The sequence below is a fragment of the Bacillus sp. 1735sda2 genome, assembly GCF_024159245.1.
Classification (GTDB): Bacteria; Bacillota; Bacilli; order Bacillales; family Bacillaceae; genus Bacillus; species Bacillus pumilus_O.
In genome coordinates this window covers 626,590-857,275 of record NZ_JAMYWZ010000001.1, presented here as the reverse complement: position 1 = coordinate 857,275, position 230,686 = coordinate 626,590, and the positions used below count along the sequence as shown (strand labels likewise).

Here is a 230,686-nt window from a genome sequence, read left to right as displayed (position 1 = left end):
CGCAATCGCAAATATACCTAAAACAATCCGAACATCGACATTCATCCCCATAGAGACGACAGCCATATACATGACGAGACCAGCTGCCAGCCATTCTAAAAACGATGCACCGATGTAAGCATAAATCGGATGCTTCAGTCCGCTTTCACCGCTCTCAATCGAGCTTTTTCGTACGGACGCCATAATAATGTAAATGGGCACGATACAGGCAAAGATAATCACAAAGGCCCATAGCCACGGCTCTTGGCTGATAATACTTTCAACAGGAAGCACCCTCACCAAGATTAGATCGCTGAAAATAGATAAGCCCAAAAGGACCGAGGAGGTCAAAAGGGCAATGCCTTTGAGTAGTTTTTTCGTATCGGTTATGTACTCCTTGTATAGAAGTGTTCTAAGCCCTGCTCCTGATAAACCGCCGAAGCCAAGGACACTGTTGAAGGAGTTCGCAATCCAAGAAATGCGAATCGTTTTCCAGCCGCTAATCGGCATATTCAGGCTTTTTCGTAAAATAAAATCATATAAGGACATAGATAACACTGCGACAAGTCCAAGAAAGACAAGAATAAACAAGTCCATTCGATTCAAGCTGTCAATGATATAAAACGTTTTTTTAATGGAAAGGCCGCTAAGTTCCTTCTTGGCGACAAAAATTAAGACAAGGATAATCACGATCGGAAAAAGCATTTTTAAGATCGTCATACCCGTTTTTTTGTTCCACATGTTTTTCCCAACTTTCTAAGTTGCTTCATTTATTTCGACTGACCATTATTATACAACAAATACCACTTGATTCATGCAGTTTAACATTCAAAAGCTTGACGAATCTTTCAATTAGAAGTAAAAATCAGTAATATAGAGAAAAGAGCCGCTTAAAGGAAGTGAACAAGCGTGGAATATAATATTCATGACACCACCGTATTAAAAGAAGAGATTCTATCTCCAGAGGAAAAAAAGACATGGGTACTTTATATGAAAGTACTCACAGCTGCAGGTCTTGGAGATGTGTCAGAATGGATGAAGCTCGATATGAGTATGCCTCAAATGAAGGTGCTCATGCTGCTCAATAACCATGGCTCTCTCAAGGTATCAGAAATCGCTGAAAAAATGGGCGCTTCTTTGTCCAATATGACAGGTCTGCTTGACCGGTTAGAACAATCTAAATTTGTTGAACGAAAGCACTCTGAGCGTGACCGGAGAATCATTGTCGTCGAACTAACTGAGGAAGCGAAAAATATTTTCAGAAGCATTTATCAAAAAGGACACGAAAAAATCAAAAACTCCCTGCAACGGCTCAATGACGAGGAAAAAGAAAAAGTCAACGAAGGGCTGGCTATTTTAGAAAAAGCACTGCGTCCTGAACGCGGCTAAACATGTAAAGAAAAAAAGACGGTCACTTGAGATCCGTCTTTTTTATTTCTTCTTCTACTTGTTTATCTGAGAGGATGAAGTTTTTTTGAAGAACGACTCTGTCATCCCATAAAAGATAGGCTAACCCGATGATGAGAAATAGAATGCTGATCCATGTACCGCCAGGCAGCACCTCTTCTAGAAGTTGAAAATTATTTACATCTTCATCAAAGCTCATTCCAGAATAATGAAGCTCGAAAAGAACATATTTTGCTAAATAAAACAATGCTGCCATACAAATAAACATGGCACCAACAATTCTTCTACCAGACATGTGTTTACTCCTTTAATTCCATTGATTTCTTTTGATTAATTCCGTGATATGGGCAAGGTGATGCGTTGAGTGCCAGACGTACATTCCTGTTGCGTCATATAAGGACACCGTTTGTTGATCGGCTGGGTGATAATAAGACGCTGTGAAGTCTTCCGCTGTCATCCCTCTAAGTAATGTCACCCACCTGCGATGCAGACTGCTGATGAAGGGCAGTGATAGGCTGATAGGTGCTTTGCTATCTGGAAGCTCGGCGAATCCCGCTTGATCATATGGACGGATGTGCGGTGTTTCTTCTGTGAGCGCAAGCTTGAATCGTAAGTAGGCATTTAGATGACTGTCTGCTACGTGATGAATGAGCTGACGGACGGTCCATCCTCCAGTCCGATAGGGTGTATCCAGCTGAGCATCTGTCAATTGATTGGTGACCGCTTCATATTGTTGTGGAATCTCAGCTAACTGATCAATCCATGCCTCTAGCTGTTCCTTTGTTTTATTTTCAACCGGTCCATATAAGCCAATCGGGTATTGTAATGACGTCATACACTCCCCCCTTTCTCAAATCCTTCTAGTACAAATTTACCTATCATCTTTCCTTGTTCAAGGGTTTGATGTGCCTGCTTTAAATGCTCGGCATTAATCGGACTAAGAACCTTTGTTAACGTATGCATCAATGTCCCCTGTTCAAATAACTCAGCAGCTTCTGTTAAAAGCTCATGCTGTTTGATCATGTCCGCTGTTTTGTACATAGGGCGTGTGAACATAAACTCCCATACAAATGCAGCACTTTTATTTTTGAGTAATTGAATGTCTAAGTTGTGCTGATTCTCGACAATGGTACAGATCGTTCCTTGCGGTTTGATCGCTTCTGCCATGCCTTTGAAATGTCCGTCTGTATCATTTAGACATAAAATGAAATCCACTTCTCCTATTCCTTTTTCCTGAAGCTGCGCAAGAAGCGGCTCATGATGATCAATGATATGATCAGCACCTAATGACAGACACCACTCTTTTGTTTCAGGTCTTGATGCGGTGGCAATCACAGTGGCATTTGCTAATTTGGCTAGTTGGATGGCGATAGAACCTACTCCGCCTGCACCGCCGATAATGAGCAATGTGGCCCCTTCTGCATTTCGCTTCATATGCATCCGTTCAAATAACGCTTCATATGCCGTAATCGTTGTCAGAGGCATCGCGGCTGCTTCTGCAAAGGAGAGATTAGCAGGCTTTTTTGCCACTATCCGTTCATCCACAAGCTGATACTCACTATTTGAACCTTGACGCGTGATATCTCCCGCATAATACACATGATCACCTGGCTGAAACAATGTACACGCTTCGCCGACTTCAACAATCGTACCACTTGCATCATAGCCAAGAATTTTCAGTTTTTTTTCCTTCTGATCCTTCGGTGATCTCACCTTCGTATCCACTGGATTCACTGACACAGCTTCAACCTTCACCAGTATATCCCTGCCCGCTGCTTTAGGTTTTTCTACTTCCTGATCCACCAAGCTTTGCTCATGCTCGATCGGTAAGTACTCCAATAGTCCAACAGCTTTCACTTGCTTGCACTCCCTTTCTCTATGCTTCTTTTCCACATTTTATCATAATTTTCTGATGTTTATAGGTAATCAAACGAGTGCATGCACATTAAGAACTCTTCAAAGCCTTTCTCTCCCTTGCTATATAAGAAGGGCGTGCCTTTTGCCATGAAGGAACATAAGAGAACCAGCTGTTGGATTTAAAGAATAGCTGAACGTAATAAAACTGGATGTGTTGCAGGAAAACAATGATGAAGAAAAAAGTAATGAAGAAGAGGTTAGACATATCTGCTATCCCCTGTATCCATTCGTTGATAAAAAACACCACAAAACTGATCATCATCAGCTGTTCAAGCCTTTGTGCGATCTCGGTCAAGACATGTCCTCGTTTCGATAGATCACCAGACTGGTGCTTTCTGACCTTTCTCGATTTATAAAACCAAATGATACTTTCGGCTAAGTTATGAGTAATAAAAAGTGCAATGAGCGTAATGAATAAAAGAGATGGGCGATAAAAGAATGGGATCAAAAATGGGATGACAATAAAATAAATGGCAACACATGCGTGTCTCACTGATAAGAGAAATAATTCTTTTTCTATGTATGGTTTCATCTGTTTCACCTCCATATGTACTACGTCTGATCTACCAAAAAGTTCCCTCTGCCGATCAAAGAAGGATGTCAAAAAGGCATCCTCCCAGCGTGTAGACAAACCCTCGCATTCGTTGTCAGGTCTGTGCTCCGGTACTCACGAATGTCAAATTCGCTCTGCTCCGGTGCTCGTCCTTCCTAGACTTCAAAGGTTTTCATGTCACGCTGAAAAGAAGACAAAGGGCTAAAATAAAGATCATTTTAGCCCTTTGTCAACAATCTGAAAAGGATGCCCAAAAAGGCATCCTACCTGAATCATATTTAAAATGCAGCACTTAGTACGACAGGTCCTTGCGGTAGCTTGTTATCCTTTTTTGGTTCAAGGGTGACTGCCACGGTATCCCATGATTCGCTCGCTTCTTTTTCAGATAACGCATAGGTGACGGTTCCTTCTCCTTTGTTATCTGTTTTAAAGGCACCAGCTGGTACCGGCTGATCGCCTTTAATGAGCCACACTTGATAAACAGCAGATGAATCAAGCTGATCCTTTAATCCATCTGCACTCACAACCAACTCTTTTTTGCCGTTATGTTCAATCACTGAGAAAGCACCCGTTGTTTTTGGTGATGCGGCTGATGCAAGTGATTTTGTCGCTACAACCCTGACAGGTTCTTCCGCCTGTTCTTTTCCATTCGATAAGAAATACACGTTTCCAGCTGCTGAAATGAGAAGCAGTGCGGCAACGAGCGGCAAGAGCCATTGATTTCGTTTCTTTTGTAGTGGTTTGATCTCGTTTTGTTCACGTGCTGCCTTGAACTCTTTCCTATGGCTATTCTTTTCTTCGACTGTCTCTTCCTCAAACACCTTGGATAAAATACGGTCTTTCATCCCTGCCGGAGGTGTTTGGTCAACTGCTAGAAATGGAATGTCAGACATGAGCGATGTCAATTCTTCAAGCTCTTCTTTGCAAGCTGAGCAGTTCTTGAGGTGCTCTTCAAATTGTGCTTTTTCTTCTCCTTGGATATGTCCGTTGAAATAATCAATCACTTGATGTTTACACTGAGTCATGCCTCTTCCTCCTTTCCTCCGCGAGACAGTCTCGTCCGTAAGTGCTTCAATGACAATCGAACCCTTCCCTTCACCGTTCCAATGGGGATGCCTAGCTTTTCAGCAATACTTTTTTGTGTCATTCCTTTAAAATAGACATCTTCTATGATGGTTTGCTGTTCTTTTGACAATGTAGATACTGCTTCACGTATAATTTGTTTTTCCTCGTTCCATTCGACTTCCTTTGATACATCTTCTTGATGATCGGCTAAATATTCAATATGCTCATCTTCTAGTGCCGTTTCGTTCCTGTTCTTTCTTAGGAGATCAATGGCTGTGTTGCGTGACATCATGAATAACCACGAGGAGAATTTACCTTTATCCGTATGATATTCTCCTATCCCGCGCCAGAGCTTGATAAAGACTTCTTGAAGCACTTCCTCCGCAAGCTCACGGCTTCCAGTCATTTTATAAATAAACGAATATAACACACGTTCATAGCGATCATATAGCACTTCAAGCGAAGGCTTGTGACGATCAATTTTGATCTTGTGATACAGCTCAGAATCTTTCAGTGTATCCATGGTCATCTCCTTCCTTTTTCATGAGAAAGAGCATGCTGCCATTCATCATGAAATCCTTCACGTATTGCTTATCACTTGATTTACTGAAATAAGCCTACTTTGTACTTTACTCTTTTTTCAAGGAGAAAAAAAGAGCGCCGAAAAAGGAAGTGTGCTCCTCATGAGAATGTACTTACTTTACGAAAAGAAACGTCATTTGGATCATTTATTTCCAAAAAGTCAAGAATCCATGTGTTTCCAATCATTGTCCAGTTGATTCTAGCAAACTCTCGTCCCCATCACAATGTAAATGAAGTAGAACGCATTTTTTCAACATGTCATAATAGAAGGTAACGAATTGAATTGGAGTGTCTTACATGATGTTGACGATCGTTCTTTTTTTATTAGCAGGAATAGCAGAAATTGGCGGCGGCTATCTCGTGTGGCTTTGGCTGCGTGAAGCAAAACCTATTAGCTTGGGGATCGCCGGCAGCCTCATCCTCGTCGCTTATGGGGTCATTCCTACCTTCCAGCAGTTCCCGACGTTCGGACGGGTTTATGCGGCCTATGGCGGTGTGTTTGTGGTTCTTGCTGTGTTTTGGGGCTGGTGGGTCGATCGAAAAACGCCTGATCTCTACGACTGGATGGGTGCTTTGATCTGTTTAGCCGGGGTCAGTGTGATGTTATTTGCACCTCGCCATTCATAGCCTCATATAAAAAGTGCTGCCACATATGGGCAGCACTTTTTATGAGATTATTTTTTAACGAGCACCAACCGTTTGTAATTCTTTGTTTTTCTCTTTAAAGCGTTCGTTATGAGAAGAAACATACGCCACTTTTTCGGCTTCTGGTTCGATGTAAAGCTTCGCGCTATTGAGCGCATTGACTCCGTCAACAAATGTCCCAGCAATTAAACGAACTTTGCTTTTATGTGTACATAAATCGCCTACCGCATAGACGCCCGGTAAATTGGTCTCCATTTTTTCATTGACCTCGATGAGTCCCCATTCACCTTGCTTGAGGCCCCATTCTGATAGCACGCTCAAATCACCTTTCATGCCGTGATTGACGATGACAGCGTCTGTTTCTATTCGTTCGATTTCACCTGTCTCTAAATGTTGAATCGTGACCGCATCAATTTTGTCACCTTGACCATGAAGGTCGGTCAGTTCATGCGGGGTTAAAATTCGTGCGCAAGATGCCTTCATGTTGGCGACGTTTTTCTCATGTCCACCAAACATGTCACGGCGATGCACGACGGTGACACTTTCTGCAATTGGAACAAGGGCATTTGCCCAGTCAACCGCTGAGTCGCCGCCTCCTGAGATGACCACTCGTTTTCCTGCAAATGTCTTAAGCTCCTGCACTGTGTAATAAAGGTTTGTCACTTCATAACGGTCTGCATGCTCTATTTCAAGTTTCCGCTGGACAGGAATGCCGTGGCCCATCGCTAAAATGAGGGTCTTCGTCAAATGGCGATCACCATTTTCAGCCGTCAGCAAAATGTTCTGATGTTCATATCGTTTGAATGACGTGATTTTTTGATTCAGTGCGATCTCTGGTTCAAATGTTTTCGCCTGCGTTTCCAGCTGCTGAATCAACTGTTCGCCTCTTGTTGGCGGCAAACCGCCTACATCCCAAATGACTTTTTCAGGATACAGTAGGATTTTTCCGCCAAGGCTTTCATTATACTCAAGTACCTTCGTCTTTAAATCCCGCATCCCACTATAAAAGGCAGTGTACATACCTGCTGGACCGCCGCCAATAATGGTGACGTCAAACAATTCAAGTTGTTCTGTCATTTGAGTCCCTCCAGTTTTTCATCGATTGATCTATTTAAGTGATATTGATTCTCATTATCATATATACCTATTGTAGTCTACTCTGGCGAAGGGAATCAATAGCTTTCTGCAAAAAAGAACAGGACGAGCGCTTTCTCGTCCTGTCATCCATCACACAATCGTTAATCCAAGGTCTTTTAATTCCAGTGAAACAAGTCTTGCAATCGCATCTGCTCCTTCTTTTGTAAAGTGCGTGCGATCCTCTATGCCTGTTGACAACATAAAGTAAGAAGTCGTTTTCTCTATGCCGGAAATTTGATAAAACTGAAGGCTTGCCGTATTTAAATCGACAAGAAGGACTTCTTCTTCATCAGCTAGTTCTTTCATAGCGGCACAGTAATCAGGGAAATCGTTGATATATTCTCCGTCTTTTTCATGAAAGCGACCGACTGGCGTTAATAAAAGCGGTGTAGCACCTTTCGCTCTTGCTCCGTGAATATATTGTGACAAATAACTTTTATATGTCGTAAAAGGATCTGTATGCCGCTCAGGCTTCTCCGTTGAAGCATCATTGTGCCCCATTTGGGTGAACAGCCAATCCCCAGGCTGAATGTCAGCCAATATTTTATCAAGCCGTCCTTCTTCAATGAATGTTTTTGAGCTTCTTCCACCGATTGCGCGGTTGTCGACGCTCACGTCTTGCGCTGTATAGCGATGTAAAAACTCTCCCCATCCTCCTTGAACAGGACGATCTGGGTAAGATGCAACAGTTGAATCACCAGCTAAATAGATGGTTGTCATGTTCATACGCCCCCTTGTTCATATAGCCACTCTTATAAGCGATGCGGACATCCTAGTGGCTGCTGAAAAGATATGAAACAATCAGCATCGCTACTTCATTGATTCTCTTTTTGATGATGAAAACCCTGCTTACCGGTCGATGTGAACACGTTAAATATGCGGCGGAAGTTCTACTTTTGCCTCAACAGCTTGCTTTAACGCCTGAAGCATGTAGCCAATTCCCTTATATGGAGCTAGGGGATAAATCGCTATCTGATGAGGAAGTAATAAAGGATCGATCACCTTTCGATATTTCTTTCCACCTAGTATCACTAGTTCATCATATGCAGTGAGATGTTTTTCATGAAATTGCTCACTTAGTCCTTCACGTGTTATCTGATCAGCATGCGGTATACCAAAAGCCACATCATAATTCTCATGAATGATTTCATCTGCCTTTAAGAATCCATGCTTCGCTGATATGATCAGCCAGTCTGAAAAGAACGTTTGGGCATAACTTTTCGTACGCTGATGCAGCGGACTTAAATAAACAAGGTTCGCCGGCTGGCTCCCTGATTCTGGCTGAACGTCCCAAATTTTCTTCGCCCCACATGGAATGATACAAACTCGCTTCACTTAATTTTCTCCTTCCTTCGTCGATACATTTGATACAACATACAACCTAGCACTGTGCCGAGTGTATTTAAGAGAATATCATCAATATCGCTGCTTCTTGTAATCATACCAGATTGCGAGAACACCCATTGAAGCACTTCAATCATTGTTGATAAGAAAAAGCCAGCAAGAATCGCTTTTTGCCAGCGCAAGGTTCTGAATGCTTGATAGAGGAAAAAACCAAGTGGCACAAATAACAAAATGTTCCCTGCCAAATTTAAAAAAACAAGATTGGGATAGCCGTGATGATAGGCATGGAGATTTTGATAAATGGACTGCAAAGGCATGAGGTTGACACTCACTTGATCCCTTGGTGCGGAAAATCGATTTGGAAAGACCGTCAAATATAATAAAACATTCGTATAAATAAACAGACAGGCAAGAACGATTTCAGTTCGTAAATAGATAAATCGTTTTTGCTTTTTCGCTTGTCTGTATCTCATATGTAAATAGAGCGGGACGAGCAAGAGAAAATAAGTCATGGAAAACATCGCACTGAATGTCATACGGAGAGCTGCCCCTTTCTCGCATAATGCTTGACCCTATTTACAGCTTATTCAGGCCTGCCCGCATCTATTCATCACTTATTCTCCTATTCAATGACGAGAAACCCATATTGACAAATCGTCATTTTTTAGATAAACTGACTGACATTCAGTCATTTAAGGTCGGTGATGATATGTCGAAACGAGAAAAGATTATGCTTGCTGCCATTGACGCGTTTAAAGAAAAAGGAATCGAAAAAACAACCATTTCGGATATTGTGAAAGCAGCAGGAGTCGCGCAAGGAACGTACTATTTATATTTTCCTTCAAAACTGTCTGTCATGCCTGCTATTGCAGAACATCTGATCTCGCAGATGGTGCCTGCCATTGAAAAGGAACTCACTCAGCATGCGGATGTCCTCGATCAAGCAGATGCACTTGTTGAATTCATCTTCTCTTTTACAAGACAATACCGTGACGTCCTTGCTCTGACCTACTCAGGTTTAGCTGCGACGGAGCATTTAAAGGAATGGGAAGATATTTATGAGCCGATTTACAACTGGGTCGCTGCTTTTTTAGAAAAAGCAAAGCAGGACAAAAGGGTCCGTGCGAATTTGAACTGTCAATATGCAGCCAAATTCATTATCGGTTTACTTGAATCGTCTGCTGAGCAAATGTACTTATTTACAGAAACAGATACAGAAGAGGTTCTAATTCAAAAGCGAGAGGTGAAGCAATTTCTTCTTTACGCACTTGGCATAGAGACATCTTAACTTAGTACAGCACTTGCTGTACGCTCTTTTTTGGTTTCAAAATGACGAATCGTCAGTTTTAAGTTTTAGGAGGAAATACGATGAAAAAAAGCTGGATGTATGTCGCACTCACTTGTTTATTCGAATTACTCTGGGTGTTTGGTTTAAATAGAGCTGATGCGGTGTGGGAGTGGGCGATCATTATTTGCCTGATCCCGGTTGATTTTTATTTTTTAATGAAGGCCTGCGAGAAGCTGCCGACAGGGACCGTGTACGCTGTGTTTGCCGGAGTTGGAACGATTGGTACGTCTTTGATGGATTATGCGCTGTTTGGCGGTTCGTTTTCATTAGAAAAGCTCTTATTTATGGGGATTTTGATTCTCGGGATTATTGGGCTGAAAGTGTCTGATGGAGATGCACATGAGCAGAAAGGAGAAGCGGTATAAATGGGCTGGTTTTTTGTACTATTAGCCTCTGCCTGCGAAATTGGCGGCACCATTGGTCTCAATATGTTTAGTAAGAAGAAACAAATCACGACAGGTATTTTATTTGTCGGCGGATTTGCCTTATCCTTTTTGTTTTTATACGCCTCGTTCTCGTCCGTTCAAGTATCCGTCGCCTATACGGTCTGGATTGGGCTTGGAACGGCGGGTTCTGTCTTGTTGAATATGATTCTATTTAAAGAGCCGAAAAACATGATTCGTATCCTCAGCTTGTTGCTGATTGTGATTGGCGTCGTCGGGCTGAAGTTATTTGCATAATTAAATAACAAAAAAGGAAGGGAATCAAAGCCCCTTCCTTTTTTGTTTCTCATTCAATGGGTATCCTGCTGCTCGAGCAAGAGATCCATTGCGTAAATCGTTTCGCCTCTTTCATCTAATAAAAAGTACACAATCAAAGGCTCTCCAAAAACGGCTGTTTGCTGCGTGAACAAGACACAGGTGAATTTTTCGATACCAATTGGTAGCTTTCTTTTTAATATAGGATGAAGAATAGGCGAAGTCCGAATTGTATCTACATCAACATCCCAACGTTCATTTTTTAATGTTGGATAATGTGCTGATAACAATTGGTGTAGCATGCCAGTCGTGAGCGCTGCTTTTCCATCGTACCCATCATCTATTATGTTGATGTTATACATCCGAAGGTTGCTCACCCTTTGAAGCATTGATTCGTATTCCTTTTAAGACAAAGCGTTTCTGACCATCAAGAGTACAAGTAATCAATGTCAGTTCATTTTTCCCGCGATCCTTGAGTACATCAACATCTGTCGGTTCAATCGTAGCTGAGCTGACAATTTTATATTCGTATGTTTCTGCTTGATGATGTAAGACGACTTTTTCTCCTTTCGGTACCTCTGGCAGCTGCCTGAAAAGACGATCGCCTCTATACCCTCTATGGCCTGCAATCGTGAAATTTCCTTCACCCGGCATTTGATGAGATTTAATTTGAGTCAGTGCAATACCTAAATTTTCTTTTGATGTAACAGGAAGCACTTTTTCGTTTAAATCGATTGACGGGATCTCTAGCTCCATCACATCTCGAAGGTCTTCTTCTGACACAGTGAGATGTGGAATAGAAGAAAGGGCATCACTGTCATTTTCTTCAATCATCTTTAATGCCTGTTCCATTGCTGCTGTCTCTTGAGAAGTTCGCCACTCATATATTAAAGGAACAGAGATGAGCATTAGTCCCGCGACCACCAAAAAGCTGCCTAATAAGGTTCTTTTTTTCATCTATACACTCGTTCCTTCCTTTTACTGAATGGTTCTTCTTCTAAGAACAAGAAGAACAGTTCCAGAAGCTACTAGTAAAATCCCTGCATACATCATATAACGTAGCCATTCTTCCCCAGTCTTTGGCAGCTCCCCATTTGAGTTTGAATCATGAGGCGGATGTTGATCCCCCTTATCTGAAGCTGGAGGATTCGTGTGGTCCACTTCATTCTTCATTGGAGCATTTTTCACAATCAATGTCTTGATCTCCACTTCACCCTTTTGAATTGTAAAAGCGAGTGGTTTCTTTAAAGCTACATAACCATTTGGCGCTTTCGTCTCTGTGAGTGTATATTCACCAGGTTTAAGCCCTTTAACAATGGCTTCTCCGTCTTCTTCTGTTGTCACAGATTTTATGGTTTTCCCAGCTTTTGTACGAATGTCAAAGGCTGCACCTTTTAAAGTTCTATCTGTCTGCTGGTCTACCTTTATGATACGCAGACTTCCTAAAATCAAGTGATTCTTCGCAGTTACTTGAAGTGGCTTCTGCTGATTTTTCTCAATTGTAAACAGGATCGGCTGATCATCCAATTTGTAGCCGTGAGGTGCTTTCGTTTCAACGAATTGATAGTCTCCCGGTTTTAGATCGTTGATATGAATCTTTCCTTTTTGGTCCGTTACAAGTGATTTCTTCAACGTTTTCCCTTCTTTACTCAGAAGCGCATACTCTGCATGTTCGAGCGTATGTCCCTCATCATCGACTTTGGTCAATTCCACTGCTCCCGGCGTCAGTTTGTTGATCATTTCTACTTTTGCTGGTTTGTCTTGACCTAAACGAATCGTAAATGACACAGGTGTCTGATCCAATTCATAGCCGGCAATGCTTGCTGTTTCGACAAATTGGTAGGTTCCTGGCTTCAGTTGATCGACTGTCAGTTGACCGTTTTTGTCTGTCTTTAAGTCTTTCTTTATACGCTGATCGTGGGCATCAATCAGCTCAAAGGTCACGCCAGCGAGCAACTGACCATCCTCCCCTTTTTTCTGAAGCTTTACAGCACTAGTCATCCGAACATTTTCTTTTGTCACTTTCACCAGTTGATTTGGATTGAAATCAATCTTAAAGTCTACTGGTTCTGCATCAAGTTGATGTCCAAAAGGAGCCTTTGTTTCAACCAATTGGTAAGCGCCTGGTTTCAAATCGTTGACAGTGATGATGCCTTTTTCGTTGGTTGTTAAACCTGACATCAATTCTTTACCATCGTCATTGAAAAGGGTAAATTCTGCGCCTTTCAACCTTTCTTTTTCTTCCCCTATTTTTGTGAGTTCTACAGAACCTTTCTTGAGTTGATTGATCGCCTCTACTTGAATCAATTCTTTTTGACCTAAATCAACTTCAAAGACAAGTGGTTTCTCACTCAATTCATAGCCTTCAAGACTCTTTCTTTCAACAAATTGATAGGTTCCAGGTTTTAGACCTGTGAAGGTAATCTTTCCATCCTGATTGGTTGTAATCCCTTCTCCTCCTGCCACAATCTTTCCTTTGGCATCAGATAGATCAAAGACAACCCCTTCTAATGATTTCCCATCTTCACCTTTTTTGTGTAACAGCACTCCGCCAGTTGTGCGGCTATTTTCTTTTGTCACACTGACCAGCTTCTCAGGGTTAAATGGCATAGCAAAAGTGACAGGTGTTTCGTCAAGCTCATGACCGAATGGCGCCTTCGTTTCAACAAACTGATAGGTTCCAGGTTTAAGATCGTTGACGATGATCTTCCCGTTCTCATCTGTGACGAGACCTGTTTTTATCTCTTTTCCATTTGCATCTACAAGCTTGAATTCTGCTCCTTCAAGCGCTTCATTCTTTTCACCGAGCTTCGTGAGCTGGACAGCTCCAGTTTTGAGATCATTGATCACTTTGATCTCTGCCGGTTTTTTTTGTGCGATTTCGATGGTAAACGGATAAGGTTTATTTTTCTTTTGGTACCCATCAATACTCTCTGTCTCCACAAGCTGATATTTGCCCGGTTTGAGGTTATCGACCAAAAGCTTCCCATCTTCATCTGTTGTCAAATCTTTACGCACGACTTTGTCATTTTGATCCGTGATGTCAAAGCGAACACCTTGAAGCTTCTTACCATCTTCCCCTTCTTTCATCACTTCTAATGCACTTGTTTCATATAGGTTCTTTTGTGAAATGATGACTGGTTCTGTTGGATCGAGTGGTACTTCAAATGTGATGGGTGTTTCATCTAATACATAACCATCAGGTGCTTTTGTTTCAATGAGCTGATACGTACCCGGTCTTAGTTCGTTTATCGTGATCTTGCCATTTTCTCCTGTGACAAGCGAACCTTTTAGCTCATGTCCGTCTTGATCTAAGAGCTTGAACTGTGCACCTTCTAGTCTCTCTCCGCCTTCACCTATTTTGCTCAATTCAGCAGAGCCTTTGATGATGTCATTTACAGCGGTGACAATCGTTGTTTCTGTTTGATTTTCTTTAATGGTGAACGGCCATTTTTGCTGATTTAATTGATAGCCTTTCGGTGCGTTTGTTTCAACAAAATAATAGGAACCCGGCTCAAGATGTTTGAAAAGGATTTCTCCTTTTTCGTCCGTTTTCAAATCGGTTTGGACGGTATCTCCAGATTCATTTTTCAGTTCAAATTCTGCATTCTCTAATGCCGCACCCGTCTCTTTGTCTTTTTTCGTTAACTGGACATGCTGGCGGATTTCTTGGTTTTGAACCGTCATGCTGTTTCCTGTTTTCGCTTGATCTCCTGATTCGTAAGGCTGATCAATCGTGACATTGATCGGTTCCTTCGTTTTTATATAACCATCAGGTGCTTTCTCTTCTGTCACGATATAGTCACCATACAGAAGACGATCAAATCGAAGAGATCCTTCTTCATCTGTTGTCTTTGTTCCAATGACGATACCGCTCGCAGCATCAGTCAGAGAAAAGCTTGCTCCTTTTAGCGCTTTTCCACTACTCGCATCTACCTTTTTAATGGTTAAAGCGCCAACCGCTCCTGTGCCATCTCCCATGCCAGCGGTACGTTTGACCACAATTGAGGCTTCGGATTCCTTTTTGATTTCTTTTACATTTTCACCTCTAAACGTTACTTCGTTTTGAAGTGTACTTCCCACCTTATCTAAAATGAGAGATTGGTATTCTAAAATATACGGTCTCGTGATTTCTTCTTTAAATTTGATTTGAAAAGAATCTGGATCGAATTCAAGGTCTAGTTCATAATCCTTCCCTTTTTCCAGCTCTTCCTTTTTGGTCACTTGCCCCTTTTCATCTATTGTTGTCGAATACAGATGAAATGAGTTTTCTATTATGGCTTGGTTACTGCTCGGATGGTCTATAATCGTCGCATCTTGGACTGTTGATTGACCAAAGTTGATATTCAGTTTCCAATCAATGACTTTTCCTTGTTGATTTCCTGATTTGCTCGTGTATTTCCCTCCATTTGGAATAGATACCACAGCATTCACATCTGATTCTTTTGTCTTTCCATCATAAAGGGTCGCTTTATTTTCGTAAGTTTTCTGTACTAAATCCATTCCTTCAACACTTGTTTGATACGTGATTTTGTATGGGGAATCAATGGCATGTTTGAAAATGACTTCGAAGCCTGATTCTCCCTTTTCATTTTCAAGGAATTTGATGTCATAATGTTCTTTCCCTAATACTTCTTTTTCTTCCGCACCGTTTTCCCCGCCTTGTAAATCAAGCGAGTAGACGATGATTGAATCTTTAAGCAAACGCTGATTTCCTTGAATGAAATCCTCGATTTTCGCCTCTTCTAAATGTTTCAAGTTATAGTTCACACCGATATTCCATGTGATCTCTTTTTTCTTTGCATCATATGTTCCATTCTTGAAACCATTTGACTGCGTGTATGTGTCAGGCGTGAAGACAGATTGATTCTCCTTCGTCAAATCCTTGCCATCTTCATTTACCCATTCAAGCTTTACGTGGTTACGCAAATTCTTTTGACCTTTATCTGCTCTTTTTTCATAATCAAAAGACGTTGTATATGTGATGGTATGTTCTGTCTTGATTTCTTTCGTAAATTGAATATCAAATCCATTTGCATGTTCAACGATTTGATAATCTGTGCCTTCTTCTAGCACTGTATTACCTGTCGTCACTTTTAAACTATCTTTTTGCAGCGTCAATCCTTCGTTTGTAAACGTATCTTTTAATATCACGTTGTTCATGGTTTGTTGATCTTTGTTGAAGATGATACGCCATGGAATGGTCTTGTTCTTGTAATTCGGTGTTCCATGATTTTTCGTTAGGATTTGCTGGTCAATTCTTTGCTTCCCTTGTTTGCTCTCTTTGCCAGCTGTTACAGTATTGATAATGTCTTCAGCTTCGAAAATTCGCTCGGTTGCTTTTGTTTGATATGTGATGAGATAAGCCGATTGAATATCTTGATTGAATTGCAAGGTAAACCCGTTTTGTTCATCCTTTTTTTGAGGTTGAACCACATAATCTTCAAACGCTTTTGTTCCTGATTCTTTGCCATTCTGATCAATTGTGACTTCCTTGACTTGAAATGAATCAGTAATCAGCGACTGTGTGCCATTAAAGAAGTCTTCTAACAGAGCATCCGTTTCAGCAATCTTTTTTTCGTTATAGTTATAACGAATTTCCCACGTAATTGTTTGTGTGACTGGGTCGTATTGAGCGGCTTTTTTATTTAAAGGACTGCCTCTTGTCACATTCACTGTTCCTTCTGCTGAACTAATCACTTTATCAGCAGAGACAAGGGACGCTTTATTACGAAACGCAGACTGGTCTTGATTCGTAATGTCTGTTTCATACATTAAACGGTAAGCGAGATGCACGTCATCTTTAAATTCAATCGTGAAATCTTGACCATCTGCTGTTTGGCCAATCGTGTAGTGGTTTTTGTCAAGTAGCTGACCAATCGATGTTTCACCATTTAGTTTTGTATCAACACGATAAAGCTTGATTGAATCTTTCTTTAACGCTTGACCTTCTTGAATCGGATCCAACAGTTTCGCTTGTTTCACATCGTCTAAGTCCATATTAAAATCGACTGTCCATTGAATGGTTTCAGCATTGTAAGATCGATTTGGTTCTCCCTTTTTCGAGACGTTTGGACCATTTGGAATGTATTGAATCGGGATCGATATCTTATCTTTGCCCTCAATCGGGGTAATGACCACTTCTTTTTCTTCAGTAATCACAGTTTTTTTATCTAATTGTGTCCATACTTGAAGTGTTCCATGGATATTTGAATATTGTTTAATAAAATCAGTGAATTCGATGGAGGCATTGCCGCTCTCATCTACAGAAAAATAACCAATGGTTGCCTGATTAAATTTCATCTCAAGACGATCGATTTTTTCGTAAATCACTAATTCCTCTGGAACCTTGAAATGGAATTCATCCCCGCCATTATAGCTATGACCGTTTGGGATCGCCCACTCATAGTTAATGGAAATAAGCGAGTTGACGTCAGGTTTATCAACTGAATTTCCTTCCTGATCTTCAAAAATTAATTTCGCATCAGTGAGGAGATTTTCTTGTATCTGCATTTGTTTTGAAACACTTTGCAGCCCTACACGCTTAGATACGCTCACTTTGTTTTTTAGTAATTCCTCTTCATTACTTTGTTTCGTTTGAGCGGCTTCTTGATTCTTATCTTCTTTTTCAGATGAGGTTGAATCATCTTTTGGAAGGCTTTCTTCATGCTCGTTTTGCTTTGTTTTTTCTTTTTGCTCAGCTATACTGGTGACATCGATGTCTATTGATCCTTCTAAATTCGGATCAAGCTCAACATCTTCTTTAAATATGACCGTCACTTCATTTTGTTTTGAAACAGTATACTCGCCAACAATGATGCCATCCACTGTAATGGATTCCTTTTGCTCCTTCTCTACCTGTATGGCTGAAGGAAGAGTGTGAACATACGGATATTGTTTTTTTAGATCTATTCCTTTAATCGACCAATGAACAATTGCCTTTCTAACTTGCTGATCTTCTATGTTTGATAACTTGTTTCCTTCGCTATCAACAAACTCAATATCCCCATAAATGTTTTCTTGGCTTTCTTTGGCTTGTGCCCCTGCTAAAGGCAAAATTCCTAATATACTAGACTGTATGACTAACACCGCGATGAGAGCCAATGACAATATTCTTTTCAATACATCCACCCTTTTCTAAAATTAATTTTCAACAACGATAAAAAAATCAGTTAATCACTCCGCTTCTGATCAAATATTTTCTAAAAAATTGCACCTTAAGACCCTATGAATAAAATGAGTTGATCAATCATGAGGTTGAAAGGAAATCACAGTAGTGGAAATAGTAACTGGATAGGGGTCTATAGTAATGGGGAATAGTGAGAGGATCGTGATTGTGAAAAAGAATAAATGTGAATGTTTCTATTTATACTGGAATAAACAATAAATTATAATACATGCATATATAAGCATGTACTCACATATGGGTCATTCATATGAAACAAGCGTGTATCATACTGTATGTAAGGCGAGTCAGTTCAGCATTATGTAGATCGCATTCCTTTCTACTCCCTTTCATATGGTAATCAAAAAGCTGTTGCGTTTTATTCTTACATTTACCGTTTCAACAGCAAAAAAATAAACTTAAATATCTAAAATGATCCATTTTTATAGGATTCATGGCTTACTTATCACCTTTTAAAAGAAATATATGGAGAATCAGGGCATAACATTTGTTTTCGTCTAATTTTTTTCTCTTTTATCATGAAAAGTGAAGACAAAACGATTTAGCCTAAACATTAAAATCATTTTATGCCTATTTAGAGAATCAAATGTTCTTTAAGTGAACTTCATAATATAAAGGCAAACCAAGGGAAGGAGATAGTTGTTTAATGGAGCTCATTGATAGTAAATCAAAGAGATGGATAAAAATTTTAAAACTGCTTGTATCAAAAGATAAGTGGTGGAGCCTTCAAGAGATATCGAATGAACAAATCGGTTCGGTTCGTGCCATTCAAAGCGATTTAGAACAAATGAAGTCGTTCCAAACAGAGAACGGAGAGCCGTTAATCCACATAAAGCCAAGACAAGGCATATCCATTTCTTATACACAGACGATACGAGTCGACTACTATATCAAAGAAATTCTAAAAGATACGATTGAAATTCGATTGATTGACGGCGTTTTCTTTGAACAAAACAGGTCTTTCTATGAATGGATGGACACGCTGAATATCAGTAGATCCACATTGTATAACACCATTCATAAAATCAATTCGCTTCTTATCTCGTATGACATTGAATTACGACCAGATAGTATGCAGTTCCATGGAAATGAGAAGGAGATTCGTCAATTTTTTGTGGAATTTTTGTTTGAAGTGTATGGAAGCAGGCTTTGGCCATTCGATGATATTCAAAAGCAAGATGCAGTTGATTATTTACAAAAGCTATTTCAGGTGCTTGAAGTCAATCTACCAGATGTGGCGATAGATAAATTTTGCCTATGGCTCGCCGTTTCCATTCACCGAGTGAGGAAAAATTTTACCATTCGACGCAATTATACGTACTCAATGGATAAGGAAAAACAAACATCTACAGCTAAAGGTATCTATAAACAAATCAAAAACTTGGAAGAACAAGTTTGCCAAATGACAAAGGACATTTTTGGTGTTACGTTGGATCGTCATGAATTTGTCTTTTTACTATTGATTGAACCAGCTATTGGCCATTATAAATCAATTGAAACGGTCGAAGAAAAATTGACGTTCTTTCAATCGCATACACCACACCTCTTTGAAGCCATTCATTCCTTTATCAATCAATTGGAGTTGATTTTTCATCAAGAGGTGGCTAATCGCAAGGCGATGACACTGATTCTTCTCCAATATTATGTGTATTCTAGGGAAATTACCGTAAGAGATGGATTCCTTTTCAAAAAGAAATCGAGTTATTTATCAGAGGTAAAAAAACAGCTCCCTTACTTCTATTCGAGGATTACTCATATCATCCAAGAGTTAAAAACAGACGATATACTCGCTTCTTTTGTGAAAAATGAACGAGAATTGATTCGTATCATTACTTCTAACTGGAGGGGGCTTGTTCATTTGGAAATGAATCGGAGAAACGTGTTGAACATTTTTGTCATTTCAACATTAGGTTATAATCATAGTTTGTTTATTGCGGATTTAATTAAATTAAGATTGCCTCCTCTCATTCATATTTTCACAAGTCCAGAAAATACATTAAATGAAGTGACAATGGATCGACTTGGGATTGATATGATTGTGACCGATACTGAGCTTCCTCATCAATTAGGACGGTCTACGCTACTGATCAGCTCTTTTCCAACAAAGAAAGAATTGGACAACTTGCACTCAAGATTGGTTGATATGACAAACTAAGATTCACCAAAAAAAGCTGCTGAGGAGCCCTCTAGCAGCTTTTTGCTTCTGTATTAATGAAGCACGATTTGTTCATTCATCAAATCAATGGCATAAAGCGATTGCTCATATTCATCTAATAGAAGGTATACTTTGAGCGGTGCAGCCGTTTGATCTGTCTGCTGCGTGAATAGGACACAAGTGAATTTTTCGATCCCCTCTGGCAGCTTGCTTTTCAGAAAAGGATGAAGAATAGGAGAGATTCGAAGGGTATCAACATCTTTTAGCCAAAGTTCATCTTGTAACGCAGGATAATGGTCAACCAAAAACTGACGAAACACTTCCAATGTACTCAAGGTAGATATCCTCACTTTCTTCTATCATGGCTTCAAGCTTACCTAAACCAAACATGTTCAAAGTCATCCTATGATGTCAGCCCACCAAATGTCGTATACGACTAGAGACACGATTTCATTTTTTTCAAACAGCATTGTAGATCAACTTGACTGTCATGAGTGTTTCATATGTATGACGTCTACTCATATTCCAACCGATGGACCTATGATCATATTCTTATTTGTTTCTTTCGTGATGAAACGACAACTTCCTGCTACAAAATTCCAAATTTCTTCAAAAAATTGGGGCAACGAGTCAAAAAAGAACAGCTCCTCACTGTTCTTTCAAAGAAAACACTTCGCCGCTCACTGCATCAACACCATCATGGCAATCGAGCTTTCCGCATAGAACATATTGTTTTTGCACTTCGTCATAGACGTAGATAGGTGTAAGTTCAAGACGTTCTCTCAATTTTTCAAAGGCTTCTTTCTGAGATATAGAAATTTCATTTGCCGCTTGAGAGGGGCTGAGTATCCCGCACACTTGAAACATCTCTTTTTTGTCGATGTAATTAACGGCTTCAAACGAGCTGGCGTCAATGAAGACTTTGAGCTTGTCCATAAACCCACTGCTTTCTTGCCCGTTCGTTTTTAATATCGCATGGATGTATCCATGATCACGATGGAGTGTTTTCAGAACCCACTTTCCTGAATCCTTTGGATATTTTTGCGCCAAGAAGGTTCGAACTGCTTTGATACACTCGGCTTGCTCTTCTTTTGATATCGGTAAGGCATCTGGTGACGGTTCCAATGAGAATGCTTGTTCAGCTGAAATATTCTCATGAATGTCTATTTCTTTTTTTTCAAAGGTATTGTTTAACGGTTCATTCCATTCAATGACCTCATTCACATGTATACAATGCGTTTCTTCACGTCCAATTTCATACGGAATCGTGCCTGTTCCATCGTTTTTCACATAAATTTCTTCTAACGCATAAATAGATCGGATCCGGTTATGCTCGAAGGAAGGCCATTGAAACAGCTGGACTTGCTGCTTAGCTAAGTTTTCCAGCTTATCAAGAGAAAGCGCATATTCCTCAGCTTTCAGTAATGTTTTAGCTAAAAATGGGCCGTGGTGTGTAAAGTACATGAGCTGTCCATGTTCATTCCATTTCACTTCGATTCTGCCTGAAGGTGTGACTTTCACACCATCTATTGCTTCTTCAAAAGAAAGTTCCCCTCTCTCCTTATGGTGCATATGAAAATGCTCTCCATAGATCAACCCTGTTTCTTGTTCGATCCATTGAATGACATGAGCTGGATAAGGTCTCTTAAACGTGACACCGTGCCGCGCATAGGTTTTGTCCATAACAAAAATAACCGATTCGATCTGTCCTGTATTCAAATTCACTTCAATGACAGCTGTGCCGTCTGGGTTGACATCGTCGTCTTCAGGTTCAGCTTCATGAGAGGGGAACCATTCCATATTCAATGTATAAATCGTTTCATTGAACATGTTGACGTAACGATAAAAACTGTGTCTTTTTAAATAGTAAAGATCTAAGCCAAATTTCACCTTTGTCTGATCGATTAATTGTTGAATGTTTGCATTCAATGGTTTCACCTCAAAATGGTTTTGTTTTATGGAAGAAGAAAGGTGACAATAAAGCCGACTATGATGATCGCTGATAATAATCCTAAAACCAATGACATCATGTTTGATTCCTTTGTAAAGCCTTTTAATTCACCTTCAGTCGACCGGTCAATTTTTCTAAAGCGATAAAGCATGCTTAAATTAATAAGGGCTAGAGTTACAAATAATAAGAAAAGTAAAAGTATAGGTTGTATGTTTAAGAATGGATTCGTTACATCTTGGAAACTAAATGACTGGAGAAACATCAGACTACTCAATACCACTCTCGAAATATTTTCTGACCTCTTTTCTTTCTCCCACTCTTCCCCCAATTTTTCTTTTTCATAAATGGCTATCTGCTCGAAAATAGGAATGAAAGACTTTGTTGAGCCTTTCTTAATAAAACCATAAATACTTAGAAAGAGCATGATAAATCCTAAACAAAGAAAGAAATGTGTAAATCGAATATCAGACATTTGAAACAAGATAAAAAAAGCGACGATCATGATGCAGACTATTAAATTAGAGACAGCTATCTGTTTTCTTCTCATCTTTTTCAGTGTAGCTTGTTCCATGTAATACTCCTCTCCGTTTTCAATGTTTCTGTTAAACGCTCTATCTTTATTACGATTCCACCGAAAAAATGTTTCAATATTTTCCCTTTCTATTGTCAATTCGGCTTTTTTCACAAATGAAAAGACGCCCATCATTCAATGAACGTCTTATCCTTCTTCATGAAATCAGTACATCATATTTGGGCAACTGTTCTATCTTTTATTTGTTGAGCCGCCATGTGTTGAAAGTCATCAATAGACAGCTGTTTTGAAGTCTTTTCTCCATGCTGTCTGATATTCAGTGTTTTTTCTTGCATTTCTGTATCGCCAATGACAGCGATATAAGGGATTTTTTGCATTTGTGCTTCTCTCATTTTATAGCCGAGCTTTTCATCCCGTTCATCGATTGAGACTCTGATGCCGATCTTTCTTAATTGCTGCTGCACCTCGAGGCAATGATCAAGGTGAATCTTTGAGACAGGAATGATTTGTACTTGCACTGGTGCCAGCCATAACGGGAAGGCGCCAGCGAAATGCTCAATGAGAATGCCAAGGAAACGATCAAGAGAACCGAAAATGGCACTGTGAATCACAACAGGCCGTACCTTTTCATTCTTTTCATTGATATATGTTAAATCAAATTTCTCAGGCATTTGAAAATCTAGCTGGATTGTGGCGCACTGATGGCTACGCTGCAAGGCGTCTTTAATATGAAAATCGATCTTCGGGCCATAAAATGCCCCATCTCCTTCATTTAGCTGATAATCGACCTTTAGCCGATCAAGCACATTCTTTAGTGCTGATTCAGAAATATCCCAAATGGCATCATCCCCTAACGCCTTTTCTGGACGAGTAGATAGTTCCACAGAGTACTCAAACCCAAATGTCCGATACACATGATCAACTAATTGGAAAATCCGTTTGATTTCAGCTTCAATTTGATCTTCTCTCAAAAAAATATGGGCATCATCTTGGCAAAATGTTCTGACCCTGAACAATCCATTTAATGCGCCGCTAAATTCATGACGATGCACCTGACCAAACTCAGCCATTCTGATCGGAAGGTCTCTATATGAAAATAAGCTGTTTTTAAACATGAGCATATGTCCTGGACAGTTCATCGGTTTTAAAGCAAAGCTTGTATGATCAACTTCTGAGAAATACATATTTTCATGATAATGATCCCAGTGACCTGACTTTTCCCATAGCTCTTGGTTCATCATAAACGGTGTGCTCACTTCTTCATATTGCGCTTTGCTTCGAACTTCTCTTGAAAAGGCCATTAATTCATTTCTCACAATCTGACCTTTTGGTAAATAAAACGGCATACCTGGCGCTTCTTCTGAAAACATGAACAGAGATAATTGTTTCCCTAATTTTCGGTGATCACGTTTGCTTGCTTCTTCCATGAAATGAAGATACTCGGCTAGTTGTTTTGGATGTTGAAACGCGACACCATACACTCGCTGCAATACATCTTGCTGACTATCACCCCGCCAATAAGCCCCTGCCACACGTGTTAGCTTAACTGACTTTACGAATCCAGTAGAAGGTAAATGAGGCCCGCGGCATAAATCGATAAATTCACCTTGCTGATACACTGTGATGGCTTCTTCAGATGGGAGACGATTTAAAATATCCAGCTTATATGGATCATGCTCAAACATCGATTCAGCTTCTTTGTAGGAAATCTCCTTTCTTTGGATAAGATGATTCTCGTTGATGATGTTTTCCATTTCTTTTTCAATTGCAGCCAAATCCTCTACACTTAATGTTTGATTCAGCTTCATGTCATAGTAAAATCCATTTTCAATAACAGGCCCGATTCCAAGTGTGACATTGCCGTATAACCTTTTCACAGCTTGGGCTAATACGTGTGCAGATGTATGACGTAGCACTTCAAGCCCTTCTTTTGAATCGAGTGTGACAATAGACAGCCGAGTATCGCTTTCCAGCTGATGACTGACATCGACCATTTGTTCATTGATCTTTCCTGCCACTGCTTTCTTCCTTAAGCTTGGGCTAATATAGGAGGCAACATCTGCGACAGTCGTACCTGCAGAGAACTCCTTTATCTTTCCATCTGGAAATTGAATCTTCACCATTTTTTCTCTCATGACTGACACACCTTTCTTTTTTTAAAAATAAAAAAACACACCCATCCCGTGTAAAGGGACGAATGTGTAATCCGTGGTTCCACCCAAATTCCCATAATGCATACTCGCTTTATGGCTCTGGTGCCGTAACGTGGCATAGTCGGTATTGGATACTTCAATTTTCCCCAATACAGCTCAAAGGTGGTAAGACAACTTTTCTGCGTTAGGAAGATTTCAGCGTGACTTCCCTCTCTGGTAACCGATAAAAGCTGCTCATGTCCTTTTCAAAGCAATGATCATATATGAGTGTACAAAAAAACACACCCATCCCTCATAAAGGGACGAATGTGTGATCCGTGGTTCCACCCAAATTCCCATAACGCGTATTCGCTTTATGGCTCTGGTGCCGTAACGTGGCGTAGACGATATTGGATACTATGATTTCCCCAATACAGCTCAAAGGTGGTAAGACATTTTTCTGCGCTAGGAAGATTTCAGCGTAACTTCCCTCTCTGATAACCAGTAAAAATGACTCATGTCCTTTTCTTCGCTTTTAATTTCTCCATATCTTACATGAAGATGATGGATCATGTAAAGCTTTATTTTTTGCAGAGCAATTGCAATTCATTCTTTAAATGTAATATTGCGCGTATTCACTTGGGCTGTATTCAATTTGAAACGCAGGAGATAAGGCGCGTTTCACTTCTTCAGTGATGCGCTCTCCTTCTTGATTGAATTTCTTTTCCATGTCTGCGCCATTTGGCAGCAATTCATCTGTCTCTTCGTCAAACCAGCGGCCATACTGTATATTCCAATTCCAGATCTTCGAGAAAAGGGTATCGCTTACTGGTACATCATCTCTTTCTAAATGACATTGACAATGCCCACAATGAAAAGGTTCACCACCGTAATCTCCTTCAATTTTCACAAAAGGATGCTTCTCAAATTCTCGACAGCACACCCATTTTTTGAAGTGCTGACCGAAGTCTGTCAGTTTAATTGAGTAATAACGCATGGAAGTGCGTCTTCCTATCATGTCAAAAATGCCTTGATCAATTAATGTCTTCAGTCGATACTCAATAAAATCATCACCGATATACTGTTCTAAATGACCGATCACTTCTCCTATTAAGCGTGGCGTGACGATGTACTCCTCTTTTGGTTCGGAATGATGAAGTCGCTTAGCCATTTTCACTAAGTAAGCATCAAATTCATCTTCTGGTACGCTGATCGCTTGTCCTTTTTTCCATATCCGCAGCGTATGATTTTCTTTAGCAAATGAAAGCCATTCGTTTTGTAATCTTTCTCTTTCTTCTGTTGACACTGTGTGAATATGCTCTTTACTTCTGTACAAAACCTTCAATTTTTCTGATGTGATTTCCCCGGCATGCCGAATATCCATTCGTCTTGTATTTGTATTGAACAGCTTGTCAAATGCAGTCGTTGTATTGATGAGAGACAATTCAATGTTTTTCTTTTTTAATAAATAGATGGCATATCGCAAACCAATTTGCTCATGGGCATTGTTGCCTGTCCAAATGAGGATACGCGTATCATCTTTTATATCTTTTATTTGCTGAAGCATTCTATGCTGATCGATGACCACGTCATCAAAATAGCCATATTCTTTTGACATCACGTGACGAAGCCACTCTATACGATTCTCCTGTCCCTCATGTTCATGCAAATGTAGAAGGGGTCCAATCGAATAAATGTCATCAAAGGCGATGATATCATTTACTTGATCTTGCTTCATTTCGCAGAATGCTTGTTTTAAACTACCGGCAGTCGCTGCCCCAAATACGATATGTATCATCATCCGTCTCCCTTTATCTTACAATTTATTTCATCTTCACCTATTCATGGTTCTTGCGTCAATTCTATTGAGTCAATTTCATTCAAAAGTATGACAATGAGAGGTTAAGATATATAGAATGCAGAATGAAAGAGACTTTATCCCATGAAATGGGGCAATCTGTTTACTAAGCTGGCTTTGAGGCTTTCTCTTCGATTGATAGAAATCCCCCTTCTATTAGTTCAATTTCTTATTCACAAATTCCCCTTCACAATCGTTCTCTTGGCTTTCTTCACAATTCTGTTAGTTGCTTTTGTGTCAGACTCCTTTGACCACTGGTCGCACAGGTTTGTTACCCAATTTGGTTGTGTTTTACTCGCGTCATTGAGCCAGTTTCCTACAGAATCTTGAACATATGTGGATGAATCGGATTTGAGTAAATTTAGAATAGGCAGTGCTCTCTCTGGCACTTGTTTTAATAACTCAATATGCTTTGTCCATACTCCTCTTGGACGGATCGACTCTACAGAGAAACGGCGAAGATTTTCATCCTCACTTTTTGCCCATTCTGTTAAATGCTCTATACTTTGATCGAGCTGAAGACTGAGACTTTCTCTCACTGACATCCACGCAATTTCTCGAACACCAAAATGATGATCAGCTGCAAATGGCTGAATGTACGCGAGTTTCTCTTCCAGTGTTGATAAACTCTGTTTGTTCATATAAGCAGCCCAACAGCGAACGCTATCAGATACGTGGTGAGCAAATGCCTGCAACACTTCCACTTGTTTTTCTTCATTCTCTTCATGTAGCACGTCATCTAACAATTGACCAATGAGCCGAATGGCTTTCATTCCTGATTCAGCTTTTTGTTTAGTGATCTCAGATAATACATCGTCTAAACGATGCTCTAATCCAACGGACGGCAAAACATGCTGTATTAGCGTCATATGATTGACAGCCAACCATTCGGTTAAATTCACACTTTCGATCTCTCCCTGATTCAAAAGGGTCAAGACGTCATGAGGGATATCAGTCCCCTTTCGAGCGCCTTTTCGATTGATGATTTCCTCACTTATTGGCATGCTGTATTCTCTCCTTGTCTAGCGGATTGGATATTGACTCCTATTGTAGCAAATAACCAACTTCACTGGTGCATTCTTCAAATCAAAAAGGAACTACCCGAAATAAGTAGTTCCTTCCATACAGCATTGAAATCCAGTTAACTTCCTTGCCCGATCACCTTCAAACTCTTACGCTGAGAAAATCGGTCAAACGCTACCATTAGAATGGTCATGAGTAAAGCAAGGAAAACCGTACCAGCACTGATCCAGCTTAGGTTTAATATAGATGTTTCGCTTAGCACAATTCCTCCTACACCAGAACCTAAAGCAAATCCGAATTGAATAAATGATGTATTGACACTTAATGCGATATCTGGAGATTTTGGTACAAGTGTGACAAGATATAACTGCTGTGCTGGTGATGTGCTCCATGTAGCGATCATCCATATCATGATGACAGCCACCATGACCACGAGATTCCCTGTGACAAATGATAGCAGCATGAGCATGATGATTTGCAAAATGATTCCCGAAAAAATTGTGAATATTGGACCTTTTTTATCTGCCGTCATCCCTCCAAGGCTGGAGCCCAAAAAGCTGCATATTCCTGCTAGTAACAAAATGCCACTAATTTCTGTGATGCTCAGATTTGCTGATGCTTGCAGGAAGGGTGTTAAATAGGTAAACAACGTGGAATATCCACCTACATAAAATAGCGTCACTGCTACCGCCAGTAATATTCGCTTATCTTTTAAAATCGATAACTGCATACGAAGCGTCACCGGTTCTTGTTCTTTCATAGAGGGAATCCGCCTATACACAACAATCAGCGGAATAAGCGTGATCAATCCAATGGCTGCGAATAATGCTTTCCATCCGATCATACTGCTTAGAAATGTCCCAATCGGAACGCCTAAAACCAAGGAGCTGCTTAACCCCATTAAAATGATACCAATAGCTGTTCCTCTTTTTTCACGTTCTACAAGACGAGTCGCAACAGCCATTGCCACTACAATAGCCGTCCCCCCACTGATTCCTTGTAAAACCCTTGTCATCATCACCATTTCAAATGAATGGCTGACACTTGTGATGATATTGCTTAAAATAAAAATCATCAGCATCCATGACAGTATTTTTTTTCGATCTATATTAATGGTCAGTACAATGACAATCGGTGCACCGATTGCCGCTGAGAGCGCTAAAGACGTGACCAATAATCCAGCAGCTGACGTCGTGACCTGTAAATCATCTGCGACCATTTGAATAATGCCTGTAATGATATATTCGATTGTTCCAATTAAAAAGGCTGCTAATGCAAGTAAATAAACAACGGTTTTATTCTTCATTGTGACGTTTCTCCTTTGTGCAATGATTACGATTTGATTTTCTCTATAATCGGAATTTGAATTTCAATGAGTCTGCCTTCTTCAGTTTCAGACAATGGATAATAAATCTCTCGGCCCGGCTGATCTTCTTTCATGCGGTATCCGTTATTTTCGATCCATGTCGCTAGGTCAATACAAGCTGTTTGTGCGGATGGAGAATGTGAATGAAATAATAGTGTCGCCATGGTTTCTTCAGCAGGTAACGTTCGTATCGTGATTCCTTGAGGAAGATTGCCTTTTAACGCTTTGATGGAATACCCGACCTCAAATTCAAACTCACTTTCCTTTTCGAATGATTCCCTCCATAGCACCACTTGTGGTCCCGAAATCGATTCTTGTTGATGTTTAAGTAATAAATGATGAAACGTTTGAAAGAATGAGGGAATCTCATCAACCGTTCCGTTAGATTGGAAAGACAGGATACGTTTGCTTTCAACGGATTTGATGATGACCTCCTGTTCTTTTTCAACACATCCCTCTCTTTTGATGAGGTGCATCCGTTCCTTAATACGCGCCAATTTCTGTTGTTCTTTCTCGATCAATTGCTGAATTTCACTTTCTTTCAGCAGAAACATGCCCTGAATCTGCTCTACTGAGATATCTTCACGAAGAAGCTGCGCCATTTGCTTCAACGTAAAACCCAATTCCTTGTACAGAAAAATTCGGTTAACCTCAAGCAGCTGTTCAGCAGAGTAATAACGGTATCCTGAATCTTGATCAATCTGCTTAGGTTTTAGTAAATCAATTTGGTCATAATATCTTAAGGTTTTAACAGGCACTTTACTTAACATTGAAAAATCGCCAATCTTGAACACCCTGCATCTCCTCCGTTTTGTTGATCTGATCAAAGTATAAACCTTTCAGTTAAGGGGAAGGTCAACATGAAGTTGAATAAATTTTTCAAAAGCGCAAAAAAACCTAGATTTCTCTAACATCTAGGTTTTGCTCATTATTCTAAAATTTTTCTAATAAGCCCATCTCTTCCACAATCTTTATATCATTCATAAACCGTTGCAAACTTACTTTGTTCTCTTTTTTCTGTAAATCCGAAGAATAACCTAAGCATAGATTAAAAATACTATCTAACCTTTCTCCGACCCCACTATAAAAATAATTCGTCAATATTCCATTATTTTCACTTGCAAGAACTACAACTGTAGCCATCTCTAATACATATTCTATATCTTCTTTAGAAATCGTTCGATCTTTTTTCTTAGCACTGATGAATTCATGACTATGAATAGAGCGAATCCTACCTTCAAGTAAATTGAGTATAGACTTCTTATAAATGACATACACCCTGTGAATATGATGTTTATCAGGACAATAGGAATCTTGTAAAATGAATGTTATACGTTCATCATCTTTTTCCATTTTTATTGCATCAAGATCATTTAATAAAATATGCTCAATTTCTTCTATTTTCATAGGATGAAAAGTATAGGCTGCATCTGTTTTACTTTTCATTTGTTGAATCCAAACAATCCAATCTTTCTAGGCACTTGACAATAGCTCCGCTTTTAAGAAAATTGAGGATGGCACCCTCGCTAAATCGTTCGGCTCTCACAACCTCCATCATCAGAGCAAGCACACACTGCGCATTTAAGTTTGAAATGTCCACATTCTCCATAACGTTCATTCCCGATTCAATCCCATTTTCTTTCAGGATTTCTCTGTAGCGGATAAGCTCCATCTCTTCGTGTTGTTCTGCAAAGGTGTAAATATCTGCAATCAAGTGACGAACCGTTTCGGAATAATTCACAAAGGGCATCTGAATCGGATGTTCAGCTGTACCATCATTTTCTCGATCGATGACCCATTTTCCAATAGGATCTTCCTGAAGCACCGGTATGTATTTTGTTAGAATATCGAATTGGCTCATTCTCATTCTCCTCTATTTCATTGATATGGTTCACTTTGTTTCTCGCGATTTCATCAAATATTTTACTAGTGAAATGATTTAGCCACGCTGGTCTACCTCAAACTTTTTTTGTTCCCCATACTTTCATCTGCTTTATGACCAATGCGGCTGTTTCACTCGGATGGCTAAGAGGGAAATGATGACCATATGGAACAAAATCAACCTGACCAAGATGTGATGGGGCTGAATAGCCTTTGTCATCCTTCCCCCAAATGATATGAAGATGATCCTTTGTGACCTTATTGAAATGATCTTGATTGATTTTCTGTAGTAAGCTGTTAAGCTGAACCGTCGTATTTAATATTCTAGGAGACGTCAAACTATTTCTGACTTTTTCAATATAATGTGCAGGGATGCTCTCCGTATTTTCAAACAAACCATTCCTTAATACATAACGCCCTATCATATTAGTCGAAGCCCATTTCAATGTCCATTTGTTCATAAATTGAGGAACATTTCGTGATGCAGCATGTCTCTTCTCAACAGGCGGCTGAAGTAAAGTGATTGAATATTTCTTATTAATGTACCCTTTTACCAATGCTTCCAGAAGAATATACGCACCGAATGAATGACCGATTAGATGTGCACCATTTGCCGCTTTCTCCAATAACTTTTGCACTACATTCAAATACATATCTAGAAGATGTTTCTCTCGTTTAAAAGGAGAACGTCCCAAACCCGGAAGATCCAAGATCCATACAGGTTGTCCCGTTTTTTCATGAAGCTCTTGTGCTAAAGGGAATAAATCCTCTCCATCGCTCAATAAACCATGTAGTAAAATAAACGGTTTACCTTCTCCTTGTAATTGATAAAGAGTCGAGTTATCACATAGTGTTCGTTTAAATAAATGATCATCCTTACCGTTTGGATTCATCATTCGATAATCCAGATCAGCTACTACAGCAGGGAAAAATTTCATGACACTCGTCTTCTGAAACCAATCTTGTCCCATTATTTTTTTCGCTGAACCATTTGAAAACGTTCGTTTTGTCATAAAGTTCAGTCCATCCGAAGGAATGTTTGTGATTTTACTTACGCCACTATTCATTATAGCTTTCATCAGTGGCATTGGGACAAACATTTTTGGTGCCCTCATATTCATACTTTCTGACATCACACTCAATAATTCGCCAATATTCTGATCGCGCTGCTTGTCTTCAACCAGCGTATATGTTTGAATAGCCGGTTGCTCCAATTTGAAAACCTGCACAATAAACTTCGCAAACTCATCGTTTGAAATAAGTGGCAACCTATAATCGTTACCTCCAGGAATCACCGGCATGAGCCCTCTTCGCATACTTTTCACAAGCAAACCTACTCCTGCTATTTGCTCTGTACTCCCCGTTTGACTACTACCGACGACAGTTGGCGGATTAATGACAGAAAGCGGATAACCTACTGCTGATGCCTGTTGACGAATATACAGATCTGCTAAAAATTTTGTTCTCTCATATGCATTTTTTATTTTCAAATAGCTGTTTCCTTCTTGAAACACATCAATTTCAACCTTGCTATTTTGATCATCAAAGGGACTCATATAGCCGACAACATGAATAAATTGCTGCAAGCCCTTCAATTGATGAATACGTTTCGCTAAGTCACTTATATGTTTAGCGCCATTTAAAAAGACGGAAGCTGCCTCTTTACTTGTTGCTTGAATATCCATGGGTCCTCCTGCGTGAATGATCACATCCGTTTTCAGTACCCTCTCCTTATCTTCAGCACTTAGACCCAAGTCGACTTTCGTCAAATCACCTTCAACAAAGTGCATCACTACCTCTTTTAAGATGCCTCTTTCTTGAAAAGTGCGTGTTGCTTTCCTTTTTGACCTCACTAAAAGAAGAATATTCACATCCTCTTTGACTAATTCTTTCACTAATTGCCTTCCAATAAAGCCTGTTCCACCAGTTAAAAATACTGTTTTCATATGAAGTCTCCTTTTTAGTACTACTCAGTACTAATTTAGTGTAAAAAAAATGCTTCATTATCGAAGCAAGTTAAACATATGATCGGCTGTTTTCGTAATGACTGTTGCATCATTCAATGTTTCTGAAATAAATAATGCGCCTTCAAGATTGGTAATAAACAGTGATGCCACCTCATCAATATGAATCGTCTTTCGGAATTCTCCACTGTCTACCCCTTGTTTCAGTAATAGAGAAATCTTCTTTTGTAATCCTGTAAAGAACAGACCTATTTTTTCTTTTATTTGTGTGGCCTGTGTAGGACTTTGAATATATAGAGTAATAAATGGACAGCTCCCTTTATAGTCTCTCGAATGAACCCCTTGTGATAATTGCTTTAAAAATAGTTGGATACGTTCTTCAACTAAGAATTGGTTCTGAGATAGTACGTCATCAATGGCAGATTGATACATGTCAATCCAATAATCAACGACCCCTTCTAATAATTCCTCCTTGTTAGAAAAGTGATAATACACATTAGACTTTGACACTTTGCTTACACGTACTAATTCATCCATGCTAGTATAAGCAAATCCTTTTTCTAAAAATAAAGTTGCAGCTACTTCAAGCACACGTTTTTGATTCATTAATTTTACTTTTTTCATAATTAGAACTATATAGTACTAATTTAAATATAGCAAGTGTTTTTATTCATTTAGAAAAAAGTTTGATGAAAGAAATGTCCACAAAAAAAGGCTCGAAAATCTAATATTGATTTTCAAGCCTTGATTAAAGTCTATTTTTTCACAAGTGATACAACCGTCTCCACATGACTAGTATGCGGGAACATATCGACTGGCTGCATGTATTCGATTTTGTAGTCTTTTGAGATGTATTCTAGGTCTTTTGCTAGTGTTGATGGGTTGCAAGAGACGTAGACAAGACGTGTTGGTTTGACTTGTTTGACCGTGTCTAAGAAGGTGCGCTCGCAGCCTGTTCTTGGCGGGTCCACGACGATGACGTCAGGACGGAAGCCTTCTTTGACCCATTTTGGCAGCCAATGTTCCGCTGTTCCTGTCACATAGGTCGCGTTTTTCATGCCGTGTTTTTTAGCATTTTTCTTTGCATCATCTATCGATTCTTTGATGACATCCATTCCTCTTACTTCTTTGGCACCATCTGAAAGCCACATCCCAATCGTTCCAACGCCGCAATACGCATCGACAACTTTTTCTTTTCCAGTCAGTTTTGCCGCTTTTTTCGCTTCGTCGTAAAGCTTTAGCGTTTGCTTCGGATTCAATTGGAAGAAAGCACGTGCACTCAGTTCGAAGGAGACATCTCCTAAAAATTCTTGGATAACCATGTTGCCAGCCAGGTGAGATGTCTTATGACCAAAAATGACCGACGTTTTTTCACCATTGATGTTGTGCATAATGGACGTCACTTCTGGCAGACGTTTTTGAATGGCGTCGGCGATTTCTTTTTTCTTTGGAAATTCAGGTTTTGATGTGACTAGAACGACCTGTACTTCACCTGTTTCAAAGCCGACACGCACAACAATTGATCGTACGTCACCTTTTCTCGTCCGTTCATTGTAGACCGATACACCGAATTTCTCTAAAATTTTGCGGACAACACCCGTTGTTTTGTTCGTTTTTGGATGCTGCACGATACATTCCTTGATCGGTACAAGCTTATGAGAGTTCAGTCCGTATAGCCCCGCAATGATGTCACCGCTGTGAGAACGCCCTACTTGGAACTGACTTTTATTCCGGTAGTGCCACGGATCTTCCATACCAATCGTTGGCCTGATATCCAGCTTTTCAACTGATAGCTTCGTATGTCGTTCCATTGATTGAATGACAATATCTCGTTTTTCCCTTAGCTGCTGCTCGTACGCCAAATGCTGAAGCTGACAGCCGCCGCACTCTTCGTATACTGGGCATGGCGGTTTTACTCGATGCTCAGAGCGCTTTCTAACTTTCCTAACCGTACCTTCTGCATATTTTGCTTGGACATTCGTTGCTTCCACAACCACTTCTTCACCTGGAAGCGCACCTGGGACAAAGACCACTTGCTTTTTAAAATAACCGACCCCTTCCCCATTAATGCCAAGGCGTTTAATGGTAAGCGGGAACTGCTGTCCCTTTTGCAAAAGGGCACCTTGCTGATTTTCCTTCACTTCATTCTCTCCGTTCTATCTGAACCCTTGATAGGTTGTCTTCATTTTATTCCATCTCATTAGTATACCATGACTTGGACAAAGAGAGAAAATCCCTTTCATTTATCTGTTTCAATGCTTCTCCATAAATATAAAGATGCGTAGCTTAAATAAGGCGTCCAATCCTTGCTTAATGCTGCCATCTCTTCTTTTGTCGGCTTTTCAGGCAGGTCAAAATGCCGCTTGATGGCGTTTTGAATCCCGATATCTGCCATTGGAAAGAGATTTGGTCTTCCAAGTCCATTCATGAGCACATTTTGAACTGTCCAAGGTCCAATCCCTCTAATCGGAAGCAGGCGTTCTTCCACCTCTAGATCAGTTAAATCGTGTAATTCGTCTAAACAAAGAGAGCCGCTCACAATTCGCTTTGAGACATCGATGACATATTCCGCTTTCCGCTGACTAAATTGGAGCTTTCTCAATTCCTCTGTTTCAAGTGAGGCGATGGTTTCTGGTAAAGGATCGAACCAAACCCCATCTATTTGCTCGCCGTACGTATGAACAAACCGTTTCGTGAGTTCATACGCAAACGACAGATTGAGCTGCTGATGAATGATGCATTTCATCAAGCAATGATATAAGTGAAAATCTAGCATAAGCGGTGTCCCCTTATGTCGTTCAAAAACGGATGCTAGATTGGTTTCAGAAAAATGCTCCTGCACAGCGTCTAATTGATGCTCCATGCCAAAAATCCTTTTTACCTCACAGATGAGAGGTTCCTCAGGGCCGTTTCCTTGCACCCGAAACGTGGGCGCTTCTTTTGTTCCGGTGGCTTGAACGACGACAACGTATGGTGTTTGTTCTAATCTGATGGGTACTTTGATCTCTCTTTTATTTAAATCGACTGCTTTTAATGGATCACTTGATAAGCGACGTAGCACTTGATCAAAGTGATATGGCGGTTCAACGGTCAGTTCCTTTTTCCACATAGTTTCTTCTTCCTTTCTGCAAACACGCAGATGCGATTGTTTCACTTTGCATGAATGATTCTCTATATTGAATACTTTCTAACATAAAGAGTACAAGAATTTATCAGTTATATCTTCCTTATTTCCGGTCATTTTCCTTTTGGATGAAGGAACATTTTTAGTCGAATTCAGCTAAAATTCGACAGCACCCTTCAAGATTTTAGTCTCTTTTTCCTTAAATTAGAAATAGACCCTCTGGGTGATAGCTTCGATCGCGAAAACATTTGTATAATTATGACATATCAAGGAGGTGAACAATGGAATTAGCTGATTAGGCAATCATTTGTTTTATCTTGCAGGAACATATTTTACCTCATTGATCACCGGCTTCACTTAGTTTCACTTTTTACGAAAAAGAAGACCCAAACTTTTTTTAAAAAAGGAGATCTGACCAATGAAAAAAACCATTCTTTCTATTGCCCTTGCCACTGCTGTTTCTTCGACACTACCAGTATTCGCTGACGCTGCTGAGAAAAAAACGGCAGCACCCGTCTCTACTACACTACAGCAAACTGTATTAAACAAAGCAGCTGAAGGAAAAGCTGGAACGACCGCTAGTCCTAATGTTAACGTCAACTTCGATGTTCTTGGGATTGCCAATGCAATTGTGAACGCAGTAAACTCAAATGCAAACCGCCCTGGATTCGTTAAAGGTGTGATGGAAAGCACATTCTATGCTGCTGGTGGCAGATATAATGTTATGGTCTTTAACTTAAGCCAAAATTATGAAGACCGCTTTAACGGTGTGAAAACTTTTGCAACTGCTAATCTTGGGAATGTTGTTTATGGTATTTGGGTATTTGAAAGTGGTACCTTTAAAAACAACGGCCATGGCGGCTGGGATAACTGGGCGTTCAGAGGCTGGTTTGACCGTCAAGATAAATTTGTTACGTTCCATCGTCCTTAATTCTTGGTTTTATCCATCAATCATACACGCACATTGGACCGATCTCAGGGATGAGGTCGGCTTTTTTTATGGAGAACACGTATAAGTTCACCGGTGCTGCTTCATGATATAATGCAAGTCTGGAGGGGTGCACATGCTGAAGAAAATTGCAGTGACAAAAAACGGCGACTTGATTGAACATGCAACATTGCAGCAGCTTTCAAGCCCCGATATCGCCTGGTATTGGATTGATTTTCATGCGCCTACGGAAAAGGAAGCAGCACTTTTGAAGGAATACTTTCAGTTCCATCCGCTTGCGATTGAGGATTGTTTCCATTATTTACAGAGGCCGAAGCTTGATTTTTATGAAGGATATTTATTTTTCGTGCTTCACGCCCTGAATCAAAAAACGCTACGCTCTGAGGAAATCGATCTGTTTGTTGGGGACAATTATATCGTGACCTTTCATTTGAAGGAAGCGCCATACATTGATCGTGTCCTTCGAAAACTCAAAGAATCTGATAAAGCCAGAAACAGTGGGCCTGAGCATATCGCCTACATGTTGATTGATCAGCTTGTCGATGATTATTTCCCTATTATTTATCAAATAGAGGACAGACTGAATGAAATCGAGGATGAAGAGGGTCATAAAACATATGGAACACTGATGAACGAAGTATTCGGGATTCGATCCGATTTGCTCAAACTGCGAAGAACGATTATCCCAATGAGGGACCTTTTATATCGTATTGTCAATACGAATATGATGAGAAGTGATGCGAACCGGCAGGCATACTTTAATGATATTTATGATCACCTGTTGAAACTAACCGAGATTGTCGAGTCAAATCGTGATATGACAGCCGATTTACGAGACAGCTATCAGACGCTGAATTCTAACCGAATGAATGCGATCATGATGACATTGACCATTGTATCGACCATTTTTATTCCACTGACCTTTATTGTTGGAGTGTACGGAATGAACTTTGATAACATGCCTGAATTACACTGGAAGTATGGCTATTTTGGCGTACTGATTTTCATGGGTCTGCTCGTCTCGGGCATGCTTTTGTGGTTTAAGCATAAAGGATGGTTCCGCATATTCAAATAATGTGTAGAGAGAATGGCTGAGGAGGCGGTTAGATGAAAAACTGGATTCCATTGTCTCATCAAGAACGAAAGCTCGCATGGGAGACGCTCTATCGAGATTTCAAATTTCATCCGAGCATCTCTCGTTTTCCCTCATTTCGCGTACCTTCTCCTTTCATTACATATGATATTTCTGCTTATTTTGAGGACCCTTCTCTTCTACATGCAGATGAAGGCCTTGAAAAGAAAGCATTACTTGTTTTTCAGGAGCTTATCAGAACAGACGAGTATATGCTGGCACTTGATTGGCAGCACGAATGCTACTGGATCACACCATACGGATCATTTGAAAAAGATGAATTCGGAGAATGGACAGTACCTGTGCTTCCGAACGGAGATTATTATTTCTTTTTATCAAAAGAGATGCATTGGGGCTTGCTAGGACATCCTTGGGAGCAAAGCATCACGATATTCGGTGAGGGCTTGATTGACTCTTTCTCGCGTCATCATCCGATTTTGTTTCAACGTAAAATAAGGGAAGGATAAAGAAAAAGCTCGCAGGTGTTCTGCAAGCTTTTTTTCTATAGCTGAGGCAGATGCCATACTTTTTCAAGCATGAGATCGTCTAGGCTTTTAAAGGAATAACCTTGTTTTTTCAGTGCCGTGATGGCATCATCCAATGCCTCGGCATTGTCTCTTGAGACGGTATGAAGTAAGTAAATGGCACCTGGGTGCGCCTGCTTCATCATTTGATCGTAAGCATACTGTTTTCCTTTTTGATGATGAATATGCCAGTCCACAAATGCCACTGACCAGAAAACGGTTTGGTAGCCGAGCTCTTTTGTTTCTTTCAGCACTCTTTCACTGAATACACCGCGCGGCGGACGAAGATAGAGGTTGTCTTGTTTTCCAGTGATTTTGTACACGGCTTCATCGACACGCTGAAGCTCTTCTTTGATTTCTTTCGTACTCTTTGTTGTTAGATCTGGATGGTGATAAGAATGGTTGCCGATGATATGACCTTCCTCTGCCATACGTTTGACGAGCTCCGGCTGATCCTTTACAAAGTGTCCTGTCACAAAGAAGGTGCCTGGCACTTGATGTTTTTTCAGCACATCTAAGATTTTCGGCGTGTACCCATTTTCATAGCCGTTATCGAATGTAAAATAGATCTCTTTCTTTTTCGTGTTTCCTAAATAGAAGGCATCATACTTTTTTAAAAGGGCGTTCAGTTCTTTACCCGCATCTGCTGGCTGATGTTCTTTACTTTTCGCAAATCCCCAATGAACAGGCTGATTAGACACGGCTTCCGCTTCTGAGAGAGGCATGGATACAAAAAGCGCACATAAACAGATGAGCATGGTTTTTTTCATTTACGTCACTTCCCGGTTTTTCTTCTATTGTGCAGAATAAGACCGAGACTCATACACTGATTCACCTGCCAATTTAAAGAAAAAAAGCCCGCACCGCGCGAGCTATTCTTCCTTCCAATCATTTTTAAACCGTTCATATTTCGCTTCTAGGTCGTCAATCATCTGGATCAGTCTGTCTATATCCTCAACATCTGTTGATTCAGGATCTAATGAATCAATCACATTCATAAACATATCTAATCGGTTCTTTAAATAATCAACCTGCTGCTCTTTGCTGTCTGCTGCCTTGCCCATAGATACACTCCCTTTAGCATTTGTTTCTAGCTTATCTTTTTTTCCCTTGTAAATCAATGAAACCCCACTTGCGTATAACGGTGATGGGGCTTAAAATTAACTGTTGGCGGGTCCACGTTTGCCCGAATGAAAAGGAGATAGATACCATGAACCAAAAAACAGCACTTCGTCCGATTACACCTGCATATGACCCTTGGGAAGCCTATCTCGATGTGCAGGATTACGGAGAGATGAAGCTGACAAATATTGAATTTACAACAACAACGTTGTGTAACATGAGATGTGAGCATTGTGCGGTCGGCTATACTTTGCAGCCAAAAGACCCGAATGCACTGCCACTTGATTTACTGCTTCGCCGTTTAGATGAAGTTCCGCTCTTGCGTTCCATCAGTATTACAGGCGGAGAGCCAATGCTTTCTCTCAAATCTGTGCGGGAATATGTCGTCCCTTTACTAAAGTATGCCCACGAACGCGGCGTCCGTACACAGATCAATTCAAACTTAACACTTGATTTGGCGCGATATGAAGAAATCATTCCATACTTAGATGTCCTTCACATCTCACATAACTGGGGAACTGTCGAAGAGTTTGCAACGGTCGGTTTTGCGATGATGGATAGAAAACCAACCTTTGAGCAGCGCGAGAAATTATTTAACCGCATGATTGAAAATAGCCAGGCACTTGTTAAAGCAGGTGTGACCGTTTCTGCTGAAACCATGCTGAATAAACGCACGCTTCCATATATTGAACACATCCACCGGCAAATTGTGGAGGAAATGAAATGCCAGCGCCACGAAGTGCACCCGATGTATCCAAGTGATTTTGCCAGCGCCCTTGAATCATTGACGTTACCGCAAATGCGTGATGCGATTCATCAACTGCTTGACATTCGTGATCAAGATACATGGATGCTGTTTGGCACCTTGCCTTTTTATTCTTGCAGTACAGATGAAGAAGACCAGCGCCTCCTCAAACGATTGCGTCAGGAGAAACTTGTCACAGTACGAAATGACCCTGATGGACGCTCACGGCTGAATGTGAATATTTTTGATGGGAATATTATTGTGACAGACTTTGGTGATACACCGCCGCTAGGAAATATTGAGACCGATACATTGCAATCCGCTTATACTCGCTGGATGGACACAAAATTAGCAAAAGAGCTGAATTGTCATTGTCCAAGCGTACAATGCCTTGGTCCGAATGTTCTTGTGAAAAACAGCTATTATCAAGATGTTGATTTTACTTCTCGCACAGCCAGGGGGTAACCGATAAATGGACGATACTTTTCTGACAGTAGTCAAGAACAAATACATTGAAATTCTTCTTGTTGGACTCGTACTTTGGCTTGCCGTCTTTTTGATTAACAAAGCGCTTCAACTGTTCTTTAAACGAACGGAGTTTATAGAGGACAAGAAGAAAAAAACAATCGAAAGCTTGGTCAAATCAGTTTCGAAATACACCGCTTCGATTTGCTTTGTACTATATGTCATTTCTCTCTTCTTTCATGATTTCGGAAAAATTCTTGCAGGTGCTGGTGTGGCTGGGATCGTTATCGGTTTTGGCGCCCAGACGCTCATTCGCGATATTTTAGCAGGCATTTTTCTGATCTATGAACGTCAGATTCATAAAGGGGATTATGTGACAGTGAATAACCTCTTTAATGGAACGATTGAAGAAATTGGTCTCCGTTCTCTGCAAATTAGAGAATGGAGCGGCAAGCTGTTAACCATTTCTAACGGAGATATCCGGCAAATTCAAAACTATAACATGCACTACATGCGGATTACGGAGTCTGTATTAATTCGTGCGAATCAAAACCCAGACACAGCCTTTCAAGCACTCGAAACGGCCTGTGACAATTTAAATCAAATGCACCATGATTTTCTTAAAAAAGATGAATTCCAGCATGCGATTGAACCGTTTCAAGTCCATGGCATTATGGGTCTGAACAAGCTAAACCGCGGGATTGAGATCACAGTGAAAGGCATGGTCGAAGACGAAAAATACTTCGATGCTGCCCTCGCTGTCCGAAAAGAAATGATCAAACAACTTCATCAGCATGATGTCAAATTGCTTGAAGATCTCGTATATCCCCAGCCTGCAAAATAACCTCATTTATGATGGGGTTATTTTTTTATTAGGTGCGCCGAGTTGACTATGGCTCATGAAAAACATGAAACGCTTGAGCAGCTTGGGCACATCAGCTAAGAAATCTCTTCATTTCAGCCCTCTAACTTCTATCCTCTTGACTGGTTCATGTATAATAGAAAATAGAATGATTTCATGCAGCATGGGGACCCTCATACTGTGTATTTTCTAAGTGAAAGAGAGTGAATAAGATGGGTCGTAAGTGGAACAACATTAAAGAAAAGAAAGCATCAAAGGATGCCAGTACAAGTCGTATTTACGCAAAATTCGGGCGTGAAATCTATGTGGCTGCCAAACAAGGTGAGCCAAACCCAGAATCAAACCAAGCACTTCGTTTTGTCCTAGAACGTGCAAAAACATATAGTGTCCCAAAACACATTGTAGACCGTGCCATTGAAAAAGCAAAAGGTGGTGCGGAAGAGAATTTCGATGAGCTGCGCTACGAAGGATTTGGTCCAAACGGATCAATGGTCATCGTTGATGCCCTTACCAATAACGTGAACCGTACAGCATCAGATGTTCGTGCGGCATTCGGGAAAAACGGTGGAAACATGGGCGTAAGCGGCTCTGTTGCCTACATGTTTGACCAAACAGCTGTCATCGGTGTCGAAGGAAAAAGTGAAGAAGAAACGCTTGAGCTTTTAATGGAAGCAGACGTTGATGTACGTGACATCATGGAAGAAGATGAAACAGTGATTGTATACGCTGAACCAGATCAATTCCATCAAGTACAAGAAGCATTCAAACAAGCCGGCGTAGAAGAATTTACTGTCGCTGAAATCACAATGCTTCCTCAAAATGAAGTGACATTAGATGATGAATCTAAAGAACAATTCGAGAAACTAATCGATGTATTAGAAGAGCTTGAAGACGTGCAGCAGGTTTATCATAATGTGGATTTAGGGGAATAAAAGGGAATTTTGCCATAACATAAGTTTATTTAAATAAACTTATGTTATGGCTTTTTTATTTAAAACTCATCATTTCTTTTGAAAGCAAAACTTTATATTCAAATTAGGAAAAGCGTATCTCAATAGAGTAAAGTTAAATATTCTATTATTGTGTAAAATTTAACAAAAAAGGTTTGCTACTCCTTTGTCTAGTTGTATTATAGTGATGACGAGAAATAATACATAATTTAAGTTAGGTGGTTTTATTATTTTTAAAATATGGTGGAGACAATATTTTGGATTTATGATCATACCATTTATTACTATGGGGCTTATCTTTAACAACTTCTCTCACTTTACAAAAATTATCTATTTCCTTTTCCTTGCTTGGTTATTATTTAATGTGATTGACTTTTATAGAAGTGAGGTAAGAAACAAAAAGGACAAAAAGTCATAAAGGGAGTGCGCCTGACATCCATAACTTTACGACAAATGAAACCCCCTCTTCTATAGTGAAAGAGGGGGTTACTATGTTAATTCATCCCTTGAAACCCAAACGTCAGATGATCCTGAACAGGAATCCAAGCGCCGATTCCTTGCGAGGTCACGTTTTTTACGACGAGTTTGCGTTTATTTCCTTTGAGTACAAGGTACACTTCTCCGTATGTGACCTTCCCTTTTTCGTTAATGGCTGGTGCATAGGCATGAAGTGAGGCTGCTTTTTTCGGAGAGACATGGTATGACTGATCTCGTTTTGTTCCTGCGCCAATGACTGTGTCAAATGCGAGGGGCAGCTTTGTTTTTTGAATCGCTTTTTGCATCATCAATGTTTTCACATCTTCCGGGTTTGGCACCTTTGCTGTTAGCCCGCCGCTTACTTTCACTTGCTGCTTTTGTACGTATTTGCCAATGGCTGTTTTGTTGCCGCCTCTGTTATCAATGTGATTCGTATTCACTTTTTTGTATTCCCAGTTGGCCACCGTTTCGTTTGAATCGTAGCTCAGTGCCCATCTTCCAAGGAAAATGGTCGCACGGTAACCAACAGCTAATGGCGTCCCTGAAATACTGGATTCATTCAGCATTTTGATCAAATGAGTATTCTCAATCGGCACATCTGTTGTTTTAAACAATTCAGCTGTCAGCTCGCTCGGCTGGAGCAATGGCTGATCCTGTGACGCATTCGGATACGTATTCTCCTTAGAAATACTGGCGACAGACGATGGCACCTTAAATGGTTTCGCCGCCTCCGCTGGAAAGCTGTATAGAAAACTTAAGGATAAGAGAACAACAAACATGATGCGGGGCATCTTTTTCATATCATCACTCTTTCTCATTCATTTTTCCATAGTATTTTCCCCAAAGACGTCCCTTATCCACAAAAGATTACAAAAGGAAAAATCCAATCGCCATGATGAAATAGGCAGCAAGTAATGTGGCACCTTCAAACCAATTGGTATCTCCGTCATTTGATAAAATGACTGTGAGTAACACAGCCGATGCCATTGCAATGAGCTCTGGTAAAGAGAAAATGAGCGGCATCTGCGTATTGAAAAAAAGCGAACTGATGACAAGGATTGGTGCCACCATCATCGCAACCTGAAGTGTGGAACCAAAAGCGATTTCCACTGCGACATCCATTTTGTTTTTATACGCCATAATGACAGCTGAGGCATGTTCTGCCGCATTGCCGACGATGGCCACAATAATGACTCCGATAAACAGCTCACTCCAGCCAAATTGTTCTCCCACTGTATCAAATGTATGGACGAGGCGCTCTGAAATGTACGCAACGGCAATCGTTGCAAGCAGCAAAATCAAAGTGGCAAACTTACCAGACCATTCAGGAATTTCTTCTTCGGTCTCCGCCTCTCTGTCCATGCTCTCCTGCTTGGCAACATAGACACCTCGGTGACTCACCAGTTTGAAATAGAGTGCTGCAACATAAAGCAAAATCATCACAATGCTAATGCCAATGCTTAAAACAAATTGCTTCTCCTCAGCCATCTCCACCGAAAACACTTCTGGAATAACAAACGCCACAATAATGGCAAACATGAGCAAGCCCGAGTTGTGCCTTGCATCGTGGACATTGAACACTTGGCGCTTATATTTTAAACCACCAACGAAAAAAGACAGTCCCGCCACAAGCAGTAAATTTCCGATCACTGAGCCAGTTAATGATGCAAGGACGATGGCTGTCAGTCCTTGCTTTAATGCAAAAAACGATATGATTAACTCCACCGCATTCCCAAATGTGGCGTTTAAAAGCCCGCCAATTCTTGGACCAGCTATGATAGCTAGACTTTCTGTGGCTCTTCCCATAAAACTAGCAAGGCCAATAATTGCTATACAATACACAGCAAACATGACGACTTGCGGAAAATGAAGAAAACTGCCAATCACAGATAACGGCACACCAATTGCGACAATCACAAGAAACAAACGATTCATACAGCCATTCTCCTTTACATATGTCTGACTGTTATTCTTTCGTTAGTGCCGACTTCATATACATTTAGGTTTTCTCGTGTGAGAAGGTGATTTCAATACTTCCTTTCACGGACTGCACCATCGCACAATGCTTCAATGCAAGTGTAATGACTTTCTCTATTTGTTCATCAGATGTACGAACGCCTTCAAATAAAATATGTAAATGAATACGGGAGATTTTGTTTACAGCCCCTGCTCTTGTCGTTTCAGGTGTCAGCGTCAGCCCTTCATAAGGTATTCGCTTTTTTCGGCATACATGAATGAGCATCTCTCCAAAACAGCCCGCAATAGCCGAGGTGAACAATTGAGATGGTCTGTATCCCGTTTCTTCATTTCCTGATATATGCAGTTGCCTTTCATCTATTTCAGTGATCCACCGATCCGTTTCGTATCTCAGTTTCATTCCTTTTCCACCTTTCTATTGAAACCACTATGGTTCCATTGTACGATGAAAATATGAACTTGTAAGGAGCTTCTTATGTCGAGAATTCACTTTATGATTTTAATTTTACTTGTATCTGTATCTGGTTTTTCACAGGGAGCGTTACTGCCTGTCATTTCGATTATTTTTGAACATGCCGGTACTTCTCCTACGTTAAACGGACTGCATGCCACAGGCTTATATCTCGGCGTACTGCTAGCATCTCCATTTATGGAAGCGCCGCTTCGCCGGTTTGGGTTTAAGCCGTTAATTGTCATTGGAGGCGCCGCTGTCTTTTTAAGCTTGTTCAGTTTTGTGTTTTTAGAATCTTATGTTGTCTGGTTCTTCCTGCGGCTCATGATCGGGATTGGTGATCATATGCTCCATTTCTCTACACAGACGTGGGTGACCTATGCGTCGTCATCGAGAAACCGCGGGCGAAATATTTCATTGTATGGGTTATCTTTTGGACTTGGTTTTGCCGCTGGACCTTTTTTAACACCACTCATTGAAATCAACCCATCATTACCTTTCATTGTTTCTGGTGCTGTTAGCTTATGTATTTGGCTGCTTGTGTTTGTTTTGAAAAATACATATCCAGATACGGGCGAAGTGCAGACGTCGGAGCAGACAAATAGTTTGAAGCGCTTTAAGAAAGCCTTTCAATTTGGCTGGGTCGCCTTTATGATGCCATTTTGCTATGGCTTTTTAGAAACGACACTTAATAGCAACTTCCCTGTGTATGCACTCAGAAGCGGGGTGACAGTGGATGCAGTGGCGTTTATTTTACCTGCGTTTGCTATTGGGAGTATTGTCTTTCAGCTGCCTCTCGGGATGCTTAGCGACCGGTTTGGCAGGCGCCGCATCATTTTATGTGTCACTCTCGTTGGATCTTTCTTTTTCTTATTAGCAGGAATTTTCATTCAATCAGTTTTGGCTGTTGCAATTTGTTTCTTTATTGCCGGAATGGCTGTAGGCTCTACCTTCTCACTTGGCATCAGTTATATGACCGACTTATTGCCAAAGCATCTGCTTCCTGCTGGAAATTTGATGTGCGGAATGGCATTTAGTGCGGGAAGTATTCTCGGGCCTGTTCTCGGTGGAATCTTTGTGCAAACGTTTGAAGGTATGAATTTACTTTACCTTGTCAGTATCGTGATATTATTCGTGTTTTTCTGCGTTCGATTTGGGCGAACGGCGGCAGTTCTGGAAAACTCCAATGAAGCCATTTCTAAATAAAAACTCCCCTGCACCTATGCAGAGGAGTCTTTTTCATTTAGTGATATCCATTTTGCCCGTTCGCACTGCCGCTTGTTTTGTGCTTAGGCTGATGGCCTTTGTTTTGTTTCGTATTGCTTCCGCCTTTTTTCGATTGTTTGGACATATGTGATTTCCCCCATCCATTTAGTTTGAACTTAATCGTTCTTCTATAGGATGCCCGGATTTCTTTATAGTTTGCCTGGTGCAATTTTACGCTTATGTAAAAGCGCATTGAGTTCGCCGCCAAGGATAATCATGATGCCGGTTAAATAAAACCAGATCATTAAAATGATGATTCCCCCAATGCTTCCGTACATCGCACTGTAGTTGGCAAACTCGCCTACGTAAAATGAGAACAGCATGCTGACCAAAATCCAACCAATCGATGCAAAAATGGCACCTGGCAGAACAAATTTTAATTTCAGCCTCATGTTTGGAGCAAAATAGTATAAAGATGTAAAAACAATCAATAAAATCAGCGGGCTAATGATCCATCTCATCGCAGTCCATATAGTCAGAAAGGCATCTGACTGCCCAACTAATTTAGCGACAAATAAACCAAGTTCTTTGCCAAAGACAGGCAGCATTAAGGCAAAGATAATGGTCAAAACCATCGCGATCGTTAAAATGATCGATGTTAAACGTACGAGAATGAAGGAACGATTCTCCTCAACTTCGTAAGCATGGTTAAATGCTCTGACGACGGCATTAATACCGTTAGATGCAGACCAAAGGGCGGCAATAATCCCGAACGACAATAACCCACCGTTCCGATTATTTAGCGTCTGTTCGGCAATGGATTCAATCATCGAAAGCGCTCCTTCTGGCGCATAACCGGAAATGACACTCAGGACATCCTTGGACGTCAGTGGCAAATATCCAACGAGTGTCAGTACGAAGATGAGAAACGGAAATAATGAAAGCAAAAAGAAATAGGCAAGCTCAGCAGATTTTGCCGGTCCTTCATGTAGCAAAAAGCGTTCAATTAACGCTTTAATAAAACCCATACGCCTCATCTCCAATGATCAATCTGTCTGTTTCGATTGAAAGTGATCCTTTGTTTCTTCAATAATTTCTAATACCCTTGGGGTTGTTTCCTTTAACTGATTGACTTGTTCATTTAAAAATGACAAATCATCTGAGACTGTTCGCATCAGCTGCTTCGTTTCTTCCATCTTTTCTTTCATGCAAGTTGATATCCTACTTGGCTCTTGGCAGACCTCTTCCAGCTTTTGCTGGCAGGCATTCCATTTGTCTTTGAGTGCAATTCTTGTTGGTCGATGAAATAAAGTCAGCAATGCGCCGCAAGCTGCACCTAAGAGAGCTCCTCGGAGCACAATTTGATTTTTTTCTTCCATCTCGTCTGATCTCCTTTCAGTTAAAGGTCGTTCTCTTTCTTTACATACGTCAAAAAACGGTCAATTCCTGTTTCAATTAATTCATGGACTTCCTCAAAGTTCCCAGTGTAATAAGGATCTGGCACATCATCTCGATCGTCGTCTTCTACAAAATCAAGAAGACGGCCAATAAAGTGATGTTTCCCATAGCCGGCTATACTGCGAAGTGCCCCAACATTTTCAGCATCCATCGCAATGATATAGTCGTATGTTGTAATGTCTTCATCCATGATTTCTCTTGCGGCCATTCCTTCATAGCTGATGCCTTTTTCATCAAGCAGCTTTCGCGTTCCTTCATGCGGAGGACTGCCTTGATGCCATCCGCCAATACCTGCTGAATCAATCACAAAGTGCTCGCTAAGCCCCTCATCTTCTACTTTTTTTCTAAACATGGCCTCTGCCATCGGTGACCTGCAAATATTGCCAAGACACACGAATAACACATGAATCATCCTTCATTCTCCTCCTATCTTTTCCCTAAGAGTTCTTTTCGAAAACCTTTTCTCTATCATATCAACTCCCTTTTCTTTTGAAAACTTTGCAAGAAAAGCTCTCATCGCCATTGACAAAATACACAAAAACAGGAGAAACTTTAGGAGAATTACACAAACAAAGGGGGATATTAGATGGGAATAATTGAGCAGTTTGTCACAACGATGAACAATTTTTTGTGGGGGCCTCCCCTGTTGATTTTGATTGTTGGTACTGGAATATACCTCACCTTTCGCGTTCTCTTCATTCAAATTAGATTACTTCCTTATTCTTTAAAACTCGCTTTTTCAAAACAAGACAAAATGTCAGAAGGGGATATTTCCCATTTCCAAGCCTTAATGACGGCTCTTGCTGCAACTGTCGGTACAGGAAATATCGTAGGTGTCGCATCGGCTGTTATAGCGGGTGGTCCTGGTGCAGTATTCTGGATGTGGTTTGCCGCATTTTTCGGGATGGCCACCAAGTTTGCAGAAGCTGTTCTTGCTGTAAAATACAGGGTCAAAAACGAAAAAGGCGAAATGTCTGGCGGACCTATGTATTATTTAGAGCACGGGTTAAAACAGAAATGGCTAGGGGTGCTATTTGCTGTTTTCGGTGCCAGCGCTGCCTTTGGGATCGGCAATCTGGTACAGTCTAATTCCATTTCAGGCGTTATGAATTCTACTTTTCAAATTCCAACATGGGTTACAGGTATCATCATTACAGCTTTTACGGCTCTTGTGATTTTAGGCGGAATTAAAAGCATTGGCAGGGTCACTTCTATTTTTGTACCGGTCATGGCTTTATTTTACGTCATTTGCGGTCTGATCATTCTTGTTATGAATGCTGATCTTGTTCCAGGCGCAGTCGGGCTTATTTTCTCAGATGCCTTTACCGGTCAAGCCGTGGCAGGTGGTGCAATTGGGACTGTCATTCGCTGGGGTGTGGCACGAGGAGTATTTTCCAATGAAGCAGGTCTTGGGTCAGCACCAATCGCGGCTGCGGCTGCGAAAACGGATATGCCTGCCCGTCAAGCTCTCGTCTCTATGACGCAAGTGTTTATTGATACAATCATTGTTTGTTCTATCACTGGCATTACCATTGTGATGGCAGATATGTATTTAACAGTGAAGAGTGATGCACTGACCTCGTTATCCTTTGCTCACTTCCTTGGTCCAGTTGGCTCAACCATTGTGGCAATCGGGCTGCTCTTGTTTGCTTATTCCACCATCATTGGCTGGTCCTATTATGGCGAAAAATGCTTTACATATTTGGCGAAGGATTCGTACGTCATGTATTATCGTATCGTGTTTGTGATGGCTGTCTTTTTCGGTGCCGTGTTTAAAAATGACTTCGTCTGGGGTGTGGCAGATATGCTCAATGGACTGATGGCGATTCCAAACTTAATCGGGCTCATCGGTTTATCAGGGGTGGTCGTATTTGAATCCAAACGAATCATTGATAAGATTAAACAGGAGAAAAAGGAGAAGAATATCTCTGTGTCATCTTAATAGCCCTTTTATTCTTGTGCATTTCTGTTAAAATAGACATATTATTCGACACATATGCAGGAAAGGACGTGCCGCCCTTGTCAGAGCAAAAAGCGGCTGAAGTCAATCAGCTGATTGAAGACATTTCGCAAAAGTTAAATATGCTGAACATTGGAGTCATCAAAGCAGAGGACTTCAGTCCAGACAAGTACGAAGATATTGAATTTCTTCACCAAATGGTGATGAAAAAATCTTCATTCAGCCCAAGTGAAATGCAAGCCATCGCAAGCGAGCTAAAAAACTTAAGAAAATAATGGTGAAAAAGGAAACTGTTTCTATGATCTACACCCAGTTTTCTTACATCATGCACACAAAAAGCCAGCCCCCCTGAAAGGTGCTGGCTTTTTTATATCCTTTTACAACTGCGATTTATTTTTCAAGCAGTTTTAATGATTCACGGTTAAAGGCTGGAATGTCATCAGGTGTACGGCTTGTCACAAGCTGATCCTGACAAACGACGACTTCTTCGTCTTTAAATGTAGCGCCTGCGTTTTCCATATCAACTTTGATGGATGTATAGCCAGTCGCGCCTCTTCCTTCAAGCGTTTTTGCTGTAATGAGCAATTGCGGTCCGTGACAGATCGCAAATACTGGTTTTTTCTCATCCATAAATGCTTTAGTGAATTGGACGTAACGATCATCTGCACGCAGAATATCTGGTGAGAAACCGCCAGGAATGAGAAGTGCATCGAAGTCTTCAGGCTTCACGTTGTCAATAGACGCATCCACTCTTACTTCTGCCTCTCCTTGCTTCCCTTTCACTGTTTTACCTTTTTCATTTTCAATGACTGTGATCTCATGGCCTGCATCTTTAAAGGCTTTTGCAGGCTCGGTGAATTCAACATCCTCAAAGTAATCTGTTAATACAACTGCAATTTTCTTACCCATGTAGAAACCCTCCTGCTTGATTATCGTTTACACTACACACTATACCCCTGCATGTTGAAATCAAACATCCTATCCCTATCAGAAAGCCCATCATGATAAAAATAAGCATTTAGACTCATTCACATTCCCTTAACAAGGTAATTCGTATGATTTATGTTATCTTTACAATAAACTTCAAAAAATAACTACAAAAGTTAACGAAACATTTCTACAATAGGTATTGTGGTCAAAAAAATTAGAAAGGCGGAGATCAGGTGAAGAAGCAAGCACATAGGTCTAAACGAAGGAAAAACCTGTCTATTCTGCTCACTTCCATTATGATGATTAGTCTCATTCTCCCAGCAGTACCTATTCATGCAGAAACAGAAAGCGGCAAAGCCGTAAAGGTCAGCATATTAGCCACAACCGATGTTCATGCGAACATGATGAATTATGACTATTACAGCGACAAAGAAACAAATGAATTTGGTTTGGCAAAAACAGCCGAGCTAATTGACAAGCACCGATCACAAAACCCAAATACACTCCTTGTTGATAACGGAGATTTGATTCAAGGAACCCCTCTTGGAGAATACGTTTACAAACAAGAGAAAGACAGCATCATTAATCAAACAAAGGTTCACCCTATTATCCATACACTCAACAAACTTAAATACGATGCAGGAACACTTGGTAATCATGAATTTAACTACGGATTATCCTTCCTTGACGGTACCATTGCGGGCGCTAACTTCCCGATTGTCAATGCGAACGTCAAAAAGCTAAATGGAGAACACCGTTTTACACCTTATGTGATCCAAGATAAAACCTTTAAAGATGCAAACGGAACCTCACAAACTGTGAAAGTTGGTTACATAGGATTCGTTCCACCCCAAATTATGACGTGGGATAAGAAGCATTTAGATGGACAAGTCCAAGTGCAGGACATCGTCGAATCTGCCAATGAAACCATTCCTGAAATGAAAGAGAAAGGCGCAGATGTCATTGTCGCTCTTGCTCATACAGGAATTGAAAAAACCGCTTCACCTAAAGGATCAGAAAATATGATCTTTGATCTTGCCACGAAAACAAAAGGTATCGATGCCATTGTATCAGGCCACCAGCATGGCACATTCCCAAGTGCTGAATATAACGGCGTCGACAAATTCAATGTCTCAAAAGGAACCATCAACGGCATCCCAGTCGTCATGTCAAAAAACTGGGGCAGCTACCTCGGGGTCATTGATTTAACACTAGAGCCTGACGGCAGCAACTGGAAGGTCACAGACGGAACAGGCAAGATCGAATCTGTTGCCGGAGTATCATCTCAAAACAGCACCGTAAAAGATGCCATTCAAACAACGCATCAAAACACACTTGATTACGTGAGAAAGCCTGTTGGAAAAACAGAAGCAGACATTAACAGCTTTTTCGCTCAAGTGATGGATGACCCTTCGATTCAAATTGTGACAGATGCCCAAAAATGGTATGCACAAGAAAAAATGAAGGACACATCGTATCAAAATTTACCGATTTTATCTGCAGGTGCTCCGTTTAAAGCCGGCGGCCGAAACGGTGTAAACTATTATACAAATATCGCAAAAGGAGATTTAGCGATTAAGAACATCGGCGATCTCTACCTTTACGATAACACTGTGCAGATTGTGAAACTGAAAGGCAGTGAAGTGAAAGACTGGTTAGAAATGTCTGCTGGCCAGTTTAATCAGATCAAACCGAACGATGCAAAAGAACAACCGATTTTAAACGAGGAATACCGCTCGTATAACTTTGATGTAATTGATGGCGTGACATATCAAGTCGATGTGACGCAGCCGGCTAAATACAGCACAACAGGCACACTTGTCAACGCCAATGCCAACCGCATCAAAAACTTGTCTTACAACGGGAAACCCGTCTCTGACAATCAAGAATTTTTAGTCGTAACAAATAACTATCGTGCTTCTGGCGGCGGAGGCTTCCCTCATCTGACGCAAGATAAAGTAGTGCTAGCCTCAGCAGATGAGAACCGCCAAGTACTGATGGATTATATAATCGAACAAAAAACGATCAACCCAAGTGCAGATCAAAACTGGTCGATTGCACCGGTCAAAGGCGCAACCGTCACTTTTGAATCTTCTCTTTTAGCCAAACCGTTTGCTGAGAAATCAAGCAGCGTAGACTTTATTCGTAACGCAAGCACAGATGGTCTTGGTGTGTACAAGCTAGCCTTTAAAGACGATGGCACAACAGAACCGCCTGCATCAGACAACTGGAATTTAACAGTGATGCATACGAATGATACACACGCACATCTTGATGATGCGGCAAGACGCGCAACAAAGATTAAAGAAGTCCGTGCTGAAAATAAGAACAATATTCTATTAGACGCTGGAGATGTCTTCTCTGGTGACCTGTACTTCACAAAGTGGCAAGGACTTGCTGATCTGAAATTGATGAACTTAATGAAATATGATGCCATGACGTTTGGTAATCATGAATTTGACAAAGGTCCTTCTGTACTCCGTCAATTCCTGACAGGTGATGCATCAGATGTCGATCCGAAAAACCGTCATCAATTTGAAAAGCCTCGATTCCCAGTCGTGTCATCAAACGTGGATGTCTCGAAGGAAAAACAATTGAGTGACTTAGTGAAAAAACCAGCCTCATTTAAAGCTGGTGAGAAAAAAGAAGCCGGAATTTACCCTTACATCCTTCTCGATGTAAACGGTGAAAAGGTGGCTGTATTCGGCTTAACGACTGAAGACACAGCCATTACATCCAGCAGCGGTCCTAACATTCAATTTAAAGATGCGTACAAAAAAGCAAAAGAAACTGTCAACACCATTCAAACAGAAGAAAAAATCAATAAAATCATAGCGTTAACTCACATTGGCTACAACCGTGACCTTGAGCTCGCTCAAAAAGTCGATGGAATTGATTTAATCATTGGCGGTCACACGCACACCCTTGTTGAAAAATTAAAGGTCATCAATAAAAAAGAACCTACGATTGTCGCTCAGGTGAAAGACTACGGTCAATTTTTAGGAAAAGTAGATGTGGCCTTTGACAAAAAAGGTGTCGTCCAGCCAAAAGAATCCTCTTTTGACCTGATCCCGATCGATGACTCTGTCAAAGAAGATGCGGAGGCAAAAGCGATTCTTGATGGGTACAAAGCAGATATTCAAGATTTAAAGACAGAAAAAGTCGGACATACAGATGTCCTTTTAGACGGTCAACGTGAGCACGTCCGTGCGAAGGAAACGAATCTTGGGAACTTTATTGCCGACGGCATGCTGCAGAAAGCGCAAGAATCTGCTGGAGCTGACCTTGCCATCACAAACGGCGGCGGTATTCGTGGAAGCATCGAAAAAGGTGATATCACTTTAGGTGATATTTTAACGGTGATGCCTTTCGGAAATACACTTTATGTCGCAGATTTAAAAGGCAGTCAAATTAAGAAAGCACTCGAACAAGGGCTGTCAGGCATTGAGGAAGGCGGAGGCGCATTCCCTCATGTTGCTGGGATTGAATATACGTTTACGCTCAGTAAACCAGCTGGCAGCAGACTAATTGATGTGAAACTGAAAGACCAAAAAGGTCAACTGACAGACATTGATGATGAGAAAACATACCGCGTAGCCACAAACGCATTTGTCGGTACAGGCGGCGACGGCTACAGCGTCTTTACAGAAGCTTCTCACGGAGAAGACTTAGGGTATGTTGACTATGAAATCTTCAAAGAGCAAATCGAAAAAGCAGACGGACAGATTTCGCCTGTCATCGATCACAGGGTGAAAGAAGTGTTCCTTCCTCGTGCGAAAGGAAAAGGCGCTTATGACATTCAAGATGATGAGAAATTCCAAACGTATGTGCAGCATACAAACAAAGCATTACTCTATTTAGACAAAGCAAGCAAAGCGAAAAACGTTCAATTGTCTCTATCAAAAGCGCAAGTAGCCGAGCTGAAGAAAAGAGAGCAAGATCCAAACGTCACCATCTATCATGACAAAGTGGGACTCGCATTGCCGCTCTCCAATTTATCCGAGAAAAACGCAGATATATGGATGACAAAGACGGATAAAGTGAAAAACGCATTAACGGATACGTATGACTTCCAAATCAAACAAGACAAGAAAAAGGTTTCAACCTTTAAAGACCCGGTCACACTATCCTTTACACTAGACGAGCCTCAAAAGGCAAAAAAACCTAGTGTGTATTATGTGGATCGCAAGAAAAATCGTTACACCAAAACAAGTAATGGATCTTTTGAAAACGGAGTCGTTTCAGGTCAAACTGATCACTTCAGCGAATACACGGTCCTTAACCAAAGCGGGGCTGCTGGCACAACCCCAGATCAAACTGGTGGAGACGGCGGAACAACAGCACCAGGCGGAGGCACAGGTACAGATCCAAACCAAGATGGAACCGGCCTCCCAGGCGGCACACTACCGAATACAGCCACAATGATGTATACAGCTGTACTAATCGGTGTGCTCATGCTCGGAGCTGGCGGTATCCTTTATTACTACCAGCGCAAGCGCACAAGAAACAATGTATCATCCTAAAGGAAGAGGACAGAGCCTAAGCTCTGTCCTCTTTTCATGGAATAGTTGGAATCCCAAGAAGAATAGCTGTTGTGGTAACACCTTTTGCGACTGAAATTGTACAGCGACCAGCAAAAGTTACTGGTAGACATTGTTGCAAAGATACTATACTAAAGAGATGTGGGCGTAACTAGTTATTCCTTTGAACCTATATCAAGCCAAGTGGCTGAATCAATAAATGAATTACATGATATGATAAATAGATTAAGTTGTATAACGAAAAATAGAGTTTATTGAAATTTCATATGAGGTGGAATTATATGCCTAAAATTGACAATATGTTAGCAATTCTATGGATGCTCCGTTCAGGTGAAAAAATTACGGCAAAACAAATTTCAGAAAAGTTAGAAATGAATGTAAGGACTGTGTATCGTTATATTGATACACTTTCAACAAGTGGCGTACCTATAATGTCAGAACCGGGACATAACGGTGGATACACGTTATTGAACAATTTTATTGAGGCTCCTCTTTTTTTTGATTTTGAGGAGCAAACTTCACTATTTCATGCTGCTGTATTTGCAGAAGAAGCCGGATATTATGGAGGTGAAGCACTTAATCGGGCCATTTCAAAACTAAGTAAATACTCAAATCAAGAGCAGGAAACAAAGATAAATCAACATTTAACTAGTCTTGAAGTAATAAATCGGTTAAGTCCACTCTCTTTGAAACCTTTTTTGAAGGAGTTAGAGCAAGCTGTAGCTGACGGGTTTTCAGCAAAAATTCTTTACCATAAAAGTGGCGTAAAGCAATTAAATGATAGATTGGTCGATCCGTACAGAATTACCTATTGGAATAATAAGTGGTATGTGATTGGATTTTGTCATCTTAGGAATGATATCCGCAGTTTTAGAGTAGACCGAATCGAAAGTCTAACGCTAACCGAAAATAAGTTTAACCGGCCAGAAAATTTTTCAGCACGTGACTTTTTTATAAAAAATCTCCTCCCAACTATAGAAGATAAGGAAGAAGTTATTTCTTTGGTTATTCATGGGGATCAAAGTGTATTGGCTGATATTTGCCAACATTGGTTTTTAGGACATTATTTACAAGAACGAACTTCAAATCAAGCAGTTTTTCTTCTTGAAAAAGATATGTTACATACATATGTACCTTATTTACTTTTACCGTACAATAAATCTATTAAAGTGATTGAGCCAATAAGTCTTAAGAAAAAACTTATTGAAGTTCTGACTGAATTAATAAAATTTTATCAAGAATGATAAACTTCCCTGACGTTAACTGTCAGGGAAGTTTTATTATAATAGCTATATCAATTGTGATTGGAGTGCTATTGGATGCAAACAAAAAAAGCTTTTCTATATGTATTTCATACAATGTCGGACTGGGAATATGGATATTTAATTGCTGAACTAAACTCAGGAAGATATTTCAAAAAAGATTTAGCACCTTTAAAAGTAATTACAGTAGGAGCTAATAAAGAAATGATTACTACTATGGGAGGACTAAACATAAAACCAGATATTTCTCTTAATGAATGTACTCTTGAGTGTAAAGATCTTTTAATTTTACCAGGAGGAACGACTTGGAATGAAGAAATGCATCAACCGGTCTTGAAAAATATTGACCAAGCTTTAAAGATTGGCACTATTGTTGCTGCAATTTGTGGTGCAACTGATGCCCTTGCGAACATGGGATACTTGGATACTAGAAAGCATACAAGTAATAATTTAGAATATACCAAAATGGTATGCCCTAACTATAAAGGAGAAAAGTTCTATGAGTTGGGACCTGCGGTTTCTGATGCAAATTTAGTCACTGCATCGGGAATAGCTCCTCTGGAATTTGCAATGGAAGTACTGAGAAAGATAGATGTATTTACACCAGATGCATTACATTCATGGTATAACCTAAATAAAACTCATAAACCTGAATACTTCTTACAGTTAATGAATTCAATAAATGAATAAATGAAGTAGCTAAAAAGCTCAATTACTCTATTTTGATTTGTAGAGAAGTTGAGCTTTTTCATTTGGCATTTCTTTGTCGTTGTAAATCCACATTTTCCTGACGCTACTTCATTAATAATCATCAATCTATTTTATTCTGATAGCTTGACTTTCAAGAAGTTCTAAGAATTTTCCTTTTTTTCTCTTCTTGCAAAATCAACGAATCTGAAGCGGTCTAATCGGTGACGGCTTTCAGTGTATTGAAATAAACTTGTATCCTCTAAGAACACGTAATTCTTCACGACGACAACATGGTCAAACCCGTTCAAATCAAGATACTTGGCGTCCTCTTCTGTACATGGCTCTACCACAAATTCCTTTTGGGCATAGCTGATTGATACACCAAGCTCTCCTTCAATATACTCGTAGATGGACCCTTCGCATATGTCTTTTGACAAGACGGACACATGCTTTTGCAAAAAGTAATCCTTGTCTAAAATCACTTCTTCTCCGCTAATATTACGAGACCGAATGACTTCCCAGACATCCTCCTGCCCACTTATTTTCAGCTGAGACTGAATATACTGATCCGGTTTGATTAAACCAAATTCGTGAACCGTCGTAACAGTCTTCCGGCCAAGCGTTTGAGAAAGTTCTTTAAAGCTGACAAGACCCGAGACTGGAAATTGCATTTTCTCTCGATTCAGTAAGACAGAGCCTTTCCCGCGGATTTTTTGGATATAGCCATTTTGCACAAGGATATTTAATGCCTTTCTTACCGTCTCACGGGATGTGTCATACATCAAGGACAGCTCATGCTCTGATGGCAGAATGCCTTTATCCTGCCATTCACCTTGTTCAATTCGTTTTGCGAGCTGATCATAAATCACTCGAAACTTATTCTCTTTCATTTTCCCTCCGCCCCATTTTCTAGCGTTTGGTTAAATGATAAACGATTGACTCATATGGACGCAACGTAAATCCTTTCATATCTTCCGGTGCATCCTCATAATTGGATAACAGCACTTGCCCCTCCATCTCGTCTACAGCCTGCACAAGCTCATCAGGAAGCGTAAAGTCCGTCTCTCCTGCGTAAAAGTGATTGATCACAAGAAGCTTCTCCTCACCGCTTTCTCTCACATAAGCAAAAACCTTCGGGTCATCTGCTAAGAGTAAGGTAAAGCTTCCATATGTGATCACGTCAAGTTCTTTACGCAGCTTACAAAGGGCTTGATAATGGTAGAAAATAGACGTCTTGTCTTTTAATGAAGCTTCGACTGAAATGTCGTTATTGGCTGGCTCAATCCATGGTGTTCCTTTTGAGAAACCTGCGTTCTTTTCTGAGGTCCACTGCATCGGAGTTCTCGCATTATCTCTTGACTTGACCTGTAAAATGGCAAGCGCTTCTTCCTTTGATTTCCCTTTTTCAAGCATGGCTTCATACATATTGAGTGATTCAATATCACGGTAAGACAAGATGTCCTCAAACTGAGGATTCTTCATACCAATCTCTTCACCTTGATAAATATATGGCGTCCCTTGCATGAGATGAATGGTGGTCGCCAGCATCTTCGCTGATTGCTGATGGTACGTTTCGTCATCACCGTATCTTGAGACGATACGTGGCTGATCATGATTACACCAGAAGAGCGCATTCCAGCCGCCACCCTCATGCATTTTCGTCTGCCACTCAGACAGAATCGACTTCAATTCATGAAAATCAAATGGTGCGATGGCCCATTTTTCTCCATTTGGATAATCGACCTTTAAATGATGAAAATTAAACGTCATATCCAGCTCCTGCCGATCCGGTCTTGTATACCGAATGCAGTCTGCGATATTCGTTGAAGACATTTCTCCGACGGTCATGCTGTCATATTTCGAAAAAACCTCTTGGTTCATTTCGTGCAGAAACTCATGAATTCTTGGACCATCCGTATAATACATCCGGCCGTCTCCTTGTACAGACTGTCCAGCATCATCTAAGAAGCGCTGATCTTTTGAGATGTTGTTGATGACATCCAGCCTGAATCCATCAATTCCCTTTTCAAACCAAAAGTGCATGATGTCATATACTTGCCTGCGCACCTCATCCTTTTCCCAATTGAGATCCGCTTGGGTGACATCGTATAAATGAAGATAATACTCACCTGTTACTTCATCTAACTCCCATGCTGGACCGCCAAATTTTGACTGCCAATCATTTGGCGGGGAGCCGTCTGCCTTGGGCTCCTTCCAAATATAATAATCTCGATAAGGATTATCCTTTGACTCGCGTGATGCTTGAAACCACTTATGGAAAATGGATGTATGATTGACGGCTAAATCCATGATGACTCGTATACCTCGATCATGGGCTTCTTTCAGCATGTGTTCAAAATCCGCCATTGTGCCGTACATGTCATGGATTTTTGTGTAATCACTAATATCATAGCCGTTGTCATGCTGCGGGGACTCATACATTGGCGTGAGCCAAATACAATCCGCCCCGAGCTCTTTAATATAATCGAGCTTTTTTGTCACACCATTGATATCGCCTGTACCTGAGCCCGTTGTATCTAAAAAGCTCTTCGGATAAATTTGATAGACCACCGCTTTTTTCCACCACGGTTCGTTAGTTTGTTGTTTCAATTTCATCCACCACCACTAGTTAAGTTCTTGTGATACATCTTTCTTCTTTTTCAGCTTTGCATACAAAAGGGTTCCGATGAATGGGACGATGAGGACAATGACCATCCCTATCGCAAATGCGCCCCAATATTTCGGGATAATAGAGAAGATTCCCGGAATGCCTCCAACACCAACTGAGCTTGCCAGCACCCCTTGAGAGGCGATAAACATACCGGCTAAACCAGAGCTAATAAGGGCGAAAATAAATGGGAACCGGTAGCGTAAGTTGACACCAAACATCGCTGGCTCGGTAATTCCTAAGTAAGCAGAAATACTTGATGTGAGCGAGAGACCCTTTTGCTTTTCATCTTTCAAAACAAACATCATTGCAAGTGCGGCTGACCCTTGTGCGATATTAGACAGTGCGAGCATCGGCCATAGAAACGTACCGTGCAGTTTTGAATTAATCAATTGAATATCAACAGCAAGGAACGTATGATGCATTCCAGTAATGACTAACGCTGCATACAAACCGCCGTATAATAGACCGCCAAGTGCTGCGAACTGCTGGAATACAGCAACAAGTCCAGATGTTAACACGTTGCCGATTGCAAATGTGATAGGTCCAATGACAATAAAGGATAAAAAGCCAATGACTAATAACGTAATCGGAGCAACCACTAATAGCTGAATGCTTTCAGGTGTCCGTTTTGTGATAAACAATTCGAGCTTCGCTAGTAAATACGAGGCGACGAGTATCGGAAGAACCTGTCCTTGATACCCTACCTTTTGCACTTCAAGTCCAAACAAGTTCCAGACTGGAATCTCACCGGACTTTTCTGCCGCTCCATAGCCCCATGCATTTAATAAGTCTGGGTGTACGAGCATCAGCCCAAGGACCATCCCTAAGAGCGGATTTCCACCAAACCGCTTCACGGCTGACCAGCCGATTAAGGCAGGCAAGAATGTGAAGGCAGTGCCTGCAATCAAGTTGATCATATTCGCTAAATCAGCCCAAGCCGGATACACATCGACAATCGATTTTTGATCAAAGAAAATGTCAGGAGCTGTTAGAATATTATTAATCCCCATTAATAAACCGGCGGTGACGATGGCAGGAAGAATCGGAATAAAAATGTCCGCAAGCGTTTTCACAGCACGCTGCAATGGATTTAATTTTTGATCAGAGGCACGCTTCACGTCCTCTTTTGTGGCTTCGCCAATCCCTGTCTGTTTCACCATTTCGGCATATACCCGATTGACGACCCCTTGGCCGATCACCACTTGGTATTGACCGTTCGCTGAGAAAGATCCCTTCACTTCTTCTATTTGTTCAAGTGCTTTCTCATCAACCTTTCCTTCATCCTTCAGCACAAAGCGCAGCCTTGTCACACAATGTGTCGCTTGATCAATGTTTTCTTTGCCGCCGATGGCTTTCACAATCTGATCTGCTGCTGCCTGATAATCAGCCATGCTATCCCCTCCGAGATCGTTTTTTATAAGAAAAAAGAACCAAAAAACTTGTATATACATGTTTGATTATTATTTTATATTTGTATATACATGTAGTCAACAACAAAATGTAGCGCTTTCATAAAAAAAGCCCCCTCAATGTGCTCAGGAGAGGCAGCGTGTCATCATCTTTTTTTATGCTCCGTTAATTTTTCGTAGACCCTGTTTTTATAAAAGGAGGAGGCTGGACGAGCAAAAGTTTGCCGCTTAGATGTGAGTTCATCCAGTCGTTTTTGTTTTTCTTCACATATGAGAGAAAGCTTTTTTCTTTCCTCACCGTCTATACTGGAATGAAGCAGTTCTTTGACGGTCATGAGTTCTTTTTTCAGTGCTGTTTCTTCCCCAGCAAAGCCAGCATTTTTCATCATCCGATAGCCCATTCTTAGTTCTTCAGGTATATGAGCAGCGTCATCTTTAGGCAGAGGTTTGCCAAAGCCAGATAATCCTTCAAAAGCTCCGTTATCCATCGCTTTTTTGATCCGTTCTTCTGATAATCTCTGCGCAAAATCCATGGCGTTCTCCTTTCGCCTGCAACAATTTGTTTAAGCATAGCAAAAAAGCTGACTCTCTCACAAGAGTCAGCTTCAGCGTGTAGACAAACCCTCGCATTCGTTGTCAGGTCTGCGCTTCGGTGCTCACGATTGTCAAATTCGCTCCGCTCCGGTGCTCGTCCTTCCTAGGGCTGCAAAGGTTTTCATGTCACGCTGAAAAGAAGACAAAGGGCTAAAATCAAGATCATTTTAGCCCTTTCTCGTTATTTATTGTCGATTTTGAAAGTAGAAACCATATGTGCTAAGTCCTCTGACATATCAGAGAGCTGTTCAATCGCACTTGAAATTTGCTGCATGCCAGCACTTTGCTGTTCTGTTGCTGCCGCTACTTCTTGAGAGCTGGCTGCATGTTCTTCCGATACAACAGAAATTTGCTCAATTGATGTAGAAATCGTTTGATATGCTTGCTCAACTTGCTTAATAGAAGCAAGCAAATTGTTCGTTCTTCTTGAAAACTGAGATACACCGTCGTAAATCAAAGCGAAGTTTTGTGACGTGCCTTCCATTTGCTCACGTCCTTCTTCCACTGCTTTACTACTTTCCTCTACACTTTCAAGAACGCGCTGACTGTTTTCCTGTGTGCCGATGACAAGATCTGAAACGGTTTTAGCCGCATCCGCTGATTGCTCAGCTAACTTACGCACCTCATCTGCCACAACAGCAAACCCTTTTCCTTCTTCTCCAACACGTGCTGCTTCAATTGAAGCATTCAGTGCGAGTAGATTCGTTTGGGCTGAAATGTCCGTAATAATCGAGATGACACTTTCAATCTCCGTTGAATGAGATTGTAATTCTTCTGCTGCCTGCTTGGAGTTGGTCATCTTGTCATGTAGCATATTCAGATGATCAAGCACATGGTTCACTAATTTTTGACCAGATTCTGATTGCTCTTGTACATCAGATGAAACAGATTTCATTTCATCGACTTCTTTTGTGACGCCTTCGATTTGAGTATCAATCTCTGCAACGGATGTCGTACAATCCGTAATATTTGCGACAGAATCATTGATTCCTTCACTCATATTCGTCATAGCTTCTGATACTTGCTGCGCACTTTGACTTGATTCAGTCGTCACCGTACGAAGCTGTGAAGACATTTTCGATACTTCACTAGATGAGTTTGAGATTTTCGAAATGAGCTCTTTAATCCGTCCCTGCATCTTTTGGAAGGATGCGGCAAGTTGACCGATCTCATCTTTACTTTCAACCTCTACCATACCAGTTAAATCACCATCAGCAATTCGGTTCGCTGATTCCATCAAGGAGCGTGCTGGTTTTGCAATCCTTCTTCCCATGAAGTATGAGAAGAGTAATCCACCGATCAGCACAATAGCAGATGCCGCTGTGATATAGATCATTAACTTCTGCGTTGTTTGAGGCACGACAGACGCATCTAAATCAATGCCTAAAATCCCTGTCAGCTCACCGCCTGAATCCTTGATTGGCAAAAAGACTGATTTATGTGTTCCAAATGAGTCTTTGTAAATATCACTTTTGACCATTTTATCTTCAGAGAGCGCTTGTTTCATCTCATCTGAAAAGACATAATCTTGATCAAAATCATTTTCTTCTCCGGTTAAGATAATAATTCTTTCTTTGCCGCCTTTATTAGAAAGCACATATAAGTTCTCAAGCGTATGATCTTCTTGAAGCTCTGTGAATTTCTTTTTGACCTCCACATAAAGGGGATCATCTTTCCCGCTAACACCAAGGACGTTTCCATCCACATTATCGATCTCTTTCTTCGCTGTATCAATATCTGTTGTTAATCGATAATCAAATTGCTTTAATAACTGGGATGATAAATCCTGGCTGACTAGATAGAATGTTAGAACGAATAGTGCAACGGTTGCAAGTAATGTTACGACAACGACTGACATGATTTTAGAGGATATCGTGTATCCTCCAAATTTCCTTTGTTTCGCCATTTTTTCCTACATCTCCACTCTCAGATTTGATTTAAGCATGTACATGTTCAAATTGTCCACAAACAGATGCGATCACATCTTTTAAATAAGATACGATATGTGGGATATGCTCTGGTAACGTATAAGGTGAGATGACAAAAAACTTACTAACACTTAGATAGAATTCTTGTCCTTCTTTAGCATTTACAAGTAAAAACTTCGTTGTATCACCAAAGAACATTTCGTCTCTTTTCTCTCCAAGCTTTTCAAACAGCATTTTGTTCAATTCATTGTTCCGCTCAATTTCCATCGCCGTCGCTTCGCCTGAAATTTCTTCTTGAAAGCGCGGTGAGCCATCTAGGTAAATTCTAAACAATGTAGCCATTCCGACGTTGTCATCATTCACGACTTCTGCTTGCGGAATTTCCCTACTAAGTGCTTCTCTGAAGGCAAGGTTCACTTCTAAGAATTGACCGAGCAAGCGCTGGTAGCCTTCAACCCCAAACGTTAACAGCACACTCAGCATACTAATCGAGCTTCCCATTCTTGAGCATTCCAGTGTATAACCCGTATGGTATTCGCCGTAGCCTCTATGACCAACGTATGGAGTCTCTTGTTCTTCTAGATCTAAACGCTTTAGGTCTGCCGCGTTTTTCACTAAGAATAAACTAGATGTGTAAGGTGTTTGGCCGAGCTTTTGAAAGTCAAAGCACATCGTGTCAGCAAGAGAAAGATGCTGGAATTTCGCTTGGATTTCTTTTAGCATACGAAGAACACCGTCTGAGAATTGCAGCGGGTTTTCAGCTAGATCATACTCATTAAAGAAAGCAAAGAATCCGCCGAGTGCTGAATCCGCATGAATATGCGGCACCTTTAGACCATATTCCTCAGCAATAGCTTCTGCTGTTTCACGTACCCCTTTTACATCATCAATTGCAATGGCATCTGTTGTTCCGGTTGTTGCGACAATATAAACGGGAATCCCGCCATCCTGTGCAACACGTTCCATTTGACAACGTAAATCTTCCATATCCATCGAATGATCTTTATTCGTTTTAATTCTGATCAAGTTGTCTGTGCCAAGTCCTGTTGCTTCCATTGACTTAAATAAGCTGTAATGTGCCGCATCAGAACAAAACGCATAAAGGTTTTGCGGAACTCCTTTTCGCAGTGACTCTGGCGCAACTTTTGCAATCGCTAAACGCAGTCCTGAGAAAATGGCTCCTTGACCTCCCCATGTTGTATATCCCCCGCTCACAGTTGGATCATATCCGATGAGCTTAGACATCATTGAGACCACTCTGACCTCAGCTTCCGCTCCTGCTGGTCCATACACATCCCATAGGTTGTTTCCGTTTACCAGCATCGCCGTCAGCATGCCTAGAATTCCTGGTGTACTTGCCATCGGTAAAATGTTCGTGAAGAAATACTTTGTGTGGTAAGGATGGTTATGTAAAAGCTTCAGTAATTCTTCATTCACAAGTTCCGCTTGTTGGCCGTTCATCGGAATTTGACTTGTTTCAGTGAGCTTTTGGTAAAAATCCTCCTCACGATTCTTTTCACCCTTTAGGTGTGCACGGTTCGGATCTTTCAGGTGATCGACCCCTGAAACAATCTGCTCCATCAATTTGATGAATTCTTTACGCTCTGCTGCATTTCCGTCCTCACTCGGAAACCAGTTCTGAACGAGGTTGTTTGCTCGTACAGTCATATACTATCAATCCTTTCAATGGAAGATTTCCTGTCAAAGTCTATATCGACCCCAATTCAAAAGTTTATAGTCTCGAAATGTTTACTTAAGTATATTTAGATAATTTGTTCATTCATCAAAATAGATAAAACCCTTACAAAACACATCAAAACCATTATGTTAATGAAACAAAAAAATATATTGATATATCTCAACACAGGAAATATCCTCCATATCCCTTTTCCGTTCTTCTTCTCATTTTTTTTACTTAACCTGCATAAACATTAAGAAACACTGGAAATACTCTCTAATTCATCATTGTAGAAACCAAATTAATTCTTTAGACTCGTGCCTTTTTACCTGTTTTATTGATATAGCAACTGGAAAATTGCTGAATTTTCTGTTAATAATAGGATGAATTTCACAAAAAGTTTTTCGAAGAGCGAAAATTTTCGTTTTCTACCCTTTTATTGCTGGGACGAGCTGTTAGACATACTTCGCCGGTTATCACTTTTCTATTTGCTCATTTCATGGTATATTCTAATGGTTCGTTTTCTTTCGTTCCGCCTCTTCCGTGTATCGGAGAAAAGGAGTGTTTTTATGAAAACATTTATTCAAAAACGAGGCCTCGGCTTCTTTGTTATTGCAGTCATCTTACTTTGGCTCAAAACGTATTCGGCATATTTAATTGAATTTAAACTTGGTATATCAAATGTGCTTCAGCATATTTTGCTTTTCGTGAATCCTATTAGCTCCAGCTTGTTCTTTCTTGGCTTTGCTTTATTGTTCAAGAAAAAATGGCAGCCTGCCGCTATCATTGTGATTCATTTTTTCATGTCTTTTTTACTATACGCAAACATCGTGTACTATCGATTCTTCAATGACTTTATCACGCTGCCTACCGTGATGCAGGCAGGAACGAATGGCGGACAATTAGGTGATAGTGCATTTTCACTCATGCGTTGGACTGATATGTTTTACTTTATGGATACCATCATTTTGATCGTACTCGCAGTCCGCATGAAAAAGCAGCAAACAAGTACAGCTACTGTACCTGTTCAAAAGTCAAAATCGTTTAGACTCGTCCTTGTGTCTTCTGTTGTCATCTTTGTGATGAATTTAGTCGCTGCAGAGATTGATCGTCCAGAGCTTTTATCAAGGTCGTTTGACCGCAATTATTTAGTGAAATATTTAGGTGCTTATAACTTTACAGTGTTTGATGCCATTCAAAATGTGAAATCAAACAGCCAGCGTGCTCTGGCAAATTCAAATGACGTGACAGATGTAGAGAACTATTTAAAAGCGAACAGTGCTGATCCTAACCCTGCTTATTACGGGAAAGCGAAAGGCATGAACGTGATTACGATTTCTCTTGAATCTCTGCAAAACTTTGTCATTGATTACAAAGTAAACGGAAAAGAAGTGACGCCTTTCCTTAATTCATTGGCACACGACAACAAAACGTTTTACTTTGATAACTTCTTCCATCAAACAGGGCAAGGAAAAACGTCTGATGCTGAATTTATGATGGATACTGGGCTATTCCCATTATCACAAGGCTCTGTTTTTATTAACAAAGCGCAAAACACGTATCAAGCCATTCCTGGCATCCTGAAGAAGGATCAGTACACGTCAGCAGAATTCCACGGCAATACAAAAACCTTCTGGAACCGTAATGAAATGTTTAAGTCGTTTGGATATGACAGATTTTACGATTCTGAGTACTACGATATGAATGAGCAAGATACGAAGAACTATGGGTTGAAAGACAAACCATTCTTCAAAGAATCTATGCCCATGCTTGAAAACTTAAAGCAGCCGTTTTATTCGAAATTCATTACGTTATCAAACCATTTCCCATTTGGAATGGATGAAGGGGATACCGATTTCGAACCTGGTGACTTCGGAGATTCTGTCGTCAATAACTATTTCCAATCCGCTCATTATTTAGATGAAGCCATTGAACAGTTCTTCAACGACCTGAAAAAGTCTGGTCTCTATGACAATACAGTCGTCATTATGTACGGTGACCATTACGGCATTTCTGAAAACCACAATGAAGCGATGGAAAAAGTGACAGGACAAAAAATTGGAGATTATGAAAATGCGCAGCTTATGCGTGTACCGCTCTTTATCCATGTACCAAGCGTAAAAGGCGGACAGATTCATAAATACTCTGGTGAAGTCGATGTCGCACCAACCCTTCTACACCTGCTTGGCGATGATACGAAGAACTATTTAATGTCTGGTTCTGATATCTTATCGAATAATTTCAAAGAGCTAGTGCCATTTAGAAATGGTGACTTCGTCTCTAAGGATTACACAAAAGTAGGCAATAACTATTACAGCAACAAAACAGGCGAGAAAATCGAGCCGACTGATAAGGCATCACAAGAAAATGAAACGGTGAAAAAGATGCTTGAGACATCTGATAAGATTGTCACCGAAGATTTACTCCGTTTCTACAAGCCTAAAGGCTTTACACCGATTGACCGCAATCAATATGACTATACAAAGAAAGTACAGGATGAAGAAGATTCCTCTTCCGCCAAAGATGAATCAAGCTCTTCATCAAAATAACTTTCTCATTTTAAGAACCAGCCGATCTCTGATCAGCTGGTTCTTTTCACGTTTGACCCCTATTTCACCGGGTATAGAAAGAAGAAGGAGGGATTTTATCATGAAGAAAACAACCGCTTTTGTCATGACTGCTTCACTCGCTACGTCCGCCTTCATTGGATTCAGCCCTGTAGCCCCAGCACATGCCATGAGCAAATCAGCAGTCGAGCAATCCGTTCCTCAAGGTCCGACAACCGCTTTAAACACCATTTATGAGCTGGCACATAAAGGACAAATGCCGTATTATGCAAAAGGCTTTAAAATTGGTGTTCAAACAAAGAAGGATGTCCATCATAAACTAGGAAATCCATATCCAGAAACAGGCCAAAGTAGCTTTGATTTGTATCATGCTGAAATGGGGAATCCGGGATTTGCTTTTCATTATGATGCAAAAGGCAAAATTGATGAAATTCGTTATTTCGGCACAAATATAGAAAAAGAAACGAATATCGGCGGAATGACCCCTTCCCTACTAAAGAAACAACTTGGACAAGCGGATTCAGTCAGTACCATCCCACAGACAAAAGAAAAAAAATACGTGTATCGAACTGGAGATTATGAGCTGGAATTTATCGTCGGTCATGATCCAGATATCAGTCAGCAGAAGCTCACCGTCTTGCATATTAACTTGGTGAAAGCTGATTCCTAAATAAAAAAGCATCCTGAGCAAAAGCTGAGGATGCTTTTTCTTTATTATGAAGCCACTTCTAAATGCGGCTTTCTTTTCATTGTTCGTTTCAAGACTGGACCTGCGACATAATCAAGTCCAAATTTGCCTGCATTTCCTTTCGCAGCCATGATGATGATGGCAATGAGCAGAAGAAGCGGGTTAACAGAGACGGTACCAGCTAGTAAGAAAGAGACATTCATCATGCTTCCGAAAAATGCTGCGGTTGTTGTGAATAATCCAACAATTAATCCTAGACCTACTAAAATTTCTCCCCACATGACCATGGCACTAAATAGTCCAGCATTCGGCAAAGCGACATTTTCTAAAAACCATACATAGAACGGATACACAAGGTTTCCATCTTTGACAACAGGTTCAGCTATCGCAAATTGTAAATACCCAGATGCATCGAATCCGCCTGTTAGTTTTCCTATACCAGATGTGAGCCAAGTCCAACCGATATAAAGTCTTGCTACCAAAAGGATAACCGCTGCCCATACATTCGTTTGTAAGAATTTTGTAAACATGATGATGCCTCCCTTTAATTTATGTGAATTTCTTCACATTTTCTTTATGATCTTATTATACTACTTTAAAACTAATTTGTGATCTTTTTCACATACGTATTCACAAATTGTTCATGAATATCTAATTGAGGTAACTTTTCCCTTGCTAAATCCGTCTTAGTCATTTCAGACAATGAAAAGAGGGTTCACTTTGTATGAAAACATTATTCCATTTTGCTTATTTACAGGCCATCTCATGTCTATTCCCCGTCATGATCTTTGCGGCGCTTGCCATATCAAAGATGGTTTCTATTCCTTTTCTTCACCGGTATGATGTCATTCTACTGCTTTGCCTCGCGGCTCAGATCCTGATGATGACGCTTCGGCTGGAGACATTGAATGAATTGAAGGTGATCTGTCTATTTCATCTGATAGGTATTAGCTTAGAATTGTATAAAGTTCATATGGGTTCTTGGTCCTATCCTGAAGAGGCTTATACAAAAGTCTTTGGGGTTCCGCTCTATAGCGGATTTATGTATGCAAGTGTAGCAAGCTATATTTATCAGGCACTGTCCCGGCTTCACGTACAGGTCCGTTCATGGCCGCATCCGTTTCTTTCGATTGGAACCAGTTTGAGTATTTATCTCAACTTTTTTACGCATCATTGGTTCTATGATCTGAGATGGTGGCTGACATTACTGCTTGTTGTCGTATTTCGAAAAACATCTGTGTCGTTTCAGGTTGGTTCTTCTACTTTTCGAATGCCGCTTGTCGTCTCATTCTTGCTGATTGGGTTCTTTATTTGGATTGCCGAAAATGTCACCACCTTTTTAGGAGCATGGCAATATCCAAATCAACAGCACGCTTGGTCGCTCGTCCATCTCGGGAAAATTAGTTCTTGGTTTTTACTTGTTGTGATCAGTATTGTGCTCGTCATCGAACAACGCAAACAAAAAAGCGTACAGCCGATTTGACCCGACTGTACGCTTTTTTTAATCTCGTTCGACTTCCTTGCGAAGATCATCTGCGACAAATTCTACATTCGTTCCAATGATGATTTGTACAGAGTTTTTTCCTGAAGTCAGTACCCCTTTGGCACCTGCTTTTTTCAAAGTACTTTCATTTAATAATTGTGTATCTTCTACTGTTAAACGTAGACGAGTGGCACAATGATCAATCGTCGTGATATTTTCTTTGCCACCAAGTCCCTCTAGAAGCATACTTGCACCTTCTGTCTTCGTATCATCGGCTGCAATATCTTCAATTTCATCATCTTCTCTTCCTGGTGTTTTGAGCTTCAACAGTTTAATGAGGAAATAGAAAACAACAAAGTACAGAATGCCATAAAGCACGCCAACTCCAAGTAGCATAAGTGGTTTTTGGGCGATACCAAAACTTAAAATGTAATCAATCGCTCCTGCTGAAAAGGTGAAGCCGCTATGAATCCCAATTATATTTACAATAAAGAGCGATAGACCTGTCAGCACAGCATGGACACCATATAAGAGTGGAGATAAAAACATAAAGGAGAATTCAATAGGTTCAGTGATTCCTGTAATAAATGACGTCAGAGCCATCCCAATCATCAAACCAGCGGTTGCTTTTCGCTTTTCAGGTTTTGCTGTCACAACCATGGCTAGACATGCCGCTGGCAGACCAAACATCATCACTGGGAAAAACCCAGTCATAAAGACACCTGCACTAGGATCTCCTTTAAAGAATCGTGCTAAATCCCCTGTTGCTCCGCTGAATTCCCCGAATTGAAACCAAAATAAGTTGTTCAGTACATGATGAAGTCCTAATGGAATGAGCAAGCGGTTAAAGAAACCAAATAACCCTGCACCCGTTGCACCAAGACTTAAAATCCATTCCCCTAATCCATTGATCCCGCTTTGAATTGGCGGCCATACAAATCCGAAAATAGCGGCTAATAAAATGGTGAAAAGTGCAGTCATAATAGGAACAAGCCGTCTTCCGCTAAAGAACCCTAAGTATTCGGGTAGTTTTTTATCCTTGAATCGATTGTACACATAACCTGCCAGTAGGCCGCATAAAATACCACCAAATATCCCCATATTGTTCGTTGAATTAATTGATGTTGTACCAGCTGATAAAATAAAATAAGCAATCGCTCCTGATAATGCCGCTGCCCCGTTGCCATCCTTTGCAATACCGATCGCTATACCCATTGCAAAAATCAAAGCCAAGTTTTCAAAAATGGAATTTCCCGCTGCATGAATAAACGGGATATCAAATACATCCTTCCGTCCAATAGCCAAAATAATTCCTGCTGCTGGAAGCACAGCGATTGGAAGCATAAATGATTTGCCGAGCTTTTGAAGAAACTGAAACACCATTTGCATTCTCCCCCCTTTGTCATCATCATGACGAAACGTCCATGATGCTCATAAAAAATATATCATATACACATCTAGTTATCTATACCAATTTGTCCACATTCATTTGAATTCCGCTCTTTACTCTTTTTGCGTAAAATGTGGTAAGCTATTGAATAGAATGAAGTTATAGAAAGCGGGAATGAACAGTGATTGTCAAACATGATCATGAGTTAAAAGCCTTAAAAAAAGTCGGCCGAATTGTCGCTTTGGCAAGAGAAGAAATGAAAAGCCAAGCGAAACCAGGCATGTCTACAAAAGAACTAGATTTGATTGGGAAAAAAATATTAGAAGAACATGGGGCGAATTCAGCACCTGAAAAGGAATATGACTTCCCTGGAACGACTTGTATCAGCGTGAACGATGAAGTTGCTCACGGTATTCCAAGTGAAAAAACCATTTTACAAGAGGGCGACCTCATCAATATTGATATTTCAGCAGAGCTGGACGGCTATTATTCCGATACCGGCATTTCTTTCGTATTAGGTACAGGTGATGCTCGTCTTGAAGCATTATGCCAGTGTGCAGAGGATGCATTCCTCGAAGGGTTAAAGCATGCAAAAGCCGGCAAAAGACAAAATCAAATTGGCCGTGCGGTCTACAATACAGCAAAAGAACAAGGATTTACTGTCATTAAAAACCTGACAGGACATGGCATTGGGAAAAGTCTCCATGAAGCACCTAACCATATTTTGAACTATTATGATCCATTCGATAATGCTTTGTTTAAGAATGGCACCGTGATCGCCTTTGAACCTTTTATTTCAACAAATGCTGAATCGATTTATCAGGCTGATGATGGCTGGACCTTTAAAACACCAGATAAAAGCCTAGTCGCACAGATTGAACATACCATTGTGATTACAAAAGACGAACCAATTATATTAACGAAGCTGTAAGCCTGCTAATCCCCTTCTTCATTGGAGGGGATTTTTTCATTTCCCTTTCACGAATCTGTCACGGCTAAACAAAAATGCCTGTGGTAAAATAGGCAAAGATATGCGAAAGGGGTCTTATTTGATATGTGGTTCATCATCATCGGCGTAATCTTTTTGATTGAAAGTATTATCTTAACGGTTGTAGGTATTAAGAAAAAACAATCCATGATGACTTACCTTGGTATTGTCATCATGATTATGACGGTCGGCATGATCATCGTTACCCTTAACCCACCAAATTCATAAATGATTATTTCCAGCATATACATGGATCATAGGAAGATAGAATCAGTTTTCATTTATTCATACCTGCACACTTTTCACGTCCTTTTTTGAGATGTTACAATGCAGGCAGTTTCAATTGAAAGGAGTTTTCTATCATGCATTATGGTAGCAAAGGCTGGTATGTCGAAGAATTAAAGAAGCTTGGTGTGACCAAGCATGAAGGAAGAAAGCTTCAAAGCTTAAAAACATATTTCCTTGCAAATCTTCTTGAGCAAAAGAAACCTAGCTCATAAGCGCTAAAAAACCGTACATCTTATACTGATGTACGGCTTTTTTTAAATGGGCTGAACTCGCTTTTCTAAAGACTTCCTCACGACATCTGCTAAGGCATCTACTTCAAGAACGGCTTTCAGCCTCTCTGGACTTGTTTGACGATATTTGACCTCGTTCACTTCATGGACTGTAATATGATGAGATGCTTTTTCGACTAATACAAGAGAAGCATCAGCAGGCACTAAGCCTTCTTTCAGCACCCGTAAATAAAAGCCGGTATACCCCGTTTGCTGCACTTCCTTTACAAGCTTCATGTTGCCATGCTTAAAAGATAGTTTCACACACGGCTGCCTTGGCTGACTCACTTCAACAAGTGCCTCTCCAAGTTGAAATACATCGCCAATTCGCACTTCTGTTTCAACTAGTTGATGAACGGTCACATTCTCACCGAAGGCAGCTTCCTGTAACGGAACCCCTAAAAACTGCTCGAAATAAGTATAGTGATCGTATGGAAAGACGCAGACGGCTTTATCATATCCTCCATGATGAACCAAATCACCTTGACCATCTCCCTCAAAATTGACCTTACTCAAATAGACAGGCTCATGTATTCGCTTTTTGTTGATGGCTGTTTTGATTTCTTTTCCGTTTGCATAGGTCGTGATGGGTTGTCCTACTTGAATTCCTACTATGTCATATTTCTTATGTCCCACGATGACCATCTCCTTTGATTGTCTCATGGCTATTATTTTACATCGTTAGACAATGAAATCATAGTCGGGTGCGTGAAGGTCAGTTACATGCTATGGTACGATGAGAAAAAAGGAGAGATGACATTGATTCATTATCATGCCATTATCACAGGACGGGTGCAGGGAGTCGGCTTTCGCTATTTTGTACAAGGAGAAGCCGTCAATCGCGGGATGAAAGGCTGGGTACGCAACACAGATGAAGGACATGTCGAGTTAAAGGTAGAGGGTGAGCTGCAGGAAGTGCTTGATTTCTTAAAGACAGTCCGGGAAGGAAGCCCTTTTTCAAAGGTCACAGATATGCAAATGGAGCAGCTCCCTGAGTTCGCTCATTATCAGGATTTTCGCATCAAGGGATGAAGTTTTCATCAAAAAAACAAAGAAGACAAAGTGCTAAAATCAAGATCATTTTAGCACTTTGTCAACAATCAAAAAACCTAGCTTTCGCTAGGCTCAGGCTGTCGAGAAAATCTCGGCAGCTTTATTTTTTCCCTTAAATTTTCCACCACTCCATTTTATAATAGAGAAAAGCATTCTAAAGGAAGGTGTTTTTCTCATGTTCCACACTAGAAATTCTTCTCAGCACGAAGCCGAATTTGTATTGCTAGATCAACTGGTAGAAGAGGATCACCTGCTTCGTAAAATTGATCAGTACATTGATTTTTCATTTATCGTAGATAAAGTAAAACCCTATTATAGTGAGAATAAAGGTCGTCCTTCTCTTGATCCGCTTATTTTGTTCAAAATGATGTTTATCGGATACCTTTACGGTATCCGTTCTGAAAGACAACTCGAAAAAGAAATTTACTATAACATGGCGTATAGATGGTTTTTAGGTTTGAACATCAATGACCCCGTTCCCCATCACTCCACTATTAGTTGGAATCGTCGTACTCGATTTAAAAATACAACGATTTTTCAAGACATTTTCGATGAGATTGTGCTTCAAGCTATCAATCATGATATGGTAGGAGGTCGCGTTCTTTTTACTGACTCAACTCATCTTAAAGCCAATGCTAATAAACATAAATATACGAGAAAAACGATTGAACAAGATACCCAGAACTATATCAATGATTTAGAAGAAGCAGTCCAAGAAGATCGGGTGGCGCATGGAAAAAAGCTCTTAAAAGTAAAAGAGGAGGTGAAAACAGAAAAAGACATTCGTCAAAGTATGACTGATCCTGAAAGTGGCTATCTATATCGCGAAAACAAGTCTGAAGGCTTTTTCTACCTAGACCACCGGACAACAGATATGAAGTATAATATCATCACCGATGCTCATGTCACGCCTGGAAATGTCCATGATTCTGTTCCATATCTTGATCGGTTAGATCACCAAATCGCACGATTTGGTTTTCAAGTAGAAGCTGTTGCGCTTGATTCAGGTTATTTGACAACACCAATTTGTAAAGGTTTATCTGATCGACATATTTTTGGTGTCATTGCCCATAGACGTTTTCATCCAACAAGAGGATTATTTGAGAAGTGGAAATTTCAGTATGATTCTGAAAATGATCATTACATATGCCCAAAAGGTGAGAAGCTTTTATATACGACAACAGATCGAAAAGGTTATCGATTCTACAAATCAGATCCTAAAAAATGTGCATCGTGTCCTTTCCTTGAAAGATGCACAAGGTCGAAAAATCATCAAAGAGTCATCTCAAGACACATATGGGAAGAACATAAAGAAAAGATCAGACAGAATCGTCTAACTGTCTCTGGAAAAGAGCTATATAAAAAAAGAAAAGAAAAAATAGAGCGAAGCTTTGCAGATTCAAAACAACTGCATGGGCTTCGCTACTGCCGGTTAAGGGGGAAACAAAATGTGAGTGAGCAAGTCCTCCTCACAGCTGCGTGTCAGAACATGAAAAAGATTGCCACACACCTAGCGAGGCTAGGCTAGGTGTGTGGGAGGCCTTTTTCATTAAATCTCATCCATCATAATTACGATGAAAATAAAAAAGCCTGTAGAAAAACATGAGTTTCTCTACAAGCTGAACCTAGCTTTCGCTAGGCTTTTTCTGTTCCATGATAGGGCTTTTCTTGATAAAAATAATTCGGCTTCACAATGGTATTGTCATAATGCTTGTGGAAGATGTGGGTCGCAGCTGGTGAGACCGGTGGAATCAGCCAAGTCCAGTCCCCAGTAAGCTTACGGTCAGCCTTTTCTTCTTGCTTTTCGAACTGTTTGAATTGATGTGCTGCTGTATGGTGATCAACAATGGTCACCCCTGCTTCTCGGTAAGAATGAAGAACCGCCACATTCAACTCAACAATGGCTTTGTCCTTCCAAAGCGACGCATTCTTTGTCGTGTCCAGTCCTAAAATCGAAGCGACTTTTTTCAGCATATTGTAGCGATTTTCATCGGCTAGGTTACGTGCGCCAATTTCTGTGCCCATATACCAGCCATTGAACGGCGCTGCATTGTAATGAATACCGCCAATCTCCAATTTCATATCAGCAATAATCGGAACGGCGTACCATTTCAGTCCTAAATCACGAAATCCTTCATATTCCGGATGGGTGATCTCGACTTCTTGGACAATTTCTTTCGGTAGCTCATACAGAACTGGCGGTTGATTCTTTAGTTGAAACATGAGAGGCAGGATATCAAAATGCGTGCCTTCACCTTTCCAGCCATGGGCTTCACACAGCTTAGTTAATTCAAGAGAAGCCTCGTCGCCGATGATACCATACTCCGTCTCATAGCCTGCATAACGAACGAGTTGATGATTATAAATGATGACTTCCTTTTGCGAATCATTTTCTGGAGGAAAGATCGTAATGGATGGTTTGATTTTCCCATTATTTGTCGCATACTCAATATGATGAAAGAGTGCCTCTTTCACCTCTTCTTCTGTCTTCACATGACGGCAGTCGTGAACATGCAGGGTTGACCAAAATAAACGGCCAATGCAGCGGTTGCTGTTGCGCCATGCCATTTTCGCTCCGTGCGCCAATTCCTCTTGTGTGTGAGTATACGTCCCTTTAGAGTCAATTTCTTGTTTTATTTCATGCAGTCGTACTGCCTTCTCTTCATTTGACTTGCCCAATTCTTCATAGCATACAGAAATAAAAGCTTCTGCTTCATTCCACAACGCTTCTTGATTACTCAAACATACTCGCCTCACTTTAATACGAATATATCCATTGTAGCGGTTTCTATTTATAAATTCACTAGTTTCAAACCATTTTTTATCATATCATCCGACCATTGTCCTTAGAGCGCAGATGAATCAATCCGTTTAAGGGTTTGCTCGAGCCAGCGGACATAGCCTTTTTCTCTTTCAATTGCCCTTGTCAGCACTAAATAATGCCCAAATTGCGCTGAATAAAGCGATTCAGCACCCGGATCTTCCTCTGTTAACGCGAGCAGCTTCTGCTTTAGCATGTCTACTTTCTTCGTGCGCTCTAGTAGTTGATGTGTAAACAGGTCAGCCGCTTCCTTTTTGTCCATAGAGGAGATGAAAAATGTTTTGAGCATGAATTCATCCTTTGTTGTTTCTGGGATCGGGTCTTTTGTCCTTAACCATTGATGCAATGCTGCTTGTCCTGCCTCTGTGATTTGATAGACCTTTTTCTCCAGCTTCTTCCCTTGTATACGAACATCAAATTCAATAAACCCTTCATCTGTGAGCCGTTTCAGCTCAGGGTAAATTTGGCTATGTTTCGCACTCCAAAACTGTCCAAGAGAATCCTTAAAATGTTTGGTGATATCGTATCCAGTCAGCTCACACTGATCTAGTAAGCCAAGAATGGCATATTTCAAAACTCTCATGATGTGCCTCCAACGCTTATTCTTTGACAATAGTATACCATAGACTTTAAAATAAATATGTAAATCACGACATGTTTGAAACAACATCATTCTAATGAAAGAAGGAATAAACATGGATCAATTCGTTGGACTTCATATGATTTATACGTATGAAAATGGCTGGGAATATGAGATTTACATTAAAAACGATCACACCATTGACTACCGCATCCATAGCGGAATGGTTGGGGGCCGCTGGGTCCGTGATCAAGAAGTGAACATTGTAAAGCTGACAAAAGGCGTTTACAAAGTTTCTTGGACAGAACCAACTGGGACAGACGTCTCTCTGAACTTTATGCCTGAAGAAAAACGCATGCATGGCGTTATATTCTTCCCAAAATGGGTGCATGAACGTCCAGATATCACCGTTTGCTATCAAAATGACTACATCGATCTTATGAAAGAATCTCGTGAAAAATACGAAACATATCCAAAATATGTTGTTCCAGAATTTGCGGACATTACGTATATTCATCATGCAGGTATAAATGACGAAACCATTATCGCCGAAGCACCATATGAAGGCTTGACTGATGAAATAAGAGCCGGACGAAAATAAAAAAGCAGCACGCACTGTGCCGCTTCTAAATTGTAGACAAAGGGCTAAAATGATGTTGATTTTAGCTCTTTTTTATTTAATGCCTAACGTCCTTTTAGATAGCAAGAAACGGTACACTGGCAGTTCATCGCCTTCTTTTGAAGCAATCAATCCAGATGACATATAGCTATCTTTTGATTCTGGCTCAAGGGCAAGTGACAACAAATTCGTTTGTGGCTGCGCCGTGACATATACCTTTGTCCCTTTTGGTAGCTGACGTTTCTTTTGGATGAGTTCTGTTTCAAGCTGAATATCTTTTTTGCTCTTTTCGTCTCGTTTTGTTACTTGATAGGCTTGTACCGGTACTTTAACACTGACAGGCAATGTGACACTTTTTAACCCTAAGATTTGCAGCTTCCGTTCTACCCCTTCATGTCCAGGTAAAACAAGATAAGCTGTCGGTCGTTCTCTCGACATGACAGGATTCGCATCGCTTGCACTGTGAAAACGTACAGGGACATTGATGGTCTGTCCTTTTTCAATATCTACCATTTTAAGCGAATCATCCACAGGCGCTTTGAAATCATCTTGAATGACTACTTGGTCGTCATCATTCGATTGGAGACCTTTTTTCACCAGCTTCAAACGCTCCGTCACCATTTGCTCTTTCACCTGCTTTGCATGTTTCACCGTTGTTTCAATGATTTTTTCATGTGTGGTGACTTGCGCTGCGACGCGGCGGGTAAAGTCCTCTCTTCCAATTCCAATTCCTCTGCTTTCTACAAGAAAGGATAGCGCTGGCGAGAGTCCCAGAGCATTTCGACCAATTCTTGCATCCGTTCCGCCTTCATAGAGATCGATCTTTCCATCTTTTCCTTTTGTGCTTGTATAATATAAATCATTTGAAAACCCTTGATTTGTCAACGTTTCACGGACGCCGCTCACGTATAATTCATTTGACGTCAGCCGAATGCTTTCCGGAATATTCAAGTTCTTCCCTGATAAGATCAATAAATCGTGATATTTGAGTGCACCCGCTGAGCCGATATCATCAAACTGCTTTTGTCCTACATCGTATTCATGGGCATCAATGACCACTTCTGGAGCATACCGATTAAATTCTTGATGCAAGGCTGTCAGCTCTGGAGATTCTAATGTCATATGATCACGGTTCCCATCCATTCCGTTTGCAAGCCTGCGGTCAAACGCATAAGAACCGTCAGGATTAATTCTTGGAACAATGATGATATTGACATGATTCAGTATACGCTCTCCTTGTTTACCTGCTAATCGTTTTGCGATGACGAGAGCCGACTCACCGGAGGCTGGTTCATTTCCGTGTATTTGTGCTTGAAGCCAGATCGTTGGCTTTTTTGAAAGTGGAGAAATATGACGATCCTTTGTGAAGTAGAGGGCTGGAATGGACCGTCCTTCAATGGATGTTCCAATCTGTTTCTGCGTAGCGTAAGGACTTTTGCGGACAATGTCACGTAAGAATTGTTGAAGCTCTTCTTGCGTGGTGAAGGCTTCTCCTTTTTTCTGAAATGCGGGGGTATCAAACGTCTCGTCAAGCTCAGGGTATAGCTTCTTCACTGAAGCTGGCTGTTCATAACTTTTTCCATAATAAGGGGTATCTGCATGAGCTGAATCTGGGCTCACCATCGACAAACTTCCTGCTATGAGACATACTGCAGCAAAAAGAATCGTGCCTTTTCGGTTGGACATGCTATCCTCTCCCTTCGTTGATTTGCATTATAAAGAAAAAAACAGTAAAAGTGTCAGTATTTTTCAAAAATATATCTTTTGGAGGAACAGATATGCTTTTTGTATAGGGCAAATGAATCGAGCCTGCTCGGCAATATGACCTAAAAAAAGTGCCTGCTCAGGTAGCAGACACTCTTTTATTTACCAAATGGAGATGGCCCCAATGAGTACCGACATGGCCGTCATGGCGACAACTGCAAGCACAGCCCATTTCATCCCAAACTTCTGATGCTGATCCAATGATACACCAACTAGTCCAACAAGTAAATGAGTGGATGGTACAAGTGGGCTTAACATATGAATCGGCTGGCCAATAATAGAGGCTCTTGCGATTTCAATTGTATCAACACCGTATGCTGCCGCTGTTTCAGATAGGATCGGCAGGACCCCGTAAAAGTATGCATCATTCGGCATAAAGAAGGTAAATATCCCGCTCGTAAGCGCCACAATAACCGGTATAAAGCCGCCAAGCTGCTCAGGAATGGCAGATACAATCGATATCGCCATTTCATCAACCATTTTCGTGCCAGTTAAGATGCCTGTAAAAACCCCTGCTGCAAAGATCATGGAAGCAATCGCTAAGACGTTGGTTGAGTGAGCCGCAATCCGCTCACGCTGCTGTTCAAGGTTCGGATAGTTCACGATAATTGCTACACAGAAAGCAAGAACAAATAGGACTGTTAAGCTGACTTTTCCTGAGACGAGAAGGAGCACCAATAACAACGTAAGCGTTAGGTTAAACCACCAAAGTTTCGGTCGCTTGATGTCATCCTGTAGTGCCGCTGCCATTTCATTTGCATGAATCGGCTGTTCGAGTTCAATGACACCAAGACGCTTTCTTTCAGACTTCCCAAGAAAGTATGCCACCACAATCATGCTCAAAACCCCTGCACCAATGACTGGAATCATCGGGCCAAATAAAAGTGATGGATCCACGCCAAGTGCACTTGCCGCTCTAGGTGTGGCTCCTCCCCATGGAATCGTATTCATAATTCCCATGCCGACTCCGGCAATCCCCGCTAAAATAATCGGACGGATGCCAAGCAGCGTAAATAATGGAAGCATCGCTGTTGTTGTAATCATGTATGTTGTTGTCCCGTCTCCATCAAGTGCAACAAGCATGGTCAGGACAGCTGTTCCGACGACAATTTTTAAAGGATCGCCTTTGACAATGTTTAAAATTTTTGCCACCATCGGATCAAATAAACCAGCGTCAATCATAATGCCAAAGTATAAAATCGCAAACATGATCATGACCGCTGTTGGTGCGACTTGCTGCACACCTTTGACAATCATGTCAGAAATCTCTGTAAAATGAAAACCTGCAATAAGAGCAAATGCAATTGGCGTTAATACCAATGCCGTTAAAACAGACATACGTTTCGTCATAATCAAAACCATAAATACAACCATCATAAGAAATCCTAAGATTGCTAGCACTTTGTTCACCCCTTATGTTGTATACGCTTTCATTAAATGTTGGTATCCCATTTCCAACCCTTTCTGTCATGATATCTGACGCCTGAATTGAAGTAAATATTATGAATTTTAATTCTTTTTCGGGCAATAAATGCTTTTTGTTCATTTTGTTCAAACCTTGATTTTAATGGATTCCATGAAAAAAAGCGGTCTCACTCGACCGCTTGTTCTCCTTGAATAAACTGTTCATATCGCCTTAATTGATCTTCCATAAAGATCTTTGCTTCTTTGCTGTTCATATAACGACTTGTCCAGCCCTTTTGCTTTAATTGCTTTTTCCACGACTTCGTTTGTGTCATTTTTTGAAGAAGCTGATCCCATTCACGTATATCTTTTTGACTCATTTGTTTTGGGCCCATCACACCACGCCAATGAGAGAAAATGAGCGGGATGCCTTGCTCTTTCCAAGTCGGCACATCTTCAAATCCAGCTAAACGCTTGTTCGTCGTGGTTGCCACAAGCTTTAGCCTTTTCTTTTCATAGTCATGACGAACCTCTGTAATCGTGGTCGTTGCTGCATCGACTTCATGATCTATGAGCGCTTGGAATAAATCATCTGCACTGTCAAATTTCAAAAATTGAATACGGTATGGATCAATTCCAGCCATTTCTGCCGCACGTGCGAACGAGATTTGATCATCATTACCGAAATCTGGGGCAAATCCAATTTTTAAGGAATCTGGTTTCTTCTTTAGAGTGTTTAACAACTCCTTCCCGTTTGAAAAGGGCGAATCGACTGGGACTGCGACGACCTGCCACTCCTCTGCCAAAATGGCGAGCGGTGTGACATCGTTCATTGTCATGTTACTGCTACCAAGCAAATTACGGCTTAACAATAAACTTGAATTTAAACTAATATAGTTGGTTTCTCGCTCTAGCATATATGTCCATCCTTTATCCACCGTTCCGCCTCTTTGATAAAGGATATTCACCGGCTGCTTCACCAGCTTTTCTTTCTCAAGCACTGATTTCATCACTTGAGCTGTTTGGTCAAAGCCGCCATCAGGAACACCAGACACCACAATATATAATGGGCTGTGCTCCAGGAAAGAGTCGCCTCCCTTTTTTTCATTAAAGGTGAGCGCCAGACAAAGACATATGATGATCACGATAAGGCATATTGCTTTTTTCATGTTTTAAGACTCCGCTTGCTTTTTGGCAGGATAATATTTTCGCTCTGGTCTGCCAATGATTCCATACGCAAGTTCTGCCCGGCATTCTCCAGTTGTCACTAGATACTCCACGTACCGCCTCGCTGTTGTGCGTGATGCCCCCATTTTTTCTCCGAGTTCTTCTGCTGAAATTCCATCATTCTCTGATTCTATCAACGTTTTCACCTTGTCCAAGGTCAGTGAATTGATCCCTGTAGGCAGGTCTCTGTCACCCTTTTCCTTTGGTTCTTCTTGCATCTGTCCAAAAAACAAATCAATCATCGTTTGATTGACTTCATCCTTGGAATTGATCATGTCTTTCTTCTCTTTATATTCCGTTAAAACTTGCGCAAACTTTTGTGCAGTCACTGGTTTGATTAAATAATGAACCACTCCGTATTGAAGAGCATCTCTTAAAAGTGTCGTTTCCGTCGCCGCTGTGATAATCATCACATCTACTTCTGGATAGCGTTCTCTTAAAAGCGGCAACAGGTTTGTGCCGAGTTCATCGGGCATATACACATCAAGCAAGATGAGGTCGACTTGTTCCTGTTGAAGCGCCTCCCACATATCTTTTGCACTCTTTGCCTTTCCGGCGACTTGAAATCCTTCTATTTGTTGTATATAAGATGCATGAATGGCTGCGATTCGAAAATCATCCTCCGCAATGAGTACCTTCATCACCATTTATTCCCCCTTTGTGCCTTTCGGTATGTATGCAGTGAAGATGGCACCGCCTTCTTTTTGGTTCGTCACTTCAATCCAGCCTCCAAGTTCATCCAGCACTTCTTTCACATTCGCTAGCCCGTAGCCTCGTCCTTCCCCCTTTGACGAATGGCCTCTTGTGAAAATATGTGAAAGTTCTTCCTCGCCTACTCCATCACCTGAATCAGATACTTCTATGATAATATCAAACCCAATATCTGTGATGAACAGGCTGACCTCGCGCGTATCCTTATTTAGTACAGCCTCAAAGGCGTTATCTACCAGATTACCAATGATGGTAATAAAGTGAGATAAACTTAAATGTGCTGGGAGCGGCTCCAATGAACTATTTTCGTCAATGTGGAAATGTACCTTCTTCTCAGAGGCTTTCCCTAGCTTGCCAAGTAGAATGGCTTGAATTTTAGGAGATCGTATTTGCTTCATCAGTAAATCGTGCTGACGGTTTTGCAGCGTATATTCTTCCTTTATTAAGTCAATGGCTTCATCCACTTGCTTCAGCTCAAGTAAACCTAAAATGGCATACAGCTTATTTGAGAATTCGTGCGTTTGTGCCCTCAGGTCTTCTGAATATTGGCTGACCTCTGTTAATGTATCCAGCAGTTTCGTCAGCTCTGTTTTCTCCCTGAAGCTCACAATCCCACCAAAGACACGGTTGTCTTGCACCACTTTTTTCACATTTAAAACATAGGTTTTATCATTGACGACGGTTTCGATGTTCGGTTCAATCGTCTCCTCCTTTAAATAGAAAAGGAGATTGGCTTTTGGTAAGACTTGATCAATATGAAGCGGCAGCTCGGATGAAACGCGAAGCATCTGTTCAGCAGATGTATTCATCATCGTCATCGCGCCTTTGCGGTCAAATGCAATAATCCCTTCTTTTATCGCAAGCAGCATCGCTTCTCTTTCTCGGAATAATGAAGCAATTTCATGCGGTTCAAGCCCTAATGTATCTTTACGAATACTTCTTGTTAAAAAAATCGCTCCGAATATACCTGGCAAGAGGACAAGTAGAGCAATATAGCTAAGCTTGAATAGTTGATGGGCTGTCGCTTGATCGATTTCCTTTTTTAAAAATTCGACGGTGACTGTGCCAATAATTTCTTCATGCTTGCCTGTTTCTTTCATAATTGGGGCACTACCTCTGACAACGGTTTCACCATTAGAATCACCCGCTGATATGGAGGTTCCCCCAAATAGCAGGGTACTTCTTCCCCTAAATACACTGATGGTTTTGCCTACATTCTCATGGTTCGTATGAAAAAGGACCTTCCCCTTTTGATTGGTAATGAAGATGGCATGTGCTTTGACTTGATCTTTCATTTGCTCAAGTACTGCCTGTTCCTCGTCCTGAGACACGGATGAGGTAGCCACCGATGTTTTAATGGGCGGCATATATGAGATTGTTCTAGCGGTTTGCACCGCGAGCTGTTCAGCTTGTCGCTGCCTTTCTGACGTCTGTAGAAAACCAAAGCAAATGGTCAATAACGCAATGACAACAAGCAAAAGCCCGATAATTAACCCTAAGATTTTCGTTTGCAAAGTGACTTTCCTTTTGCCCATCCTCACCGCTACAACCCCTAATTCAACTAATTTCATCAACTAGACTCTAAGAAAATCATATCATTTTTTCTCACTAAGTTAAGAGAAAATTCATTCAAAACAAAAAAGGACGACTCATGATTGAGTCATCCGAATGTGTTCATTACGTGATTGATAAACCAGCACTCGCATAGCCTGCTACAGTATTCAGTAAAGATAGACCTGTAGCTGTTGCAGAGAAGACAACGAGCAATCTTGTTTCAGGTGTGACTGGTACATTTAAACCAGTCGCAATACCATTTGCAATAGCACCCAGTGTTAAAACTCCGGTTAAAGCTGGGGCTAATGTGACACTCGCTACTTGTGTGAAACTGTTATTTGGTGTCGGTGAAGCGAATAGACTAGCCGTTACGGTAACACTTGTGCCGACCAAAGAAAGTGCTGCTGTTGTACTGAAATAACCGGCAAATGACGTAATCGTTCCAGCTCTCGGAACTGAGAACGCCATGTTGATTAAAGTGCCTGCAGCGCCTGTTAAATCAATGATTCCGCCTAAAATACTGACACCTGTCGCTGAGTTACCAAATCCGATCAAGCTGGATGTTCCAGCGAGACCGCCCGCAACTGTCGTCAAGACAGCAGGTGTACCTGAAGCAAATGGAATGATCGCACTCGATCCTGTCACACCTGTTGGACCTGTAGCCCCGGTTGCTCCTGTACCTGTGACGCCGGTTGCACCGGTGACTCCGGTTGCTCCCGTGGCTCCTGTTAAACCTGTGGCTCCGGTGACTCCTGTGATACCGGTCGCACCTGTATCTCCGGTGGCTCCGGTAGCTCCTGTACCCGTGGCTCCCGTAGCTCCTGTATCACCCGTTACACCGGTTGCTCCGGTGACTCCTGTGACACCGGTCGCACCTGTATCTCCGGTGGCTCCGGTAGCTCCTGTACCCGTGGCTCCCGTAGCTCCTGTATCACCCGTTACACCGGTTGCTCCGGTGACTCCTGTGACACCGGTCGCACCTGTATCTCCGGTGGCTCCGGTAGCTCCTGTACCCGTGGCTCCCGTAGCTCCTGTATCACCCGTTACCCCGGTGACTCCTGTATCTCCGGTTACCCCTGTGGCACCAGTAACTCCGGTGGCTCCGGTCACACCTGCGGCTGCCAACAACGTATAGTCTGGCGACGTATCTGGTGTACCTGTTGGTGGTGCTGTATTCACAACATAGGTTCCACCATCAAATGTCACCACTTGACCTACTGGATAGGTTGGAGCTGTTGCTGGATCAAATGCCACAATGCCAGTTAATCCCACACCGGTTACTCCGGTCGCACCAGTATCGCCCGTTACCCCGGTAGCTCCGGTGGCACCGGTGGCTCCAGTTAATCCCGTGGCGCCTGTATCACCCGTTGCACCAGTTGCTCCCGTGGCGCCGGTTACTCCTGTGGCGCCTGTATCTCCGGTTGCACCGGTCACTCCTGTACCCGTGGCGCCGGTGGCTCCTGTATCACCCGTTACACCAGTTGCACCGATGGCTCCCGTGGCACCTGTATCACCCGTTACTCCGGTGGCTCCTGTAACACCTGCGGCTGCCAATAACGTATAGTCTGGCGACGTATCTGGTGTACCTGTTGGTGGTGCTGTATTCACAACATAGGTTCCACCATCAAATGTCACCACTTGACCTACTGGATAGGTTGGAGCTACCGCTGGATCAAACACTGTGACTCCGTCTAAACCTACTCCGGTTGCTCCTGTGACTCCGGTCGCTCCTGTATCGCCTGTTGCACCTGTGGCACCGGTTACTCCTGTCGCACCCGTATCGCCCGTTACACCGGTTGCTCCTGTAACGCCAGTCGCACCTGTACCGCCTGTTGCACCTGTGGCGCCGGTTACTCCGGTCGCTCCTGCAGCTGCCAATAACGTATAATCTGGTGACGTATCTGGTGTACCTGTTGGTGGTGCTGTATTCACAACATAAGTTCCACCTTCATATGTCACCACTTGACCTACTGGATACGTTGGAGCTACCGCTGGATCAAACACTATGACTCCGTCTAAACCTACTCCGGTTGCTCCTGTGACTCCGGTCGCACCTGTATCGCCTGTTGCACCTGTGGCGCCGGTTACTCCGGTCGCTCCTGCAGCTGCCAATAACGTATAATCTGGTGACGTATCTGGTGTACCTGTTGGTGGTGCTGTATTCACAACATAAGTTCCACCTTCATATGTCACCACTTGACCTACTGGATACGTTGGAGCTACCGCTGGATCAAACACTGTGACTCCGTCTAAACCTACTCCGGTTGCTCCTGTGACTCCGGTCGCTCCTGTATCGCCTGTTGCACCTGTGGCACCGGTTACTCCTGTCGCACCCGTATCGCCCGTTACACCGGTTGCTCCTGTAACGCCAGTCGCACCTGTACCGCCTGTTGCACCTGTGGCGCCGGTTACTCCGGTCGCTCCTGCAGCTGCCAATAACGTATAATCTGGTGACGTATCTGGTGTACCTGTTGGTGGTGCTGTATTCACAACATAAGTTCCACCTTCATATGTCACCACTTGACCTACTGGATACGTTGGAGCTACCGCTGGATCAAACACTATGACTCCGTCTAAACCTACTCCGGTTGCTCCTGTGACTCCGGTCGCACCTGTATCGCCTGTTGCACCTGTGGCGCCGGTTACTCCGGTCGCTCCTGCAGCTGCCAATAACGTATAATCTGGTGACGTATCTGGTGTACCTGTTGGTGGTGCTGTATTCACAACATAAGTTCCACCTTCATATGTCACCACTTGACCTACTGGATACGTTGGAGCTACCGCTGGATCAAACACTGTGACTCCGTCTAAACCTACTCCGGTTGCTCCTGTGACTCCGGTCGCTCCTGTATCGCCTGTTGCACCTGTGGCACCGGTTACTCCTGTCGCACCCGTATCGCCCGTTACACCGGTTGCTCCTGTAACGCCAGTCGCACCTGTACCGCCTGTTGCACCTGTGGCGCCGGTTACTCCGGTCGCTCCTGCAGCTGCCAATAACGTATAATCTGGTGACGTATCTGGTGTACCTGTTGGTGGTGCTGTATTCACAACATAAGTTCCACCTTCATATGTCACCACTTGACCTACTGGATACGTTGGAGCTACCGCTGGATCAAACACTATGACTCCGTCTAAACCTACTCCGGTTGCTCCTGTGACTCCGGTCGCACCTGTATCGCCTGTTGCACCTGTATCGCCTGTTGCACCTGTGGCGCCGGTTACTCCGGTCGCTCCTGCAGCTGCCAATAACGTATAATCTGGTGACGTATCTGGTGTACCTGTTGGTGGTGCTGTATTCACAACATAAGTTCCACCTTCATATGTCACCACTTGACCTACTGGATACGTTGGAGCTACCGCTGGATCAAACACTGTGACTCCGTCTAAACCTACTCCGGTTGCTCCTGTGACTCCGGTCGCACCTGTATCGCCTGTTGCGCCGGTTGCACCAGTTTCACCAGCAGCTGCTAACAATGTATAATCTGGTGACGTATCCGGTGTGCCCGTTGGCGGTGCTGAGTTGACAAGATACGTTGATGTTGGCACTCCTGTATCAACGAGGGAGTTTCCTCTTTCATAGTTCATCAATTGACCTGTTGGATACGTAACCACTTGGCCTACTGGATACGTTGGAGCCACTGCTGGATCGAATGGAACAACACCGGTTAAACCTAGACCAGTAGCTCCCGTAATACCTGTTGCTCCCGTATCACCCGTTACACCGGTTGCTCCTGTGGCGCCGGTTGCACCAGTTTCACCAGCAGATGCTAACAATGTATAATCTGGTGACGTACCTGGCGTACCTGTAGGCGACGCTGTATTCACTACATACGTACTTCCTTCGAATGTAACGACTTGACCTACTTGATACGTAGGTGCTATCGCTGGATCAAATGCCACAATACCAGTTAAACCTACGCCGGTGGCACCGGTTGCTCCTGCCGGGCCTGTTGGGCCTGCTGGACCTGCTGGACCTGCTGGACCCGCTGGACCTACTGCACCCGCCGGACCTGCTGGGCCTCTTCTTCCTCTCCCGCCTGGCGGACCTTGAATCACACAAATACAAGGATCTTTTCCGCAACAAGGATTTTTCACTGGTTTTCCTTGCTTACTTGGTCTTCCATTCTTACAACTATCACATTCCCAGCCATCATCCTTATATCCATCATACCAGCTTCCTTTTTGGTAGTGGTCGGTCGAATGAGTTGGATATGTCTTTCCACATTGTTTACATCTTCTCATAGAATCACCCCCATCCATCGTATTCATCGTGATCGATAAAGGTGTATGTACAATTTTATTTTTATAAAAAAAATTTGAAAGGTCTTGCATTTTAAGTGCAAGGCCCTCTCTCCATCGTTAAAATGTCATCATCATTTTAAAATCTTTTCCTACCATACTATATTCAACATCTGCGGGACGGATCGCCTCTTTTAGTTTTTTCACCCCATTTCCTTCAAAAAAAGTAGGTGCATTCTTGCCTCCAATTAATAAAGGTGCCATATAGATAACAGCTTCGTTCACAAGGGATGCTTCTAAAAATGACGCACTCACACTACCTCCAGCCTCTACAAGAACTGACATGACAGAACGTTCCTTTAGCATTCTTAACACGTCGTGAATATCTGTCCGCTGCTCTCCGCTTGTGATATAGACTTGATGCCCTTTTTCTATCAGCTGTTCATACTTTTTTTGATCATACATGCGCGAGGTACAAATAATGGTTTCCGCCCTACGATCTGTTAAACATTTCGCATGAAGTGGAATCCTTAATGTGGAATCTAAAATCACGCGAATGGGCTGGGTCATGTTTGAATCTTTCACAATAAGACCTGCATCATCTTGAATAATCGTTTCGACACCAGTTATCACAGCATCTGCTTCTTGGCGTAATTGCTGCACTTCTTTTCTCGCCTCTGTTCCTGTGATCCATTTGCTTTCAAGATCAGCTGTGGCAATTTTACCGTCTAATGAAATGGCTGATTTTAAGATGACGTAGGGAATGTCTGATTGAATGAAATGAAAAAAAGGCACGTTTAAGCGGTCTGCCTCCTGTTTACATATTCCTTCATCTACTTCGATCCCAGCTTGTTTCAACATGGTCATTCCCTTGCCTGCTACAAGCGGATTCGGGTCTTGCGTCGCAATGACTACTCGTTTCACACCACTTTTGATAATCGCTTCTGTGCAAGGACCCGTTTTCCCATAATGTGAACAAGGTTCAAGCGTCACATACAGATGAGCTCCCTTCGCATTCTCTCCTGCCATTTGCAGTGCATGAATTTCAGCATGAGGTTCGCCCGCCTTCATGTGCGCACCCATTCCAACAATTTCACCTTGCTGTACAATGACTGCACCGACAAGCGGGTTTGGAGAGGTTTGTCCTTTCATTGCCTTTGCGTTGGCAATCGCCAGTTCCATATAAAACACATCGTCTTTCATGTGAGTCTCCTTTCTTCTCTTTCAAGGGAAAGAACTCCTTCAGGAAATGAAGGAGTTCTATTCTCATATTTTTTCCATCCGTTTCTTTTCAGATCGATCATAGTAAGGCAAGGAATAAAAAAGTTTATATGATGCTCGTTGTTTACAAAAACAGCATTTGCGACATTCATATTTATTAATGAGGAGCACATGCGGGCAATTGAGTACCGTCAGGCCTTTTTTCATATGTTCCTTGCAAACACTTATCATGAGAATCCCCCGCTTACATTCTTTTTCTTAATGAGAGATTACTTCTTTTGGAAATTGTTCAAATAAGCGCAGTACTTCGGTATACGTGCCATCTTCTCGAATATGATAAATCCCACCATCATAGGAACTTGCGTATACATCATTGCCTAATTGTCTAATGGCACTTATCCCATTCTTGGCAATTCTAATTGGACCGGTATTGAACCCAAGCTCTGGATTCCACACTACGACATAGCCCCAATAATCTCCGCTCACAATATAACCAGAGTCTGTGACAGAGACCGATTTAATCGAATACTGATGTTCATTATGCTGGTCTAAAATTCTCCCTGTATGCAAATCAAACAATCTCACATTCTTGTCACGGCTGACAATGGCAATACGGTCTCTTTTACTATCAATGAATACGTCATTTAACAGCTCTGTCGCCCCGATATATTTCGCTTTTAAAGACAAGCTCTTCTTATCTAACAGACAGATGGTTCCTTCTACCGCAGCTGTGATGATATGATCTCCTTCTACTTTTAATGCCTTCACAGCACAATCGTGTGCTTTGGATCGGCCCATTTCCTTTAAATGCTCTGTCGAAATAACATGCACATAACCGCCGTAAGTTCCAATATAAAATTGCCGGTCCTCCTCATGGAAATACACACTGTTGACCGGTCCTGTATTGAGATCAAATGAAACCATTTGCTTTAATGATTCATGAACAATATGCAACTGACTTGCATGATCTCCCCACGCATAATAGCTTCCATCTCGTGCGACAGCCACTCCATTTGTTAAAACGCCTGTCGATTTAGCAATTTCAATCCCGTTCTTTCTAAATTTTCCATCATCCGATGCTGTGATGATATCTCCCGCATCAGTCAGCGCAATATCATTAATAGATGGTGTCGCCATTTCGATCTCATCTGATACCACTTTTCCTTTTTCAATAGACCATTCACAATACGTTTTTCCAAAGCTGGCTCCTAGGATGGATTTCTCATCTTCCGTCCAGACAAGCGAGCGCTCCCACTGATATTTATGAGGTAGAAGCGTATCGACTAAATCCCCTGTTTCGTAATTCCACAGCTTAATTAAATGGTCATATCCCGCTGTCAGCAAGTAATTGCCGCTTGGAGAAAAGTTCACCCGTTTGACGCCCTGTAAATGAGCTTTGATGATTTTTTTCTCCTGTAACGTCACCGCATCATAAATAATGACGGTGCCATCGTCTCTGCCAAGAGCGAACACTTCTTTTTGATTGCTGCCGCTGATTGTGTCAAGCTCATAATCAAACGGACCAATTTCCCCTACAATTTCTCCTGTATCATACAGCCACACAAGAACATAGCCGTCATCACCTGTTGTATAAGCTTTATCGCCATGTATCCATACCGCTAATACATCTTTGCTATGTCCATGGAATTCTCTTAGGATGGCTCCTGTTTCGATATCCCAGACTAAGCATCTTCTATCTCTGGACACCGAGACTAGCAACGTATCCTGCTTCGCAAAAGCAACGGCTTCTACATCATCAGCATGACCAAACAAGGTGCGAATGTGGGTATGTGTGCCTGTATCATACAATTGAATGGTGTAGTCTGACGAAGCACTAGCTAAGTACTTTCCATTTTCAGAAAGAGATAAAGAGTTAATGATATGCTCGTGACTTCCAATAAACGTCCCTTCTCCTGTCGCTCGGTTCCACTGATATATACAGCGGTCATAGCCGCCAGTGTAAACAATTTGATCCTGCTGAGTTGATAAAACAGATGTAATTGGTCCTCTATGCATAATTTTACACTCCCACCTTTATATGTTGTTTTTGACGAGTCATTATACGAAAGCCAGTAAATCGAAAAACGGGATCTGGGTGCTTTCCGTGTCTTCTGGCGACTCTGCATAAATCTCCGCCTCTTGCAAAGGAGCCGCCTTTTAAAATGTAGTAATCACTGCCTAGCGTCTCCGTTAAATCATCTACAACCTCAATGCCGCCTTCGTACACATAATATTTGGTGTTGACCCATTCCTCGATGTTGCCCCCCATATCATAAAGTCCGAATAAGGATCTTCCCTTTTCGTAATGGCGAACAGGCGTCGTTTTTTCGATATTTGATTCGTACGTATTACAGTAAGAAGGGTCAAACTCATCTCCCCAAGGATATTGATTTCTCGTATTACCCCGTGCAGCATATTCCCATTCTTCTTCCGTAGGAATCGACACGTCTATCCCGAGTTTACCGCTCAGCCACTGACAGAATGAGAAGGCTTCCTCGATCTCCATGCCCCACGCCGGATGATCTTTCCCTCCACCGAGTTCTTGATTCGTTAAGCTCTCCGGGTACGATTGGCCTGTTTCATCACAATAGCTTTGATACCATTCATTGGTGACAACCGTATCTGAAATGAAAAATTCATTGATATACGGCTGATAGGATGGAAATTCTTTGTACAGCCATTTTTGAAATTTTTTCTCACGGCCGTAAGTTGGATTGAGAAGCTTGTCCTTCCAGAATTCTGATGCCTTTTTCATATCTTCTTCATTACTTCCGATTGTTGCATAGCCGCTTGGGATTTGAATCCAATTGATTTCAGGTTTCACGCTTTTCTCCCGCCTTCTTTAAAGTAAACTCATCTACTGATTAATTAATTTTTTCTCATCGACCATATGCCCTGAGGCTGCTTTTGCTTTTAAATAGGCTTCATTATAGAGAGAGGCTTCGACCGTATGATCAAACCGCAAAACAGGCAGACCGTAGGCAGCAATAGAGTCGACTTTATCTGGATTGTTCGTTAGGAGATGCATTGGTTTCCCTTTGTTTAAATAGTGCAGAACAGCCGCTGCCTCTTCGTAATGCCGATCGTCATCTCCGCATCCAATCAGGCGGTTGGCTTCAAACGTATCCAGCTGCATTTCCTGTAATTTATACGTCAATGCTTTCGCCATCAGCCCAATTGACCGCCCTTCTTGATTGGCCATATAGACAAGCATGCCTTTTCCGTAATCAGTGATTTTCTTCAGCGATAACGCAAGCTGTGGACCGCAGTCACATTTCAATGACCCAAACACATCCCCTGTTTGGCAAACACTATGAATTCGCACAAGCGGCGGCATTTCATTTTCAAAGTCGCCAAATAAGAGACAAGACGAAAAGGTTTGCTGCGCGGTACTCATTTTGACAATAGATTCGATCGTTGGTTTTGTCTCCCCTTCAACTGGTGCGAAGGCATACCATTTAAATGGCACTTCTTCATGTTGAATGGAGATTGGCAGATTCACTGGCCCCACGAGCAAATAGTTTTTTTCTTGAAAGGTAAAATGATGAATCATTGATTGTAATTCATCTACAAATTTATTCATTTGTCTCCCCCCTAATCATCGCTGCACCCAAATCGACTCAGGTAGCGCAGTGATGGAGTGATGAATATGTGTCAGCACTCATGGCTTAAAAGAACTTGGATATGCGTTTTCTCTCATCGTTCAGACCTTGCTTCCACCTATTCTAGCGATAGTTCAATCTAGGTCTTTTCCAGTACAAAGGAGCAGAAATCTTGGTTCATCACGCCTTGCTCTTCCATGATGCGCATATGCTCTTTCTTACAATGAACACCTCTGCTTCGTTTGATTGTTCACCTTTGTACTAGATTTTGACGGCAATGACATGGTGCTGGCTTATGCCGGCTTTTGCTTTTAATGGTGTAATCGATACAAGCTCCAGACCTGATGAACAAATTCTTTCTCCGAGCTGAGAGTCTGAAAATGAAAAGTGGAAACGGCCATCTTCTCCGATTAACCCTGTTTTCCACTCTTCTCCCCATACAACAAGTGAGAAGACTCCGCCTTCTTGAAGCAAAGAGGACACCTGTTTTAAATAACGCTCATGATCATCAGGATGCTGGTGATGAAAGCAGCCATGATCTAAAATTAAATCAAACTGCATTTCTCGCCCCTGCTCCATCGACCATGACATAAAATCTTGATGAACAAAATGAACAGGGACCGTTTCTCTTTTCTGTAATCCTTCCCACTCCTCATGCTCATACAGGTCGATGCCGACATATTCGGAAAGTCCACTTAAATGTTCAAGTGCTCGGCCGTTCCCGCATCCGATATCGAGTACAGAAGCAAGTGCATTCTTTTCCCTTGAACGCCAAGCTTTTAATGACATTACAGCTGCATCTGTTAAAGATGGATCAGTAGACCACATATCTGTTCTTTTCTCATAATGTTCTTGAAATGCCATACGCATTTTTTCTAGATACAACCCACTGTCTTCATGGTATAAAGCCTTTTTCATCACAGGACCTCCTTCTTTTTAAAATCGACTTTTCAGGTAAAGGTCATTTTCAAGCCAAAAACCTTATGTTAAAATAAAAGATGGATTTTTTAGAAAAATCTGTTTTCTAAAAAAGAAGAGAAGCATCCCACATGTTCACTCTTCTTTTTCAACATTCATCCTCATATGCAGCCATTGGATTGCTGCAGCGCATCAGCTTGTTCTCTCTTTTTTTCATATGAGTTCACCTCCTTTAAGGCTCGATCAACTCACAGCCTTTATTGAAACCGCTTTCCCTTCTGTACAAAAACATAATGGCTTTTATATATCTCTTGCAAAGTGATCATAGTAGAAAGCTCAATCTACTGTTTAGAACGACTACTATATCTTTTTCAAGTAAAAGACCGTTTTCTTGTGTTTTAGTAGAAATATTCCGAGCAAGACTTTTCTCTTAAAAGCGCTAATGACTTGGTTTTATGCACCACCTCTCACTAGAATAAGCCTCGAATAGTCCATCAGTATTTTAACAACTACTTCCATAATGACTGGAATAAGCCAAATATATTGTTTTTAGATTATTTTGTCAACAATATATTTCCTAAACTTTAAAATGAATTTTCTAATTGAAAATACATGTATTTTTCGTGGCTTTTTGACCTCAAAACCCTTATTTCTACATAAAAACACAACATAAATCTTTAGATCTAAGATATTTATCCTCTAAAATACACAATGTTTTTATTACATTTTGAAACAAATTCGAAAGATACATTGATTATTTCCCGAATAGATTTTTGTGATATTTTGACTATTTTTTCACATTCTCTATCATATCCTTTGGTATACCTGCATTTTCAATTAGATGTTTTACTATTTATTCCAATCTGCTGTTTTTTCTAAATATAGTAAAAAAGTTGTGACCTCTCCTTCAAAGATGGGGGCATGAAAAAAAGCCCCTTACGAAAGTAAGAGGCTTTTTCTCAGTTGGCGTTTATGCCCAAGTTTTCACTTTTTCATGGTCTGTCACAAAGAGAAGGACTTTCCCTTCATCTAAATGTTCTTCAAATTTCTCAGCTTCTTCTTTAGAGAAACCAATTTCATGGATTTTATTTCGGAGCTCATCGCCCTTTTTACTAAAGATATTCCCAACAGCATGTTTCAGGCCAACTTCTCTTGGACCTATCGTATTGGCATCTGCATTTTCAGCAATACGCTCTGTACGATCATCGTCATGGGACAGAACATAAATGTCCTCTCTTGCAACACCGAGTGATTTTAATTGCTCTACATCTCTTTGAAGTGTTTCATCATTTGAATACTCTCTTACAACAGGTTTCATTTTATATTCCTCCTTTAGCGTCTTACGAATCTTTTACCCGTCACTTTTATCATTAAACCTTCTTTGAGCACATCCATATTACATTGTGTACTAACCATGCCTATTGACTTATTTTTGACAAAAAGCCTGTAAAAATGACTAAATTTTCTGAAATATTATGTTCATCCCTGCTGTTTTATTGTACAATTCTTGTACTGGAGGCTAGAAATGAGGTAGAGCTGATGTATTACTTTTCAGCGGAGCAGCAGTTTAATGCTTGGGTTGTCAGTGATTTGGTGAAACAGCTTTTTCAAAAATGGAATCCTGAAGAAGCAAAAGCAGAGCCGCTTACATTGTTTGCTGAACAGCACTTTCGCATCTCCATTGATTATCTCTTTTCCATCATTATTAACATTGGAGATATCGAGTCGATTGAACAAGATCCACAAGACCTGTTGTCCTCATACTTGAATATCCTTTATCCTTTTGTGACGCGCGATATGATGAAAGCCTCCATGCAAAATGCGAACGAATATTTGTTAAAAGAACGTGATGCGGACGTGTATCAGCTGTTTGGCTGTCTGCCGCCGCTCCTCTCTGTTGACTTCCAAAAAAGTAGTCCTCATCTATAAGATGGTGGCTGCTTTTTTGTATGTGTTTGAAATAGACCGTATGTTTTGAATGAAAAGAAGCATCATGTTAATGTAAATCTAGGCTGCAAGTGAAAGGGAGGATTTGACATGAGTCAACAAAAGCAAATTCAATTAGCCAAACGTCCACAAGGATTACCTACAAAAGATGTTTTTCATTTTGAAACAGTCGATATACCTGTGCCGCAAGATGGTGAAGTCTTGATTCAAACGAAATATGTTTCTGTAGATCCTTATATGAGAGGACGGATGCAGGATACAAAATCCTATACACCTCCATTCAAGCTAAATGAAGTGATTCAGGGCGGTGTTGTCGGAGAAGTCGTTGAATCCAAATCGCCTCAATTTGAAAAAGGTGATTTTGTACTTGGATTCCTTGGCTGGCAAGAATATTCCACGGCCAAAGCTGATTCTCTCACAAAAATTGATCCATCTATTGCGCCGTTGTCCTATTATTTAGGCATTTTAGGTATGCCAGGGCAAACCGCTTATTTCGGTCTTCTTGCGATTGGCCAGCCAAAAGAAGGCGAGACTGTTGTCATTTCTGGGGCCGCAGGTGCTGTTGGTTCCGTTGTGGGACAAATTGCTAAGATCAAAGGCGCTCACGTCGTTGGGATTGCGGGATCTGATGATAAGCTGGCTTATTTAAAAGAGCTGGGCTTTGATGAAACAATTAATTATAAAACAACAAATGATTTAGATGATGCCATTGCAAAGGCGTGCCCTAACGGCGTCGATGTGTATTTTGACAATGTAGGCGGCGAAATATCTGATGCCGTGATGAATCATTTGAACCGCTTTGCACGTATTCCGGTGTGCGGCGCGATTTCGTCTTATAACATTAGCGCAAGCGAGGACATTGGACCGCGTGTGCAAACAAAACTTATTAAAACAAGTGCATTGATGCAAGGCTTCATTGTTGGCAACTACTCAGATCGTTTTGAAGAAGCAGCAAGAGACCTCGCACAATGGGTAAAAGAAGACAAACTGACTTATAAAGAAACAATCATTGAAGGCTTTGACAACATTCCGGATGCATTCATTGGACTATTCAAAGGAGAAAATGTCGGAAAACAGCTTGTCAAAATTTCATAAAAAGAAAGGACCCTCCATGTGGTAGGGTCCTTAGATTGTTGACAAAGGGCTAAAATGATCTTGATTTTAGCCCTTTGTCTCTTTTTCAGCGTGATAGAAAACCTTTGCAGTATAGGAAGGACGAGTACTGGCGCGGAGCGAATTTGACATTCGTGAGCACCAGCACGCAGGACTGACACCGAATGCGAGGGTTTGTCTACACGCTGAGACCCTCCATGTGGCAGGGTCCTTTTTATGCTTGCTTCGGCGCAAGATGCAACTGGCCTTGCTTATAAACAATTTCCTGAAGCGATAGATGTAGCTTTTTCGCCATTTTTTTGAGCGTTGTATGCTCTTGAGGTGTGACGAGGCTGATGACAGCTCCTTCTTTTCCTGCTCGACCGGTTCTGCCTGAACGGTGAATATAGCCTTCTTCGTTTGGCAGGTCGGCATGGATCACGTAAGGCAGATCGTCAATATCGATCCCTCTTGCTGCGATATCTGTTGCAAGAAGAAGCGGGAATTCACGCTGTTCAAATTCCTTTAAGATGATAGCTCGCTCTGCTTTTTTCGCTTCACTATGAAGGACACCAAGGTCGACATGGTGATACGCTAATTTCTCTGCATAAATGCTTAGATTCGTAATATCACGCACAAAAACGAGCGCATGCATGTCCTCAAGCCGTGATAGCTTTTGCAGTAGTTTTACTTTGTCACGCTGGTCACATAACAGATAATAGTGTCCTACTTTCTGCGCTTCTTCCTCACTTCGAGCAATTTTCAATACTTCTGGTTCAGATGTCATTTCTTTAATCAGTTGAACCGTTTCGTCTTTCAAGGTCGCAGAAAAACAAAGGATTTGTCTTTCTTTTAGTGTGGATTTAATGATCGCTTGGATCGTTTTCATATGCTCTGGCACAAGAAGCTGATCTGCTTCATCTAGCACAATTGTTTTGACTTCGTGCATTTTCAGTTTCTTCATTTTGATTAATTCTTGTACACGCCCAGGTGTTGCGACAACGATGTTCGGGTGTTTTTTTAGTTTTTCTTGCTGTTTTTTGATGTTTGCTCCACCAATCAAGGAGACCGCTTTGATGTCTGATCCTTGTTTGAACTCTTGCACGACATCAAAAATTTGCATCACAAGCTCTCTTGATGGTGCCAAGATTAAGACTTGTGGGTGCTTGATATTCACATCGATTTTATTTAAAAGCGGCAACACATACGCCAGTGTCTTCCCCGTTCCCGTAGGCGATTCTGCGATCACATCACGCTTCTCCGTAATCCATTCTGCTGTTTTTTCTTGTATAGCTGTTGGTTTTTCGAAGCCAGCCGATTGGAAGTTCTCTTGAATAAATGGCTTTGCTTCTTTCAAAAATGCCCAATTTTCTATCATGTCGATCTCCTTTATCCTCATTCAATCTATCCTTTAGTATCTCAAAATCAGCTTTGAAACGCAATTTTTCTTTTGATGCTTTTATCGAGACGGACAGTTCGATATAATCATGAGAGGCACTAGCCGTTTTGAATCTATTTGAGGTGTAAAAAATGATATTATCTGTTAAAGATTTAAGCCATGGCTTTGGCGACAGAGCCATTTTTCACGAAGTCTCCTTCCGTTTATTAAAAGGCGAGCATGTTGGTTTAATTGGCGCCAACGGTGAAGGAAAGTCAACGTTTATGAATATTATTACTGGCAAGCTGGAGCCAGATGCAGGAAAAGTGGAATGGGCAAAAAATGTCCGTGTCGGTTACCTGGATCAGCACACTGTGCTAGAAAAGGGACGAACGATCCGCGAAGTGCTTCAGGATGCATTCCACTATTTATTTTCAATGGAAGCAGCGATGAATGACATTTACGGCAAAATGGGTGAAGCCGATCCTGATGAGCTGGAAAAGCTGTTAGAGGAAGTGGGCGTCATTCAAGATGCGCTCACAAACAATGATTTCTATATCATTGATTCCAAGGTCGAAGAAATAGCGAGAGGTCTTGGGTTAACCGATCTTGGGCTGGACCGTGATGTGACTGAGCTGAGCGGCGGACAGCGTACAAAAGTATTGCTTGCGAAATTGCTGTTAGAGAAGCCAGAAATTCTCCTTCTCGATGAGCCGACCAACTATTTAGATGAGCAGCATATTGAGTGGCTGAAGCGCTATTTACAGGAATATGAAAATGCGTTTATCCTCATTTCACATGATATTCCGTTTTTAAACAGCGTGATTAACTTGATCTATCATGTTGAAAATCAAGAGCTCACGCGCTATGTTGGTGATTATGATCAATTTAAACAAGTGTACGAAGTCAAAAAGAGCCAGCTTGAAGCAGCTTACAAAAGGCAGCAACAGGAAGTCGCTGAATTAAAGGATTTTGTGGCAAGAAACAAAGCGCGTGTCAGCACAAGAAATATGGCCATGTCCCGTCAAAAGAAACTAGATAAGATGGATATGATTGAACTCGCAGCAGAAAAACCAAAGCCTGAATTCCACTTTAAAGCGGCACGGACTTCTGGGAAATTGATTTTTGAAACAAAAGATTTGGTCATTGGTTATGATGAACCACTCTCTCGTCCATTGAATCTGAAAATGGAACGTGGGCAAAAAATTGCGCTTTACGGTGCTAACGGGATTGGAAAAACGACATTGCTGCGAAGTCTCCTTGGAGAAATTTCTCCGATTTCGGGTGAGGTGGAACGCGGAGAATTCCTTCATATTGGTTACTTTGAGCAAGAAGTAAAAGAACAAAACAGCAACACTTGTATTGAAGAAGTATGGAGCACCTTCCCTTCTTACACGCAATATGAAGTGAGAGCTGCCCTTGCTAAATGCGGATTAACGACAAAACATATTGAAAGCCGCGTGTCTGTTTTAAGCGGTGGAGAAAAAGCAAAGGTCCGTCTTTGTAAGTTGATCAATGAAGAAACCAACCTACTTGTTCTCGATGAGCCGACCAATCACTTGGATGTCGATGCGAAAGAAGAACTAAAACGTGCATTGAAAGAATACAAAGGGAGCGTCTTATTGATCTCTCACGAACCTGAATTTTATCAAGATGTAGCCACTGAAACTTGGAATTGCGAATCTTGGACGACAAAAGTATTATAACGGCAAAAAGCCTTATATCTGAAAAAGATATAAGGCTTTTTTTTTAATGACCTGCTTGAATATGGATAAGATGCTTACGACCAATTAGCAGGATAATCATGCCCAACAGAACGACAGCCGCCCCAACATAGTAAGGGGTGCTCGCTGTATAAGATTCAGCAAGTACGCCGGCAATCCAAGGAGCAATCGCGCCCCCAATAAACCGCACAGCACTGTAAGAGGATGAAGCAATGGAACGCTCAACTGGTGCTGATCCCATCACAGCGGTCGTGAGCACGGTATTGATCATGCCAAGAATCCCCCCAGCAATGACAATTCCGCAGATGACGACGACAATATGTGAAGTCCAAATGCCAATACCGAATAAAATCACAGCAAACGAAGCAAAAAGTACCACAAGAGAAGTCAATGTTCCAAGCTTGCGATGAATGACTGGCGCTAAGAAGACAGATGTGACGGCCAAAAATAGCCCCCATCCAAAAAAGACATAACCAAGACCATGCTCATCCAGATGAAGCACAAATGGCGAATACGCTAAAAGCACAAAGAAACCAAAATTGTATAAGAAAGCGGCAGATGCCATCGTTAAAAGCCCTTTATATTTTAACGCCCCGACAGCCTCAAATAATTTCACCTTTTTCTGAGGTTTTTGCATCGGCGGAAGCATAAACGTAATGGCTAAAAGAGCAACAAGCATTAATACCGCAACACCAAAGAATGGTCCGCGCCAAGAGATCGTCCCAAGCTCTCCGCCAAGCAGCGGTCCAACTGAAATCCCAAGACCTAGTGCGGCCTCGTATAAAATAATGGCCTTCGCACTTCCTCCAACAGACACACCGACAATGACAGAGAGAGCCGTTGAAATGAATAAGGCATTCCCAATGCCCCATCCGCCTCTATAGCCGATTAATTCATTAATCGTTGAAGAGGTACCACCTAAAGCAGAAAAGACAATAATAAAAATAAGTCCGATTAATAATGTCCATTTCGCACCAATTCGACTAGAGAGAAAGCCGGTAAAAAACATCACAAAGCCGGTCACAAGTAAGTAGCTCGTAAACAACAGAGAGACCTGACTTGGAGATGCATCTAATTGTGATGCAATCGCCGGCAAAATTGGATCCACAAGTCCTATCCCCATAAATGAAATCACACATGCAAAGGCAACAGCCCAGACGGCCTTCGGCTGCCTAAGTAGACTTGTACGCTGTTTTAACACTTCTTCTTCCTTCATTCCATCAGAACCTTTCCTTCAAATGTTGACAAAATAAAATAAACACACTGAGGTGTTTATTTTTGTAGTTGCTCAATCGCATGAGCCGCTCTATCTTTCATCGTTTCAAGATCCTTTTTAAAGGATTGAATCGTTTCAAGCTTTTTTGTAATTAATTGATGTTGCACAGTCAGCTGCGCCTCAATATCTAACAGCTTTTCTAATCGTTCCTTCGGATCAAGCGACAGCAAGTAGCCTTCTTTATTCAGCTCTAACTGCTTCCCTATTTCCATAAACGATTGAAGCTCTTGTAAAGAAAAACCGAGTACCTCTTTTGCCTGCATAACTTTTTCTAGTTCTTCCATGTCGTCCTCTGAGTACAGCCTGACTCCGCCCTCTGTCCGCTTTGGTGCTGATAATAAACCAATTTCTTCATAGAAACGAATCGTCCGTTTCGTCAGTCCGCTTCTTTTCGCCACTTGATCAATTTTCATCCAATCCATTGCCAGTGCCTCCTGCTCATCAATTCATCATTTATTATACACCTTTATTACCTTAACGTAAACGTAAATTTTTGAGTTCCTGATTCTCACGTGTTTTGAGGTAAAGGAAAAAACCCTGTAGAATGTCCTACAGGGTTTTATTTCAAACATTTTATTAGGATTAACCTTCTAATTCCTCAATCATGATCGACAGTTCTGTCCAGCGGTCCATTGCTTGTTCTAGTTCTTCAGCAACGGCTTTTTGTTCGTCCATCAGTTCTTGAATTTTCCCAAAATCACTGCCTGCTTCTGCAATGCTTGCTTCAAGCTGCTGATGTTTTTCCTCCAATGCCTGAATCCGGTCTTCAATTCCATCCCATTCAAGCTGGTCTTTGTAAGAAAGTTTTTTTCTCTTTTTAGGCGCCGCTTCTACTTGTTTCTCAGCAGACTTTGTCTCTGTCCGCTTCGCCTCTTTTTCTTGCTCCATGTAATCGCTGTAAGCGCCTTGGTAATGTGAAATGCGGCCATTTCCTTCAAAGGCGAGCAGACGATGAACCACTCGGTCTAAGAAATAACGATCATGCGATACGGTCATGACAACGCCAGGAAACTGTTCTAAAAAATCCTCTAAAATGCTGAGGGTCTCCGTATCAAGATCGTTCGTTGGCTCATCTAAAAAGAGAACATTCGGTTCTTCCATTAAGACTTTTAGTAAATACAATCTGCGGCGTTCTCCCCCTGACAGCTTGCGAATAAACGTCCGCTGCATGGACCTTGGGAATAGGAACCGTTCCAGCATTTGCTCTGCTGTCACTATGGCGCCATCAGATGTCTTAACGATCTCAGCTGTTTCCTTGATGTATTCAATGATCGTCAGCTCTTCATCCATTTCCTTATGATCCTGCGTGTAATAACCAATGCGAACGGTTTGTCCAATCGTCAACTGTCCTGAAGTCGGTTCAATTTTACCCGCTAGACAATTGAGAAGCGTCGTTTTTCCGACTCCATTCGGCCCAATGAATCCAATTCGGTCGCCCGGCACGACTAAGTCTGTAAACCGCTCCACAAGGGTCTGACCAGCAAATGAAATTGACAAGTCTTCTGCCTCTATGACTTGTTTTCCTAGGCGATGCGAACCGATGGCGAAATCCAGCTCTCCCTTCGCATCAGGGCCTTTTTGATCCATTAGTTCTTCAGCTCTGCCGATGCGTGCTTTCTGCTTCGTTGTTCTTGCTTTTGCCCCTCTTCTCAGCCATGCAAGCTCTCGTCTGAGTAAGTTTTGACGTTTCGTTTCTTTCACCTGAGCCTCTGCTTCTCGTTCCGCTCTTTTTTCTAAAAAGACTTCATAATTTCCTTTATACGTATAGAGCTGTCCTTGATTCAATTCATAAATTCGATTGGCCACACGGTTGAGGAAATAACGATCATGCGTCACCAGAATGACAGCACCGCTGTATTGACTCAAATATCCTTCGAGCCATTCAATTGTTGCATTATCGAGATGGTTGGTTGGCTCATCTAAAATCAACAATCCCGCGGGCTGAATTAAATTTTTAGCAATCGCGACACGCTTTTTCTGTCCGCCTGATAAGGCATGAACAGAACGACTCACATCTTTGACACCAAGCTTTGTCAAAATTGTTTTTGCTGACAGGTTCGCATCCCATGCGTCTTCCTGATCCATTCGATTTTGCATGCGCATGAGTGCCTCTTGTTTTGCCTCATTTTGCGGATCATGCTCTAAATCGGCGAGTGCCTGTTCATATGCCTTCATCGTTTGAATCATCGGTGCTGTTCCAGAAAAAATGTAATCGAGAATCGTTTCATCCCCCTTCATTTCAGGGTCCTGCTCAAGAAATTCGATATCAAGCGTCCCTGCCTTCGTGATGTCACCTTCCTCAAACGATTCAAGTCCTGCGATGACCTTTAGGAGCGTTGATTTCCCTGTTCCGTTTGGTCCAATTAACCCGATGCGTTCCTTTGGTTCTATATGAAAAGAAATATGATCAAACAGCGTTTTCTCGCCATAGGTTTTATATAATCCTTCTACATTCAATAAACTCATTTTTATCAGCCCTTACATAGATTCTTCCTTTATTTTAAATCAGCCAGTAGCAGAAAACTAGTTTTAAAAAACCCGCTGCTGAAAAGAATGTTTCCTTTTGCTGCTCGATATACTATGAAGAGGTGATCTAAAGATGGTAACCATTAGCTTATGTATGATCGTGAAAAATGAAGAGGAGGTGTTAGCGGACTGCCTTTCCTCCGTTCAAAACATTGTCGATGAGATGATCATCGTTGATACAGGTTCAACAGATCGTACGAAAGAGATTGCTCACTCCTTTTCAGCCAAGGTACTTGATTTCGAATGGGTTCAGCATTTTGCCAAAGCCCGCAATTTCGCTTTCTCACGTGCAACGAAAGAATATATTTTATGGCTTGATGCAGACGATGTTCTGCTTGAAGAAGACCGTCAAAAATTTCTTCAGCTCAAAGAGACACTCGATCCTGCGGTGGATGCCGTCTCAATGTTTTATCATGTAGGATTCGATGAAGACGGCCAGGTGAATTTTAAATATAGAAGAAATCGCCTTGTGAAGCGTGCCTTGAACTTTCAGTGGTACGGGGCCGTTCATGAGTTTCTTCAGGTGTACGGAAACATCTTACCAGCCGATATAGCCGTCACACATCAAAAGCGTAAGAAAACAACTACTGGTGAACCAGGGCGCAACCTGCGAATTTATGAAGACATGCTGGCAAGGGGAGAGGACATGACGCCTCGTGACCTCTTTTACTTTGCCAATGAATTAAGAGATAACAGGCAGCATGTCAAAGCAATTCGTTTTTATCATGAATTTTTAGCGACAAAACAGTGCTGGATTGAGGATGAAATTCGCACATGCCAATATTTAGCAGACTGCTATTATGCGGTAGGCTTCGAGGAAGCGGCTTTATCCTCATTATTACGTTCTTTCTTATATGATCAGCCTCGTCCAGAATTTTGTTGCCGAATCGGGGATCATCTAAAAATTCAAAATAAACATCAGGCAGCGATCTTTTGGTATGAGCAGGCGCTGAAGGCTCCTGAAAACGAAGCAGCTTTCACACTCACACATTATAAAACATGGTATCCTCACCTTCAGCTTTGCTACTGTTATTATCAGCTTGGCGATTTGGAGAAAGCCAAAACACATCACCTTGCTTCCGCAACCCATCATCCGACTCATCCAAGTGTGCTGTATAATGAAAAAATATTTACTGAACAGACATAAACGATCTATCACCACATCCGCCTTCCATCTCCCGGCGGATGTCTCTCTTTAAGCAGAAATTCGATGATGGCGCTCAATACTTTAGTGATTTAAAGCGTTTTTCAACCAATTGACTAAATTGTCATTTCAGCATATACTAACACTCGTCTTACGAAAAGATTTATCCATTAGGAGGTCAACATGAGTTCTTTATTTCGAAAAAAGTCTCTCGACCAGCTCATGCTTGAAAGTCAAACGAAGCGGCTCAGCCGATCGTTAAATACGTTTGATTTAATCTTGCTTGGCATTGGCTGCGTGGTCGGGACTGGTATCTTTGTGATTACGGGGGTTGCTGCGGCAAAGGATGCGGGACCTGCGATTATTATATCTTTTATTTTAGCTGCGATCGGATGCGCCCTTGCTGCTTTTTGCTACGCTGAGTTCTCCTCGTCCATTCCTGTATCAGGAAGTGTCTATACGTATTCCTACGCTACACTTGGGGAATTTCTCGCCTTCTTAATGGGCTGGGATCTCATGCTTGAATATGTCATTGCACTCTCTGCTGTAGCAAGCGGATGGTCGTCCTATTTCCAATCACTGCTCAGTGGATTCGGTGTGCACATACCGAATGCTTTATCAGCTGCACCTGGAGCCGCTGATGGAGCCGTCTTTAACCTTCCAGGCGCACTCATTATTTTGCTTATCACCTTTATCGTCTCAAGAGGCGTGAAAGAAAGCACGAAGCTGAATAACATCATTGTACTAATTAAAATTGCCATCGTCCTTCTCTTTATCATTTCAGGCTTTGCGTACGTCAAACCTGAAAACTGGACACCTTTTATGCCGATGGGCTTCCACGGCGTGATTGCTGGAGCGGCGACTGTCTTTTTTGCTTACCTTGGATTTGATGCAATCGCTAATGCGTCTGAAGAAGTCAAAAATCCTCAAAAGGCAATGCCAATCGGAATCATCGGTGCGCTCGGTGTTTGTACGATTTTATACATCGGTGTTTCATTTGTCTTAACAGGCATGGTTCACTATACGAAGCTGAATGTCAGTGACCCTGTCGCATTTGCTCTTCAAGTTGTTGGCCTGAATAGTGTGGCGGGCATTATATCCGCCGGTGCCATTATTGGGATCACCACGGTTTTAATTGCCTTAGTCTATGCGCAGGTGCGCCTAACCTTTGCGATGAGCCGCGATGGTCTTATGCCGAAGATTTTCTCTAATGTCAATCCAAAATCACAAACACCCGTTGCCAACACTTGGCTGACAGGTGCTGTCGCAGCATGTATCGTAGGCTTTGTGAACTTATCGACACTCGCGAATTTAGTGAGCATCGGTACGCTTGCAGCCTTCACAGTCATTTCAATCGCCGTTATCGTTTTACGGAAAAAACACCCGAATGTCAAAGCAGCGTTTAAAGTGCCATTCGTGCCTGTTCTTCCGATTATCAGTGCGGTCATTTGTATCACACTCGCAACTACCCTTTCATGGGAGACATGGAGAGCCTTCCTGATCTGGGTGGCCATTGGTGTCGTTGTTTATTTCGCCTATGCAAGACGAAAAAGTCATCTGAATGAAACGCATTAGAAAAGAGACACGGGGATTCCCGGTCTCTTTTTTTGCTTAAACCACGCTGTTTTTGACTGAATTTGAATCTACCATATCTGGATCTAACACACTTGAAATCGGAATGACAAGCGGTGAACAATCACCATTGTCCTCTCCAAATCCTTGGTTCAATTTCATCGAGAGAAAATAATCGACCTGCTGATAAGGTCCTAGCGTCAGTGATGCACCCCGATCCATTGCATTGACTTTAAAAGCACCGACATTGACGACTGAGGGTGAGAATAACATCACACGTCACTTCCTTTGAATGGGTTTAGCTGTTGGTGAAAAAGAGGCAGGTGAGTCCACTTGATCTCGATCATCTACATGGCTTTTTGTCCCGACAAAACCGCTGGCATCTCCAAAATTTTGTCCGTACCCCTGATTTTTTTTATCTGAGTTTTGCCACTCTGCTAACAAATTTTGTCCGACATTCACCGCCGACGCATTTTCAAAGGAATTAATTTTTAACATGAAAATATTAATATTGATATACGGAGTTGGTTGAACCACAGATAAACCTCCTTTTTATAGGTATATGCAAGCACCCATCAAGTATGTTAACAGGAGGTCTTCACATGGACTTCGAAAAAATGAAGCAGTGGATGGATATTGCCCAGCAAATGCATGGGGATGATTTTTGGAAAATGATCTTCGATGATGAGCAAAGATCTCCCTTTATGGCAAACGGTCCGTCTCCCTTTACATTTACGCAGCAGGATCAGCGCGGCCAAGATGCGTCGTTTCCACCCATCGACATGGTGGAAACCGCGACAGAAATTCAGTACCTAATTTATTTGCCTGGCTACCGAAAGGAAGATGTACAAGTGTTATCATATGGCGAATATTTGGTTGTGAAGGGACAGCGTTTTTCCTTTTTTAATGAGCAGGACTTTCGCCAAAAGCAAGGGAAGTATGGTCCGTTTGAAAAGAAAATCCGCCTTCCAGAGATGATTCTCGGTCAAATGAATGCTGCCTTTAAAGACGGTGTACTTTACATCCGCCTGCAAAAGGATGAAGGAAAAGCGACGGCTATCATCATAGATGACGAATATTGATACTCACTGCGTCGATTTGATCACGATCATCAATCGATTCAATCGGCAGGATCGTGATCACGCCATCAGCATTCTGTTCCCCAAACCCATTGTTTCTTTTCATCGTACTGCAATGATTTCGAACAAACGTCGAACCAAATGTCATGGATGATCCTGTGCCGATTGAGTTCGTTTTCATATGGGCAATGTGGATATGAGTAGACAGCATGTGCTTCTCTCCTTTCTTGTCATCTCTATAAGTATATATCTCACAGCTTTTCCATAGACTAGATCAAGGCAGAAGAAAAGGTTGTGGTCTACTTGAAACATTTCATTCTATCACTCTTTAAAAAAACTGAATCCAGTCCATCCCCCTCTGTCACCGAGCTGGAGAAAAGGCTCACCGCTCTCGAGCAAAAAATGTCTGCATCAGCTTCCCCTGTCTCAGAGGATACACACATTCATATCGAATCCCTGCATGTGGACAAAATTGATTACCATTTAGAGTTTGGTGAGCTTTCCATTGACCAGCTTCAAGGCAGACTCAACATTGGGGCAACCTATTACACGCCAAAAGACACGCACATCAAAAAATCAGCACCTTCACCGAAGCCAAAAGAAACAAAAACACCGACAGTCTCGATTCGATCAAAGCCACATTCGTAATCCGATCAACTTTTAAGCACAACCGGAAGCCAGAAATACACAGCAAGGACAATCACCACAATACTGATGATATTTAACCAAAATCCTGTCCTGACCATATCTGATATTTTCAGCACGTCTGCACTAAAGACAGCGGCATTTGGCGGTGTGGAAATCGGCAGCATAAACGCACATGAAGAAGCCAAAGCAGCCGCAGCCATTAACCCATAGGGCTCGATTCCAATCGCAAGCCCAAGCCCTACCGTAATCGGTATGATCATATTGGCAACAGCTGTATTTGACATAATCTCAGTCATAAACAAAATCGCTCCCGTTAAAATGATCAATAGCATGATATACGAAAGCCCATTTAAATGCTGTAGATTTTCCCCAATCCATCCTGTTAGATTGGTTTCTGCAAAGCCCGTAGCGAGCGATAGCCCACCTCCAAACAAAAGCAACAGCCCCCACGGCAGCTGTTTCATATCCTGCCATTCTAGTATTCTCTCTCCGTTTTTTGCTGGAATGAGAAATAACAGCAAGGCACCAAAAATGGCGATGGACGTATCGGATACGGTAACTCCTCCAAACAAAAAGAGTTTAAAAATCCACAAAAACGCCGTCGTGAGAAAAACGGCAAACACCCATTTTTCCTCTTGTTTCATTTTTCCTAAATCCTCTAATCCCTTTCGAATGAACGTTACACTTATTTCACCTGTGTGCTCTACCTTAAACTGGACTTTAGTCAAATACAGAAATAAGAGAATGAGCAGAATCATGGCAACAGGAAAACCAAACAAAAACCATTCAAAAAACATAATTTCCCGATCTAATAGCTTTTTTGACATCGCAGCAAACACCGCATTTGGGACGGACCCGACAAGTGTTGCCAGACCTCCAATTGACGCTGAATACGCAACCGTCAATAAAATGCTTTTACTGAATCGCTCAAGAGATGGACCAGCTAAAATATCATTAGCTTTGACCTCTTTAATCACAGCCAGTGCCACCGGGAGCATCATCAGAGCTGTCGCTGCATTTGAAATCCACATAGATAAAAAAGCAGTCGCGATCATGACACCTAATACAATGCGGTCACTTCGTGTGCCAATCACCCTTAAAATGTGTAAGGCCATTCTTCTATGCAGATTCCATTTTTCAATAGCAATTGCGATCATAAATCCGCCCATATACATAAAAACGATCGGATCTCCATAAGCTCTTGATGTCTGTTCCATCGAAAGCCCGCCAAGTGTCGGCAATAGGATGATGGGCAATAAAGATGTTGCAGGGATGGGCAGTGCTTCTGTCACCCACCATGTAGCCGTCCAAGCGGTAATGCCCAAGACTATCCTCGCAGCATAGGTCAATTCATTTTCAGGTATGAGAAAAAGAACGAGCAAGAAGAGTGCCGGTCCAAGCACAAGTCCAATCACATTCACCTTTTGATAAACGATAACAATTCCCCCTTATTGAAAGCGCTTGTATATTTTTCTATTTTTCCACATTCGATGATCTCTTAAGAAATCCTTTAAATCATAAGAAAAAATGAAGATATCTTTCATAGAAACCATCTATCATTTTCGTCCCTTTCCCAAATCCATGACATGATACATTGGTCTATTTTCATAGGAGAAACTATACAAATCATCTGCAATCACTGTAAAATATAGAAGATCTAATCAAAAATTGAGGTGTTTTCATTGTATACGGATCAACGAAAATCATTTTGGAAACAGAAAAAAGTCATGATCCCCATTCTTAGTATCATCGTAGTTGCTGTTGGTTTCTTTTTCTTAAAAGATTCTCTTTTCTCAAAAGAAAAAGAAGCTTTAAAAGCGGCTCAATCCTTTACAAAACAAATGGAGAAGAAAGACTTTACGAAGATGGCTGATGAGGTAACGAGTGCGTCTTTGAAAGCCAATGACTTCTCAAAAAAACAACTAGCCGAAAAATACGACAATATCTTCAACGGAATTGGCGCTTATGATCTGAACATATCAAAGCTCAACGTTGAAAAACAGGACAAAGGAAATGGATATCAATTTTCCTATGATGTGACAATGAAAACGTCATTTGGCAAGCTGCACAAGCTTTCTTACAAGGGCGTTCTCTCAGAAGAAGATGACAAATGGAAAGTCGACTGGAAGCCAAATCTCATCTTCCCACAAATGGAGAAGGGAGATACGATCAAAGTCAAATCAGACCCTGCTGTACGCGGAAACATCGTCGACCGAAAAGGACGTACCCTAGCAGAAACAACTGGCGGAAGCGCACTTGGCATCATCCCAGGAAAGCTTGGCACAGGAGAAGAAAAAGAACGCAATATCAAAAAAATCAGCAAGGCATTTGATATTGATGAAGAACTCATCGACAATCAGCTGAAACAAGCATGGGTCACAGACGACACGTTTGTTCCGCTCAAATCAATGTTAGAACAGAAGCCGATTCCAAAAGATATAAAAGGCGTCACCTATCAATCGAAGGAAATGCGTTACTATCCTTATAACAAAGCCGCCGCCCATCTCACCGGCTATGTTGGAAAAGCAAATGCAGATGATATCAAAAGAAATCCGGCGTTAAAAGCAGATCAAATCATCGGCAAAACCGGCCTAGAATTCACATTTGACAAAAACTTGCGTGGACAAGATGGCGGAAGCATTTTAATCGTCCATGATGAAACAGGCATTGAAGAAACATTGCAAAAATCAGATCGACAAGATGGAAAAACAGTGAAGCTGACCATTGATGCTTCTTTACAGAAAAAAGCCTATGAACAGCTGAAAGGTGAAAAAGGGGCCGTCACCATCATGAATCCATCTTCTGGGGATCTATTAGCGCTTGTCAGTGCCCCTTCCTATGATGTCAATCTCATGACAAACGGAATCACACCTAAGGAGTATCAGGCATACAGTGAAAACCCAGATCTCCCATTCCAAGCCCGTTATGCAAGCCGATATGCACCAGGGTCTACATTCAAAACCATTACAGCAGCCATCGGGCTGGAAACAGGTGTCACAAAGCCTCATAAAGTACGCACCATCCATGGACTGAAATGGCAAAAAGATCAATCTTGGGGCAATTATCGCATTACGCGGGTTCACGATAAAGAAAACGTAAATATGGTTGATGCCCTCGTATACTCAGATAATATTTACTTCGGTCAGGAAGCTCTGGAAATTGGCAAAGACACCTATGAGAAAAAAGTAAAAGCATTCGGATTTGGCGAAGATTTGCACATGCCATTTACAATGAAACCAGCACAAGTATCGAACGACGGCATTCAATCGGACATCCTGCTTGCTGATTCGGCATATGGTCAAGGTGAATTACTCATGTCACCGATTGAACAAGTACATGCCTATTCTCCATTTGCAACAGGGGGCAAGCTTGTCTATCCTCGAGTCGTTCAAGATGAGAAAACAGCATCACCAAAACAAATCGTCAAAGAAGACTCGGCAAATACAGTGAAAGACGCGCTCACTCAGGTCGTGACGAGTCCAAACGGTACAGCTCACTCCTTACAAATGGAAGGCGCTGATATCGCCGCTAAAACAGGAACGGCAGAACTGAAGAGCAAGCAAGGAGCAACAGACGGTTCTGAAAATGGATTTTTACTTGCATTTAATCCTAAAAAAGAAGATTACGTCCTCGTCGGTATGATTGAAGATGTAAAAAACCGCGGCGGTAGTGGACTCGTCATTCAAAAAATGAAGCCTGTCATCGCATCTTTTTATAAGTAACCATTTAGAGACACAAACACTTGTGTCTCTCAGCGTGTAGACAAACCCTCGCATTCGTTGTCAGTCCTGCGCTTCGGTGCTCACGAATGTCTAATTCGCTCCGCTCCGATGCTCGTACTTCCTAGACTTCAAAGGTTTTCTATCACGCTGAAAAGAAGACAAAGAGCTAAAATAAAGATCATTTTAGCTCTTTGTCAACAATCTGAGAGACACAAAAACTTGTGTCTCTTTTTTCTAAATCATGACAATTTGCTATTGTTTTATAGTTCACCTTATGAATAAAATGAGAAGAATGCAAAATTGAAAACAGTTGAATGAAAGGAGGATGTCTCATTGGCTATTGCTGCTCGTACTAAGGATAAACCTCAAAATTCCGTCACTGGCTCAACGGTCTATCCCATTTTATTGATTATTGGCATTTGTCATATGCTCAATGACACTTTGCAAGCCGTTATTCCTGCGATGTTCCCTATTTTAGAACGCTCAATGGGGCTGACCTTTACACAATTAGGGCTGATTGCCTTTACATTAAACATGGTCTCCTCTGTGATGCAGCCCGCTATTGGGTGGTACACAGATAAAAGGCCGATGCCTTATGCACTCCCGATTGCTTTATTTTCTAGTGCTGTCGGTATATTCGGGCTTGCGTTTGCGCCTTCCTTTGCCACCATATTGCTTTGCGTTGTCTTTATCGGACTCGGCTCTGCTATTTTCCATCCAGAGGGCTCTCGTGTTGCCAACATGGCTGCTGGTCCAAGACGAGGACTTGCACAGTCCATCTATCAAGTAGGCGGAAATACAGGTCAAGCCTTTGCCCCGCTAATCGCAGCATTAATGCTCGTCCCTCTCGGTCAGCCAGGTGTGGCTTGGTTTACGATTGTTGGAATGATTGCTGTCGGTTTCCTTCTTTATATTTCAAGATGGTACGCAGGAAGACTTCAAACCATTCGAGCTCAAGCGAAAAAAGCTCCAGCAAAAGCGGCAAGATCTGAACTTCACCGTAAGTCAGCACTCACAGCACTTGGCATTATCGTCTTTCTCATCTTTGCCCGCTCTTGGTATGGAAATGCGATATCGAATTTCTATGCGTTTTATGCGATTGAACAATATGGATTGACGATTAAAGAATCACAGACTTATATTTTCTTATTTCTCATTCTAGGTGCAATTGGGACGTTTTTAGGCGGGCCGCTTGCAGACCGCTTCGGCAAGAAAACCGTCATTTTAATTTCCTTATTGGCATCCTTTCCGCTTGCCTTGCTTCTGCCATTTGCCGGACCGGTTTTTGCTTATGTTTTACTTGGGCTGATTGGAGTCATTTTGACATCAAGCTTCTCTGTCACAGTTGTTTATGCTCAAGAACTATTTCCCGGGAAAATTGGCACAATGTCTGGTTTAACGGTTGGGCTTGCGTTTGGTATGGGTGCAATCGGATCGGTCGCTTTAGGCTCATTTATTGATACCTTCGGTTTAACGCCTACCATGATCGGGGTCGCTTTTTTACCGATATTAGGCATTCTGGCATTCTTACTACCTAGCGATCAAACCATCTCCAAATGGAATGAATCATAAAAAGGAAAAAACCGCTCAGTGATTGAGCGGTTTTTTCATATCTCATAAAAATGCGTATCAGGAACATGTTTCTTTGTAATAAATCCTTGCTGAAATTCTGGAAAGACTTTTTGTACCTGTTTAATCTTTTGATGAATTAAATCAGCATACGGAATATAGAGATGATCCACTAGATTTTGTTCTGTCATATAGTAATACCAATTCAGATTAAACGTATTCTCATCAATGATTGTAAAGGCAGAAAAATGATAGAACAAGAGTGGACATTCGTCGAGATACATATCCCCTTTCACAACGGAAAGCTTGTAGTTTTCAATATTCCAGATCGCAGCATTGGCTCCTTTAGATGTTACGACATGAACGCCTTCAAAATCATCGATCCATCTTTCAACATACCGCTGATCTCCATACGTCTTATTTTTTGTATCCATTTCGACTGTACAGTGTGCAAGACAGTTTTCCTTCCATTGTGTGACCGCACGTTTGGCAACGTCTGTGTTACGGCAGCCGACAAATCCAGTATTAAAGCGGCCAGACAATTCATAAAAGTGATAGAACCGCTCGGAATTCATATGATCTGTCAAAAATAAGTGAGCAAGTGGATTCTCAGCAAAAATCGCCTCTGGATCATGATAAAAATACAAATCCGTATCCAAATGGGCGAGATAATCCGCTTCCGAAGATTCAAGGATTTTGAGCAGAAAAGCAGGCTTTAACGTCCAGCAATACTCATGAAACGTCCGATTATCCTTTGCCTTTCGCAGCTTGTCATCTTCAATATTTTCAAGCTGTTCATATTGCACGTGCGGATGAGGAAATTCACTTAACACCTGGTAAGCCAACGGGTCTGCACATAATACCGATAGTTTAAATGAACGTGAGGTTTGTTCAAGCGAATGAATGAGCGCCAAAAGCTTAAAAACATGGGTATTCGACACAATGGTTGTAAAATGATAAGACGCCATCTACAACACATCCACTTGAAACAAATCAACGCGTAATAGCTCTTTCGTCAGCCCTTGAATGGCTTCAACAAGCACTGTGCAGCCATATTCTTGCCGTGCAAGTTGCGCTATCTCTGACAGCTTTTTCAAAGGGACATGTTTCGCTGTCAGCTGATCTTTTTTATCCCGTTTGATGCCTACATTCCGCTCTGTGATCAAATGAAGCAACTCTAAAAAATAAGAGAGCAGACCATCGAATACCGGATTTTCACGCAGCTGCCTAATCTCTTTTACAATGTCATTTGTGACGGTGTGAGAAAACGGACCAGAGAAAGCCAGATGGACATCAATGGCATCAATATTGTTGTACTTCTCGCACATATACAAAATGTTATATTTGATGTCATCAAAAGATGTTAAATTACTCGGATGTTCCTGATGCACGCTCAGGATATCCTCTCGCAATTCAAAGGAGAGACCAAGCTGATGCAGACGAATGCCTAAATCATAATCCTCAAACCCGTACCGAACGATCTTTTCATCAAACATCCCGAGCGCGATGACATGCTTCCGTTTGACAGAGGAATTATTCGTAATAAAAAATCGCCACGGCAACTCATAAGAGCCTAAATCATAGTTGTACGTGCGCAAAATGTCTTTGAGAATATCAATAAACTCAGACTGCAAATCAAAGCTTTTCTCTAGAAATGCACCATTCTCCACTTCTTGCATGGATAAAAGAGGCGTTTTATCTTTCATTTTCCGTTTATACAAACCTTGCTTTTTCAATCGCTTGATATGATCCTTATCAAATGCTTCGTAAAAATATCGATAAATCCGCTTCCAGCATACACCACAAATGACAAGGTCCTCTTGATGAGCATGTGCCTCCGCATGCTTTTGAATAAATTGCGGCTCTGCCAGCATATCACTGTCATGGAATATCAACAGGTCTCCTTCTGCCTCGCGAATGGCATGATTACGACCCTTGGCAATCCCTTGATTGACAGGAATACGCACCTTTTTAAACGGGAAATTCACCTCAATGTTCTCAAGCATTTCCATCGTGCCGTCCATTGACCCATTATCGGCGACAATGACTTCAAACGGAATATCCGTATCCTGAAGAGTTAAGGAAAAAAGACTCCCTTCTAAACGCTCCTTGGCATTATAGCTCGGAATAATGACGCTTACCTTTGGCTTCTCATTCATGCGTCATCCTCCTCAACTTTGGCATAGCCGTTAAACATCGGATCGACCTGCTCAACAGATTCAATCACATGACGTAGCACGTTTCGATAGGCTTCTTGGAAAAACGGCAGATCCTCTCTCCCCTTCTCATGAATTTGCTGCATCTCATCCTTACTCACGATGCGAAAGCCACTGAAATGATAGCAAATGAGCGGATGCCCATCCTCCAGCAAAATCCGTCCATTTTCTTCACGATAGGAATGCTGCCCATAGTTCCAATGACCAATATTCACGCCTTTTGTTTGAATATCCTCCACTTTTTCAAACAGCTTCGGCATATTATCGAGATAACCTTGATCGCCAAACTTGCCTTCACCCGGCGCATTTTTGCATTCCTTCAAGCATTCTTCTTTCCACCAGCTAAGGCATTTCCGGCCAGCTTCATCTCCTTTAAAATGCAGGAAGCCTGAATTATAGCGGCCTAAAAGCTTCTGAAGCATCTTCACTTCCTCAGGATCGAAGCTCGGAATCACAATATCCCCTCTCGAAAGTAATACAGAGGCATCCGGCTGATGCTGAAAAATCACTTGCGGGCTCTCATAAAAGAACAAATCCGCATCAAGATAGGTTACGCTCTCTGCCTGCTCCTGTTCAAATAACCACTCAATCCACATCGGCTTTAACGTCCAGCAATATTCCGAGGCATCCCGTTCCTCTTTTTTCTCCAGCAGCTCCGGCGTTTCGAGCTCACGTACATGAACAAGATCGACATGAGGAAAATTCATTTGATGAAGCAGATTAAATGCAGCATCATCCATACATAACGTCTTGATGACAGCACCATTTTCTACTTGCTTCAATGATAAGAAAAACGCAATGGCTTGATATAGTCTTCCACTTGATAGAACCGTACAATATATGCTGTTCATCTACTTACACCTCTATTTTTGAAAGAATTCGCGGTACCATTCAATCGTCTTCTCTAACCCTTCATCAATGGAGTAGTCAGGCTTCCAATCAAGCAGCTTTCTCGCCTTTTCTGCCGACAAATATTGGTGCTTGATCTCATGCGTTCCTTGATTTAGAATACGAGGCTTCAGTTCACTGCCCATTGCCTTTAAAATCTTATCCACGAGCTCAAGAACCGTCAGCTGAATTTCATTACTAAAGTTAAATGCTTCTCCAGCGAGCCCTTTCTCCTCCATCTTCTCAGCTAGCAGCAAATAAGCCTTAACCGCATCTTCAATGTAGAAATAATCACGAATAAATGTCCCATCACTTCTAATTTCAGGCGCTTCTCCTTCCAGAACAAGCTGGATGGTTTGCGGAATGATTCTGTTGAAATTTAAATCCCCGCCCCCGTATAAATTGCCGCAGCGCGTAATACAAACCGGGAGACCATATGTGTTGTAATACGTGTGAGAAATTAAATCTGCACAGCTCTTTGATACATCATACGGATGTTTCCCATTTAGCGGCATGTCTTCATCGTATGGAAGCTGCTCCTGATCGCCGTATGCTTTATCACTTGATGCCACGATGACTCGTTTGATTAGTGGCTGTCTTCTGCAAGCCTCTAGCACATTCCATGTCCCTAAAATATTGGCTTCAAATGTGGAAACAGGGTGTCTATTTGCAACCCCTACAATGGCCTGCGCCGCCAAATGGAAGACAGTATCAATTTCGTATTCTCCTAACGCACGTTCAATCGTTTGCATATCCTCCAATGCCCCTTGCACCACATTCATCTTTTCAAATTGACTGCCTTGATATAAATTCGATCGAGGCACCTGATCACGCACAAGTCCAGTTACGTTTGCCCCTTGATCAATCAATTCCTTGACGAGATAGCTTCCCAATAACCCTGTACATCCAGTCACAAATACGTTTTTCCCATTCCAAAATCCGCTCATGCCGTCACCAAACCTTCCATGGTTGTTTTCCATTTGTCCACATGCCATTGATTTCTTTCAAGTTCTTATACGTATCGATCGCTGTCCAAAATCCGTGATGCTCATAAACCGCAAGCTCTCCATCATTCGCCAGGTTTTGAAGAGGTTCTTCTTCAAACACGCATTGATCATCGTCTGTCAAATAGTCAAATACCTTTGGAGACAACACAAAAAATCCTCCATTGATCATCCCGATACTGTCTGTCTTCTCAGAGAAGGATTGTGCCATCCCGTTATATACCTTCAACGTCCCGTACTGTGACTTCTTTTCAATTCCTGTAACAGTCGCAGCTGCCCCAAGATCTTGATGACGCTTCAGCAGATGAAACATATTGATATTGGCAAGTCCATCACCATACGTCATCATGAATGTCTCATCCCCAATGTAATCCTGTGCCTGCTTTAACCGTCCGCCTGTCATCGTATTCTCGCCCGTATCTAAAAAGGTGATTTTCCAGTTCTCTGACTTTCCTAAAAGTTTCATTTCCCCTGTTGCCATATCCAGCTTCATGCTGTGATGCCGCCAGTCGTAGTTCAGGAAATACTCTTTAATCTTCTCTCCTTTATATCCAAGCAATAAGATAAACTCATCTACTCCGTAATACTGATAGATTTTCATAATATGCCATAGAATAGGCCGATCTCCGATCATAGCAAGTGGTTTAGGAAGCGCTTGTGTGACCTCACTCATTCTCGTTCCCTTTCCTCCGCAGAGAATGACTGCTTTCATCTTCTCCCCTCATCTCTCTATGAAAATTTTTGATTGAAAACCTCATCTTTATGCGGATAATCAGTACATGTACCCTCATACTTTGTCCGACATCAGGTTTTGAATCTACTCTATTCATATGTCGAAATGAGAGAGCGTGCCACCTAGCATTTAACTATTTTTACAAATAAAAAAAGAGCGAGATTTGTATTCTCGCTCTTTCAAAGTTTAAATTGTATATTATCAGGGTAGATGGTATGATAAACATGTGCATCAACAGCACAAACAGCCTCTTTTTATTAAGAGACTACTAGATGGAATGAATTCAAGTGGCAGCTTGCTTCATTCACAATATGAATCACGGAGGTGAATTCCCATGGCACAAAACGTACTTTGTGAAGTGAACTCTTGCCGTTTTTGGGCTGATAACAGCTGTACGGCTTCTACCATTAAAATTGGTAAAAACACAATGACTGATGTGACTCGCAATGCTGAAACTGATTGCGAAACATTTGAAACAAAATAAGTAATTTTTCTGAGATGAAGGAACTGGCAGGTTCCTTCTTTTCTTTTATCATTCTATCAAGAATGATAATTATTATCAAGTGTTTTTCACGAAACATTTCTCGGGAAATAATGACACGATATTTCTCCATTCGTTGACGATTTTCACTCCTTTTTCTATACTCAACATATCCGAAGAAGAAAAAGTGGTGACCAATCAATGGATTTTACGATACGTTTTCTATCATTCTTTGTCGTAGAAATCGAAGGCAAAGATGAACAAGCAAATAAACGGTTCAAGCATTATCAAACATTAGATCAAGAGGAATTTGAACAAAGTGAACTGAAGGACTTTTTAGATGGTGAGCTAAAAAAAATCGTCAAACGAAAAGTGGACAGACACCCTAAATCAGAACAAGTACCAACCAAAATTGGCCGGTTCATTGTCGAGCCTGGTCATGATCTCGATTCAAATCCAAACTACAATTTATTTCATCAGACGAGATTTGCCGATACAAAAGAAGTATTTAATGAATGCAGTGAACAGTTTGTTCGCACGTATTTAGATACAAGTGCTGTCAGAGGCGGCGTTTTTTTAGTTGCGTCCGCCGTTCCTAAAAAGTACTTCGATGACTCCTTTGTTTTTATTATGAAATGTGATTTTGAACAGAAAGTCGCTTCTATCGCTGATACATCTACCTTGATCAAAAAAGTAGAAATGGCGATTACAACAAAAAACATGAAATCAATTCAATATCCATTTATGCCAGAAGAGGGCATGACGGAGGAAGCTGAAGTGAAAATTCACCAATCCTCACATGCTCGTTATTTTGAGGACTTTCTGAAATTCGTCGAATACGGGGAATCTATGCCCGAAATCATGAAATCACAGGTCATGAATATGGTGCAGGAACAAGTATTTGAAACATTACAGGATGAAAGTGAAGAATTAAAGCAGTTCGAAGAGGATCTTGAAATATGGGAAGCAAGTGAAAAGCGAGAAATTAGAGAAACACTCGATACAGAACAGGTCACACTAGCAGCTTCTCACATTGTGGAACAAACCCCTGATATCACAATGAAAATGCGTCTAGGTGAAACAGAAATCAAAGGACTTTTAGCCGACTTCGGCCACTCGATCCATATTGCGAAGGTCAACAATCGATATGTCGTGCTCGTCGAAGCAGACCAAATCGTCTTTGAAAAAGGAAGCACACCTGTTGAATTCCATAAACCAAATGGATTAAAAGAGGTTGTCAGCCAGCTGACGCAAAAAGCCTACGATTCAGACTTAGAATAAAAGAATAGACTGCCTCTTGCGATCAGCTGCATGAGGCAGTTTTTTATACAACGCTTTATTTTTTTACGCTGCACTAGACGAAACTTGTTGACCGCCTCTTCCCCACATGCTGACAAGCATGAGGCTTATGACGAGCATCAACCAAAAGACGCTGTTTGTTCCGAAAAACTGGATCAATGTATACCCACACAAAGGTCCTAAAGCAGCCCCCATATCTTGAACAAAAGAATAGCTGGCGAGAAAGCGGTTCTTATCTGTTTGAGCAGAGGCTTTTTGAAAGGCAAGCGTATCGGTGAACGTTGTGACAATCGTTGCCAGCAGCTGAATCAAAAGCAGCATCAATAGGAACCAGCCACTTACCTTCAGCATGACCCCAAGAACACTGAGCCCTCCAAATGAAAGAAACATCCAGCATAGCATTCGTTCCTTCATCACAAGCCGATCAAACCATCTGCCCGTTCTCGGTGCGAGAAATGGTTCCCATCCCCACCTGAGTGCTTGAATCACACCGCTTAAAGCCGAAGCTCCGATGACAAAGCCAAACAGGGTCAATTCATCCTGATCGATCTTTGCTTCAATGACATGACTTAGCGTGGATGCGAATAAACCTTGGATGATCAGTGCGATCAGCATGCCTGTTATCAGTACTTTTACCACATCTCGTGTAAACCATTTTTGTTTGATGCCATGATACACCTGAATGTCTTCTCTCTTTTCAATTTCATCCAGCGATACATAAAAAATGCATCCCATCAATGTGAGTAAGCCAAAGACTAGCGTCATGGACTGAAAACCGATCAAGCTAGCAAAGATTCCGCCACATAACATGCCAAATAAACTGCCAAGCCGGTAAAGCCCATTATAAAGCCCCGTCAAATGTCCTTGTGAGCTTTCGTCCATTTCAGCCAAAACCCTCATCCCGCTCATACGGAGTAATGTCCAAGCAAGACCCCATGCGCAGCGGCAGATCAATAGCAGCCAAAAGCCGCTCACCCCATATAATATCGTGGTCACTGATGCGATCAAAATCGCGATCAATACACCCGTTTTCATTGGGATATAGCGATAGAGCCACCATACGACAGGTGCTAGCGGGATACGAATGAATCGATTGATGGACAGCAGTAACCCGACCTCCCAAATGGATGATAAACCAATCTCTTTCCAATAGACTGGAAGAACAATATAGAGCATTGAATCCCCAATAAGTGCAAATGCTGTGATGAGCGATATTGACACAACTTGCTTTTGACGACGATCCATTTTTTCTTCCCCCTTCGCTACCTTTACGATAAGGGATGCTTTATAATAAATCTAATGAATGTTTTTGATTGATTTATCAAAAAAATTGATAGGTGGTGCGAAATTGAATTTACATGCCCTTCGGATTTTTGCAAAGGTCGCAGAGACAAAAAGCGTCACACAAACTGCAGATGTTCTCTCTTTAACACAGCCAGCTGTGACCGCCCAGCTTAGAAGCATTGAACGCGAGATCGGATTTCGCCTTTTTAAACGAAACGGCCGAGGAATTAAGCTCACAGAAATGGGAAAGATGCTGTACCCTTATGCCCGGCAAGTATTTGAGGCTGAAAAGGAAGTAGAATATCAGATCACGCTATTGCAAAATGGGAAGAAGGGGCGCCTCCGCATCGCTTCTACCTACGTACCACTCAACTTTTTGTTGCCTGATTGGCTGGCTGCATTTAAATCGTCATCTCCACAGACAGAAATTGAATTAAAAAGTGGAAACTCCGCTCAAGTGATTGAGAGCCTGCTTCAATATGAATCAGATGTCGCCATCGCCGTAATTGAAGATTTGCATCATGAGGAGATTGTTACCTCTCATTTGACGAATTTAAGCTATGATTTTATTGTGCCAGCAGACCATCCGTTGAACGGAAAAACCGTTCCGCTAGAGCGCCTGAGCCTGGAGCCTTTTTTGATGCGCGAAGAAGGTAGTTCCACTAGAGATAAACTCTTTTCCCTGTTCACCTCGAAAGGAATTAAGAAACCGACTGTTGATTTACAATTCAGCGGTGTTCATGAAGCGATTCAAATGATCAAAGCTGGCTATGGGATCACGCTTGTTCCCCGTGATGCGGTTCAAGGTAGTCTTAAGCGGAAAGAGATTGGGCGTGTATATATCGAAGGCATAGAAATCATCAGACCTGTTGTGATCTGCAAACGGGCGAATGATCTTGAAGAAAATAGAACCGTGGATGCCTTCCTAAAAACGAAAGAGATCGGTCCATTTAAGGAGCCGGCTGCAAATTAAAAAAAGTGCCTGCATGAGAAACAGGCACTTTTTTCTATTCAGTTGGCTGCACGATGTCATATGGTACAGCCTTTGAGGCTTTCACTAATTGTTCTGGTGTGATCAATATTTCATTTCCCCATTCACCTGCTCCAACACCTAATATGTCTTCCTCTAATAGCGAAGCTTCGATGATGGTGCGGAAGCCTTCAGGCTGCCAGCAAAACGGCGGTATTGAGCCAATTCGGTAGCCCGTCACTTCTAGAACCTTCTCTGGTGAAGCCATTTTAATATTACGGGATCCAGCCGCTTTCTTTAGTTTCCCTGATTTAATATGCTGGTCAGCACCAACCATCACAAGCAGCTGCTCTCCTTCCCCTGTTTCAAAAATCAATGTCTTGATCATTTGTCTCTCACGAAAACCAAGGGCTGCTGCTACATTTGCGGCTCCCTTCTCTGTTTCGGAAGAAAATGTTTTCATCTCATAAGGGATGCTGTGCTGATTCAAGTATTCATGTGCTGGCAGTACTTTCATTGATTTGAACCCCTTTCCTTACAATGTCTTTTATTTAGCTTATCACAATCCTCTCATCCTTAAGATGTATTTTTCTATGGAAAACCTCTAGGCCCTTCATCACCATGTTATACTGAACTTGTTTTTGGAAAGGAGCCGGTTGGATATGGGAAATAAGTTTTGGTGCTATACAGGCAGTAAAAGCCTTCTCATGCTGAGTGATATTCTATTTTTGATGATCATCACGTTAGTTATTTATCAAGATACACAATCTGTTGCCTATGCGGCAGTATTTCCACTAATAAGAACACTATGTCAGTTATTGGCTGGGCTTATTTCTCCTGTTTTGACCGCTCACTTTCAAGCCGATCGTCTATTGAAATGGGTCCCTCTTTTTCGGATTGCGATGCTCGTTGTGTTCACAACCCAATTTCATTTCTTTCAGCAGCATCTGGTCTGGCTGTTTAGTGCGTTCATTTTAATTTCCATCACAGGCGGATTCATTAGTCCTTTATTACAGGCCATCATGCCGATACTTGTGCCAGCAAATCAGCTTGTGAAAGCGAACAGTACAGCCTCTGTTTTTTATCAATCTGTTCAAATTGCTGGCTATTCGTTTACTGGAATGCTTGTCCTATTGATTGGTCCATTTTATTTAATGTGGGCCTCTTGTTTCATGATTGTGTTGTCTTATCTATTTATCCTCCCTGTTCTTTCTCTACTCAAGCAAGAAGACACGGTCCAAAAGGCAGATACGATGAACAGGTTCAAGGATGGCTGGAAGATTATTTGGACAAACAAAACGGTGCGCACTCTGACCTTCATGGATGTTTGTGAAAATATTGCAGGTGCATTATGGGTCGGACCGGTTACACTTGCCTTTGTCACACTTGTTTTAAAGCAAGGTGAGGAATGGTGGGGATTTATCAATGCAGCTTATTATATAGGTGCCATTATAGGCGGGCTCTTGGCTGCATGGCTGAGCCGTTTTATTCAAAAACAGCTTCTCCTTTTTATGGCAGCAGGCTCTTTTATTTATGCAGTGCTAACCATTCTGTTTTCGCTGAACAACCTGCCATGGCTTGCGTTGCTGCTTTGTATTTTGATGGGGCCAGCATATCAAATCCGTGATGTTTCACAGCAAACCATTCTTCAAACGGAAACGCCAGTCCATGATTTATCAAAAGTGTATTCGGCTCAATATGTCCTCTCTTCTATATCTGTCAGTTTATCTATTTTCTTTGTTGGATTGATTGCAGATGCATTCGGGACGAGATTTGTGTATTTGCTAGGCGGTCTGTTTGTACTGGTCTGTTCCGGCATTGCCATCCTCTCTTTTATGAAGCAGAAAAAAAAGAGCAGCTGATTCGTGCAGCGGCTCTTTTACTTTTCCTTTAACATTGTGAACATATCACGCGCCATCGCTTCTAAAATATACACAACTGGCGTCTGTGTCGTAATATTGGCTCTATGAACCCGTTCGTCTGTCACGTAATAAGCAATGTTTAAATCTGAAATGCGTGAAATCGTGCAGTGCTGATTGTTGGTAATACTAATGATTTTGCTTCCTTCTCTTTTTAACTTCGAAATATGATCAATCGTAATACTGTTCTCCCCGGATACAGACAGCACAATGGTGACACTATTGTCTAAATACTGCATATTCATCGGGAAAAACGGATCATTGATGTAAAATGAAAATTTCTCAAGACTTGAAAAGTATCTCGCCCCATACTGTGCCAAAATACCAGAGCTGCCAGTGCCGATAAAGAGCACATTTTTTGCATCGGCAATGAGCCTTGCTGCCTCTTTAATCTTTCCTTCAAAGTCCCCTTTTAGGGTACGTTCAATAAATTCATATAAAAAGTGCTGGGTGCTTTTTAAAGTAGGTGTCCGCTCTGATTCTAAATACATTTTGAGTTTCACTTTAAACTCTGAAAAACCTTCACAATTCACTTTTCGGCAAAAGCGAAGGACAGACGAGGTGGAGATATGGGCTGCATCTGCTAAGTCCCGAATTCTCATATACACGACCTTTTCACTGTTTTCCATGATGTATCGGTATAAAGCGCTTTCTAGTTCATTAAAGCTGGAAATAACCTCACTTGAAAACATCTGACTTCCCCTTTCTCCAACAGCATGTCACAATGTGTTTCTTTTATGTAACAAATCTCTAAATAAGGCACCCTTGCCTAAAGACGCTGAAGTCATTTACGCATGAGACGCTCTCACGATAAGCTATAGATGTACAAACAAAAGAATTGGCTTTTCTCTATTATAACATTGCGCGTTACATTATTCGGAGGTGCAGCACATGGCAAAAGGATTAAAGGTTGTCACAATTGGCGGAGGATCAAGCTATACACCAGAGCTTGTAGAAGGATTTATTAAACGGTACGATGAATTTCCGATTAGCGAGCTTTGGCTTGTCGATATTGAAGCAGGAAAAGAAAAGCTTGAAATCGTCGGAGATCTTGCAAAACGAATGGTCAAAAAAGCAGGACTTCCAATCGATGTTCATTTAACATTAGATCGCCGAAAAGCGCTTGCGGGCGCTGACTTCGTCACAACACAATTCCGTGTCGGACTTCTTGAAGCACGTATGAAGGATGAACGCATTCCTTTAAAATATGATGTCATTGGTCAGGAAACGAATGGTCCAGGAGGTCTATTCAAAGGACTTCGTACCATTCCAGTCATTTTGGATATTGTGAAAGACATTGAAGAACTATGCCCAGATGCATGGCTTGTGAATTTCACCAACCCAGCTGGTATGGTCACAGAAGCTGTTCTTCGCTATTCAAACCATCGCAAAGTTGTTGGCTTATGCAACGTGCCAATCGGCATTCGCATGGGCATTGCCAAAGGACTTGATGTCGACGCAAGCAGAGTCGAAGTCAGCTTTGCTGGATTAAACCATATGGTCTTCGGACTCAACGTATTCTTAGATGGTAAAAGCATCATGGATCAAGTCATCGAAGACATGGCAGATCCAAACTCTACGATGTCAATGAACAATATTCAAGCCATTCCGTGGGATGCTGATTTCTTAAAAGGACTTGGCGTGATTCCATGTCCATATCACCGCTACTACTACAAAACAAATGATATGTTGGCTGAGGAAAAGAAAGCAGCAGAGAATGAAGGAACTCGTGCAGAAGTCGTTCGTGCACTTGAAAATGACTTGTTCGAACTGTACAAAGACCCTGATCTTGATATCAAGCCGCCACAGCTTGAAAAACGAGGCGGTGCCTACTACAGTGATGCCGCTTGTAACTTGATTGCATCGATTTATAACGACAAGCATGACATTCAGCCTGTGAACACCATTAACAATGGTGCCATCAGTGACATTCCGAACGATTCTGCTGTAGAACTGAACTGCGTCATCACAAAAGACGGCCCTAAACCAATCGCTGTTGGTGAAATGCCAGTCGCAGTCAAAGGACTGATTTCTCAAATTAAATCCTTTGAACGTGTTGCCGCTGAAGCAGCCGTGACAGGCGATTACAACACAGCACTTGTCGCAATGACGATCAACCCGCTCGTCCCATCAGATGCGATTGCAAAAAGCATCCTAGATGAGATGCTAGAAGCACACAAAGAATATTTACCACAATTCTTCAATAAAGTAGAAGCATAAAACAGAACCGCACTTGTCAAAAGTGCGGTTCTCTTATTTCTCTGTAAACAACTGATCCATCTGAGGGCGGTCATAGTCTAATAGCCAGTGCTGTAAGCCTTCATAGACGGGCCGAAGACGCTCAGTATCTGCCGCAATAAGATCACAGCCTCGATCATCATATAAGTGGAAAATCATCTGTTTTGAGAGATTGATGAGATAAATTTCATAACCAAGCTTCCCGTTCAAGATTTGATTCGGTGCATAGAAATCCTCTTGGCATATGGCATGCAGCAGTGGTCGTAATCGTATATCTTGCAGCTGGCATATCAACGTAAATCTCTCCAAGGTCAGGGGCTCATCTAGTTCTGATCTGACATAGGTCAAAAGCTGGTGACGCAATCGTTTGCGTACTTGCCGGCGAACATATTTTTGATAGACTAGGAGCTTTTGCTTCATTAATTCATGTTCATGCTGCGTATAGACATCCGTGACAAATAGAATATCGTCTTCTGGATCAAAAGCATATCTGACAATTTTCAAAGCTCGATCCCCTGCTTTTTCTAATACAACCGATTTTTCTCCCAATGACCAGTCTGCCACTTCAAAGCGAAGCCCAAAAGGCCATTCATAAAAAAGAGGCGGCGTGAGGACAAGATCAGGAAAATGACTTTTTAAAAAACTAGTGGTTTGATCGCTCATGTCATGTCCTTCCATTGGTTTTATTTCTTATTTTACCGTTGAAACTGATGGAAATACAATTGGAAATAAACTGTTATTTCTTATATGATAGAAAAAGATGGAGGTGTAACCAATTGAAAAAATGGTTTTTACAGGTGTTCCTCACCGCATTGATCACTATGTGGCTACAGGCTGGACTTGATCAGGTAAATGTCATTCATCTTTCCAATGTCTGGGTAGATGTCAGCAGCTGGATTTTGATCTTCTTTGTCATCTACGCACTTTTTGAATGGACAGCTCACATTTTAGTAAAACGGAAAACCGTTCATCGCTAAACATCTCTTTTATAGAGATGTTTTTTCTTGAAACTCCTCTTGTACGAGTTCATGAATGACGCCCATTCCTGCTTGGCTACCAGCAGCTGCGGCAAGAACAAGTTGAGCAGGTCCGCCTAAATTATCACCGCATGCAAAGACACCGCTGACGGTTGTACGTCCAAGAATATCTGTTTCAATGCCGCCATTTTTCGTCATTTGACAGCCTAATATTTCAGCAAATGGAGCTGACTGCTTGAATTCACTTGCGACAAATCCGCCTTCTCTATTCACTGTTTCCCCATCCGCAAGGTGAAGAGAGTGCATTTGTCCATTCTCATGATGAATGGACATAATCGGTTCATCAATGACTTGGATAGAATGTGCTGATAGCAATGCCTTCTCCTCTTCAGCAAACACTTGCTTCCCATTCGTAAACACGATCAAATCCTTTGTCCAATTGGAAAGAAGTTTAGCCATATGCAAGGCACGTGGATTCTCAGCAATGAGCGCAAGTGGCCTGTCCTTTAGCTCCCAGCCATCACAGAAAGGACAGCTAAACAACGTCTTTCCATACACTTCATGAATCCCCTTCATCTCTGGCAATATATCCTTTAGTCCTGTTGCCAATATGATTTTCTTCGTTTCAAACCTTTCTCCCTCTTGTGTCACTAATGCAAAGTTGTCCTCATTGTTTTGTACCTCAACAATTTTACTTCGTTTGATTTGGATATGAGAGTAGTTTTGAAGATCTGCTTCTCCCGCTTGTCTGATCTCAAACCGTGTCATTCCATCGTTTGTAATAAATCCATGTGATTCCTGAGTCACTCGATTTCTCGGTAACTCGTCATCGAATACAATGACCTGTTTTCTGCCCCGCCCCACAACAAGTGCTGCACTTAATCCAGCTGGTCCGCCTCCAATGATGGCACAATCTAATAACATATCAATCTCTCCTTTTTATTCAAGACTTTAAAGACTCTTAATATCTATAATTAATTCAAAAAAATCACATCTTGAAAAATGGATTTTTTTCTGTTTGCTCAATTTGGCTAGCGATATCAACTAACCGCTTTTGACTAAGTGTTTCCTGCATTTTCGTTTCAACATCCTGCATGGCTTGTTCAATCAAACAACCATCATGAGGCATGAAAGAATCATGTTCTAAGGAACAACGAAATAAATTGGTTTGACCTTCTACCGCTTGAATGACGTCTAAAAATGAAATATCCTCTTTCTTTTTCAGAATGGTGTAACCACCTTTTGCGCCAGGTGTTGATTCAATCAATCCTGCCTTCACAAGCTTTGTTAAAATTTTGGATAAATAGGTGGCTGAAAGGTCTTGCATCTTAGCGAGAGGCTCAACGCCTATTGCTTTCCCCTTTGGAGCAAGTGTTAAAAAGACCATCGTATGAAGTGCATAGTTGGTCGCTTTAGAATATTTCATTAGAAGATTTCCTTTCTATCTATTATAGATCTTTTATATCTGTAATTGATCATAAAAGATTCAAGAAGAAAAAGCAAGTATTGTGAATCTGCTTCTTTTTTCATTCCACATTTCGCATTTCCTTCCGATAATAAAAGTAAGCACGAATAAAAGCTTGATGAAGACTAAAAGGAGTGAAGAGAAATGTCAGATCAACAGCACAATGCAGCACACGAAGAAGAAGAGGAATTTAACGTATACGACATGATTCCACCCGCAGGCACAATCATTGGAGAAGCAACAGAAGAAGAAATGGAGGCTGCGGCAGCATTAGAAGTGAGACATGTTGCGTTCATACGCCTTCAAGACATGTTCATTCAATTTGATGGCTCGTCTTACAAAGACTTATTAAAAGACTTCCAAGAATTTGAAAATGATTCCACAAAATTCTGGAGAGGTATTGCTAAACGACTTCAAATTCCATACGAATGGCCAATCCGACTCGACCATGCAAACGGCCCTATTTATATTGGTGAAACAGAGGATAGCCGTGAGGTTGAGGAGAGTGCGGAGTAAGGACATGGTGACCCCCTTTTGAAAAGGGGGTCTTTTCGTCTCCTTCACAATCCATCGATTGAAAAAAATAAGCAATATGAGCATTGTTACGCCCATATTGCTTATTCTCGTGTTATGTTAACTCTGGCCAAAAGGCTTGATTTGCTACAATTAAATCGTCTAAAATATCTTTTGCTACCTTAGCACTCGGCACCGTTTTTGATAAGGTAATGGCCTGCCATAGTTTTTGATAGGACCCTTCTTCAAATGCTTCTACTACTAATTTTTCTACGCCAACTTGCTGCTCCATGAGGCTTTTTTGAAATCTAGGAATTTCTCCAACTACTAATTTTTCTGGACCGTTGCTGCCAACGATACAAGGAATTTCGACCATGGCTGTTGGATCAAAGTTCATGATGGCGCCATTGTTCTCCACAATCATCAGCATCCGTTCCTTTTTATTAAAAGCAATGGCTCTTGCCAAATCAACGATATAAGAAGCGTGCTCATCAATGGCTAGCTTTGTTTCCTTTGCAGTTCCTCTATCAATGATGGCCTGACATTCACTAAAGACAAAGGCTTCCCGCCCCTCCATCACTTCATTGGCACGCGTGAACGCAATATTTGAATGTGCCACTTCTTCATCTGGAAATAGATAGTATTTCAAATACGTATTCGGTACGGTTTTTGGATCAAGTGCTTGAATATCTTTGGCTTTTTTTAATGTGCTGTTCCAGCTCTTCTGCTGTTCTAGTTCAGATGTTCCATCTGTTGCATAACCATGCTGGCTTACATGCTGAATGACCTCAGGCATTAAGCTATTTCCTTTTTTATCTCGAATATCTGTCCACCAGCCAAAGTGATTCAAACCATAGTAATCTACTTCTAGTTCTTTCCGTGAAGATAAGCCTAAATTCTGTGCAATTAATTCTTCGATGCCGATTGGCATATCACATATGTTTAAAATCTTAGAATTCGGTCTTAGCTTACGTGTTGCCTCAGCTACTATCGCTGCAGGGTTCGAATAGTTTAACATCCAAGCTTCAGGAGAGTATTTTTCCATATAATCGACAAGTTCTAATACACCTGGAATAGAACGCATTCCGTAAGCTATCCCGCCTGGACCGCATGTTTCCTGTCCGACGACTCCATGCTTCAATGGAATTTTCTCATCTAATTCACGCATTGCATATTTTCCGACACGAATATGTGCCATTACAAAATCGACTTGAGTAAACGCTTCTTCTGGATCCGTGCTTGCAAGTAATTGCACTTCTGGTGCTCGTTCTTTTAACATAATCTCACATGCATCTGCAATCGTCTTTTGTCTATTTTCATCATTATCATAGAGTTTAATTGTATGAATTGGGAACTCATCTAAATAGTCTAACAGCATCAAAATGATTCCCGGTGTAAATGTACTTCCGCCTCCAGCGATGGTAATATTAAATCTTTTCATGATATCCAGCTCCTTTTTCAATCTAATGAAAGTTTAGTCTCAAAGGACTCTCTTACTTGCGGTACACTTAAGCCAACAATGATTTGAATGCTTTGACCACTCTTAGCCATGCCGTGTGCCAGTTTATTCTCTGTAAAGTAGTCCCTATCTTTCACCAAGCTAGGGTCAATCACTGTAATACGCAGACGTGTAGCACAGTTTGTCACATCTTTAATATTCTCTTTTCCACCAAGTCCTTCTAAGAAATAAACGGCTTTCTCTTCATACTCAGACGCATAAACAGGCGCTTCCTTTTTGCCATGATCCTTTTTATTAACACTCTCATAATCTTGTTTTGTATATAGCCTCGTCTCCTCCTCATGTTTTCGTCCTGGTAATGGAATATCGAATTTCACAATCATCCATCTAAATATGACAAAATACAATGCTGTAAATAGAAGTCCAATGATGGCCTGGATCAGATAGATCTCTCCATGATTTGAAGAGAGCGGAATCCAGTTCAATGCAGCTATCTCAATAAGTCCTGAACCCATCATTCCGACAACACCAAACATATTCATGATTGTCACCATGGTCGCTCCAAGAAGTGCATGTATGACAAATAAGTAAGGCGCGAGAAACAGAAATGTAAATTCAAGTGGTTCTGTAATTCCGGCAAATACCGCTGTTAATGTGGCGGGTAATACCAATGCCAGAACCTTTTTTCTGTTTTCCTTCGGTGTAGAAAAATACATCGCTAGAGCTATCCCTAAACAGCCGAACATCTTAATATTCCCATGCAGTAAAAATCCGTATGGATAAAGATCCTTCAAATCGGAGGTTGAGGTCGCAAATTCATTTAAGTGAGCAATCCAATATGGTTTTAACCCTCCATTTACTGCCGCTGGACCAAACTCAAAAGGTGTATAAATAAAATGGTGAAGTCCTGTTGGAATCAACACCCTTTCCAAGAAATGAAACAGCCAGACACCAATATATCCAGACTGTGACATAAACCCTTGGAGAGATTGAATTCCCTGCTGAACATAGGGCCATACAAAAGCCACGATAAAAGCAATAGGAATCATCACAAAGAATCCGATGATGACAACAAAGACAAGCCCTTGGAAAATCCCGAGCATTTCAGGCAGTTTTTGATCATAAAAACGATTATGAATCCAAATGACGATTCCTGATATCGCAACCGCACCAATGATACTTGTATCGAGCGTAGGGATACCTGCAATTTCTTTTACACCCGCTACGTTCTCGACTCCTTGTGATAAATCAACACCAAAAGTGGACGGCCAAAGTGTCAAAATCGCATGAATATAATTGTTAAACACAAGATAAATCATCAAAGCGGCGAGCGTAGCACGTGCTTGCGCTTTTTTTGCAAGAGAGATGGGCAAGCCAATCACAAAGGCCAGCTCCATATGATTGAAAATCGTCCATCCCCCGCTTTCAATCAGTGTCCAAATCTTATACCACCCTGTACCTTCTGCAGCCATCTCCCCCATAATCGCTGGATTCTTACATAATGTCGCAAGGCCGACAACTATACCAAAAAACGCGAATAAAAGGACTGGAACTACCATAGCACTGCCAAATCGCTTGATTGCATTCATAAGCATCACCCCATTGTTTGATCCATAACACCACTGTAAAGGGAGCGCTTACAAAAACCAATAGGATTGACGTATTTAGAAATTAAGTTGTAACATTAGATTATATTTTCACAAGAAGAAAATATTTTCATGTTGGAGGGCACATCGCATGATATTGGACAAGCTGGTAAATGAATACTTCGAAGATTTAAATAAGAATGACCTGCACATTATTAAAACGATTCACGATCATCTTGAAGAAATGAAGACAATGAAAATTCAGGATCTTGCTCGGTATGCTCACACTTCCATCTCCTCCATCCATCGACTTGCCAAGAAAATAGGTTTCGACGGCTACAGTGATTTAAAGTCTTATGTGAAATTAAATCATCTTACTGAAGAATCAACACAGGATTTAATGAAGCTGCTCGATCAAGATATCCGGCAGACAAGAAAATATATAGAGCAGCTGGACTTTCATCAATTAAATCAACTGATTGACTACGCACCGTATATTTATATTTATGGGACAGGCACTGCACAGCTCGATTTAGCCAATGATGTACAACGACAGCTATGGTCACTGCATAAGAAATCTCAAGTATTACGAAGCAAGCGAGACTTAACAGATGGAATCATTGAATTTGGTGAGGATGACCTTTTATTTATCATTTCTTTATCAGGTGAATCGAAGGATTTAGATGAAATCATTCAATTGGTGAAAACGAGACATGTCAAATTTATCAGTATGACCACATTAAGAAATAACCTTCTTGCACAAAATGCTATGTTTAACATCTATGTCAGTAGCACCCCGTTTCCTTTGTATAACAAAGTAGACAACTCAAGCTTTCTGCCATTTTACATTGTGGTAGATATAATCGTCAGAAAATTTAGTGAGTGGAAATGGAACCAATTGAATAATAGGAACTAAAATTAACAAGCACACATTCTTGGAGACAAATGGTGAATGATTAAATATTTCTTCACAAAAAAAGAGAGACACTTTTGTCTCTCTCAAAAAACACCAAAGTATTTTTCTGAAATAAGTGGTGGCTGCTCCATGCTATTCAGCGGTATAATGCCCAGCAAGTAGTTCATCAAACGAATCCGCTAATTTAAAATCCGTCTCATATTCAAGATCAAAGTAATGAACTGGCGGATGTTCCTTTGTTTCTCTATAATCTAATGCGATCCACGTATGACCATCTCCACAAATGAGTACAAGTCCCTCAGGCAATTCCCATTCTTCTATTAAATAATCACTATCCATAATACCTTCGTCTTTGGCAATTCCTCTTAAATGATCAAATGATACATGATCCTCTGCCCATCCATTCGGCTGGTCCGTTGGAAAAGCATTGTGCAGGGTATAACCGCCATTTTGTTCGAGGATAAGCTTCTTATATGTATCAGGCAAGATGACGCCTAGCTTCTTTTCCGCTTTTGCAATGCCTTTCTCATTGATTTTCTTAAATGTCTCTTCGCTTTCTATCTCTTTATCCCAAAATGATTTCAAATAAAATACCTCCAAATGTTATTTCTATCTCATTTTACCATTTAAGAGAACTAGTTTAATAGTCCTATTTAATAAAAAAAGAGAAGGGTTCGCCCCCCTCCTCTTGTTGGTCATGATTGTTCTTGATTTCTCGCTTCAAATTCATTTAGCATTGCACGCACTTCATCTGTTGATGATGTGTTCATTAATTGATTTCTTAAGAAACTCGCTCCTCTGAATCCTTTTACATAAATCTTAAAGAAACGGTGCAGTGCCTTGAATGGACGCAGACCTAGTGATGAGTATTGATCATGAAGGTCAAGATGTAACCTTAAAAGACCAAGCAGTTCATCACTTGTATGCTCCTTCGGCTCTTTTTCAAAAGCAAATGGGTTATGGAAAATCCCGCGCCCAATCATCACTCCGTCCACTCCATACTGTTCTGCGAGCTTTAAGCCTGTTTGACGATCAGGAATATCACCATTGATTGTCAAAAGCGTATCAGGTGCTACTTCATCACGAAGTTTTTTGATTTCAGGAATGAGCTCCCAATGCGCATCCACCTGGCTCATTTCCTTTCTTGTGCGAAGGTGGATCGATAAATTCACAATGTCTTGCTCCAAAATGTGTCTGAGCCAATCGTGCCATTCATCAACCTCTGTAAAACCAAGTCTTGTTTTCACACTAACAGGTATTCCCCCTGCTTTTGCCGCTTGAATCAGCTCTGCCGCAACGTCTGGACGAAGAATCAATCCACTGCCCTTTCCGTTTTGCGTAACATTAGGGACAGGGCAACCCATATTAATATCAAGCCCCTGAAATCCTAACTCCGCCATTCCAATACTCATTTGTCTAAAGTTCTCAGGCTTATCTCCCCAGATATGAGCAACAATCGGCTGCTCATCCTCTGTAAAGGTTAATCGTCCCTTCACACTTTGAATGCCATCAGGGTGGCAATAGCTCTCACTATTCGTAAACTCTGTAAAAAACACATCCGGTCTCGCCGCCTCACTCACAACATGACGAAACACAACATCTGTCACTTCTTCCATTGGTGCTAATATAAAAAACGGCCGTGGTAAATCACGCCAGAAATTTTTACTCATCTTTCATCCAATTCCTCTCATGACATAGCGCCTTATGGGGGCATGTCCTTCTGTAAATTCTTTCAGCAATTTTTATCATTATATACTTTAATATGAACTAGGCAAAATTGCAAAAGAGGACATTTGGTATAGAATGCTTGATACCTGCAAATTTGAATTTAAAAGCAAAACTTATAATAGTACTCTCTATATATTCTGATAAAAATTAATGGCTGCACAAATAGTCTAATTTGATATATAATTATATAATATGTTCTTTATTAAATTTGAAGGTGGAATAGATGGAAAAACATAAAGTTTTAGACTTATTTGCGGGAGCTGGAGGATTAAGTCTTGGATTTAGCCAAACTGGTAGATTTGAAACTGTAATGGCTGTTGAAATCAATGAAAATGCAGCTCAAACATATACTAAAAACCATAAAATTGAAGTTAATACCCAAGATATTAGAAGCATAAATTTCAAGGATTACAAAAAATATCCTATACTGAAAGAAGTTTCTTTAGTAATAGGTGGTCCCCCGTGTCAAGGTTTTTCAAATGCAAACCGTCAGAAGAGCGAGTTGTTTTCGAACAATAACCTTTTAGTTAAAGAATTTGTAAGAGCTATAAAAGAAGTACAGCCCGTTGCATTTGTAATGGAAAATGTGAAAACTATTAATTCAGATAAACACAAATTCTTCGTAACCAATGGTGAACTAAAAGAACTAGCTTCAATTGGTGTTCAAATTAAAGAAGAAGAGATCTTTATTGGCAACACTGAGTTTTTTAATGAACAACTTATAAATTTATTTAATGAAAGGAAAATATTAAATACGTTTGCAGATACTACTGTAATTACAAAACTCAAATCTCTTGTTAGATATGCTAATAAACACAAAAATATTAAAGGCTTTATTGATAAAAACTCCAGTTTTTTCAACAGGTATATCCCAAACTGGAATCAACATTTTAATACTTACGATTTCGAAGAACTTGGAGTTCTTACAAGTAATTTTAAACTTACTCTTGAATCCAATATGACAGAGGGAAACTCCTCTTCAATCTTATTAGCTCAAGCAATACAAATTATAGAAATTCACAACATAACTTTAATATTAAAAGAAATTGTTGAAAAGAAAATAGAGTATTCCTCAACTTTTAACAAGAGAGGTAAGGGGATTTTTGTTAAAGGTTTCACGTTCACCGTTATTGATTATTTAATAAAAATCTTTGAGTCACTTGGTTATTTAATAGATAACGATGTATTAAATTCTGCTCATTTTGGTGTTCCACAAGAAAGAAAGCGGTACTTTATTATAGGTTATAGAAATTCAAAACCCTCACTTCCTAAGTCCATTCTATCCAAGGAAGACTTTTTTAATATTGGACATGCTATTAAGGAACTTGAAGAACTCCAACCTAGCTTTAATGCGTCAGATGATATGCCAATAAAAAAAACAAATTGGTTAAACCATCCATTGAGTAAATATCTAAACGCAAATGTAGAGTTCTTATCTAATCATGTTGTTACACAATCAACACAAACTGCACTTGAGAGATTCGAAAATCTTTCCCCTGGGCAAAATTTCCATGATTTAGATAATTCATTAAAATCAACCTACGCTGATACTCAAAGAACTCAAAATACGATCTATAAAAGATTAGATTATGGTGATGTTTGTAATACCGTTGTAAATGTACGAAAATCAATGTGGATACACCCTATAAAAAATAGGGCAATTAGCATTAGAGAAGCAGCAAGATTGCAATCCTTCCCTGATGACTATATTTTCATAGGAACAAAAGACTCACAATATCAACAGATAGGAAATGCAGTTCCTCCGTTATTAGGTAGAGCAGTAGCCGAGCAGGTATTGTATAGCCTTAATGACAAGCCGCAAAGAACGTTAAAACAGTTACTTAACAAAGAAAAAGAAGTAGTTCATTAAATTAATGAACTGCTTCTTATATATTTCTCTATTTTTAAGTAATGCTCATCAACAAATCTTTCCCAACATTCTTTTCTTTTACACCATTGAGTTACATTAGTCCCGGCTATTGGAGGGTTGGTAATATGATTCCAAGCATACGTGGCTATGAGTCTTAAATTATTTTGAAGCTCCAGACTGACGCTTTGTTGTTCCCATATTTCAGCAAAATCCATCTTTTTTTTATAAATGCAAGATAACATTGAGATAGTATAGGTGATTATATTTGCTTTGTAACCAGGTAAATCTAATTCCTTAATTATCTTGTCACAGGTATTAAATAATATCCCCTTCGCCACAGTTTCTTTAAAGAACACTGAATCAACAACAATACCTTTTTCATCTAAGAGACTAATAAAAGCATCAAAATTTGTCTCTCCCCCCTTACTAACAATGTGAGGACATTGGTTCCATGACATGTAGTATTTAGCGATATTTGTTTTACTAAGTACCTTATTCTTAGGATTTTCTTTTTGAAAAGCTTTCTTTTTGGCCAGTGTAGTTTGTCTATTAACTTCAACTAAATATTGCCCCCTAGCTCTCTCAAAAAACCATTTGGAGTTAGACTTTGTTCCATCATTTGATGGAATCCACGTAGTTCTCGAAATAGCCTCTAGATTTATCAAACTAGGATGATTTGCTTTAAGGTCCGACATTGATATTTTATTTTGAGTATTTGCGTATTCAGAAATCTTTGCTGTCATGTTATACATTCCAATATTTGATTGCACTACTGTCAACTTTAATTGAATAAAAACATCTGACAAATCTATCCCTTCTTTTAGAGCATGAAAAACTGAAGCGGTTGTTTGACCACCGTTAACAATTTGCCATCCCTTAAATTCTTTAACTTTAAAAAGGTTAGAATCCTCAGATACTAATTCTAATACCGCATCATCTGCAACGGTTGAAACACCGTTATTATAGGCCACGAACAATTCCTTGTTTTTCCTGAGAGTGTCTCTTATTCCTCTATTAACATTTCCCCTTGCTTGTAGAAAAGACCTGACATTTCTTTCAACAAGGCGTTCTCCCCACATTTCATAAGACATTGCTAACAAGTCAGCAGGTATAAAACCAATATAACAATCGAAATGAGCATTTTCATTATTAGGAACTTTCAATAGCTCGAAACTTTTTCCAAATTTCAATTCAAAATTGATTTCAATATTATCTAAGCCTTGGTTTTCATCGATTAATTGGTAGAGCCTTTCAATATCCCAAATATGATAATTTGTTTTTACTCCCCTTAATTTTGGGAGTATAATTCTTTCATTCGCTTTATATAAATAGTTTGTAACCAAAAAGAATTCAACAGATTTGATTGTTTTACCATGTTTCTGGAAAATCAACTGCGCTAGTGGGTAATCTTCAGCTGTTTCTTCCATTTCATTTTTCATACCCGATATAGATTTAGAGTAATACTTAACAACTTTTCTCAAGGTTTTTTCAACATTAGTCTTGCTTATGGTTTTACCAAACTTGTATCTATCATATACAGCTATAAAAATACTTAAAGTTTCTTGTTCCTCGTGATATGAATAGGCATTAACTTTTAAACCTTGACCAAGTTTTTGACCAAAACTTAGCTCTATATCAGTGATTATTCCATTTTCCGAAAGATATTCTCCCATCTTTTCTACAAAAAACTGTTCTGAATTTGAAGTGTTTTCAGATTGATTCTCTATCTCTTCAGAAAACAACGCAATAAAATCTTCTAGTTTCATTGAATGACTTCCTTCATCTTATAAAGAACTTGTTCTTCCTGAACTTGAAATAAATTACAACTATCTAAAGAGAGCTGATATTTAACGTTTAAGATTCCTAAAGGTAGTATGTTTTTTGTTATTCTAGGAAAATTATCTTTAACTATAAAATAAAAGGTATCTTTGACAATAAATTTTAATAGCTTTTCCACACTTAAGTACGGTTCAATAATTCCATAAGTAAATAACTTATTATTAAATTCAACTAATACATCAGGATAATCATTGAGTAACACCCTAATGTCTTTAATTATATCTAATATTGTAACTCCTGATCTTTTAGAGCGTTCGAGCATAATACAATACAGGTATAACTCAATTTCATCAGATGTTTCTAATTGATCCTCAGCACTAATTGTTACTCTATAAGGTTTTCCGGCAATTGATGTTTTTATTTCAATGCCAACATTACCTAACTGAAAATCTATTTTTTCTTTATCTACACCATACCAGGATGATATTATTTTTGGGGAACTACTAGTAGATTTTAACATTTGATAGATGTATATAAGTTCACCTAATAACCCCTGTTGTTGCTGTTCAGACAATCCAGTTGTATTATTTTTAGAAAAAAATGTATACCACTTAAATAAAACTTTTTTCAACCTAGATTGTAGCTGATTTAGATTTGTAGAATCAATTATATATTCTATTATGTCCCCAACAAGATATTCAAAAATTTCATTAGCAATCAAATCCTGCTGTTCAAAAACTAAAAACCAGCTTTCCTTGTTTGTAAGTGGATTAAACATCTTCTTTTGATATACATTGATACCATTCCAAGTTGGAAATTTATCAACTGTATCTTTTTCCATTACTCTGATTAAACTTAAGAGAAAAAGCCTCCTATGTTCCGCATTAATTGCAAGGAGAATAGATGCAAAGCTAAGATCTTTTATCAGTCTTGCTTTTAACTGCGATTCTAGCAACACGCCATCATTAATACTATTACCTATCTCTTCATATGTTAATCCAATTCGTTCCAATATTCTTCATCCTCAGCAAGTGAACTATTAACCACATAGTCCACCTCAGTATTTTCACCTTTACTTTCAGGAAAGGAAATTGCAAAACCAAATGGTTTATTCCCTTGAGTATATGTGTACCTGTTAAGTGGCTCATGCCGTAAAGGATAGAGTATTAGCAAACCATTTCTAGGATCACGTATAGATCTAGCTTTTTTGGAAGCGGCTTTTTTGTTTCTCTTACCTTTTTCTAAATCAAGAATCTCTATTGCAGCCTTATGTTGCTGTTCATTATAGTCAAAAAATTCATGACCCGCGGAAGTTAACGTTTTTATTGATGTAAAGCCTATTCTGCCCTTAGTTTCTATCCCTGTACGTCTAATACCTTCTCCTAGTTCTAAAAAAGCAAACTCATTCTTATCTTCTCCAACATTCATTAGAACAACCGTCCAATTCAATAGTTCTTGCTCTTCTGCTCTTTTTTCTATATATTTTGATAAGCTCTTACTGTTTGCTCTAGACGCAGATGATACGGTTTGGTATTCCTCTAAGAAATTCACTATATGTTCATATCCTACTCGTTCCCAATAATAGTGCTTATTTTTCCCAGAATTCACCCTTAAATCTGGGTGAAACCTCTTTGTATACTTATCTTGCATACTCGATACAAGCCTTGATACTGCATCGAAATTTTTCTTATGAAAGTCTTCACTGTCTATAGGAAACACTGTTGTCTGAATCAATTCATTACTATAATCCACTTTTATTTGTTTGGCAGAGCGCATTTTCAAGGTACTGGTAATATACATATCTGGATGGGATAGTACTTTCAGTAAGAATTCACTAGGCGTTGCTTTTATCTCTGCCATATAATCTAACTGGCCTCTTAATTCCTCTGTTGCAGATGCGATGTGCTGGAACCACGATATAATCTCTCCTGTTGTAAAAATTCTACAAACATCTAAATAATTCTGACGGTATCCAAACCATCTTCCCATCTGCATAAGAGTGTCGTACATTTTGCTAGCTCGTAAGTAATAACTAACAGTCAACCCTTCTAAAGTTAAACCTCTTGACAACTTGTCTCCACCAATTGCAATGACATTTAAACCAGTTTCGTTATAATCATTATATTCTAGCGAGTCTTTACTATTACCATTAATCTCTTTAATCTTAATAGAGTTAATGGTCGCACTTAGTTCACTTTCTATCATTTCCCAATTGATATTATACTGGAAATTACCGTCGAAATGATTTGGAAATTCACCTCTTATTTCATCAAGCTTTCTAGAATTATATTCATAATCAAAAAATGATTTCATAGCTAGGTAATGTGGGCCTAGTTTATTGCTATGTTTAACATCATTTTTTATTTCTCTCATTTCTTCTACAACTAATTCCTTTACTCTTTTTTGAACTTTTTTAAACCTAGTTGTATGAATCAACATTGAATTATGAACATTTATTTGACCTCTTAATTTTCTAATAGTAGTTGCAATTATAAAAGCATATATACTTTGTACTAATGAGGTGGGTAAGGTGTAAGGTTCATGATCTTTTTTATGTTTAAACGGTAGAAATTCTTCATGATACTCTATCTCTTTTATTAACGGTGGGATAGTAGATATCTCATCCTCAGAATCTAATAAGAAAAATTCCGATGGGCCTACATAATTTGAAGGTTTCGGAAGATTAATAATAAAATCCTTAGGAAATAAATCATCACCATGTTGATTAGTTGTACCATATTGGTTAATAAAGATATTTGCAAAGGGAGTCGCAGTATATCCAACGTATGCTCTTTGTTCAAAGGTATTATATATATCTCTTATATACATATTAATCTTAGATGGGTCATAGTCTGGTATCAAATCACCATTCTCATCATAAATTTCCGCAGTATTTACTGAAGCTTGGTCTGCCTCGTCATCTATCATAAGAAACGGTATGTTAGGTACTGTCTTAAAAGAAGCATTAGGATCACTAATTCTAGCTAAGGGACTCGTTGTTCTAAAATACTTTAAAATACTTTTTAATACACTTACATTTTTTTTAACAACCAATAAAAGTGGTTGAACCTTTGGTTGTATATTCACTTTTGCTTTGCTTGCAGTAAAATCTCCTTTTTGATCCCTTGTAGTTAATGAGAATACTTCAAAGAAGTTCTCTCCAAAAAGCTTACCTACACCAATAGCGTTCATTTGATTTTCTAAAGCATCCTTTAGCTTATCCTTACTAGTTTCATAACCAAGAACTTCTTCGTCCAATCTCATTTGGGTTTGTGATCTTAAATCATTGTGCATACCTGCAAGAACAATAATTAATTTAAATCCAGTATCAAATGCTTTATTTATTACAGCTGTATAGTTTGCTGTTTTACCAGATTGTACATACCCAACAACAAGTCCTCTTCTATCGTATTTTCTACCTTCCACTGATGGATCTTCCAAAAGTTCGATGATGGATTCACTTGTATCGTCAAGTGAGTTCACGACATTAGGTGACCACTTTTTTTCTGACAAAAGGTACTTTTTATACCTATTCCAATATTTAAATTTAATGGAATGTTTCTTTGCAGGTAGCCAAGGTGTATGTTCGCTATCATCGTGATTTACCAATATACTTTTATTTGTCATTGTTATATTAAGACTTTTTATTAGATCTTCTTTTAATTGAATCTTCTCATGTTCTGACAACTCAAATACGACACTAGCCCTGTCGATCGCTTTAACAATTTCATCAATGAGATTTATTTCTTCCATATTAAGTTTTTCTAGGATTCTTAGTGCAGTATCTCTAGCATCGTTATACATAATGGCAATGGCCTCCTATTATCTCACAAACGATATCTTTTAATTCTTCGATTGAATTAAAACTAAAACTATCGTAGTTAGCCAGTTGTTTTATAATCTCATCCAAACTAAAGTTATTATCTATAAAAATATCAATTAGCATTTTAATTTTATTTTTCTGTTCAAGTGTTATTTTCTGCACTCTTATTGCTGTTGGTTTATTTATATTAAATGAAACTAGATTTGCAGGACAGTATTCCTCAACATGAAATAGATAAAACTTTAATTTTGCTTCATATTCTTTATTAGACTCTAAAAGGTCTTTCAAATAGCTATTATTCTTATTTAAACGAAAATAAGAATGAGTTTTTGTTGAAACTTGCTCCCATACATAATCATTTATCAATTTATTTTCAGGAGATTTATTGATACTTCTTTGATAAAAAACCTCATGAGACTTCTTCCTTGCCATTTCACCGATTTTTCTAAGAATACTTATTAACTCTTGTGGGGGTTTTGCGCTTGACTTTTTTATATCAATTTGCCAAGAAAAATCCGAAGTATTTGTTATATCTACTTTTATTCGTGCCAACTTATATGATTCTTCACGACCAAATAGATGCAACCAGCTTCCAGCTACTAATAATCTTTTATTTCTATAAATATAGAAACCTTGTTGTTCCAACCACCCTTTAGGCCCTGCTGCTTTTTCATATTCTGTTTGTATAAGTTTAGTATGATGTGGAAGGATGTATGGTTGTATCTTAACAATATCGTCTTTAATCAATTCAGATTCAGGAGGTAATTCTTGAGTGGCAATTTCTTGGCTCAAGAAAGGATCCCATGGTTCAATTTTATTATCATTCAAGTATATTTGTATTTTATTGGGTCCCTTTAGAAACCTATGAAAAACCATAGCTAAGTGATCTTCCAATACACCAATTCTATTAAAAAACTTTTGGACTTTTTTACGTGTATATGGTTCCTCTACAACTCTATCTAGGTTTTCAATTAATATCACCGTACCAGATACATTTTCCACAGAATGTAGTATTCCACTCGACTGTGAATTAAATGGACTTTTCAGTAGATTCCACTTATTCGTGGCCTCAATATAATCCAAATCCCAGCAACGAGTAAATGACAATCCCTCTTTTTTTGTTAGAACTGTTAGGCGTTTTCCCAATGAAAAGGAAGCTGTCTTTAATCCCATACCAAATCGTCCTAACACCCCTTGCTTTCTTTTATTATTAGGGTTTGTCGATCCAACCTTCATAGCAAGTACCAGTTCATCTTCATTCATTCCAAATCCATTATCCTCTATTCGAACATAACTTTTATCGCTATCCCAAGCTATGTCTATCTTTATTTCAGAAGCCTTAGCATCAATGCTATTATCAACTATGTCAGCAATTGCTGTTTCAAAATTGTATCCTATAGCTCGCAACGAATTAATTAAGGGTGCAGCATCAGGCAATAGAATTTCACTTTCAATACTATGCAAGTTTTACCCTCCTGTTCTTGAAAATAAATGGGGATTTAAATATAAGAATCCCCCTCTAAAAATTTGATTATCATTGACAATTTTATTTGACCTCCGTCAACTATATAGCTTAATAACAGATATCAATAAAAAGTCAACAATTATAGATTCTTTCTCGTTACTTTTTATACCTAATTATACCATCATAGGGCAAAAAAACAAAATTTATTTTTTCAGAAAAATAGACATAAAGAATCATATTTTAAATAAGAGACTTCGCGAAAGTTAAAATGAAATCTATCGCGATAGACTATTAAGGTCACTCATTTTTTAAAACTTAAAGAGAATAACTATTAAAATAAAATGTGCAATTTATATTCGAACAACTAGCAAAATTAATCAAGATTACCACTAAAGAACACAAATTGACTGATTTAAACGCTATATCGCAAAACGGAAACCTGACTTATTATCCATCGCGTTATTAATCGAATCGATGTAAAAGAAGACGGCACTCCGATAATACATTACCGATTTGCCGCCTCAATATTTGAATAGAAGCTGTTTTCCTTATTGAGAGCTTGTTCTTTCTCTTAAAATTAACTGCGCCACACACTCCACATGACTCGTATGCGGAAACATATCCACCGGCTGCACTTCCTCCGTCACATACCCACCATCCTCAAGAATTCGCAAATCACGAGCTAGCGTCCCAGGATTACAAGACACATAAACAACGCGTTTTGGTTTCATCTTTAAAATGGTGTCTAATAGTGCTTCGTCGCAGCCTTTTCTTGGCGGATCGACCACTAGCGTATCTGCTTTGATGCCTTCTTTGTACCAGTTTGGGATGACGGTTTCTGCTTCGCCGACTGCGAATTCGACGTTGTTGATTCCGTTTAAGGCAGCGTTGCGTTTTGCGTCTTCAATTGCTTCTGGCACAATTTCTACGCCATAAACTCTGCCTGCTTTTTGTGCGAGAAATAAGGAAATCGTACCTATTCCGCAATACGCATCGATCACGGTTTCTTCGCCTTGCAGCTCTGCATATTCAAGCGCTTTGTCGTAAAGCATCTTTGTTTGAGCTGGATTCACTTGATAAAACGAGCGGGCTGAAATTGCAAATTTGATGTCGCCAATCGTGTCATAAATGTATTCTTCTCCCCATAAAACAGTCGTTTCGTCTCCGAAAATGACATTTGTTTTCTTCGAATTTACGTTTTGCACAATTGACCGAATGTGTGGGAAGCGTGCTATAATCTGCTCAATCACTTGCTGTTTTTGCGGGAATTCAGCCGTTCTTGTGACAAACACAACCATCATCTCACCTGTTGCAATGCCGTAGCGAACCATGACATGGCGAAGCCAGCCTTTATGACGTTCTTCGTTATATGCTTTGATACCGAACGCTTGGCATATTTCTTTGACAGCTTGAACGACTTCATCGTTTTCTGATTGCTGGATCAGACATTTTTCCATATCAATGATTTCATGGGTACGCTGCTGATAAAATCCTGCAACAAGTCCGCCTTCGCGTTCGCCAACTGGAACTTGTGCTTTGTTTCGATAATTCCAAGGGTCTTCCATGCCGAGTACAGGATGAACTTTTACACGGCTCATATCAAGCTTGCCGATCCGCTCTAAAACGTCCTTTACTTGTTTCTGTTTAAATAGCAGTTGGCCTTCATAGCTCATGTGCTGAATTTGACAGCCTCCGCACTGCTTATAGATAGGACATGGCGCATCTTGCCTATGCTGACTTTCCTTTGTCAGCTCCATGAGTCGCCCAAAAGCAAATCCTTTTTTCACACGTGTGACTTTGATTTTCCCTTGTTCGTCTGGAAGGGCATTCGGTACAAAGACAGGGAATCCTTCAATTTTCGCTACACCTGCACCTTCGTGCGTTAAGTCTTCGAAGGTTACATTGTAGTATTCATTCTTTTCAACAGGCGGTTTCATTTTCACCAATTTTATCACCTCATTTGCAAAGAAAAACTTGGCGCCATAAGGAACCAAGTTCTATCTCTACCCTATTTTTTCAGCTGTTGCTTTTGGCACAATAAATTCTATATGACGATACAGGTTTTCAAATTCACCTGGCAGCATGCCGCCGAATTCGCCATCTAAATTTAATTGCATTTTATCTTTTACATCTACTTTTACGCGATTCGCTTTTGCGTAGATGACATTGTTATCATGAATATGCTCGCCTCGAAGTGCAAGGCTGACTACTCGAATGGCTTCTGCTAAATTGACCTTCTTTAAAATAATCAGGTCAAACATTCCATCATCTAAAATGGAATCTGGCGCTAGTTTTTCAAAGCCGCCTACTGAATTTGTGAGTGAAACAAGAAACAGCATGATTTCTCCATGAAACAACTTACCGTCATATTCAATTTCGACTTCTGTCGGGCGGATCGAAGGAAGCATCTCCATGCCTTTTAAATAATACGCAAGCTGTCCAAGCATTGTCTTCAGCTTACTAGGCACTTCATAAGTGAGCTCTGTTAACCGGCCGCCTCCTGCAATATTAATAAAATAATGGCCATTGACTTTACCGATATCAAGCGGCTTCGCTACACCTTCTATAATAGCATCTGTTGCTTTTAAAACACCTTCTCGTGGAATTCCAAGTGCTCTTGCGAAGTCATTTGTTGTTCCAACGGGAATAATTCCTAGTTTTGGTCTTTTTTCAAGCGGGGCTAGTCCGTTGACAACTTCATTGATCGTGCCGTCTCCACCTGCTGCTACAATTAAATCAAAGTCTCGCTGTGCGGCATTCTCAGCTGCTTGTGTCGCATCTCCTGCACATGTCGTTGCATGACAAGATGTTTCATAGCCAGCTTGTTCAAATTTTTGCAAAACCTGCGGCAAATTCTTCTTGAAGAGTTCACGCCCAGATGTCGGATTGTATATAATTCGAGCACGTTTCATTCATCATCATCCTATATTCATTATGCAATCTATTTTCACCACTAACAACCTTTAATTATACTATGAGATTTGAAAATGGCAACAGAACAACCACCTAATATTAGAAATCTCCTGCCACATTTCCCTCAGCAAGAAAGCATTCTGATAAGATAAAAGAAAACGCTGTAAAGGATGGTTTGCGATGAAAAAGCTTGTCTATTTTAATCATGATGGCGGTGTTGATGATCTCGTTTCGTTATTTCTTCTCCTTCAAATGGAACACCTGAAAGTGATCGGGACGTCTGTCATTCCTGCTGATTGCTATTTAGAGCCCGCTCTCAGTGCATCTCAAAAAATCATTGATCGATTTAGCTCTTATGACATTGAAGTCGCTACTTCAAATTCTCGAGGCGTCAATCCTTTTCCGAAAGAGTGGCGCATGCATGCTTTTTATGTAGATGCATTACCTATTTTAAACGAGAAAGGCACTGTTGATACAAACGTGTCCAAGCTTCCAGCACACCTTCATTTAATTGAAACTGTTAAAAAGGCAGCCGAACCTGTCACGTTGCTCTTTACAGGCCCACTCACAGATCTTGCTCGCGCTTTAGAAGAAGATCCTTCCATCTCTAATAAAATTGAAAAATTGGTATGGATGGGCGGTACATTTCTTGAAAAAGGGAATGTGGAGGAACCCGAGCATGACGGGACAGCAGAATGGAATGCATTTTGGGACCCTTATGCTGTCAGCACCGTCTTCAAGGAACGCTTTCCTATTGATATGGTCGCACTTGAAAGCACGAATCAAGTTCCACTTACACTTGATGTACGTCAGCGCTGGGCTTCCCTTCGTTCTCACATTGGGATTGATTTTATCGGACAGTGTTACGCCTTTTGTCCACCGCTCATTCATCATGAAACGAATTCGACGTATTACTTATGGGACGTACTCACTACGATGACGCTTGCTTCTTCATCATTTACCCATTCAAAAGAAGTGAACACAATCGTTTATACCGATACGCCAAGGCAAGGTCGTACTGAAGAGCATCCAGATGGAAAGTCAATACAAGTCATTGACCATGTTGATCGTGATGCCTTTTTTCACGCATTTGAAGAGCTCATGAGAAAAGCTGTTTGTCAGATTTCAACATAAAAAAAGCCCCGCCAATAAACGGGGCTTCCTCTTATTCTTCTTCAGCGTACTTTTTCTTACGTCTGAACTTACTTAAAATTTCATACACGATTGGAACAATGACCAATGTGAGAAGTGTAGAACTTGTTAAACCGCCAATGACGGTGACGCCAAGTCCTTTTGATACGATCTGGCTTCCGCCTTCAAATCCTAATGCAAGTGGCAGAAGTGCACCAATCGTTGCAAGTGCCGTCATTAAGATTGGTCGTAATCTTGTTGTACCAGCTTCCAGTAATGCTTCTCTTGTTGAAAGGCCTTCGTTTTCTTTATGAATGACGCGGTCAATGAAGACAATGGCATTTGTCACAACGATTCCGATCAGCATAAGCAATCCTATCATGGCATTTAAGCTGATGGTTTCTTTTGCTATAAACAGTCCGACAAGTGCACCAATTACCGTAAATGGTAGTGAGAATAGAATCGCAAATGGTGCAAGACCTCCGCCAAATGTGATGACGAGAACGAGGTACACAATGGCAATTGCTGCAAGCATTGCAAGACCAAGCTGTGTAAAGGACTCCTCAATATCCGCACTTACGCCGCCTGTGTCAATCGTTACGCCAGATTTCACATCAAGCTTGTCGACTTTCTTCTGAACATCCTGCGTTACACTCGAGACGTTGTCTGTTGTCATGTCACCAGACACTTCTGCGTAGATTTTTCCATCACGTTTGGTCACTGTATTAGCTGTCGTACCGTCTTTTACTTTTACGACATCACCAATTCGGACTTCTTGTCCTGTAGGAGTTGTGATTTTTTTATTTTCTAAATCTTTTTTGCTCTTATATTCGTCTTTTTCGGTTTGAAGCTTCACATCAAGTTCTTTGCCGTCCTCTGTTACTTTCGTTAGTGTTGTTTCACTATTTTGAGGAGCAATTGCTTGAGCGATTTGTGAAGCAGTTAAACCTAGCTTCGCCAGTTTTTCTTGATCTGCATTAAACGTATATTCGTCGTATTTCTCAGATAAGCTTGTGCTGACATTTTTTAAGTTTTTCTCATCTTTTAAGATGTTCTCGACATCTTTTACTGTGCCTTCAATATCGCTTACTTTGTCACCGTAGACGTAGTACGTTACGGTATTGCTTGCGCCAGCAGACGAGAAGTCTTGTGATTTCCATTCCCCTTTAGACGTTTTGTCTTGCAGGGCTTTCGTTACTTTATCTTTTTCTTTATCAAAGTTTGGCGTGTCATCATCATATTGTACGAAGAATAACGCACCGTTAGAGTTGCCCCCTACACTTGCTGTCATAGGATTTGAAGAACCTAGTGAATATTGAACAGTATTGACATGGTCACGTTTGATCAAATATTCTTCTGCTTTTTTCGTTTCATCGATTGCTTGTTCTCTCGTTTGTCCCGGCTCAGGTGTATATGTGACCATCGCCGTCTTCTCGGCTTGCTGTGGTAAGAAGCTGACACCGACTAGTGGTGCTAAGAATAAGCTTCCGACAAGCATAAGGATGGCAATTCCTGATGTGATCCATTTATGGTTCAACGTCCAGTTGAGTACACGTCTATAACCGCCGGCAAGCTTACTTGGTTTATGCTCTTTCACTTTTTTCGCTGTGCCATACAGGTTCTTTTTAAATAGACTGTGTGCCATCATTGGAACAATCGTAATGGCAACAAGCAGTGAAGCAAGTAGAGCAAACACAATCGTTAGCGCAAATGGGATGAATAGTTCACCAATCATTCCACCTACTAATGCTAATGGTAAGAATACCGCAATGGTGACAATCGTCGAAGACATAATCGGGATAAACATTTCTTTTGTGGCTTCTCTGACGAGTGCTTTGCCTTTTAACGGTTCATCCTTTAACGCCATTCGTCGATAGATATTTTCTATGACCACAATTGAGTCATCGACCACACGCCCAATGGCGACCGTCATGGCACCAAGTGTCATGATATTTAATGTGATATCAAGCTGATTTAATAATAAAACAGCAATCAACAGGGATAACGGAATCGAGATGACCGAAATTAATGTTGATTTGATATCTCGAAGGAACAACATAATGATAATGATCGCAAAGATTGCTCCGATGATCGCCTTGTTCAACATTGTGCTGACAGATTCTTTAATCGGCTCTGCTTGATCATATGTCGTGCTGACTTTGATTCCTTTGTTGTCTTTTTTGAATTTCTCAAGCTCTTTCGTCACTTCTTCTGCCACACTCACAGTGTTGGCATCAGAACCTTTGACAATTTGCAGACCGATGCTGTCTTTTCCATTCGTTCTAGAAATCGATTCTGCCTCTTTTACTACTTTAATATCCGCAATGTCAGAAAGCTTGATCGTTGGCAGTTCTACAGATTGAGCGCTTGCTGCCCCTCCACCAGGTTGCTGCTGAGCTGCTTCCTGTTGCTGACTTGCATTACCAGCCTGCTGCTCCGAACCTTGCGCACCTGGGTTTTCAGCGCCGCTAGATGGTGCTCCAGCTCCAGCGCTTCCCACACCGCCGCTTGCACTTGGTGTGACAGGGATTCGCATGTTTTTCAAATCTTTGACGCTTAAGATATTGCCGTCCACAACAACTGATTTTTGTTTGTTGCCAAATGTGTATAGACCTAATGGTACATTGACATCAGAGCCTTTGATCATGTTTTGAACAGTTTCTTCATCTAAACCGTATTCTTTCAATTTCTTTTGTTTAAAAGAAAATTCTACTTCTTTTATTTGCTGTCCTGAAGCTTCGACAGAAGAGACACCGTCTAATCCTTCAATGGAAGGAACAAGGTCGTTTTCTACTTTCTGTGTAAGGTCTTCTAATGATTCTTTATCACCAGAGACACTGATTGCTAAGATTGGAATTGCGTTAATGCTAAAGCGTGCGATTTTTGGTTTTTCTGCATTTTCCGGAAAATTGATATTGCTAATCGCATCTTCAATTTCCTTCTTTGCTTCATCCATGTCTTTATTGTAATCGTACTCGATTTGAATAGATGAGGCATTTTCAAATGAATTGGATGTGACAACATTGACTCCGTTGAGGTTTTGAATAGACTTCTCAATCGGGTTGGTCACCTTATCTGATACTTCGTCCGGCGTTGCGCCAGGATACGTTGTAGAAACCGTAATGACTGGAGTGTTGATATTCGGGATTGATTCTTGTTTCATATTCAATCCAGCATATAGACCAGCAACTGTTACGATAATCGTCATGAGCCATACAGCGAACTTATTCTTTAATACAAAATTGATGATCGAATTCATTATGTCCTCCATTTTCCTTTATGTATTGACTGACTGGTCATTCTATATCATAATAAACGGTGATATACAATGCCGTCAACCATTTCACTTGCGTTTGACGTAACATTCTAAAGCTGAAGGGGCCTTATTTCATGAACGAAAAAAAAGAAAAAATCATTAAAACAAGCATCCAGTTGTTTGCGAAAAAGGGTTTTTCTTCTACGACCATTCAGGAAATTGCAGATGAGTGCGGAATATCAAAAGGCGCATTTTATTTACATTTCAAATCAAAAGAGCAGCTTTTCAATCGCGCCTTTGAATATTATATCGACACGTCCATGCAAAGTATTGAAACGATTCGAAAAGAGAATCAGCATCTCGCGCCGAGAGAGATCTTCCAGAAGCAAATCGCTGAACAGTTTCAGCATTTTGCTGAAAACAAGGATTTTATCATTTTGATCCTCAGCGAGAACATTATTCCAGAAAACCAGCAAATTAAAAAGTATTCAAAAACTGTGAAAAAACAAATGAATGAAGAAATCCAGATTTCCATCTTGACTACTTATGGACAGGAGATCGAACCATATATAACTGACCTGTCAGTCATGATTCAAGGAATCATCCAATCGTATGTGCAGGTGCTGCTTTTACAAGATCAGATGCAATTATCATTTGATGAGCTCTCTTCCTTTATACTCGAACGGTTTGATGATTTGGTTCAAGGGATGCTTCGCTCTCAGACGAAACCTATTTTAAAGCCAACCATTTGGGATGATGATGCGCCGAGTGCTACTTCCCTTCAAGAGGAGCTTCGTTTGTTAAAGCTTGAGCATTTGCTTTCTGATGATACTCTTGTATCCATTGAAGTCATTGAAGAAGAACTGGCGAAAGCTGAGCCTCGTAAGCCAGTCATTCAAGGGATGCTGACGAATTTAGAAAAGTGTGAGGACCCTGCTGTCATAAGAGTAGTCGAACAATTGAAGCTGTTTCTTTCATAATTTTACGCGCTGTTTTTCCGGTTCGTTCCCCTTTATCCCCCTTCGAATGTGCACTTTCGCTTATGCTTCATTATAAGAAAAGAATCTCCGAATTGATATACGGCGGTGGTCTGAATCTATGATAAGACCCTGTCAGTTCAAATAAAAAAAACGCCTCTTCTCATGAGGCGGTTTTTTGCTAATTAGCGTTTTTTGATTTCTTCTAGGAGAATCTTGTTGACCATCGGCGGGTTTGCTTGTCCCTTCGATGCTTTCATGATTTGTCCGACTAAGAAACCAATCGCGCGGTCTTTTCCATTTTTAAAGTCTTCGATAGATTGCGGGTTGTTATCAAGTGCTTCTGTCACAAGTTTGAGCAGAGCACCTTCGTCAGAAATTTGGACAAGTCCTTTTTCTTTGACGATTGTTTCTGCGTCTCCCCCATTTTCAATCAGCTCTTTAAATACTTTTTTGGCAATCTTAGAAGAAATCGTTCCTTTTTCGATGAGCTTGATCATGCCAGCCAGGCCTTGCGGCGTTAGCTTTGTATCTTCCAGCTCTTTTTGAGCTGAGTTTAAGTAAGCAGATACTTCGCCCATTAGCCAGTTTGAAGCTTGCTTCGCTTCTGCACCTTCTGTAATGGTTGCTTCAAAGAAATCAGACATTTCTTTTGTCAGTGTCAGCACCATCGCATCATATGCAGGAAGCCCTAGATCATCAATGTAACGTTTGCGGCGCTCGTCTGGAAGCTCTGGGATCGACGCTCTTACACGTTCTTTCCACTCGTCATCAATGTACAGCTCCACTAAATCTGGTTCTGGGAAATAGCGGTAATCATCAGAACCTTCTTTGACACGCATCAGAATCGTCTTTTTAGACGCTTCATCATAGCGGCGCGTTTCTTGTTCGATTAAGCCGCCAGAAAGCAATACTTGCTCTTGACGTTTCTCTTCGAATTCAAGACCTTTTTGTACGAAAGCAAATGAGTTCAAGTTCTTGAGCTCTGTTTTCGTTCCAAACTCTTCACGACCGATCGGACGAAGTGAAATGTTGGCATCACAGCGCAGTGAGCCTTCTTCCATCTTACAGTCAGATACGCCTGTATATTGAATAATGGATTTTAGTTTTTCTAAGTACGCATATGCTTCTTCTGGTGTGCGAATGTCTGGCTCAGATACGATTTCAACAAGCGGTGTGCCTTGACGGTTGAAATCGACAAGTGAATATCCGTCGCCTGTATGCGTCAGTTTACCTGCATCCTCTTCCAAATGGAGACGCGTAATACCTATTCGTTTCGTTTTGCCTTCTACTTCAATTTCAATCCAGCCATTTTCACCGATCGGTTTATCAAATTGAGAAATTTGATACGCCTTTGGGTTATCAGGATAGAAGTAGTTTTTACGGTCAAATTTTGTATCTGTTGCGATCTCGCAGTTTAGCGCCATTGCTGCTTTCATTGCAAAGTTCACCGCTTCTTTGTTCAACACAGGCAGTACGCCAGGATATCCAAGGTCGATGACACTTGTTTGCGTGTTGGCAGCTGCACCAAAAGGTGTCGGCGAGCTGGAGAAAATTTTTGATTGTGTTTTTAGCTCAACGTGGACTTCAAGTCCAATTACCGTTTCAAAGTTCATTCTGATTCACCCCTTACAGTTCAGGTTTTGCTTTATGATGATCTGTTGCTTGCTCGAAAGCGTGAGCCACGCGGTAAACCGTTCCTTCATCAAAGTGCTTGCCAATGATTTGCAGTCCTAACGGAAGACCGTTTGCAAATCCACAAGGCACACTGATTCCTGGAACGCCTGCAAGGTTCACAGGGATCGTTAAAATATCGTTCGCGTACATCGTTAGTGGGTCGCTTGTCTTTTCACCAATCTTAAACGCAGGAGTTGGTGTTGTTGGTCCTACAATGACATCATACTTTTCAAAAACATCTTCGAAGTCTTTTTTGATCAATGTACGGACTTTTTGCGCCTTTTTATAGTATGCATCATAATAACCTGAGCTAAGAGCGAATGTGCCAAGCATGATGCGGCGTTTCACTTCGTTTCCAAAGCCTTCAGAACGAGTATTTTTATATAAATCAATTAGGTTTTCTGCATTATCTGTACGGTAGCCATAACGAATGCCGTCAAAACGCGCAAGGTTTGCAGATGCTTCTGAAGAAGACAGCAAGTAGTAAGTCGCAAGCGCGTATTTAGAATGCGGAAGAGACACTTCTTCCCAAGTTGCACCAAGTCCTTCTAATACTTTTAACGCTTGAAGAACAGACTCTTTTGCTTCCTCACCAACGCCTTCTCCAAGGTATTCTTTTGGCACAGCAATTTTCATGCCTTTGATGTCTCCAGTTAATGAAGAAAGAAAATCTGGGACGTCGACATTAGCACTCGTTGCATCCATTTGATCTACACCAGCAATCGCTTGAAGAACATATGCGTTGTCCTCTACGTTACGCGTAATCGGCCCGATTTGATCTAATGAAGAAGCAAATGCGATTAAGCCATATCGAGATACACGGCCATACGTTGGTTTCAGACCTACAACGCCGCAGAATGATGCCGGCTGGCGAATCGAACCACCCGTATCTGATCCGAGTGAAAATGGTACTTCACCTGCTGCAACTGAAGCTGCTGAGCCGCCACTTGATCCACCTGGAACAGTGTTTAAATTCCAAGGGTTTTTCGTTGCTTTGTAGCCTGAGTTTTCTGTAGAAGATCCCATTGCAAATTCGTCCATATTTAATTTACCGATTGTGACTGCTTCCGCATCTCTTAAACGATTGACAACCGTAGCATCATAAATTGGATCAAAGTTTTGCAGGATTTTACTTGATGCAGTTGTACGTAAGTCCTTTGTGACGATGTTATCTTTCACACCGATTGGCATACCAAACAATAGACCAAGCTCGTCCTTTTCACCAACTGCCTCGTCCAATTCCTTTGCATACGCACGAGCTTTCTCTTCGTCCAGTGCAAGGAATGCTTGTACTTTCCCGTCTACTTCATTGATTCGTTTATAAGACTCGTCCACTAAATCAGAAACAGACAGTTCCTTTTTATGTAAAAGCTCTTTTAATTCAGAAATTTTGTGATCAAACAGTGACATGCCTCAGGCCTCCTTTAGTCCAAAATTGATGGCACACGAATATAGCCGTCTTTATGATCAGGCGCGTTTTTGATAACTGCCTCAATGGAAAGACCTTTATTCGGAACATCTTCTCTCATGACGTTTTTCATTTTTAATACGTGTGTTGTTGGTTCAACGTTTTCCGTATCTACCTCGTTTAACTGCTCTGCAAATGAAATGATGCTATCAAGCTGTTCTGTAAACATCTCAGCTTCTTCTTCTGTAATTGCAAGCCGTGCCAAATGCGCCACGTGCTTTACTTCTTCTATTGAAATTCTAGACATGCAGGTTCACCTCCAAAAATGATACGTGTTCGTGGTCATGATCATAAGTCATATACACTTTATCATATCAAATTTTACTGTTCTAAAGCAACTTTACACAGGCTTGAGAAGGTAGCCATTCACCCCAAACCAGAAAGTGTGAAAATAATTTGTATCAGAGATTAAATATTTATCAGAAAATTTTTTCTTTTAAATGTTTTTGGTAGCGCTTACATATAGATTCTCATCAATCATTTACGCATTTTTTTACGTAAGAAAGAGGTTTAAGAAGGTTGATCAGCAGGGAATACTCTGATAGGTTAAGTAACCATAGCAGTGAGCAGCCAGACGAATTGGATGTTCTTGTATATTTTGAATGAGGTGATGTCAAATTAATACGAAAAAGGTGATATGGAAACATGAGTATTGAGATTGGAATTTCTCTATCTATTTATTTTATTGGAATGCTGGCCATTGGCTGGTATGCATTTAGAAAAACAAATGACTTGAATGATTATATGTTGGGCGGACGCGGGCTGGGTCCTTACGTGACAGCTCTATCTGCTGGTGCTTCAGATATGAGTGGCTGGATGCTCATGGGACTTCCAGGTGCGATGTATACAACAGGGCTTTCGTCAGGATGGCTTGCTGTTGGTTTGATTAGTGGTGCTTACTTGAATTATCTATTTTTAGCTCCGCGCTTACGATCGTATACTGAGGTTGCTGATGATGCGATCACCATTCCAGACTTTTTTGACAAACGATTTAAAGATTCTTCTACTTTATTAAAAGCTGTCTCAGCTGTTATTATTATGATTTTCTTTACACTGTACACCTCATCAGGTATGGTATCTGGCGGTCGTTTATTCGAATCTGCGTTTGGTGCCAATTATATGTTTGGTTTAATTTTAACCTCTAGTATCGTGATCTTATACACTTTATTCGGCGGCTTTTTGGCAGTTAGCTTAACTGATTTTGTTCAAGGAGCTATTATGTTTTTAGCATTAGTGCTCGTGCCGATCGTTGCCTTTACTCAATTAGGTGGCCCAATTGCCACATATCAAGATATTCAACAAATTGATCCAAAATTGCTTGATATATTCAGAGGAACGAGCGTCATTGGCATTATTTCCTTCTTAGCATGGGGCCTTGGTTACTTTGGACAGCCGCACATTATTGTTCGATTCATGGCCATTACGACTGTAAAAGATTTAAAACCAGCACGTCGTATCGGTATGAGCTGGATGATTGTGTCTGTTATTGGTTCATTATCTGTTGGATTAGTCGGTGTCGCTTATGTACATGAGACTAGTACTACTTTAGCTGACCCAGAAACCATTTTTATCGTGTTTTCTAAGGTGTTATTCCATCCGTATATTACTGGATTTTTACTCTCTGCTATTTTAGCTGCGATTATGAGTTCGATTTCGTCACAGCTGCTTGTGACTGCAAGTGCAATGACAGAGGATTTATACCGGACTTTCTTTAGAAGAAAAGCGTCAGACAAAGAACTAGTGATGATTGGACGTATGTCTGTATTGGTCGTTGCCATTATCGCGCTTTGTCTTTCACTTAATCCAAGTGATACCATTCTTGATCTTGTTGGTTATGCTTGGGCAGGCTTTGGATCTTCATTTGGTCCAGTCATCCTTCTATGCCTATATTGGAAGCGAATGAACCATCACGGTGCACTAGCAGGAATGGTTGTTGGGGCAGTTGTTGTCTTAACATGGATTTCAACCGGCTTGAATAATACAACTGGCTTGTACGAAATGGTTCCAGGATTTATTTTAAGTGGTTTGACTGCCATCATTGTCAGCCTCTTGACCAATAAACCATCTAAAGCTTCTAAAAAGCTGTTTACCAAAATGGAAAATCATCTTGAAGAAGAAACAAAATAAAGAACATGAGGGGTCATCTGCGTTAAGTGGATGACTCTCTTTTTTAAATAAAATGCTTTTCTTTCTCCCATTTCTGAATAAAATAGAAGTTGTGCAGCCATATGGGCTGTGAGAGGATCATATACATGTTGTGAAACGTACATGAAGTGAAGGAGCGATACGCATGTTTTGGACGATTGAATGGGATACAGTCTTAAAGTTAGCCGTAGCCACCTTAATCGGTTTGATTATTGGGCTCGAACGAGAGCTGAAGAAAAAGCCGCTCGGCTTAAAAACGTGTATTGTCATTGCTGTCAGCTCCTGCGTGTTAACCATCATCAGCATTGATGCAGCCTACAATTTCCCTCGAGTCTCTAGGCTTCAAATGGACCCACTCAGGTTACCGGCGCAAATTATATCTGGTGTTGGTTTTATTGGAGCAGGTGTGATTCTGCGAAAAAGCAATGATGTCATCTCAGGTCTCACGACTTCTGCGATGATCTGGGGAGCAGCAGGACTTGGGGTTGCAACAGGGGCAGGATTTTATAAAGAAGCCTTCCTCAGTCTTTTCTTTATTCTGATTAGTGTCGAATTTCTACCGTGGCTCTTCCAGCGGATTGGACCGATTCGCTTACAGGAAAAAGAAATCCGCATCAGAATGTCTCTTTCTGATCGAAACCGTATGACGGATATCTTAAAAGAAATGAAAGCCCTCAATATTCGCATTCATTCTGTTCGTATTGATGATTTAACAGAAAAGAACTACCCGATTATGGAAGTACGCGTACGCGTGCATAAAGATCGCTATACAACTGATGTGTATTTTGATATTAAAGATCTAGAAGGCGTCGTTGGCGTCAAGTGTGATACGGTATAAAAAAACCCCTTGCTGTTTGTACAGCAGGGGAGGTTTTTTATCGGGCAAGCTGATAAAAATCAAAAGGTGTAATTGGTGTTTTTTGTTCAATTTCCTTTCGAAAACATGTCAGCATAGCCTTTTCGTCAGAAGACATTGTTTGGAGATCAAATGCTTGATGTAAAAGCCCATAAATAAGCATATGACGCAGCATAAGAAAATCAGGTATTGTTGCCAGCCACGCGTCATCAAGCTCATTCTCCTGTCGATAGCCTTTTAGAAAATGACTCATAAATTCAGCAGTAAATTCGGCTTTATCCTCATATGGAATCACCGGATACCATAGAACATTGTATAGCAAAATACTAATATCATTGATAAACCAGTGATACCCAATATCATCAAAATCAAATGCAATAATTTCTCCTTGATGATAATGAAAGTTTCCGTGATGTAAATCGGCATGCACCAACCCATAGACATCCTTAGAGATTCGGAGCTGGTGAAGCTTTTGCATCAGTTCATCTTTTCTCTGCAACACAACCGTTTGATCAGAAGGAATATATTTATCAAGCTTTAATTGTTCCTCTTCATACCATTCTTGGCGCTTATAGCGAGGATCTTTCACCTGATATTGTTTTGTTGTTTGATGCATGCGCCCTGTATAGGCACCTAACGCTTCAAACAGCTTGCCATTCCAATCTCCTTCATTCACTTTTCTACCCGGTGCTTTTTCATACACACGAAGTAAAAAAGCGCCTCCAGCTTGATCAGGAATGGTTTCAACATCTTTTCCTCTTGCTGATGAAATCGGCTTTGCTACAGATATCCCATGGTGAGATAGGTACCGAAGCCAGTCCATTTCTCCTAAAATATATGTGGGAGATCGGCGAATGGTATGAGTAATTTTTAGTATATAATTCTCCCCATTCATTGCCTTATATTCATACACATAATTTTCTGCATCGGCTAGAAATGTGACTTGGTCTAGCTGAAAGTCATACAAGTGAGCCGCTTTCTTTAAGACTTTCTGTTCATCATAACGTGCTTTTACTTCTTTATGCATGCTGATTCTCCTTTTATCGTCTTTTTAAATATTCACGACGGTAATCAGCATTATACGAGCATCAACATACCAGCCTTTCCTTTTGGAGTCTACTTCTACTTTGACAAATGTTTAGAAAATCCTTTTATTTAGTCATATATATGGACGGTTGGTTCTTTGTCTTCAGCATTTTTCGTGATCAAGGCTTCTTGTTGATCTGAAGATGTGATGTTAATTTCGATATTGGTACTCTTATAGTAATCCATTACTTCACCTGTTAAATATTGCGTGAAAGCTACGACTTCCGTTTTTCCGTAGAACTGCATTGGAATTTCGACTTTCATTTTTTGCAGGTTGCCGTCTTTGTAAAAGCCTTTTCCTACGACACCCGTGTAATTCGGGAAATAGTCTTCAACTTTTGTTTTGAAGCGGTCAAATCGCTCGGAATCATCTTTGTAGTTGCCTTTCGCATTATCTGAAGGGAAGAAGACATTCTCCTCTTTGATCGTATCCCAATTGCCGATATCAGCTGAGCCTGCTTTCACATCTGTTTTAGCAATAAAGTTTCCTGGCACGATCGATGATTTTGGTGCTTGCTTATAAAGGGCAATCATGACAGGTACTTTTTGCAATCCATCCATTTGACGAATTCGTTTGATCACTTGTTCAGCAATTTTTTCGCCTTCTGACAGTAGTTTCTTTGAATTTTTCGAAGAATCGATCGTTACTTCTTGCTGAGGATCACCGATATTTTCACGGTAATAATAAACAGAGTTCAGCGCAAGTCCAATGACAACCCCGCCAAGCTGTAAGCTATTTTTATCTTTTCGAATTAAGTAATTATGCTCTAGCATCGAAGCTAAGTAAATTGGACTATTTTCATTTTTAGACTTTGTTGAACCTGAGTTCGGAAGAGCAGGATTTAAGCCTAGATTCTTAAAGTCCTTATCTTCTTTTTCTGCCTTTTTCAAATCACTGCCTGTTTTTTTGCGCGCCAGCCAGCCTAGAACGGTGTCCTCATCTAAATGCTGTCCTTCTTGGAAAAGGTAATCGTTTGTATTAAATGACTCTGTTGCGAGACGCATGAGCCCTGTTTCAAATTCATCGATGTCCAAGCGTGTGTTGAGACGCTCTGCTGTTAATCCTCTTGCAGCCCCTTGTTTAAACGGCAGCACCATTTTGTAATAAGAGTCAGAGATATTGTACATCGGGATGATGGCTGTTTCTTTCGTTTCATCCGTTTTTTGTGTGACCTCTTCGTCTTCCTTTCCCCCAAAAGGTGCACACGCTGACAATACCAGTGTGAGCATTGTCAGCAGCAATAACAACTTTTTCAATAGAAAACACTCCTCTTATTTCTTTAGCTCCTCGAGCATTTTAGCTTCGTCCCAAATTTCAATATTAAGTTCTTCTGCCTTTGTCAGCTTACTTCCCGCTGCTTCTCCGGCAATGACTAAATCTGTTTTCTTACTCACACTACCTGCCAGTTTACCACCTAATGCTTCGATCGCTGCTTTTGCATCGTTTCGTGCCATTTCTTCTAATTTCCCTGTCAGCACAATGGTTTTGCCTGCAAAATAGGAATCACTTTCTTCAACCTTCACCGGTTTTGGTCCTGTATAGGTCATATTGACCCCAAGCTCTTTTAGTTCATTTAGCAGATTGAGAATTTCTTCTTTTTCAAAGTACGTGACAACAGCATCAGCCATTTTTTCACCGATTTCATCAACTTCGAGTAATTGTTCTTTCGTCGCTTGCTTTAATTGATCGATATCACCGAAATGCATCGCCAAGGTCTTTGCCGCTTTGGAGCCAATAAATCGTATACCGAGTCCAAATAATAAACGCTCTAGAGAGTTTTCTTTCGATTGCTCAATCGAACGCAGTAAATTGTCGACAGATTTTTCGCCCATTCGCTCAAGTTGAATGAGTTCTTCTTTCGTTAATCGGTAAAGATCGGACACACGAGAGACAAGCTGTTCTTTGAAAAGCTGTGTAATGACCCGCTCGCCAAGCCCATCAATGTTCATTGCATTGCGGGAAACAAAGTGAATGAGTCCCTCACGTATTTGGGCAGGGCATTCTGGATTGATGCAGCGTAAAGCCACTTCACCTTCGATTCTCACCAGCTCACTATGACACTCTGGGCATTCCGTCGGCATGTGAAACGGCTTTTCTTCTCCTGTACGCTGATCGATCAGTACACCTGCGACTTCTGGAATAATATCTCCCGCTTTTTTCACAATCACTTGATCAAAAAGGCGAATATCCTTTTCTTTGATCAAATCTTCATTATGAAGAGACGCTCGTTGTACTGTCGTTCCTGCTACTTTGACAGGCTCCAGGATCGCCGTTGGTGTGATGACACCTGTACGCCCGACACTTAGCTCAATATCAAGTAGCTTTGTCACGACCTCTTCAGCTGGAAACTTGTACGCAACAGCCCAGCGGGGACTTTTAGCTGTAAAGCCTAGCTCTTCTTGCTGAGCTAACGAATCGACTTTGATCACAATTCCATCGATTTCATATGAAAAATCAGCACGCTTCGTTTTCAGTGTTTCAATGAGCTCGATCACTTCCTCAATCGTTTGGCACGTCCGTCTTTCTTTGTTCGTTTTAAAGCCAAGTTCATCGAGAAGATCGAGTCCTTCGCTTTGCGATTCAACACCAATTTCATCAAGCTCCGCTATACTGTAGACGAAGATATCAAGGTTTCGTTTCGCCGCAATTTTTGTATCAAGCTGACGAAGTGAGCCGGCGGCCGCATTACGCGGGTTCGCAAACGGCTCTTCTTCGTTTTGTAATCTTTTTTCGTTTAATGCTTCAAAAGAAGGTTTTGGCATAAATGCCTCGCCTCTCACTTCAATAGACAAAGGACGTTTGATTTTGAGTGGGATCGAACGAATGGTTTTGAGGTTTTCAGTAATATCCTCACCCGTTGTCCCATCTCCACGAGTAGCACCTCGAACAAACACGCCATTTTCATAACGGAGAGAAACAGCGAGTCCATCAATTTTCAGCTCGACATTGTATGCGATATCGTCACCGACTGCTTGACGAACCCGGCGGTCAAAATCAAGAAGGTCCTGTTCATTAAACGCATTCCCAAGGCTGAGCATCGGTGTGCCATGACGCACTTTTTGGAAGGCGTCTAACACAGCGCCTCCTACTCTTTGTGAGGGAGAGTCCGCTGCTTTTAAATCAGGGTGCTCTTCCTCTAAAGAGATCAGCTCACGCATTCGCGCATCATATTCAGCGTCAGGAACACTTGGACGATCCAGTGTATGATATTCGTAGTTGTATTGGTTCAAAATCTCGTGCAGTTCCTCGATCCGGCGTTTCGCTGCTTCTTTATCCATCTGCTTCTTCCTTTCAATTCATCCGTTTTATAAGTTCTACCAGTTTATTGCTTCTCAATTGGCGCAAATGCTGCGAGAAGACGCTTAATGCCTGTAGGGCTTGGGAAGGCAATATCAAGCTCTGTACTGTCTCCACTGCCTTTTACACTGACAACCGTTCCAACGCCCCATTTTTTATGAGCAGCTTTATCGCCCACAGCCCAGCCAATACTTCCGCCGCCTGTGTTTTGAATGGTTTGAGTTTGCGGACGTGAGACAGGTCCCCGTCTTTGCGGTCGTTCTCTTGTTTGGCCAAATGGTGTTTTGGTTTCTTTTTTCTCATTTAGGTTGTCCAATAAATCGGCTGGTATTTCTCGAATGAATCTTGATTCAAGGTTCATGTTTGTCCGGCCGAAGAGTGTTCTCATCTTGGCACTTGATAAATAAAGCTCTTCTTCCGCACGTGTGATGCCTACATAAGCAAGGCGGCGCTCTTCTTCCATCTCCGCATCTTCCATTAATGAACGGCTGTGCGGGAAGACACCTTCCTCCATGCCCATTAAGAAGACAACGGGGAATTCTAGACCTTTTGCGGCGTGAAGCGTCATTAAAATGACCGCATCCTGATCTTCTTCCTCATTTTCATCCAGCTTATCGATGTCTGCGACAAGGGCAAGGTCTGTCAGGAAAGTCACAAGGGACTTGTCTTCATTTTGTTCTTCAAAGTTCTTAGTCACAGAGAGAAACTCGTCAATATTTTCTAGACGACTTTGTGCTTCAATCGTTTTTTCAACCTTTAGTGCTTCACGATAGCCTGTTTTCTCTAGAATTTCTTCTGTTAGTTCTGTGACAGATAAATAATCCTGCATATTGGTCATTTGATCAATGAGCTGTTTAAATTCATCAAGCGCATTGGCTGCCCTTGCACTGAGTCCAATGAAATCTACCTGAGCAAGTGCTTCAAACATAGACAGATCATTCATCTCGGCATATGCCGCAATTTTATCAACAGAAGTTGCACCGATTCCGCGCTTTGGTACGTTAACGATTCTTGCAAAGCTAATGTCGTCATCTGGGTTAGCTACTAGACGTAAGTACGCCAAAATGTCCTTGATCTCTTTTCTGTCATAGAACTTCGTGCCGCCGACAATGTTGTATTGAATGTTTGACTTTAATAATGTTTCCTCTATGACACGAGACTGGGCATTGGTCCGATAAAGAATCGCAAAATCGGATAATTTACGCTTGCCGCTCTGATGAAGCTGATGAATCTTTCCAGCAACAAATTGTCCTTCACCGAATTCATTATCTGCACGGTAATAAGCAATCTTCGCTCCTTCATCATTTTCTGTCCAAAGATTTTTCGGCTTACGGTTTGAATTGTTTTGAATCACTGTGTTTGCAGCATTCAAAATACGTTTAGTCGATCTATAATTTTGCTCAAGCAAAATCACTTCACTGGACGGATAATCTTTTTCAAAGGAGAGAATGTTTGTAATATCCGCTCCGCGCCAGCGATAGATGGACTGATCCGAGTCACCGACAACACATATATTTTGAAAACGTTGAGCGAGCAGTTTCACAAGCATGTACTGCGCTCTGTTTGTATCCTGATACTCATCGACATGAATGTATTGGAATTTTCGCTGATAATGTTCTAATACTTCAGGGATGCGCTCAAACAGACGAATCGTCATCATAATAAGATCATCAAAATCGAGTGATTGGTTCTTGAGTAATCGTTTTTGATAATCTGTGTAGACATCGCTGACCACTTGATCATAGAAATCACCAGCTGTTTTGGCGTATTCCTCTGCGTCAATGAGTTCGTTTTTTGCACTACTGATTGAACCTAAAATGCTACGTGGATCAAACTTTTTAGGATCGATATTTCGTTCTTTTAAAATGTTTTTAATGACTGAAAGCTGATCAGATGTGTCTAATATAGAGAAGTTGCGATTCACACCAATACGGTCAATATCACGTCGTAAAATGCGCACACACATGCTGTGGAACGTAGAGATCCATATATCATCCGCACCAGGCCCTAAAATGGCTTGTACACGCTCACGCATTTCACGTGCTGCTTTATTTGTAAACGTAATCGCTAAAATGTTCCACGGAGCCACATGCTTTTCTGCCATTAAATAAGCAATTCGATGTGTGAGCACCCGTGTCTTTCCGCTTCCTGCTCCTGCCATCAAGAGTAGCGGACCGTCAGTTGCTTTGACCGCTTCTTTCTGTGCGTCATTCAGCCCTTCTAATAGATGATTCGATATTTCATTCATTCCATTCACCGCCAATTCGAACTTATGTTCTATTTTAACCCGTTTCATCTTGTTTGACTATGATGATTTTTTGACTGCGCTCACTGTCTTTAATGCTTCTTTGAAATTGTCATAAATGACGTTTCCTACAACAACCACGTCCGCATGCTGCGCAAAATCTTCTGCCTGTTTTGCGTTTTCAATGCCCCCGCCATAAAAAAGAACCGTATCAGAAAGCACAGCTTTCGTTTCTTTCACTAGCTCTATATCTCCAAGCGTTCCGCTGTATTCTAGATAAAAAATGGGCAGCTTCATCAAATGCTCTGCCACTCTTGCATATGCTCTTACGTCATCGATGTCCAGTGCTGTATTTGCTTCTGTAAGCTTGGCCGCTTTACATTCTTCATTTAAAATCACATAGCCTTCAGGCACGATCTCTTCCATTGACATCAAATCACCGAATTCCTTCATCGCGTCCTTGTGAAGCCCAACAATCCAATCAGGATGAGAGCTGTTTAAGACGGTCGGAATGAAATACAGATCAAAGCCCGGCACAATCATTTCATGTGTTGAGATTTCAAGCACACATGGCACAAGAAACCGGCGGACCTTTGACATCAATTGAAGCACGTTGTCCTCTGTCACATTGTCACTGCCGCCAATCAATATCGCATCCGTACCAGATTCGCAAATCGCCTCCAGCTGTTCATCGGATATTTCTTTATTTGGATCGAGTTTAAAGACATGCTTCCACTCGGTAACATCATACATGAAAAACGTTCCTCCATTCGTTTCATTCCATTTAAATATTATAACAAAATCAGTGACCGCAAAAAATGGGTAACCTCCTTCAGCTAAAAGTTTCATTCTTTTGAAAATGGTGTTCGTGACTTTAAGTTAGAATGCTGAAAATATCTAGGAGCTGAGAGGGTTGATCTTTGACCGTTCATTGATAGGAAAGTTTTGTATCACCACATGTTATTATACAATAAAGGGACATTTTACTATTGATCAAAAAACCATACATAAAGCAGGTGATCCACTTGAAAAGAGCCATCACATATGATCAAACGATCGACATCGGATACATCTATCTCCTGCCTGTGGGAATTGGGACAATCAAAGAAACCATTGAATTAGATGTAAATGAATGTGTGAACGTAGATATTGACAAAGAGGGCCGAGTAGCTGGTTTGGAGTTATTTGCAGAAGAAACCAATGTTTTGAAGCATGCACCCGTTTATGAGGATGAGCTTTCGTTACGTTTTACAGATCAGGAAGTTCTCTCAACCTATCATTTATCAGGCATTGAATTTCTTTTCTCGACGCCTGATCACGAAGGGTTGATCGGTTTTACGATTGTCGATCCTCTTCGATATACCATCAAAAAAAAGACAAGAAAAAACCGTTTTGAATGGTCAAAACGGTTTTTCCAAACTATTGTCTCGCTTCATTGAAATAATGGACGGATGTCATGGCCCCTTCATCGACCATCTTGTTGTCTTGAATATCTAATGGATCAGGGTGTCCAGCTTTTTCAGGAATCTTTTCATCTGAGCGGAACATGCTTGCCCATTTTTTGAGATGCTGTTTATTTTTCACTGCTAATAACACTGCACCACCAACCCCTAATCCTGCAAGTACATACGCATTCGGACGCTTATTCATGTATGTTCCCTCCCCTTATGATCTTATTTGTAAGTTACCCCGCCTTTTCATTTCTAAACGTCACAATCTGTTGAAGTGGTTTCTCTTTCAATGAAAAGTGGAATAACAACAGCAACGATAGAGAAAAGAGGGGATTTTCGTGACAACAACTTTCATTGTCATTGGCGCACTATTAGTGATTTTTTTCATCATACCAATCATTTTATTCATCTGGATTTGGATGCGAGATGAAAAACAGGAAGAGCATTCTGTCCTACGAAATTATCCGGTCATTGGAAAGCTACGGTTTATTTTTGAAAAAATCGGACCTGAGCTTCGCCAATATCTGTTTCTAAATGATCGGGAGGAGCTTCCTTTCTCAAGAAGAGAATACGAGCAAGCTGTCATGTCTGGGAAGTACAAAAGCCGGACGATGGGCTTTGGATCAAAACGTGATTTTGACAAGCCTGGCTATTACATTCGCAACGTCCTATTTCCAAAACAGCGAGATGAGTTACGCATCGATCAATCTGAAAAAATCCAAACAAAAGTGTATCAGATCGATCAAGACAATTTACTGAGAAGAAGTGAACATACCAAAGAGGTCGAAGCAAAACCTTACTATCTCCATCAAGACGATGTACAAGTGATTGGTGAGCACACATGTCAAAAGCCTTTCCGTGTGAAAGGCCTGATTGGACAGTCTGCCATGAGCTACGGATCTTTAGGCGACAGGGCCATTACAGCACTATCCTCAGGATTAAAGATGGCTGGCGGTACGTGGATGAACACAGGTGAAGGCGGGCTTTCTCCCTATCACCTCAAAGGCGGAGCCGATATTATATGCCAGATTGGGCCCGGTCTATTTGGCGTGAGAACAGAGGATGGCGCCTTTTCCTTTGAAGAGTTTAAGAAAAAAAGCGAGCACGAGGAAGTCAAAGCCTTTGAGCTGAAGCTGGCTCAAGGAGCTAAAACACGCGGCGGACATATTGACGGTGAAAAGGTCACCGAAGAAATTGCAAACATCCGTAAATTGCCGCCCCACCAATCCATTGACAGCCCAAATCGATTTGAGATGTTCCACTCCATTCCTGATATGTTTGATTTCATTGAACAGTTGCGAAGTATAGGCGGAAAGCCTGTCGGCATCAAGCTTGTGGTCGGACATAAAGAAAACATTGAGGAACTTGCAGCGTACATGAAAAAAAGCGGAAAGCATCCTGATTTCATTACAGTGGATGGCGGAGAAGGCGGCACTGGTGCGTCCTTTCATGAATTGGCAGATTCCGCAGGGCTGCCGATTTTCACGGCACTCCCAATGGTTCATCAAATATTGAAGGAATACGGTGTCAGAGATCAGGTAAAACTCTTTGCTTCTGGCAAACTTCTCTCACCTGATAAAATTGCGATTGCCCTTTCCATGGGTGCTGACTTTGTCAATATTGCACGGGGACTCATGTTTTCAGTCGGCTGTATTCGCGCCCAAGTGTGTCACACGAATAAATGCCCAGTCGGGGTCGCCACTACTGATCCAAAGCTGCAAAAGGGTTTATCCATTGAAGAAAAGAAATACCGAGTCTGCAATTATATCCTTTCTCTAAGAGAAGGTTTGTTTAACTTATCCGCAGCCGCAGGAATTGAATCTCCCATTCATTTTAATGAGAAACATATTGTCTACAGACAAGAAAATGGTCAGACAAGTGAAGTCCCTATTTTTTCAGGAACACAGCCGTCTGTCTAGTTTGAGAAAAGGTGCGTTTATGCACCTTTTTTTCGATTGACATTTTGGCTCAATCGCGTATAAAGAACTTAGACAAATGACCATGAAGTGGAGAGTTGGAAGATACGAGAGAAAAAGGTTCGCAGGATGAGACGGAAGACGAATGAGATGGTGACAAGAAAGGAGAAAGATGGTTTATAGGCGAGCTAAAATAAAAAACAGGACTCGCTTCTTTCAGCCAGTCCTTGTTTGTTTTCTCATTTCATAAAAAAACTGTAAACAATTCTTGTCGAAAAGAATTGTTTACAGTGAAAGCTGTTTTATTTTGTTTCGTCATTTGCCTGCTGTTCTGCTACGCGGTCAAGTGCCATTGTATAGGCATCGTTTCCGTAGTTCAAGCAGCGTTTGACTCGTGAGATGGTTGCAGTGCTTGCACCTGTCTCCGTCTCAATTTTATGATACGTGTTTCCCTCGCGAAGCATACGTGCTACTTCAAGACGCTGTGATAAAGATTGAATTTCATTGATGGTACACAAATCATCAAAGAATCGATAGCATTCTTCCAGGTCTTTAAGGGATAAGATGGAGTTGAATAACTGATCTAAGCTTTTGCCCCTTAATTTATCAATTTGCATCTTTATACATCTTCTCCTTTACTTTTGGCACCGCTTCGCACGACATTCTGCGGAGAAAGCGGTATCTTTCCTGACTAATTTTTTTCAACCTCAGCAATGAGCTTTGAACGAATCATGACAGGTTTGTTTATACGCTGGAAATGCCGTCAGTTCTTTCGTAAGCCGAAGCTTCTTTATCGTATACAAATTCGACAAGTTCTGTCATTTTCCTTGTTCGACAATCTGACAAACTTGTTTGCTTCCGATATCCAGATCACTTCTACTTCATTAGGGCTTCCCTAAAAATACAGGTTGTACGAAAAGCTCAGCGAGACCACAAACATGCGCCCCGCCTCACTCAATTATTCAAAATATGTTGGTCGGCCAGCGTAACCGACAGATTCATTTTTTCATTAGGGCATTTCACTCGTCATGTCAAAGCCCTCTGCTTCAACAACTCCACATAAGCATTTTCACCTACATGGCAGCGAAGAGATCCATTGCTCACGTCTGCCCTATAACAGCGGTCAGAAATCTAGCAAAGATGATACAGCTCCACTCTGTTATATTTTAACGCATTATAGACGGAAAGAGTACAGTTTTTTTCATGACATCAAATATTCCTCTTGGTGTCACTCGAATATACGGCAAATGTGTACTTTGGAAAAAGACAAGTGTATCAATTGGGCAATCAAATGGATAGCCTCTCTCAATGAGCAGCTCTCGCAAGGTTTGTATTTGCTGAAGGACTGTCTCGAACGGTTCAGCAGAGGCACAGCCTGATAGTTGCAGCGGGATTTCGTGCAAAATTTCCCCGTTCTCTGTGAGGACGATCCCCCCGCCAATTTCTTTCATTCGCTTATGTGCAAGCATCATATCTTCTTTATTTTTCCCGATCACTAAAATGTCACCCGTGAGTGAAAACGAGCTGACAAACCCTTGCACTTTGTTTGCAAACCCTTTGAGCATCGTGTTTACACGCCACTCACCTTTTCGGTCAATCAGGCTAAAGAAACTTTGATCATGATCACATGACAGCTGATTCACAGAGTTATCAATCTCCACTGTATAAGGCTCCATGATGACAGCATTTCTCATTTTGACACCTAGTGGCATGGAAAATTGCAAATCACTCGTCGTCAGATCATAGCCTAGATCTAATGGAACAAGCCCGCCATTTTCCCATTTTGTTTCTTGAAATTGATGCTGGTTCTCTCCATCTAATTTGAGGATGACTCCTTTAGATATGACCGTTTCAGGATTTGGATTCATTGGATCATCTAACACATTCAAAGAAGCCAGACGTCCTGGACCGACAACACCTAATAAGTCATCAATTTGATAGTATTTCGCAATGTTAAAGGTCGCCATATTGTATGCATCGATGATAGGCACGCCTTCTTCAAGGGCAATTGCAATCAAACGATTAATCATACCCTCCTCATAAAAATGAGGCGCTGCTCCGTCTGTTGTATAGAAAAAGTGATCATAGTGTCTAAAATCACGCTCATGCAACTCTCTTAAAATGTTCACTAAATCTGGGCGGATGGAAGAATGACGAAGTGAGACATGGTAGCCAAGGGACAAGCGTTTGAGCACATCGTCTGCATTCATCGCTTCATGATCGCTGTCCGCGCCAAACAGCTTCATTTTTGTTAGCGTTTTCTCAGAAGCGCCAGGGAAATGCCCTTCAATTCGTTTCCGCTGCTTCTTCGTTTCTTGCATGCAATATAAAATGAGATCATCTCCGTCCATCAATCTTGGCCAGCTTGTTAATTCGCCGCCTTGAAGGACATCTGGATGATCAATCCATTCCTTGCGATAGTTGATAGGAAGCATCTCATCTTCATATCTGACTTCGGTTTGAAGATCGTATCTAGACCACCAGAAATACTGAAATGGCTGCTGTTTTAATTCACACAGAGTGGAAAGCGCTTTCTTTTCATTGCTCTGCAAAAGAAGAAATAAGTTATCACTAACCATCGTGGTTGTGCCAAATTGAGACACATATTCTGCAAGTGATTGGGGATTATAAATATGGAACGGATGCGCGTGAGGCTCTATATACCCAGGCACAATGTATTTCCCTTCACAATCAATCACACGTTTAGCTGATTTATTTTGAGGAAGCTCTGCTCCGACATAAACAATTCGATCATCATGTATCCAAATATTTGCTTTCACCCATTGTTTTAAAAACGGGTTTAGCACGAGTCCATTCGTTAAAAGGAGTGTTGGAACTATTTTTGAGTCGACTACATCGATTTGTGTGCGGATGTCATTGTTTCTCCAATTAAAAGTACGTTCGGACATTCACATACTCTCCTTCATTTGTATTAGCCCTATCGTAACATAACAAACCACGTTACGCATTAATGAAACGTTACAATTTCTTGAAATCACACTTAAAATATTTAAAAAAGGAGATTTACCTTCAATGAAACCTAATCTCGGCTTAATGGAAGCGCTCATTCGAATTGCCTGTGGAATGACAATATGTACTGTGGCTGGTTCTTTATATGCTAGAAAACCATGGAGCAAAATGCTGCTTTTGGGCATGATGTTCGGCGGGATGAAGCTTGGATCAGGCATTCTTCGTTTTTGTCCAGTAACGTATATGTGTGAACAGCAGGACACACATAAAGAGAAGGCTGATTGAACAGCCTTCTTTCAAATTGTTGACAAAGTGCTAAAATGATCTTGATTTTAGCACTTTGTCTTCTTTTCAGCGTGATAGAAAACCTTTGAAGTCTAGGAAGGACGAGCACCGGAGCGGAGCGAATTTGACATTCGTGAGCACCGAAGCGCAGACCTGACAACGAATGCGAGGGTTTGTCTACACGCTGAGAGAAGGCTGAGTGAACAGCCTTCTTTTTTGTGATCGTTTTTATATCACTCCGCTGCTTCACACCATTCCACCATCGTACCTGCGATAATCTCTGCGGCTTCAATGACATGCTCAATGTCGATGGATTCATTCGGAAAATGGGCAAGCTCTGTTGTTCCAGGTCCGAATACGATGATCGGGATACCTGCCGCCTGTGACAGTAGTCCTCCGTCTGTTCCCCAAGGAGCCGCTTCGATCTTTGGGGGCTCCTTCTTGACCGCTTCATATTGTTCCTTCAATAGATCTAATAGTGGATGGTCCGTATCGATTGAGCCTGGAAGCCATCTTGCACCAAACCATTCGACCTCGACAGGATGCTCTTTGAACCATTCATCCTTTTCCCCAAGTCCCGTCATCCAATTTTCTAATTCCTTCTCTGCCTGCTCAACCGTCTCCCCTGGCATCACACCAAGTCTGCCCTCCATTGTGACTAGATCTGCTACAGAGGACGGCCAATCACCGCCTTGAATTTTCCCTATGTTGATGGGGATTGGAATGGGGATATGCTGAAATAATGGTTCGGTGATGCGTTGATTTCGTTCTGCTTCAAGTGCCGCTACATGCGAAAGAACGATCGTACTCTTTTCAATAGCGGAAACGCCATGATATCTTGTTCCGCCATGAGCTGCCCTTCCTTTCATATGCAGTCTGAACCACTTAGATCCCTGCTGAATCGGAAAGATTTTCATATGACTTGGTTCTGGAATGATCGCCGCATCTGCTGTATATCCTCTCAGTATGGCTGCAAGAGTACCGGCGCCGCCGCTCTCTTCTTCGACGACACTATGAAATACGACATCTCCTTTCAGCGGAATCTGAAGCGCATGCAGCGCCTCTAGTGCAAAGAGTAAAGAAACATTTCCGCCTTTCATATCTGTTGCCCCGCGTCCATAAAGTCTCCCGTCTATGATATGCCCGCTGTAAGGCGGATATGTCCATTGTTTCGTATCTCCTGCTGGCACAACATCGACGTGCCCGTTTAATAAAATAGATTTGCCGTCCCCTTTCCCCTTCAATCGCCCGGCGACATTGGGACTTCCTTTAAAAGAACGCCTCGGGGAATAGAAATATGGGTGTTCGAGCAGGTCTTCTCCGCCAATCTCCCATACATCTACATCAAAACCAATGGCGGACAGCTTATTTGCTACAATTTGTTGCACCTTTTGTTCGTTCCCTTGGGTGCTTTCACATTGCACCATTTGCTGAAGAAGCGCAATCGCTTCATCTTGGTGCTCTCTCATCCAGCTTCTGATACGTGTAATTGGCTGCAAGTCAGTCATCCTTTCTACACAACAGATTTAACATCAGGCGCTAAAATTAAGGGTGCCTCTGTCGCCCTTATGACATCCTCCGGCTGAAACGGTGGCATGACTTCACGTAAAATGAGCAGCTGTGATTTGACCTCAATGACGGCCATATCCGTAATAATCAAATCTACACAAGACTTCGCCGTTAAGGGCAATGTGCAGGCAGATTTCACCTTTGATTGTCCGTGTTTATCGAGGTGGCTCATCACCACCACAACCTTTTTCGCCTTTTGTGCAAGCTCAATCGCTCCGCCCATCCCGGGTACTCGTTTACCTGGCACAATCCAATTCGCAAGATCGCCCTGACTGCTTACTTCAAGTGCACCTAAAATGGTCATATCCAGCATGCCTTTTCGAATAATGCCAAAAGCAGTCGTGCTGTCCATGTATGAGCCGCCTTTTGTTAATGTAATAGGATAGCCGCCGGCGTTGCACAAATTTGGATCTTCTTCTCCTTGTACTGGTGAGGCGCCTGCCCCCATAATGCCGTTTTCAGCATGAAGCCATACGTTGTAATGCGCTGGAATGTATTCCGCTGCAAGTGTCGGGATACCAATCCCAAGATTGACGATCATGCCATCTTCAATTTCCTGCGCCGCACGTTTGGCTATGCGGTGTCTTAAATCGATGTCTCCCATGCCCATGTCCAGTTCACTCCTTTTGATTGCACGATCTGGTTCACAAATACGCCTGGTGTCACGATTTCCTCTGGATGAAGATGACCCACTGGCACAATCTCTTCCACTTCCGCAATGGTCCAGTCTCCTGCCATCGCCACAATCGGGTTTGTATTCCGAGCACTTTTATCAAATATTAGATTTCCTGCTTCATCTGCTTTGAGGGCATTCACAATGGCCATATCCGCTGTTAGCGCAGGCTCAAGGATATATGTCTTTCCGTTTAGCGGCACGAGCTGCTTCTTATCGAGATTGAGGCTATCCATGCCGACATCTGTCACAATGCCTGCCAAACCCATCCCGCCTGCTCGTATTTTTTCTGCAAGAATGCCCTGCGGGTAAAAATGAACGTCTAGTGTACCTGCCTGCATTTTCTGTCCGGCTATTGGATTTGAGCCAATATGAGAAGCAATGATCTTCTTGACTCTTCCTTCTGTGATCAGTCGTCCAACACCTATTTGCGGAAAACCTGCATCGTTTCCGATTAATGTCAGATCTTTAATATTGGCTTCTAGAATGGCATCGATCAATGATGGCGGCGATCCTACGCCGCCAAACCCGCCAAACATGATGGTCATGTCATTCCTAAAATGCGTGATCACTTCATCTACATTTACTGTTTTGTTCATCATCTTTCCTCCCTACATCGCAGATGGGAAAAACCCTCGGTTGATGACTTCTTGTTCGACCTGCGTGATGGTCTGCTCAAATAATTGAATGAGTTCATCCATCTCCTGCTGCGTGATGGAAAGCGGCGGTGCAATCATGATCGCTGCACCTCCCACTCCATCCTCACCGGCACTTGCTGGGTATACGAGCAAGCCATTTTGCTTCGCTGTCTCAACGACTAAATGCGTCATTTGAGCATGAGCAGGAAATGGTGTTTTCGAAAGGCGGTCTGCGACAAACTCAATGCCAATGAGCAGTCCCTTTCCTCTCACATCTCCTATGATGAAATGGTTTGTTTGCACTTCCTTTAAGGCATTCATTAAATAGCGACCAGACAGATCCGCTCGTTCAGGAAGCTGATGTTTTTTCATATAACGAATGACAGCCAGTGAGACTGCGGCTGAAAGCGGATTGCCACTATAGGTATGACCTGCCATCACTGAGCCGGAACCGCTCAGAATTGGCGCGATGACATGATCCGCTGAGACGGCTGCCGCAATCGGTGAATAGCCAGCACTCATCCCTTTGCCGAGAACCATAATATCTGGTACGACGCCCCAATGCTCCATCGCAAACATTTTCCCAGTTCGTCCAAAGCCTGTCATGACTTCGTCTGCAATCATTAAAATATCGTTTTCCTCACAGATACGCTTCATTGCTTCAAAATATCCGTCTGGCGGTACTAGCGCCGCTCCCGATGCCCCGACAATCGGCTCTGCAATAAAAGCGGCGATCCTCTCTTTTCCTATACGCTGAATGACCGTTTTAAATTCCTGGACATACCATTCAACCTGCTTGCCCTCTTCCTTCGGCAGCCATGAACGATAGCTATATGGCGGAGACAGCACCGGATTCTTTTCGAGCAATGGTTCAAAGCGCTCTCTCCTTGTAATATGTCCGGACATCGACAGCGCACCGAGGGTGATGCCGTGATAACTCATCCATCGAGAAATAATGTGATTCTTCTCCGCCTTTCCCTGCTCCTGCCAATGCTGAATAGCAATTTTCATGGCTGTTTCCGTTGCCTCTGATCCACTTCCGACAAAAAAAGACCAGTTCAGGTTACCTGGACAAAGCTTGCTCAATTCATAAGCAAGATCTTCTGCTGGTTCATTTGTGAATTGTGATCTGTACGTAAAGCTCACTTTTTCCGCTTGCTCGGTCATGGCATCAATGATTTCACGTATGCCATGTCCAATACTTGCCGTGACAGCCCCCGATGAGCCATCTATATATTTTTTTCCGTCCCGATCATATAAATAAATTCCCTCTCCTTTCACAGCCACAGGATAATGCTGATTCAACATCGGTTTGATTAAGTAATCCCGGGTCTCCACTTTGCCATTCCTCCCTCTCTCGTCAGCAGCTGCCTCTTTCTTTTTCATGAATCGCAAGAAAATTTTGTATACTTGTTATAAGATTAGCTTAATCAAGAGGGCAGTCATCCTCCATTCGCCACATGCCCGAATTTCAGACTCATTTTTTATACATTGTGTATAAGAGAGTTCAAAAGGAGGTCATGAGTCTATGGCGATTCTCGTCAAAGATGCACTTTCGCTCGATATCATGAAGGGAACAAAGCTGCTCGCTGGAGAAAATGGACTGGATCGACTCATTGAGTGGGTGACCATCGTGGAAATCATCGAAGACACGTCAAGACTTTCCGAAGGAGAATTGCTCGTCACAACCGGATTCGGACTTTCTGACAATCAAGAAAGATGCGAGCGGATTGAGGAATTGATTCAATCTCAAAGGCTGTCAGCCATCGCTATTTATAAAGGTGTGTACTTAAGCGACATTCCACCGTCACTCATTCAAGCGGCGAAAAATAGCGGCATTCCGCTCATCGAGATTCCGCCGCACATCAATTTCTCAGATATTACAAAAGCCGTCTTAGAACAAATCGTGAGTAGTCAGCTTCATCAGCTAAAATATTCATCCGCAATTCATCAAAGACTGACCCAATTAAATGTAAGGAATAAAAATGTGACGCAAATTACAGAGGAACTGGCACATCTCACTGCAGCGAACATTGTCGTTCTTGATGTCTTTTTACATCAAACAGCGGCTCATCTCATAAAAGATGAAGTGACGTACTCTCCTGCTTTTGGCTTTCTGACAGATCGTGAACCCATTGAAACCATGCCTCTTCTCAAGCAGGCAGAGGAGAAAGGGCGGCTCGTCTATGACACGTGCGGATCGTTCGTCCTCGCCGCATGCCCGGTGATTGCGATGGGTGATATTTTTGGGTTTATTGTGTCTTTAAAGAAAAAGGATACGTGGCATCAACTCGACGCGATTGCCATCGAGCATGCCGGGGCCGTGTATGCGATTGAATGGTTGAAGCAAAAAGCCATTCAAGATACAGAAAACCAAATGCAGGGACATTTGTTAGATGATATGTTACAGCAGCAATATACAGAAGAAAGCTACGTGGTCGAACAAGCAACAAAACTGCAATATGATATGAGCGATGAACAGGTGGTGATCTACTTTCAATTCCAGCATCAGCACACACAGCTCGATCACCAAATGATGCAGCGTCTATCGCAATTACTCACCTCGATCTTTGAACGCAGACATATTCCCTTTTTACTAAAGACGAGACTCGATTCCATTTTTGTCCTTACACCAGCAGGAAAAAAAGCGTTTCAAGAAGCGGAGTGGTATCGCGCAGCAGAGGAGTGCCGGATCACTTGGTCTTATTTTTTCCCCGTGCATCCGATTGTCATTGGTATCGGAAGAGCCTATGACCAGATCAGTCTCTTCGCAAAAAGTGCGAAGGAAGCGCAGTATGCAGCAAGGCTTCTTCCGCTTTTGAAAACAGACGAAAGCATCATTCATTATCAAAAGCTCGGCTTATATGGCATGCTCCTTGAAATGAATGAAGCAGGTATGAATTTGCATGATTTTTACGTGGAACTGTTAAGCCCTTTGCTTTATACGAAAAAACAAGGAGCTGACCTGATCCATACACTCGAAGTGTATTTGGCACACAATGAAAATATTCAAAAATCTGCGGGAGAATTGTTTATTCACAGACATACGTTAAGCTACCGGCTGAAACAAATTGAAACGAGAACAGGCTGCAGCCTCAAATCAACAGATGATCGAATGAAGCTGCAGCTCAGTATCATGGCGTACCGCCTTTCTGGTTTGCTTGATCAGATGAGAACCATTTCATGATTCATTCGGCGTTTTGACCCATAGATTCATATCTTCAATTTTGTCGAAAATATAGCAGTTGTTTTGGAAGCGCCCAGTATACGTATAACCAAGCTGATAAAATACTTGATTCATTCCATAGGACAGTGCACGGGCAAGTGAATAAAAGACAAAGATATGCATCGACTGGAGTTCTTTTTCAAGTGCTAGAATTAAATGATGCATGAATCCTAGTTTTCTATATGAAGGAAGGGTCGCACAATCTGTTAATTCTGCATGACCATACGGCGCATTGATTTCAGCAGATGCTGCACTTACAATGTGTCCGTCATGTTCAACAACATAAAAAATTGTCCCTTCCTCCATTACCTTTTCAATATAATCTGACTCGTTCATTGGCGTAGGGTACGTTTCAAAGACCGTATCATAGAGCTTTGCCAGCTTGTGAATATCTTTCGGATCCGCTTTCCTCATCACATACTCATCCTGCCATGTGCCTTGGTCTTCTTTGATTTCTTTTGCTTGAATGGATGCGACGATCTCATCCTCCTCCAACCAATACGAACTGTTCATTCGATCCTCAGTGAGAAAAAGCGACATACCGTAAGCGTCACTTCCAAGGAAATAATGAGAAAACACCCCTTCAAGCCGAAAGCCTTTTTCTAAAAAAAGCGGCACATGCTCACGCCTTACTTTCACAATGACCTTAGAAGCCTTACAGTCTGAGGCTTCCTGAAGAACAGATTGAATCACATCCCGCACCCTGCCGCTATAATCATCTAAACGGATTCGCTCATTAAATGAATCAATACAGATGAGGGCAGAAAAACGCTCGTTTGCAAGTTTTTTCAATTGCACCATACACTCATTCCTCTCTCATAATTAGTTGATAAAGAATGTCCAAATTAGAAATGACGAAATAGCGATGCCAGAAAAAATTGAAATAATCATATAACAAATGGTTGAAGCTTTTTTCATTTTATTGCGCTTCATTGCAAACAGCATGATGCTATTTATGTTTATGAGAAATAAAATGTGCATGAATATAGCAAAGATTATAATAGCCTTAATTTCCATGTTGTCTCCTTCTGAATGGGTAATCCTATAACACTTCTCCATATTCGGGCTTTATCCCTTCTAATCATCAAAAGAACAAAAAACACCTTTCCATCTCATCAGATAGAAAGGTGTTTTGATTAAACGGATTTCCCCGCAGCTTTCAGCGCACGGGCGCCAATGTCACGGCGGTAAAATAGACCTGGTTGAATGATTTCTTCAACCGCTTCATACACTCTTGTTCTTGCCGCTTCAAATGTGTCGTCAAACGCCGTCACATTTGCTACACGTCCGCCATTTGTGACGAATTGGTCGTTTTCTTTTTTTGTTCCTGCGTGGAAGGTCACGACATCAGACACCGTTGTTTGCAAAGCACCGATCGGCGTGCCTTTTGCGTAGTCCTCAGGGTATCCTTCTGAAGCAAGAACAACACTGACAGCGGCAGTGTCTTTCCACTGCAAGTCCACATCTTTTCCGTCCAGAATGTCGAGGAAGACTTGGACTAGATCTGATTCAAGACGAGGGAGAACCACCTGCGTTTCAGGGTCGCCAAAGCGTGCGTTGAACTCGATGACTTTTGAGCCTTCTGGCGTCAGCATTAAGCCTGCATATAAAATGCCTGTAAACTGACGCTCTTCCTGCACCATTGCGCGAGCCGCCGGTTTCACAACATCTTCCACCGCTTTTTGGACAACTTCATCTGAAATTTGTGGAACTGGTGAATAAGCGCCCATTCCGCCGGTATTCGGTCCTTTGTCATCTTCAAATGCTCGTTTGTGATCTTGCGCGATCACCATTGGGTACACCTTATCTCCATTAACAAAGGCCATCAGTGAAAATTCTTCGCCTGTTAAAAATTCCTCGATGACGACAGAAGCACTTGCATCGCCAAACTTTTCATCCTCTAAAAAGTCGTGCAAACAGTTGATCGCCTCATCAAGTGTCATCGCAACGGTCACGCCTTTTCCTGCTGCGAGACCATCTGCTTTAATGACAATCGGCGCACCCTTTTCTTCCACATATGCCTTCGCTTCTTCAAACGATGTAAAAGTGGCATAAGCGGCGGTCGGGATATCGTAGTTTTTCATTAAGTCTTTTGCAAATTCCTTTGAGCCTTCAATGACCGCGGCTTTTGCATTTGGTCCAAATACCTTTAGACCCGCCTCTTCAAATGCATCGACGACACCTGCAATTAAAGGAACCTCTGGACCGACAATCGTTAAGCCGATTTTATTGTCTTTTGCAAAACGAATTAATGCCTCATGATCCCCTTCGTCAATTGGGACAAGCTTCGCAGCATCTGTCATTCCATCATTGCCGGGTGCGACAAATACTTGGCTGACAAGTTCACTTTGGTTCACTTTCCATGCGATGGTATGCTCTCTTCCGCCTCTGCCGATAATTAATACGTTCACACTGTCATCCCCTTAATGTTTGAAATGTCTAACGCCAGTGAAGACCATGGCGATGCCGTATTCATCTGCTTTTTGGATTGATTCTTCATCACGAATGGAACCACCTGGCTGGATGATCGCTGTGACGCCTGCCTTTGCAGCAGCTTCCACTGTATCGCCCATCGGGAAGAACGCATCAGAGCCTAGTGCGCTTCCTTTCGCTTTTTCACCTGCTTGCTCAATCGCAATGTTTGCTGAGCCCACGCGGTTCATTTGACCAGCGCCAATCCCTGCTGTCATTTGATCTTTCGCGAGGACAATGGCATTTGATTTCACATGCTTAACGACTTTCCATGCAAGCTTCAAGTCTTTCCATTCGTCTTCTGTAGGTTCTCTTTTCGTTGGAATAGAAATTGTTGCTTCCTCTAAGCCATACGTATCAATGTCCTGCACGAGTAGTCCGCCATGAACACTTGTGAGCTGCTTTTCTTTTTTCCCAAGATCCGCTTCTACATCTAATGTTAATAGACGTAGGTTCTTTTTCGCTGTTAACACGTCAAGTGCTTCTTGGCTAAACGATGGAGCGATGACAATTTCTAAGAAAATCGTATGCAGCACCTCAGCCGTTTGCTTGTCTACTTCACGGTTAAGCGCCACAATGCCTCCAAAAATAGAAGTTTCATCTGCTTTGAATGCACGGTCAAATGCTTCTGCAATCGTTTCTCCTGTACCAACACCGCATGGATTCATATGCTTCACAGCGACAGCCGCTGGCTCCGTAAATTCACGTACGATTTGAAGAGCTGCATCTGCATCTTTGATGTTGTTATAGGAAAGTTCTTTTCCGTGTAATTGCGTTGCAGTAGCTAAAGAGCCTTTGCTTGGTAGAGCATTTTCATAGAAAGTTGCCGCTTGGTGCGGGTTTTCTCCATAACGAAGGGATTGTTTTTTCTCAAACGTGACAGTGAACTGCTCTGGCTCTGTTTCGCCAACAAAGTTCGTTAAATAATCTGCAATGAGGGCATCGTAAGCAGCTGTATGACGGAATACCTTCGCCGCAAGCTCACGTTTTTTCTTAAGCGACACGCCGCCTTCTTTGATTTGTTGAACGACTGAATCATAATCACGAGGATCGACAATGACTGTGACGTCTTGGTGGTTTTTTGATGCCGCACGAAGCATTCCTGGTCCGCCAATATCAATGTTTTCAATCGCTTCTTCATACGTTACATCGTCTTTTGAGATCGTCTCTTTGAAAGGATAGAGATTCACGACAACAAGATCAATCGGCTGAATGCCATGCTTTTCAATCTGTGCCATATGCTCATCGTTTTCTCTCACTGCCAATAATCCACCATGAATGTTCGGGTGAAGCGTTTTGAGTCGTCCGTCCATGATTTCAGGGAATCCAGTGACTTCAGAAATCCCAATGACATCAATGCCATTCTCTTGAAGAAGCTTATGTGTACCTCCAGTTGAAATAACTTCAACGCCAAGTTCTGTTAATTCTTTCACAAAAGGTACAAGATTCGTTTTATCGGAAACACTGATTAATGCGCGTTTGATCGTCATGCCTTCGTCACCTCATTAAGATAATTCTAAAAGTGATTTGATCACTTTTGGATATAGTGTATGTTCTAGTTCATGCATTCTTTTTTCAATCGATTCAAGCTCTTCGCCTTGGTCAATATAGATCGCGGCTTGGTCAATAATCGGGCCTGTATCCATCCCTTCATCAACAAAGTGGACAGTGATGCCTGCCACTTTGACGCCTGCTTGATAGGCTTGTCCGATGGCATCAAGACCTGGGAAAGCTGGCAGCAAGGATGGGTGGATATTCACGATTTTCCCTTTGTATGCTTCAAGTAATGTCGGGCCGATCAGTCTCATGTACCCAGCAAGGAAAACCCACTCTACTTCATGAAGCCTCAGTTGTTCGATGATGGTTTGTTCAAAAGCGGCTTTATTCGGAAAAGCTTTCGGGGTAAAAGCAAAGGAGGGAATGCCCTCTTTCTCAGCACGCTTCAGCACCTTTGCACCCGGTTTATCACAAATCACAATGGCGGCTTCAGCCTGCCATCCTTCTTCTTTTAACGTATCTATAATGGCTTGAAAGTTCGTCCCGCTTCCAGAGGCGAAGATCGCAAACTTCTTCATGAGAGGCTTCCACCGCCGAATGTGACACCTTCTCCTTTTTGAACACGTCCGATGAGAAATGCTTTCTCTCCATCTTGTTCAAGCTCTCTAATCACATCCACAAGATCGTCCTCTTTTACAGCTAGGACAAAGCCAATACCCATATTAAACACGTTGAACATCTCTTCTGCCTTTAACTGACCTTTTTCTTGAATAAAGGAGAAAATGGGTGGTACTGGCCATGAGCCGTTATCAATCTCAACGCCAAGACCTTCAGGCAGCATACGTGGTAAATTCTCAATAAAACCGCCACCTGTCACATGTGCCATGCCGTCCACTTTGCCGGCTTTTACTTGTTTGAGAACAGGCTTCACATAAATTTTTGTTGGTTCAAGAAGCTCTTCACCGAGCGGTCTTTTAAAAGGTTCATACGTTTGATGCAAATCAAGACCAGCGTCTTCCAGCAAAACTTTACGAACGAGAGAATATCCATTGCTATGAATTCCGCTTGAGCTGAGTCCAATCAGCAAATGCCCCTCTTTGATGCTGTTTCCTGTCACGATTTCGTCTTTTTCAACGACACCTACTGAAAAACCAGCAATATCATATTCTTCTTCTGTGTAAAGACCTGGCATTTCGGCTGTCTCACCACCGACAAGTGCTGAACCAGACTGCTCACATCCGTCAGCCACACCTTTAACAATGGATTCAATTTTTACCGGATCTGCTTTTCCAACGGCTAAGTAATCTAAGAAAAAGAGCGGTTCTGCCCCTTGTGCAAGCACATCGTTGACACACATAGCCACGGCATCGACGCCGATCGTATCGTGTTTATCCATTAAAAAGGCAAGCTTTAATTTCGTTCCGACACCATCTGTTCCTGAAACAAGAACGGGCTTTTTGTATGGCAGCTCAGATAGATCGAACATACCGCCAAATCCACCTAGAGCACCCATAACTCCTGCTCGTTTTGTACGTTCAACGTGTGTTTTCATTCGTTTGACGGCTTCGTACCCTGCTTCGATGTCGACACCGGCGTTTTTATATGCTTCTGACATCCCATTCACTCCTTTTAGCTGCTGATTTCCATGTATTTTCGGCAGAATGAAAGAGCAGCATATCAACTCATCTTGACTGCTGCTCCTTTAATCGATTATTTCGTCAAGACCGTTTCCTTCACATGCGGAAGAACCGTATCTTCATATATTTCAGTTGGGTATTTTCCAGTAAAGCATGCTAAACACTGACCGCGCTGCGGATCATCATACTTCCTGCCAATCCCGTCCATTAAACCGTCTACAGATAAAAATGCAATGGAGTCTGCACCGATTTCCTGTCTAATCTCTTCCACTGAATGAGAAGAAGCAATCAGCTCTTCGTGTGTGGATGTATCAATCCCATAAAAACATGGATGTGCGATTGGCGGTGAACTAATGCGTACATGAACTTCCGTCGCACCCGCTTCTCTGAGCATCGTGACAATTCTGCGGCTTGTTGTACCGCGTACGATGGAATCATCCACCATCACAACACGCTTTCCTTCGACTACACCGCGTACAGCAGACAGCTTCATCCGTACGCCCTGCTCACGCAATGCTTGAGACGGCTGAATAAACGTCCGCCCGACATAACGGTTTTTAATCAAACCAAGCTCATACGGAATACCTGTTGCTTCGGCATATCCAATCGCTGCAGATATACTGGAATCTGGTACACCTGTCACAACATCTGCTTCGACATGCGCTTCCTCAGCAAGTTTTTTGCCAAGACTCTTTCTCGCACTATGCACATTGATACCGTTAATATTACTGTCAGGTCTTGAGAAATAAATGTATTCCATGCTGCACATGCTGCGGTTAATGTTCATCGAGAAGCGCTCAGATTTGAGGCCTTCATCATTAATGATCAGCATTTCGCCAGGCTCCACATCACGTAAATATGTGGCACCGACAACATCAAATGCACATGTTTCAGAAGCGACAACATAAGCATCCCCAAGCATACCAAGTGAAAGCGGACGTAAGCCGTTCGGATCAAGCGCCACGATCATTTCTGTCTCCGTCATGATTAAGAAAGCATAGGCTCCCTTAAGCATAGACAGTGCATTTTTGATCTGTTCTTTTAATTCCATATGCCCGCTGCGCTTAATTAAATGAGCCAGCACTTCGGTATCAGAAGAGGTCTGAAAAATACTCCCTTGGTTTTCTAGCTGCTGCTTTAACTGTGTTGCATTCACTAAGTTTCCATTATGAGCAAGGGCAAGGCTGCCATTGTTTTGCGAACGGAAGAAGAGGGGCTGCACATTTTCAAAGCCGCCTCCGCCTGCTGTCGCATACCGAACGTGTCCAATCGCACCTTTTCCTTTCAAATCCTTTAGCTCACCGTTTTGAAAGACTTCCGTAATCAGTCCAAGGCCTTTGTGTGACGTCAGGTTCTCACCATCTGTTGCAATGATGCCCGCACCTTCTTGTCCTCGGTGCTGAAGGCTATGCAATCCGTAATATGTGATTTGTGGGGCTTCTTCGTGTCCCCAAACCCCAAAGACACCACACTCTTCATTTAAGCCTCTGATTTCAGCAAGCATGGGATCGCTCCTTTCCATGCACGTTCAAGTTCGTTGACCGCTGCATGAATCCATTGTTGTCCTTCTTGATTTTTGACAGTAAACACACCATCATTTGTCACCGTACCGACTTCTTTCGCATCTTTGACAGTCGCAGCAAACGCTTCGCGGTGCTCCGGTTTCACTGTGACAACAAAACGTGACTGTGTCTCACTGAATAATGAAGCTTCGCTGTCTAAATCGATTTGGATATCTGCGCCAAGCCCGTCAGTTCCAAATGTACTTTCAGCAAGTGCTACACCAAGTCCGCCTTCAGACACATCGTGTGCTGATTGAACGAGACCGTTTTGAATTGCGGCGAGCAGAGCTTCTTGACGCGCCAGCTCTACGTCCAAATCAATTTCTGGTGCTTTTCCATAAATACGGCCTTCTGTCATCTTTTGAAGCTCACTGCCTGCAAATTCTTCCTTCGTCTCACCAATGACGAAAATCACATCGCCAGCTTGCTGGAACGATTGCGTCGTAATATGAGCAGTATCTTCAACCAAACCAACCATTCCAATGACTGGTGTTGGGTAAATCGCTGTTCCATTTGATTCGTTATATAAAGAGACGTTTCCACCGATAACTGGTGTGCTTAGCGTGCGGCATGCTTCGCTAATCCCGTCAGCAGACTTTTCAATTTGCCAGAAAATTTCTGGTTTCTCAGGGTTACCGAAGTTTAGGTTATCTGTTACTGCAAGTGGACGAGCGCCTGAGCAGACAATGTTACGTGCTGCTTCTGCGACGGCGATTTTCCCGCCGACCTCTGGATCAAGGTAAAGATAACGTGCGTTACAATCTGTTGTCATCGCTAGGGCTTTTTTCGTTCCACGGATTCTTAAAACGCCCGCATCAGAGCCCGGTGCAACGACGGTATTTGTCCGAACCATGTAGTCATACTGATCATAGACCCATTCTTTACTCGCAATCGTTGGCTGCTGAAGGAGCTGCTTTAATGTCTGTGCAGCATCTGTAATCGCTGGAGCTTCCACTTTCGTTTCTAAAAACTCACGATAGTATGCAGGCTCACTTGACGGCTTGTGATAAACCGGTGCTTCTTCTGCAAGAGCGTCAACAGGAAGCTCACATACCACTTCACCTTGATGAAGTAAACGAAGCATTTTATCGTCTGTTACATGACCGACTGATACTGCTTCAAGATCGTATTTTTCGAAAATATCAATGATTTCTTGCTCACGGCCTTTTTCAATGACTAGAAGCATTCTCTCTTGTGATTCAGATAGCATCATTTCGTATGCAGACATACCTGTTTCACGCTGCGGAATGAGGTCTAGATTCATCTCAATACCTGAACCTGCTTTACTCGCCATTTCCGCACTTGAGCTTGTTAAGCCAGCCGCTCCCATATCTTGAATCCCAACGAGCGCATCGTTTTTGATGACTTCAAGGCACGCTTCAAGCAAAAGTTTTTCCATGAATGGATCGCCGACTTGAACTGCTGAACGTTTTTCTTCTGATTCATCAGAAAATTCTTCAGATGCGAATGTTGCACCGTGGATACCGTCACGTCCCGTTTTAGCACCAACGTACATGACCGTGTTGCCGACACCTTTTGCCTGCCCTTTTTTGATGTCCTCATGGTTGATTAATCCAACACACATCGCATTCACGAGCGGATTGCCTTCATAGCTTTGATCAAAATGAACTTCTCCGCCGACTGTAGGAATTCCGATACAATTTCCATAGCCTGCGATCCCTGCCACTACTTCTTCAAACAAGTACTTCACGCGCGGTGAAGTCAGTTCACCAAAACGAAGAGAGTTTAGTACAGCAATTGGACGCGCACCCATGGAGAATACATCACGGATAATTCCGCCGACACCAGTAGCTGCTCCTTGATACGGTTCAATCGCAGATGGATGGTTATGTGATTCGATTTTAAATACAACCGCTTGGTTGTCTCCAATATCAACGATTCCAGCGCCTTCCCCAGGACCTTGAAGAACATGCTCTCCTTTTGTCGGGAATTTGCTTAAAACAGGCTTTGAGTTTTTATAACTGCAATGCTCTGACCACATGACAGAAAAAATACCTGTCTCTGTGTAGTTTGGCAGCCTGCCAATAATAGATTCGATTAAAGCGAATTCTTCATCACTCAATCCCATTTGCTGATACAATTTCTCTTCTTTAATTTGCTTGTGACTTGGTTCAAGCAGTAGTGACATGAGTGTCCCTCCAATTTTTCACGATAGATTGAAACAATTTAAGTCCGTCTGCGCTGCATAGTAATGAATCCACCGCGCGCTCAGGGTGCGGCATCATGCCGAGTACATTGCCCTCTTCATTCGTAATACCTGCAATTCGATTGACACTACCGTTAATATCGTCTCCGTAAGTGAAAGCGATTTGGTTATTTTCAATAAGCTTTGCTAAAGTGTCTTCATCACAGTAGAAGTTGCCTTCACCGTGCGCTACAGGAACCGAAATGGATTCGCCTTTTTGATAGCCGCTTGTAAATTGCGTTTCGTTGTTCTCTACAATGAGTTCAACTGGACGACAGATAAATTTTAAGTCTTTATTTCGTCTCATTGCACCTGGAAGAATGCCAAGCTCCTGAAGAATTTGGAACCCGTTACAAACACCAAGAACAGGTTTTCCTTCCGCAGCTGCTTTTTTCACCGCCGGCATGATGTTTGAAAAGCGAGCAATCGCACCGCATCTTAAGTAATCCCCATAAGAGAAACCGCCTGGTACGAGTACACCGTCAAATCCGTCTAGACTCGTTTCGTCGTGCCATACATATTCAACTTGTTCACCTAACTCATCTTGAATCGCATGGTACATATCGATATCACAGTTAGAGCCAGGCAAGACGATCACTGCAAACTTCACTGTGCGACAACCTCCTCCACCTCATAGCGGTAATCTTCAATCACCGTGTTGGCCAGTAATTTTTCACACATTTCTTTGACGACTGTGTCTAAATCACGATCTGATTTTTCAATGACAAGCTCCATGTATTTCCCGATACGGACATCCTTTACTTCCTGATAAGACATGCTGTGCAAGGCGTGCTGCACGGCACTTCCTTGTGGATCAAGAACGCTCTCTTTTAAGCTGACAAAAATTTTCACTTTATACATGTTTATGGCCTCCAAGTCTTTTGAAAATTTCTTCGTATGCATTTGTTAAGCCGCCCAGGTTTCGTCTGAACACGTCTTTATCAAGCTTTTCGTTTGTCTCTTTGTCCCAAAGCCTACACGTATCAGGTGAAATCTCATCAGCTAGCAAAATACGATTCTCGTGATCTATTCCGAATTCAAGCTTGAAATCAATTAAATTCACATGGCAGTCTGAGAAGATTTGCTTTAACTCTTCATTTACTTGTCTTGTGATCTGTTTCATTTCCTCGACCTGCTCTGGCGTCGCTGCATCTAAAATGCGAATATGATCTTCTGTAATGAGCGGATCGCCAAGTGCATCATCTTTGTAGTAAAACTCGATCAATGGTGTATCCAGTTTTGTTCCCTCTGGAATGCCTAGGCGCTTTGACATACTGCCTGCTACCACATTTCGCACAACCACTTCAAGCGGTACAATCTGCACCTTTTGAATGAGCTGCTTTGTTTCAGAAAGGCGTTTCACAAAGTGATTGTTGATCCCTTTCTCATGCAGCATTTGAAAGATTAAGCTTGAAATTTCGTTATTCAGTCTGCCTTTGCCTTCGATTTCAGCTTTCTTTTCGCCGTTAAATGCTGTCGCTGAGTCTTTATATTCGACATATAAAATATGCTCGTCATCGGTCTGATAGATTTTTTTCGCTTTGCCTTCGTAGAGAAGTTCTTGTTTCACAGTCATTCAGGTTGGCCTCCTAATTTGAATGTTGGCAATTTTCAGGATTGGGCACCTGACGAGCAGGTGGCCCTTTTCTTACGCAAGACCTAGACGTTCGAAAATCATATCGACATTTTTCAAGTGATAATTGTAATCGAAGCAGTCAGCGATTTGTTCAGGTGTTAAGCGTGATGTGATTTTTTCCTCCGCCTCTACTAATGAACGGAATGGCACTTGCTTCTCCCACGCTTCCATTGCTTTTGGCTGAACCGTATCATATGCCTCTTCACGTGCCATGCCAGTATCGATTAATGCAAGAAGAACACGCTGTGAGTAAATCAAGCCAAGTGTGCGGTCCATGTTGCGTTTCATGTTCTCAGGGAAGACCGTCAAGTTTTTCACAATGTTTGAGAAACGGTTTAGCATGTAGTTCAGTGCAATCGTTGCATCTGGTAAAATGATGCGTTCAGCAGACGAATGAGAAATATCACGCTCATGCCAAAGTGGTACATTTTCATAAGCTGTCAGCATATATCCACGGATCACACGGGCAATTCCCGTCATATTTTCAGAGCCGATTGGGTTCCGTTTATGCGGCATTGCTGATGATCCTTTTTGTCCTTTTGCAAAGAACTCTTCTACTTCACGTGTTTCACTCTTTTGAAGACCACGAATTTCAACAGCAAATTTCTCAATGCTTGTTGCGACGAGTGCAAGAGTTGCCATGTAGTCTGCATGACGATCACGCTGCAAGGTTTGGGTGGAGATTGGTGCAGCTTTGATGCCAAGCTTCTCACATACATATTGCTCAACAAACGGATCGATGTTCGCATATGTGCCAACAGCCCCAGAAATTTTGCCAAATTCGATGCCAGCTTTTGCTTGTTTAAAACGTTCTAGGTTACGCTTCATTTCTTCGTACCAAAGACCAAGCTTCAGACCAAATGTAGTCGGTTCAGCGTGTACACCATGTGTACGGCCCATCATGACCGTGTATTTATGCTCTTTCGCTTTTTCTTTTAGGATGTCAACAAATCTCTCAATGTCCTTGAGCAAGATATCGTTCGCCTGTTTTAATAGATATGAAAGCGCCGTATCCACCACGTCTGTAGAGGTTAACCCGTAATGAACCCACTTTCTTTCTTCTCCTAGAGATTCAGATACAGCACGCGTAAAGGCAACCACGTCATGGCGCGTGTCTTGTTCAATCTCTAGAATACGATCAATATCAAAGCTTGCATTCTTACGCATAGTCACAACGTCTTCTTTCGGAATGACACCAAGCTCTGCCCAAGCTTCACAAGCGAGAATTTCTACTTCAAGCCATGCATTAAATTTGTTTTCCTCTGTCCAGATTGCTGACATTTCTGGTCGTGCGTAACGTTCGATCATTTCCCGTTTCCTCCATCTCTTTCAGTCCATATCTTTGTGATGTTTGTCATCCATTCATCATCGAGCTGTTTCATAAAGGTCATATGCCCCATTTTGCGGCCTTCTTTTACTTCATGCTTTCCATATAGATAAAGCTTTGCTTCTTTGAGAAGCTCGGGATGCTCTATTGGGATGTCTACTTCATCGCCTAATAAGTTCACCATCATGCCCTCTGATAAAAGGGCTGTGCCGCCAAGCGGTAAACCGCATATTGCGCGAACGTGCTGTTCAAACTGACTCGTCTCACATAAATCGAGCGTATAATGACCAGAATTATGCGGGCGAGGCGCCAGTTCATTGACGAGCAGCTCTCCTTCGTTAGTCAGGAACAGTTCTACAGCAAGTGTACCCACTAGCCCCAGCTTCTCAGCCAGTGTCGTTGCCAGTGCTTTTGCCTTCTCCTGAATGCTTTCATCTACTCTTGCAGGCACAATGCTCTGGAACAAAATGTTGTGCTTATGAATGTTCTCAGCGACTGGGAATACCGCGATCTCCCCATGAATAGAACGAATGACGATCACCGAAAGCTCCATTTGAAATGGAACCCAGCTTTCTAAAATACAAGTTCCATGTGTGAGCAGTGCAGCTGCTTCCTGATGCTGTCCTTTTTCCTTGATCACATACTGCCCTTTTCCGTCGTAGCCACCTCTGCATGTTTTCAGAACGGCTGGCAAACCAAGCACGGTTACTGCGTCTTCAAGCTCTTTTACATCATGAACGATGCGATAGGGCGCTACTTCACAGCCTGCGTCTACAATCCCTTTTTTCTCTGTTTCTCGATTTTGAGTTAAAAGAAGAAGTTCACTTCCTTGCGGTAAATTGGCTTCTTCCTTCAATTGATTGAGTGCATCGTAATCAATATTTTCAAATTCATAGGTCACGACATCGCTGATTTCTGCGAGCTGCCTGATTCCATCCAGGTCACTATATGCCGCTGTGATTTCTGTATCAGCAACCTGTCCACAAGGAGATTGTGTGACCGGGTCTAAGACAGCTGCCCGGTACCCCATTTGCTTTGCGCTGACGGCCATGTATCTACCAAGCTGGCCTCCGCCGATAATACCGATGGTTGCGTTTGGAAAAATGGTCTGCTTAGCCAAGCTGATCACTGCTTTCTAGTACAGTCTGTTTTGTTTGCTCTCTTCTTTCCTCAAGACGAGCAGCGATTGTTTCATCAAATGCTGAAATCATTTGTGCGGCTAGAAGACCTGCATTTGTTGCACCGGCTTTACCAATCGCTACTGTCGCAACGGGTACACCGCCTGGCATTTGAACGATGGATAATAAGGAATCAAGTCCATTTAGTGCTTTTGATTGTACGGGCACACCAATGACCGGCAGTGTCGTTTTTGCTGCGACCATCCCCGGTAAATGTGCTGCGCCTCCAGCACCGGCAATGATGACTTTTAGTCCTTTACCTCTTGCTTCTGTCGCATATTCAAACATCAAGTCAGGTGTCCGGTGTGCGGATACGACCTGTTTTTCATACGGAATGTCTAATTCCTCTAAGATATCGCACGCATTTTTCATTGTTTCCCAATCAGATGTACTTCCCATGATGACACCTACAAGCGGCTTCATTTTGTCCCCACCTTTAAGCTGATATTCGATTTTGTATCGTTTGACACGCTTCCCAAACCTAAGTAGCTTGTCAAACGCCGAACAAAAAGGCCCGATTTGCATTGCATTGTTAGGAAGCAACACAAACCGGGCCATGGTAAGCGCTGTTCGCTTTTGAATTGCCATGTCAGTTTTGTTCACTATCCTGCATAGTCCAGTCATTTACGGTAACTGGGTAGAAACTTATGGGCCATATTCCCAAGATTATATGAGGTTCGTGTTTTGATTTCATGTTTATCTTAACAACGGATGTTCATGATGTCAACGGATTTATCGAACAATCTATGAAGTCGTCGTTTTAATGTTCGGATTTAGACTATTTTTCCTTCAAATACGATTTTTTTCCCAATCGGAATGATCTGAATCGACCCATTTTCCTTCTTTTCCTGAAAAATGGGCTCCTCCATTCGTCGGACAGGCGAGTAGCCTTCCGCTGCCATCTGGGACAACACTTGATCGATCGTCATGTTGTCTTCCACATAGAATTTCTTCTTCTTTGGTTTTGCGGTCATTCTTTAATTCTCCTTTTCTTCACAGCCTTCACCCAGAAGCCGCCGTGAATCGATTTGGGCTCATATGAAATGATAAATGCCTTTGAATCCAGCGTTTTAATCGTTTCATATAATTGCAGTTCATATTTTCTCGGTGTTAAAATTTGCAATGCTGTCCGGTCTCCTTCAAGACCGCCTGCTACCCAGCTGGTGACACCATATCCTTTTTCTCTCAATTGTCTTGGGAGATCGACATCTAATTCTTTTGTGATCACGTTAACAGTTGTGTAGCCAAGTGCCAGCTTCTCTTCAATTTTCATCCCGACAATGATCCCCATCCCATAACCTAGCGCATACGCAATAACATTTTGGATTTGATCTAAGTTATCAAGTACGATACTTAATCCAATCACATAAATCAGCATCTCAATCGTACCAGCAAAAGCTGCTGCGTACCGTCTGCCTTTCATTGTTAAAATCAAACGCATTGTGGAAAAAGAGACATAGACAATATTAATCACTAAAATGATCAAAACCATGGTGAACGCATTGGATAAAAGTTGTTGAAGCACGATTCGAACCCCCTGCACTAAAAAATCAAATAAAGCACCCCATATTCTACTAGAGAACATACCTTGACACAATCAAATTTGCGCGAGAAAAACACATATATCTTTCGACAAGAACGGTGGTCTTTATTACCAAGAGTTTACCCGTTTTTACCTCTTCTCAACATGAAAACCTCCTTTTATGAAAAAGGAGGTTTTCAGTGTATATATTATCCAAATCGAACGGGCACAAGTGAAGGAATCAAATACTCTCCGACAATGCCCCAGAGCAGTGCAATGATGACAAGCTCCACCAATAAAAAGACCCAGCCGGTATACATTAAATCACCACGTGCCGTTTTATGATCCGATTGAATCGAGCGAAACAATACGACCGCAATCAACTGGAGACCAAAGAACATCATCACAGATAAAATGACCGTCACATATGGAATATTCAGCATGGCAAATACAAGCCAAAGGATCGATAAAACCAAAACCGGTACAAGTGCGGCACCAAACTTCATGATCACTTCTTTCAGTGATATGTTTCCTTTTAGCATGTACTTTCCGAGTAACCAGACGGTAAGCATCATCAGTGTGAGCAGAATGAGTGTAAAGATCGCTACCCTCAAAAAGGCATCACCAAAAGAGTAATGAATGCCAAAGCCTAATAAACGAGTCTTTGACGCCTTTAATTGAACATAGTTGCCTAAAGCAAAAAACACGCTGAATAACACAATCGAGATCCAAGCATACTTCATCCGTAATGTTTCCGCTTGATTGATTGCTCTACTCGGTGATTTTAACATCGCAAGTCCAAATGAGCTATAGCGCTGAAATGCGCCTCCTACACCTTGCAGCATACGTTGAATGGTAGAACGCTCATCATCCGATGCCGCTTTTGCTTTCGACGTTCTTCCACGTTTTGCGGCGCTTCTGCTAAGGCGGGATTGCCTCGTTTCTTGATCTATTGATGGCTCTTCATTTTTTAAGTCTGATGTACTTTGCTCTTCATCTTTTTCTAACATCTCATATCAACTCCTATCCAGCACAATCCTGACAGGTTCATACGAATGACCTATCCGGATGACTCCTCTTAAAGTAGCGGAGTCTCTCTGTTCCGTCAAGATTCCTTGACGTTCATACGAATAGACGGATAAAGGGTAGCAGAGGTTTTAAATTGGCAAGAAAATAAGGCAAAACAAAAAAACAGCAGCTTCAATGAGCTGCTGTTTCAGCGTGTAGACAAGCCCTCGCATTCTTTGTCAGTCCTGCGCGCTGGTGCTCATGAATGTCAAATTCGCTCCGCGTCAGTGCTCGTCCTTCCTAGACTGCAAAGGTTTTCTATCACGCTGAAAAAAAGAAGACAAAGGGTTAAAATAAAGATCGTTTTAACCCTTTGTCAACAATTAATGATTTAAGAAAGCAAAGTAGAGAATAAAGATCACAAACAATCCATACATAATCGGATGTATTTCTTTGGCTTTCCCTTTAAAGATCATCGTAATCGGGTAGAAAATAAAGCCAACCGCAATCCCTGTTGCAATACTGTATGTGAGTGGCATCATAATCATCGTTAAGAACGCTGGTACAGCAATTTCAAAACGATCCCATGCAATCTTCGCAAGCGGAGCGACCATCAGTGCCCCCACAATGATTAAAGCAGGTGCTGTCACATTCTTTGTAACGATGGATAAAAGCGGCGAGAAGAACATCGCAAGCAAGAAGAAAATACCTGTCACGACAGATGCAAATCCAGAACGTGCACCTGCTGCAACACCTGAGCTAGATTCAACATAAGATGTTGTCGTCGATGTTCCAAGAATAGAACCTACAACAATTGAAGATGAATCCGCTAGAAGTGCTCTTCCTGCACGCGGCAGCTCATTATTTTTCATTAGACCAGCTTGGGTTGCAACAGCCACAAGCGTTCCTGCTGTATCAAAGAACCCAACGAATAAGAACGTCAAAATCACGACAAGCATTTGGATTGAGAAAATGTCTGGCAAATGAATCAAGGCTTGACCGAAGGTTGGAGACAAGCTTGGAATACTTCCCACAATTTGCGTCGGTACTGGGACAAGACCAACAATCATTCCTGCAATAGCTGTCACAAGCATCCCAATGAAGACACCTGCATTCACTCGCAGAACCATTAAAATAACAGTCACCACGATACCAAACACCGTTAATAAGACAGGACCACTATGAATGTTTCCAATCGAAACGAGCGTATTATCATTATTAGCGATAATACCAGATCCTTGTAGACCGACAAACGTAATGAATAGACCAATACCCGCACCAACCGCTAGCTTTAGCTCAGCCGGAATAGCATTGATGATTTTTTCACGGAAACCTGTTAAAGAAAGGGCAACGAAAATCAATCCTGATACAAACACACCAGAAAGTGCTGCTTCCCATGTAATGCCCATGCCAAGAACAACCGAGAAGGCGAAAAAGGCATTTAAGCCCATACCTGGAGCAATCGCAATCGGATACCTAGCAATTAGCCCCATCAGAATACACCCTGCGGCAGAGGCTAGCGCCGTCGCTGTAAAGACAGCGCCTTGATCAATTCGTAATTTATCTGGAAAATCCGGTACCGACACTAAAGCAAGTGTGATCGGATTGACAAACAAAATGTAAGCCATCGCCAAAAATGTGGTTAAACCACCGATGATTTCTCTGCGGTAATTCGTTCCTAATTCATCAAACTGAAAAAACTGTTTCAAGCCAACTGACTCCCTTCATGTCCTTTTGCTTTAGTCTGCCCCATTCACAAGTCAAATAAAAAACGCCCCAACACTTTTGGGACGCTTGACTACATATGTGAATTCAGACCGTGACATAAAACAAGAACAATGCATGATTTATATCAAACGAGTGTGAATTGACGTAGTCAAGCTATTTACGGTAGCTTGGTAGAAACTTGCGGGCCATATCCCCGCTATTATACGACTTCTATCTATTTGATTTCTGTGTCTATTGTACCAACTTCATTTTTAAAACACAATACGAAAAGCGAACATTTTTCAAAGAAACGTCCGCTTCATTCGTCTTATTACACGAATTTGGAAAATCACATCTAGTTCTTTATACACCCTTCTCCAAATCCTTCTCTTTTGCAAAAACCGCTTCGGCTACATGGAAAAACTCTTTCACTGCTGGAGAAGCTTGGGAGAGAGACGGACAGGCAAGCGCAACCTCGCGGTGATGAGAGACATTCAACTGTCGAATGTGCACAAGCTGCTGCGTTTTTAAAAACAGCTCAGGACCTATCGTGACACCAAGTCCTTCCCCAACCATACGAGCAATAGTCGTACAATCGTGTACTTCAAATAAAGTAGCTGGCTTCAATTGAGCCTCAGCAAAAATATCCTCTACATGTGATTGATACATGCCAGTCGGCATAATAAATGGTTCATCCGCCAAATCTGTGATATCTACAATGGACTGCTGGTGAAAGCGATGATTTGGATGATAGGCGACCACCATCTCATCTTTGATCAGCGGCAGCAAGTCAAAAGCTTCATCTGCATAGCCTTTCACAACAAAACCAACATCAATGATGCCAGAGTCCAGCCACTCCAATATTTCTTCATACGTTCCCTCATAGAATTTAAATTCGATTTTCGGATGTTTTTTCTGATAGCTCACAAGCAGCTTAGGCAATAAACAAGCTGATGCACTGGCAAATGTTCCGATTCGAATCAAGCCCGTTTCGATATTTTTCGTTAACGCAATTTCTTGCTGGATTTTCTCCAATCTATTTAACACTTCTCTAATATGCGGGAGAAGCGTTTGACCAATGTCCGTTAGCATAATGCCCTTTTTTCGATCACGAATGAATAAAGACACATCCCACTCCGTTTCTAAACTCGCCACCGCATGACTGACCGCGGACTGCGTCATATTTAAAGCTTCAGCTGCTGCGGTAAAACTGCCAAGCTCGACCACTTTTGCAACAATATCAAAGCGAACAAAGCTCATGAGTATTCACTCATCTCCTTCATGAAAAACATCAATTTTACTTATGTTAGCACGGAATTTAAACTAAAGACAACGTATCAAACTGAAGGAAGGGTTCAAAATGAAAAATACATCACATCAGCTATTGATTATTCTTTTAGCTGTCGGTTCATTCGTCACAGGCACGTCAGAATTCGTTGTGTCAGGCATTCTAGATATTATTTCCGTTGATTTAAACATCTCCATTCCTGCTGCCGGGCAGCTTATTACCGTTTACTCTCTCTTTTATGCAGTAGGTGCCCTCTTTTTAGTGATGGCAACATCGAAATTGAACCGAAAAAAGGTCCTGTTATCGGCGATTTTTATGTTTATTTTAGGCAATGTGGTCGCCTTTTTTAGCCATCACTTTATGCTGCTCCTGCTATCCCGAGTCATCATGGCGATGAGTGGCGGCTTATATATTGTCGTCGCCACGAATTATGCAGCACAGATCGCCCCTCCAGAAAAAAAGGGCAGTGCGATGGCAACGGTCATTACTGGATTTACCGTTTCACTCGTACTTGGTGTCCCGATTGGCACATTTTTATCAGGTCATGTGGATTGGCACTATATTTTTCTCATCATTGCACTAGGTACTGCTTGTCTTTTATTCCTGCTTTATCAATTACTGCCACGCATGGAGGGACATTCACATCTGCCATTGAAGCAGCAATTACATCTCCTTCAAGATAGCAGAGTGATCAGCGGATTAGCCACAACCGTCTTTTGGATCTTAGGCTACACAATGGTATTCGCCTATATCTCGCCTTTATTACGACAGACCGCTGGCTTCTCTCTTGAAATGACAAGTATCGCCTTACTCATTTTAGGAATCGCTGCTTTTATAGGTTCACGATTTGGCGGCTTCGCCGTTGATCAATGGGGGCCAAACCGAACCATCTCTATCAGCATCATGATCCAGATGGTCACTCTATTCACCCTATTTTTTACACAATTTTCTACAATTAGCGTCTTGATCACACTAGCCATATGGGGCATCGCAACATGGACGACAACGCCAGCGAAGCAGTTTTATCTTATTTCTCTAAAACCTCAAGCATCAGAAACCGTGCTGAGTTTTAATACAGCGATTATGAATATCGGCATGATGCTCGGATCATCAATGGGCGGCGTGATTATTCAGTATACAAATGTCACGAACTTAAGCTGGATTGGCGGTTTAGCTAGTTTTGTGGCATTCATGTTGATTCGGTATTCGTTCAATCGTCATCGACTGGTGGAACAACAGACAAAAAGCGAACATGTATAATCATGTTCGCTCCAGATTGTTGACAAAGTGCTAAAATGATCTTGATTTTAGCACTTTGTCTTCTTTTCAGCGTGATAGAAAACCTTTGAAGTCTAGGAAGGACGAGTACTGGCGCGGAGCGAATTTGACATTCGTGAGCACCAGCACGCAGGACTGACAACGAATGCGAGGGTTTGTCTACACGCTGAAGCGAACATGTATAATCATGTTCGCTCTCTTATTTATTGACTAGCTTTTGACGTTTCTTTTTTGACTGGAATGGTGACCTTTATTTCTTTGTGTGGTGCCAACATATTTAGTTCTGACAAATCAAGATAAAGCCCATAATCTTTAAAAGAAAAATGGTTTAATGATAAAGTCTCTAGATTCTTATCATCAAATTCAAAGATGGATTGCATAGAAGCTGTCTTTACATTCGTCACCTTCGCATGGTTCCCCTTCAAGTAATATCCGCTTTCATAATCTGCTTGTGGATCGGGCCATGATTTCATCTTTTCAATATCGCCTAATCCAATGAATTCACCTATATTCTCCATCACATCCTGATCTAATTCTTTTTGATCTACTCCAGTAAATTGATAATCAACAATCACAGAACGGTCTTTTTGCTCTATCTTATTGATTTTGATTCCGATGCCATGGTGTTTTGTTTTGAACTGAACAGGCAGCTTTGTCTTGAGAGGAATGATGTGGCTGTATTCTCGTTCGATATCCACAGATGTGTCAAATGTCAATTCGGTCGCCTTTGGATTGATCGGCTGATTCAAAATCGTCAAATGTTCTTTTCTATTTTTATCAGAAGTCAGTTGTTTTTTCCTTAAAACAGTTCCAATCTCAAGCTCATACTCATTTCCTAAATTATCTTTCATCCCATGTATACTAACTTTATCATCTTTGGCAAAACCATTGTAATCAATGGCATATTGAATAGCAGAGCCATTCACTCCATTTTCTACCTTTACATTTCTTATTTGATAACGTCCATTTAAAATAGACACGTCTTTTTGTCCCGCTAGTAAGGTGGTTTTTTGCTTGACCACAGGTAACTTGAAGCGCCAATTCCCTACAATATCCCCAATCTTCGAAATAACAAGCGGGACTTGTTGACCTTGTTTGATCGTTTGTCCATTTGTATAGACTTCCGTCTGCCCAACATAGCGGCCATCTTTCATTTTTTTCAATCCCTGATTGTCGTAACTCGGTTGGAAAGTTTCATTTTTATGATCGAAGTTGTTGACTATGAATGGTACAGAATCTTCCTTTGTATTCAAATTCTCCACAGTAAACGTATAAACAAGCCGCCCTGCATCATAATACACACTGTTTACTTTCACAGTAACCCCTCTTGATTCAGCCCCCTCATTGACATGTTTCACCAACTCACTCTGAAAAAGAGACATTCCTACTTTATCGTGAAACATCATATAAAACTGTCCAATAATCGGGACGCGTGCCATCGCTGTATTAAGAGAAGGAAAAAGGAAGCCTGATGAAAAATAAAGAACGATTAGTATGATGACAGAATATATTGGCGTTCTCCAATTCCATGTGAACAAAAGTCTTTTCTTTTCCGCTTTCACATCTCCTATTGCTTGGCGAACCGCAGAAGTTACTTCTACCATTGGTACTTCAATCTCATCATAAAGCTTTTTCATTTCTTTTCGTTCCATCGACACTCTCCTCCTTTTCCAATGTTTGCTTTAATAGCTTTCTTGCGCGATACAAATGAGTTTTGACCGTTCCTTCAGGCATACCCATCTGCTGAGAAATCATCGAAATCGAATAATCTTGAAAATAAAATAGCTGAATCACAACCTGATATTGCTCATCTAACACATCAAGAGCATGTTTTAAATCTAATTTGTCTTCCAAAAAATCATTCCGCTCAACGCTTTCGTGCTGCTGTTCAAGCGGGACAACATTTTGCTGCTTTTTCTTCATCGCAAAAATCGTATGAATCAAAATCCTAGTCAGCCATGTAGAAAAATAAGCCGGTTCTTTTAATCCAGATAAATGTTTAAATGCTTTAATGACCGTCTCCTGAACAGCATCTAACGAATCCTCTTTATTTCTTGTATAGAGAAAAGCCGTTTTATATAAACGCTCTTGATACATCAGCATTAATGTCTCAAATGCCGGGACATTCCCTCTTTGTGCTTTTTTAATTAGACGCACTTGCTTCATCTCATCCACACCTCCTACACCTGTTAGAGCAAGCTTTCTCTCAAACGGTTTCAACAAACGGAAATTTCTTTTACTTAGCATATGTCGGATAAAAATAGAGAAAGTGAAGAATAGAGTCGAAAGAACAAGTTGGATATTTGATATAATGGAAGAAATATCTACAAAAAGGGGTATGTCGATTGTTTCGATTCGAAGAACCCACGTGTGCTAGCTGTCAGAAAAAAATAGAAGGAAACGAAGAAGTGTACGTTAAGTTGGTCTATCCAAAGAGAAAAGGAATGACAGAGGTGAAGGCTTGGCTGAGGAATGAAGGGGTTTTTTATTGTCAGGCATGTACAGAACAAAAGACATCGCATGGAGGATAATCAAATGAAAAAAATCAACTTTCCACAAACATTTCCAACAATTCATACCGAAAGACTAATCTTAAAACAAGCAACGATCGAAGATGCTGAGGATATGCATACCTATTTATCCAATGAAGCCGTGTGCCGCTACATGGGCATTGATGCTCATGAATCCATTGAAGACACAAAAGGAGAAATCAAGTGGTATGACAATATCTTCAAAGAACAAACAGGCATCCGGTGGGGCATTTCTTTAAAAGATGATCCTGCGATCATCGGCAGCTGTGGATTTCTTAACTTGGAAAAACAGCACTGCCGCACGGAAATTGGCTATGAATTACACCACGATCATTGGAGAAAAGGCATTATGAAGGAAGCGATTACTGCGGTATTGCGATATGGATTTCAGGAAATGAACTTAAACCGGATTGAAGCCATTATTGATCCAGCAAATACGTCCTCTGTTCAATTATTGGAGAAGATAGATTTTGTACAAGAGGGTTTATTGAGAGAGTATGATCTTGGCCAACATGGGTTTGATGATGTGTTTATGTATTCTATTTTGAAGCGGGATTACAATACACAATAGGTTGGAAAACAAAAAAAGCGAGATGCTCACTCGCTTTTTTGTTTGTACTTTTATAACCAGAATAGATCAACTTTAAGTTTGTATTGATGGCAAAACAAAAAGCTGATATTTTAAACGCCTCATCATCACGTGATCAAGCTTATTCACCATGTATGTAATCCGCCTTCAACATGCTGTATATTTCTAAATCAACAACTCCTTTGCCAGACCATAAAACACCTTGTCTGAGGAGCCCTTCTTTGATAAAATCATTTTTCAATAGGACTTTTTTCGATACTTCATTTGCTGGCATGACCTCTGCTTGAATTCTATTGATATCAATCTCTTCAAAAAGAAATGTCACAAGTGTAGAGACAGCTTCTGTTGCGATGCCCTTGCCCCAATGTTCCTCTGCCAAGAAATAGCCAATCGTCACCGCATTCACTTTTTGATTGAGGTCCATTATTTCAATGATGCCAACTAGCGTATGGGGCATGTTCTTTTGAAAGATTCCCCATTTCACTCTGCTTTTCTTCGTATAATCTCGTTCAAAATGTCCAATCATCTTTTTTACCGTTTGGAGGTTATGTTTGGGAATGATTCCACAATACTGAAAGACTGCGTCATTGTCGTAAATTGAAAATAACTCTGGCAAATGATGCTCTTCCACCTTTTTTAACAATATATTCTTTGACGCAACTACAGGAAAAGTTCCAAACAGACTTTCTATTTGCATCTCTTAATCCCCCTTATTCCTTGATAGGAATATAGATTTTCATTTTGATATCGTTCGGGCCATTCGAATGTAAGACATCTGTTATTTCAAAATCTGGTCCACTTGTTCTTTCATAATTTGAATTTGGAAGCCAGCTACCATAGATATATCTTCTAGTGTTTTGCACCATTTCATGAGATCCACTCACTTTAAATTCTGCATATTCCCCCTCAGGAATCACTATTTTTACAAACCCTTCATTTAATTCTAGATCGAAATCCTCCACTTCTTCCCCTACCACAAACGAAAAATGACCATCATCTTGAAAAGAAGTAGATATACCATAAGCCATATGAGGTGCTATTTTCTTTTGAATCTGTTGATAATACTCCTTTTTTCCAAAATCCATATAAAACAAAGGAATGTCAGTGAAATATTCCTCATTTTGAAGATTAGTTTGATACTCGTAACCAATGATATAAAAATTGCCTAATTGAGTGATAACAGGTTTATTCATATTGAGTTCACTGTCTAGCTTAGATTGGTACGCTAAAAAATCCATTTTGTTTTGTTTCTTTAACATCACTCCCTCTTTTCGAAACCTGCCTGGTGTCACTCCAAAGAATTGTACAAAAGCACGAGTAAACGCTTCTTGAGATCCATACTGGAAAGCAATCGCTATGTGTAAGACATTCTGCTTTGTTTCTTTTAATAATCGAGCAGCCTCAGAGAGCCTTCTATTTCTAATATACTCTTGCACAGAAAAACCTGTAATGGCTTGAAACAATCGCTGAAAATGAAACGCTGAAAAGCAGGATTTCGAGGAAATCTCCTTTATACTTATATTGTTTTGGAGGTTCTCCTCAATAAACTCAATTGAATGCTGTATTCTCTCATAGTAATCCATTGTTTCTCCCCCCTCTACCTTTTATTTTATTACTTCCCTCCTCTTTTTTTTGATCATTTGTGCTAATTGTTGATTTTTAATAGACTTCCACTTATTTATTTTTAAAATGCTTTTCCTCTACTCTTTGATATTGCAACATAGCACAAAAAGTCAAGTTTCCTAAAGAGCATTTCCGCTATACTAAACTCACAAGGCAAGGAGGTGCTCGGTTGTCCTATCAAGAACATGAGAAAACGATTCAAGAAACATTGAAATATATTGAACAGCATCTGAAAGATGATTTACCGCTTCAAACTCTAGCGAAACACGCTGGTTATTCTAGGTTTCACTTTCACCGTATGTTCAAAAAAGTGATTAAGAAGTCAGTGGTTGATTATATACGGGAACGACGGATGACCCAAGCGGCGAAGGATTTAATTCATACAGACCAACGGGCGATTGACATCGCATTGCAGTATCGATTTAGTTCACAGGAATCCTTTACTAGAGCCTTTAAGAAGATATATGACATGTCACCCGCACGTTATCGGAAATTATTAAGGAATGTAATTAATGAGGAGGAAACAAATATGGCAGATCATCAGAACACACCTACTGGATGGATTATGACGGGGGATACCCCATCTGACTATGAAACAGGTTTGGATAACAGAATTGTACACAGTGGGACTAACTCCGCTTATTTAAAATCAAATGATAAAAAAGCTGGAGGTTTCGCAACATTGATGCAGCAAATTAAATCTGATCGTTACCGAGGAGAACGGCTTCAATTTTCTTCTTTTGTTAAAAGCGAAGATGTGCAAGGCTCAGCTGGTTTATGGATGAGAATTGACCACTCTTCAGGTGAAATTCTTGCGTTTGACAACATGATGAACCGTCCTATTACAGGAACAAATGGATGGAATCATTTTAGTGTCGTACTAGATGTTCCAGTAAAAAGTGAAGTCATTGCGTTTGGCATATTACTACAAGGTCCAGGTCACATTTGGATGGACGAACTTAGTTTTAAAATTGTAGATGAAAGTGTGCCAGTGACAGAACAAAATACTGTGGATCATTTAGAGGATGAACCAGTGAATTTAAATTTTGAAGGCTAGCAGACTGAATTTAAGAGGAGGTTAATTGATATGAAAAAAATGGGCGCGATTTTATTGTTCGCTTTGAATTCACTCACCTTTATTTGTGGCCTTGGATTTTTATTTGGTGAGGAGGATACCACATTAAAACAGAAGTAAAATGAAGATAAGCACCCATAGGACAAAAAAAATCAATTGAAAAAGACATCCCTACCACTACCTCTTTTTTGTCATCTTGGTATAATAGAAAAAATCAGAAAAATGAGAATGCGATGATAAGGAATAGTACTTGCCTAAATGTTTTCAGAAAGTTGCTGGTTGATGAGAAGCAATAACAAAAAGGCAAGGAACTCACCTTAGAGTAGCCTTAGTGAAATGAAAAGGATTGATGTAGTTAAGGTCGGCGCCCCACCGTTATATGGGAAGGATATAAGATATAACAATCTGTATCCGAATAAGGGCATGATAATGTAAAGTTATCATGAAACAGGGGTGGTACCGCGTAAGAAGAAGTCTTTCGTCTCCAAGTTCAATCTTGGAGATGATAGGCTTTTTTTATATTCCAATTACAGGAGGAATGGATGATGTTTAACCACAAAAAATACGAAAAGAAATACTTTTTGCCACCGAACCTTACTTATGATTGGGTGAAGAACGAAACATTAGAAAGTGCTCCGATATGGTGCAGTGTGGACTTACGGGATGGAAATCAAGCATTACCTATTCCTATGAACTTAGAAGAAAAATTGGAAATGTTCCAATTACTAGTAGAGATCGGTTTTAAAGAAATTGAAATCGCATTTCCAGCTGCTTCTGATACGGAGTTTAGGCTATTACGGACACTGATTGATCATCATATGATTCCAGACGATGTCACGATTATGGTGATCACGCAAGCGAGAGAGCATATTATCCGCCGGACCTTCGAAGCCATTAAGGGGGTACCGAAAGCGATTGTTCATTTATATAATTCGACTTCAGAAGCGCAGCGCAGACAAGTATTTAAGAAAACAAAAGATGAAGTGAAACAAATGGCAATGGATGGAGCTATTTTAGTCAAGGAACTTGCCGAAAAAACAGAAAGCGATATTTATTTTCAATATAGTCCTGAAAGCTTTCCAGGAACAGAAGTTGATTATGCTTTAGATATTTGTAACAGTGTTTTAGATATTTGGAAACCGACACCAAATCATAAAGCGATCATCAATATTCCGACAACAGTTGAATATTCAATGCCTCATATCTTTGCAAGTCAGATTGAGTATATACACAAAAATCTGTCTTACCGAGACAGTGTGACATTATCTGTTCATCCTCATAATGACCGCGGTTCTGGGGTGAGTGATGCAGAATTTGGCGTGCTAGCTGGCGCAGAAAGAGTCGAAGGTACATTATTCGGTATCGGTGAACGTACAGGGAACGTAGACTTGATCACCTTGGCGATGAATATGTACTCACAAGGTTATGATCCAAAATTGAATTTCAATAACCTAGAAGCGATTCGTAAACAATATGAAAAACTAACCAACATTACTGTTCATGAGAGACAGCCATATTCTGGCGAGATGGTATTCACCGCATTTTCTGGGTCACATCAAGATGCGATATCTAAAGGTATGAAATATAGAAAGGAACATCATGTTGATAAATGGGACGTTCCGTATATCCCAGTAGATCCAGTTGACTTGGGGAGGAATTATCAAACGGATGTGATTCGAATCAATAGCCAGTCTGGAAAAGGCGGCATAGGTTATATACTAGAAACAAATTATGGCATTCAACTTCCTTATCAAATGAATGAAGCCATGGGATATGAAGCGAAGAAAGTATCTGATCAGTCAAATAGGGAATTGTCTGTCGAAGAAATATATCATGTTTTTGAAAAGCAGTATGTTGATTTTCACCCTCATTTCCAGCTGCTTGATTATCAATTTCATAAAGGAGAAAAGCAGGAAGTCACCTTAACTTTGCTGAGAGATCATCAACAAATTGACATACAAGGAACTGGCACTGGAAGTTTAGATGCGATCAGTAATGCGTTAAAAGCATATTTTCATCTCGAGTATGATTTGGAAGTCTATGAACAGAATTCTTTGGGCAAGGATTCTCAAGCAAAAGCCTGTGCACAGATTGGAATTTCACATCAAGGAAAAATGCATTGGGGTGCTGGGATTGATAAAGATATTATAGAAGCAACAGTGAAAGCCCTTGTGGTTGCAGTAAATAGGCTAGAGGTTTGGATGTAGATGGAAAAAGATAAACTTGAAAAACATGAAGCGATGCAATATTTAAGAGAATACAACGAGCAAGAAATCTTTTATCAACAATACCAACAGAAAAAGCATGACAATCAATCATTGCAATTATTTTTGAAGGATTATGATCAAAACACTTTCATGCATAAGCAAATATATATAGAAGAATTTTTGCTAAAAGGGCAGAATGAATTTGAAAAAGAGGATACCATGTGGTTAGGTCAGGAGAAAGATATCGAAGTGAGAAAGTATAGCCGTTTTATGCCTCAATTGTCGGCTATCCATGATTTCTTTGAGATGATCTATGTTCTGGAAAATGAAATGTATGTAGAAGTGGAAGATAAAAAAATGGCTTTAAAATCAGGAGATATCGCCTTTATTCCACCTAACACCCTACACAAGCCAATTGTAATGGAGAATACAATCGCAATCCAAATCATGATCCGTAAAAGTACTTTTCAAAAAGTGTTTTTTAAAATGTTAAAAGGCAATCATGTCATTTCAGAATTCTTTTTGAATGCATTATATATAAAAGAAAATAAACATATTCTTATTTTCCATAGTCACTTGGATAAAAATTTGGTAGACTGCTCTCTTCAACTGTTTACAGAAAATTATAATCGATTTCCTGGATACCAGTTGATTATGAATAATTTGTTTGAGATATTATTATGTCTCTTATTAAGATTCAAACCAAGTCATATGAACGTAAATCAGGTCAAACAATATCGTGATATACGTATGATTCAAATGCTCCAATATATTCAGCAATGTTGTGAGCATATAACAATCCAGGAGCTAGCAGAGGAATTTAACCTTTCACCATCTTATCTGTCTAAATATATAGCTCGTAAACTTGGCAAATCATTTAGTGAGATTCGACAAGAAATAAGATTAGAAAAAGCGTGTGAAATGCTCACTGGAAGCAATTTGCAAGTAGATCATATTGCGACAACCGTTGGTTATCAAAATGTAGAGCATTTCATTCGTTTATTTAAGAAAAAGTATCACCTAACACCACATCAATATCGTTTAAATAATAAAGTCGAGCAAACTTCAAATCAATACTAATAAAAAGGAGAATTCATCATGTCGATCGAGAAAGTAAAAGATTATTTTAAACAATATGATATGGATCATCGGATTCAGGAATTTTCAGTATCTAGTGCAACTGTAGACTTGGCTGCTTCTGCATTGGGCTGCGAACCTGAAAGAATCGCCAAAACACTCTCCTTTCTAGTAAATGGACAAGCTATTTTAGTTGTGACCTCTGGTGATGCAAAAGTGGATAACAAAAAATTCAAAGAATATTTTAAAACAAAAGCTAAAATGCTGTCTCCTCATGAGGTTGTTGACTTGATCGGTCATGAAATTGGTGGAGTATGTCCTTTTGCTATAAAGAATGGCGTATCTGTTTATTTAGATCATTCACTCAAACGTTTTGAGACAGTCTATCCAGCTTGCGGGAGCAGTAACAGCGCTATTGAACTCACAATCAAACAATTAGAAAAATACTCCGGTTATTCACAATGGATTGATGTGTGTAAGGGATGGAATGATTCATTAACACATTAAAATCGTCTAGGACATGAAGATATCGAAACTACTTTGGGAACATATGAACATCTTTACCCTAACAGTAATTCTGAAGTAGCTAACAAATAAATGGAGTCATCTCCTTTAAGAAGACTAAGCAAAACTATGATGCCTCCCCCAAAAATCAATTTACTGTGGACTATTTAGGAAAGCAGAAACAAATAAAAAAGAGCTAAAAACCCTTGATACACCAGGGTTTTTAGCTTTTTAACAATTATCCCCACTCCATAATACATGGTTCTCCCTAATACCTTAAGTGACAGCATTTCATGAAAAAATTATATTTTTGGTGGTGTATTTGGTGGGAAATACAATCTCCGAGAATTTTTAGAGTAAAAACACGTTAGATTTCAACATAAAATTCGCTTTATTTACGATTTTTTATTTTTTGTATTTGATACCGTGTAAATCATATGTGTTTATATAATCCTTCAGTATTTCAATTTCGTCTTGAAAGCTTGTACTTCTAACCACAGAATAACCCAATAACAGTATCATTTCACTTGCATTTTGCAGTACTACCTCACCATTCATTAATTGAGATGTTTCAAATTTTGAAAATCTCTTTTTTAACACTTTAGAGCTGAATTCAAATGATTCAGAATTGTATTGTGTAAATATAGTCTTTTGTATCGAGCGAATATAATTAAATACATATTCCCCAAACTTGTGGGATTCATCTTTAGTGGGGATCATTCCTTTATGTAAAACACTATTTCTAAATTTGTTTTGTTTATCGTCAAAAATGGGTGGAGCTTCTTTAAAATGATTGATAAACATCGAAGAAAAAGCCCCCAATTGTCTTTCTGAAGAATTTTTTAATTGTTTTTTCCATAGTTCTTCAGTTATGTTCTCATCTATGCCATTTAAGTACCAAATAAATCTAATCACCCAATCTCTAAATCTCTCAACTGATGCAATAAAACATCCCACTGCTTCGAAATAATAGCCATTCAATAAAGCATTTGCAGCCATTTGGAATAATATTTGATACTTATCATAGACAGATATTGCTGTTGTTTCATGTCCTTTATAGCATATAAAATTATAAACGCCTTCTTCATTTACAAAAACTTTATAGAATTGAAAATCTTGAGGATCAGTCGGATTTTCGCTTAATCTCAAACACTCACTACATCTAATATATATATTCAATTTTTCTCTCCCTCCATATAAATGTAATTAAATCCTATCACAATTTCATCAGCTTTAAAAATAAGCTCCTATCTTAAAGTTTAAGAAGAAAATGGCTCTACCTCCTATTGAAACACTGTTAGTTAAAGAAGAGCGAAAATAAAGTTAGTTATTTTGGAGATCATCTTATAAAAAAGAAATCGCTAAAGAAATGAATACCATAATTAAGACTTATTCAAAAGTATTTTTATATTGAATGGCGACATTTGTGTATAAGGACCACCATTCACCCCTGAGGAAAGAAATACATAGATGGAAAGGAGATAATATATTACATTACACGTACATTGTTCAAGAAGTTAAGTAACTTTTTCAAGGAAAAAGAGGTACGAGCGTATTTTGGACCATAAAAAAAGAATTGCTTTTTCAAATTAAAAAAACCCTCCAAGAAAATACACTTGGGGGTTTTTTGGTGGGTAACTTATTAGTGATTATCATTTACTATAAACACTTATAACTAGGCATTCCCAAATCAAATTGTTTTATACTTTTACTCCCACTCGATTGTAGCAGGCGGCTTACTCGTAATATCATACACCACGCGGTTCACATGCTTCACTTCATTCACGATACGAGTTGAGATCTTTTCAAGCACGTCCCAAGGGATTCTTGCCCAGTCACTCGTCATCCCATCAATCGAAGTAACAGCACGGACGCCGATTGTGTAGTCGTATGTTCTTGCGTCACCCATGACACCTACGCTGCGGATGTCAGGGAGAACCGTGAAGTATTGCCAGATGTCGCGCTCAAGGCCGAAGTTGGCAATTTCTTCGCGTAGAATTGCATCCGATTCACGGACGATTTCTAGTTTTTCTTCAGAAATTTCACCTAGTACACGGATACCTAGTCCTGGACCTGGGAATGGCTGTCTCCAGACGATGTCGTCAGGAATGCCTAGCTCTGAACCTAGGGCACGGACTTCATCCTTGAATAGCGTATTGAGCGGCTCAATCAATTCGAACTGCATGTCTTCTGGAAGACCACCTACGTTGTGGTGAGATTTGATTGTTTGTGCCGTTGCTGTTCCGCTCTCAATGATATCTGTGTAAAGTGTTCCCTGTGCTAAGTAGTCAATTCCTTTTAGCTTGTCCGATTCATCATCGAATACATAGATGAATTCGTTACCGATGATTTTACGTTTTTGCTCAGGATCAGACACACCTTTTAGCTTGTTTAAGAAACGGTCTTTTGCGTCTACTTTAATCACGTTCATGTTGAAACCTTCGCTAAATGTCTTCATAACCCCTTCTGCTTCGCCTTTGCGAAGAAGACCGTGGTCAACGAAAATACATGTCAGCTGATCACCGATGGCTTTGTGGATCAATACCGCCACAACAGATGAATCCACACCGCCGCTTAGTGCGCACAGTACTTGTTTGTCTCCTACTGTTTCACGGATTTTCTGCATTTCGATTTCAATGAAGTTCTCCATTGACCATTTGCCATCGCAATCACACACGCCGAAGACAAAGTTTTTCAATAGGTCATTTCCGTACTCAGAGTGACGAACCTCTGGGTGGAACTGAACGCCATAGAAATTCTTCTCAGCTAAGCTCATCGCTGAGTTTGGACAATGTGCACTTGTTGCATCAACTGTAAAGCCTTCTGGTACTTCAACAACGAGGTCACCATGGCTCATCCAAACAACTTGATCAGTCGGAAGGTCTTTAAATAAAGCAGGCGTTCCATTAATGTGGATATCCGCTTTTCCGTATTCACGCTGGCTTGCCGCTTCTACTTTCCCGCCTAAATAGTGAGTCATGAGCTGCATGCCGTAGCAAATGCCTAGAACCGGAATGTCTAGATCAAAAATCTTTTCATCACAGCGGAAAGATCCTTCATCATAAACACTGTTTGGTCCGCCAGAAAGGATGATTCCTTTAGGCGCCATTTCTTTAATTTCTTCAGCAGTTAAAGTGTGCGGATGAAGCTCACTGTACACACCAAATTCACGAATACGGCGTGTGATCAACTGATTGTACTGACTGCCGAAATCTAGAACCAAAATCATTTCATTTACTAAATTTGTCATGGTGTCACCTCTATGTCCAATATAGTTTTTTATAAACGCACAGAAAAAATGAGAGGAGAAAACCTGCTCTCAATGTGAATCACGCTTTTGAAGCGCCCAGACTCACATCCGAACGCTTCAATTTCATGTATTTTAGAAGGTTTTAATATTCACCTATTCTAACAACAGGAAGGTACGGGGTCAAGACTATCTCCTGTTTATTAAATTTTCCCATAACTTTGCCGATTGCCCCCAAAGCACCGACGCATCCTCTCGCCGGTAGAGTGCGCGCTCATAGAGCTGCGTCAGCTCTGACATCTGATGATCTCCATCCTTGTCATCGATCAAAGAAGCAAATTCTCTTAGCGTCATGCCAGGTTTTTTCTCAATTCCCCTGCGCTTCAGCTGCTTTAATAGCGCAGCATACGCATAGAAGAATACTTCCTCCTCTGGCAGACGTTTCACCTTTCTTACAATAAAGAATGGCAGCCATCTTGCTCTGAATCGATAAAGCATCCAGCTTATCAAGCCTAGAAGGATCATAGCTCCTGCCGCAAAACCCAAGATTGATCCAACACGCACCATATTAGGCTTCGCTTGCGCTGTTTGTTTCTTTGGTTCAGCCGGCTGTGCTGTCTCTTGCTGCTGCGGCTGTTCTGCTCGCTGATCTTGGCTTGCATAAGAGTTAGATTGATCTTCTTGCTTTTGATCCTCATCTGTTTGTTCACTTGAAACCGATTCATTTGTAAAAGTCTCTGGGTTCGTAAATCCTTTTGTCGGTTCGAAGGTCACCCAGCCTCTGTTTGGAAAATACACTTCTACCCATGAATGCGCATTGTTATTGGTCACTTCGTACACATTGTTTCCATCCATCTGTGTTTCATATAATTGACCTGACGTGTAGCCTTTCACCCATCTCGCCGGAATCCCAATCGAACGAAGCAGCACAATCATCGAGGTTGAAAAATTATCACAGTAGCCGATCATCGTATCAAACAAAAATTGATCCACATAATCTTCTTGACGACTTGGCACAGCGACATTTTGCGTTTCATATGAAAATTTCGCAGACCCTAAGTAATCCTCAATCGCTTTAGCCTTGTCGTACATATTATCCTTCGTTTCCGTTAAGCTGTTTGCCAATGTTTTCACTCGCTCTGGCAATGAGGAAGGTAGCTGCAAATATTCACGGCCAACCTGCTGATTCACCTGCTTCTTTGTCGGTACTTTGATTTTCTGCAAATCCTCCAGGATAAATGTAGGAGATAAGAAACTGACTTGATAGTTCCCCAAATTTTTAGGTGGGTTTTGCATAGACGGGACAATTTTCTCCGTTTTGCCCATGATTTGCAGCGGAATGTTATCCATTGGCATCAGCATGATCGTCCCAATTGGATAGACGGCATGATTAAATCGATAATTCGATTCCATATCGACTCTCGTTTCGTGCTCCTCTGTTTTTACATGCTCGGTAAACCAACGATTCGGTACACTGTCCTCTTTTAGCCGAGTAGGCTTCGTATCATTTGAAGCATCCTCCCAGCCTTTTCCTGTGTAAATACTTTTTGTTTCGACACGAAAGTAGGACGGCTCCTTTCCGCTCCATTTAAAGACCGGTGTTTGGTCCTCACTAAACGGTCCGCCAAGCGATGAATCATCTGTACTATATCCCACCTTATTCTGTCCCGCAGAGCCATCTTGATTCGTCACCGCCTTAAAAAACGGTACAGGATCAGGCCATTTCGGATCAGACTTTGGTAAAGAAGCACCGAGTGTTACTGACAGAAGAACAAGCGCCAGCATGGGCAAAAACCATTTTAGACGCGCCTTCTGTGACACCCGAATGCCTTCAGCCGAACGCAGTCGATCGAAATACAGCAACCCAAGCAAACAAAAACCAAACACCATTATGCGAACGATCGCAAAGGTTGCATCATATGGCGTAAACGTATCCAGAATCGTGACATATACAATCGTCATGAGTAAAAAGAAAAAGATACGCTGCTGATAGACCACCCAATAATGAAGCAAGTAGACAAGCAGCCATAGCAAAATATAAAACAATAATGTGCGGAAGGAGGGATACATGTCACTCCACATGCCTGTGCTCATCAAGGTGATATTATCTTTAATATCAGCAAATAATGCAGCCGGATAGCTTGGCTCTGCTTGATAAAAGATCAAATATAAGGCGAGCAAAATCAAGCCAGTACAAATAGGAAACGTCACATACCACTTCAAACGAAAGAATGTAAACAAACAGGTAAGCCCTATAAAAATGATGAAATAAGACGTATGACTCGTCTCTGTAAAATCTTGAAGCGGTCGAAGCCACTCCCAAAGCAGCAGAAATGCTACAGCATAATAGATGAACAACTCAAAACGGCTTTGCCGCTGATGCGTATGAAGCATAAAAGTTTGTCACCTCACAGTTCTTTCGTGCAGCCGGTCTTCAAATAAAACGGTCGTGCGCATTCCCGATGCCTTCAGCCGGTCTACAAGCTGTTTTTCTTTTGTCGTGTATCGATCCGCGGCTCTCTTCACTAAAAGAACAGTGATGTTCTTTCTGTTTCGATTTACAAAAAGGCTCTCAGCAAGCTCTTCATGTAGATGACCCGTAACGACATATTTTCCAGCGTATTGGTACTCACTCGCTGCGAAAGCTTTACATTCAAGTGCGCGAGAAGGATGGTGCTGCACCATTGTTAAAAAATAAAGCAAGTCCTGCAAATGAGACTCTCCTTGATCCACTCGAAAGACATGTTGATCACCAAGTGGGACAAGGCCTGCCGGAACTCCTTTTTTCACTGCCGATTGGAGAACTGAAGCTGTAATAGAAACGACGGTCTCAAATGCCGCTTCATCTGTAAAATCAGCAAAAACGACAAGATCCTTTGTTTGATTCTGTTCAAATTCCTTCGTCATCAGCTGGCCTCTTCTAGCTGTCGTCTTCCAGTCCACCCAGGCAAAACGGTCTCCTTGCTGGTATTCCCTTACACCTGTTGTCACATGGGTCGGTTCATTTAACCAAGAGTGAACCGCTTTGCCTCCATTTTCATTCACTGACTCAGCAGACTCAACCTGAAGATCGAGCATTTTCGGATAAACAAGCAGCTTTTTTTCTAACGGGATGATGACTTCTTTCTCCACAAAACCAAACATATCCCCCGTTTTGATTCGAACCGCTGACAAATGATGTTCCCCGCGCATGACATCATTCAATTGATAGGAAAAACGCCACGTTTTCCGAAACCAAGGAAACAGCATTTGCTTCATTTCAATTTGTTCCTTTAAATGAAAGGTGTCTGGAGGATCATCCTCAATCAAGACGTAAACGTATGGAAATGGATTTGTCCGCTTGATTTCAAGGTCAACGGACAGCACGTCTCCCGCCTTCAAGCGGGTTTGTTGTAAAGTCCTTTTCGCTGTCACTCTCAGCGGCACGAGCGCAAACAGCAAAGCATACAACGCATATGGTAAAAATGCATAAAAAAGGAACCAACTCACAAACCCTCCCTGAAACATGGCATAACAAAAAACTGCCGCAGTGAGAATAATGAGCATCATCACCCGTAACCATAATGAAAAAGCGAAACGATGACCTAATTTCATTGAGTCATCGACTTTTGAACTGGCACGCCAATTTGTTCAAGCATTTGTCGTAGCAGTGTCTCCGCCTTCTTCCCTTCATACGTCGCTTCTGATGTCAAAATCATTCGATGCGGTAATGTATAAGACACCAAATACTGTACATCATCAGGAATCACATAATCACGCCTGTTCAACAGTGCATACGCCTGAGCCGCTTTCATGAGGGCGATCGATCCCCTTGGACTCACACCTAGATAGACAGATGGATGTTGACGCGTCGCCTGTGCAATTTCCACAATATATTCTTTAATGGATGCATCCACATGAATGGTCTGAACCGCTTGCTGCAGCGCATGGATATGATCCTTTGTCATCACTGCTTGGAGCGTATCAATCGGGGACTGCTTTTCCTGCAAGTTGAGTACCTCCAGCTCCTCTAGCATGGTCGGGTACCCCATTTGGAGCTTGAATAAAAAACGGTCCATTTGCGCTTCTGGTAGCGGATAAGTCCCTTCATATTCCACTGGATTCTGCGTAGCCATGACGAAAAAAGGTTCAGCAAGCAGCATTGTTTCTCCGTCCACTGTCACACTGCCTTCCTCCATCGCCTCGAGCAATGCAGACTGTGTTTTTGGAGAGGTACGGTTGATCTCATCAGCCAAAATGATCTGTCCCATAATGGGTCCTTGCCTAAATTCAAATTCATTTGTCTTTTTATTATAAATCGACACACCTGTTACATCAGATGGCAAAAGGTCAGGAGTGAATTGAATTCGCTTAAACTCACAGCCAATCGATTTTGCCAAAGCACGAACCATCATCGTCTTCCCAACACCAGGCACATCCTCTAGTAGCACATGCCCCTTCGCCAAAATCGCAACAAGGCTTAATATCGCAATGTCTTTCTTCCCAACCATGACTTTATTGATGTTATCTACGATTTTTTGTAAATCTGAATGCATTGGTTCATCAAATGCCATCCTGATCCTCCTATCACGTTTCCGTTAATTTCATATAGTCTAACTTTACCATACAACGCGCAATTGCATAAAACATCAACACGTAGAAAAAAGAAGCCTTCTCACGATGGAAAAGACTTCTTCTCTTCTTTTGGCTCACCTGCTGGCTCCATATGAACATGAGAATGTAAAATATCATGTTCCTTCTTCATTCTACGTTCAATCTCATCTGCAATATCATGGCTTTCTGCAATGTTCAAGTGCGGCTCGACCTCCACTACTACATCCACATGGACCGTACTTCCGAGATAGCGTGCCTTAATATCTTTCAAATCGCCCACCCCAGGTGTTGCTTCAATGGTCTCTTTATATTTGGACATATCTTTTATATGAAAACCATCCGTTAACGAATGAGAAGCATCTCTGAAAATCTCCCACGCCGTTTTACAAATAATGAGTCCAATAACAAACGCTGCAAGTGTATCAATCCATGCCAGCTGAAATTGAGAGGCGATAATCCCTACAAATGTTCCGATACTCACATACGCATCTGATTTATTATCAGCTGCTGCTGCATGAAGAGCCTGGCTATTGATCCGTTTGGACAGATTACGGTTGTAAATATACACACCATACATCACCACAGCACTTCCTGCTGCCGTCCAAGCTGCGATCATATCAGGCGTTTGATGCTCTGATGAGAAGAGCGACTGGCCTGCACTCAGCAAAACCTGAAGTCCAACAAGCATCATAATAAAGGACGCCACAAGAGACGCAATGTTCTCTGCTCTAAAATGACCGTATGGATGATCTTCATCAGGCGGCTTTTGAGAAATACGAAGTCCAATCAACACTGCAAGAGATGCAATAATATCCGTCGTATTATTCAATCCATCTGCCGAAAGCGCCTCTGAATGAAACGTATACCCAATCAGAAGTTTCACCGCAGATAAGATCACATAGGCAATGATGCTAACCCAAGCACCTGTTTCACCTTGTCTTAATTCGTTATAGCGCTCCATGTCGAACCGCGCCTCCTCACACATCACTTTTCTATTATTTATCTTACAAAGCAAAGCCCGTGTGGGTCTACAGCAACATGATTCGCTTGTGTCAGCAAAATAGGATACATAGAAATGTGTTGACCTAAGTAAACTTATTTTTACAAGGTCAATTGACCTCAAGACCTACTCCCATCAACCTTTTCCTCATTCACTCTGTGAGGATCATATGGGCAAGTTCACTCTTACTAGTAAAATTTCAGAATAATTTTATTTTAAGACACAACTTCTCTTCATCCGATCTTATGCTATTTTTAAGAATGAACAGAGGAAAAAGAGGGAACATAATCTCTCAAATCCTTTATACTTTTTAACATCATGTTAAGAGGTTTGAAATGTCAGTTTGATAACCTGTCCAATGCTGAATGACAATTCAGTATGATAAAATTTAAAATATTCTAAAAACAAATTCTCTATGAAGAGAAATGTTTGGAGGTAAAGACATGTCCAACATGACAAACGGTCTTCAAAAAAATCTTAAAACAAGACATATTTCCATGATCTCCATTGCCGGAGTTATTGGCGCAGGGCTATTTGTTGGTAGCGGCGCTGTCATTCATTCTGCAGGGCCTGGATCCATTCTTTCATATTCTTTTGCCGGACTTCTCGTAATCTTTATTATGAGAATGCTTGGAGAAATGGCATGTGCCTATCCGACAAGCGGTTCCTTCTCACAATATGCGAGCGATGCCATCGGTCCATGGGCCGGTTTTACAATTGGCTGGCTTTATTGGTTCTTCTGGGTGATTGTCATCGCCATCGAAGCCATTGCCGGTGCTGCCATTATTCAGTATTGGTATGGAGATGCACCTGTTTGGCTCACAAGTCTTATCCTCACTATCCTCTTAACATTAACAAATATCTTTTCTGTTAAATCTTTTGGCGAATTTGAATATTGGTTCTCATTAATCAAAGTCGTCAGCATCATTCTATTCCTACTCATCGGTTTTGCATTTATCTTTGGTTTTGGTGGTCATCATACTGTAGGTCTTGCCAATTTAACAGGGAACGGCGGTTTCCTTCCAAATGGATTCAGCTCTGTTTTACTCGGAATTGTCGTCGTCATCTTTTCCTTCATGGGAACCGAGATTGTGGCAATAGCGGCCGGAGAATCAGCAGACCCGGTCAAGTCTGTGACAACAGCTACCCGCTCTGTTGTATGGCGTATCATCGTGTTCTATGTCGGTTCTATCGCTGTCGTTGTGACCTTGCTTCCGTGGAATTCAGCGAGTATTTTAACAAGTCCGTTCGTTGCGGTATTAGAATACATCGGCGTCCCATCAGCAGCTCAAGTCATGAACGTCATTGTTTTAACAGCCGTTCTATCTTGCTTAAACTCCGGATTATACACAACCTCCAGAATGCTTTATTCATTGGCAGAAAGAGGCGAAGCACCGAAACGCTTTATGAAAATCAGCAAACGTGGCGTTCCTGTAGCCGCTACAGTCGCTGGCACCTTCTTTTCTTACATTGCCGTCATGATGAACTACTTTTATCCTGAAACCATCTTTTTGTTCTTAGTCAATGCATCCGGTGCAATTGCCCTTCTTGTCTACTTGGTCATTGCTGTGTCACAATTAAGAATGCGTCGTAAAATCGAAAAAGAAAATCCAGAACAGCTCAAAATCAAAATGTGGCTGTTCCCATATCTTACGTACTTTACCATTTTGGTTATTTGCGCCATCTTGATATCGATGCTGTTTATCGAATCAATGAGACCTCAGCTCATTTTGACGAGTATCATTACCTTCAGTGTGCTTGCCGCTTATTTCATCTTTAAACCAAATAAAAAAACACCTGCAAATGCAACGCTTGAAAATAAGCATCCGTAATGCTCCCGCTGAAAAGCGGGTTTTTTATTTTATTCACCTATTTTCATGTCCGCACTTATACTGTATCAAATTGAATTTTTAAGTGAGGATTAGACAACATGAACCTAGAAAAATTTGTTGACGAGCTGCCAATTCCAGAAGTTGCGGAGCCCGTCAAAAAGAACCCACGACAAACGTATTATGAAATCGCTATGGAGGAGGTATTTCTAAAAGTTCATAGAGACCTGCCCCCAACCAAGCTATGGACCTATAATGGCAGTTTGCCTGGTCCAACCATTCATGCGAATCGAAATGAAAAAGTCAAAGTGAAATGGATGAACAAATTGCCACTTAAACATTTTCTACCGGTCGATCACACGATTCACGAAGGCCATCATGATGAACCAGAAGTCAAGACCGTCGTTCATTTACATGGCGGCGTCACACCAGCAAGCAGTGACGGCTATCCAGAGGCTTGGTTTTCTCGAGACTTTGAAGCAACCGGTCCCTTCTTTGAACGGGAAGTGTACGAATACCCAAATCATCAGCAAGCCTGCACATTGTGGTATCACGATCATGCGATGGCCTTGACACGATTAAATGTGTACGCCGGATTAGCTGGATTTTATTTGATCTCAGATGCGTTTGAAAAATCACTAGAATTACCGAAGGATGAGTATGATATTCCGCTAATGATCATGGACCGTACGTTTCAAGAGGATGGCGCGCTGTTTTATCCAAGCAGACCAAACAACACGCCAGAAGACAGTGATCTACCAGATCCGTCTATCGTGCCTTTCTTTTGCGGAGAAACCATTTTGGTCAATGGAAAAGTATGGCCATATTTAGAAGTGGAGCCACGAAAATACCGTTTTCGTATTTTAAATGCGTCTAATACAAGAACTTACGAGCTGCATCTAGACAATGATGCGACGATTTTGCAAATTGGATCTGATGGCGGCTTTTTACCAAGACCTGTTCACCATCAATCCTTTACCATTGCTCCTGCTGAACGATTTGATGTGATCATTGATTTTTCAGCTTACGAAAACAAAACGATCATCCTTAAAAATAAAGCTGGCTGCGGACAGGAAGTAAATCCTGAAACAGATGCCAACATCATGCAATTTAAAGTCACACGTACACTAAAAGGGAGAGCACCTAAAACATTACGGCCTATATTCAAACCGCTTCCACCACTTCGACCTAGTCGCGCTGATCAAGAGCGTACGCTCACTCTTACTGGTACACAGGATAAATACGGTCGCCCCATTTTATTGCTTGATAACCATTTTTGGAATGACCCTGTCACGGAAAATCCTCGGCTTGGCAGTGTAGAGGTTTGGTCCATCGTCAATCCAACAAGGGGCACACATCCCATTCATTTACATCTTGTTCAATTTAGGGTGATAGACAGAAGACCATTTGATACAGAGGTCTATCAATCGACAGGGGACATTGTGTATACAGGACCGAACGAAGCCCCTCCTTTACATGAACAAGGCTACAAGGACACCATTCAAGCGCATGCCGGTGAAGTCATTCGGATTATTGCTCGCTTTGTTCCATACAGCGGCAGGTACGTGTGGCATTGTCATATATTAGAGCACGAGGATTATGACATGATGAGGCCGATGGATATTATTTAGTCACATGAAACCGATCCCCGTGACATACGTAAAAATATGTATTGAGTAAATCATGTCAAAGGGCTAACAGACAGCGATATATTAGCCCTTTCCTTCCTTTTCATTGAATCATTCTAAAATATAACAATGCATGACTTAAAATGACATTTATTTGTACATTCAACACTTAAAAAATTGACGCAGCAAACCGATAATACTACTATATACCTATTGCATCTAACATAAGGCACATTTGCCACAATGAACGAACAAATGGAAAATTGCGATAAAAAACGGAGGAGTTCAATTTGAATGAAGAAAAAGAGACTTGCCAGATCACACAAGAAACAACGGCAGGTAACATAGAGGAGCTTTCAATTCAGAAAAACGAGAGCATTCGGTCAAATATTGAACAGCTAACAATTGAACTCGGTGAACAAAAAGAATTCAACCACTTCATTTTAGATGAAAAACAAAAGGCCATCATCACATTATCTGCCCTCATTACAAAAGGCGATAGTGATGAAGAATTAAAGACTCATTTTGAACAAGCATTACATATCGGACTTTCTGTCATAGAGATCATGGAGATTATCAAGCACTGTACAAAAGTTGCTGGATTCCCGCACTCCATTAATGCCCTGTTTATTTTTCAAAACTTATTAGACCATAACACCAAATAAATCAGTGAAAACGAGAAGCCATCTGTCCTCTCGTTTTTTTATGTCCACTCATATTACTCTCTTTCTTTTCCTCTGTCACATAAGCAAAATATAAAAATACCACACATTTTCCACCTTAAAAACTGATTTTCCTTACATAAATTCCTCAATTTCCGTAACATGTCAAACGGCAAAATAAAAAAACGTCCAGTTATATCAAAATAACTGAACGCACCTTTTATCGATTGACAGTGAAATTATTAACAATCCCGCCATCTTTCTCCCAAGCGGCATCCACTGTTTTCTTCTTAATATTGTATTCAAATATCGTTCTTACCTTTGCTTTTCGACCGGTGTCATCCTTTAATTCCTTTGCGTTTTTAGCAACGCCTAAGAAATAAACAGAAGATCCATCCGTAGAAAATTGCGGCTGTGCGGCACTTAAAATATGCACATCCTTACTATTCTTAACGAGTGTCGTCGTTTTTCCCGTTTCTACATCAAGCATTTTTATAGTGGATACTTCTTTTTCTTTTCGCACCTTCACTTCTGTATATATCAATGTCTTTTGATCTGGTGAAAATGAAATATCATTGATCGTTTGTGAGATGCGTGCAATTTGCTTTCCCTTCGCGCCTGTCTGAAGGGTGATCTTCATGGTCGTTGGTTCAGGGTCTCTTCCCTTTTCATTCGCTTCATCGGTTTTCTTGTAATCTTCTTTTAAGGAATAATGCTGGATTGCCAGATGATTTGACGCCGGATCATAAGCAAAAGAACTTACCGTGTCATCCTTACTTTTCTCTGGATACAATACCTTCACTTTGCGTGTGTTCACATCAAACATAGCGACATAAAATTGTTCCCCGGAATCCTTATTATATCTAAGATATAACTGTTTCCCGTCTCCAGACAGCCTCATACTGTCGATGGAATCATGACTCGTAAAAAGCGTTTTTTCTTCATCTTTTTTTACATTCAGTTCTCGAATACTCACTTTTTGCGTGTCTTCATCCGTGTACGTGTAATATAAAAGCTGTTTCGTAGAATCATAAGCAATCGAAGGATAGGCGGTCAGTTTCTCTGTATGAAGCGCCCGATCATGCAGATAATACGTATTGTTTAACTGTTGATCTGTAAATGAAACGAGTAATTCGTCTTTTGCATCCTGATTTGTTTTCACTTTTCCCGCATGCTTCGCCTCTTGCCCCGGCTTCATTAAAAAGAAGATGACGGCCGCAATCACTGCGACTCCGATGACTGTGATGATCCACCATGTTGATTTTTTCATTGCCTTTCAGACCCTCTCTACAAGAAAAGAAGCCAGAAAATGAACTTTTCCCGCTTCTTTGCATGCCTATGTATTAATAAGTGTAATGCCCTTTTACGACACCTTTACTTGTTTTATACCCTAGTGCTTTGAATGCTTTTGGGCTGACATCTAATACAGCGTTTGGCATTCTACCTACATCATATTTATATACTGTAATCACTTTATGTGGTTTCGCTTTTGTTGTCACTCTTAGTTTTGTACCTTTTTTCGGTACGTCAAATCCCATTTTAGTTGCTGCATCCCAATGACCGAGTTTTTTTCCATCTGCGCCTTTTTTACCGACACCATTATACCAAGTAATATTGCCGCTTACTTTTTTTGCACTTGCTCCATGTGAGAAACTAAACGCCAAAAATAAACTAGCTACTGTTACGATTGTCGCGATAAGCTTTTTATTCATTAAAAAATCCTCCGTATTTGGTTTCTGCATTCATTATACATGAAGATGCACCCAGTTATTTTACAGACACATTACAATTCGAATACAAGTTGACCACTTTTTGACCGATTTTTTTCATAAATACTTCCAAAAGAAGCCAGAACATTGTAAGTAGACCACCATCTTTCATTTTATATAATGAAAGTGAATCAACTTTAAGGAGGAATTTTCATGAAAAAATGGTTTATTGTTTTGAGTGTAAGTTTGACCTTCGTTTTGATGCTATCAAGTATCCCCGCATCTGCAGCTAGCCCTCGTCACGGCGCGATTGTGACACAAACGGATGAGGCCAAATGGTCGGGTATCTCGGCTGATATTGTCTTGCCGAAAACAGCTACCATTAAAAATGGCTATGCGGACTGGTATCTCGGTCTCGGCTCTGCCGTTATAGAAAGTGGTATTTCAAAAACGCCTTCTGGCTATAAGGTCTTTCTAGGTAGCGGCTCACAAGGCGGCAGTCAATACTGGAACAGTAAATACGATAAGAGCATTAAAGATGGCGCACGTGTCAATTTAAAGCTCATCAATAATGGTGATGGCACAGTGTCACTATACGTCAATGGGACATTGCGCTATAAACAGCCTATTTACAAGCCTAGCCGTTTGAAAAACCTCGATGTCGTCAAAATGGTACATGGCGTACAAGATAATGGAACAAACAGCTACTCACAAGCAAGCTTCTCAAATGTACAGCTTCGTGCGAATACTTCAGGTAGTGTCTATAAAAATTGGGATGGATCCATCAAATCATCGCTTTTACGTAAGAATTTAGAGTCTGGTGCTGCGGCTCCAAAATTCACTGTCATTTCTTCTGTTCCATTAAGTACAAGCCTTTCAGCACAATAAGAAAAAAAGCGCCCGATAGAGGGTGCTTTTTATTGTTCACAGCTTATCAACACTTCTCTTTTAATCAAATCAAGGATTCGTGGTAACATAAACATACATACTGCGAGAAAAAAGGAGAACGAACGTGAAAAAAAGTCTACTTGTTTTCATGAGCCTAGTTGCAAGCCTCTTCATACTAGCAGCTTGCTCAAATACAACAAACGAACAAAAAACAGAAACGAAGGCACTTCCAACGATTAATGAACGCATTCAAAAAGAAACGAAAAAAGTCATGGAACAGTCTAAGCTTATAAAAGACACGGACATCACCGTTGATCAAAAGAAAAAAATTATTTCTTTAAACGTAACAGCTTCTTCTGATACTAATAGTGATTACGCTGAAGTCATCGGTTTAAACTTTGCCAAAACGCTTGCCATTGGAGCTTCAACTGAAAAAGAAAACAACCTGCACAAACCCGAAAATGACAGTCTTGGCGCTCTGTATTCTTTTTACGACCTAAACATCACCGTGAAACAAGAAAACGGCAAAGTGCTGGCAAAGGGAACAAAAAAAACAAATGAAACAAAGATCACTTGGGAAAGAGCCCAATAATTTAGAAAAGCTTGTAGAGGATCGCTCTACAAGCTTTTTTCAAGTTTATACAAACAAATCGTCTCTCATCGCATCGACCAGTGTGTGAATATCTGAGTGAGCCCATGATGCTAATCGTGCCAACAAATCATCTATACACTCATACAAATGACGTTCCATCAAAATATACTCCTTATAAAATGGAATGACAAAGAAATAGAGCAAATCAGCCAATTCAAGCGCAACGATATCGTTATCCTCAACTTCTAACGCCTGTCCAATACGTTGAATCAACCAATGCAAATCTGCTTTCTTTTCAATCGGAACATACATGATTTGATGAATATGATCCGTATCCTTCGTTTGTAAAATCCGCTCAGCCGCTTCCTTTGACAGCGCCCCAATTTCTGTAGAAGATATATTCACAACCGCTAATTCATCCTCTGATCTCACTTGATTCATTTGCAGCAAGTTTTGGTCCATCTCGACTCACTCCCCATTCTCAGATACTTTTATTATAAGGAATTGATCTGATTTTTTATGGAAATAGTGGATTTTTTATGTAATTTTAAAGAAAATGTGACATTATAAGCCAAGGTATCTTATATCTCTCAAAACAAAAAACACTATTGATCATAAGAATGCTTTTCTCCCTGGCTTTCAAATGTTTACAGCATGTTTGTTCATCTTTCTCTTCAAACGTATTACACATAGCAATAAAAATCCCACTCCCTATTCGGAAGTGGAATTTCACTCTTTCTTTATTTATCACGCTTTTTCGATCCAAACAATCCAAATACGACGGCCAATGCAACAATAATCGCTACCCAAGTAGTAAAGCCCATGTGATCACCGCTTTTCTTTTTAAAATCATCTCATTTCTTCATTTTAGATAAAAATTCATAAAATCACTGTCTCTTATGTAAACGATTGAGAAGCGGCGAAGGTTTCAATTCATTATTATTTCTGACTAAATGAAGACAAAACAAAAACCCCTATATTTCAAGGGGTTTTTGCGGGTGTTACATCATTCCACCCATGCATTGCCTAGTAATATGTGTTTTTATCACCTTATATAAAATGAAGTGGAAAAATCCCTAAAGAGGATTTAATACGATGGCTTTTACTTCTCTATATTCAATTATACAGCTTTCGGCATCAAAAATGGCATCGAAAAAGCCGTCCTTTTGGGCGGCCAAGTCGTGAGTAATATTATGAAGAAGTTAATCATTGAAATATACGAATTTTTATTATACCTGTTTCCGCAGGTTAAACCGTATATTCTAATTATACATCACCTTTAGACACCGAACAAACATTCTGATAAAATATTCTTGGTGATGATATGACTGATCTCGAAAGGAAAATTTATCGAATCATCTATAATATGAGCCGGTTTCGAAAGAATCCAACAATGGATGACCTTAAAAGGAAGACGGGTAAGGATGAGGCAACAATACGTAAGGCGGTTAATAACTTAGTAACTCGTGAGCACTTGACGTGGGATATGGAGAAGAAGCAGTGGAAGTTCAAATAAAAAAAAACTTCACAATTATTAGGAAGTCTTTTTTTATTCTTGGTTATTTTTTTTATTCATTTCATTTCTCCTGAGCATCTCTACTACATTCATTGTAGGTAAAATGATGGGTTGTTCGCTGCCCTTACTAGTTATGTCAGACACTAATGCTCTCAAATAAGGATATAAAATCGCAACACCATTTATTTTACAATACTCTATTTTCTGCTCATGAACCAGCTCTTCGTCTTCAGATCTAAAAATAAAATTCCCTGCAATTTTAACATTTAAATAAAAGGAATTTACTTGTAAGTCAGCATCACCAAGTTCAAGTCCCAAATATATTAAGGCCTCGTCTTCTTCCTCTGAAAATTCTAAATCAAATGAAAACCCAGGAGATAAAGAGGCTTCGTCTTCTTCAAATACAGGGTTAAGTTTGTATTGTATTTCTAAAACATTGTAATCACTAAACTGAAATATAGCTTTCATTTTTAGGCAGCTCCAATGAACATATTTTCAGGAAATGAATTGGCAGACTTAGATATATTGAAACTACTGATAGCTTCTTTATCTTTATCAACATGAATATCATTTAACAAATTCTCTTCATGATAAGAATTATTTAGAGTTGACTCGGAAAAAAGATCATCTTCTAAAAGAGAAACTCTTTTTCCGTCTTTTAGAATAAAGACACCAGGTTGAGAACTGTTAACTTTCACATTTCCTCCAAGGCGCTCTATATTTCTTATAATTCTTTCTTTGTTAAATTGGTAATTCATATTAATCACTCTTTTCTAAGAGAATTCTATTTTTGGTTTTTTCTTTTTTGGTTTTTTCATTTTTTCGTTATAGTAAACGACTCCATGTAGGGAAGTTTTTTTCTCATCAATTATTCCAGTATCCCTTACACAAATTTGCTGTCCGTGTAAAAACAAACTAACATCTTCAAGTGAGTCATTAAACTTACTATTACCCTTAAAGGTTCTCTGTATAACCTTTATTTCTTCAGGTAACTCATCACATATAGCGCATCGTAAAACGTCTTTATCAGCAGTTATTTCAAGCTTCTCATCGATACAAAACTGGAGATAACTATCTTTAAACTTTTTAAAATCTTGGAGTCCTTTTCTAGAGTCTAAGTTCAAAAAATTTTCAGATTTAACTTCTAGTTTAGTCATTAGAACTGCGCCATTTTCTTTTGCTTTGTTCATTATGGGCATTGCCCATGATTTCGCTTGTTCATAATCGTCTCTAAAGAAATAAACACCTTGACCAAGCCAATGATTATCTCGGAAACGACCCTTTTTAAAATTTCCAGTTAGGATCTTTGTTGCAATCTTATATAGAGTGCCATGAAATCCAACAATTGTAGTTTCGTATTCAATGTTTTCTACTACCATCATTAACTCCAATACATCTTTTCATTCACTAATAAAACAAAAAGATTATTTAATCTTGAATCAACAACCTACCTGTAATGAATATCGGTCAGTCTTTGGTGTAAGTTAATATTAGCTTATTATGAACATATTGGCAATGAAATAGCTTGATTTTTAAAAATAGATACGATATAATACTACATCTTGTTTTCAGAATACTTAAAAACACTACATATTGTGTCATTTTAAAAAGCATACTATATATAGTGTTGGCAAATGGTTTAATGCCTCTTACCAACTAGTGATTTCGTAAGACAATCAATTTGTTATTCATAAGGGCGGTATTTCTTCCGCCCTTCCTCTAACTCTTTTTTTAGAGCTTGTACGTTTTGTAACAAGAACAAAGCAACTGTTCCAACCTTTTTGACTGGTTTGAGCTTTCCAGAACTCACAAGAGCGCTTAAACGTTGACGTGTTACTCCAAGTATTTCACCTACTTCTGCTGTCGTTAAAACTTCTTCTTGAATAAACCTAATTTTTTCGCTTTCGTTCATGTCGCTTTTCTCTCCACATCATTATTAATCCTTTTAACAAGGTGATTACAACGGCTGCCAGTAATACAGTATTCGCAATTTTTCCAGACATACTCTGGTTTGTCGAATCAATTACAACAATACCAGCAATTAAAATCATCATCACGGCAAAATCTGCTGTGCTATAGTGTTTAAAGTATTTTTTCATATCATTGTGGACGTGGTCTTGTGTACTTGTGGTTTACTAGTACACTACAGTATACTATATAGAGAGTAAGGGGATTTCTCCCCTTTTCTCTAGTGTGTTTAGCGCTTCTTGCTTGGTCGGCGGGAGCGCTTTTTCTTTTTCTTGCTACGCTTTTCGTTTTCCTTCGTCCATATGTCGTAGATATGTTTTATGATGGTCACGATACCTGCGGTAGCAAGAATCCAATTTCTAACCTCGTCCACTTCTGCACCTCCTTTCTATACTTTAATTATATCATATCTATTTACCATCGTCAATAGATAAAGCGCATTTCCTTTTATAATTTGTATCTAACTTACCTTTTAGGAAAAGATTATAATGCATCCGAATAATTAATGTGAAAGGAAGGGATACAAATGCAACTACTAAACAAAATTTCAATTTCCGATTCACCATCAGCAATGTACGCTCTGGAAAAGCCTTTTGGAGATGGTTTTATTAAAATTTTAGGGAAAGGAGAGCTTGCAGCTAAGGGTCGAGATCATCATTTACTAATTCAATTGAATGGTAACGATTCTTTGGGCTCTTACCGCAGTTATGTATATTTGGGAGGAGATTACGTCGCTGGTGAACGGGACAACACAGGGTTTTATCTAGGTAGAAATGGGAAAAATTCAGATTCCACATTTATGTTCGATTACACTTTAGCAATTGATTCTAATACCCAAAAAATTGTTGGAAATGGTTTATCCACTTTTTCTGTGTCTCATCCCGAGGTTAGAATACTTGGCTTTCAAAGTCATGGTTACTTTGTCTCAGAGCCTCTAATAAAAAGTATTAAAGTTTTTTTTACAGGTGGAGTGGTTAACGGAAATTTTGAATTTTACTCTTTAGAGGGTAATTAATATGGAGATAAACGCCCCCCTAAAATAGAAGGGGCGTTTTATTTATTTCAATAACTTTTCGAGTTTCGTTTTGGTTTTTGGACCGTAGATGCCATCAGCAGAAAGTCCATTCATTAATTGAAATCGTTTCACTGCATCCGCTGTTTTCGGACCATAATAGCTGTCAATCCCGTTGTTTTTTGCGCCCTTATCAGGATAGAAGAAAAGAGCGGCTAGGGCTTCCTGTACGGCTTTTACTCCCGCTCCCTTCATAATAGGCTTTGTTACTTTTAAAATGCCAGAAGGCAGGTTATATGTCTTTTTAGAAGTTGATTTAGGCTTAGTTGTGCTTTTTGTTGGCGATGATTTAACTGGCGTTGTCTTGATTGGTTTTGCAGAAACTTTATTTGAAAGTAATGACACTAAGACAGGACGCTTACCCGCTTGAAGCTGTGATAAAGTCATACCGCCCATCATTTCAAGATGCGGGTAATCCTTAAAACTCTTCCAGTCTCCACCCCATGAAAAACCTAGTGATTTTCCGATTTGCGCTACTCGACGCCATTTCTCGTTAACTGTCCAAAGTGCTTTTTTTCCATCCGCACTTAATAGAACGTAATCAATTGCTAAACCATAGTTGTGATTTGATTGACCACCTTTAGCGTTGGTAACAATCTTCCCAGGAGCGGTTCGACCTTGAGCGTAAAGTTTGTTTTGTTCTGCAAACGAACGGTGGCCAGAAGTAATCTGAACAAAGATACCTTCTTTATAAGCTTGCTTGATCATTTCAATTGCGCTTTCTTTTACAACACTGTGAATGCCAGCACCCATATTTCTAATGGAACGGTCTAT

208 protein-coding genes, 2 pseudogenes, 2 riboswitches and 3 other annotated features (2 of these 215 running past the window's edge) are annotated in these 230,686 nt (G+C 41.0%); of the genes and pseudogenes, 68 read left to right on the top strand and 142 right to left on the bottom strand.

Annotation, left to right across the window (positions count from 1 at the left end; translation table 11 throughout):
- Positions 1-720 carry the 5' end (the start) of a bifunctional lysylphosphatidylglycerol flippase/synthetase MprF gene (gene mprF, locus NKR21_RS04285; RefSeq protein ID WP_144457469.1) on the bottom strand. 1,851 nt of this gene lie to the left of the window's left edge, so the window shows 720 of its 2,571 coding nt (coding positions 1-720); it begins with the start codon at positions 718-720; its stop codon lies beyond the left edge, outside the window.
- 168 nt (positions 721-888) lie between these two features.
- Here mprF and NKR21_RS04280 point away from each other — a divergent pair, with 168 nt between their 5' ends.
- The gene (locus NKR21_RS04280; protein ID WP_088001677.1) at positions 889-1,368 is read left to right on the top strand and encodes a MarR family transcriptional regulator; all 480 of its coding nucleotides are present in this window, start codon (positions 889-891) and stop codon (positions 1,366-1,368) included.
- Positions 1,369-1,390: 22 nt separating this feature from the next.
- Here NKR21_RS04280 and NKR21_RS04275 read toward each other — a convergent pair whose 3' ends face one another.
- The 6 genes from NKR21_RS04275 to NKR21_RS04250 form a co-directional block, all read right to left on the bottom strand.
- The gene (locus tag NKR21_RS04275) at positions 1,391-1,681 is read right to left on the bottom strand and encodes a hypothetical protein (RefSeq protein WP_144457467.1); all 291 of its coding nucleotides are present in this window, start codon (positions 1,679-1,681) and stop codon (positions 1,391-1,393) included.
- 12 nt (positions 1,682-1,693) lie between these two features.
- Entirely contained in the window at positions 1,694-2,221 is a 528-nt protein-coding gene (locus NKR21_RS04270) for a YfiT family bacillithiol transferase (RefSeq protein ID WP_012009309.1), read from the bottom strand.
- Positions 2,218-3,243 (bottom strand): zinc-binding alcohol dehydrogenase family protein, encoded by a 1,026-nt coding sequence (locus NKR21_RS04265; protein WP_144457465.1) that lies wholly within the window; start codon positions 3,241-3,243, stop codon positions 2,218-2,220. Before NKR21_RS04265 ends, NKR21_RS04270 begins: the two co-directional genes overlap by 4 nt.
- Positions 3,244-3,331: 88 nt before the next feature.
- Positions 3,332-3,835, bottom strand: coding sequence for a hypothetical protein (locus NKR21_RS04260; protein ID WP_041816174.1), 504 nt, complete (start codon positions 3,833-3,835; stop codon positions 3,332-3,334).
- A gap of 299 nt (positions 3,836-4,134) precedes the next feature.
- Positions 4,135-4,881 carry an anti-sigma factor gene (locus tag NKR21_RS04255; RefSeq protein ID WP_012009306.1) on the bottom strand — a complete coding sequence of 249 codons (747 nt, stop codon included), beginning with the start codon at positions 4,879-4,881 and terminating at the stop codon, positions 4,135-4,137.
- Entirely contained in the window at positions 4,878-5,444 is a 567-nt protein-coding gene (locus tag NKR21_RS04250) for an RNA polymerase sigma factor (protein ID WP_012009305.1), read from the bottom strand. The genes NKR21_RS04255 and NKR21_RS04250 overlap by 4 nt, the downstream gene beginning before the upstream one ends.
- 356 nt (positions 5,445-5,800) lie before the next feature.
- On the opposite strand from NKR21_RS04250, the gene NKR21_RS04245 reads away from it, so the two are divergent.
- The gene (locus NKR21_RS04245; protein ID WP_144457463.1) at positions 5,801-6,130 is read left to right on the top strand and encodes a YnfA family protein; all 330 of its coding nucleotides are present in this window, start codon (positions 5,801-5,803) and stop codon (positions 6,128-6,130) included.
- 54 nt (positions 6,131-6,184) lie between these two features.
- Here NKR21_RS04245 and NKR21_RS04240 read toward each other — a convergent pair whose 3' ends face one another.
- The 4 genes from NKR21_RS04240 to NKR21_RS04225 form a co-directional block, all read right to left on the bottom strand.
- Positions 6,185-7,225, bottom strand: coding sequence for an NAD(P)/FAD-dependent oxidoreductase (locus NKR21_RS04240; RefSeq protein ID WP_144457461.1), 1,041 nt, complete (start codon positions 7,223-7,225; stop codon positions 6,185-6,187).
- 150 nt (positions 7,226-7,375) lie between these two features.
- The gene (locus NKR21_RS04235; protein ID WP_012009302.1) at positions 7,376-8,005 is read right to left on the bottom strand and encodes a rhamnogalacturonan acetylesterase; all 630 of its coding nucleotides are present in this window, start codon (positions 8,003-8,005) and stop codon (positions 7,376-7,378) included.
- 150 nt (positions 8,006-8,155) lie between these two features.
- On the bottom strand, positions 8,156-8,620 hold the full coding sequence (locus NKR21_RS04230; protein ID WP_144457459.1) for a DUF6884 domain-containing protein: 465 nt from the start codon (positions 8,618-8,620) through the stop codon (positions 8,156-8,158).
- Entirely contained in the window at positions 8,617-9,165 is a 549-nt protein-coding gene (locus tag NKR21_RS04225) for a VanZ family protein (RefSeq protein WP_144457457.1), read from the bottom strand. Before NKR21_RS04225 ends, NKR21_RS04230 begins: the two co-directional genes overlap by 4 nt.
- Before the next feature lie 173 nt (positions 9,166-9,338).
- Between NKR21_RS04225 and NKR21_RS04220 the strand changes: the two genes are divergently transcribed.
- The 3 genes from NKR21_RS04220 to NKR21_RS04210 all read left to right on the top strand — a co-directional run bounded on the left by NKR21_RS04220 (position 9,339) and on the right by NKR21_RS04210 (position 10,657).
- Positions 9,339-9,917, top strand: a complete 579-nt coding sequence (locus tag NKR21_RS04220) for a TetR/AcrR family transcriptional regulator (protein ID WP_041816172.1) — start codon at positions 9,339-9,341, stop codon at positions 9,915-9,917.
- An 80-nt stretch (positions 9,918-9,997) separates the two neighbouring features.
- On the top strand, positions 9,998-10,342 hold the full coding sequence (locus tag NKR21_RS04215) for a DMT family transporter (RefSeq protein WP_003217798.1): 345 nt from the start codon (positions 9,998-10,000) through the stop codon (positions 10,340-10,342).
- A complete protein-coding gene (locus NKR21_RS04210; RefSeq protein ID WP_012009297.1) occupies positions 10,343-10,657 on the top strand; it encodes a DMT family transporter in 315 nt (104 codons plus the stop codon).
- Positions 10,658-10,710: 53 nt separating this feature from the next.
- Here NKR21_RS04210 and NKR21_RS04205 read toward each other — a convergent pair whose 3' ends face one another.
- Genes NKR21_RS04205 through NKR21_RS04195 form a run of 3 tightly spaced genes read right to left on the bottom strand, consistent with a single transcriptional unit; the run spans position 10,711 to position 17,806 of the window.
- Positions 10,711-11,037, bottom strand: a complete 327-nt coding sequence (locus NKR21_RS04205; protein ID WP_144457454.1) for a hypothetical protein — start codon at positions 11,035-11,037, stop codon at positions 10,711-10,713.
- Entirely contained in the window at positions 11,030-11,632 is a 603-nt protein-coding gene (locus tag NKR21_RS04200) for a class D sortase (protein WP_144457452.1), read from the bottom strand. The genes NKR21_RS04205 and NKR21_RS04200 overlap by 8 nt, the downstream gene beginning before the upstream one ends.
- A gap of 21 nt (positions 11,633-11,653) precedes the next feature.
- Positions 11,654-17,806: a SpaA isopeptide-forming pilin-related protein gene (locus tag NKR21_RS04195; protein WP_253602461.1), complete on the bottom strand. Its 6,153-nt coding sequence runs from the start codon at positions 17,804-17,806 to the stop codon at positions 11,654-11,656.
- A 701-nt stretch (positions 17,807-18,507) separates the two neighbouring features.
- Here NKR21_RS04195 and NKR21_RS04190 point away from each other — a divergent pair.
- Positions 18,508-20,016: an AcpB/EbpR/MafR family transcriptional regulator gene (locus tag NKR21_RS04190; RefSeq protein ID WP_144457448.1), complete on the top strand. Its 1,509-nt coding sequence runs from the start codon at positions 18,508-18,510 to the stop codon at positions 20,014-20,016.
- A 53-nt stretch (positions 20,017-20,069) separates the two neighbouring features.
- Here the strand turns inward: NKR21_RS04190 and NKR21_RS04185 are convergent, their stop codons facing one another.
- The 14 genes from NKR21_RS04185 to NKR21_RS04120 all read right to left on the bottom strand — a co-directional run bounded on the left by NKR21_RS04185 (position 20,070) and on the right by NKR21_RS04120 (position 35,832).
- Positions 20,070-20,351, bottom strand: coding sequence for a hypothetical protein (locus NKR21_RS04185; RefSeq protein ID WP_003217864.1), 282 nt, complete (start codon positions 20,349-20,351; stop codon positions 20,070-20,072).
- 313 nt (positions 20,352-20,664) lie between these two features.
- The gene (locus NKR21_RS04180) at positions 20,665-21,954 is read right to left on the bottom strand and encodes a hypothetical protein (protein WP_238389102.1); all 1,290 of its coding nucleotides are present in this window, start codon (positions 21,952-21,954) and stop codon (positions 20,665-20,667) included.
- Between the two features lie 17 nt (positions 21,955-21,971).
- Positions 21,972-22,538 carry a hypothetical protein gene (locus NKR21_RS04175; RefSeq protein ID WP_144457444.1) on the bottom strand — a complete coding sequence of 189 codons (567 nt, stop codon included), beginning with the start codon at positions 22,536-22,538 and terminating at the stop codon, positions 21,972-21,974.
- Positions 22,539-22,711: 173 nt separating this feature from the next.
- Complete coding sequence (gene thrS, locus NKR21_RS04170) at positions 22,712-24,634, bottom strand: threonine--tRNA ligase (RefSeq protein ID WP_144457442.1); 1,923 nt, start codon at positions 24,632-24,634, stop codon at positions 22,712-22,714.
- A 51-nt stretch (positions 24,635-24,685) separates the two neighbouring features.
- Positions 24,686-24,910: a binding site (T-box leader), on the bottom strand.
- 37 nt (positions 24,911-24,947) lie between these two features.
- Positions 24,948-25,170: a binding site (T-box leader), on the bottom strand.
- 74 nt (positions 25,171-25,244) lie between these two features.
- Entirely contained in the window at positions 25,245-26,429 is a 1,185-nt protein-coding gene (locus NKR21_RS04165; protein WP_144457440.1) for a DUF1835 domain-containing protein, read from the bottom strand.
- A gap of 233 nt (positions 26,430-26,662) precedes the next feature.
- A complete protein-coding gene (locus NKR21_RS04160) occupies positions 26,663-27,493 on the bottom strand; it encodes a DNA alkylation repair protein (RefSeq protein ID WP_144457438.1) in 831 nt (276 codons plus the stop codon).
- A gap of 137 nt (positions 27,494-27,630) precedes the next feature.
- Positions 27,631-28,818 (bottom strand): MFS transporter, encoded by a 1,188-nt coding sequence (locus NKR21_RS04155; RefSeq protein WP_144457436.1) that lies wholly within the window; start codon positions 28,816-28,818, stop codon positions 27,631-27,633.
- A gap of 26 nt (positions 28,819-28,844) precedes the next feature.
- The gene (locus tag NKR21_RS04150; RefSeq protein ID WP_119124580.1) at positions 28,845-29,672 is read right to left on the bottom strand and encodes a MerR family transcriptional regulator; all 828 of its coding nucleotides are present in this window, start codon (positions 29,670-29,672) and stop codon (positions 28,845-28,847) included.
- 139 nt (positions 29,673-29,811) lie between these two features.
- A complete protein-coding gene (locus tag NKR21_RS04145) occupies positions 29,812-30,324 on the bottom strand; it encodes a hypothetical protein (RefSeq protein WP_144457433.1) in 513 nt (170 codons plus the stop codon).
- Positions 30,314-30,739, bottom strand: a complete 426-nt coding sequence (locus NKR21_RS04140; RefSeq protein ID WP_144457431.1) for a DUF6508 domain-containing protein — start codon at positions 30,737-30,739, stop codon at positions 30,314-30,316. Before NKR21_RS04140 ends, NKR21_RS04145 begins: the two co-directional genes overlap by 11 nt.
- Before the next feature lie 97 nt (positions 30,740-30,836).
- A complete protein-coding gene (locus NKR21_RS04135; protein ID WP_144457429.1) occupies positions 30,837-32,705 on the bottom strand; it encodes an alpha/beta fold hydrolase in 1,869 nt (622 codons plus the stop codon).
- A gap of 57 nt (positions 32,706-32,762) precedes the next feature.
- Positions 32,763-33,329 (bottom strand): TetR/AcrR family transcriptional regulator, encoded by a 567-nt coding sequence (locus NKR21_RS04130; protein WP_119124577.1) that lies wholly within the window; start codon positions 33,327-33,329, stop codon positions 32,763-32,765.
- A gap of 149 nt (positions 33,330-33,478) precedes the next feature.
- Positions 33,479-34,864, bottom strand: a complete 1,386-nt coding sequence (rlmD, locus tag NKR21_RS04125; RefSeq protein ID WP_144457427.1) for a 23S rRNA (uracil(1939)-C(5))-methyltransferase RlmD — start codon at positions 34,862-34,864, stop codon at positions 33,479-33,481.
- Between the two features lie 98 nt (positions 34,865-34,962).
- A complete protein-coding gene (locus tag NKR21_RS04120; protein ID WP_144457425.1) occupies positions 34,963-35,832 on the bottom strand; it encodes a DNA-3-methyladenine glycosylase family protein in 870 nt (289 codons plus the stop codon).
- 433 nt (positions 35,833-36,265) lie between these two features.
- Here NKR21_RS04120 and NKR21_RS04115 point away from each other — a divergent pair, with 433 nt between their 5' ends.
- From NKR21_RS04115 to NKR21_RS04105, 3 genes are all read left to right on the top strand, one after another.
- Positions 36,266-36,778 (top strand): stress protein, encoded by a 513-nt coding sequence (locus tag NKR21_RS04115; protein ID WP_144457423.1) that lies wholly within the window; start codon positions 36,266-36,268, stop codon positions 36,776-36,778.
- A 133-nt stretch (positions 36,779-36,911) separates the two neighbouring features.
- The gene (gene corA, locus NKR21_RS04110) at positions 36,912-37,871 is read left to right on the top strand and encodes a magnesium/cobalt transporter CorA (protein WP_119124574.1); all 960 of its coding nucleotides are present in this window, start codon (positions 36,912-36,914) and stop codon (positions 37,869-37,871) included.
- A gap of 32 nt (positions 37,872-37,903) precedes the next feature.
- Positions 37,904-38,395 (top strand): DUF2716 domain-containing protein, encoded by a 492-nt coding sequence (locus tag NKR21_RS04105; RefSeq protein WP_012009276.1) that lies wholly within the window; start codon positions 37,904-37,906, stop codon positions 38,393-38,395.
- A 35-nt stretch (positions 38,396-38,430) separates the two neighbouring features.
- Here NKR21_RS04105 and pdaA read toward each other — a convergent pair whose 3' ends face one another.
- Positions 38,431-39,222 carry a delta-lactam-biosynthetic de-N-acetylase gene (gene pdaA / locus NKR21_RS04100; protein ID WP_012009275.1) on the bottom strand — a complete coding sequence of 264 codons (792 nt, stop codon included), beginning with the start codon at positions 39,220-39,222 and terminating at the stop codon, positions 38,431-38,433.
- 102 nt (positions 39,223-39,324) lie between these two features.
- Positions 39,325-39,516: an SE1561 family protein gene (locus NKR21_RS04095; RefSeq protein WP_012009274.1), complete on the bottom strand. Its 192-nt coding sequence runs from the start codon at positions 39,514-39,516 to the stop codon at positions 39,325-39,327.
- A 146-nt stretch (positions 39,517-39,662) separates the two neighbouring features.
- On the opposite strand from NKR21_RS04095, the gene yfkAB reads away from it, so the two are divergent.
- From yfkAB to NKR21_RS04080, 3 genes are all read left to right on the top strand, one after another.
- The gene (yfkAB, locus tag NKR21_RS04090) at positions 39,663-40,784 is read left to right on the top strand and encodes a radical SAM/CxCxxxxC motif protein YfkAB (protein WP_012009273.1); all 1,122 of its coding nucleotides are present in this window, start codon (positions 39,663-39,665) and stop codon (positions 40,782-40,784) included.
- Between the two features lie 7 nt (positions 40,785-40,791).
- Positions 40,792-41,628, top strand: coding sequence for a mechanosensitive ion channel family protein (locus tag NKR21_RS04085; RefSeq protein ID WP_012009272.1), 837 nt, complete (start codon positions 40,792-40,794; stop codon positions 41,626-41,628).
- A gap of 230 nt (positions 41,629-41,858) precedes the next feature.
- On the top strand, positions 41,859-42,578 hold the full coding sequence (locus NKR21_RS04080; protein ID WP_012009270.1) for a YebC/PmpR family DNA-binding transcriptional regulator: 720 nt from the start codon (positions 41,859-41,861) through the stop codon (positions 42,576-42,578).
- A gap of 512 nt (positions 42,579-43,090) precedes the next feature.
- On the opposite strand, the gene NKR21_RS04075 is transcribed toward NKR21_RS04080, so the two are convergent.
- The 3 genes from NKR21_RS04075 to NKR21_RS04065 form a co-directional block, all read right to left on the bottom strand.
- Positions 43,091-43,873, bottom strand: coding sequence for a YfkD famly protein (locus tag NKR21_RS04075; protein ID WP_012009269.1), 783 nt, complete (start codon positions 43,871-43,873; stop codon positions 43,091-43,093).
- 67 nt (positions 43,874-43,940) lie between these two features.
- Complete coding sequence (cax, locus tag NKR21_RS04070) at positions 43,941-45,008, bottom strand: calcium/proton exchanger (RefSeq protein WP_144457421.1); 1,068 nt, start codon at positions 45,006-45,008, stop codon at positions 43,941-43,943.
- Positions 45,009-45,072: 64 nt separating this feature from the next.
- Positions 45,073-45,450 (bottom strand): OsmC family protein, encoded by a 378-nt coding sequence (locus tag NKR21_RS04065; protein WP_144457419.1) that lies wholly within the window; start codon positions 45,448-45,450, stop codon positions 45,073-45,075.
- Positions 45,451-45,525: 75 nt separating this feature from the next.
- Here NKR21_RS04065 and NKR21_RS04060 point away from each other — a divergent pair, with 75 nt between their 5' ends.
- The gene (locus NKR21_RS04060) at positions 45,526-46,707 is read left to right on the top strand and encodes an MFS transporter (protein ID WP_144457417.1); all 1,182 of its coding nucleotides are present in this window, start codon (positions 45,526-45,528) and stop codon (positions 46,705-46,707) included.
- A gap of 209 nt (positions 46,708-46,916) precedes the next feature.
- Here the strand turns inward: NKR21_RS04060 and NKR21_RS04055 are convergent, their stop codons facing one another.
- The 3 genes from NKR21_RS04055 to NKR21_RS04045 are packed head-to-tail and all read right to left on the bottom strand — an operon-like array spanning position 46,917 to position 48,577.
- Positions 46,917-47,735, bottom strand: a complete 819-nt coding sequence (locus NKR21_RS04055) for a YihY/virulence factor BrkB family protein (RefSeq protein WP_012009265.1) — start codon at positions 47,733-47,735, stop codon at positions 46,917-46,919.
- Positions 47,736-47,753: 18 nt separating this feature from the next.
- Positions 47,754-48,086 (bottom strand): YtxH domain-containing protein, encoded by a 333-nt coding sequence (locus tag NKR21_RS04050; protein ID WP_012009264.1) that lies wholly within the window; start codon positions 48,084-48,086, stop codon positions 47,754-47,756.
- Between the two features lie 20 nt (positions 48,087-48,106).
- Positions 48,107-48,577, bottom strand: coding sequence for a low molecular weight protein-tyrosine-phosphatase (locus tag NKR21_RS04045; protein WP_144457415.1), 471 nt, complete (start codon positions 48,575-48,577; stop codon positions 48,107-48,109).
- 174 nt (positions 48,578-48,751) lie between these two features.
- Between NKR21_RS04045 and NKR21_RS04040 the strand changes: the two genes are divergently transcribed.
- Together NKR21_RS04040 and NKR21_RS04035 are read left to right on the top strand one after the other, a co-directional pair.
- Positions 48,752-50,107, top strand: a complete 1,356-nt coding sequence (locus tag NKR21_RS04040) for an alanine/glycine:cation symporter family protein (protein ID WP_012009262.1) — start codon at positions 48,752-48,754, stop codon at positions 50,105-50,107.
- A 77-nt stretch (positions 50,108-50,184) separates the two neighbouring features.
- Positions 50,185-50,400, top strand: a complete 216-nt coding sequence (locus tag NKR21_RS04035; protein WP_003214000.1) for a DUF1128 domain-containing protein — start codon at positions 50,185-50,187, stop codon at positions 50,398-50,400.
- Positions 50,401-50,515: 115 nt separating this feature from the next.
- Here the strand turns inward: NKR21_RS04035 and NKR21_RS04030 are convergent, their stop codons facing one another.
- On the bottom strand, positions 50,516-51,034 hold the full coding sequence (locus NKR21_RS04030) for a type 1 glutamine amidotransferase domain-containing protein (RefSeq protein WP_012009261.1): 519 nt from the start codon (positions 51,032-51,034) through the stop codon (positions 50,516-50,518).
- 254 nt (positions 51,035-51,288) lie between these two features.
- Here NKR21_RS04030 and NKR21_RS04025 point away from each other — a divergent pair, with 254 nt between their 5' ends.
- From NKR21_RS04025 to NKR21_RS04015, 3 genes are all read left to right on the top strand, one after another.
- A complete protein-coding gene (locus tag NKR21_RS04025) occupies positions 51,289-55,578 on the top strand; it encodes a multifunctional 2',3'-cyclic-nucleotide 2'-phosphodiesterase/3'-nucleotidase/5'-nucleotidase (RefSeq protein ID WP_144457413.1) in 4,290 nt (1,429 codons plus the stop codon).
- A gap of 299 nt (positions 55,579-55,877) precedes the next feature.
- On the top strand, positions 55,878-56,840 hold the full coding sequence (locus NKR21_RS04020) for a helix-turn-helix transcriptional regulator (RefSeq protein ID WP_144457411.1): 963 nt from the start codon (positions 55,878-55,880) through the stop codon (positions 56,838-56,840).
- Positions 56,841-56,915: 75 nt separating this feature from the next.
- Positions 56,916-57,548 carry a type 1 glutamine amidotransferase family protein gene (locus NKR21_RS04015; RefSeq protein WP_144457409.1) on the top strand — a complete coding sequence of 211 codons (633 nt, stop codon included), beginning with the start codon at positions 56,916-56,918 and terminating at the stop codon, positions 57,546-57,548.
- 161 nt (positions 57,549-57,709) lie between these two features.
- On the opposite strand, the gene treR is transcribed toward NKR21_RS04015, so the two are convergent.
- The 6 genes from treR to NKR21_RS03985 form a co-directional block, all read right to left on the bottom strand.
- Complete coding sequence (treR, locus tag NKR21_RS04010; RefSeq protein ID WP_088000730.1) at positions 57,710-58,438, bottom strand: trehalose operon repressor; 729 nt, start codon at positions 58,436-58,438, stop codon at positions 57,710-57,712.
- Positions 58,439-58,457: 19 nt separating this feature from the next.
- Positions 58,458-60,158 (bottom strand): alpha,alpha-phosphotrehalase, encoded by a 1,701-nt coding sequence (gene treC, locus NKR21_RS04005; protein ID WP_012009258.1) that lies wholly within the window; start codon positions 60,156-60,158, stop codon positions 58,458-58,460.
- 15 nt (positions 60,159-60,173) lie between these two features.
- Entirely contained in the window at positions 60,174-61,610 is a 1,437-nt protein-coding gene (treP, locus tag NKR21_RS04000; RefSeq protein ID WP_003213824.1) for a PTS system trehalose-specific EIIBC component, read from the bottom strand.
- Positions 61,611-61,774: 164 nt separating this feature from the next.
- The gene (locus NKR21_RS03995) at positions 61,775-62,161 is read right to left on the bottom strand and encodes a DnaJ family domain-containing protein (protein WP_012009257.1); all 387 of its coding nucleotides are present in this window, start codon (positions 62,159-62,161) and stop codon (positions 61,775-61,777) included.
- 242 nt (positions 62,162-62,403) lie between these two features.
- Positions 62,404-64,128 carry a methyl-accepting chemotaxis protein gene (locus NKR21_RS03990; RefSeq protein WP_012009256.1) on the bottom strand — a complete coding sequence of 575 codons (1,725 nt, stop codon included), beginning with the start codon at positions 64,126-64,128 and terminating at the stop codon, positions 62,404-62,406.
- A 31-nt stretch (positions 64,129-64,159) separates the two neighbouring features.
- Positions 64,160-65,818, bottom strand: coding sequence for a pyridoxal phosphate-dependent decarboxylase family protein (locus NKR21_RS03985; protein WP_144457407.1), 1,659 nt, complete (start codon positions 65,816-65,818; stop codon positions 64,160-64,162).
- 579 nt (positions 65,819-66,397) lie between these two features.
- Here NKR21_RS03985 and ltaS point away from each other — a divergent pair.
- Together ltaS and NKR21_RS03975 are read left to right on the top strand one after the other, a co-directional pair.
- Positions 66,398-68,377: a lipoteichoic acid synthase gene (ltaS, locus tag NKR21_RS03980; RefSeq protein ID WP_144457405.1), complete on the top strand. Its 1,980-nt coding sequence runs from the start codon at positions 66,398-66,400 to the stop codon at positions 68,375-68,377.
- A gap of 100 nt (positions 68,378-68,477) precedes the next feature.
- The gene (locus NKR21_RS03975) at positions 68,478-69,065 is read left to right on the top strand and encodes a YjgB family protein (RefSeq protein WP_144457403.1); all 588 of its coding nucleotides are present in this window, start codon (positions 68,478-68,480) and stop codon (positions 69,063-69,065) included.
- 44 nt (positions 69,066-69,109) lie between these two features.
- Here NKR21_RS03975 and NKR21_RS03970 read toward each other — a convergent pair whose 3' ends face one another.
- A complete protein-coding gene (locus NKR21_RS03970) occupies positions 69,110-69,613 on the bottom strand; it encodes a DoxX family protein (protein WP_144457401.1) in 504 nt (167 codons plus the stop codon).
- A 194-nt stretch (positions 69,614-69,807) separates the two neighbouring features.
- On the opposite strand from NKR21_RS03970, the gene NKR21_RS03965 reads away from it, so the two are divergent.
- On the top strand, positions 69,808-70,566 hold the full coding sequence (locus NKR21_RS03965; RefSeq protein ID WP_012009251.1) for a DUF817 domain-containing protein: 759 nt from the start codon (positions 69,808-69,810) through the stop codon (positions 70,564-70,566).
- Between the two features lie 18 nt (positions 70,567-70,584).
- Here NKR21_RS03965 and nagE read toward each other — a convergent pair whose 3' ends face one another.
- On the bottom strand, positions 70,585-71,949 hold the full coding sequence (gene nagE, locus NKR21_RS03960; protein ID WP_041815270.1) for an N-acetylglucosamine-specific PTS transporter subunit IIBC: 1,365 nt from the start codon (positions 71,947-71,949) through the stop codon (positions 70,585-70,587).
- 188 nt (positions 71,950-72,137) lie between these two features.
- Here nagE and map point away from each other — a divergent pair, with 188 nt between their 5' ends.
- From map to NKR21_RS03945, 3 genes are all read left to right on the top strand, one after another.
- Positions 72,138-72,887, top strand: coding sequence for a type I methionyl aminopeptidase (gene map, locus NKR21_RS03955; protein ID WP_144457399.1), 750 nt, complete (start codon positions 72,138-72,140; stop codon positions 72,885-72,887).
- Between the two features lie 123 nt (positions 72,888-73,010).
- Positions 73,011-73,172, top strand: coding sequence for a hypothetical protein (locus NKR21_RS03950; RefSeq protein ID WP_003214360.1), 162 nt, complete (start codon positions 73,011-73,013; stop codon positions 73,170-73,172).
- Between the two features lie 134 nt (positions 73,173-73,306).
- Positions 73,307-73,444 carry a YflJ family protein gene (locus NKR21_RS03945; protein WP_003214303.1) on the top strand — a complete coding sequence of 46 codons (138 nt, stop codon included), beginning with the start codon at positions 73,307-73,309 and terminating at the stop codon, positions 73,442-73,444.
- Positions 73,445-73,486: 42 nt separating this feature from the next.
- Here NKR21_RS03945 and NKR21_RS03940 read toward each other — a convergent pair whose 3' ends face one another.
- On the bottom strand, positions 73,487-74,137 hold the full coding sequence (locus tag NKR21_RS03940) for an MOSC domain-containing protein (protein ID WP_041815267.1): 651 nt from the start codon (positions 74,135-74,137) through the stop codon (positions 73,487-73,489).
- 123 nt (positions 74,138-74,260) lie between these two features.
- On the opposite strand from NKR21_RS03940, the gene NKR21_RS03935 reads away from it, so the two are divergent.
- Positions 74,261-74,533, top strand: coding sequence for an acylphosphatase (locus tag NKR21_RS03935; RefSeq protein ID WP_186299658.1), 273 nt, complete (start codon positions 74,261-74,263; stop codon positions 74,531-74,533).
- A gap of 196 nt (positions 74,534-74,729) precedes the next feature.
- On the top strand, positions 74,730-76,082 hold the full coding sequence (locus NKR21_RS03930; RefSeq protein WP_253602460.1) for an IS1182 family transposase: 1,353 nt from the start codon (positions 74,730-74,732) through the stop codon (positions 76,080-76,082).
- A 107-nt stretch (positions 76,083-76,189) separates the two neighbouring features.
- On the opposite strand, the gene NKR21_RS03925 is transcribed toward NKR21_RS03930, so the two are convergent.
- Both NKR21_RS03925 and NKR21_RS03920 read right to left on the bottom strand, forming a co-directional pair.
- Positions 76,190-77,296, bottom strand: a complete 1,107-nt coding sequence (locus tag NKR21_RS03925) for a nitric oxide synthase oxygenase (protein ID WP_144458546.1) — start codon at positions 77,294-77,296, stop codon at positions 76,190-76,192.
- Between the two features lie 104 nt (positions 77,297-77,400).
- Positions 77,401-77,958 carry a PadR family transcriptional regulator gene (locus NKR21_RS03920; protein WP_012009246.1) on the bottom strand — a complete coding sequence of 186 codons (558 nt, stop codon included), beginning with the start codon at positions 77,956-77,958 and terminating at the stop codon, positions 77,401-77,403.
- A gap of 112 nt (positions 77,959-78,070) precedes the next feature.
- On the opposite strand from NKR21_RS03920, the gene NKR21_RS03915 reads away from it, so the two are divergent.
- Positions 78,071-78,556: a phenolic acid decarboxylase gene (locus tag NKR21_RS03915; protein WP_012009245.1), complete on the top strand. Its 486-nt coding sequence runs from the start codon at positions 78,071-78,073 to the stop codon at positions 78,554-78,556.
- Between the two features lie 72 nt (positions 78,557-78,628).
- On the opposite strand, the gene NKR21_RS03910 is transcribed toward NKR21_RS03915, so the two are convergent.
- From NKR21_RS03910 to NKR21_RS03850, 12 genes are all read right to left on the bottom strand, one after another.
- Positions 78,629-80,260 carry a M14 family metallopeptidase gene (locus NKR21_RS03910; protein ID WP_144458547.1) on the bottom strand — a complete coding sequence of 544 codons (1,632 nt, stop codon included), beginning with the start codon at positions 80,258-80,260 and terminating at the stop codon, positions 78,629-78,631.
- A gap of 180 nt (positions 80,261-80,440) precedes the next feature.
- A complete protein-coding gene (citM, locus tag NKR21_RS03905) occupies positions 80,441-81,739 on the bottom strand; it encodes an Mg(2+)/citrate complex secondary transporter CitM (RefSeq protein ID WP_144458548.1) in 1,299 nt (432 codons plus the stop codon).
- 191 nt (positions 81,740-81,930) lie between these two features.
- Positions 81,931-82,911, bottom strand: coding sequence for a tripartite tricarboxylate transporter substrate-binding protein (locus tag NKR21_RS03900; protein WP_119124553.1), 981 nt, complete (start codon positions 82,909-82,911; stop codon positions 81,931-81,933).
- Positions 82,912-82,914: 3 nt separating this feature from the next.
- Entirely contained in the window at positions 82,915-83,613 is a 699-nt protein-coding gene (locus NKR21_RS03895) for a response regulator (RefSeq protein ID WP_041816163.1), read from the bottom strand.
- A 3-nt stretch (positions 83,614-83,616) separates the two neighbouring features.
- Positions 83,617-85,215 carry a sensor histidine kinase gene (locus NKR21_RS03890; RefSeq protein ID WP_144458549.1) on the bottom strand — a complete coding sequence of 533 codons (1,599 nt, stop codon included), beginning with the start codon at positions 85,213-85,215 and terminating at the stop codon, positions 83,617-83,619.
- A gap of 142 nt (positions 85,216-85,357) precedes the next feature.
- A complete protein-coding gene (locus NKR21_RS21140) occupies positions 85,358-89,476 on the bottom strand; it encodes a collagen-like protein (RefSeq protein WP_301287527.1) in 4,119 nt (1,372 codons plus the stop codon).
- 117 nt (positions 89,477-89,593) lie between these two features.
- Positions 89,594-90,676, bottom strand: a complete 1,083-nt coding sequence (ribD, locus tag NKR21_RS03875; RefSeq protein WP_144456659.1) for a bifunctional diaminohydroxyphosphoribosylaminopyrimidine deaminase/5-amino-6-(5-phosphoribosylamino)uracil reductase RibD — start codon at positions 90,674-90,676, stop codon at positions 89,594-89,596.
- A 276-nt stretch (positions 90,677-90,952) separates the two neighbouring features.
- Entirely contained in the window at positions 90,953-92,710 is a 1,758-nt protein-coding gene (locus NKR21_RS03870) for a WD40 repeat domain-containing protein (RefSeq protein WP_012009237.1), read from the bottom strand.
- Between the two features lie 4 nt (positions 92,711-92,714).
- Positions 92,715-93,518: a formylglycine-generating enzyme family protein gene (locus NKR21_RS03865; protein ID WP_144456661.1), complete on the bottom strand. Its 804-nt coding sequence runs from the start codon at positions 93,516-93,518 to the stop codon at positions 92,715-92,717.
- Between the two features lie 33 nt (positions 93,519-93,551).
- Positions 93,552-94,277, bottom strand: a complete 726-nt coding sequence (locus NKR21_RS03860; protein WP_012009236.1) for a GTP cyclohydrolase II — start codon at positions 94,275-94,277, stop codon at positions 93,552-93,554.
- A gap of 280 nt (positions 94,278-94,557) precedes the next feature.
- The gene (locus NKR21_RS03855; RefSeq protein WP_088000768.1) at positions 94,558-95,214 is read right to left on the bottom strand and encodes a class I SAM-dependent methyltransferase; all 657 of its coding nucleotides are present in this window, start codon (positions 95,212-95,214) and stop codon (positions 94,558-94,560) included.
- A gap of 970 nt (positions 95,215-96,184) precedes the next feature.
- Positions 96,185-96,532, bottom strand: a complete 348-nt coding sequence (locus tag NKR21_RS03850; protein ID WP_088000770.1) for a YflT domain-containing protein — start codon at positions 96,530-96,532, stop codon at positions 96,185-96,187.
- Between the two features lie 221 nt (positions 96,533-96,753).
- Here NKR21_RS03850 and NKR21_RS03845 point away from each other — a divergent pair, with 221 nt between their 5' ends.
- Both NKR21_RS03845 and NKR21_RS03840 read left to right on the top strand, forming a co-directional pair.
- Complete coding sequence (locus tag NKR21_RS03845) at positions 96,754-97,143, top strand: YfmB family protein (protein ID WP_012009233.1); 390 nt, start codon at positions 96,754-96,756, stop codon at positions 97,141-97,143.
- 108 nt (positions 97,144-97,251) lie between these two features.
- On the top strand, positions 97,252-98,256 hold the full coding sequence (locus tag NKR21_RS03840; protein WP_144456663.1) for an NADP-dependent oxidoreductase: 1,005 nt from the start codon (positions 97,252-97,254) through the stop codon (positions 98,254-98,256).
- Between the two features lie 232 nt (positions 98,257-98,488).
- Here NKR21_RS03840 and NKR21_RS03835 read toward each other — a convergent pair whose 3' ends face one another.
- A complete protein-coding gene (locus tag NKR21_RS03835) occupies positions 98,489-99,631 on the bottom strand; it encodes a DEAD/DEAH box helicase (protein ID WP_012009231.1) in 1,143 nt (380 codons plus the stop codon).
- 152 nt (positions 99,632-99,783) lie between these two features.
- Here NKR21_RS03835 and NKR21_RS03830 point away from each other — a divergent pair, with 152 nt between their 5' ends.
- Positions 99,784-101,337 (top strand): ABC-F family ATP-binding cassette domain-containing protein, encoded by a 1,554-nt coding sequence (locus tag NKR21_RS03830; RefSeq protein ID WP_012009230.1) that lies wholly within the window; start codon positions 99,784-99,786, stop codon positions 101,335-101,337.
- A gap of 43 nt (positions 101,338-101,380) precedes the next feature.
- Here the strand turns inward: NKR21_RS03830 and NKR21_RS03825 are convergent, their stop codons facing one another.
- The 3 genes from NKR21_RS03825 to NKR21_RS03815 all read right to left on the bottom strand — a co-directional run bounded on the left by NKR21_RS03825 (position 101,381) and on the right by NKR21_RS03815 (position 105,097).
- Positions 101,381-102,571: an MFS transporter gene (locus NKR21_RS03825; protein WP_119124548.1), complete on the bottom strand. Its 1,191-nt coding sequence runs from the start codon at positions 102,569-102,571 to the stop codon at positions 101,381-101,383.
- 56 nt (positions 102,572-102,627) lie between these two features.
- Positions 102,628-103,053 (bottom strand): MerR family transcriptional regulator, encoded by a 426-nt coding sequence (locus NKR21_RS03820; protein ID WP_012009228.1) that lies wholly within the window; start codon positions 103,051-103,053, stop codon positions 102,628-102,630.
- 160 nt (positions 103,054-103,213) lie between these two features.
- The gene (locus NKR21_RS03815) at positions 103,214-105,097 is read right to left on the bottom strand and encodes an ABC-F family ATP-binding cassette domain-containing protein (protein WP_144456665.1); all 1,884 of its coding nucleotides are present in this window, start codon (positions 105,095-105,097) and stop codon (positions 103,214-103,216) included.
- Positions 105,098-105,230: 133 nt separating this feature from the next.
- On the opposite strand from NKR21_RS03815, the gene NKR21_RS03810 reads away from it, so the two are divergent.
- Both NKR21_RS03810 and bcaP read left to right on the top strand, forming a co-directional pair.
- A complete protein-coding gene (locus tag NKR21_RS03810) occupies positions 105,231-106,304 on the top strand; it encodes a tetratricopeptide repeat-containing glycosyltransferase family 2 protein (protein ID WP_144456668.1) in 1,074 nt (357 codons plus the stop codon).
- A 180-nt stretch (positions 106,305-106,484) separates the two neighbouring features.
- The gene (gene bcaP / locus NKR21_RS03805) at positions 106,485-107,876 is read left to right on the top strand and encodes a branched-chain amino acid transporter BcaP (RefSeq protein WP_144456670.1); all 1,392 of its coding nucleotides are present in this window, start codon (positions 106,485-106,487) and stop codon (positions 107,874-107,876) included.
- Between the two features lie 36 nt (positions 107,877-107,912).
- On the opposite strand, the gene NKR21_RS03800 is transcribed toward bcaP, so the two are convergent.
- Positions 107,913-108,146 carry a hypothetical protein gene (locus NKR21_RS03800; protein ID WP_012009224.1) on the bottom strand — a complete coding sequence of 78 codons (234 nt, stop codon included), beginning with the start codon at positions 108,144-108,146 and terminating at the stop codon, positions 107,913-107,915.
- Positions 108,147-108,152: 6 nt separating this feature from the next.
- The gene (locus NKR21_RS03795; protein ID WP_012009223.1) at positions 108,153-108,410 is read right to left on the bottom strand and encodes a hypothetical protein; all 258 of its coding nucleotides are present in this window, start codon (positions 108,408-108,410) and stop codon (positions 108,153-108,155) included.
- Between the two features lie 65 nt (positions 108,411-108,475).
- Here NKR21_RS03795 and NKR21_RS03790 point away from each other — a divergent pair, with 65 nt between their 5' ends.
- Positions 108,476-108,955, top strand: coding sequence for an Hsp20/alpha crystallin family protein (locus NKR21_RS03790; RefSeq protein ID WP_012009222.1), 480 nt, complete (start codon positions 108,476-108,478; stop codon positions 108,953-108,955).
- Here the strand turns inward: NKR21_RS03790 and NKR21_RS03785 are convergent.
- A complete protein-coding gene (locus tag NKR21_RS03785) occupies positions 108,936-109,163 on the bottom strand; it encodes a hypothetical protein (RefSeq protein ID WP_144456672.1) in 228 nt (75 codons plus the stop codon). The two genes, NKR21_RS03790 and NKR21_RS03785, sit on opposite strands and share 20 nt — an antisense overlap.
- Positions 109,164-109,255: 92 nt before the next feature.
- Between NKR21_RS03785 and NKR21_RS03780 the strand changes: the two genes are divergently transcribed.
- Complete coding sequence (locus NKR21_RS03780) at positions 109,256-109,600, top strand: hypothetical protein (protein ID WP_301287524.1); 345 nt, start codon at positions 109,256-109,258, stop codon at positions 109,598-109,600.
- Between the two features lie 5 nt (positions 109,601-109,605).
- On the opposite strand, the gene NKR21_RS03775 is transcribed toward NKR21_RS03780, so the two are convergent.
- Positions 109,606-111,021 carry an SLC13 family permease gene (locus NKR21_RS03775; RefSeq protein WP_144456674.1) on the bottom strand — a complete coding sequence of 472 codons (1,416 nt, stop codon included), beginning with the start codon at positions 111,019-111,021 and terminating at the stop codon, positions 109,606-109,608.
- A gap of 261 nt (positions 111,022-111,282) precedes the next feature.
- Between NKR21_RS03775 and pbp4 the strand changes: the two genes are divergently transcribed.
- Both pbp4 and NKR21_RS03765 read left to right on the top strand, forming a co-directional pair.
- Positions 111,283-113,322 (top strand): penicillin-binding protein PBP4(5), encoded by a 2,040-nt coding sequence (gene pbp4 / locus NKR21_RS03770; RefSeq protein ID WP_144456676.1) that lies wholly within the window; start codon positions 111,283-111,285, stop codon positions 113,320-113,322.
- Between the two features lie 333 nt (positions 113,323-113,655).
- Positions 113,656-114,894, top strand: coding sequence for an MFS transporter (locus tag NKR21_RS03765; protein WP_012009217.1), 1,239 nt, complete (start codon positions 113,656-113,658; stop codon positions 114,892-114,894).
- Positions 114,895-114,929: 35 nt separating this feature from the next.
- Here NKR21_RS03765 and NKR21_RS03760 read toward each other — a convergent pair whose 3' ends face one another.
- The 5 genes from NKR21_RS03760 to rfbF are packed head-to-tail and all read right to left on the bottom strand — an operon-like array spanning position 114,930 to position 119,711.
- Positions 114,930-115,859 carry a putative nucleotide-diphospho-sugar transferase gene (locus NKR21_RS03760; RefSeq protein ID WP_144456678.1) on the bottom strand — a complete coding sequence of 310 codons (930 nt, stop codon included), beginning with the start codon at positions 115,857-115,859 and terminating at the stop codon, positions 114,930-114,932.
- Positions 115,860-117,050, bottom strand: a complete 1,191-nt coding sequence (locus NKR21_RS03755) for a glycosyltransferase family 2 protein (protein ID WP_012009215.1) — start codon at positions 117,048-117,050, stop codon at positions 115,860-115,862.
- Positions 117,047-117,958 carry a putative nucleotide-diphospho-sugar transferase gene (locus NKR21_RS03750; protein ID WP_144456680.1) on the bottom strand — a complete coding sequence of 304 codons (912 nt, stop codon included), beginning with the start codon at positions 117,956-117,958 and terminating at the stop codon, positions 117,047-117,049. The genes NKR21_RS03755 and NKR21_RS03750 overlap by 4 nt, the downstream gene beginning before the upstream one ends.
- A 12-nt stretch (positions 117,959-117,970) precedes the next feature.
- The gene (locus tag NKR21_RS03745; protein WP_041816148.1) at positions 117,971-118,942 is read right to left on the bottom strand and encodes a GDP-mannose 4,6-dehydratase; all 972 of its coding nucleotides are present in this window, start codon (positions 118,940-118,942) and stop codon (positions 117,971-117,973) included.
- Between the two features lie 4 nt (positions 118,943-118,946).
- The gene (gene rfbF / locus NKR21_RS03740; RefSeq protein WP_012009212.1) at positions 118,947-119,711 is read right to left on the bottom strand and encodes a glucose-1-phosphate cytidylyltransferase; all 765 of its coding nucleotides are present in this window, start codon (positions 119,709-119,711) and stop codon (positions 118,947-118,949) included.
- Positions 119,712-120,066: 355 nt separating this feature from the next.
- Between rfbF and NKR21_RS03735 the strand changes: the two genes are divergently transcribed.
- Together NKR21_RS03735 and NKR21_RS03730 are read left to right on the top strand one after the other, a co-directional pair.
- Entirely contained in the window at positions 120,067-120,216 is a 150-nt protein-coding gene (locus NKR21_RS03735; protein WP_003213883.1) for a DUF1540 domain-containing protein, read from the top strand.
- Between the two features lie 198 nt (positions 120,217-120,414).
- A complete protein-coding gene (locus tag NKR21_RS03730) occupies positions 120,415-121,494 on the top strand; it encodes a DUF3900 domain-containing protein (protein ID WP_144456682.1) in 1,080 nt (359 codons plus the stop codon).
- Between the two features lie 63 nt (positions 121,495-121,557).
- Here the strand turns inward: NKR21_RS03730 and NKR21_RS03725 are convergent, their stop codons facing one another.
- On the bottom strand, positions 121,558-122,757 hold the full coding sequence (locus NKR21_RS03725; RefSeq protein ID WP_144456684.1) for an MFS transporter: 1,200 nt from the start codon (positions 122,755-122,757) through the stop codon (positions 121,558-121,560).
- 103 nt (positions 122,758-122,860) lie between these two features.
- Here NKR21_RS03725 and NKR21_RS03720 point away from each other — a divergent pair, with 103 nt between their 5' ends.
- The gene (locus NKR21_RS03720) at positions 122,861-123,769 is read left to right on the top strand and encodes a LysR family transcriptional regulator (protein WP_119124537.1); all 909 of its coding nucleotides are present in this window, start codon (positions 122,861-122,863) and stop codon (positions 123,767-123,769) included.
- Between the two features lie 34 nt (positions 123,770-123,803).
- Here NKR21_RS03720 and NKR21_RS03715 read toward each other — a convergent pair whose 3' ends face one another.
- A complete protein-coding gene (locus tag NKR21_RS03715; RefSeq protein WP_144456686.1) occupies positions 123,804-124,283 on the bottom strand; it encodes an aminoacyl-tRNA deacylase in 480 nt (159 codons plus the stop codon).
- Positions 124,284-124,428: 145 nt separating this feature from the next.
- Between NKR21_RS03715 and NKR21_RS03710 the strand changes: the two genes are divergently transcribed.
- Positions 124,429-125,628: an MFS transporter gene (locus NKR21_RS03710; RefSeq protein WP_144456688.1), complete on the top strand. Its 1,200-nt coding sequence runs from the start codon at positions 124,429-124,431 to the stop codon at positions 125,626-125,628.
- Positions 125,629-125,645: 17 nt separating this feature from the next.
- On the opposite strand, the gene NKR21_RS03705 is transcribed toward NKR21_RS03710, so the two are convergent.
- Positions 125,646-126,377 carry a MurR/RpiR family transcriptional regulator gene (locus NKR21_RS03705; protein ID WP_012009207.1) on the bottom strand — a complete coding sequence of 244 codons (732 nt, stop codon included), beginning with the start codon at positions 126,375-126,377 and terminating at the stop codon, positions 125,646-125,648.
- A gap of 199 nt (positions 126,378-126,576) precedes the next feature.
- On the opposite strand from NKR21_RS03705, the gene NKR21_RS03700 reads away from it, so the two are divergent.
- Complete coding sequence (locus NKR21_RS03700; RefSeq protein ID WP_144456690.1) at positions 126,577-127,905, top strand: 6-phospho-beta-glucosidase; 1,329 nt, start codon at positions 126,577-126,579, stop codon at positions 127,903-127,905.
- 33 nt (positions 127,906-127,938) lie between these two features.
- On the opposite strand, the gene NKR21_RS03695 is transcribed toward NKR21_RS03700, so the two are convergent.
- Positions 127,939-128,586 (bottom strand): DUF3885 domain-containing protein, encoded by a 648-nt coding sequence (locus tag NKR21_RS03695; RefSeq protein WP_144456692.1) that lies wholly within the window; start codon positions 128,584-128,586, stop codon positions 127,939-127,941.
- Positions 128,587-128,699: 113 nt separating this feature from the next.
- Between NKR21_RS03695 and NKR21_RS03690 the strand changes: the two genes are divergently transcribed.
- Positions 128,700-128,900 (top strand): hypothetical protein, encoded by a 201-nt coding sequence (locus tag NKR21_RS03690; protein WP_144456694.1) that lies wholly within the window; start codon positions 128,700-128,702, stop codon positions 128,898-128,900.
- 9 nt (positions 128,901-128,909) lie between these two features.
- Here NKR21_RS03690 and NKR21_RS03685 read toward each other — a convergent pair whose 3' ends face one another.
- Together NKR21_RS03685 and NKR21_RS03680 are read right to left on the bottom strand one after the other, a co-directional pair.
- Positions 128,910-129,824, bottom strand: coding sequence for an NAD(P)/FAD-dependent oxidoreductase (locus NKR21_RS03685; RefSeq protein WP_144456696.1), 915 nt, complete (start codon positions 129,822-129,824; stop codon positions 128,910-128,912).
- A 64-nt stretch (positions 129,825-129,888) separates the two neighbouring features.
- Complete coding sequence (locus NKR21_RS03680) at positions 129,889-130,326, bottom strand: Rrf2 family transcriptional regulator (protein WP_119124532.1); 438 nt, start codon at positions 130,324-130,326, stop codon at positions 129,889-129,891.
- A 183-nt stretch (positions 130,327-130,509) separates the two neighbouring features.
- On the opposite strand from NKR21_RS03680, the gene NKR21_RS03675 reads away from it, so the two are divergent.
- Positions 130,510-130,881 carry a hypothetical protein gene (locus tag NKR21_RS03675; protein WP_144456698.1) on the top strand — a complete coding sequence of 124 codons (372 nt, stop codon included), beginning with the start codon at positions 130,510-130,512 and terminating at the stop codon, positions 130,879-130,881.
- Between the two features lie 112 nt (positions 130,882-130,993).
- Here the strand turns inward: NKR21_RS03675 and NKR21_RS03670 are convergent, their stop codons facing one another.
- Both NKR21_RS03670 and NKR21_RS03665 read right to left on the bottom strand, forming a co-directional pair.
- Positions 130,994-132,319, bottom strand: coding sequence for a 6-phospho-alpha-glucosidase (locus NKR21_RS03670; RefSeq protein WP_144456700.1), 1,326 nt, complete (start codon positions 132,317-132,319; stop codon positions 130,994-130,996).
- A gap of 17 nt (positions 132,320-132,336) precedes the next feature.
- A complete protein-coding gene (locus NKR21_RS03665) occupies positions 132,337-133,926 on the bottom strand; it encodes an alpha-glucoside-specific PTS transporter subunit IIBC (protein ID WP_144456702.1) in 1,590 nt (529 codons plus the stop codon).
- A gap of 148 nt (positions 133,927-134,074) precedes the next feature.
- Here NKR21_RS03665 and NKR21_RS03660 point away from each other — a divergent pair, with 148 nt between their 5' ends.
- A complete protein-coding gene (locus NKR21_RS03660; RefSeq protein ID WP_144456704.1) occupies positions 134,075-134,839 on the top strand; it encodes a MurR/RpiR family transcriptional regulator in 765 nt (254 codons plus the stop codon).
- 135 nt (positions 134,840-134,974) lie between these two features.
- Here the strand turns inward: NKR21_RS03660 and NKR21_RS03655 are convergent.
- Together NKR21_RS03655 and NKR21_RS03650 are read right to left on the bottom strand one after the other, a co-directional pair.
- Positions 134,975-135,424 (bottom strand): annotated as a pseudogene (locus NKR21_RS03655) (SMI1/KNR4 family protein); the annotation flags it as partial.
- A gap of 110 nt (positions 135,425-135,534) precedes the next feature.
- Positions 135,535-136,509: a tRNA dihydrouridine synthase gene (locus NKR21_RS03650; RefSeq protein WP_144456706.1), complete on the bottom strand. Its 975-nt coding sequence runs from the start codon at positions 136,507-136,509 to the stop codon at positions 135,535-135,537.
- A 281-nt stretch (positions 136,510-136,790) separates the two neighbouring features.
- Here NKR21_RS03650 and NKR21_RS03645 point away from each other — a divergent pair, with 281 nt between their 5' ends.
- Positions 136,791-138,437, top strand: a complete 1,647-nt coding sequence (locus NKR21_RS03645; protein ID WP_012009195.1) for a DNA cytosine methyltransferase — start codon at positions 136,791-136,793, stop codon at positions 138,435-138,437.
- Here NKR21_RS03645 and NKR21_RS03640 read toward each other — a convergent pair.
- The 6 genes from NKR21_RS03640 to NKR21_RS03615 form a co-directional block, all read right to left on the bottom strand.
- The gene (locus tag NKR21_RS03640) at positions 138,434-140,203 is read right to left on the bottom strand and encodes an AIPR family protein (RefSeq protein ID WP_144456708.1); all 1,770 of its coding nucleotides are present in this window, start codon (positions 140,201-140,203) and stop codon (positions 138,434-138,436) included. The genes NKR21_RS03645 and NKR21_RS03640 overlap by 4 nt on opposite strands.
- Complete coding sequence (locus tag NKR21_RS03635; protein ID WP_144456710.1) at positions 140,200-141,228, bottom strand: PD-(D/E)XK motif protein; 1,029 nt, start codon at positions 141,226-141,228, stop codon at positions 140,200-140,202. The genes NKR21_RS03640 and NKR21_RS03635 overlap by 4 nt, the downstream gene beginning before the upstream one ends.
- Positions 141,210-144,020 carry a Z1 domain-containing protein gene (locus tag NKR21_RS03630; protein ID WP_144456712.1) on the bottom strand — a complete coding sequence of 937 codons (2,811 nt, stop codon included), beginning with the start codon at positions 144,018-144,020 and terminating at the stop codon, positions 141,210-141,212. Before NKR21_RS03630 ends, NKR21_RS03635 begins: the two co-directional genes overlap by 19 nt.
- Positions 144,013-145,503: an ATP-binding protein gene (locus tag NKR21_RS03625; protein ID WP_012009191.1), complete on the bottom strand. Its 1,491-nt coding sequence runs from the start codon at positions 145,501-145,503 to the stop codon at positions 144,013-144,015. The genes NKR21_RS03630 and NKR21_RS03625 overlap by 8 nt, the downstream gene beginning before the upstream one ends.
- 549 nt (positions 145,504-146,052) lie before the next feature.
- The gene (gene rlmD, locus NKR21_RS03620; protein ID WP_041816139.1) at positions 146,053-147,447 is read right to left on the bottom strand and encodes a 23S rRNA (uracil(1939)-C(5))-methyltransferase RlmD; all 1,395 of its coding nucleotides are present in this window, start codon (positions 147,445-147,447) and stop codon (positions 146,053-146,055) included.
- Positions 147,448-147,507: 60 nt separating this feature from the next.
- Positions 147,508-148,416, bottom strand: a complete 909-nt coding sequence (locus NKR21_RS03615; protein WP_058015492.1) for a diacylglycerol kinase — start codon at positions 148,414-148,416, stop codon at positions 147,508-147,510.
- Positions 148,417-148,597: 181 nt separating this feature from the next.
- Between NKR21_RS03615 and NKR21_RS03610 the strand changes: the two genes are divergently transcribed.
- A complete protein-coding gene (locus NKR21_RS03610) occupies positions 148,598-149,551 on the top strand; it encodes a nucleoside hydrolase (protein ID WP_144456714.1) in 954 nt (317 codons plus the stop codon).
- A 31-nt stretch (positions 149,552-149,582) separates the two neighbouring features.
- On the opposite strand, the gene NKR21_RS03605 is transcribed toward NKR21_RS03610, so the two are convergent.
- Entirely contained in the window at positions 149,583-152,807 is a 3,225-nt protein-coding gene (locus NKR21_RS03605; protein WP_144456716.1) for an efflux RND transporter permease subunit, read from the bottom strand.
- Between the two features lie 131 nt (positions 152,808-152,938).
- On the opposite strand from NKR21_RS03605, the gene NKR21_RS03600 reads away from it, so the two are divergent.
- Positions 152,939-153,784, top strand: a complete 846-nt coding sequence (locus NKR21_RS03600; protein WP_012009186.1) for a TetR/AcrR family transcriptional regulator — start codon at positions 152,939-152,941, stop codon at positions 153,782-153,784.
- 182 nt (positions 153,785-153,966) lie between these two features.
- Here the strand turns inward: NKR21_RS03600 and gatB are convergent, their stop codons facing one another.
- From gatB to gatC, 3 genes are read right to left on the bottom strand one after another with little or no spacing between them, the layout of a single operon-like run.
- Positions 153,967-155,397, bottom strand: a complete 1,431-nt coding sequence (gene gatB / locus NKR21_RS03595) for an Asp-tRNA(Asn)/Glu-tRNA(Gln) amidotransferase subunit GatB (protein ID WP_144456718.1) — start codon at positions 155,395-155,397, stop codon at positions 153,967-153,969.
- 13 nt (positions 155,398-155,410) lie between these two features.
- Complete coding sequence (gene gatA / locus NKR21_RS03590; RefSeq protein WP_044141558.1) at positions 155,411-156,868, bottom strand: Asp-tRNA(Asn)/Glu-tRNA(Gln) amidotransferase subunit GatA; 1,458 nt, start codon at positions 156,866-156,868, stop codon at positions 155,411-155,413.
- Positions 156,869-156,882: 14 nt separating this feature from the next.
- A complete protein-coding gene (gatC, locus tag NKR21_RS03585; protein ID WP_003213898.1) occupies positions 156,883-157,173 on the bottom strand; it encodes an Asp-tRNA(Asn)/Glu-tRNA(Gln) amidotransferase subunit GatC in 291 nt (96 codons plus the stop codon).
- A 398-nt stretch (positions 157,174-157,571) separates the two neighbouring features.
- On the opposite strand from gatC, the gene putP reads away from it, so the two are divergent.
- Both putP and NKR21_RS03575 read left to right on the top strand, forming a co-directional pair.
- On the top strand, positions 157,572-159,053 hold the full coding sequence (gene putP, locus NKR21_RS03580) for a sodium/proline symporter PutP (protein WP_012009183.1): 1,482 nt from the start codon (positions 157,572-157,574) through the stop codon (positions 159,051-159,053).
- A 163-nt stretch (positions 159,054-159,216) separates the two neighbouring features.
- Positions 159,217-159,909 (top strand): MgtC/SapB family protein, encoded by a 693-nt coding sequence (locus NKR21_RS03575; RefSeq protein ID WP_012009182.1) that lies wholly within the window; start codon positions 159,217-159,219, stop codon positions 159,907-159,909.
- 37 nt (positions 159,910-159,946) lie between these two features.
- On the opposite strand, the gene NKR21_RS03570 is transcribed toward NKR21_RS03575, so the two are convergent.
- From NKR21_RS03570 to pcrB, 5 genes are all read right to left on the bottom strand, one after another.
- Positions 159,947-160,954, bottom strand: coding sequence for a phosphotransferase enzyme family protein (locus NKR21_RS03570; protein ID WP_144456721.1), 1,008 nt, complete (start codon positions 160,952-160,954; stop codon positions 159,947-159,949).
- Positions 160,955-161,082: 128 nt separating this feature from the next.
- A complete protein-coding gene (locus tag NKR21_RS03565) occupies positions 161,083-162,270 on the bottom strand; it encodes a CamS family sex pheromone protein (protein ID WP_144456723.1) in 1,188 nt (395 codons plus the stop codon).
- Between the two features lie 15 nt (positions 162,271-162,285).
- The gene (ligA, locus tag NKR21_RS03560; RefSeq protein ID WP_088001825.1) at positions 162,286-164,292 is read right to left on the bottom strand and encodes an NAD-dependent DNA ligase LigA; all 2,007 of its coding nucleotides are present in this window, start codon (positions 164,290-164,292) and stop codon (positions 162,286-162,288) included.
- 44 nt (positions 164,293-164,336) lie between these two features.
- Positions 164,337-166,559: a DNA helicase PcrA gene (gene pcrA, locus NKR21_RS03555; RefSeq protein WP_012009165.1), complete on the bottom strand. Its 2,223-nt coding sequence runs from the start codon at positions 166,557-166,559 to the stop codon at positions 164,337-164,339.
- 57 nt (positions 166,560-166,616) lie between these two features.
- Positions 166,617-167,309, bottom strand: coding sequence for a heptaprenylglyceryl phosphate synthase (gene pcrB / locus NKR21_RS03550; protein ID WP_041816135.1), 693 nt, complete (start codon positions 167,307-167,309; stop codon positions 166,617-166,619).
- Positions 167,310-167,581: 272 nt separating this feature from the next.
- Between pcrB and NKR21_RS03545 the strand changes: the two genes are divergently transcribed.
- Positions 167,582-167,995 (top strand): DUF2283 domain-containing protein, encoded by a 414-nt coding sequence (locus NKR21_RS03545; protein ID WP_144456725.1) that lies wholly within the window; start codon positions 167,582-167,584, stop codon positions 167,993-167,995.
- Here the strand turns inward: NKR21_RS03545 and NKR21_RS03540 are convergent.
- Complete coding sequence (locus NKR21_RS03540; RefSeq protein WP_024426686.1) at positions 167,976-168,206, bottom strand: hypothetical protein; 231 nt, start codon at positions 168,204-168,206, stop codon at positions 167,976-167,978. The genes NKR21_RS03545 and NKR21_RS03540 overlap by 20 nt on opposite strands.
- A gap of 139 nt (positions 168,207-168,345) precedes the next feature.
- Between NKR21_RS03540 and NKR21_RS03535 the strand changes: the two genes are divergently transcribed.
- The gene (locus NKR21_RS03535) at positions 168,346-169,926 is read left to right on the top strand and encodes an FMN-binding glutamate synthase family protein (protein WP_144456727.1); all 1,581 of its coding nucleotides are present in this window, start codon (positions 168,346-168,348) and stop codon (positions 169,924-169,926) included.
- A 299-nt stretch (positions 169,927-170,225) separates the two neighbouring features.
- Here the strand turns inward: NKR21_RS03535 and NKR21_RS03530 are convergent, their stop codons facing one another.
- Together NKR21_RS03530 and NKR21_RS03525 are read right to left on the bottom strand one after the other, a co-directional pair.
- Positions 170,226-170,540 carry a YerC/YecD family TrpR-related protein gene (locus NKR21_RS03530; protein ID WP_003214053.1) on the bottom strand — a complete coding sequence of 105 codons (315 nt, stop codon included), beginning with the start codon at positions 170,538-170,540 and terminating at the stop codon, positions 170,226-170,228.
- Positions 170,541-171,089: 549 nt separating this feature from the next.
- Positions 171,090-172,832, bottom strand: coding sequence for an adenine deaminase C-terminal domain-containing protein (locus NKR21_RS03525; RefSeq protein WP_012009158.1), 1,743 nt, complete (start codon positions 172,830-172,832; stop codon positions 171,090-171,092).
- A 124-nt stretch (positions 172,833-172,956) separates the two neighbouring features.
- Here NKR21_RS03525 and NKR21_RS03520 point away from each other — a divergent pair, with 124 nt between their 5' ends.
- Entirely contained in the window at positions 172,957-173,178 is a 222-nt protein-coding gene (locus tag NKR21_RS03520) for a YgaP family membrane protein (RefSeq protein WP_144456729.1), read from the top strand.
- 233 nt (positions 173,179-173,411) lie between these two features.
- Here NKR21_RS03520 and NKR21_RS03515 read toward each other — a convergent pair whose 3' ends face one another.
- The 4 genes from NKR21_RS03515 to NKR21_RS03500 are packed head-to-tail and all read right to left on the bottom strand — an operon-like array spanning position 173,412 to position 177,396.
- Positions 173,412-174,677: a peptidase gene (locus NKR21_RS03515; RefSeq protein WP_144456731.1), complete on the bottom strand. Its 1,266-nt coding sequence runs from the start codon at positions 174,675-174,677 to the stop codon at positions 173,412-173,414.
- Between the two features lie 14 nt (positions 174,678-174,691).
- Complete coding sequence (locus tag NKR21_RS03510; protein WP_012009155.1) at positions 174,692-175,357, bottom strand: 3-oxoacid CoA-transferase subunit B; 666 nt, start codon at positions 175,355-175,357, stop codon at positions 174,692-174,694.
- A complete protein-coding gene (locus tag NKR21_RS03505) occupies positions 175,333-176,019 on the bottom strand; it encodes a CoA transferase subunit A (protein ID WP_012009154.1) in 687 nt (228 codons plus the stop codon). The genes NKR21_RS03510 and NKR21_RS03505 overlap by 25 nt, the downstream gene beginning before the upstream one ends.
- A gap of 12 nt (positions 176,020-176,031) precedes the next feature.
- A complete protein-coding gene (locus NKR21_RS03500) occupies positions 176,032-177,396 on the bottom strand; it encodes an aspartate aminotransferase family protein (RefSeq protein WP_144456733.1) in 1,365 nt (454 codons plus the stop codon).
- A 190-nt stretch (positions 177,397-177,586) separates the two neighbouring features.
- On the opposite strand from NKR21_RS03500, the gene NKR21_RS03495 reads away from it, so the two are divergent.
- On the top strand, positions 177,587-179,245 hold the full coding sequence (locus tag NKR21_RS03495; protein ID WP_144456735.1) for a PucR family transcriptional regulator: 1,659 nt from the start codon (positions 177,587-177,589) through the stop codon (positions 179,243-179,245).
- Here NKR21_RS03495 and ablB read toward each other — a convergent pair.
- From ablB to NKR21_RS03405, 18 genes are all read right to left on the bottom strand, one after another.
- Positions 179,240-180,085 (bottom strand): putative beta-lysine N-acetyltransferase, encoded by an 846-nt coding sequence (gene ablB, locus NKR21_RS03490; RefSeq protein ID WP_012009151.1) that lies wholly within the window; start codon positions 180,083-180,085, stop codon positions 179,240-179,242. The two genes, NKR21_RS03495 and ablB, sit on opposite strands and share 6 nt — an antisense overlap.
- A 335-nt stretch (positions 180,086-180,420) precedes the next feature.
- Complete coding sequence (gene purD / locus NKR21_RS03485; RefSeq protein ID WP_144456737.1) at positions 180,421-181,695, bottom strand: phosphoribosylamine--glycine ligase; 1,275 nt, start codon at positions 181,693-181,695, stop codon at positions 180,421-180,423.
- Between the two features lie 12 nt (positions 181,696-181,707).
- A complete protein-coding gene (gene purH / locus NKR21_RS03480) occupies positions 181,708-183,246 on the bottom strand; it encodes a bifunctional phosphoribosylaminoimidazolecarboxamide formyltransferase/IMP cyclohydrolase (protein ID WP_144456739.1) in 1,539 nt (512 codons plus the stop codon).
- 15 nt (positions 183,247-183,261) lie between these two features.
- Positions 183,262-183,831 (bottom strand): phosphoribosylglycinamide formyltransferase, encoded by a 570-nt coding sequence (purN, locus tag NKR21_RS03475; protein ID WP_144456741.1) that lies wholly within the window; start codon positions 183,829-183,831, stop codon positions 183,262-183,264.
- Positions 183,828-184,868, bottom strand: a complete 1,041-nt coding sequence (gene purM, locus NKR21_RS03470) for a phosphoribosylformylglycinamidine cyclo-ligase (RefSeq protein WP_012009145.1) — start codon at positions 184,866-184,868, stop codon at positions 183,828-183,830. The genes purN and purM overlap by 4 nt, the downstream gene beginning before the upstream one ends.
- 95 nt (positions 184,869-184,963) lie before the next feature.
- On the bottom strand, positions 184,964-186,394 hold the full coding sequence (gene purF / locus NKR21_RS03465) for an amidophosphoribosyltransferase (protein ID WP_012009144.1): 1,431 nt from the start codon (positions 186,392-186,394) through the stop codon (positions 184,964-184,966).
- Complete coding sequence (purL, locus tag NKR21_RS03460) at positions 186,370-188,601, bottom strand: phosphoribosylformylglycinamidine synthase subunit PurL (RefSeq protein WP_144456743.1); 2,232 nt, start codon at positions 188,599-188,601, stop codon at positions 186,370-186,372. The genes purF and purL overlap by 25 nt, the downstream gene beginning before the upstream one ends.
- Positions 188,585-189,268, bottom strand: a complete 684-nt coding sequence (gene purQ / locus NKR21_RS03455; protein WP_144456746.1) for a phosphoribosylformylglycinamidine synthase subunit PurQ — start codon at positions 189,266-189,268, stop codon at positions 188,585-188,587. Before purQ ends, purL begins: the two co-directional genes overlap by 17 nt.
- Entirely contained in the window at positions 189,265-189,519 is a 255-nt protein-coding gene (purS, locus tag NKR21_RS03450) for a phosphoribosylformylglycinamidine synthase subunit PurS (protein WP_003214349.1), read from the bottom strand. Before purS ends, purQ begins: the two co-directional genes overlap by 4 nt.
- Positions 189,512-190,234, bottom strand: a complete 723-nt coding sequence (purC, locus tag NKR21_RS03445) for a phosphoribosylaminoimidazolesuccinocarboxamide synthase (RefSeq protein WP_144456748.1) — start codon at positions 190,232-190,234, stop codon at positions 189,512-189,514. The genes purS and purC overlap by 8 nt, the downstream gene beginning before the upstream one ends.
- A gap of 72 nt (positions 190,235-190,306) precedes the next feature.
- A complete protein-coding gene (gene purB / locus NKR21_RS03440) occupies positions 190,307-191,602 on the bottom strand; it encodes an adenylosuccinate lyase (RefSeq protein WP_012009140.1) in 1,296 nt (431 codons plus the stop codon).
- Positions 191,599-192,741, bottom strand: coding sequence for a 5-(carboxyamino)imidazole ribonucleotide synthase (purK, locus tag NKR21_RS03435; protein WP_144456750.1), 1,143 nt, complete (start codon positions 192,739-192,741; stop codon positions 191,599-191,601). The genes purB and purK overlap by 4 nt, the downstream gene beginning before the upstream one ends.
- Positions 192,734-193,222, bottom strand: a complete 489-nt coding sequence (gene purE / locus NKR21_RS03430) for a 5-(carboxyamino)imidazole ribonucleotide mutase (RefSeq protein ID WP_050945777.1) — start codon at positions 193,220-193,222, stop codon at positions 192,734-192,736. The genes purK and purE overlap by 8 nt, the downstream gene beginning before the upstream one ends.
- A 169-nt stretch (positions 193,223-193,391) precedes the next feature.
- A riboswitch (purine riboswitch) is annotated at positions 193,392-193,493 on the bottom strand.
- Positions 193,494-193,572: 79 nt separating this feature from the next.
- Positions 193,573-193,773, bottom strand: coding sequence for an NETI motif-containing protein (locus NKR21_RS03425; RefSeq protein ID WP_012009137.1), 201 nt, complete (start codon positions 193,771-193,773; stop codon positions 193,573-193,575).
- Entirely contained in the window at positions 193,770-194,324 is a 555-nt protein-coding gene (locus tag NKR21_RS03420) for a DUF2179 domain-containing protein (protein ID WP_024424505.1), read from the bottom strand. Before NKR21_RS03420 ends, NKR21_RS03425 begins: the two co-directional genes overlap by 4 nt.
- A gap of 206 nt (positions 194,325-194,530) precedes the next feature.
- Positions 194,531-195,331: a hypothetical protein gene (locus tag NKR21_RS03415; protein ID WP_144456753.1), complete on the bottom strand. Its 801-nt coding sequence runs from the start codon at positions 195,329-195,331 to the stop codon at positions 194,531-194,533.
- A gap of 381 nt (positions 195,332-195,712) precedes the next feature.
- Complete coding sequence (locus NKR21_RS03410) at positions 195,713-197,038, bottom strand: NCS2 family permease (protein WP_003214014.1); 1,326 nt, start codon at positions 197,036-197,038, stop codon at positions 195,713-195,715.
- Between the two features lie 144 nt (positions 197,039-197,182).
- A riboswitch (purine riboswitch) is annotated at positions 197,183-197,284 on the bottom strand.
- Between the two features lie 115 nt (positions 197,285-197,399).
- Positions 197,400-198,296, bottom strand: coding sequence for a LysR family transcriptional regulator (locus NKR21_RS03405; protein WP_012009134.1), 897 nt, complete (start codon positions 198,294-198,296; stop codon positions 197,400-197,402).
- Positions 198,297-198,396: 100 nt separating this feature from the next.
- Between NKR21_RS03405 and NKR21_RS03400 the strand changes: the two genes are divergently transcribed.
- Complete coding sequence (locus NKR21_RS03400; protein ID WP_144456755.1) at positions 198,397-199,584, top strand: MFS transporter; 1,188 nt, start codon at positions 198,397-198,399, stop codon at positions 199,582-199,584.
- A 221-nt stretch (positions 199,585-199,805) separates the two neighbouring features.
- On the opposite strand, the gene NKR21_RS03395 is transcribed toward NKR21_RS03400, so the two are convergent.
- The gene (locus tag NKR21_RS03395; RefSeq protein ID WP_144456759.1) at positions 199,806-201,254 is read right to left on the bottom strand and encodes a DUF4179 domain-containing protein; all 1,449 of its coding nucleotides are present in this window, start codon (positions 201,252-201,254) and stop codon (positions 199,806-199,808) included.
- On the bottom strand, positions 201,223-201,768 hold the full coding sequence (locus NKR21_RS03390) for a sigma-70 family RNA polymerase sigma factor (RefSeq protein WP_144456761.1): 546 nt from the start codon (positions 201,766-201,768) through the stop codon (positions 201,223-201,225). Before NKR21_RS03390 ends, NKR21_RS03395 begins: the two co-directional genes overlap by 32 nt.
- A 179-nt stretch (positions 201,769-201,947) precedes the next feature.
- Between NKR21_RS03390 and NKR21_RS03385 the strand changes: the two genes are divergently transcribed.
- Both NKR21_RS03385 and NKR21_RS03380 read left to right on the top strand, forming a co-directional pair.
- Complete coding sequence (locus NKR21_RS03385; RefSeq protein ID WP_119124499.1) at positions 201,948-202,133, top strand: Fe3+ hydroxamate ABC transporter substrate-binding protein; 186 nt, start codon at positions 201,948-201,950, stop codon at positions 202,131-202,133.
- Between the two features lie 4 nt (positions 202,134-202,137).
- Positions 202,138-202,704, top strand: a complete 567-nt coding sequence (locus NKR21_RS03380; RefSeq protein WP_119124498.1) for a GNAT family N-acetyltransferase — start codon at positions 202,138-202,140, stop codon at positions 202,702-202,704.
- Between the two features lie 139 nt (positions 202,705-202,843).
- On the opposite strand, the gene NKR21_RS03375 is transcribed toward NKR21_RS03380, so the two are convergent.
- A complete protein-coding gene (locus tag NKR21_RS03375) occupies positions 202,844-203,419 on the bottom strand; it encodes a GNAT family N-acetyltransferase (protein ID WP_144456763.1) in 576 nt (191 codons plus the stop codon).
- A gap of 13 nt (positions 203,420-203,432) precedes the next feature.
- The gene (locus NKR21_RS03370) at positions 203,433-204,305 is read right to left on the bottom strand and encodes an AraC family transcriptional regulator (RefSeq protein WP_144456765.1); all 873 of its coding nucleotides are present in this window, start codon (positions 204,303-204,305) and stop codon (positions 203,433-203,435) included.
- Between the two features lie 209 nt (positions 204,306-204,514).
- Here NKR21_RS03370 and NKR21_RS03365 point away from each other — a divergent pair, with 209 nt between their 5' ends.
- The 5 genes and pseudogenes from NKR21_RS03365 to NKR21_RS03345 form a co-directional block, all read left to right on the top strand.
- Positions 204,515-205,402, top strand: a complete 888-nt coding sequence (locus NKR21_RS03365; RefSeq protein ID WP_144456767.1) for a helix-turn-helix domain-containing protein — start codon at positions 204,515-204,517, stop codon at positions 205,400-205,402.
- A 242-nt stretch (positions 205,403-205,644) separates the two neighbouring features.
- Positions 205,645-205,909 (top strand) — a binding site (T-box leader).
- Positions 205,910-205,965: 56 nt separating this feature from the next.
- Entirely contained in the window at positions 205,966-207,627 is a 1,662-nt protein-coding gene (locus tag NKR21_RS03360; RefSeq protein ID WP_012009125.1) for a 2-isopropylmalate synthase, read from the top strand.
- Positions 207,628-208,707, top strand: a complete 1,080-nt coding sequence (locus NKR21_RS03355) for a helix-turn-helix domain-containing protein (RefSeq protein ID WP_144456769.1) — start codon at positions 207,628-207,630, stop codon at positions 208,705-208,707.
- Between the two features lie 18 nt (positions 208,708-208,725).
- Positions 208,726-209,211, top strand: coding sequence for a YbaK/EbsC family protein (locus tag NKR21_RS03350; RefSeq protein WP_144456771.1), 486 nt, complete (start codon positions 208,726-208,728; stop codon positions 209,209-209,211).
- Positions 209,212-209,408, top strand: a pseudogene (locus NKR21_RS03345) (site-specific integrase); the annotation flags it as partial.
- Positions 209,409-209,613: 205 nt separating this feature from the next.
- Here the strand turns inward: NKR21_RS03345 and NKR21_RS03340 are convergent.
- The 6 genes from NKR21_RS03340 to NKR21_RS03315 all read right to left on the bottom strand — a co-directional run bounded on the left by NKR21_RS03340 (position 209,614) and on the right by NKR21_RS03315 (position 218,009).
- Positions 209,614-210,387 carry a hypothetical protein gene (locus tag NKR21_RS03340; protein WP_186299645.1) on the bottom strand — a complete coding sequence of 258 codons (774 nt, stop codon included), beginning with the start codon at positions 210,385-210,387 and terminating at the stop codon, positions 209,614-209,616.
- 529 nt (positions 210,388-210,916) lie between these two features.
- Positions 210,917-212,458 carry a glutamine-hydrolyzing GMP synthase gene (gene guaA, locus NKR21_RS03335; protein WP_144456773.1) on the bottom strand — a complete coding sequence of 514 codons (1,542 nt, stop codon included), beginning with the start codon at positions 212,456-212,458 and terminating at the stop codon, positions 210,917-210,919.
- Positions 212,459-212,644: 186 nt separating this feature from the next.
- A complete protein-coding gene (locus tag NKR21_RS03330; protein ID WP_144456775.1) occupies positions 212,645-214,849 on the bottom strand; it encodes a transglutaminase TgpA family protein in 2,205 nt (734 codons plus the stop codon).
- A 9-nt stretch (positions 214,850-214,858) separates the two neighbouring features.
- The gene (locus NKR21_RS03325) at positions 214,859-215,944 is read right to left on the bottom strand and encodes a DUF58 domain-containing protein (RefSeq protein ID WP_225970052.1); all 1,086 of its coding nucleotides are present in this window, start codon (positions 215,942-215,944) and stop codon (positions 214,859-214,861) included.
- A 101-nt stretch (positions 215,945-216,045) separates the two neighbouring features.
- The gene (locus NKR21_RS03320; RefSeq protein WP_144456777.1) at positions 216,046-217,008 is read right to left on the bottom strand and encodes an AAA family ATPase; all 963 of its coding nucleotides are present in this window, start codon (positions 217,006-217,008) and stop codon (positions 216,046-216,048) included.
- A 101-nt stretch (positions 217,009-217,109) separates the two neighbouring features.
- Positions 217,110-218,009: a cation diffusion facilitator family transporter gene (locus NKR21_RS03315; RefSeq protein WP_044141457.1), complete on the bottom strand. Its 900-nt coding sequence runs from the start codon at positions 218,007-218,009 to the stop codon at positions 217,110-217,112.
- Between the two features lie 482 nt (positions 218,010-218,491).
- On the opposite strand from NKR21_RS03315, the gene gabP reads away from it, so the two are divergent.
- The 3 genes from gabP to NKR21_RS03300 all read left to right on the top strand — a co-directional run bounded on the left by gabP (position 218,492) and on the right by NKR21_RS03300 (position 222,170).
- Positions 218,492-219,880 carry a GABA permease gene (gabP, locus tag NKR21_RS03310; RefSeq protein ID WP_144456780.1) on the top strand — a complete coding sequence of 463 codons (1,389 nt, stop codon included), beginning with the start codon at positions 218,492-218,494 and terminating at the stop codon, positions 219,878-219,880.
- A 98-nt stretch (positions 219,881-219,978) separates the two neighbouring features.
- Positions 219,979-221,508 carry a multicopper oxidase family protein gene (locus NKR21_RS03305; RefSeq protein ID WP_144456782.1) on the top strand — a complete coding sequence of 510 codons (1,530 nt, stop codon included), beginning with the start codon at positions 219,979-219,981 and terminating at the stop codon, positions 221,506-221,508.
- Between the two features lie 287 nt (positions 221,509-221,795).
- Complete coding sequence (locus NKR21_RS03300) at positions 221,796-222,170, top strand: carboxymuconolactone decarboxylase family protein (RefSeq protein ID WP_012009086.1); 375 nt, start codon at positions 221,796-221,798, stop codon at positions 222,168-222,170.
- A gap of 217 nt (positions 222,171-222,387) precedes the next feature.
- On the opposite strand, the gene NKR21_RS03295 is transcribed toward NKR21_RS03300, so the two are convergent.
- Both NKR21_RS03295 and NKR21_RS03290 read right to left on the bottom strand, forming a co-directional pair.
- Positions 222,388-223,437, bottom strand: coding sequence for a hypothetical protein (locus tag NKR21_RS03295; RefSeq protein WP_144456785.1), 1,050 nt, complete (start codon positions 223,435-223,437; stop codon positions 222,388-222,390).
- A gap of 73 nt (positions 223,438-223,510) precedes the next feature.
- Entirely contained in the window at positions 223,511-223,879 is a 369-nt protein-coding gene (locus tag NKR21_RS03290; RefSeq protein ID WP_003213878.1) for an RlpA-like double-psi beta-barrel domain-containing protein, read from the bottom strand.
- Positions 223,880-224,089: 210 nt separating this feature from the next.
- On the opposite strand from NKR21_RS03290, the gene NKR21_RS03285 reads away from it, so the two are divergent.
- The gene (locus tag NKR21_RS03285) at positions 224,090-224,764 is read left to right on the top strand and encodes a hypothetical protein (protein ID WP_088004270.1); all 675 of its coding nucleotides are present in this window, start codon (positions 224,090-224,092) and stop codon (positions 224,762-224,764) included.
- A 124-nt stretch (positions 224,765-224,888) separates the two neighbouring features.
- Positions 224,889-225,356, top strand: a complete 468-nt coding sequence (locus tag NKR21_RS03280; protein WP_144456787.1) for a hypothetical protein — start codon at positions 224,889-224,891, stop codon at positions 225,354-225,356.
- Between the two features lie 45 nt (positions 225,357-225,401).
- Here NKR21_RS03280 and NKR21_RS03275 read toward each other — a convergent pair whose 3' ends face one another.
- Positions 225,402-225,818 (bottom strand): hypothetical protein, encoded by a 417-nt coding sequence (locus tag NKR21_RS03275; protein ID WP_041815222.1) that lies wholly within the window; start codon positions 225,816-225,818, stop codon positions 225,402-225,404.
- Positions 225,819-226,680: 862 nt separating this feature from the next.
- Between NKR21_RS03275 and NKR21_RS03270 the strand changes: the two genes are divergently transcribed.
- Entirely contained in the window at positions 226,681-226,872 is a 192-nt protein-coding gene (locus NKR21_RS03270; RefSeq protein WP_253602458.1) for a helix-turn-helix domain-containing protein, read from the top strand.
- A 33-nt stretch (positions 226,873-226,905) separates the two neighbouring features.
- Here the strand turns inward: NKR21_RS03270 and NKR21_RS03265 are convergent, their stop codons facing one another.
- The 5 genes from NKR21_RS03265 to NKR21_RS03245 all read right to left on the bottom strand — a co-directional run bounded on the left by NKR21_RS03265 (position 226,906) and on the right by NKR21_RS03245 (position 229,213).
- The gene (locus NKR21_RS03265) at positions 226,906-227,340 is read right to left on the bottom strand and encodes a protein-export chaperone SecB (protein WP_253602457.1); all 435 of its coding nucleotides are present in this window, start codon (positions 227,338-227,340) and stop codon (positions 226,906-226,908) included.
- A 2-nt stretch (positions 227,341-227,342) separates the two neighbouring features.
- The gene (locus NKR21_RS03260; protein ID WP_041116009.1) at positions 227,343-227,630 is read right to left on the bottom strand and encodes a hypothetical protein; all 288 of its coding nucleotides are present in this window, start codon (positions 227,628-227,630) and stop codon (positions 227,343-227,345) included.
- Positions 227,631-227,645: 15 nt separating this feature from the next.
- Positions 227,646-228,251, bottom strand: a complete 606-nt coding sequence (locus tag NKR21_RS03255; protein ID WP_041116007.1) for a hypothetical protein — start codon at positions 228,249-228,251, stop codon at positions 227,646-227,648.
- A 305-nt stretch (positions 228,252-228,556) separates the two neighbouring features.
- Entirely contained in the window at positions 228,557-228,784 is a 228-nt protein-coding gene (locus tag NKR21_RS03250; RefSeq protein WP_253602456.1) for a helix-turn-helix domain-containing protein, read from the bottom strand.
- 285 nt (positions 228,785-229,069) lie between these two features.
- Positions 229,070-229,213 carry a hypothetical protein gene (locus NKR21_RS03245; protein WP_253602455.1) on the bottom strand — a complete coding sequence of 48 codons (144 nt, stop codon included), beginning with the start codon at positions 229,211-229,213 and terminating at the stop codon, positions 229,070-229,072.
- Between the two features lie 153 nt (positions 229,214-229,366).
- On the opposite strand from NKR21_RS03245, the gene NKR21_RS03240 reads away from it, so the two are divergent.
- A complete protein-coding gene (locus tag NKR21_RS03240; RefSeq protein WP_253602454.1) occupies positions 229,367-229,855 on the top strand; it encodes a hypothetical protein in 489 nt (162 codons plus the stop codon).
- Between the two features lie 42 nt (positions 229,856-229,897).
- Here NKR21_RS03240 and NKR21_RS03235 read toward each other — a convergent pair whose 3' ends face one another.
- A protein-coding gene (locus NKR21_RS03235; protein ID WP_253602453.1) for a M15 family metallopeptidase crosses the window boundary here: on the bottom strand, positions 229,898-230,686 show its 3' portion. It continues 30 nt past the right edge of the window; 789 of the gene's 819 nt are visible here — the last part of the coding sequence; the start codon falls outside the window, past its right edge — the gene reads right to left on this strand; its stop codon occupies positions 229,898-229,900.

Excerpts from the sequence above, each read along its gene's own strand:
- NKR21_RS04260 (WP_041816174.1), bottom strand. The coding sequence starts at position 3,835 with ATGAAACCATACATAGAAAAAGAATTATTTCTCTTATCAGTGAGACAC.
- NKR21_RS03505 (WP_012009154.1), bottom strand. The coding sequence starts at position 176,019 with ATGAACAAAACAGTAAATGTAGATGAAGTGATCACGCATTTTAGGAAT.
- NKR21_RS03915 (WP_012009245.1), top strand. The coding sequence starts at position 78,071 with ATGGATCAATTCGTTGGACTTCATATGATTTATACGTATGAAAATGGC.
- NKR21_RS03890 (WP_144458549.1), bottom strand. The coding sequence starts at position 85,215 with ATGGGCAAAAGGAAAGTCACTTTGCAAACGAAAATCTTAGGGTTAATT.
- NKR21_RS04210 (WP_012009297.1), top strand. The coding sequence starts at position 10,343 with ATGGGCTGGTTTTTTGTACTATTAGCCTCTGCCTGCGAAATTGGCGGC.
- NKR21_RS03400 (WP_144456755.1), top strand. The coding sequence starts at position 198,397 with ATGAAAAATACATCACATCAGCTATTGATTATTCTTTTAGCTGTCGGT.
- NKR21_RS04225 (WP_144457457.1), bottom strand. The coding sequence starts at position 9,165 with ATGACATTCAGTGCGATGTTTTCCATGACTTATTTTCTCTTGCTCGTC.
- NKR21_RS03520 (WP_144456729.1), top strand. The coding sequence starts at position 172,957 with ATGAAACCTAATCTCGGCTTAATGGAAGCGCTCATTCGAATTGCCTGT.
- NKR21_RS04245 (WP_144457463.1), top strand. The coding sequence starts at position 5,801 with ATGATGTTGACGATCGTTCTTTTTTTATTAGCAGGAATAGCAGAAATT.
- NKR21_RS03710 (WP_144456688.1), top strand. The coding sequence starts at position 124,429 with ATGGGAAATAAGTTTTGGTGCTATACAGGCAGTAAAAGCCTTCTCATG.
- NKR21_RS04020 (WP_144457411.1), top strand. The coding sequence starts at position 55,878 with ATGCCTAAAATTGACAATATGTTAGCAATTCTATGGATGCTCCGTTCA.
- NKR21_RS03630 (WP_144456712.1), bottom strand. The coding sequence starts at position 144,020 with ATGTATAACGATGCTAGAGATACTGCACTAAGAATCCTAGAAAAACTT.
- thrS (WP_144457442.1), bottom strand. The coding sequence starts at position 24,634 with ATGAGAGAAAAAATGGTGAAGATTCAATTTCCAGATGGAAAGATAAAG.
- bcaP (WP_144456670.1), top strand. The coding sequence starts at position 106,485 with ATGAGTTCTTTATTTCGAAAAAAGTCTCTCGACCAGCTCATGCTTGAA.
- NKR21_RS03240 (WP_253602454.1), top strand. The coding sequence starts at position 229,367 with ATGCAACTACTAAACAAAATTTCAATTTCCGATTCACCATCAGCAATG.
- NKR21_RS04075 (WP_012009269.1), bottom strand. The coding sequence starts at position 43,873 with ATGAAAAAGATGCCCCGCATCATGTTTGTTGTTCTCTTATCCTTAAGT.
- NKR21_RS04120 (WP_144457425.1), bottom strand. The coding sequence starts at position 35,832 with ATGTGGAAAAAGGAACTGACCGTTGAACCGCCATATCACTTTGATCAA.
- NKR21_RS04130 (WP_119124577.1), bottom strand. The coding sequence starts at position 33,329 with ATGAATCAAAAACGTGTGCTTGAAGTAGCTGCAACTTTATTTTTAGAA.
- NKR21_RS03695 (WP_144456692.1), bottom strand. The coding sequence starts at position 128,586 with ATGAGCGATCAAACCACTAGTTTTTTAAAAAGTCATTTTCCTGATCTT.
- NKR21_RS03255 (WP_041116007.1), bottom strand. The coding sequence starts at position 228,251 with ATGGTAGTAGAAAACATTGAATACGAAACTACAATTGTTGGATTTCAT.
- NKR21_RS04215 (WP_003217798.1), top strand. The coding sequence starts at position 9,998 with ATGAAAAAAAGCTGGATGTATGTCGCACTCACTTGTTTATTCGAATTA.
- NKR21_RS03965 (WP_012009251.1), top strand. The coding sequence starts at position 69,808 with ATGAAAACATTATTCCATTTTGCTTATTTACAGGCCATCTCATGTCTA.
- ribD (WP_144456659.1), bottom strand. The coding sequence starts at position 90,676 with ATGAAAGACGATGTGTTTTATATGGAACTGGCGATTGCCAACGCAAAG.
- NKR21_RS04155 (WP_144457436.1), bottom strand. The coding sequence starts at position 28,818 with ATGAAGAATAAAACCGTTGTTTATTTACTTGCATTAGCAGCCTTTTTA.
- NKR21_RS04175 (WP_144457444.1), bottom strand. The coding sequence starts at position 22,538 with ATGGAACAAGCTACACTGAAAAAGATGAGAAGAAAACAGATAGCTGTC.
- NKR21_RS03800 (WP_012009224.1), bottom strand. The coding sequence starts at position 108,146 with ATGTTATTCTCACCCTCAGTCGTCAATGTCGGTGCTTTTAAAGTCAAT.
- NKR21_RS03355 (WP_144456769.1), top strand. The coding sequence starts at position 207,628 with ATGGAAAAAGATAAACTTGAAAAACATGAAGCGATGCAATATTTAAGA.
- NKR21_RS03360 (WP_012009125.1), top strand. The coding sequence starts at position 205,966 with ATGTTTAACCACAAAAAATACGAAAAGAAATACTTTTTGCCACCGAAC.
- NKR21_RS03395 (WP_144456759.1), bottom strand. The coding sequence starts at position 201,254 with ATGGAACGAAAAGAAATGAAAAAGCTTTATGATGAGATTGAAGTACCA.
- NKR21_RS03670 (WP_144456700.1), bottom strand. The coding sequence starts at position 132,319 with ATGAAAAGATTTAATATTACCATCGCTGGAGGCGGAAGTACATTTACA.
- NKR21_RS03330 (WP_144456775.1), bottom strand. The coding sequence starts at position 214,849 with ATGCTTCATACGCATCAGCGGCAAAGCCGTTTTGAGTTGTTCATCTAT.
- purF (WP_012009144.1), bottom strand. The coding sequence starts at position 186,394 with ATGCTTGCTGAAATCAGAGGCTTAAATGAAGAGTGTGGTGTCTTTGGG.
- gatC (WP_003213898.1), bottom strand. The coding sequence starts at position 157,173 with ATGTCTAGAATTTCAATAGAAGAAGTAAAGCACGTGGCGCATTTGGCA.
- NKR21_RS03870 (WP_012009237.1), bottom strand. The coding sequence starts at position 92,710 with ATGCATAGAGGACCAATTACATCTGTTTTATCAACTCAGCAGGATCAA.
- NKR21_RS04045 (WP_144457415.1), bottom strand. The coding sequence starts at position 48,577 with ATGATTCATGTGTTATTCGTGTGTCTTGGCAATATTTGCAGGTCACCG.
- NKR21_RS03390 (WP_144456761.1), bottom strand. The coding sequence starts at position 201,768 with ATGAAGCAAGTGCGTCTAATTAAAAAAGCACAAAGAGGGAATGTCCCG.
- NKR21_RS04080 (WP_012009270.1), top strand. The coding sequence starts at position 41,859 with ATGGGTCGTAAGTGGAACAACATTAAAGAAAAGAAAGCATCAAAGGAT.
- gatA (WP_044141558.1), bottom strand. The coding sequence starts at position 156,868 with ATGTCACTGTTTGATCACAAAATTTCTGAATTAAAAGAGCTTTTACAT.
- NKR21_RS04240 (WP_144457461.1), bottom strand. The coding sequence starts at position 7,225 with ATGACAGAACAACTTGAATTGTTTGACGTCACCATTATTGGCGGCGGT.
- NKR21_RS03605 (WP_144456716.1), bottom strand. The coding sequence starts at position 152,807 with ATGAATTCGATCATCAATTTTGTATTAAAGAATAAGTTCGCTGTATGG.
- NKR21_RS04140 (WP_144457431.1), bottom strand. The coding sequence starts at position 30,739 with ATGAGCCAATTCGATATTCTAACAAAATACATACCGGTGCTTCAGGAA.
- putP (WP_012009183.1), top strand. The coding sequence starts at position 157,572 with ATGAGTATTGAGATTGGAATTTCTCTATCTATTTATTTTATTGGAATG.
- purN (WP_144456741.1), bottom strand. The coding sequence starts at position 183,831 with ATGAAGAAGTTTGCGATCTTCGCCTCTGGAAGCGGGACGAACTTTCAA.
- NKR21_RS03815 (WP_144456665.1), bottom strand. The coding sequence starts at position 105,097 with ATGAGTTTATTGAATGTAGAAGGATTATATAAAACCTATGGCGAGAAA.
- NKR21_RS03975 (WP_144457403.1), top strand. The coding sequence starts at position 68,478 with ATGAAGAAAACAACCGCTTTTGTCATGACTGCTTCACTCGCTACGTCC.
- NKR21_RS04050 (WP_012009264.1), bottom strand. The coding sequence starts at position 48,086 with ATGGAAGAAAAAAATCAAATTGTGCTCCGAGGAGCTCTCTTAGGTGCA.
- NKR21_RS04040 (WP_012009262.1), top strand. The coding sequence starts at position 48,752 with ATGGGAATAATTGAGCAGTTTGTCACAACGATGAACAATTTTTTGTGG.
- NKR21_RS03750 (WP_144456680.1), bottom strand. The coding sequence starts at position 117,958 with ATGAACAGCATATATTGTACGGTTCTATCAAGTGGAAGACTATATCAA.
- NKR21_RS03315 (WP_044141457.1), bottom strand. The coding sequence starts at position 218,009 with ATGGAGCGCTATAACGAATTAAGACAAGGTGAAACAGGTGCTTGGGTT.
- treP (WP_003213824.1), bottom strand. The coding sequence starts at position 61,610 with ATGGCTGATTATCAGGCAGCAGCAGATCAGATTGTGAAAGCCATCGGC.
- nagE (WP_041815270.1), bottom strand. The coding sequence starts at position 71,949 with ATGGTGTTTCAGTTTCTTCAAAAGCTCGGCAAATCATTTATGCTTCCA.
- NKR21_RS03575 (WP_012009182.1), top strand. The coding sequence starts at position 159,217 with ATGTTTTGGACGATTGAATGGGATACAGTCTTAAAGTTAGCCGTAGCC.
- NKR21_RS03855 (WP_088000768.1), bottom strand. The coding sequence starts at position 95,214 with ATGAAAAAGGCTTTATACCATGAAGACAGTGGGTTGTATCTAGAAAAA.
- NKR21_RS03610 (WP_144456714.1), top strand. The coding sequence starts at position 148,598 with ATGAAAAAGCTTGTCTATTTTAATCATGATGGCGGTGTTGATGATCTC.
- NKR21_RS04085 (WP_012009272.1), top strand. The coding sequence starts at position 40,792 with ATGGACGATACTTTTCTGACAGTAGTCAAGAACAAATACATTGAAATT.
- NKR21_RS03840 (WP_144456663.1), top strand. The coding sequence starts at position 97,252 with ATGAGTCAACAAAAGCAAATTCAATTAGCCAAACGTCCACAAGGATTA.
- NKR21_RS03910 (WP_144458547.1), bottom strand. The coding sequence starts at position 80,260 with ATGTCCAACCGAAAAGGCACGATTCTTTTTGCTGCAGTATGTCTCATA.
- NKR21_RS03930 (WP_253602460.1), top strand. The coding sequence starts at position 74,730 with ATGTTCCACACTAGAAATTCTTCTCAGCACGAAGCCGAATTTGTATTG.
- NKR21_RS04015 (WP_144457409.1), top strand. The coding sequence starts at position 56,916 with ATGCAAACAAAAAAAGCTTTTCTATATGTATTTCATACAATGTCGGAC.
- NKR21_RS03425 (WP_012009137.1), bottom strand. The coding sequence starts at position 193,773 with ATGACCGCAAAACCAAAGAAGAAGAAATTCTATGTGGAAGACAACATG.
- gatB (WP_144456718.1), bottom strand. The coding sequence starts at position 155,397 with ATGAACTTTGAAACGGTAATTGGACTTGAAGTCCACGTTGAGCTAAAA.
- purS (WP_003214349.1), bottom strand. The coding sequence starts at position 189,519 with ATGTATAAAGTGAAAATTTTTGTCAGCTTAAAAGAGAGCGTTCTTGAT.
- ligA (WP_088001825.1), bottom strand. The coding sequence starts at position 164,292 with ATGGATAAAGAAGCAGCGAAACGCCGGATCGAGGAACTGCACGAGATT.
- NKR21_RS03680 (WP_119124532.1), bottom strand. The coding sequence starts at position 130,326 with ATGAAATATTCTAAAGCGACCAACTATGCACTTCATACGATGGTCTTT.
- NKR21_RS03285 (WP_088004270.1), top strand. The coding sequence starts at position 224,090 with ATGAAAAAATGGTTTATTGTTTTGAGTGTAAGTTTGACCTTCGTTTTG.
- ablB (WP_012009151.1), bottom strand. The coding sequence starts at position 180,085 with ATGGTGCAATTGAAAAAACTTGCAAACGAGCGTTTTTCTGCCCTCATC.
- NKR21_RS03525 (WP_012009158.1), bottom strand. The coding sequence starts at position 172,832 with ATGTCCGAACGTACTTTTAATTGGAGAAACAATGACATCCGCACACAA.
- purE (WP_050945777.1), bottom strand. The coding sequence starts at position 193,222 with ATGAAGCCGCTTGTAGGTGTCATCATGGGAAGTACATCTGATTGGGAA.
- purH (WP_144456739.1), bottom strand. The coding sequence starts at position 183,246 with ATGACGATCAAACGCGCATTAATCAGTGTTTCCGATAAAACGAATCTT.
- NKR21_RS03660 (WP_144456704.1), top strand. The coding sequence starts at position 134,075 with ATGATATTGGACAAGCTGGTAAATGAATACTTCGAAGATTTAAATAAG.
- NKR21_RS03665 (WP_144456702.1), bottom strand. The coding sequence starts at position 133,926 with ATGAATGCAATCAAGCGATTTGGCAGTGCTATGGTAGTTCCAGTCCTT.
- NKR21_RS04250 (WP_012009305.1), bottom strand. The coding sequence starts at position 5,444 with ATGGATACACTGAAAGATTCTGAGCTGTATCACAAGATCAAAATTGAT.
- corA (WP_119124574.1), top strand. The coding sequence starts at position 36,912 with ATGCTGAAGAAAATTGCAGTGACAAAAAACGGCGACTTGATTGAACAT.
- NKR21_RS03950 (WP_003214360.1), top strand. The coding sequence starts at position 73,011 with ATGTGGTTCATCATCATCGGCGTAATCTTTTTGATTGAAAGTATTATC.
- NKR21_RS03495 (WP_144456735.1), top strand. The coding sequence starts at position 177,587 with ATGGCGATTCTCGTCAAAGATGCACTTTCGCTCGATATCATGAAGGGA.
- treR (WP_088000730.1), bottom strand. The coding sequence starts at position 58,438 with ATGAAAGAGAATAAGTTTCGAGTGATTTATGATCAGCTCGCAAAACGA.
- NKR21_RS03295 (WP_144456785.1), bottom strand. The coding sequence starts at position 223,437 with ATGAAAAAATCAACATGGTGGATCATCACAGTCATCGGAGTCGCAGTG.
- guaA (WP_144456773.1), bottom strand. The coding sequence starts at position 212,458 with ATGACAAATTTAGTAAATGAAATGATTTTGGTTCTAGATTTCGGCAGT.
- NKR21_RS03615 (WP_058015492.1), bottom strand. The coding sequence starts at position 148,416 with ATGAAACGTGCTCGAATTATATACAATCCGACATCTGGGCGTGAACTC.
- NKR21_RS03265 (WP_253602457.1), bottom strand. The coding sequence starts at position 227,340 with ATGAAAGCTATATTTCAGTTTAGTGATTACAATGTTTTAGAAATACAA.
- NKR21_RS04135 (WP_144457429.1), bottom strand. The coding sequence starts at position 32,705 with ATGAAAACAGTATTTTTAACTGGTGGAACAGGCTTTATTGGAAGGCAA.
- NKR21_RS03290 (WP_003213878.1), bottom strand. The coding sequence starts at position 223,879 with ATGAATAAAAAGCTTATCGCGACAATCGTAACAGTAGCTAGTTTATTT.
- pcrA (WP_012009165.1), bottom strand. The coding sequence starts at position 166,559 with ATGAATGAAATATCGAATCATCTATTAGAAGGGCTGAATGACGCACAG.
- NKR21_RS04205 (WP_144457454.1), bottom strand. The coding sequence starts at position 11,037 with ATGTATAACATCAACATAATAGATGATGGGTACGATGGAAAAGCAGCG.
- NKR21_RS03540 (WP_024426686.1), bottom strand. The coding sequence starts at position 168,206 with ATGAATAAGCGTCCGAATGCGTATGTACTTGCAGGATTAGGGGTTGGT.
- NKR21_RS03745 (WP_041816148.1), bottom strand. The coding sequence starts at position 118,942 with ATGAGCGGATTTTGGAATGGGAAAAACGTATTTGTGACTGGATGTACA.
- NKR21_RS03510 (WP_012009155.1), bottom strand. The coding sequence starts at position 175,357 with ATGGGCATGGGAGACATCGATTTAAGACACCGCATAGCCAAACGTGCG.
- NKR21_RS03755 (WP_012009215.1), bottom strand. The coding sequence starts at position 117,050 with ATGAATGAGAAGCCAAAGGTAAGCGTCATTATTCCGAGCTATAATGCC.
- NKR21_RS04105 (WP_012009276.1), top strand. The coding sequence starts at position 37,904 with ATGAAAAACTGGATTCCATTGTCTCATCAAGAACGAAAGCTCGCATGG.
- NKR21_RS03715 (WP_144456686.1), bottom strand. The coding sequence starts at position 124,283 with ATGAAAGTACTGCCAGCACATGAATACTTGAATCAGCACAGCATCCCT.
- NKR21_RS03275 (WP_041815222.1), bottom strand. The coding sequence starts at position 225,818 with ATGGACCAAAACTTGCTGCAAATGAATCAAGTGAGATCAGAGGATGAA.
- NKR21_RS04065 (WP_144457419.1), bottom strand. The coding sequence starts at position 45,450 with ATGAAACTGAGATACGAAACGGATCGGTGGATCACTGAAATAGATGAA.
- rfbF (WP_012009212.1), bottom strand. The coding sequence starts at position 119,711 with ATGAAAGCAGTCATTCTCTGCGGAGGAAAGGGAACGAGAATGAGTGAG.
- NKR21_RS03675 (WP_144456698.1), top strand. The coding sequence starts at position 130,510 with ATGTCAGATCAACAGCACAATGCAGCACACGAAGAAGAAGAGGAATTT.
- NKR21_RS03570 (WP_144456721.1), bottom strand. The coding sequence starts at position 160,954 with ATGCATAAAGAAGTAAAAGCACGTTATGATGAACAGAAAGTCTTAAAG.
- NKR21_RS03820 (WP_012009228.1), bottom strand. The coding sequence starts at position 103,053 with ATGGATTGGATGAAAATTGATCAAGTGGCGAAAAGAAGCGGACTGACG.
- NKR21_RS04255 (WP_012009306.1), bottom strand. The coding sequence starts at position 4,881 with ATGACTCAGTGTAAACATCAAGTGATTGATTATTTCAACGGACATATC.
- NKR21_RS03250 (WP_253602456.1), bottom strand. The coding sequence starts at position 228,784 with ATGAACGAAAGCGAAAAAATTAGGTTTATTCAAGAAGAAGTTTTAACG.
- NKR21_RS03730 (WP_144456682.1), top strand. The coding sequence starts at position 120,415 with ATGGATTTTACGATACGTTTTCTATCATTCTTTGTCGTAGAAATCGAA.
- NKR21_RS04095 (WP_012009274.1), bottom strand. The coding sequence starts at position 39,516 with ATGGGCAAGGCAGCAGACAGCAAAGAGCAGCAGGTTGATTATTTAAAG.
- NKR21_RS03735 (WP_003213883.1), top strand. The coding sequence starts at position 120,067 with ATGGCACAAAACGTACTTTGTGAAGTGAACTCTTGCCGTTTTTGGGCT.
- NKR21_RS03650 (WP_144456706.1), bottom strand. The coding sequence starts at position 136,509 with ATGAGTAAAAATTTCTGGCGTGATTTACCACGGCCGTTTTTTATATTA.
- NKR21_RS04165 (WP_144457440.1), bottom strand. The coding sequence starts at position 26,429 with ATGATACATATCGTATTTGGGGCAGCGACTGCCGGTAGTTTAAAACAA.
- NKR21_RS03830 (WP_012009230.1), top strand. The coding sequence starts at position 99,784 with ATGATATTATCTGTTAAAGATTTAAGCCATGGCTTTGGCGACAGAGCC.
- pcrB (WP_041816135.1), bottom strand. The coding sequence starts at position 167,309 with ATGTATGATGTTACCGAGTGGAAGCATGTCTTTAAACTCGATCCAAAT.
- NKR21_RS03760 (WP_144456678.1), bottom strand. The coding sequence starts at position 115,859 with ATGGCGTCTTATCATTTTACAACCATTGTGTCGAATACCCATGTTTTT.
- yfkAB (WP_012009273.1), top strand. The coding sequence starts at position 39,663 with ATGAACCAAAAAACAGCACTTCGTCCGATTACACCTGCATATGACCCT.
- NKR21_RS03945 (WP_003214303.1), top strand. The coding sequence starts at position 73,307 with ATGCATTATGGTAGCAAAGGCTGGTATGTCGAAGAATTAAAGAAGCTT.
- NKR21_RS03260 (WP_041116009.1), bottom strand. The coding sequence starts at position 227,630 with ATGAATTACCAATTTAACAAAGAAAGAATTATAAGAAATATAGAGCGC.
- NKR21_RS03645 (WP_012009195.1), top strand. The coding sequence starts at position 136,791 with ATGGAAAAACATAAAGTTTTAGACTTATTTGCGGGAGCTGGAGGATTA.
- NKR21_RS03705 (WP_012009207.1), bottom strand. The coding sequence starts at position 126,377 with ATGTTTTCAAGTGAGGTTATTTCCAGCTTTAATGAACTAGAAAGCGCT.
- NKR21_RS03320 (WP_144456777.1), bottom strand. The coding sequence starts at position 217,008 with ATGGCATTTGATGAACCAATGCATTCAGATTTACAAAAAATCGTAGAT.
- NKR21_RS03700 (WP_144456690.1), top strand. The coding sequence starts at position 126,577 with ATGGCAAAAGGATTAAAGGTTGTCACAATTGGCGGAGGATCAAGCTAT.
- ltaS (WP_144457405.1), top strand. The coding sequence starts at position 66,398 with ATGAAAACATTTATTCAAAAACGAGGCCTCGGCTTCTTTGTTATTGCA.
- NKR21_RS03900 (WP_119124553.1), bottom strand. The coding sequence starts at position 82,911 with ATGAAAAAAGCAATATGCCTTATCGTGATCATCATATGTCTTTGTCTG.
- NKR21_RS04060 (WP_144457417.1), top strand. The coding sequence starts at position 45,526 with ATGTCGAGAATTCACTTTATGATTTTAATTTTACTTGTATCTGTATCT.
- NKR21_RS04030 (WP_012009261.1), bottom strand. The coding sequence starts at position 51,034 with ATGGGTAAGAAAATTGCAGTTGTATTAACAGATTACTTTGAGGATGTT.
- NKR21_RS04145 (WP_144457433.1), bottom strand. The coding sequence starts at position 30,324 with ATGAAAAGTAAAACAGATGCAGCCTATACTTTTCATCCTATGAAAATA.
- NKR21_RS03405 (WP_012009134.1), bottom strand. The coding sequence starts at position 198,296 with ATGAGCTTTGTTCGCTTTGATATTGTTGCAAAAGTGGTCGAGCTTGGC.
- NKR21_RS03350 (WP_144456771.1), top strand. The coding sequence starts at position 208,726 with ATGTCGATCGAGAAAGTAAAAGATTATTTTAAACAATATGATATGGAT.
- NKR21_RS03375 (WP_144456763.1), bottom strand. The coding sequence starts at position 203,419 with ATGCAAATAGAAAGTCTGTTTGGAACTTTTCCTGTAGTTGCGTCAAAG.
- NKR21_RS03810 (WP_144456668.1), top strand. The coding sequence starts at position 105,231 with ATGGTAACCATTAGCTTATGTATGATCGTGAAAAATGAAGAGGAGGTG.
- NKR21_RS03990 (WP_012009256.1), bottom strand. The coding sequence starts at position 64,128 with ATGGCGAAACAAAGGAAATTTGGAGGATACACGATATCCTCTAAAATC.
- purM (WP_012009145.1), bottom strand. The coding sequence starts at position 184,868 with ATGTCAGAAGCATATAAAAACGCCGGTGTCGACATCGAAGCAGGGTAC.
- NKR21_RS03305 (WP_144456782.1), top strand. The coding sequence starts at position 219,979 with ATGAACCTAGAAAAATTTGTTGACGAGCTGCCAATTCCAGAAGTTGCG.
- NKR21_RS03850 (WP_088000770.1), bottom strand. The coding sequence starts at position 96,532 with ATGAAACCTGTTGTAAGAGAGTATTCAAATGATGAAACACTTCAAAGA.
- NKR21_RS03785 (WP_144456672.1), bottom strand. The coding sequence starts at position 109,163 with ATGCTGTCTACTCATATCCACATTGCCCATATGAAAACGAACTCAATC.
- NKR21_RS03985 (WP_144457407.1), bottom strand. The coding sequence starts at position 65,818 with ATGACTGTACGAGCAAACAACCTCGTTCAGAACTGGTTTCCGAGTGAG.
- NKR21_RS03600 (WP_012009186.1), top strand. The coding sequence starts at position 152,939 with ATGAACGAAAAAAAAGAAAAAATCATTAAAACAAGCATCCAGTTGTTT.
- NKR21_RS21140 (WP_301287527.1), bottom strand. The coding sequence starts at position 89,476 with ATGAGAAGATGTAAACAATGTGGAAAGACATATCCAACTCATTCGACC.
- NKR21_RS03970 (WP_144457401.1), bottom strand. The coding sequence starts at position 69,613 with ATGTTTACAAAATTCTTACAAACGAATGTATGGGCAGCGGTTATCCTT.
- NKR21_RS03415 (WP_144456753.1), bottom strand. The coding sequence starts at position 195,331 with ATGTTAGAAAAAGATGAAGAGCAAAGTACATCAGACTTAAAAAATGAA.
- NKR21_RS03530 (WP_003214053.1), bottom strand. The coding sequence starts at position 170,540 with ATGCAAATTGATAAATTAAGGGGCAAAAGCTTAGATCAGTTATTCAAC.
- NKR21_RS04220 (WP_041816172.1), top strand. The coding sequence starts at position 9,339 with ATGTCGAAACGAGAAAAGATTATGCTTGCTGCCATTGACGCGTTTAAA.
- NKR21_RS03370 (WP_144456765.1), bottom strand. The coding sequence starts at position 204,305 with ATGGATTACTATGAGAGAATACAGCATTCAATTGAGTTTATTGAGGAG.
- NKR21_RS03920 (WP_012009246.1), bottom strand. The coding sequence starts at position 77,958 with ATGAGAGTTTTGAAATATGCCATTCTTGGCTTACTAGATCAGTGTGAG.
- NKR21_RS04275 (WP_144457467.1), bottom strand. The coding sequence starts at position 1,681 with ATGTCTGGTAGAAGAATTGTTGGTGCCATGTTTATTTGTATGGCAGCA.
- cax (WP_144457421.1), bottom strand. The coding sequence starts at position 45,008 with ATGAATCGTTTGTTTCTTGTGATTGTCGCAATTGGTGTGCCGTTATCT.
- purB (WP_012009140.1), bottom strand. The coding sequence starts at position 191,602 with ATGATCGAACGTTACGCACGACCAGAAATGTCAGCAATCTGGACAGAG.
- NKR21_RS03790 (WP_012009222.1), top strand. The coding sequence starts at position 108,476 with ATGGACTTCGAAAAAATGAAGCAGTGGATGGATATTGCCCAGCAAATG.
- NKR21_RS03835 (WP_012009231.1), bottom strand. The coding sequence starts at position 99,631 with ATGATAGAAAATTGGGCATTTTTGAAAGAAGCAAAGCCATTTATTCAA.
- NKR21_RS03725 (WP_144456684.1), bottom strand. The coding sequence starts at position 122,757 with ATGGATCGTCGTCAAAAGCAAGTTGTGTCAATATCGCTCATCACAGCA.
- NKR21_RS04115 (WP_144457423.1), top strand. The coding sequence starts at position 36,266 with ATGAAAAAAACCATTCTTTCTATTGCCCTTGCCACTGCTGTTTCTTCG.
- NKR21_RS03270 (WP_253602458.1), top strand. The coding sequence starts at position 226,681 with ATGACTGATCTCGAAAGGAAAATTTATCGAATCATCTATAATATGAGC.
- NKR21_RS03380 (WP_119124498.1), top strand. The coding sequence starts at position 202,138 with ATGAAAAAAATCAACTTTCCACAAACATTTCCAACAATTCATACCGAA.
- NKR21_RS03640 (WP_144456708.1), bottom strand. The coding sequence starts at position 140,203 with ATGAAACTAGAAGATTTTATTGCGTTGTTTTCTGAAGAGATAGAGAAT.
- NKR21_RS03860 (WP_012009236.1), bottom strand. The coding sequence starts at position 94,277 with ATGAATAAATTTGTAGATGAATTACAATCAATGATTCATCATTTTACC.
- NKR21_RS03995 (WP_012009257.1), bottom strand. The coding sequence starts at position 62,161 with ATGGATTTTGCGCAGAGATTATCAGAAGAACGGATCAAAAAAGCGATG.
- NKR21_RS04160 (WP_144457438.1), bottom strand. The coding sequence starts at position 27,493 with ATGCCAATAAGTGAGGAAATCATCAATCGAAAAGGCGCTCGAAAGGGG.
- NKR21_RS04055 (WP_012009265.1), bottom strand. The coding sequence starts at position 47,735 with ATGGGTTTTATTAAAGCGTTAATTGAACGCTTTTTGCTACATGAAGGA.
- purC (WP_144456748.1), bottom strand. The coding sequence starts at position 190,234 with ATGACTGTGAAACAAGAACTTCTCTACGAAGGCAAAGCGAAAAAAATC.
- NKR21_RS04190 (WP_144457448.1), top strand. The coding sequence starts at position 18,508 with ATGGAGCTCATTGATAGTAAATCAAAGAGATGGATAAAAATTTTAAAA.
- NKR21_RS04270 (WP_012009309.1), bottom strand. The coding sequence starts at position 2,221 with ATGACGTCATTACAATACCCGATTGGCTTATATGGACCGGTTGAAAAT.
- pdaA (WP_012009275.1), bottom strand. The coding sequence starts at position 39,222 with ATGAAAAAAACCATGCTCATCTGTTTATGTGCGCTTTTTGTATCCATG.
- NKR21_RS03685 (WP_144456696.1), bottom strand. The coding sequence starts at position 129,824 with ATGTTATTAGATTGTGCCATCATTGGAGGCGGACCAGCTGGATTAAGT.
- NKR21_RS04200 (WP_144457452.1), bottom strand. The coding sequence starts at position 11,632 with ATGAAAAAAAGAACCTTATTAGGCAGCTTTTTGGTGGTCGCGGGACTA.
- NKR21_RS03845 (WP_012009233.1), top strand. The coding sequence starts at position 96,754 with ATGTATTACTTTTCAGCGGAGCAGCAGTTTAATGCTTGGGTTGTCAGT.
- NKR21_RS03825 (WP_119124548.1), bottom strand. The coding sequence starts at position 102,571 with ATGAAGGAAGAAGAAGTGTTAAAACAGCGTACAAGTCTACTTAGGCAG.
- gabP (WP_144456780.1), top strand. The coding sequence starts at position 218,492 with ATGTCCAACATGACAAACGGTCTTCAAAAAAATCTTAAAACAAGACAT.
- NKR21_RS04235 (WP_012009302.1), bottom strand. The coding sequence starts at position 8,005 with ATGACAACCATCTATTTAGCTGGTGATTCAACTGTTGCATCTTACCCA.
- purL (WP_144456743.1), bottom strand. The coding sequence starts at position 188,601 with ATGTCACTACTGCTTGAACCAAGTCACAAGCAAATTAAAGAAGAGAAA.